The following is a 230,686-nucleotide window of genomic DNA, read 5'->3' as shown; positions in this document are numbered from 1 at the left end:
CGACGAGTAGTTGCCCGAATGTAGGCGGGCCTCTCAGTCGTAGAAATGACCAACGAAGGAACCTTCAAATGGGGAACCTTCAGCGGGACACCCGCCGCTTGTCTGCTGTCCCCCTGGCTCTGATTGCGCGATTCTGACCAAAACGACAGATTCTCACGCTGGCGCTAAATCACTTACTCACCCGGATACGTAGGAGCGACCTCACCACTTCCCAAAACCTCGACACCATCAATGATCATTGGAGCGGATGGGGTGGTTCGAGCATTCTCTTCAATCATCCCCTCCGGGACCGTAATCTGAGTAACCTCGTAATTCGAGATTGCTGAAACCCCAGCAATTCCGCCGAGTGTCAGAACACTAGCAATAAGGGCAGTGGGTAACAGAATTTTCATTGCTCTTTCCTCTTTGAATAGGGCGGGGTTGGACAACGAAGCAAGTCCATGGGCAATTCGCAAACGTGTGCCGGCAATAAGAGCACCGGCAACGACATCAGCAGACGGGATATCCAACTCACTGCAATCCCGAAGATCCGCCCTCCATTGCTCAGAGCGCACTTGCCGCAGATGCGCCGGGGTTACGAAAAGCGATAGTCGCAACAGCGCTCGTACCAGCCAGGCCTGGCTCATGCGAGTCTCCTGGATTGAAAAGCAGCACCCACGGATGGTTTCGGCCTCTGGGTGGAAATGTACTCCTGGGCATATGGAACAGCCTTCGCGTCCAACTTAAAGTACCGCCGGCGGGGCCCCTTGCGAGTCAGATCTGTATCCCACTCGCTAGTAATCCAGCCAGCATCCTCCAAACGTTCCAGAATCGGGTAAACCGTTCCTGTCTTCAACCCGGTCATCTTCACGATCTGGAGACCCCAGATTGACTCGGATGATTCCATGAGCGCACCAACAACAGCAGCTGTAGCAGGGGTATGCCTTGTCAAACGCTCCATACTCTAATGCTACCTATGTAGATTTAGACGGTCAAGCTTCGGGCTCATTCATCTTCAACTTTGGAGGCTCTCAACGTGTCAGGGCAGGTTGTTTCGCAAGCCGAACCCTCATCGGGACAGAGTGTTGCGAGTTTGGCGCGGAATCAACCAACGAGCGGAAATCGCATGGCAACACGAGGCCACTGATCTAATCCAATGGAGGCCTCATGCTTTCGGATTCTCCTCAGACCTGGGGACAGCTGACTCGTCGGAACAATATCAAAGCCCAAACGAGCATAGTAGGGCGCGTTCCAGGGAACTTCGGCAAAGGTGGTTAGCGTCAGCGCGGCATAACCCTGTTGCCTCGCCCATTTTGCTGCCATCTCGATGAGCTGGCGGCCTATCCGGAGGCCCGCATGAGTCGGATGTACTGAGACTTGCTCTATATGAGCAACGTCGTCTATTAGATCCAGAAGAAGGTAGGCAATGGGCTGATCGAAATTATCTGTGTACACCCATGCTCTACCCTGACTTTGATACCGAAGGAAATCATGAATGGGCATCGTTTCACCGTCGGCAATTGATGCCATGCCTTCGCCGACGAAGACAGCATCAGCAGCACGCTCAATGTCGGGGAGCAAGCGAACATCATCGACCTGTGCAGCGCGGATCATGAAAGCCATTAAAGCACACGGCACTTCAACGCCTTCCGTCCTACAAGTCGTTCCGGAGGGGGGAAAGCTTAGCGGCCATATTAATGGCATGGAACGCGTTTTGTTCTCCATATTCGGCAGACCGTGCCTGCATTACTGCCGGAAATAGGGGTCACTGGCAGAAGGCGAGCCCGCCCCTGTTGGTTCCCACCCGCGCAGCCGAGCCATGCCGATTCCGCCTTCATAGATGTACTCGACCCAGATCACGACGTAGCGACCGCGCCGGTTAGCTTCTGCCCATGCAAGCACGTCGTCTATGCTTTCCGCATTCTCCAGACGGTTCTCGTCGCTGGCGCGGGTTTCGTCCCAGAAATCCACCCGATATACGGGGTGGTGCTCTTCCTCGTTGACATATCGTGGGTCAACACCAGTAACCTTCATGTTTTTCGTGCCCATGAGCACACTCTACGTGCGTGGCCCGGCATTCATCAGAGACCCACGCACTTCAATTGAGGAACCTCCTGTGGGACACCCGCCACAATGTATATGGGCTGTCCTGCATTGGTCAGTCTCAGTATCGCCGGGGCGTCCACCCGGATGGCAGCATGCCAGTTATCTTTCCCCGTTCAGAATCAACCTCGGCTGACCAGCCTTGCGCTGCCTGTTCATCATCGAAAGCACCCCGCGCAATGCGCAGGCCAACGTCTGGGTGGCTCATCCCAGGCGCACCACCGCGACGCGTCGAAGCCCGCACGCTCCACGACTTATCAGCAAAACCTCCCCCGCGGAAGACTCGGTAATCGTCGTAGCGGGCCGGATCGAGTAGATCCCAGCACCATTCCCAGACGTTTCCAAGGGTGTCGTGGAGTCCGAAGGCATTGGGTAGTTTTTGGCCAACTTCTTTCGGGTTCTCTAGCTTGTCATCCGCTGTCCACCCAATGGCATCGAGGGGGCCATAGTGTGGCCCCACTGTGCCAGCGCGGCACGCGTATTCCCATTCGGCTTCGGTGGGCAGGCGGTACCCGGAGGCATTGGTCTGCCAACTCACCTCGCCTGCCTCGAAGATGTATGCAGGGGCAAGCCCTTCATTCATTGACGCTGCATTGCAAAATTTGATGGCTTCCAACCAATTGATATCTACCAGAGGTGCTTGGGAGCCTGTTTCGCTATGACCCATCAATTGCGCGTACTGCGCCGTGGTGACGGAGATGGCCCCAATCTCGAAAGGTTCTAGATCGACGGTCCAGCGGCGTTTCCGTCGAGCGTCGTGCAATTCCACTTGTCCGGCCGTTAACGGACGGAGGTCAAAGGTAGGCATTCCATAATGTTCCCATACCGTCCCATAAGACGGTCCCCGAGAGGAACGCCCGTAAGAGGAACCCTCTACGGGGCAGGACTGCTGAGCATGACTTGCATAGTCAATTCTGGCCGCAACCCTAACTTTTCGACATTTATGATTTCGCCCGGTTAGGCGAAGCAAAAAAGCGACCTATGCAGAATTCAGCTAATGCGGTAACTCCAGCCCCAACCAATGCATAGATAAAGAAAAAAGGGACTGTCAAAACAAGCCAGCCCAGCAGAAGTTCATTCATAGCAGGCAAGTCCGTACCGTCCAGAAAATTCCAGCAAAGCTCGAAAATGCTAAGTCCGATGAATAACAGTGATGTTTCGCGAAGCAGTGATTTCTTCCTTGTGATCCAAGTAGGAAGAACCGCGCAGAAGAGAGTCGATGCGATTACGAGTGAGCTTACCCAAATAGCCCATTCCAGGCTGCCAATGCGGTTGCCAGATACTACTACTGGTACAAAACACAGTACAACTGTTAAAATTGCTGTAGTCACCCACGCAAATAAACGTGTACCCAAATTCGATGTCTTCGAATTGGCTCCAATTTCCGCACGGTTCATGTTCAACGGTTTCATTTCAAGTCATTGTATAGCTCATAGATCAACCAGAACAGCGGTCCTGCAATAGTCAACAGGAGTCCCAACGTCATGTAAACAGTGTTCATGGAAGCTTTCACGATTCATTTGAACGCAGCAACGCTAAATTCTCAGACACCCGTATGCCCAACGCTGAGCGGGCGCCATAGTGGCCTGAACGTGTTTTGTTTGCCATAGGTCAGTATGACTGTGAAGTCATTGCCGGAAGTAGGGGTCCTCGGCCGAGGGTGAGCCTTCCTGTGTTGGTTCCCACCCGCGCAGCCGAGCCATGCCGGTGCCGCCTTCGTAGCTGTACTCGACCCAGATCACGACGTAGCGACCGCGCCGGTTAGCTTCTGCCCATGCAAGCACGTTGTCTATGCTTTCCGCATTCTCCAGACGGTTCTCGTCGCTGGCGCGGGTTTCGTCCCAGAAATCCACCCGATATACGGGGTGGTGCTCTTCCTCGTTGACATATCGTGGGTCAACACCAGTAACCTTCATGTTTTTCGTGCCCATGAGCACACTCTACGTGCGTGGCCCGGCATTCATCAGAGACCCACGCACTTCAATTGAGGAACCTTCTGCGGGACGCCGCGCTCCACACATTTCTTTTTGCAGACCCATCAACCTTGGATCCTCATCGGCGCTACAAACATCGCTGGATTGCCAGTTGTTAGCATGAGACCATGCGAACCGCCACAGCTATATCCACCATTGCACTTTTAAGCTTGCTTCTTTGCTCGTGTTCGCCAGGTGGAGTGAGCATACCGTTGGGTCATGAAGACCTTCCGCAATGCCCTCCAGCTTTGATTGAAGCAAATGGCCTGCGCGATCTCGGAGAACCTGGCTGTAACTTGCAAGGGTCTTCTCTCGTTCTTCCAGATGGAACAACCTTAGAAGTTGGCGAAGTTGGAGCAGTCCAAAGCCAACAGTTCATTTCGAGCGAGGGGTCTCAAAACTCAGAGTATTTGGTGGTGAATTGGGGTGTTCCTGGCGTAGGAGTCAGCAAAATTACGTCTGGGGAAACCGTCAGTTGGGCAACTAGCGATGCTGCACGATACCTTCAAGAGCAACAGCTACGACTTTAGGCTTTCAAGGCGCCCGGGCACTAACGCTCTACGGAACATATTCCGTAAACGAATCACTTCTGCTGCTCTGGAGTCCCAGACGCTTCGCTTGGTGCAGGTCCAGAGTAACGGCCGTGCGGGCGCATCCGCATAGGAGCGCGTCCGTACTCATCTGCCATGTGGGCAATCCATCCTGCCGACCGCGCGATAGCAAAAATCGCCGGCCCTGCGTCAGGTGCCATCCCTTTAACATGGAGCAACGCTGCTAAAGCCAAATCAATGTTGGGACCAAGCCGTGTGCGGTTTTCCATCACACGGGCCAACGAGCCAACAGCTCGAAGAACAGGTGAATCGGGAACTTCCTGATGCAATATATCCAAGAGAATTCTGGCGCGTGGGTCACCTTCTGGATACAAAGCATGCCCGAATCCTGGAACCATGCGCCCATTAGCAGCGATCGATTCCGCCAGCGCCTTTTCTGGTGAATCATATTTAAGTGCCATTCTGATTAGTTCTGCCGCATCTTGGCTGGCGTTGCCATGGAGCTTGGAATCCAGTGCGCCAATTGCACTGCTGATTCCTCCGTAGATCGTTGCACGGGCAGACGCTGCCGCTCTAGCCGCCAAAGTGGAAATAGCCAAGTCGTGGTCAACCAGCAACACCAGCGCAGCATTAATCGCGCGAACGCTCTTAGACTTTGCATCTTGCGTTGGCCCGAAGGCTGCGCGTATCCCATCGGCAACACTTGGATGATCCGTAGATCGACAGGTTTTGTGCCTTGCTTGGTTCAAACTGCTGACGATTCCTGAAATCAATCCAGCACCCAACTCCGCGACGTTGTTCTGCGAGGCATGGCGCAACGGATCAGCAGCACCCAGAGCTAACAGTGCGGCAGACACTTTGTCCAAGGGCGAGGCGAAGCGAGGCAATGCAGCCACGAAGTTTGCTGCGTTTCGCGTGTCCTCGGCGTTGGCTTTGAATCTATGGGAACTGTTCAGCGGTTCTCCCCAGAGCCAGGCGGCGACAGACTCAAAGTGATAACGCGATACGAGTTCTTCTACGGCTACGCCCCGGAAGTAAAGCTGTCCATCGATGACTTGGGAAATGTTGGTATCCAGGATCATCAAAGGCGCACCGTGGGAAGAGTACCTCGAACCGTCTTCTCGCGAGGTCGACGAAACAGGGGCTCGTCCGCGTTGCTGTGCGAACGCCTCGACCTCCAGCGCGTCCAGTGTTGAGCCGCCACTGGATCGCTGGCTGCTCAACAGGCCACGGGAAATGTAGGAATAAACCGTTTCGGGCTTCACATTCAACCGGATCGAAGTCTGGCCCACAGTAAGCCTCGGAATGTCAGACATTGCAACCCTTACTTGATTCAATCAACATTGATGAATCTAGCATCGATGTTGATACTTGGGAACATGCGCAAATCATCTGCATCGACGACCTCGACTGCCAACGCATCATCGCTGACCAACCATGGCAGTGTCGCTTTTCGGCGAGTCTACATATGGATCTCTATCGGCAATGGGGCCACTACTCAAGCCGTATTCTTCCTGCTTGCTGGACTGGCAGTGCTCAGGGCAGAAGATCCTCAAGCCGTCGGGTTGCAGCTAGCAGCACAATCTCTTCCAGCCTTGGCATTGCTGCTGCTGGTCCGCAGCGCCGCTTCAAAATTCAATTTCCGCTCAGCCCTGGTGCTGAGTTTATGGCTACAGGCAGCAAGCGCAATAATTTTTGGCATCACATCACTGGTGTTCGGCTACAACCTTGTCTCGGCGCTGATCATGAGCTTGGTCTATGCGACAGCTTCAACGGTGCAAGCGCCAGGGCGTCGGACGGTGATGGCTGATCTCTATCCCGAGGAAGTACGCCGACGCGCGATCTCTAGTATCACCGCGTACAGCAATGGTGCTCGATTGGTTGCTCCAGCCGCAGCAGGATTTGCGCTAGCAACTGGGTACTGGCAGGTTTGGTTCATTTTGGACGCAGTCGTATGCGTAGTTGCCGCTCTTCTCTCATCAAGAGCCATCAAGCTCCTCAATATCTCCCAGAAAGAGAATCTTGGGAAAGAGGGTGAGACCGGTTGGAGCCCTACTTTGAATACAAGGTCTGTGAGAGCGTTTCTTGTTGCGTTTGCGGCGGTCTGCGTCTTCGGCTTCAACATCCAGGTCATTGCGCCGTTGGCTGCCCGGGACTTGCTCAACGGTGCAGAGGAGTACGCCGGGTTGATTGTTTCTTCCCATACGCTCGGTTCACTGCTCGGTGCCGTGCTAGTTGCTCGTGCTGACCGGCATCTAAGAGGTTGCTATGCCGGGGGAAGCGTACTTCTTGGACTCGGATTGATCGCGTTCGTTATTCCTTCCAACGCGATGGAGACCATGATCCTTGTTTGCTCGTTGATTGCTGGTGTCGGACGAGGACTCACTTTGACCGCTTCGTCGACGATGGCTTCCACGTGGGGTGAGTCAACTGTTTTTCGTGAACGTCTCATTGCGTTGACTTCGATCATTTTTACGGCGAGCAATCTTGTAAGCGCGGGGATTATAAGCATGTCTTTGGCGTTAGGCAGTTCCACGCTCACCTTGTGGGTTTGCGGGGCCGGCTCCGTTGCAGCTGGGCTTTGCGCCATGATGATGCGATCGAAGTGGGACTCGGAAAATCGGTCTGAACCATCGGGACCCTAGAACCGATGATGACTACTTCGATAGTTCTAGCGCTCTTCCAGGGCCAAGAACTCATTGCTTTGTTGCCCACAGGGGAACGCTGTACCGGGCAAACAATCCCAGACCGAACGTTAATCTATAGTTTCGTCAGGAGAAGGTTTCTAACGCCTTCTGCTTGTGCTCAAGTTCCCTTGATGACCTGCATTTACCGGACGGTTTCTCCCTGCACGCTGGGGATGAGGATGTTCTCATGAATTCTGGTCCATCCTTGGGATTCCAAAGTGCGGGTATCAGCGTTATCTCGAACCAAGGAAGCTGACATGTTGCTTGGCATGGTCGAGGCAGTGACAATCAGGTCTGCTGCTCTCATGCCGCCGCAACCTGCAAACCATTGAGGGTCTGTTCCTGGTGGAACGACAATTATGCAACCTACCGAAGAATCATGGGACGCAGCAGCAAAATATCGTACCTGTTTGTGGGTTGTCAGAAGTCGTGAACTTTCCGCGTCAACAGTGTCGTCGAGCTCAACTCCCGTAGGCAGGACGTCGGCCGGCGTGCTCTGTGTCTCCAACGCCCGAATCCCGGTGTGCGATGAACATGCGCCGAGTGGCAACAATAAGCCGATACAAATGGCTCCGGAGAAAATCCTGCGAATACTCATTTTCATACCCCTTCAAACGGACATTATTGCAAGGGTATCTCAGTATCGGATTGGTAAGCCGAAGAATCCAATCGCGTGATTCGGGACGGAAGGGGATGCTTGGGAAAATGTTATCCATGACCCAATCCTGCCAGAAGCGCGGATCTAATACTGCGTGACAGAGATGAAAATTCAAGTGTCCCATATGCCGGTCGTTATACGGGACACTAGATCCGTTGACTTGGTAAATTTTCGAAACTCCGAGTTTTCAAAGATTTCAGATTCCCATATACCCCGCCCGAGAAAATGCCCGGTGAAGGGGCCTTATACGGGACACCAAAAACCACCGCTATTTGGAACAGTCGTACCCTCCGAATATGAAACGGAGGGCACGACTCAAACATGGTTGCAATCCATTGCTTACTCGGTAGTTAGATATTGAGTTTTAGCTCGTTGCACCCAGCCAAGAATCACATCAATAACGAGGAACACTGCAAGGCTGATCCCCATGAGCGGTAGAAAAGACCCCACAGTCACGGCCGCAAACAACACCAGAAGAATCCCCCACCATGGGGCGCGTGTCACCCCGCCGCGGGCAGGTGTTTTGCCCATGCGTCGTGTGGGATTCTTTGTTGGGCGGCGCTTCCACCACATCACATACCCCAGCACCACCATAGTGGCGATAGCGGATGCGATAAGGAACAACAAGATCTGGTTGGGGAGTCCGAACATGGAACCCATATGTATGTCGATTCCCCAGCGCGAGAGTTTCGCAGTGAGGCTGAAGTCCTTAAAATCAACCCGGTCAACAACTTCTAATGTTTGACCGTTCATAGAGGTTGCATCAACCTCAGTGGGGTAGGACCGCTGTATTTCCTGGACCACCCATGCTTTCCCTTCCGCTGCAGGGGGCCTGATCTCGACCAGCCCGGTGTTGACGTTGCTTTCCCGGGCGATGGAGAGCATGGTGTCGAAAGCTGCCGGGTTTACCGACTCACCGGTGGGGGCAGTGGCGGCCCCGTGGTGGTGGGCATGCTCATCCCCTGGGCTATCCTCAGCGGCAGATAAATCTGTGGCCACCGAGGGGGTACTCCAGTTCAGTGCGGTACGCAGCTCACTGACGTTCGCTCCGCCATAGGTCGACCAGGTGATACCGGTAGCCGAAAGGAAGAAGGCGCCAAGCAAGACCCAGATGCCAAGGGATCCATGCCAGCTGGCCAGGCGACGATAGCCGGTGGCTTTGATATTGGGGCGGATAAGATCCTTTTTACGTTTGGTTCGCTTGATCCTCAAGATCCACAAACCCAATCCAGCAAGGGCGATGATGCCAAGCCAAGAGGCTGCCAGTTCGCTATACAGGCGCCCTGGTTCACCAAGCTGCAGGTTGCGGTGCAACTGGTCAATCCAGGTTCTCATCGGCAGGGCGCCGCTGGTCCCATAGACGGTGAGGTCTCCACGGATTTCGGCGGTAGCAGGGTCAACGAAAATGGCTCTGGTTTCGCTGGCGCCAAGGTTCTCATCGGCATACATCACCCTGGTGGTGTCTCCGGGATTTGGTGCCGGGCGGACCGCCACCAGCGCGTCACCACCTCCCATATAGGTATTGGCTGTCTCCACTTGATCAGCCAGCGGCAAGTAGGAATCAGCAACGGGCGCGTGAAGCTCCTTGGTGTAGACAGCTTGTTCGATCTGCGGCGTAATCGCATACAAGGCACCGCTGACGGCAGCCACGAGGATGAACGGGCCGATGAAGATTCCTGCGTAGAAATGCAGCCGAAGTAGTAGTTGCCCGAACCAGCCTTTGCGGGCAGTCCGTGGCGGGGTGGAGGGCCGTTGTGGTTCTGGGGTCGTGGTTTCCAGAAGCGTCATGAAAGATCCTTGAGATAAAAGTATGAAGAGTGCGAATGACTAGGCCATGAAGAGGGTTTCACCGATGAACCCTCCTTCAGCGCATCCCGGTGGGATAAGAAAAACGGCGGAGCCTATGGGTGTAGTCCATTGGTTCAGCGCGTCAAGGTCCGCTAAGCGCTGTTGCATCGGGGCATATTGCTTAGTCACGCTCTTTTGGTAGGACACGAAGATCAGCCCCGAATTGGAGATCTCGCTCCCGCTGGGTAGGTCATCGTAGTTGTATCCGCGGCGGAAAATCCGCTCAGTGGTGTTCTCCGAGCGGGCTCGTCGAATATGCGAATGAGCGGCGATAACGGTCAGTCCCAGGGCATCAGTCGCCTCAAAATCAGGCTCATCATGTTCCTTGGTTCCAGTGGTCGGTGCCCCATTTGCCAAGGTTCGGCCCACACTGAACTCCCTGCCAGAGCGGTCCACCTCATCCCAAGTATCAACGTCCATGCGGATACGTCGAATCACCATGGTGGTGCTCCCATCCGCGTTCCACACCAGAGTATTGAAGTCCTCAGTCTCGGTTGAGGGGTTGACGGTTCCATCGATTTGTCCGAACAGGTTGCGCATTGTGGTGCCACTGGTTTCGGATCCCCGGGCGCGGCGGAACCCGGTTTGCACCCATTTCACCGAAGCATACCGGCGGGCATCCTTGAGCAGCATCCGCTGAGCATGGGCAACGGTTAGAGGATCGTCGGAAGCGATATGCAGCAGCAGGTCCCCATCATTCCAACTCTCTTCAAGCTGATCGATGGTGAACTTCTGTAACGGCTGGATCGCTGTAGCGGAAGACCCGGCAAGTTCCACGAGCTTCGGTCCGAATCCGAAGGTCACGGTCAGTCGTGCGGGAACCGCGCCCAGTTCAGGTTCGGTGTCTGCCAAGGCTGCTTGGCCTTGAGCCAGCCTTGCCGCGTCGTCACTGAGTAAGCGCAGCAGGCGGCCTAGGGACTCACAGTCAAGAGCGTCACGCAGGTTCAATGCGATGTAGGTCGCGTGGGTTTGAGGCTCGGTGGTGATCCCTGCTTGATGGGCACCGTAGAAGGGAATCATGGTGTGGCCGTGCAGTGGCTCCGAAGCACCAGCCGGCGCAGCAGTGCTGGTCAGCGAATCGATCCCGAGAGCAGCAATCGCCCCTAGGCCTGCGGCGGCCCCGCCGAACAGTACCCCTCGCCGGCTAGGGCGTGACGTGGTGGATGTCTTTGCATGGGGCATTAGTGATCGTGAGCGCTTTCCGAAGCCGAGTCATCCATCTTCATCTCGTTATGCTCCATGCCCTCGTGCTCGGAGCCTTCATAGTTTTCATTCGCTCCTGCGAAGTCCTTCACCGGCGCGGTGATATCAAAGGTGGACTCATCAGAGAATGTCAGGGTCATACGCACCTCACTGCCGGGTTGCAGCGGTTCGGTCAGATCCATGAGCATGATGTGATTCCCTCCTGGCTCCAGGTGTAATTCACTGTGGGCTGCGATGGTGAAACCACCAGTCTTTTCACGCATCACCATGGCTCCGGATTCGTTAGCCACGGTTTCGTGTAGTTCCAAATCAGTGGAGGCGGGACTGGTCACCGAGGTGACAGTAACATCTTGATCTCCGGTGTTTTCGATGGTGCCGAATCCTGCGGACATTCCTTCATCGGCAGCTTTCACCCACGGATCGGTCATTGTGATGGAGGCACCGGCCGGGGTGGAACTGCTGTTTTCAGCGGGATTGGCAGCGCAACCTGCCAAGGCGATTAATACGGCAGAGGACAGGGCAATGCTGGGCAGGACAAAAGAGGTTTTCACGGTTTTTCCTAAGAAAATGAGGGAAGCGCCAGTAGGGTGCTTCAAAGCAGTGGTGCTGCGCAGTTGCAAACCAGGGAGATGCCCACAGGTTGGTAAGGCATCTGGCGCTGGGCACAGCAAAGTACAAGAGCGGCCTTGATCAAGAGGCCGTGTAAAAGTGCGATGTAAGAACCTTCGGCATACGCCCCTCGGCTGGTCCGCGAGGCTCTAGAAATACCAGCTCATGTCGCTGGTGGCTAGAGCGAGAATCGTTGCGGCCCAAGTACGTATCGGGGCCGTGCTAGAGGAGAAGAATCAGCAAATCATCCATTGAAGGGCATTAAAAATAACCCGCCGGTTCACTAGAAAGTGGGAGCGGAACGGGTCACAGACCGTATGTCGTACGCAAGGGTGGCCTTACACCGTTGTTAGTGCCGGTGGTCCTCTGCGAACGACAGACGTTGCATACACGGCCACCGTGTATACGGGGATTTCGCGCGGTTCGGTAGGAACTGGCCCTGGGCAAACCGGCTGATAGACGAATTTAACGAGCTGCCATAGCAGTTTCCAGGTGAACAGATCAACGATGTCAGAGGCCACAATGAAGAGTTGTTCACTGCGGTGCAGGACGAGAACTGTAGCTAGGCCGGCCATAAGGTGGGCCAGGAGCATGGTGTTGTCACCATGGCTCATGGCGGCAATGTTAGTTGAAGTGGTTACATCGACGGTCATGGACATTCCATGATGCGCATGCAGGGCTTGCTCAGCGGTGGATATCGAGGAGTGCCCGGCACCCATCGAGAACAGAAGATGGAAAATCACCTGACTGAACCCAACCATGCCAGCTAGTCGCCAGAGCGTGAACCTTTTGCCGCTAAGCAACATGCATACGAGGACCGAAAGCGATAAAGGTAATGCGACATTCAGGATTTCCGGTACAGCTCCTCCCGCGAGCACGTGGGAGGTCAGAGAAACGAACGTCGCGAAAAACGCGGCGGCGGTGCCTCTGAGAGCACGTGTTGAGCGGGAAGATCTTTGCACACCCCTAAGTATTCCAGACCGAACCCTGTATTTCTACATCTCGTAAAACTATTCCGATGCTGGAAGCACAGCTCGGTTGTAAACGGACTGACAACGTTCGTCCTTGACACACTCGCTACGGTGGATGGGCCGCTCAGCTTGTCCGGTACGTGGCTTCCTTAGGGGTCCAAGCCACCACCGGTTTGCTTGGCCGGCCTACCACTCAGGGAAAGAACGAGCACTTCCATCAGGTCTTGTTCAAGTGGTTAGGCAAGCAGCCAAACGTGCAGCGCCTTGATCAGCCGCAAGAATTCGTGGATAGCTTCGACCTGATCCGCAACCTTCAGTGTCCCCACCAGGCCGTCTTGGGGAGAATTACTCCTCAACAATCGTGGGATGCCACAGCTCAAATTGTTGCCGCATATGCCGAGCAGGTTGATGATGCGATCAGCAATTCAGAAGCTGTTACACGAACGGAACATTGAGTCAGGGTGACACCATGTTCTACCTGACTTCCCGCAAGGGTTCCTGCGTGTTGTTAGTTGATTGGGATCTGGAGAATATCCGCCTCTCAGCTGAACACGGTGAGCTGATAGCAGATTTTCTCCGACCTGCTCCAGGAACGAAGTATGTCGGTATGGCTCAAGCAGCTGTCAGCTTTCGAAGCAGCTCCGAAAAGGGGTATGGGTTACCGAAATTTTGAGACAAGACCGGTCTAATTTTTCACGAGTCCCATGGCGAGGAAAGCTCGCTGATAAATTTCTCTGATGACAGCTTCTTTGCGCGCGTTGTACTGCATCGTGTGTTCCCCCGCTTCAGTAGCCCGCGCTGCGGCATCGCGTTTCGCTTCGGCGTAAAGAATTCTCTCGCTTGGGTGTTCGCGCAACCAGTCGCGGAAAATTCGATGTTTGATGATCTCCGGGCTGTCGTACCCGAACACATGTAAGTTGCATTCCGGACCCGAGTTCCGCAGGACGCGATGCCCATACCACCAGGGTTCGCGGACAACCAGTTGGAAGCCAGCGCTTTCGAGTGCCGGAATATAAAGCTGTTCTTTATTCGGATCGGCAACTACCAGATCTATATCGATGATGGGTTTCGCCGGAAGTCCCCGCACTGCCGTGGAACCGACATGTTCAATGACCAGAGCGCGCCATCCCAGCACGTCCCTGATTTGCCTTGCAAGCAGCTGGAATTGCCCGGCCCACTGCCGGCTCCAATCTGCAATCTCAACGTGTTGAAGTGGTCCAGTTCCAGGTAAGTAGGGAGACTGACCTTCAGGGGGTGCCGGTTCATGGAATGAGATGATCTTGGCAAGTTCTGGCATAACAACTATTGTCATCGATTCTCGAACTCATGTCATGCAGGTTGACAGAAATCCAAACCCCGAACTCCGAATTCCGAATTCCGAATTCCGACACAACGCTAGCTATCGACGCCGCGACTTTTCCGTACATGGATGGGCACTCATAGCATCCGCCTCGGTTCTCGGAGCTTTAACTCGTGGATACCTAAATTTTCGGGACCGATCAGCATGACTCTAATGGTGAGTGCAAGAACTACCACAATAGGCAGAACATCAGGCGGGAGAAGTATGGATTCCTGACAGCAGAAGCTGCAAACCCAGTCCCACTCCGAACTTCCCTATTCATGCGATCATGGCCGTATGGATCGAAGCAGAATTTGGGAAGAGATCGACACCGAGCGCACCGCTTTGGCTCACCAATTAGCGTCCATCGATGCGGAGGCTTGGCAAACGGAGTCCCTCTGCACTGGGCTAACGGTACGTGAGGTGTTGGCTCATCTAACAGTCAGCGGGACTTTATCCGGTTCACGCTGGTTTCTCGGTGTCCTGCGTGCTCGCTTCGATTTTGACCAGCAAGTGGTAGACCGTTTACGCGAACAGCTTGGCTTCAGTCCCCTCGATACGTTGAACCGGTTCCGCGCAACCGTTGGTAGCAGAGTCTCTCCCCCACTTCCTAAGTTGGCGTTATTGGGCGAGATCGTTGTCCATGGCCAAGATATTCGACAACCGCTCGGGCTCCGTCGCGCCTACCCGCAGGAGACTCTTAATTCACTGCTTCGATACTATGCGGGAACCGATCAAGTTGTTGTTGCCAAGAAGAGAGTCAAGGGCTTGCAGCTGGAGGCCCTGGACAGTGGCATCACCATTGGGCAAGGCCAACCGGTACGTGGCACAACTTTGGCGTTGCTTATGGCGATGACCGGGAGAGGATCGTATTGCTCAGAACTAAGCGGAAGCGGAGCGTCTGTACTTGCCTCACGTTGTGACTGATCCGCTTTCCAAGCTTGTTAGACGGATAGTTGCCTAATTCAAGACTGTGCCGTGAAGGGCTACCGGTCCCGGCCGTTGATGGGCAGGGCACAATGAAGTGCGTCAGGCGCTATCGCCCGAAAAGCCGTGCGAAGAAACCCTTGCCCGGCTTGGATTCTTGAGGTGCCTTCGGGTCACAAGTGCATAGTTCGTTGCGTGGCACGTGAGCCATGACTTGTTGCACGTGCTGTCCACACCCGGCCCAGGTGGTTTTCTGGCATTTGCGGCATTTCGCAGCACGGCACATCTGTTGTCTCCCTAAAATCTGCACTTCATTCACCAACGAGTTAGTAGTCATGGACCACGTTGATGATACCCCTAGGGGTATCACCCCAAACTCTATCACAGCTCGTATAAACCCCTAGGGGTATAAGATCAGAGAAACTTCAACGCTGGGAAAGGTTCGCCATGCAGTTAGAAACAGAAACCATGAAGCCTGCAATTAACAGGCTCAAAAGAGCGCAGGGGCAACTTAATGCTGTCATTAGGATGCTCGAAGAAGGTAGCGACTGCCGTGCGGTAGTCACTCAACTTTCCGCCGCGTCGAAAGCCATCGACCGAGCGGGTTTCTCCATCATCGCTACCGGTTTAGAAAAATGCCTAGAGTCAGATGACCCCACGGTAGACCGCGCCGAAATGGAAAAGCTCTTCCTTTCATTGGCTTAGCAATACATCGCACGGGTTCCCGATATACCGTCTGCCAGTACAAAAAGTGCCGGTCTCTTCCCATTAGGAAAAAACCGGCACTTTTCACTACGGTTCGCCAATACCGGCAATCGTCACTTACGTCCAAACCCACGCAGTCGCAGCGAGTTGGCGACAACCAGTACGGAACTGGCGGCCATGGCGGCGCCTGCAATCATCGGATTTAAGAACCCCAGAGCTGCCACCGGGATACCGGCGGTGTTGTAGATGAACGCCCAGAAAAGGTTCATCTTGATGGTTCCCAGAGTCTTGCGGGAAAGTTCGATGGACTGGGCCACCTGATCGATATCGTTGCCCATGATGGTCACGTCCGCGGCCTCAATCGCCACATCGGTGCCGGATCCCATCGCGATGCCCAGGTCAGCCTGAGCCAAGGCAGGTGCGTCATTAACGCCGTCACCCACCATGGCCACAACTTTGCCTTGCGCTTGGAGCTTACGCACGGCTTCGGCTTTCCCTTCGGGGAAGACGTCTGCAAAGACATCTTCGGGCGCAATGCCCACCTTGGCTGCCACGAGTTCGGCCACCGCCCTATTGTCACCGGTGAGCAGCACCGGGCGCAGTCCCAAATCCTTGAGCCTAGCGATAGCGGCCGCAGAGGATTCCTTGATCGTATCGGTCAAGTTAACCAACCCCGCGAAGGCCCCATCAACGCCGACCATGATCGAGGTAGCTCCAGCTTGTTGGGCAGCGGCCAGGTCCGCATGTTGCCCCTCGGTCAGCTCAATACCATTCTCTTTTAACCAGCTGACGCGACCTGCTACCACCGTCTGTCCGTCAACTACGGCGCGAACGCCTCCGCCAGCAGCCGCGCTGAAATCGCTTGACCCCAACAGGTCACCCTCAGCTTTTGCGGCCTCAACAATAGCCCGGGCGATCGGGTGCTCGGAGTTGGACTCGGCAGCACCCGCCAGTGCCAAAACAGTGCTTTCAGCAAACCCTTCAGCCGCGTTGGTGGAGCTGACTGCGAGGTTTCCCTCGGTGACGGTTCCGGTCTTATCCAACAGAACCGTGTCGACTTTACGTGTGTCCTCTAGAACTTGCGGACCACGAATCAGGATACCTAGCTGGGCTCCTCGCCCAGTGCCGACCAACAATCCAATGGGAGTTGCTAGACCTAATGCACAGGGGCAAGCGATCACCAATACCGCAACGGAGGCAGCAACAGCCGCGCCCATATCTCCGGTAACAAGTAGCCAACTGACAAAGGTGCCGAGAGCGATAACCAGCACAATAGGTACAAATACCGAAGAGATCCTGTCCGCCAGTCGAGCAATCGGAGCCTTGCCGGTCTGCGCCTCGGAGACCAAGCGGCCCATTTGCGCCAGTGTGGTGTCCTTACCCACGCGGGTAGCGCGAATAATTAGGGCACCTGAGGTGTTGATCGTAGCGCCAGTGACTGTGTCATCCGGGCCAACTTCTACGGGGACCGATTCACCAGTCACCAGCGCGGTATCTACCGCCGAGTGCCCGGAGACCACAAAACCGTCTGTGGCGATCTTCTCCCCTGGACGCACAATGAACTCATCTCCGGGAACCAGAGTGGCGGCCGAAACCTTCGTTTCCACTCCGTCACGGATCAGGGTAGCTTCTTTGGCCCCCAGATCCAGTAGCGTTTTTAATGCGTCACCCGCGCGAGCTTTGGCGCGTGCTTCCAACCATCGTCCAAGCAGCAGGAAAGTCGCTACCACGCCGGCAGTTTCAAAGTACAAGGCATGCTCGCTCATCGACATGCCAGTGTGGGCGGTGATATTAGGATCTGCAATCAACTGCCACAGCGAATAGAAGTATGCGGCCAATACACCGATGGACACCAAGGTATCCATGGTGGAGGCGAAGTGGCGTGCATTTATTGCGGTTGCTCGGTGAAATGGCCAGGCCGACCAGAAGGCGACAGGCGTGGCTAGGACCAGCGCTACCCAACCCCAGTGCGGAAATTGGGCACCGGGAATCATGGAAATGACAAATAGTGGAGTTGTGAAGATGGCAGCTACAATCAGCCGTTTCTTCAGCTCCGCACCGACCGCTGACGTTGCCTTCTTTTGGATTGGTTCAAGCTGTGCCGGAGATTCAAAAAGGTCTTGATCACCGTCATGCAGCACTGGAACCGATGGCTTCGCGTACTGATCAACCTTGAGATTGGCCGTATAACCGGCCGACTCCACAGTTGAGATCAACATTTCGTCGCTCACGTGTTGTGGAACGGTGATGCGCGCCGATTCCAACGGCAAGTTGACCAACGCTTCAACGCCTTCAATCTTGCCCAGTTTGCGCTCGACTCGACCCACGCAAGAGGCACAGGTCATTCCCTGAATATCTAACTCGACTATGCGCTGGTTAGCGGGGAATGCAGTGTCGTTACTCATGATTCCATTTCTTTCTCACATCTGGCTGCGGATTAACGCACTGATCTTCGCCCCGTGGGGCCACCCTTTAGGCGTCAACAGAGACGAGGTTATATCCGGCTTCAGCAATAGTTGCTTCGAATGCAGAGCTCTCCACCTGCGTCTCGGTAGCAACCGTCGCAGTAGAGGTTCCGCCAACAACAAGGTCAACCTCGACAGTACTAACTCCGGCTATTTCCTGCAGCTCTTCAGTGACTGATGAGACACAGTGCCCACAGGTCAAACCGTCAATTTTCAAAATGATGTTGGAGCTCATAGTTTCCTCCGCACGTCGTATCTTGCTCGTAATTTCTTCGTTTACGAGTTCTAACCTAAGCAACTGGAGACGAATGATCGCCAGCTTGCCTACGCCTAGATCATATACCCCTAGAGGGTATACTTCAAGTACCCCCTAAGGGTATAGGGAGACGGCAAATAAATGATCGGGTCACATCCGCGACAACAAGATTAGGTAAAAAGTGCGCAGCAATGAGACCCCGGTCCATGATCTGGGATCAGTTCCGCTCGTAGCACCCTGACACGACTAGAGTGCGAGGTCAATGCTTTAGCGCTTGCCTGTCACCAGATCCGCGAAATGAGCAATCGGCGAAGTATGCGAACTACCTTTAGCCTCTTGCCGGTCCGCCAGCCCATATGCGGCATAGAGCCCTTTTGTGGCAATCCATCGCAAAGGTTCGGGTTCCCATAGTCTTGCTTGATGGTTTACCCACGGCAGGTCAACTAGGTCAGAATTCCGCCCTAACACCAAGTCTCGCAAGGTACGACCCGCAAGATTAGTGGTGGCCACCCCGGTGCCCACATATCCTCCTGCCCACGCGATTCCGCTGTGTGAATCGAGCCCAACAGTTGCCGCCCAATCACGCGGAACCTCAAGCACCCCGGACCAGGCATGATCGATATTGGTAAGCCGTGTTTGCGGGAAGAGAGTATGCAAAATTTCTTGTAACCCTTTAACGCTCGCTTCTGGCGTCTGGCCATCAAGATCCGTGCGGGAACCATATTTGTATGGGACGCCGCGCCCGCCGATGGCAATGCGGTCATCCGCCGTGCGTTGCGCGTACATGTAAACGTGGGCGAAGTCGCCAAGTACTTCGCCTTGGCTCCAGTTCACTTCATCCCAAAAATCTGCCCCTAAAGGCTCGGTGGCGATCATTGACGAATTCATCGGAAGCCAGAGCCGCTTATGCCCCTTGAGCCCGGCAGTAAAACCCTCTGTCGCTCGGATGACAAATTCCGCAGTCACCTGACCGCCCACAAAATCTAGTTGATGGGGTCGAATTTCGGTCACAAGGGTATTCTCATAAATTTCTATGCCAAGAGACTCGACTACCCGCGCTAAGCCACTGACCAGTTTCGCCGGCTGAATCCGTGCGGCATGCGGATGCCAGGCAGCACCCAGAGCACCTTCCACACCGATTCTCTCTGTTGCATCACTTTGCGTCAGCAGTTGTACGTCGGTGTGTTCCCAGGAATTTTCGTCCTTGACGAATTCACGCAGTCGGGTAAATTGTGCTGCGTTGTAGGCGACTTCAAATTCACCACCAGGCAAGATATCTGCCTCGATTTGCTCAGACTGGCAGACCCGGATCACTTCAGCGACGGTTCGGTTCATAGTCAACTGAAAGTCTGTAGCCGCCTGACGGCCATGGGATTTGAGATATTGTTCGCGCCCGCCGGTAATAGTGTTGGTTAACCAACCACCGTTCCGTCCCGAGGCACCATAACCAACGTGCCGTTGTTCCAAAATTGCGATTCGCAGGGATGGATCCGCCTGCTTCAAATAATAAGCGGTCCATAGACCGGTAAATCCAGCGCCTACGATCGCTACATCAACTTCGAGCGATTCGTTCAGCGTTGGGCGGGCGGCGGGCAACCCAATTTGTTCCCACCAATGAGAAACCTGGCCATTGATCATGTGATTCTTTCGTCCGCAACGAATAAATGAACCACGCTCACTTTATGGTTCTGGAATCACTCTAGGGTCAGCCCGATACTCTGGCAAGGCTCTGGACTTTTACTCGGAAAGTTCCACCCGAGCGCCCGGAGCAGGGGCAGTGACCATCAGTGTAGCAACGCCTACCTCGTCGCCAAGCTGCGTCATCACCTGCTGGGCATGGTCTGAATCTCGCACCAGTAACGCGAGAGTTGGGCCCGAACCGGAGACCATTGCGCGCAGCGCTCCCGCGCCTTCGGCGAGGTCTCGCACAGTTCCTAACTCGGGAGCCAAAGCCAACGAAGCTTGAGTCAGATCATTGACCAGCAATTGCGACAGCGCTTCGGCATCTGAGGCCATCAGCGCCTTGATCACCTGCGGATCTATCTCTTGCGGGACCTCAACGTCTTGCCCTGCGCGCAATCGGTCTAGCATCGAGTAGACCCGAGGAGTAGACAGTCCAAAGCTTGCGGGAATCAATACCCATTGAGTTTTTGCTCGGGTGAGCAAGGGGGCAAGCTGGTCACCGATACCCAAACCAATAGCGGCCCCACCCATCAGGGCGAAGGGAACGTCGGCTCCTAGTCGCGCTCCCAGTCGTCCAAGTTCCTCGCGGTCTAGCCCGGTCCCCCACAACTCATTGCAAGCCACCAATGCGGCTGCCGCATCTGCGGAACCACCACCCATACCCCCGGCAATGGGAACGCGTTTGGTGATGTGCAGATTAGCTCCCAAAGTGCACCCGGTATGCTCGCGCAGAAGCTGCGCAGCTTTCCACACTAGGTTGTTTGGGCCCAACGGGAAATTATCAGGATCAGAGACCACAGGAGAACCAGGTTCAAGGCTCAGCTGTAATTCGCCGTCTTCACGCAGCGTCGCTTCAATCTGCTCCAGCAAGGAGACCGCCACATAGAGGCTAGCGACCTCGTGGTAGCCATCTTCACGAGGCGGTCCCACCCGGAAGTAACAGTTGATCTTCCCTGGGGCAGTAGTGATGACACGTTGTTTGACCATTATTATTTTTCGGTCTTTTCTAGCGCCGGCACTGTGTGGGCGGCCCGAGCGATCAAGATGAAGCCTTCAACGTCCAGCTTCTCGCCACGTTCCTTCGGATCAATACCCGCGGCCAGCAAAATTTGTTCGGCGCGAGCACCTGAACCTGCCCAGCCAGACAACGCAGCACGCAAAGTCTTGCGACGTTGGGCAAAAGCCGCATCAATAATGGCAAAAACTTCTTTGCGGTCTGGCGCTTCACTGCGGTCTTTATCGCGGGTGAAAGCCACCAGTCCAGAATGAATCTTAGGTGCTGGCCAAAAGACGTTCATACCAATGACGCCAGCTTTGCGCATGGTGCCATACCAGGCGCCCTTCACCGAAGGGACGCCGTAGGTCTTATTACCGGGCGCAGCGCACATTCGGTCTGCAACCTCGTCTTGGACCATTACCAGACCGTGTTTGATGGATTCAAAGTGTTCCATCAGGTGCAGCACCACAGGCACCGCGACGTTATATGGCAAGTTGGCAACCAACGCGGTTGGGTTTCCGGGAAGTTCGCTGATCTTCATGGCATCGTTGAGGATCACCGTTAGGTCTTCCTCACGGCCCGGGCGCATTTCCGCTATGGTCTGTGGCAACCGTTTAGCAAGCGGCGGATCGATCTCGACTGCCACCACCTTTGCGGCGGCGTCCATGATGCCGAGGGTCAACGAACCGAGGCCCGGACCGACCTCAAGAACTGTCTCGTCTGGCGAGACATTCGCGGTGGCTACGATCCTGCGGATCGTGTTTCCATCAATCACAAAGTTCTGCCCGAGAGTTTTAGTGGGACGAATCCCAAGTTCCTCGGCCAGTCGACGGATTTCGGTAGCCCCAAGCAGTGGCAAAGATTCCTTAGACATCACAGCTACAATTCTAGTTCAGTCCGCGAGCACTGCGAACGCGACGCGACGCGCCCACCCCGGTGAGGGTGGACGCGTCGCGTCAAAAGTTATTTCAGGGCTTAGCGCAGTCCAAGCTTGGACGAGCAGTGTGGCCAGTGACCCCATCCGCCGTTAGCGCGTAGCTTCTCTGCGGTTGCAATCTGCTCCTGGGCACTTGCCTGGTGTGGCAACGGCGCGTACTTTGTACCGCCGGCTCCACGCCATGAGGAAGCGGAGAACTGTAGGCCACCGTAGTAACCATTACCGGTGTTGATTGACCAGTTGCCACCCGACTCGCACTTGGCCAAGGCTGCCCATGTGGAGGAGATACTTCCGGTTGGTGCCTTTGACTTAGAATCAGAGCTCTTAGAATCCGACTTCGATTCTTCCTTCTTGGTACCAACCTTGATGATCTCGGCGACCGGTTTCTTGGTGACCTTCGACTTCAGGACTTCTTCCTCGCCCTTTTTGCCGTTTCGAGTTTCTTGGCGAAGAGTGAGTTCTCGTTCACCCTTCTCACCCTCGGTCTTTACCTTGGTCTTGCCCTTTTCAAGCTTCGAATCCTTGACCTTCTCGGTCTCAAAATCGATCTTTCGGGTTTCATCCCAGGTCTTCACCGAAACTTCAATGACCTCGATCTTGGCATCTTCCTCGATCTTGGTGCTGGTCTTCGCGTTCTTATCGGTATCCTTACCGATCTGAACGTTGACCTCATCGTCCTTATCTAGCGTGACCTTCTGTTCGTCAAGTAGTTCCTTGACGGTCTGCGCGGTGGTCGAAATCTTCTGCTTTTTCTTATCCGCAACCAGCGTGATGGCCTTGGGGGTGATGATTTCGATTTCTTCGCTGAGGCTCACAAGCTGAATCTCTTCACCGAGTGAAATCTCAGATTTCGCATCAACCTTCAGTTCGTCCATTACATCCGCCACGGTCATCCCGGTGGTGTGTACAACGCGGTCTGTTCCGTCGATACTGACCTGAACCGACTTATTTCGGTTGATCTCGATGCGCTGGTCATCGGAAAGTTCCGAGTCCGCAGGAACATTCAACTCGTCGCGAGCATCTACACTGATACCTTCTTGCTCAAGGGCAGCCTGCACGGTAGCGGCGCGAGTGGTGAAGCTCTGATCCTGCCCATCGATGGCAACAGTCACGGACTTCTGGCCGGAAATATAAAATACTGCTCCGGCGATAACCACAGCAACAGCTACGGCCTGGGCCAGATATTTGACCCAGCTTTTTTTGAGCAAGTGCATCACGGTAGTGAGGTCTCCATCGTTTGTAGGTTGAACGCCGAGGAGATGATCCCGGTACATCTTGCTCAACCTTGGCGGACAATTCCGCCAATCTAAAATTTGGTGTTGGCTTTGCTCGACCTTCAGACCAAAGGACGTGGTCCGCCGATAGGGCAACTCTTTATAGTGCGAACGACACGAAGGCGCGCTCGCAACTCAACGCATTCTGTTAACCGTAACCGAATTGTAATAATTGGCGCAACCTTTATATGGCCGAAAGCACATCCGGCGGTACTACAATTCTCCGTAAACTGCGCCGGTATTCTGAGAAATCTGCTCACAGAACTGCGCGAGATCCATCGCTCGGGCCTCAGCCATAAAACGAGTCGTATACGGGATCATGTAACTCGCATTAGGCCTTCCCCTAAATGGGTGAGGGGTCAAAAATGGTGCGTCGGTCTCCACTAGCAGGAGCTGTGGGTCCGCTAAGCGTAAGGCCTCCTGCAGGTCAATCGAGTTTTTGAAGGTAACAGTTCCCGAGAACGACATGTACCACCCGTTGTCATTGCAGATCCGCGCCAATTCTGCGTCACCCGAAAAGCAATGGAAGACCACGCGCTCTGGTAACACCGCATCTTTGAGCACTCGCACTACATCGCTGTGTGCGTCACGGTCATGAATTTGTACGGCATTTCCATGCTCCACCGCAATCCGCAGGTGCTCACGGAAGGAATCTTCCTGAGCTTGGTGACCTTCTTCTCCGGTACGGAAATAGTCCAGGCCGGTCTCACCAATGGCCCGCACCCGCTCTTCAGATGCCAAAGCCTCGATTTGTTCGATTGCGGTTTGAAGTTCTCCAGCCTCGGCAAGTCGGGCAGCATCATTGGGGTGGATAGCAATAGCAGCCAGAACATTTGGATATTCCTTTGCTGCTTGCACCGCAAAGCGTGAGGATTCAACATCGCACCCCACTTGGATCAGCCCTTCGACACCCACCGCAGCCGCAGCATCAAGCGCTTGTTGCACAGTGACGTTGAGCGAACCATCCCGGAAGTCTAAATGAGTGTGGTTATCAATCACTGGATACGGCAAAGGCTCCGGTGCGTCCGGATAGCGGGTGTTCCTTTTATTGCCGCCCTTTTCATTCTTAGGTGAGCGGGTACGGTCATTCAACAGTGTGCTGTCACCCTCCGGGAGCGGACGATAGCCCTCCGGAATTGCCGAAAAATCTGAATCGCTCATCTGCTCACCGATATCTTTCATCAAAATGCTGTCAGTTCTTGGGTCTAATTCTTCCACCACCGCCTTAGCAGCAAAGAATCAATACATTAAGATGCTGTTGGTGGAGAAAAGAACCCCATATGATGTGAACACAAGCTATGGAAATCGCTTGGCGTGTCAACGACAACCTCGGCACGATAAGTTGCCCAGCCAGGAGGATGCGCATGAGTGCCCACCCAACACTGCCCTCAGTTGATTCGACCTTTAGGTCGAATTACCAGCGGATGTTTGATGCAATTCAAGAAGTCATCACCGGCAAACCGGAGGCGATTACGAACACCATCGTGGTGCTGCTTGCCCAGGGCCATCTGCTGCTGGAGGACGTGCCCGGGGTTGGCAAAACGATGCTCGCCAAATCACTGGCGCGTAGTGTTAATGGAAGCGTGCATCGAATTCAGTTCACCCCGGACCTATTACCTAGCGACGTCACCGGAGTTTCGGTGTTCTCCCCGCAGGATCATAAGTTCACTTTTCACCCGGGCCCCATTTTCGCAAATATCGTAATCGCAGACGAGATCAACCGTGCCAACGCCAAGACGCAATCCGCGCTGCTTGAATGCATGGAAGAACAACAGGTAACGGTCGATTCCATCACCCATCCGCTGCAAAAACCATTTATGGTCGTAGCTACGCAAAACCCAATCGATTCCGAAGGAACCTTCGCGTTGCCCGAGGCGCAACGAGACAGATTTATGGGTCGGATTTCATTGGGCTACCCCGACAGGGAAGCGGAAATCTCAATGCTTTCCACCCATCACATCTCCGAACCGCTAGATGCGCTCACCCCAGTTCTCGAACTTGATCAGCTTCATCAGATGATTGAGCAAGTAAAACAGGTTACCGTTACCCAGCGGCTGAGCAGCTATATCGTCGATTTGGGCCGTGCCACCCGTGAACACCCATATATTTCCCTCGGCGCATCACCCCGAGCACTCGTGCAGTGGGTTCGAGCCGCAAAATCCCATGCTGCTATTAACGGACGCGACCATGTTCTGCCCGAAGACGTGCGAGCAGTAGCACCGATGATTTTGTCCCACCGTCTGATCCTCACCCGCAGGGCATTATCAGAGGGTGTGGAACCGCTGGCATTGATCCAAGATCTCGTGTCCACTACACCTGTCGGATAGCTGAGTTTTCTCATGGCTCAGATACCACGGTTCGATTCCAAAGACTCACTGTCGTGGGCGCGTACCGTCTCGGCACCACAAAACTTAAAAAAGTTCCGCCTGGACTTACTCACCCGGCGTGGTTGGTGCACCGTATTGGGCGGGGCCGCTCTCATTTTTCTTGCCTACATTCTGGGACGTCACGAAATGATGGCTCTCGGAACCGGGCTCATTGCCTTGGTTCTGGTTAGTTGGTTGTTGGTATTGCGTTTGCGAAATTCTTCCACCCTGACGCGCACGCTGCTCAGCCCAAACCCGGTAGTTGGAGACATCACCAGAGTGCAACTAAGTTGCGCGGATCAGGCCACCGTTCAAGAGGGGCTACCAGAGGAATTCGGACCGGGCCCAGAATTTACCGGTCCCGGTGGAAGCACCTACGAATTGGTCTTCCGCAACCGAGGCTTCCACCTGGTGGGTCCAGCAAAACAGATCTTGGCAGACCCTTTAGGCCTGATCTACGGTCTGGTCGACACCGGTCAGGCCACGCCGATACCCGTCTGTGCCCAAATCCACCCGTTGGAACGCTTTGCCGCACTGGGTGAAAAGATGCTCACCGGCGATGCTCGTTTCTCCCGCAGCACCACCGCCGACTACTACGATGTGGCCACCCGTGAATACCAGCAGGGTGACTCAATTCGCCAGGTGCATTGGAAGGCTACCGCCCGCCAAGGAAAACTCATGGTCCGCCAAGAAAACCATGTGGCCACAGCCCAAGCGCTGTTGGTCTTAGACCGAACCTTTGAACACTGGCACAGCAACGGCGCAGATCTACGGCTAAGCATTCCGCAGGGTGAGAAGCCCGCACTTCAAAGCAGCCGCCGCTTCGAAACAGCATTGAGCCTAGCGTGCAGCATCGGTCAGCGTTACGCGTCCAACGGCTATCAGCTGCTCTTTCGAGATTTGTCCGGCGAGCAACTCTTAGACGCTACCAGCGCCTCACTGTCCGGGGCTTCCGCGCGCAGTGGATTTGAAGACTTTCACTCGGCGAGCGCGCAGATGTCCTTAAGGGCGCCGAGCACCGTCGTCCCAGGAGCTGAGATCTTGGGCGAAGAACTTCGCAAGTTACTGCAGGGATTGCCTGATGAACCGGTCATCATGATTCTTGGGGAAATTCACAGCACGCAGGCTGCTTGGCTAGCAACACTTTCACGGTCGGTCAGACATGTAGAACTATTCCTTCTCGTTTCTCACCCGGAGCGCTACCAAGAAATGCAACATATTCTGTCGCACACCGGTTGGAAGGTGCACTGCCTGGCAGCCAACACAAATATTGACGACTTATGGTCCCGCTCATGAGCGCCACGATCACTGACATTCCTGCTTCGAGCCCACCGCCGAAGGCGAAAGAGCCTGTGGTCCCGGAGGCGACAAATAATCTCACTGCGCGTTTACTTGCTGCCAGCACCTTAGCGCTCGCAATGCTCGCGGGTTTCGCGTCGCTTAGTGGTGTGGTTCAAGGTGCTGCTTGGTTGCAGGCGCTGATTTGGCCGGTCTTTTTAATTCATTTCTGTGCCGGATTGCTCCGTGGGGTGCATCGGGTGCGCTGGCTTGCGCTACCGGTTGCAGTGCTCATTGCTGGTGGTGCGGTATTTTTGCATCCAACCATGCGCACCACCATCCCGGGGTTGGGTCTTTTTGATTGGTTCGGCGCGGTGCTTTCCGAGGGCACGTTGCAGTTCTCCACGCAGGTTCCACCGGTTGCTTACTCACGTTATGTCGAGTTTGTACTGTTGCTGCTTGCGGTCTTACTCAGCGTCATGGTGGAGGTTTTGGCGACCTTCAGACGTTTGGCACCGTTAGTGCTCTTACCGATATCTTTTGCACCGGTGATCGCTTCCTTGTTCAAACAAGAGGGCGCCGGGATCGGGTATGTGGTTCTGCTGATACTCGCGCTGCTCGGTTATTTTGCGTTACTCCCCTACATCTTTCCGGCGAAGGGTACGGGCCCCGGGCTTCCTTCCAAACGTCAGTTGAATATTTTGTTGCTCACCGCGATGGTCTGCGCCTTGGTGATGGTACTTAGCAGTGCGTTCATGCCGGGGTTTCGCAAAGGCATGCTCCCTGAAGGTACTCGGCCCTCAGGAGACCTTCTAGCAAGTAACGTCGATCCATTGCTGAATCTCGGACGAGACCTGCGAGCAAATAATGGCTCCGTGGCTTTTAGCTACCTGACGACCTCTAACGAGCCGGTATATCTGCGTACCTCGGTGATCGAGGATCTAAGCGCCACCCGGTGGGAACCGGACGAGGGGCTACTGAAATCGGCTTACTTTGGTGACACCGCCATGGACACGGACTCCGATGTTTTTAACGGCAGCGCACAGGTCACCCAACTACGCTGGAACGACCGGGTGAGCAGTCCGAGTCTGCCGATACCGGATCGAAGTTTTTTCATTTCCGGCATTAATGGCCCGTGGAATTGGACCAAGGAAACTTCTGTGGCGCGACTTGGCGGTGACGCGTTAACAAACACCGAAGAGGTGACTGTCGGGCACACACAAATGAATTTGAGTCCGCAGATCGCGCGTAGCCTTGGCTACTACGGCGACGGCATGCAGTCAGAGATCGATGACGTGTACCTGTCAATGCCAGAAGATTTGGATGGACAGTTCGGCCAGTTACTTCAACGCACTCTCGCGGAGGCTTACGAACCACTCCAGGGACCGCCGACCAATGATTTTGACATTGCCGTTGCGATTCAAGATTTCCTGCGCTCGGCAACTTTTGGGTATTCCGAACGTACTCCCCTACGCGAAGGCTATGACGGAGCCAACCGTCAGGTGGTCAAGGCATTCTTAGAACGCCGTCAAGGCTACTGCGTGCATTTTGCGTCCACGATGGCCCTACTGGCTCGGGCCGCGGGAATCCCCTCACGCATCGTTGTCGGATATGCGCCGGGTGAGCCTACGGGAGAAACACTGGAGGCTGGAGATCTGCCGGGCTTCGCAGGGAACGGACTTCCGGCAGATACAGAGCTGACCAAATTTGAGGTGACCGGGCAGCAGGCCCACGCCTGGCCGGAACTATTCCTGCCAGGTATCGGCTGGGTACCTTTTGAACCTACCCCCGGGCAAGGCCAAGCCCCAGATTATGCCCCGGAGCCCACTTCCAGTCAGCCGCCGGCTGAAGTACCCGAGGAACAGAACCCGACAGGCGCTCCGACCGTGGATGATCCCGAAACCCAAGAAAGCCCGGGAGCCAACGTCGAGGAGCCCATGGCAGATACGGCGCAGGATTATGGTTGGTTTATTTTCGCCGGCCTGCTGATCATCGCGCTTATTCTTGCGGCTATCCCTTGGCAGCGCACACGTTTGCGTCACCGCCGAATAGATCGGGTCAGAGTTGGCGGTCAATCAGCTGCCCAAGCACTATGGGATGAATTGTGTGCGGTCGGTGCCGATACGGGCACCCCCGCTACAGAACATGAATCGGTTGGCGACTACACCAGACGCCTGAGCTCCACTCACCCGCAGCACGGCCAGCAATTGCAACTGCTGAGGTCGGTCATCGAAGCGAGCTTTTACGCTCAGCGGCACCCAGATCCAGAAGATACACCGGCTTTCGTCGAGGCGTTAGCGCAGGTGCGCACACAGTTACACCATGAGCTTCCGCTCGGCAAACGCATGCTGGGCTTCTGTTTCCCTGCGTCATTACGTCAGCGGCGGTTACGTCAGGTGGCGTCGGCTCAAACAGTTCGCTGAGTTATCCAATGTAAAAGCTGTGGCCCCAACATCTAGTCAGATGTTGGGGCCACAGCTTACTGTCCTACCGCTGAGCTCAGCGGTTAGTCTTGCGTTGGTATTACTTTACCGGTGCGTATGGATCGGCAATACCGATGTACTGCACGGTGGTGTATTCGCCCAGTCCTTCGGCGCCGCCTTCGCGGCCCAATCCGGACTGCTTCACGCCACCGAATGGTGCTGCAGCGTTGGAGATGACCCCAGCGTTAAAGCCAACCAGACCAAACTCAATCTGCTCCGAGACGCGGAACATCCGGTTGAAGTCACGCGAGTAAATGTATGATGCCAGACCGTACTCGCTGGCGTTGGCCAGACGAATTGCGTCGGCTTCATCCTTAAACGTGGTCACCGGGGCAACCGGGCCGAAGATCTCCTGTGTGAGGATCTTGGCATCATTAGCCACATTGGCCAACACGGTTGGCTGGTAGAAGTAGCCAGGGCCATCCACCGGGGCGCCACCGGTAACGGCGGTTGCGCCATCGGCGATTGCAGCTTCAACCAGTGCGTGGACTTCGTCGCGTGCCTTTTCCTCAACCAGTGGGCCCACGGTGGAGCTTGGGTCGGTGCCTCGGCCTGGCTTCAGGGTCTTCATAGCTGCTGCGAACTTTGCGGTGAATTCCTCGGCAACGTCCTCGTGCACTAAGAATCGGTTAGCCGCGGTGCAGGCCTCGCCCATGTTGCGCATCTTCGCAGCCATGGCGCCTTCAACCGCTGCGTCGAGGTCTGCATCCTCAAAGACCAGGAATGGTGCGTTACCGCCCAATTCCATCGAGGTGCGCAGAACATTCTCCGTAGCATCCTTCATTAACTGCTTACCCACTGGGGTGGAGCCGGTGAAGGAGACTTTACGCAGACGGCTATCTTTCATCAATGGTCCGGAGATCTTCGAAGCAGAAGCACCCGACACCACGTTGAGCACGCCTGCTGGAAGACCAGCTTCCATCATGGTTGCTGCGAAAAGCTGGGTGGTCAGCGGGGTGAGCTTCGCTGGTTTGAGCACCATGGTGCAACCGGCAGCAATGGCCGGGCCGACCTTGCGAGTTGCCATAGCCAGTGGGAAGTTCCACGGGGTGATTAGCAGGCACGGGCCTACCGGCTTGTGGTGCACCAGAAGCTTATTTTTGCCTTCTGGAGAGGTGATGTAGCGGCCGTAGTGGCGCACGGTCTCTTCGGAGAACCAGCGCAGGAATTCGGCGCCATAGGTAACCTCGCCGCGGGCCTCGGCCAGTGGCTTACCCATTTCAAGGCTCATTAATAGCGCAAAATCATCGGCACGCGAGGTGACCAGGTCAAAACCGCGGCGCAGGATTTCGGCGCGTTCACGTGGCGCGGTCAAAGCCCATTCGGCCTGTACGGCATCTGCCGCGTCCAAAGCAGCTAGCGCGTCTTCACTGGTAGCACTAGCCAGCGTCGCCAGCTTTTCACCGGTGGCAGGGTCCAACACGTCAAAGGTGCTGCCGTCTGAGGAATCTCGCCATTCACCGTTAATAAGTAATCCGGTAGGTACCTTGGCGAGCAGTTCTGCTTCGCGCTCAGCGGTAATCGACATAACGCGGTTCTCCTGAAATTCGTAAATGAAAAAAATCTTCGTTGATCACAACGCTAGTGCTGGATCCAACGGACTGTATATCGCCCGGTGCACTACAACTTGGTTGTTTCATTGTGCATTCAGCCTAAATGATTGCGGCTATTTTTTCGCTTCATGACGTTCGGCAAGGACCGCTTCATACAGCTCGCGCTTCTTCACGCCAGCGGACTCGGCTACTTCAGCGACCGCTTGTTTCATCCGCATCCCTTCGCCAATCAGTGCAGATACCTGAGGAAGTAAATCATCAATGGAAGGAGCTTGAGGAGCAGAAGCTCCCGAAATTACCACCACAATCTCACCGCGCACCCCTTCATCTGCCCAGACTTTGAGTACACCAAGTTCATCGCGGCGCACCTCTTCGAACTTTTTAGTGAGCTCGCGTGCCACGGCGGCCTGGCGTTGGGCGCCGAAAACCTCGACGGCAGAGCCCAAAAATTCAGCGACTCGGTGAGGGGATTCGAAGAACACCATGGTGCGCTCCTCATGCAGCAAGGCGTTCAGACGTTTACGTCGTTCTCCCGCTTTACGCGGCAAGAATCCTTCAAAGGTGAACCGTCCGGTGGGAAGCCCGGAGAGAGCCAACGCGGTTAATACCGCAGAGGGGCCCGGTACCGCCGTCACTCGGATGCCCTCTTGCATTGCCGCTGCCACCAACGGGTATCCCGGATCTGAGACTGCTGGCATGCCGGCATCGGAGACCACAAGCACTGTGGAGCCTTGGCGGGCCAATTCGATGACCTCGCCGAGCTTATGCGCCTCATTGTGTTCATGCAGGCTCATTACTCGCCCTGAGGGTTTGATTCCCAGCGCGTGCGCCAAGTGATGGAAGTTGCGAGTGTCCTCCGCGGCGATCACATCTGCGCTTTGCATGATCTCGCGTAGCCGCGGGGATGCATCTGACAAGTTGCCTATTGGGGTGGCGCCCAGGACGATTACGCCCTCTTCGTCTGAATTCTGCACACCCTTTAGCCTACGCGAAGTACCAAAAGCACACATTCTGGTGGTTACGCCGGTAGCATGAACAACGATGAGCACCACTGCAGCAAAGACCCCAGACACCGGCCACGTGCGCTCTGCGCGCGTTGCCTTCACCTTTGAGAGCCTGAAACAACGGTTATTACCGGTGGCAGCACCCTCGGGTGCGTTGATGTGGATTGTGCCGCTGGTGGTGACAATCATCGGCGGCTTGTTGCGGTTCGTGCATCTGTCCCACCCGAATATGTTGATCTTTGACGAGACTTACTATGTCAAGGACGCCTACTCATTGATGCATTTCGGTTATGAAATGGAATGGGTGGACGATAGCAATGACCAGTTTGTTGCAGGAGACCCACAACTCAAAGACACCGCTTCCTTTGTGGTGCACCCGCCCCTAGGTAAATGGCTCATCGCCTTTGGCATGATGGCTTTTGGGGAATTTGACGGGTTTGGTTGGCGTTTTGCCACCGCATTATTTGGTACGCTCGCGGTGCTTTTGACCACACTCTGTGCACGGTTGCTGTTCGGGTCACACCTGTTAGCAGGTATCGCGGGGCTGTTGATCGCTATCGATGGACACTCAATTGTCATGTCGCGCACGGCATTGTTGGACATCTTCTTGATGTTCTTCGTGCTCGCTGCTTTTTACGCACTGCTCAAAGACCGGGTCCACGGGCGTACCCAATTGGCCAAAAAACTCTCGGTTCCTTTAGGGAACCGACCCGATGAATTTTTGCTGGATCTTGGCCCCATGCTTTGGTGGCGGCCGTGGCGTTTAGTCGCAGCTCTCATGCTCGGTGGCGCGGTAGGTATCAAATGGTCGGCCTTAGCCTTCGTTGCGGTGTTCTGTCTCATGGCAGTGTTGTGGGACTTTGGCGCGCGACGTACCGCGGGAATCCAGCGTTGGCAGTCTGCCGCATTCACACGTGATGGTATCTACTCCTTCGTGACCATGATGCCGGTAGTGCTCCTGACCTACCTGGCCACGTGGACCGGGTGGCTGATCACCGCAGGAGGCCGTTACCGCCAGTGGGCCGTGGAAAACCCTGGTGAGGGTGTTACTTGGTTGCCTGCGACGCTGCGTAGCCTCTGGCACTACCATCAGGCAGCATATGACTTCCATTCGGGTCTGAGCTCCGAACATGGTTGGGCTTCGGCCCCGTGGACTTGGTTATTTTCTGGACGCCCCGTACTGATGTATTTCGAGGGCTACGACAACGGCCAAAATGGGTGTGCACTGGATCGCTGCACCGAAGTGATCATGGACATGCCCAACCCGGTGATGTGGTGGGCCTGCACGATCAGCATGATCCTATTAGTTTTCTGGTGGCTTGGTGCCCGCGATTGGCGCGCTGGCGCGCTTCTTTCTAGCGTTGTCGCCGGTTTCCTTCCGTGGCTGATGTACCCCGAACGCACCATGTTTTTCTTCTACACCCTGCCGCTGGTGCCATTTATGGTGCTCGCATTGACCTATATGATTGGCAGGTTCATTCCTCGCAAACCGCGCTCCGACGCGGGCTATCGAACGAGGATCATTTTAGTCGCTGTGTCGTTAGCCTTGCTGTTGCTAGTTTCAGCCTTCTTCTGGTCGGTCTGGTCTGGAGAGCTCACTTCGGATGACTATTACCGCATGCACGTATGGATCCCAAGCTGGGGATAAACCTTCGCGCGACGGTGTCTAGCGCTCTACAGTCGGCGGCCCCTCTTCAGATTTTTAAGAGGGTTCAGGCATTAGTTAACCGTCAGGCATCCGCCTGGCTTCTGCCCTGAAACGAAAGCTACTGTCCTGATGCTTTAGCTGTAGCCTTCCTTCCGTAAAGAACCCCAGCCCATGCTGTCACGCCCTCGGACAGTACGGGACGGGTGCAGAAGCGTTTCTCTAGGTTCTGAAGCTAACGGCTCCGTTGGACAACTGTGGGTTCCGACAGTTTTAGTAGACCAGGCACAGGCTCTGACGAGAAGAATCAAATAGCCTCCGCAGTTGAAGCTGCGCTGTTCCTCCCCCGGTATACAACTGGTGAGGCACCGACCGGTACAGCTAACCGAAAGCACCACACCAGTCACCGGCAACCAATCGCATTGGACTCGTGGAGCCCTAGAACATCCACTATCCGGAGACGAATTCACGACAATAGATATCGAAAAATCCTGCGCAAGCTAGCCGTGCCTTCGCCAAACAGCAAGGCTACTCTCGGACTCTGAATCGAGAATCAGGAATTTTAGCGGCGGCGGAAGACCGTAGCATGAACAAAACCTCGGGTCCCGCATCAAACGGAACCCGAGGTTTAGTTGTTTCTCGCTTAGTTGCTTAGTTGCTTAGTCCGAAGACCCTAGCTTCTTGGCGTAGACGTGAGCCTTCGCGACGACGTGCCGTTGGCCAGCAGGTAATGAGCACCATGAGCACGGTCAGCACCATCAGCACACCAATAGCCACGGCCGAGTCCATCCAAAATTGTTCTGGGTAGAGTCGAATGAGCGTGTCACTGACGCTGAAGGTCCAAGTCCCTTCGGCGAAGAACAGGCTGTGGAATCCTGAGAAGAAGGTGTTCCACCCGGTAATTGCAAGGGCCGCGACCGCTGCGAAGAGCACCACCGTCACGATAGCCCCGGCGAACAGTGCACGGCGAACTCCCCCGGCGTATCGGTTAGCTAGGTACACGATGAAAACTATTGCTAAGACAGCAAGCACCGCTCCGATCACATAGCCCAGTCCGATTAAGTTCTTCACGTCTAGCATGTGCTGAACTTCTTGGCTACTGAACATACTTGAACCGGTGGGCAATTTGAGTCCGGACAGGTATTCAGGACCAGCAAAGTTATTGAGGTAGTCCACCCCGTAGCTACCGTAGGTCAACCGTTCGGGGTCTGTGAAGCCAAACCGATCGCTTGGGAAACCGGGACGTGCGTAAGCCATGGCCAAGAATGCCGGGGTGGCGACCAAACGAATCGCCGCGATTAAGGTAAGTACGGGAAAGATGATGGCGAGAAGCACCTGGGCGGTACGCGCCATCGGTGGTTTGGAGTTCAACGCACGTTCCCGGGCGACACGACGCTTTACCGCGGCTTCCGAGGGCACGGACTCGGGGGTGTAATTACCAAAGACGCGAGTACGAGCTTGGGCCACAGCTGCCGAGGAAGTCTCTGGGTTGTCCTTTTGCGGTGCTGCGCTCACCGGAGGGACGCCTTGTTTGGCCTGCGCGACCGGTGCTTTAGCGGTGGCTGCAGGCTTCGAATCTGGCGTAGCCACCTTTTTTTCTGCCTCAATCTCATGCGGAAGTTTGATCGCACGGATGACATCTTCTACAGGTTCCTCAACCTTTGGCTTGGCCGCGCTGGCTGCTACCGGCTTAGAAGGTGCAGGTTTGGTAGCATCAGGCTTCGCGGCAACAGGCTTCTTCACCGCCGGTTTGGAAGCGGCAGGAGCGGTTGCAGGCTTATCCGCAGCAGGTTTAGCCGGCGCAGCAGCAGGAGCGGTCGCAGGCTTAACCGCAGCAGGTTTGCTGACGGCAGGTTTAGCGGCAACTGGCTTACTGGCAGGTTGAACCGTGGTTGGAGGTGCGGCGGGGCTCGGCTGGGCAACGGTTGCTGCTGATTTATTTTCAGCCGGCTTAGTTTCTGCCGTTTTGGACTGCGCAGGCGTAGCCCCTGTGGGATTCAAAAATGCGGCCTTCGCGGCAGCTGCAGCCTTGGCGGCACGCTCATCTTGAGCAGCCTTAGCCTGTTTTTTGTGCTCTTCTAAACGTGCCGACAATTCCTCGGCCCGCTGGCTCAGTGAGCCTTTACTGGCTTGGTCGCTCGATTCCGAAGGAGTGGCCGCGATGGGCTTATCTGAACCTTCTGGCCCCTTAGCACCGGGGGTGTTCTTCGCCGCCTCAGCCATGAGGAGTCCTCCTGCAAATCGCGCGATTTCTGATTAACATCAATAGACGAAACCTGCAGTACAGGCTCCGCGGTTTCAGCTTATCCAGCAAGCCGTGTCAATCCGCGCATTACCACACCTAAATTAGGACCGTGGTGCGGGAAACGGCTTATTGCACCATTCTCATCCGATTGGTAGGAAGGCAGTCTTTTTCGAGAATTAACGTCGCGGCTTCAAATAGTTCTAGCCGCTTACCGTTCGCTACCGATTTCTTGGCTTAGCGCTCATCGGTTTCAGGTGGAAGCATCGCCAGACGCGGACGCGCATCAAATCGGGTTCCACGTAGCTCACGCGGAGCAGGAGTTTCTGTCGCTTCTCGAGGCTTTCGGTCCTCGCGCACCGCGTTCATCAAGGCATGCAGTTCATCTTCATTTTCAATCACGTCTGGCAACGCGCCACGCAATAAATTCCAGCCACTGGGCACGGTCAATCGGTTAGCGTGCCGAGCACACAAGTCATAACAGTGCGGCTCAGGGTATTGCGCCAACGGGCCAAGCACTGCCGTCGAGTCGGCATAGTTGTAGGTAAGCGTTGCGCGGGCCGATTCACGGCACGCAGGGCGAGAGCAAAGACGAAGACTTTCCACGGCTTCAAGTCTACTCTCGTATCGGTCCCGAGCTCGGTAATCTGGACCCAACGGCCACGTTCGCCAGCACGAACCATTACTCTGGAGCCATGGAGCACAACCAGCACACACCGCCGCAACGTTCACGGCGTAACCGGCATGGCCGTGGACGGCGAGGTCCGCTGATGCCCATGCATTTACCGGCCTATCGAACTCGTCCTGAACGCTTCGATGACGCGGTGATGGCCAGCGCGCAACGCTTGGGTGAACGCTGGGGCAGCAAACTTGCAATCATCGATTTTCGTATCATTCCGGTGCCGGGCGAAAAAGTGATGACGCAGGCGGCGGCCGTCGGAGACCGGATGCCGTTGTCTTCAGCTCGCCCAGCCACCGCGCAACGCCGAGCGCGGATATCCGTTTACCGGTTGCCCTTAGAGCAAGCCAGTCACAATCACACGGAACTAGTCGACCTCGTACACCAGTGTGTGGTGCACGAGGTCGCTAATTTGTGGATGCTGACGCCCCACGATGTTGATCCCGAATATTTTCCCAAAGACCCGGATTTTTAGTTTGTTCAGCCTCCGACGTTGACCACAATGCCGTCACGACCGGCATTTGCCGGTGGCATCGCGGCCCAAGCCAGCGAACGATCCGAACCGAAAATCAACTGACCGATGTAGGCGTTGGCATCTGATGAGAAGATCACCGCTTGGGCCTCTGCGCTGACATCCTTGGGCTTGAAGACCATGCTCTGCCCGGTCTTGACCGTGAGTTTGGTTGGTTTGGACAGCTTGCCATCCTTATCAACAACAACTGCCTCTACCGAAGCATCGGCCGTTGGGGCCGCAATACTAAATTCACCGGTACCGTTGGCCGAAATCGGTGCGACCTGCGTGCCAGCAAGTGGCATCGTGCTTGCTGCCCAGGCAGTATCCGAGGACTGCTTTGGATCTGCGCCACGCACCATACGCACGCTGCTGGTCACTGGGGCATCGGCTTCTACGACCACTGAATACGCGCCAGCGTCCAAGCCGTTGAGGCTGATGATGCTGGTGGCGTCGGAGGAGACTGCGAGGTTAGAACCTAGGTCTGCGGCGACTTCACCGTCGGCACCTAATATTTTCACCTTAAATCCTGCACCCTGCGCGCCAGTGGCCGAGACATGGAGTTGCGGAACAAGTTTCTTATCGGCTTTGCTCAACTTGTCTCGGTCATTCTTGTTACCAATCCATACGCCGGGAATCACCTGGGTATTGGAGGCCGAAGCATTCGCAGCAACCAAGTCCACGCCAGCCGGGGTCAAACCACGCAGGGCAGCTTGTTGTACCGAAGCGGTGATCTTTCCGCCTAAGCTCGTGATATCTGCGGAGACCGAATCTAGGTTCTGGGCGTATCCGCCAAGCACTAGTGCACGCGAAGTGCCCGGGGCGAGCACCACATTTTGCAAGGTGGAGGTATCTATCATTCCTTCTGGACCACGCAAATCTACGGAGACTTGAGCCGTCGTATGTGTGGGGTTCGACAGGTGCAAGACGCTGGTTGCCCCGGTATGGGTCTGTAAGCCGGTGAAGCGCCAATTTGAGGCTGGTGCCTGGCAGGTTGCTGCCGCAAGACCGGCTAGGTCTCCGTCCTTGGCAAGGAAGCTACGCATCGCACTGCCCCACGACGGCAGTTCGCCCAGTGGCTGAAGTGCCAATATTTGCGCCTTGTCTCGGCCGTTGGAAGTATCAACTTTGCCAACTCGACCGGTTAGGCCTTGTTCGTCGGCTCCCAACGATTTACTGGCTTCATCTTCGGCGATCCGCTTAGTCAGCTCGTTTGCTTCTGAACTTCCGAGCTCACTGAGCGTGGCTCCGGGAATTCGCTTGCCTAAATCAGAGATCACGGCCACACGGATATTGCTTGAAATCTTCTTCGCACCGGCGGCGAACTGTGGATCGGTGCCGTCGACACCCTTCAACAGCTGCGGTGTGGCGGCGCAAACTGCTTGGGCATCTCCGGCCGGGAGGCTGGTTACCGCGGCCGGCAGTGCAGTTTGAGCTGGTTGCGGGGCAAGAACCGAACCGGCAGCGACCACTGCGCCGGCAGCTACGACGGCTACCACTCCGAGCAATACGGCACCGGTACGGCGGCGCACCACGGCGGATTCTTGGTCCTTACGCGCAGCCTTGGTGGCTTGGGCTAACTTACGGCGTCGACGGTTCGCCGTGGCGTCCGTCGCGGTCGGTTCCACTGTGCTTGCTATAGCGCCGGTAGCCACCGGTACAGGCTCAGCCTTGTGGTCCTCACTAGGTTCCGTTTTAGTAGCCGCGGTGGCCATCGCATCGGTCTTAGGCCGGGTTTTGTTCCGATCCTTGGCCTCTGCCTTGGCTGTGGCCTTGGCTTCAGCCGCCGTTTTGGCGTCAGCTTTGGCTGAAGCCTTTGCAGCGGCTTTGGCCTCTGCTGCAGCTTCTTTCTCTGCCTTGGCCTCAGCACGAAGATCCGACTTGCTCTTCGCGCGACCATCCGCGCGAGCAGGTTCTTTAGCTGCAGAAGCTGGCGGTGTCTGGGCGGCTACCGGTTGTGGCGCAGGTTTCTCAGGCTCCGTGGCGGAGTCTGTTCCCGGCTTGGCATCTTCGGGCTTTACCGTTTTGTCAGCCGCGGAAGTGCCCGGCTCCGATTCCGGTTTGGCAGCATGGGTTCCATGAGGTGCGGGTTGGTTTGCAGCATCATCGGCGGCCGGGGTCTTCTCGTCACTCACTACTTTTTCTCCTGCTCGGTGTCGGTGTCCGAAATACGGTCACCGAGCTTCGGGGTCAAGTTTTCTCGGATCTCGTGATCCCGTTCGCGTGCTTCGCGACGACTCAACGGTGTGGAGTTGGTTGCTGGTTCCGTCTCTTGCTCAACGTCAACGGTGTCGATGGGCTGCTCGGCTAGTAGCTCGTTGTCATCCACCGGTTCTTCGGCGGCACGAAAACGATACTCAGTGTTGCGGTAGCTTGCCAGACGGCGGGTACTTGGTACCGGTATCGCCAGCAAGATGGCAACTAGCAACACTAATCCGCCAAGGATCAGCAGAGGCAAAGCCAATGGTTCTTCGTGTGTCAGCGTCAGTTTTCCACCCTCGGCAGGGACCTCGTAGGCCTGAGCCCAGCGGGTATCCGAGTCTTGTGGGTAAGCTACCGAACGCAGCGCAGTACCATCGATACTCGCACGTATTTTAGGATCTTGGGCGGTGGACAAGACCAGGGTTCGCGAGGCGTCTGCCGCGGGAATTTCAAGATTCTGAATCTTCCCGCGTTGTGTTGGCACTACCTGTACCCGGTCAGATTCATCGATCAAGCGAGCGAAACCTGCTCCGGAGTTTTGGTCCGAATCCTGATAGTTCACTCGCCATAGCCAACCATTATCGGTCTGGCCTACGGCGGCTAAACCAGTCGCAGCGTCTAACACTCGGACGCTAGCAGAAACGGATTCTCCGGTTTCGTTGAGCACCACAAATCCAACGCCCAGATCCGCTAATGCCTCACGTGAGTCCAAAGCAGATTCGGAGAGCAACATTGCCGCTGCTTCGCGCTGTAGGTTGTTGGTGACCGACTGCTCATTACGCGCTGGTTTCAGCAGCGAACCGGTCAGCTGAGCTACCTGCGAGGAACGAGACATCGAGTCCAGAGTTTCCCCGGCACCCGAGAGCAGCACGCTATCGATTTCCCCCGAGGAGCGTGGAGTGAGTACCAAGGTACGCTCCGCGGTATCCGAGCGTCCTGCGTCTGCTGCCGTGGCAGGAATCGTGCGCTCTTGTGAAGCCGCGACTCGTTGTTCAGCAGTCAGCGAGGTCAACTCGCCATCCGGATTTTGCGAATTCAATTGCGCAGCCAGACCCACCGAACCGGCGGCCAGCAAACTCACAACGCTCAACGCACTCATCAGGCTCAGCGCACCACGATTAGCCGGACGGCGCAGTGCGCGTGGCTGATTTTCATGTCGCAGAGCCGCTAGCGCGTTGGCCGCGGCGGCAAGCATCGCGAAGATCGCGAAGGAAACAAATGGTGCGGTGTACGCACTGACGGTAGTTGAGGAGTCCAACGAGACCGGGATGAACCCAATCCCCCAACCTGCAACCAAGGACAACGCCGCCGCCCAAATAAGTTTGCGCGAGTTGCGGCGCATGGTGGCATCGAGGCTGAAAGCAGATCCAAGTGCACCCAAGACCGCCAAAATTACCAGCGGTGCACCAACAAGAAGTGCAGCGACCAGGGCCCATGGACCGGCCGGTAGAATTCCCCAACCCAGTGGGCTGAGCATCGCGTCAAAAGCCTCGGGAAAACCTAGAACCATCTGCCACAGCGGTGCCGGGTCAAACGCCAAAGGCGCTCCGGGTTCGGTGAACAACAGCCGCGGATTTCCCAACGCTTCGAAGAGCAACGGCAGGTTCCACACCACTGCTGGCAATGGAACCCACCAGAGGGTGCGTGCCCGGCGTGGCGCGGAAATCGCCAGAATGTAAATGAGCACCAAAAGAGTGAGGAAGAACGGCATTGAACCGGTCGAAATAACCCACATGATCAATGCTGCGCAAGCCGAAGCGGTCCACGCGGACGTTTTACGCTGCCCCTCAGTTGCTGCGGGTTTACCTTCGGGAAGCACCTGGGCGTTGAGCGCACGAAGCATAGCCAGGAAGAACAATGGCAACATCACGTGAATCAAAACCGATCCCACGCGACCCGAAGCCAACGCCGAGAACAGCGCTGGTTGCAGTGCCCAAATCACGGCCGCAAAAAAACGTACGGCTCGTGAACGGCTAACGACACCTACACCCCACCAGGCGCTCAACGCAGCCAACGGCATGGCTGCGATGAACAGGATCACGAGGGCTTGGTTGGCGTGGTTGAAACTCACGACAGAAAGTAACCAATAAACAACGTCGGTGTTATCCGGTGCGGCGCTCAGGCCGGTGCCCACATTCTGCCACCAGGATGTGGCGTTGGCGCCGATCTCACTTAGTGAGCGTGATAGTGGGCGGATAGCACCACCGCTGAGTGCGCTAGCACCGATCACCGTGCGCCAAGCTATCAGTGAGGTCGCGGTGGTGATCAGCAAGGCAAGAATAAGTGAAAGCACTGCTGTGGTTCGTGGCGGACGGGCAATACGAACGAAGTCCGAGAAGTTCTCACCACTCGGTTCCACCATGCCCTCGGCCCCGGAGCCATCACCAAATACCTGCGAGTCGTCCTGACCGCTTGAAATGTTGCGACGGTATTCGCGGACCTCGGTATTTGAGGTCATCAACTTGCGCACCTGACGGCGCGGAACCTGACGAGTTTCCTTGACCTGACGCCGCGACGCACCCAACTTCACCGGAGAGAACAAGCCTTTAAGCGTGGCAGCTAAATGGCTAAATCCATGTCCCGGGTCTTTGGCTAACAAGGCTAAAAGGAAATGCCCAATACCGCCGAAGAGAATCCCTAACCAGATAAATGGCAGGCCTATTGGGGAGGCGAACTTAAGACGCTGGAACACCTCGGCACGGCGTGCCTCACCTGGTCCGGCCAGTGAATCGACAACATCGATCTGATGATAAATTTTTGCTGCCGGAACCACTACTACGCGGTGTCCAGCAAGTCGGTTACGCCAGCACAGATCCACATCGTCGCCGCGGCCAGGAAGAGCCGGGTCAAAACCACCGAGCTCTTCGAAAACCTCGCGACGAATGAACATTCCGGCAGAGGACACGGCGAAGTAGTCGCTACGTCCGTCGTACTGGCCTTGATCAACCTCGTCCATGTCGATCATCGTCAGGCGCTGTGCCCTACGGTCGACGCTGAGTCCCACCTCGGCCAAGCGGCGCGGGTTGTCGATGTCTAAAATCTTGCAACCAGCAATACTTACAGATTCGGAGGCTTCAACCGTGCGTGTGAGATGTTCTAACGCATCGGGAGCCGGCATCGAATCATCGTGGATAATCCATATCCACTCATCGCGATCGGTGCGTGCTTCGGGCAGCGCATCCACTGCTTCTTGAACTGAAAGCCCCAATGATCCGGCAGGAGCCGAAAGCAAAGTGGCATTAGAAGGAAGATTTGCTTTTAATACCTGATGTGACGCGTCTTGTGAGGACGCGTCCACCCCGAGGTACCGTTCAATCGGCCGCGACTGATTTCGCAGTGCAGCTAAAGTGCGTGGTAAAAAGTCAGCGCCATCGTGCGCAGCAACGATGGCGGTGACATGAATTGGCGGTCGAATTAGATTGCTCGTTTCCGTAGTCGGCGGCGTTCGCGCTCGGAGAGCCCTCCCCAGATGCCAAAGCGCTCGTCGTTGCTCAACGCGTATTCCAAACATTCTGAACGTACAACACAGGCCCCGCAGACACGCTTAGCGTCGCGGGTCGAACCGCCCTTTTCTGGGAAAAATGCTTCGGGGTCAGTTTGTGCACACAGGGCACGGGCCTGCCAACCCAGCTCACCTTCGTCGACTTCTCCGCCGACGCCGAGCCATACCGCCTTGATACTTTCGCGGACCTGCTCGTCTTCATCCAGCTCAGGAGCCCACGAACCGGCACTCGAGCCACCTTCGGTCTCTGCCGGCGCATGCTCACGGAGGAAGTCCTCTGCAGCTGTCTCCAAATCTGTGGCTACCGCTACCCGTGCGGATTCCCCAGCTTGTGGATCGACAAACCAATCCGACGGTGCGCCTTCAACCCCGTATTGGGCGGATGCCACTGCCGATGTCGAAAAATCGGAGTACCTCTGCTCCAGCTTCGTCATGTTGATGTTGACCTTTCGCTTGGTTTGAGAAGATCGAGCCATCAATGCTCCCGATCCATACGTCTCTCTTTATTCCATCGAAGTAGTGAAATGATGGACGAGCCGAACTCACCATCTAATTACAGCCGTGTAACTCGGTCATAGTCAAGCGGGGAGGTTATTCTATGGAGGGTTCACAGCAAACTCCCGGCACAACACGCCACGAAAAGACACCAATGAATCCGGCGAGTCGCAACTTCCGCGAATTGTCGGTAAATTCTCAGTAAATAAATTAAGGTGGAAAATGCCGTTCAACTCCGCTACCGGAACCTTCGCTGAAGGCTTACTGGCGCCGCGCCGCTCCGATGCCACACCGTGGCTCACCTGGTACTCACAATCCGGAGAACGCATCGAGCTCTCGGGCAAGGTCTTTGACAATTGGGTTGCCAAAAGTGCGAACCTATTGGGCGAGTGTTTCGATCTTGAACAAGAGTCCCTCATCGTTCTAGATTTGCCGTCTCATTGGAAATCACTGGTGCTCGGCTTGGCCGTATTGCATCACGGGGCGACGCTACTGGATGCTGATGATGATCAGGCCGCTAACGCCACCTTATGGATCACCCAAGACCCTAATGATCAATGCATACCCGGGTCATCCGAGATTCTTGCGGTTAATCCCGCCGCCATGGCGTTGTCATTTGGCGCCGGCCTAGGCCCGGTCGCCGAGGATTACAACGCAAATGTGCGCACTTACGGGGACCAGTTTTACCCCTCGGCAGTATCGGGGGAAACTACCGCGTTGCGCAACAGCGCAGGCAATGCCCTGTCCTTAGCCGAGCTTTTTGCCCCCGAGGTCAACGCCTTGGGCACTATCTTGGTTCGCGCAGATATCCCGGTATTGCAACTATTGCCCTATGCGGTCGCCCAGTGGAAGGCTGGAGACTCCATCGTGCTTGTTGAGGCGCAAATGGAAGTCAGTGACCGGCTCCGTCAAGGAGAAAAGATCAGTCACGACTACGTGCCAGCTGTTTAGCTCTTGGCGGTAGGAATGGTGCCGGTATCCGGAGTAACACTCTGGGTATCGGCTCCGTTTTCGCGCAGGGTCAGCAGTTCGTGGTCGTGGGCGAATTCTGCGTCTTGGTCCATTTCTGCGCCGAAGACCCAGAAACGGTAGGCAAAGAATCGGAAGATTGTTCCCAACACCAGACCAACCACGGAACCGGCAATAAAGACGCTGGTCGGGTCCGTCATATTTAGTACGTATTTGGTGAACCAAACACAGGCTGCGGCGATACCCAAACCGATGGCATTCATAATCAGGAACATCACCAATTCACGGGCCACATTAGCTTGGCGACGATGACGGAACGTCCAATAGCGGTTGGCCACCCAGGAGAACAGGGTCGCCACGATGCCAGCAATGATCTTCGCTTTAACCTGTGAATCGCTCATTGGGCCATGAAGCAACCAGACATAAATTCCAGAGTCGATGATGAACGCGATTCCGCCGACAACGCCGAACTTTGCCACTTCGCGCCACAGCATCGAAATAAGTCCGGTTAGTTTTTGTGTAATGCGCTCGAACATTTTCCTCCAGACAAATCAACGTGGCTCGCGTGTCGATGCAGACATCGATACGACCACAAGATCGTCAGAATCTTGGGAAGTTCAGTTCCCTAGGTCAGTAGTTTGGTGGTGCCCTTTTACGCCAAGGCGCAGGAACACTAGCTACCTATTTTATCCGCATTTCCTGACAAAACCCCGGATTTCGTGAGTAATCAGTCAACGCGAAGACGGGAAGCTGGAACTCTTTCGCTAACCTAGGAGAGTGAGCTTCCCTAAAATTGGTGTGATTGGTGGCGGGCAATTAGCCCGAATGATGGCCCCTGAGGCCCTAAACCTCGGATTTGAACTGCATGTTCTCGCCGAAGGTCCGGACGTATCGGCGGCACGTTGTGTGCCCGATGCGCCCGTTGGTGACTACAAAGACTTGGCCACCCTGCGCGCTTTTGCCCAGGGTAAAGATGTCGTGACCTTTGATCATGAGCATGTTCCTAATGAGTTCCTCACCACACTGATCAATGAGGGAGTCAACGTCCAGCCACGTCCCGAAGCTCTGATCCATGCCCAGGACAAGCTGGTGATGCGTGCGGCAATCGAAAAGCTTGGACTGCCAAATCCAGCGTGGGCGAAGGTAAAGAATGTTGCCCAGTTACTTGCCTTTGGCGAGCAAACCGGATGGCCGATTGTGCTCAAAACCCCACGCGGTGGTTACGACGGCAAGGGCGTACGCATGCTCGATAACGCAGAACAGGCCAAAGACTGCGAGGACTGGTTCGCGCACGGTGCCTTATTGGCCGAAGACAAGGTGGAATTCACCCGCGAGCTGTCAGCCATGGTGGCACGCACTCCCTCGGGCGAAACCAAAGCCTGGCCGGTAGTCCACACCATTCAGGTGGCAGGCGTCTGCGACGAAGTCATTGCCCCCGCCCAAGACATCTCCGATGAAACTGCGGCCACGGCCTCACAGGCTGCCATACGTATCGCCGAAGAATTCGGCGTTACTGGCGTCATGGCCGCAGAGCTCTTCGAAACTCCCGGACAGGGTGCCGGCTTCGTGATTAACGAGTTGGCCATGCGCCCACACAACACCGGGCACTGGACCATGAGCGGTTCGGTCACCAGCCAGTTTGAACAGCACCTGCGCGCGGTCTTGGATTTGCCACTGGGCGAAACCCGCGAGCTCGGGGTCACCGTAATGAAGAATTTCTTGGGTGGAGCAAATCAAGATTTGTTCTCCTCCTACCAAGCCGCATTGGCTGCCGCACCCGAAGTTAAGGTGCATTCCTACGGGAAATCTGTGCGTCCCGGACGCAAGATCGGACACGTGAACGTCGTTGGCACGAAGACGCAGAGCGTCGCCGAACTACGCGAACGCGCCGACGCAGTGGCCAGCTTAATCCGAGATGGTCTGCCCGAGACCGCTTAGGATTTCACCTAGGCTCATTGAACCGGGCCACGACATTCAAGGATTTTAATTCAAATGACTCAAGCACCACTTGTCGGACTCGTCATGGGCTCAGACTCGGACTGGCCCGTCATGCGCCTAGCCGCCGAGGCACTGACCGAATTCGGCATTCCCTTTGAGGCCGATGTCGTCTCGGCGCACCGCATGCCGACCGAAATGATCGAGTACGGCCAGCAGGCCCACGCTCGTGGCCTGCGCGTGATCATCGCCGGTGCCGGCGGCGCCGCTCACCTGCCGGGAATGCTCGCTTCGGTGACGCCACTTCCGGTGGTCGGTGTTCCGGTACCATTAGCCAAGCTTGATGGAATGGATTCTTTGCTGTCCATCGTGCAGATGCCAGCCGGAGTTCCGGTGGCTACGGTCTCCATCGGTGGTGCCCGCAATGCCGGCTTGTTAGCTGTGCGTATGCTGGCGTCGGGAACCGATGAGCTTGCTAAGTCGTTACAGGTTAAGTTGCTAGCCTTTGCAGACTCGCTGCGCGAGTCTGCCTACGCCAAGGGCGCCGCGTTGCGTGCCGAGGTTGCCAACGAGAACTTCTCTTCCTAAGGAAAGTCACTAAGTACATGGGTTCTGCCAGTCACCGCGCTCCAAGTCCGCTTCGGAACCCGGAGAGCATTTCCTCTCCGGCCCGGAGCAAACGCGCCATAATTCTGGTCATTCTGACCATAATTTTCCCCGGTAGCGCTCAGCTCATCGCAGGAAACCGCAAGCTGGGACGGATCGCGGTCACGGTCACCATGCTGTGCTGGGCAGTGCTCATCCTGCTCGCGGCCCTGTACTTTATTAACCGCTCAATCCTGCTTGGCTGGGCGGCACATCCTAACTTCCAGTTGTTCCTGATTGTGGTGCTCTCGGTACTCGCCGTGGGCTGGCTGATCATGTTCATCAACACGCTGTTCATCATCAGGCCACGCATGCTGGCTCCCGGGATGCGCGCGATCGTCACGATCTTCACGCTGGCGGCGGTCATCGCCACCAGCGGCATCTTCGTTTATGGTGCGTCCATCCTGAATACCGGTCGCGAAACCATCGTTAAAGTCTTTGACGAAGGTCCTGCCTTTGACCCGGTCAACGGGCGTTACAACATTGCGGTGCTCGGCGCAGACTCCGGTTCAAACCGTGACGGGGTACGTACCGACTCGATAGCGCTGCTTTCGGTAGACGCCAAAACCGGCAAATCGCTGATGATCTCCGTACCGCGTAACTTCCAGAAGGCCCGCTTCGCCAAGGATTCCCCGATGGCCGAGGTCTACCCTGACGGTTATGACTGCGGCGACGAATGCCTGTTCAACGCCATTTATCGCGATGCGGTAGACAAACACGCCGATGCTTTCCCAGACTCGGTGAAAAACGTTGGCGCCCAGGCGGTCATGGACGCACTATCGGGAACCACCGATCTCAAGGTTCAGGGTTACGTCATGGTTGACATGGCCGGCTTTGCGAACTTCGTTGACGCCTTGGGCGGGGTAACCATCGATTCCGGTGGCTGGGTCCCTTACAACGGGAAGAAGTGGGAAAACTCGCTAGTCAACACCCACTGGTTCGCTCCAGGGGTGCAGACCTTCAACGGCAAGGACGCACTCTGGTTTGCTCGTTCGCGTGATTTCACCGACGACTACCACCGCATCAAGCGCCAGCAGTGCCTGCAGCAGGCAATTATCAAGCAGTTCACCCCGCAGACCATCCTGACAAACTTCAGCAGCATCATGCAGGCCGGCGAGCAGCTGGTTGAAACGAACATTCCTGCAAGCCAGCTCAGTTCCTTCGTTTCAGTCGCCGACAAGGTCGCTGGTACACCATTTAGCCGCCTGACTCTTGGTTCTCCGGACTTCGAACGTTCCTTCTCCACGTACCCTGACTTTGATAAGATTCATGATCGCATCAACGGAATCATCGAAAAGCAGAACGCACCAAAGAAGCCCAAGGAATCCAAGAAGTCCCAAGACCCAGAGAAGTCCAAGGAGACTACCGAGGCTAGTGGCTCGGCAGAACCCACTGAGGAAGCCCCGGAAGAAGCCACAGACATCAACGATGCCCCGAAGCTATCCAACGGTGATGAAGTACCAATGACCAAGCGCGATGGCTCCCCTATCGATGAGCAGTACCTGGTAGAGCTTGAAATGATTGGCCAGAATACGCGTCTGGCTCAGATCGCCGCAAACAACGACGAATGCTCGGTTCCATAAAGAGCCTTCACGGTTACGCCACGGTTACGACCCCCCGACCGTTTTGAAACCATGATCGTTAGTGAAAGTTAAGGGTACAAAACGTGTTTGAGTTGAAAAATTCCATTCGGGATTACCATTGGGGTTCAACGCAAGAAATCACCGAGTTGTTGGGACAACCAGCAACCATCAGCCCTCAGGCTGAACTGTGGCTCGGCGCCCACCCCGGGTGCCCGAGCACGGTGCTGGACAGTGGCGAGCCATTGCACGAGGTTATTGCCGCGAACTCGGCGGCAATGCTTGGTGCGGACCTCGAAGCACGCTATGGCCGGTTGCCATTCCTGTTCAAGGTGCTCTCCGCTTCCCAGCCGTTGTCGATTCAAGTTCACCCGACCCTAGACCAAGCCCGTGAACGTTTCGCCAAGGAAGAAGCAGCAGGCGTCGCCCGCGACGCGGCGAATCGAAACTACAAAGATGACAACCACAAACCGGAAATGCTGTACGCACTCACCGATTTTGTGGCGTTATCAGGCTTCCGTGTTCCACAGGACATCGTTGCTGACTTACGGCTTTTCCTGCCCCGACTTTCTACCAACGACACAAAACTTGTCAACGAACTGATTCGCTTACTGGAGGGTGGCGAACCGCTGGGGCACTCGCTGCGCTACGTGCTTACCGGTGGTCGCGGAATCAGCGATCTAGTGCTCAACCTTTGTGGCGCTATCTCGGCCGATCCGGCACTGCAAGAGAACGTCCAGCTTGCCGAGTTGGTCAGGATCAACGAGATCTATCCAGGCGACGCTGGCGTCTTGGTGGCGCTGCTACTGAATTTGGTGTTCTTAAAGCCTGGCGAGGCAATCAGCCTCGGCGCCGGTAATGTCCACGCTTACCTGCGCGGGCTTGGTATCGAGGTGATGGCAAATTCAGACAACGTGTTACGCGGCGGGCTGACCAGCAAACACATCGATGTTCCCGAACTATTGGAGATCTCCATCGCCGAACCCTCCGCGGCTCCGCTGTTGGCAGGCCTCAAGGTTTCAGATCATTCGCAATTGTTCCAGCCAAACTTTGACGAATTTCAGTTGCAGGTTACCCAAACTCACCAGGCGCAAGTGCGTACCGAGTTGCAGCTCCACGGTGCATCGGTGGTGCTCTGCACCGCCGGGGAGTTCACCTTGGAATCTGCCACGCAGTCCTTGCAGCTGTCCCGCGGTGATTCGGCATTCATCACTGCCGAAGATTTGCCGGTCGGAGCGATTTCTCGCAGTTCCGAACCAGCCACACTTTTTGCCGCCAGTGCACAGGAAAAATCGAACTAATCAGTCATTAAACAATTCAAGCCGCTGGCTTCCTCTCAAGGGAAGCCAGCGGCTTGAATGGTTAACTCGTTTTTAGCGGGTGTAAGCTTCCCACTTGTCTTGCTGGTGCTCACCATCAACAAAGCGGATGGTGCCAGACTTGGCACGAGTCACGATCGACTGGGTGTGGATGCGACCATTCTTGTAACGTACTCCGCGCAACAGATCACCATCGGTGATGCCGGTGGCTGCGAAGTAGCAGTTATCGGAAGTGACCAGATCATTGGTGGTCAAAACGCGGCCTAGTTCGTGGCCAGCGTCGATCGCCTTCTGCTTCTCGTCATCATCGGTTGGCCACAGACGGCCCTGAATCACGCCACCCATTGCCTTGATGGCACATGCGGTGACGATACCCTCAGGAGTGCCGCCGATACCCATCAAGGCATCAACGCCGGTACCTTCACGGGTTGCCGCGATGGCGCCTGCAACGTCGCCGTCCATCAAAAGCTTGGTGCGAGCGCCGGCAGCACGAATTTCTTCGATGAGTCCGGCATGGCGCGGGCGGTCCAGCAAGGTGACGGTGATCTGGCTGATCTTCTTGCCCTTGGCCTTAGCGATCAGGTGCAAGTTCTGCTTGACCGGCAAACGCAGATCAACCAGGTCGGCCGCTTCGGGACCGGTAACGAGCTTTTCCATGTAGAACACGGCAGAAGGATCAAACATCGAACCGCGGTCGGCCACAGCCAGAACCGACAGGGCGTTGTTCAGACCAAGTGCGGTCAAACGGGTGCCATCGATTGGGTCAACAGCAACATCGCATTCGGCTCCGGAGCCGTTGCCAACCTGTTCGCCGTTGAACAGCATCGGGGCTTCGTCTTTTTCGCCTTCGCCGATTACCACGACGCCGTTGAAGTTCACTGTGGATAGTAGGCCACGCATGGCATCTACTGCTGCGCCGTCGGCGGCATTCTTGTCACCGAATCCAACCCACGGGGATGAAGCGATGGCTGCCGCTTCCGTTGCGCGCACCAGCTCCAGTGCGAGGTTGCGGTCCGGTTCCGCGTCGGTTACCGACAGTCGCGGAGATAGGTGGGCATAATTGTTGTCTTCGGTCACGAAAGATCCCATCACTGAGTCGTAGTCATTGCGCCTATGCAAACACCTCCATCATATCCCCATCGTTTTTCTGCTTGTAATTCATGTCGCATAAACTGAGCAAGCGTCTACGTGTGATTGGGCACCTCGGTTCGATTTGCACAGGAACTTCGGGGAGAATGGGGATTGTGCAGCCAGAGAATACTTCCCAGAATGATGTCCCGGTAGGCGAACAGCCGATACGTCGTGATTTGAACGACCCCGAAGCAACCTTTGAGGATCTGCCATTCACGCCGCTGCTGACCGAAAAGCAGTCAAAGCGTGCAAACCAAACTTTCAAAGGCATGCTCTTATCGGTAGGCTTCACCATTGCGGTGATCATTCCGTTGTTGCTGCTGAACCCGGCGAACAAGGAAGAATCCTTTCAGCATCCGGTAGATTTGCAGGCCGTGGCCAGCGAGGTATCGGGCGTTGCCGACTTTAAAGTTTTTGCGCCACAGGTTTCTGGCGATGAATACGCAAACTTCGCTCGCTGGAAGAGCAACCAGATCCAGGACGTCTCCTACTGGGAATTCGGTTTGGTGATGGATGAGACAAACTTCGTTTATGTTCGCCAGAGCGCAGATGCGAACCCTACATGGATCGCACTGGTAACCGACAACGCGATTCCAAGCGACGAACGAGTCATCAACGGCCATAATTGGGAAGTCCGCAAGAAGGATCAAACCGTTTACATGATTTCCAATTTCAAGGATTCAACGTTGATTATTTCCAGCGACACCGGCGAGGAAGAATTGATGACGGTCGTTCAGGCCGCCGAAGCTCAGGGTCTGTAATTTTTGCATCTGCGATGTCATTAGGTGGAAAGAACTTCTTGGCACCGGCGTAGAATTCGAATTATGGAATCTGAACACGGCAAATCGGCACTAACACCACAGCAGGCTTGGGAAAAGCTGACCAATGGTAACCAGCGATTCATCCTCGGCAACACTCAGCACCCCAACCAGGATGGCGCTCGGCGAGAGTCCTTGGTCGCCGGCCAGGAACCCTTTGCAGTAATTTTCGGTTGCTCCGATTCACGTCTTGCAGCAGAGATCATTTTTGATGTGGGCTTGGGAGATGTCTTCGTGGTGCGTACCGCCGGTCACGTGCTTGATCCCGCCAGCCTGGGATCTTTGGAATTCGCCGTTGATATCCTCAATATTCCGCTGATCGTCATTCTGGGTCATGACAGCTGTGGCGCGGTAACCGCGGCCATTGATGCCAAAGAGTCAGGCAATATGCCCAAGGGCTTCGTGCGAGACCTCGTGGAGCACATCATCCCGTCGGTATTTGCCGCAGAACGATCAAATATTACCGACGTTAACGGCACCGTTGTCGAACACGTCAAACAGACCACCTCGCGTCTGGTAGATCTTTCCAGCATCATCGAAACCGCCATTGCTGAGGGACGAACTGCTGTAGCAGGCGTGGCCTATAAGCTTGCCGAAGGTGAAGCTCAGTTAGTTTCAAGCATGGGCCTTGAGTAAATTTCAAGCCAAGCAGTAAGTGGTCCGCGGTTCACCCGCGGACCACTTTTGTTTAACCCTAAATTTATTCCCACTCTCTCTAACATCACTAGTGGTTGTGATGTTAGAGGCAGATCCCTTTTGGACATCGTCTTCTCGGCGTAGTGTGAGCCTCATGAGCAACAACGACGAATTCCGCATTGAGCACGACACTATGGGCGAAGTCCGGGTTCCGGCACAAGCTCTCTATCGGGCACAGACCCAACGCGCCGTGGAGAACTTTCCGATCTCTGGGAAAAAACTCGAATCGGCCCACATCAAGGCGCTCGCGCAGGTTAAAAAGGCTGCTGCCCATGCCAATCAGGCCTTGGGCGTTTTGGATGCCGAACGTGCAGACGCAATTGTGGCCGCCGCCGATCTGGTCGCCACCGGCGACTTTGACGAACATTTCCCCATCGACGTTTTTCAAACCGGCTCGGGCACCAGCTCGAATATGAACACCAATGAGGTTCTCGCCGAATTAGCTACCCGTGCTTTGAAAGAGGCAGGCAGCTCGACCGAGGTTCATCCCAACGATCATGTGAACGCCTCACAGTCGTCAAATGATGTTTTCCCGACCTCAGTACACGTAGCCGCCACCAATGCACTGGTTAACGAGCTTATTCCAGCCTTGGAATCATTGGCGATCTCACTTGAGTCCAAGAAAGCGGAGTTCAAGGATGTGGTGAAGTCCGGGCGTACACACCTTATGGATGCAACCCCGGTGACCCTCGGACAGGAATTTGGTGGGTATGCAGCACAGATCCGTTACGGTGTGGAACGAATTGAGGCTGCACTTCCCCGGGTAGCTGAGGTCCCGCTCGGCGGCACCGCCGTCGGTACCGGGATCAACACCCCCGAAGGTTTCCCAGCTCAAGTTCTGGAGTTCTTGCGCGAAGACACCGGGTTAGAGATCACCGAGGCACGCAATCACTTTGAAGCTCAGGCGAACCGTGACGGACTTGTCGAAGGTTCCGCTGCATTGCGGACCATTGCGATCTCGCTCATCAAAATCGCCAATGACCTTCGTTGGATGGGTTCAGGCCCCAATACCGGGCTAGGCGAAATCTCCATCCCCGACCTCCAGCCGGGCTCATCCATCATGCCGGGCAAGGTCAACCCGGTCATTTCCGAGGCCGCCATTCAGGTGGCCGCACAGGTAATCGGCAACGACACCACCATCGCGTGGGCAGGAACCAATGGGGCCTTCGAGCTGAATGTGGGCATCCCGGTGATGGCTTCGAACCTGCTCGAATCCATTCGTCTGCTGTCAAATGTATCGCGCGTGATGGCTGAGAAAATGATCGATGGGATTACCGCAAATGTGGAACGTGCTCGTTTCCTCGCCGAAGCATCACCGTCAATCGTGACTCCATTAAACAAGCTCATCGGGTATGAGAATGCTGCGAAGATTGCCAAGAAGGCTGTGGCCGAGGGTCTGACGGTGCGTGAAGCGACCATTGCTTTAGGGTTCGTAGAACGTGGCGAAGTCACCGAAGCACAGCTTGATGAGCTGCTAGACGTTTCGACGATGACCGGAAAGTACTAAAACCGCATTCCGCATTACCGCAAAGACTAAAAGTTGCTACGAGCCGGCCACCCTGGGACTTCCTAGTGTGGCCGGCTTGACGCGTTGGTCAACGGCACCGGCTTAGAGATCGATCCAATATCTTCGAACGGGCGCAACAGAACCAAATTGGGCGGCGAGCTCCTCGACTGGGAGAATTCTTTCGAGCCGTCCCCCGCAGGCCACAATCGTTTTTGCTGAACCAATATTTGAATCGTCGCAGGTCAGCAGCACCTGTCGCATCCCGCGGGTTCTAGCCACTTCAAGTATTGCCTTGAGTGCTTGTGCGGCAAGGCCTTCCCCGCGGGCACTCGGACGAATTCCATAACCAATATGCCCGCCGACGACTTGAAGGAAATCGTTGATCAGCGCATACCGCAGGCTTACCGCACCGAGGTATTCTTCATCCCGTTCCAGCCAGAGCGTGCACTGGTTAACAAATCCAGTCGGTGGCTGATGCTGTGTATCGGCAAGGTCGTTGAGCAAACGCACCCAGCGCGAGAAATCTTTAGGGCTCTTCAGGTCCCAACCGTATTTATCTGCCAAGAAGACCGAAGCGCCCTGTTGGTCCGCTCCATCCCATTCTTCCGTATTGCGAAGCCACGATTCATGCAGATGAGCGCTGGGCGGGAGCAGTCGTAGCGAGGTCATGGATCACAGCCTATTACGAGGCAACACACTCGCGCGAGCGTTCGGCTAACGAGCTGAGATTGTGTTCCCGATAACATAATTTGCACTGAGGTGCCAGTAGGTGCAAAACTGCATCTTGTGAACAATAGTGCAACTACCGGTACTGTCCCGGCTACCGCTCCAGCCGGGCTCAGCGCACGCATGCAAAAAACACGCCTGTCGATCACCCAACATGCACGCGAACTGACCGCAGAACACGGCTTTGCCGGGTTCACCGTCGACCAGCTCTGCGCTGGGGTGGGAATCTCACGGCGGACTTTTTTTAATTACTTCGCTGCAAAAATCGACGCCGTTTTCGGTCACGACGACGACGGAATCCCAGCCGATGCTTTAGACCGGTTCATGGCCTCGCGTCCGGCCGGAATCCAAGGGATCTCCCCTACCCTGCAGGCAGATCTTGTCGCCTTGTTCGTCGAACTGCTCAATCGAGACGAACAGGCCATCGGTAGCACCCAAGGATTCTTCGCCGCGGTACACCGTGAACCGGAGCTCTTAGAGCGGATGATCAAGGTCGGTCCCGAACGCCAGGCCGAATTCATGAAACTCATCGCCCAACGTGAAGGCGTTGAGGCTTCACACCCGGGACTTGAACTACTGGTTCATTCCCTGCAGTTCGCCACGTTCAAAGCCGTCGACCGGTATTTGGCCTCGGACAGCGAACGTTCATTGGCCGAGGAATATCTCGCGGTGCTCACTATGGGACGCGAGATTTACAGCCAGCCACTGACCCGCTCTTAACCGAGCGCCACCCCGCCCGACTCTCATATCTTGCAAGGATCCCACGCATGACTTCAACCACCGAATCCCGGAAATCCCCGGAATCGGCACCGTTGCTCCTGACGCAACGAAGGATTTGGATCATTTTCTCCGCGCTCATCGCCGGAATGATGCTTTCCTCCTTAGACCAGACCATCGTGTCCACCGCAATGCCAACCATCGTTGGACAGCTCGGCGGCGTCGAGCACCAGGCCTGGATCACCACCGCCTACCTGCTGGCCACCACCATTGTGATGCCGATTTACGGCAAGTTCGGTGACGTCCTTGGCCGTCGTAATCTCTTCCTTATTGCCATCGCGCTGTTCACCTTAGCTTCCGTAGGCGCAGCCTTCGCCGGAACATTCTGGACCTTCGTCTTCTTCCGCGCCATGCAGGGCCTGGGCGGCGGTGGCCTGATGATCCTCTCGCAGGCAATCATTGCCGACATCGTCCCGGCATCCCAGCGCGGCAAGTACATGGGCCCGCTCGGTGCTATCTTTGGCCTCTCGGCGGTTGCCGGTCCGTTGCTCGGTGGATTCTTTGTCGACCATCTGACCTGGCAGTGGGCTTTCTACATCAACATCCCTATCGGCATCGGCGCGTTCTTGATTGCTTGGTTTGCGCTGACCATCCCGAATAAGAAGTCCACCAAGAAAATCGACATTCTTGGTGTGCTGTTGCTGTCGATCGCAACTACCTGCCTGATCTTCTTCACCGACTTTGGTGGGTCGAAAAACCACGGCTGGACTGCTTTGGAAACCTGGGGTTGGGGCCTTGGCATGCTCACCGCGGCGGTGCTGTTCATCATCGTTGAAGCCCGCGCCGAAGATCCAATCATCCCGCTGTCGCTATTCAAAAACCGCATCTTCATCAACGCTACGGCGATCGGCTTTACGCTGGGTCTAGGCATGTTCGCGGCCATCGCCTTCGTGCCGACCTTCTTGCAGATGTCCTCCGGGACCTCGGCGGCCGTATCGGGTCTGTTAATGCTTCCAATGATGGTGGGCATGATGGGTACCAGCATTTGGTCTGGTATCGCCATCACCAAATCCGGCAAGTATAAGGGCTACCCGATTGCCGGTGCCCTGGTCACCGCCTTGGCCATGCTCGCATTCACCTCATTGAGCGCAAGCACCCCGTTGTGGCTTATCTGCGTGTACCTGTTTGTCTTCGGCACAGGCCTGGGCCTGATCATGCAAGTGGTAGTGCTTGTGGTGCAGAATGCGGTAGATCCGGCGATGGTCGGAACCGCCACGTCGACTAACAACTACTTCCGTGAAGTTGGCGCATCCTTGGGTGTGGCGATCTTCGGTGCGATGTTCACCAATAGACTTTCGGAGAATCTCACCGAGGTCTTTACGGCGTCCGGCGCGAGCGCGGCCGATGCGGGCAACGCGACGGCAACCTTGGACCCGCAGACCTTGGCCCAGCTTCCTGAGCAGCTACGCGATGGCATTGTCACCGCTTACGCTGACTCGTTGGCCCCGGTGTTCTGGTACCTGATTCCGTTTATTCTTCTAGCCTTCGTACTGGCACTGTTCCTCAAGCAGGTTCCGCTCTCGGACACCGCCGGTATGGTGGCACGTGGTGAGGCGATCGGCGGGCTGGAAGCCAAGGAACTTGAAGAGGCCGAGCGCGCTGCCAAACACGGTGGTGGAGTTCTGCTTACTGATCATGACTCACCAGCTAGTGACTCATCGGTGGAACATCCCAAGGAGTAGTCTGCTCTCAGCGGTTCATCGCCCCGTACGAGCGTCGCTATCCCCCAAAATTATTGGGTGGATGCGAACCGCTTCGTGCGGGGCGTTGGCGTTTATCTCAGGCGAAATATCCGCCGGGCTTCGGATTCAGTGCCCAGTCAATGGCTCGCTCATGCAGTGGTGGCAGGCTCGGGCGGTCGGAAAGTTCAAAATAACCGACTTCTAAATTCTCGTCATCGTTGATTCGTGCTTCGCCGCCCAGATGTATGGCCCGAAATACGATATCTAAATACTGCGCGTGGTCACCATTTGGATAGGTCGCTGGGGCGGTCACTCCCACTCCTAATAAATGCGTCAGCTCACAGCGCACCCCGGTCTCCTCCAAAACTTCACGGACCGCGGTATGCGAGGCTTCGTCACCTGGTTCAATGATTCCCGCAGGCAAGGTCCACAGTCCGTTGTCCACCCTGCGCACCAGCAACACCTGAGATCCGTTAAAAACCACGACCTTCACCCCGCTCAACCAGAGCAGGTCATGTCCAATACGAGTGCGCAGATCGGTGATGAATTCCGGAGTTGTCATGGCCCTATGGTGTCATAAGCAAAGCAAGTGCTGCACCTAGGATCATGAACGGGCCAAAGGCCACCGCGGACTTCGCGTTCAGTTTGCCAGCAATCATTCCACTCAGCACCACTAGGCTAGCCAGCACAAACGCGAACACACTGGCCAAGAATAGGGCAGATAAGGAAAAGTAGCCGACGTTCAGACCCAGCACTATCGCAAGCTTCACGTCGCCCATGCCCATGGCTCCACGCGAAATCAGTGCAAGTAGCAGATACGCCCCACCCAAAATGAGCGCTCCCAGCCCGGCATTGAGCAATGGAAGGTACTGCCCACGCACTATGCTCAGCCCCAGTAGAAGCACCGCACTCATTACTACCCAGCGAAGTAACAACCTGTTCGGTAGCCGGTGCTCTTTGATATCTGTTAGCGACAAAAGCACTCCGAAACAAAGGAAACTTGCGCAGAACAGCACCAGAGGTAGAGCGGTCCACAAAGATTCTTGCCAGAGCGTGATCATGTTTAGAGCATAGGGCCAGTACCTCAGGTGCTCTAGTACGATGTGCTGGGTTGTGAATAACGCGGGTGCTTCTACACTGGAAATATGATCACGTCAGCTTCCGAGCAGTTATTTCCCGATCACCCGGCACCTGATTCTGCCGCCCGGCGACGTTTCCGTGCGCTGGCCCGCTCCGCACCATGGTTGAGCACTTCCCTGCGACTGGAGCTAAATGTTCCTGAACACTTGGCCCAATCTGGTCTGCACGGCACGTTGGGTCTAATACTGCGTGGGCGCGAAGCCATCGCGATCAGCAACCACGAAGATACCGTCTGCTATCAACGTGAACTTTTTACTGCAGAACGAGGCCAAGACTACGTGGCTGCCACCGGCTCCTCCTGGTCCTTACCTGCCTCGCTAACGTCCCCGGTCTATACCGAGGACCATCTCATTGCCAGACGCCCGCAAATCGACGGCTATCAAGACTTGTTGCCCCTGGATTTCTTGGCATCCGTACTTGATCCCTATGAACTGGCGGGCACCGAGCCAGCTTCCCTGGATCTAGCTTTTGAACACCCGACCTACATTCATGAGCTCGCCGAAACGCGTAGCTCGCACGGACGCGCGCAACTTTCGGCGGTGCTCACCGCCGGGCATAATTACCATCCACGGAGCCCGGTGTTCGCTTTGGTTCCGGCTGGGACCCAAACACTGATCGTGCTGGATCTTGACACCGGAATATGTGTTGAACGCAGGGTCTTAGGCAGCAGCGAGGCCCCGCTGGGTATCACGGTGTTGGCGAAAAATGAGTACTATATTGACTCTCTGTTTACCAGCCCCACCCCAACGATGACCGATGTGCGCGCACACATCCCGTGGACGGTGCGCGCCGCACCTTAGGTCAGCGGACCGTCCAGCATTTCGGTGACCAGCGCGGCGATAGCCGAGCGTTCCGAACGCATCAGGGTCACATGCCCGAAGAGGCTATGGCCCTTAAGCTGCTCAACCACCGCGGAGACCCCATCATGTCGTCCAACATGCAGGTTATCTCGCTGTGCCACGTCATGGGTGAGCACTACCTTCGAGTTCTGCCCGATCCGGGAAAGGACCGTCAGCAGCACATTGCGTTCCAGCGACTGCGCTTCGTCGACAATCACAAAAGAATCGTGCAAGGAGCGCCCACGAATGTGGGTCAGTGGCAACACTTCGAGCATGCCGCGTTCGAGTACCTCATCTATGACGTTCTTAGACACGATGGATCCGAGAGTATCAAAGACCGCTTGGGCCCAAGGCCCCATCTTCTCCCCTTCGGAACCAGGCAAATAACCAAGCTCCTGGCCACCGACCGCATAGAGCGGGCGGAACACCGTGATCTTACGGTGTTCGCGGCGTTCGAGCACCGCTTCCATCCCGGCACACAACGCAAGCGCGGATTTTCCGGTACCTGCGCTGCCACCCATCGACACGATTCCCACGTTGGGATCCATCAACAGGTCCAGAGCAATACGCTGCTCGGCGCTTCTTCCATGCAAGCCGAATGCCTGAAGGTCGCCACGGACCAGCTTAACGGTGTCAGCCGTGACCTTGCGCGCCAACGCGCTGCCTCTAGGCGAGGTAATGACAAAGCCGGTATTGATCGGGCTTTGGCTGGCTTCGGGGAGATTGATGAGCTTTTCGGACTCATACAGCGTGGCCATGCTCGCCTCGTCCAGCTCCAGTGATTGCACCCCGCTCCATCCGGTGGAGGCGATCAATTCATTACGATAAACCTCGGCGTGGATACCAATCGCGGAGGCCTTGATGCGCATCGGCAGGTCCTTGGTCACCAGGGCCACGTCCTGGCCCTCATCAAGCAGGTGCTTGGCCACCGCAAGGATGCGCGTGTCGTTCTCCCCCGACCGCATTCCCACGGGCAAGACATTGGCGGCAATATTGTTCAGTTCAATGCGCAGCGTGCCTCCGGCGTCGGAAACCGGAACGGCTTGGGAAAGTCCCCCGTGGCTGGCGATCAGTTCATCGAGCAGGCGCAATGCTTGGCGGGCAAAAAAGCCCAGGTCCGGGTCTTTGCGCTTGTGTTCCAGCTCGGTAATGACTGTCAACGGGATCACCACGTGGTGCTCCTCGAAGTGGAACATCGCTTTCGGGTCCGACAACAACACCGAGGTGTCAATGACGTATGTGCGGACGGCCGAGTTGGTAGTTCGGGTCATAACAGCGCACCCATTCTCGAATCCGGCGTGGGGAATCTCCCCACGCTTTAGTGGGAAGTCCCGCTACCGGATGCCAAGGGTGAACCACGAATCGCTTCGTGAGTACGCCGCATCTTGTCATCTAGTGAGGAACCTTTCGGTCTGCCGGGACTGTGATGTCCCGCCATATGCTCACCATAGACCGCTTACTGCTCCAACAGGTTACAGCAAAGTATCATTTTCGGAAACGATCAATACTTGCCAACTCAGCGGACGTTTTAAGCGCCGAAACGACGCTGCCGATCGGCAAAGTCACGAAGCGCGCGTAAGAAATCGACGCGGCGGAAGTCCGGCCAGAGGGCCTCGCAGAAATAAAACTCCGAGTAGGCGCTTTGCCACGTCAAGAAGCCGCTCAGGCGTTGCTCACCGCTGGTGCGAATCACCAGATCCGGATCCGGCTGGCCTTTGGTGTACAAGTACGATTCAAGTTCATCGATGCACAGCGATTCGCCCACCGAATCCAACGAACGCCCATGTTCTGAGGCATCGCGCAGCAAGGACTTGATCGCGTCGATGATTTCACGTCGCCCGCCGTAGCCAATGGCCACGTTGACGTGGACTCCGGTCCGTTGAGCGGTGCTTGCTTCCAGCGCTGCAAGCTTCGCCGCGAGCTCCTCGGGCAGCACGTCCACCGCACCAACTTGCTGCACCTTCACCTGGTTCGTTTCGCCCAACCGATCCAGCGTGTTGCCGATGACTTCCAGCAAATCACGCAGCTCACTGGGTTCGCGGTTGAGGTTGTCGGTGGAAAGCATGTAGAGGGTGACTACCTTGATGCCAAGGTCCTCACACCATTCGAGGAACTCAAGGATCTTATCCGCGCCGGCCTGATGGCCTGCCATGGTGGGGCTACCTGCTAATTTCGCCCAGCGGCGATTGCCATCAACCATGACACCAATGTGGTGGGGCAACTTGTCACCGGGTAGCGACTTCGCTAGGCGCCGTTCGTAGAAACGGTATACAAGAGAGGGAAGACGCACCGGGTTCCTCGCTTTCGCACACGTTCAAAAGTTTTCTTGAAACTAAATCTATCGTGTTTCCCCCACAACACCGTGCAGCCAAGCATCCGCAGCTAAGGCTTATTCACCTGCCAACAAAGTCAACAACGAGGAAACATCGTGCACCGGAAGATTACATTGCGACAGCCGGCAAGGCTGAATTTCTAGGTCTTGTGTCCCGGAAGTGGTCTGCGCAGAGCTCCGGACTTCGATCCCCAGGCCCCGGCATAAGCTCAGCAAATGGTGGCGCTCGGCTGAGCCTGCGCCGTTTAACTTCACATAATGAACCGCCGAGCCGAGTACCGACTGCACCTCAAGTGCGGTCGCTACCTGGGTGGGAGCCTGACCGGCGAGCGCCACACCGTGAGCGCTAAGCCGGTGTGCCAGGTCAAATTGTTCCTGGCCCGAATCATCAAAATTTTCGTCGGCCATCCGCTGGATAGCTAACCGGCTCAATGCCTTGGCATAGAGCGCGGCCGCAGCAGGAATAGCGTCGTCGAGTACCGTCACCGGGGCAATCTGTGAACGTTGTTTGCTCAAGCGGTCATCCAAGGCCAAGGCGTCGCGAGGAATCCCGGTCTCCAGATCGATGAAGCATGCGGTCTTTTCGATCAAGATGCCAGCGCGTTCCTGCCACACGCTGTAGCGCGGACTCTGGGTCAGCGCTAAGAACCCCAGGGTAAGCCCGGCATAGTCTTCTAAGGTCCCCTCATTATTTGCCGAACGTTGACCGGCAAAGCTCACTCGCGCCAGCGTTTGGCTCTGCGCATCCCAGTGCACCTCCCATAGCGTGGTGGCAACCTGTTCGGCTAGCTGGGCGAGCTGTGGTTCATCGAGTAGCTCTCCTGCTTCGGCGAGCGCTTCAATGGCGAGACCATTCCATCCGGCGATGATCTTCTCATCGCGTCCCGGGCTTGGCCTGGTGGCGCGCACGGTGCGCAGTTCGGCTCTGAAGGCATCCCAAATTTGTCTCTCGCCGTCAACCGGGATCCGGGTCAACGAGACGTGGTAGTACCCCGGATCTTCGGCGATGCCAGCTAATCGCACCAGGTCCGCGGGCAGCTCGACACCTGCTCGGCGCACCGCCTGAAGGCATTCTTCTCTGGTGAACGTATAGGCTGCACCTTCGACGCTCGACGTGCCGCGCAGCGAGTCTGCGTCCAGCGAAGCGGCAAAAGCGCGGTGGGGCGCACCGGCTTCGGAAGTCAAGAGGTCGTTGCTCAAGAAGCTCGCCGTATCCAGAGCCGCTTGGCGGGCTAACTGCGCTAACTGTGTGGCTCGCTGCGACTGCTGGGGATGCTGCTGCGCAAACTGCGTCGCGAAGACCGCGGTCCGCGCGCATAAAGAAAGCAAGCCGGCGTTGTCGTAGAGCATTTTTTCAAAGTGCGGGATCGTCCAATTTTCATCCACACAATATCGGGCGAAGCCTCCGGAGAGATGATCTCGCAGACCCCCCAGCAGTATCGCTTCTAAGCTTGTCGCCAGAGGTTCAAAGGCTTCGGCACCGAGTTCGCCGTCCAGGAGCACCGTGCGCCACATGGTCTTCAGTGCCCAGGTGGGTGGGAACTTTGGTGCAGGGGTGAAGCCGCCCTCGGCTTTGCTCGTTGCGATCCAGTGACGGCTAGCCTGGCGCAGGGCCTTGGCAGCTGTGGAGTCCATGCTCATCGTCAGCAGGGCACCTTGCCGTGACCCCAGTTCGGCGAGGTGCTCAGCGAGCATCTGGGCTTGCTCTTCGAGTCCCTCTCGGTGCTCTTCCCACCCCTGATGGACGGCGTCTACTACTTGGGTGAAGGACGGAACTTTTCCGCGAGGCTCACTCGGATAATAGGTGCCCGTATGGAAAGCGCGTCCGTCGGGCATCGCGAAGATCGTCATGGGCCACCCTCCGGCCCCCGTCAGCGCCTGGGTTGCCATCATGTAGGTGTCGTCGACCAACGGGTGTTCTTCGCGGTCCACCTTGATGGAAATAAAGTTATCGTTGAGTTTCCGGGCGATCTGCGGGTCATCAAAAGATTCATGGCTCATCACGTGGCACCAGTGGCAGGCCGCGTAGCCGATGGAAAGCATCACCGGCACGTCACGCAGGCGAGCCTGTTCGAAGGCTTCATCTCCATAGGGCCACCAGTCAACCTCTTGATGCGAGTGCTGGCGGAGGTAGGCGCTGGAGCTATTGGCGATTCTTTGTCCCATAGCGCCATTCTGCCTCACCACGCCGCCAAGGTGTCCTTGCTCACCTCCAATTCGGCCGAAGGCTGAGCGATTGATGTACCTCGCGGGAAAAAACAGGCCCCATGCTGACCTTTCACAACGCGGTGGGTCAGCATGAGGCCTGTTCCAGGCTCTGTGGCCTAGCTGTCTTCGGAGGTTTTCGGATCCACTGGATCGCTAGGCTCTTGAACTGGTTGGTTCTCGCCCTTGAGCATCAGCTCATTCTGCTTGGATTCGGCTTCCGAGGCGTAACGGACACGACGGACGCGGCGCACCATGTCACGAATCAGGAAGATCACTGCCAGTGCCAGAAACGCGGTGAACACAAAGCCGAGGAAACCCGGGCCATAGCTGTTCTCCTCCAGCGCTTCGTTCTGTACGTTGGTACTCGCAACCATCATGGTCGCGTAAATCGCATTCACGGTGTGGGGACAACTCTTTTCTGGAACTGGAAGGTACGTGGTTCTATCTTAGTCCGGCAAACAGATCTGTCTCGGGCAGCTGTGTCGCAACCTTCGACGAGATCAGCGTGTAATCCTCCCACGGCCATGACTCGGCATAAATATGCTCTGGCACCGCGAAGAAGAATCCCTCCGGGTCAATCTGCGTTCGGTGCGCTAAGAGTGCCTGATCTCGCAAGGTGAAATAATCTGCGCAGTGCACCTGGGTGGTCGTGGTGTGTGGCGAAACCCACTTGAACATTTCGTTCTCTTCGTCATTTTCCCACTTTGCGACGCGCTCGGTGTAGGGGGATTCGTAGCCGCCTTCCAACATCGCGTAGTGCAGGGTACGCAAGCGATCCGACGAAAACGCGCGGTCGTAGTAAAGCTTGTCGACCTCCCACGGCTCCCCCAGCTCGGGATACAACTGCGCGTTGCCAGCCTGTTCGAAAGCGAAAGCTGAGACCTTATGACAGTGGATATGGTCCGGGTGAGGGTACCCGCCGTTTTCGTCATAGGTGGTGATGACGTGCGGGCGGAACTCGCGAATCAACTTGATGATGCCGGCCGCAGCGATTTCTACCGGCTGCAAGGCAAAAGCACCAAATGGGAGTTCCGGCAGCGGGTCACCCTCGGGCAGGCCCGAGTCGACATAACCCAGCCAACGGTGCTTGATGCCCAAGACCGAGGCAGCTTCAGCCATTTCGGTGCGGCGGACCCCCGGTAGATCACGATGCGCGTGCGCGAGTTCGCCAACGGCAGCGTTCAGGATGTCCCCGCGTTCGCCACCGGTGCAGCTGACAACCATCACCTCTGCGCCGGCATCAACATAGGCGGCCATGGTGGCAGCACCCTTTGATGACTCGTCATCTGGGTGGGCATGAATCGCCATGAGACGCAGCCCCTGGGACGGCGCTAACTTCTTCACGTCGTGAATCTCCACGTAAACTCTTCCTTCTGCACTGTGAACAGGCCGGCATGCCGGCATGGCATGCCATCAATGACAACTCTCACGTAGCCCTACGTTATTCCCTGAAGGCCCGGCCGGTAGACTAGAGACACCTCATAGTCGACGGCAGAGAGTAGTACAGGGCAAGCAATGTCTGATCCAAGCTTAACGGCTCGCTACAACAACCCCAACAAACGCCCGCTGGCTAAGCGCACCCGTAATTTGCTCATCGGTGGCGCGTTGAGCCTCGGAGTCGTCGGAGCGGCCTGGGTTGGCTTCAGTAATTTTAGTGCCATCACCGCCCAAGACATCAATTTTTCGGTGCAATCCCCCTCGCAAGCCACAGCGGTCTTCGAGGTCGAATACAACTCCAAGCACCGACTGCAGTGCGATGTCCGCGCAATGAATGAGTCAAAGGCCACCGTGGGGTTTAATACCGTCCTGCTTGAAGCGACCGACCCCGGGGTACTGACCACCAAGCGTCTGACGGTGCCGATGCACACCGATAATCTTGCGGTAACCGCCGGCGTTGAGTCTTGCTACAAGGTGCCGAACGAGTTCACCAAGTAATAAAGCAGGCAATCTTCAACCTCAGAGCTGAACGCATTGGGATTATTTCCCAATCGCGACTATTATCGTGGGAAAGTACGTTTCACCCCGCATCGGTTTGTGCGCCCAGTTGAAGATCAACTGGAACAGGAGCCTAGCGGGGTCTTTGCTTGCATCCGCCGAATTTCGACAGATCACTAATTCGTACCGAATCTGATTTCTTCAACGCCACCGCAGGGTGGCGTTTGGCTTTACCGCCCAACATGGACGGTACACATAAGAAATCCCTGACTGACCAAAGGAAGTACAACGTGAGCACCAACAGCAACGAACCTGTCGTGTGGCTGACTCAGGAGGCCTTCGACCGCCTTCAGACTGAACTGACCTTCCTCTCCGGTCCAGGTCGCACCGAAATCGTCGCCCGCATCGAGCAGGCACGTTCGGAGGGCGACCTCAAGGAGAACGGTGGCTACCACGCTGCTCGTGAAGAGCAAGGCAAGGCCGAGGCCCGTATCTTGTACCTGAAGGATCTACTACGCCGCGCCCATGTTGGCGACGCGCCTGCAGATGACGGAGTCGTCGAGCCAGGCATGCTGGTAGTTGCCACCATCGCCGGCGATGAGACCACCTTCTTGTTTGGTTCCCGCGAGGTTGCTGGCGACAGCGACCTCGAGGTCTACTCCGAGCAGTCCCCTATCGGCCAGGCTGTTCATGGCAAGAAGGTTGGCGACAAGCTGACTTACACCGCGCCTAACGGACGCGAGATCGCCGTGGAGATTGTTTCTGCGACACCTTTCGAGGGCTAATCCTCCTCCTATTAAATGAGTGGCTCGACACCCCGGGGTGTCGAGCCACTTTTTTAGGCTAATTTTGTTCTGCTAGGCGACCGAACCACCGGCACTATTGGTGATGTGCGGATCAAAGCCCTCTGCCCGCAAGTTATCCAGTACCTGCTCGGAGTGCTTATGCCCCTTGGTTTCCAAGTCGATGGTGATGGCCACGTCCCCCATGGACAGCGAGCCGCCGATCCGCGTGTGGTCCAAACGCGTCACGTTGGCATCGGATTCGGCAATCACCCGGGAGATGGTGGCCAGTGCGCCGGGGCGATCTGGCAGCATGATGCGCACGGTGAGGAATCGTCCCGCGGCGTTCAAACCACGCTGGATTACCTTGAGCATCAGCAGTGGATCAATATTGCCGCCGGAGAGGATCACCACGGTCGTGGCCGGGTTGATTCCATGCTCCTGCAAGCGGTCTTCCAAGAGCGCGGCAACTCCCACGGCTCCAGCTGGCTCCACGACGAGCTTGTTGCGCTCCAGCAGTACTACCAGTGCTTGTGCAAGCGCGTCCTCGGAGACCGTAACAACCTCGTCAACGAGTTCCTTGATGATCGCGAAGGGCAGCTGGCCTGGCTTGCCGACGGCAATGCCGTCGGCAATGGTGTGCACGGTATCCAACGGGACCAGCGCATCGGCGGCCAACGACGGCGGGTAGGCTGCGGCGTTTTCGGCCTGCACACCCACAACCTTGATTTCGCGGCCAAGCTGGCGGGCCTTTTCCTTGATCGCAATGGCAACACCGGCAAGTAAACCGCCGCCGCCGACACCCATCAGCACGGTCTCCACCTGGGGAAGCTGCTCCAGGATCTCCAGGCCAATGGTGCCCTGTCCGGCAATGATGTCCGGGTGGTCAAAGGGATGCACAAACACGGCACCGGTTTCATCAGCGAATTTCTGCGCCTCGGCCAAGGCCTCATCGACGGTGTCACCGTGCAGTACCACCTGCGCTCCGTGGTCTTCGGTGGCCGCCAATTTTGGCAATGCCACCCCTCGGGGCATGTAAATGCGTGCCTTGATCCCCAGATGCGATGCCGCTTGAGCCACACCTTGGGCGTGGTTGCCCGCCGAGGCAGCAACCACGCCACGGGCGCGCTCTTCGTCGGTTAGTTTGGCCATGCGTACGTATGCGCCGCGGATCTTGAAGGAGCCTGCACGCTGCAGGTTCTCGCACTTCAAGAATACTTCCGCTCCCGCGTGCAGAGAGAGGACTCGGGAGTGCTCAATGGGGGTGCGGGCGATCACTGGCTGGAGCACCTTCGCGGCTTGTTCAATATCGGCCAATGTCACAGGTAGTTCCGGCTTGCTACTCATCTATCTAGTCCTCAGTTGCGATGTGCTCTGGGCGCTCACGCGCCGGCAAAAGTTCGGGGGATTTTTCGGTGGATGGCTCCGGAGGGGCGTGAGGGTCTTCGCCTACCCCATATTGATCGCGGACGAACGGGTCATCGTCCCATCCGCGTCGAGCCAGATATTTCACCACCGCATTTAATACGGCCATAATGGGTACCGCGAAAAGGGCGCCGGGAATGCCAGCAACCATGGTGCCTCCGGCGACAGCCAGGACAACCGCCAGCGGGTGCAGGCTCACCGCTTTACCCATAATCAGCGGTTGCAGGATATTTGATTCAGCCTGCTGCACCAGCAAAACTACGCCGAGCATGATCAGGGCATTGACCCAGCCGTTGGCTACCAGCGCCAGCAGGACAGCTAGGGCGCCGGTTACCAGTGCACCGATAATTGGAATGAAGGAGCCGATAAAAACGATGATTCCCAACGGCATGGCCAAAGGTACGCCCAGGAAGAAGGCACCAAAGCCAATGCCGACCGCGTCAATGAATGCCACCAAGAGCTGCACTCGGACATAACTGACCAATGCGGACCAACCGCGGGTCATCGCGCCGTCCATGGCAGGCCGCGCACGGCGTGGCAGGAGGTTGATCAGGAAAAGTCCAATCTTCCGGCCGTCGAGAAGCAGGAAGATCAAGGTAAACAGCGCCAGCAATACGCCGGTGAGGATCTGGCCTAAGGCCGAGCCCCAGCTAATGGCTTCGCTGAGGATATTTGTCGCGTTGGAACGCAGTTCTCGCAGTGCATCGTCGAAGACGTTTTGCAGGTCAGCGTTGGTTAGTTGCAGAGGTCCGGTGAAGAGCCACGTTTGAATCTGTTCCACGCCGACAATGGCTTGATTCCACAGCGCAGCAAATCCGGCGGTAAGCCGTTGTCCTGCCATCGACAGTCCGCTGATCACCAGCGCCAGGAAAGCAATGACGGTGATCGCTACGGAAAGTACACGCGGTAGCGCCAGTTTGCGGTTCAGCACGTGGACGACAGGTGAAAGCAGGCCAGTGATTAGCGCCGCAATCATTACCGGGATGAGCAGCAAGGACAGCTTTGAAAGCAACCATACGAGCACGCCAACGGCGGCAACCACCACGAGGAAACGCCAAGACCACCAGGCCGCTAAACGCATCCCGTAGGGTGTATCTTCGGCCTCGCGGAAATCCAGGTTCGCCGATACAGGGGCCGGATGCCCAGCCGTTTTGGCCGGCAACACCACGCGGAACCGACGCAGTCGAGACAGCCGATTACTCTTCATCCCTCTAAGTTACCGTGACTTCGACACCCAACCGGGATCCATGTCGGAATTGTGACATAAAAAATAGAACCAGTGCCCTTATTGGGCACTGGTTCTAGAAATTTATTTCAATATGCTTATTCGTCGCCACGCAGAATAGCCAGAATGCGCAGAATCTCCAAGTAGAGCCAGACCAAGGTCATGGTCAGGCCGAAAGCACCGCGCCAAGCCATGATGGCCGGGGCTCCCTCACGGGAAAGCTGCTCAATCATGGTGAAGTCCGAGACCAACGCATAGGTTGCCAGCAGTACAGCCACAGCTCCAATGACCAGACCCAAGACACCGCTGCGCATGCCGAACATGCCGTCGACGGTGCCGGTCATCATCATGACCATGTTGGCCAGCGAGAAGACAACCATGCCGATCATCGCGATCATGAACATCTTGTTCAGTTTCGGCGTCATCCGGTACTTACCCGAGCGGTACAGGGCCAGGGTCACGCCGGCGACACAGAAGGTCGCGACGATTGCTTGGATAGCGATGCCCTCGTACATCCGCTCAAGGAACCCGGACAGTCCACCCAGGAACAGGCCTTCGGCTGCCGCGTAAAGAAGAATCAAAGCCGGTGACGGCTTTTTCTTGAAGACGTTCACCAGACCGAGTACGAAGCCAATCAATGCACCTGGCAGCATCAGTGCTGGTACGGTCCAACCTACGGCGGCACCTACAACAACCAGCGCCAAGCACAGGATGGTCTTGTTGATGGTGTCGCCAATGGTCATGCGACCGGTGTCTTGGCTGTTGGCCGACGGCTGCTGGTACATTCCCTGCAACTGTTCGGCGCTGAGGTTGCCGGATTCGTGGAATCCGACCGGGCTGCCTGCATTGGAGCCGGTGCCCCAGCTTGCAGACTGGTTCTTGGAACCGAAGATCGGGTTACCGCTCAACCTAAATTCCCCCATAAGTCGTAAGTTTAAGTGCAGAATGGTGTTCTGCTGTGTATAGATGATCTTATTTGGGTTTGCTGTGAATCGGCTCAGCCATAGGGATGATATCGATATATTTCAAGCGAATTATGCCTAGAGCGTGCCAGTGAGTCACGCTCGGAAGAAATCCTGCCCGCAGCACTTGATCATGAGTCTATTCCGGGCAAAGCAAAAGACCTCTGCATCCTTATAAACAAAGGGATGCAGAGGCCTTTTTCACAAGTGCCCCCAGTGGGACTCGAACCCACAAGCCTTTCGGCAGCTGATTTTAAGTCAGCCGTGTATGCCAATTCCACCATGAGGGCAAGACTCTAAAATCTTACGCGATAACTTCGCAATTTCTGAAATTACCGCACCGCTTGATGCCACAGGAGCCAGAATTCCTTCCGGCTCCTGCGGCCAGCGATCGTCGATCAGCGAAACTTATTTAGCGGCTGGAGCCTTTTTTGGCTTAGCCGATTCTTCGAAAGCCGCACGCGGGGTCTCAAGGTTGTTCAGCTGCAGTGCATCGCGCGAGAAGAACCACGCAACCATCCAGTCGCCTACGACGCGGAATTTGCGTTCGAAGGTTGGCATGGCCATACCGTGGTAACCGCGGTGAGCCATCCATGCTGGCCAGCCCTTGAGCTTCAGGCCAAGAACCTTTGCCACGCCCTTGTTGCGGCCAAAGCCTGCAACTGCGCCGAGGTTCTTGTGCTTGTATTCCTTGACGGTGCCCACACCGTAACGCAAAGCGTAGAGGTTCTTCGCCAGCAACTTCGCCTGGCGTACCGCGTGCTGTGCGTTTGGCACGCAGGTACCGTCCGGCAGGCCGCCGGTGACGTCCTTGACGGCCGAGATGTCGCCGGCAGCCCATGCGCCTTCCAGCGGGTTGCCGTTCTCGTCCTTGATACGCAGGTCGGTGCGGGTCTCGATGCGGCCGCGCTGCTCGATCGGGAAGTCGGTGGAACGGACCATTGGGTTCGCCATCACACCGGCGCACCAGATCAAGGTGTCTGATCCGAAGGTTCCTGCTGGGGACTTGTCAGCCATGTTGATCAGCTGCAGGACACCGTCGGTGGCATCTGCCAGCGAGGTGTTCAGCAGAACCTCGATACCGCGGCTACGCAAGTGGTCAACAACCCACAGTGCCTGCTCTTCGGTAACTTCTGGCATGATGCGGCCCATGGCCTCAACAAGAACGAAGCGTGCTTCCTTCTCATCGATGCGATCGTTGAGCTTGATCAGGTGACGAGCCATGTCTTCCAGCTCGGCGATGGTCTCGATGCCGGCGAAGCCGCCACCGACCACTACGAAGGTCAGGGCACGCTTGCGCGCTACCGGATCAGTCATGTTCGATGCGGATTCGATACGCTCGGCAACCTGGTTGCGCAGCGCTACGGCCTCTTCGATGGTCTTCAGGCCGATACCCGCGTCGCCTAGTCCCGGAATCGGGAAGGTACGAGTGATCGCACCTGCAGACATCACAATATCGGTGTACTCCAGCTCGAATTCTTCGCCACTCACGGGAGCGACGACTGCCTTCTTTGCTGCGTGGTCAATACTCAGCACCCGACCGTTAACCAGTTCGGAGTGCTTCAAGTGCGCACGGTGGGAAACCACAACGTGACGCGGTTCAATCTGGCCACCTGCAACTTCTGGCAGGAATGGCTGGTAAGTCATGTATGGGTTCGGGTCTACGACGGTGACAATGCCACCGTGATCCTTGACCTTCTTCTGCAATTTCATCGCGACGTAAAGGCCAACATAGCCACCGCCAACGACAAGAATGCGCGGACGCTTCTGGGAGCTTTCGATGATCGACATATTCCTTATTCTACGCGGGTTTTCGGAGTTAGTGAAAACATTCACTAACTTTCTGTGTTGGCTTCGTCTCCAGCCACGCACACGGTCTGCACGCAGTCCGGCCCAACCTACTTTTAGTTCATCACGCACACGAGGTTTTCTGCTGATTTCGGCTCCCCCTGCACCACCGTTTTCACGGCGGTTAACGCATCGTGGCGACAGACAAACGAGGAATATTTCTACGTTTATCTGCCGCCACAACGTTGCGTCAACTATTTTTCATCTTCGGGAATCTCGTCGAAGAAATCACGCCCATCGTTTGGTTCATCCACCGGGAGTTTACTCAACGCGGCAAGTTCAACCTCACGAATCTTCTTCTGCCGGCGCGCACTGACCCCTATTTGAGTTCCGCCGAGCAGAAGCGCGAGCAGTAGCAACACACTGCCGCCAACAACGATTACCGGCTGCAAGACCGGAGTCGAGTCATCAGGAAGGATAGGTTTTGGTGCGGCCACCGGGTTGAGTGTGGACTTCTCCATGGACACGCCCGGATCTGGGGCCTCGGTGGTGCTATCGACATTGCGACGGTGAATTCGAATCCATTCAGTAATGGTATTCAACGGGTTTTCTTTAGCCACCGGCACATTCGCGGTCACGGCTGCATGGGCATCAATAATTCCGTAGCCATACAGGTTATCCACGCCCGGTGCCCCGGTGTCCTTAGCGGTCTGCAAGATTCGATTGATCACCTGCGGGGCTTTCATCTGTGGATGCTCCGCACGGATCAAGGCAGCCACTCCGGCGACTAACGGAGCTGCACCGGATGTTCCGGACCAGCGGGCATAACCACCGCCTGGCAAACCACCGACAAGTTGTTCAGCCGGAGCGGCGACACCGATGGAGATGCCCTCCGTGGAGGAATCTTTCGATGCCTTGCCCGACTCGTCGACACCAGCGACGGTCAACACGCCTGGGATTGTCGCCGGGGCGCCAACCTGGCTCATTCCACCGGAACGGTTACCGGCGGCGGCCACGATCACCACGTCCTTATCTTCGGCGTATTTGAACGCGTCGTCCCAGCTCTCGGGCCATGCCGGAGAGGTTGATCCCAGAGACATATTGATCACCTTAGCGCCGGAATCAACCGCCCAACGCACTGCCTTAGGAATCTGTTCTTCCACCGGAATGCCCGCAGGGTTGTCCCCGCCCATCCACAACGAGACCGAAAGTAGTTCCGCCTCCGGAGCCACGCCAAGTACCCCATCGTTACCTGCGCGCAGAGCAGGGATCTTCTCGTATTCGGGTTCCTTGGGGACCTCTACCTTTTCTTCGTCGTCCTCTTTGTCTTTATTTTCATCTTCGGCGTGTTTCTTCGCCTTTTCCCACGCGGTCTTTAACCGTTCGTTCTCGGATTTAACCCGTTCAATTTCTTGCTTGTTATTTCCGCGGCCGCCCAGCAGCGTAGCCACGAGCGTGCCGTGTTCGCTCATCACGCCGATCGGTTTGTCACCTTGTGGTCCGCCGGAACCGGACATATCGGCGCCACCGGTGACCGCCCCCTTCAGATCGGGGTGACTGGTATCAATACCAGTGTCAATGATGGCGACTTTAACGCCTTTGCCCTTGGTGACCTTGTGCGCTTCGCTAATTCCGCGTGCTTTGAGCCAGTACTCGCTACTGCGAATGTCGTCTGCATGAGCCGGAACGGCACCAACAAAGGTTGCGCTGATCAGCAACGCCGCGAGTACGGCGGCTATCCAAGTCCGCGCCACAACGGGTTTACCGGTTCTCATGTAACCCACAATCATCTCCTCGCAAGGGGGCTCCGGCACACCTAGCCGGTAGGGCAAAGTGTTGCAGTTGACTAGTTTCTCGCGGCCGAAGCCGCAATTCCATCGAGAATATCGTGTTCTGAAGCAATCAACGTCATTGGACGCTGCGCGCTAGCTCGTTCAAGGTAATCCAAGATGCGTTCCACGATTAGCGCTCCCGCCTGAATCACATCAACGCGTCCAGGATGCATGAACCCTAAGGCTTCGCGCTGTTCTCGGTTATAGGAGAGCATTTGCTTGGTGGCACGACGCATGTCACTAAAGCTCAGTTCGGCTCCGTGAATGGCAGCCGAGTCATAAGCGCTGAGTCCCAGGGCCTGCGCGGTCAGCGTGGTAAACGTCCCCGCCACCACAATCACCGCGTCAACTTCTGACACATCAACACGATTTTCCAGGGTGGACAGCGTCTGATCGATAAACTCGACCGCGTCGCTGAGCTGGGCAAAGCGTTCGGTAACCCGCACGCAACCCATATCCAGGGAGGTAGCCGCCAACATTCCAGATCCGTCACCGAGCACAAACTCGGTCGATCCTCCGCCTAAGTCGATGACCAGTATCTTGCCATCTTTGGCTTCGCGGACCGAGGCGGCACCGGCGAATGACAGGTTTGCTTCCTCATCTCCGGTGATCACCTCCGGGGTGACACCTAGCAGGTCGGTGATGGTGGAGAGGAAAACATCACGGTTTGACGCGTCACGGGCGGCGCTCGTCGCAGCAAAACGAATCTGCTGGACTTCATGCTCATCACACAGTGCCTTGTATTCGCGAACCGCTGCAAAGGTACGTTCCAAAGCCTCGGGGGCAAAGCCGCCGGTCGCATCAACGTCTTGGCCCAGACGTACTATGCGCATGGTGCGAAGCACGTCGCTTAGCTGCATACCGCTGTCGGTTTCGACAGAGTCGGCGATCAGCAGACGGATGGAGTTGGTACCGCAATCAATTCCCGCGACACGCATTAGGCTTGATCCGCTTCGTTGGCTTCATGCTCTGCACGCTTACGTGCACGTTCGGCCCGTTTGACGGAAGGGTCAACCTTTTCCTGAGTCTTCACATGACGTGAACGATCCTGGCTCGGCGCCTGGCCAGTAGTCTCCCACGCACCTTCACAGAAGCATTTGTCTTTAGTCCACCACTCGGCGATCTGAGCGATTGCCTCATCTCCGAGTGGGTTAACACCTTCGCCAGAGGCCAAAGCGTGACCGACCAGTACGTGCAAACATTTAACTCGGGTTGGCATGCCACCAGCAGAGACGCCGGCGATCTCCGGGACCTCACCGGTGCCCGAGCGTGCGCCGATAGCATCACGGTTTGCTAGGTAAGCCTCATGGGCCAACTCGTAGTCGGCAGCCAGCTGTGTGTCATCACCTAGGCGTTCGTTCATTGTGCCCATCAGTCCCGCTGCTTCCAGCCGAGACACCGCGGCGGTAATCACCGGGTGCGTCAGGTAGTAGGTGGTGGGGAACGGGATGCCACTGGAAAGCCGTGGTGCCGTGGTCGCTACCAAGGGGTTGCCACAAACGCAGCGTGCACCAATTTCCACCACGTCACGTACCGGACGGTTGAGTTGGCGGCTGAGCGTGTCTAGGTCCTGTTCGCTCGGAACTCGTCCGGCGGCGTCGAGGGCTTCGCGGATGGGCTTATCAGTCAAGTTTTTGTCTTTTCGCGTCGTGTGGTTCGGCTTGGGTATGTTTGCTTATTAGTCGGTCGCTGAGCGGTGTACCGAATCAAGCAGCGCATCAACCCAAGGAAGATCTGCGCGCACCTCATAGGTGCTGCCGTTAGGCGTTGCGGTAGCTTCCTCGGTAGGAAGTTCACCGACAACCTTGTAAAGCTTTTCACCCGGCATGACCAAGTTTATCCGCTCACGAGCCTGCTGCTTGATGTACAACGGATCATCCCACCGTGCGATCTCTGCATTCAGCTCATCACGCTGCGCCTCTTTTTCACTGATTGAGGCTCGCAGTTCACTAATCTCGGTCATTTGTGTCCGGTAAAAATTCACCGTAGGTACCAGCATCACAGCAAAAAACGCGAGTACCACTAGCAGCGCAGCAACGCGTCCGGAAAAACGGTGGGCCGCTACCGGAGCTCCGGCCGGAGTCTCATGTGGGGTCTGCGCCTTCTCACCCGGCTTGCGGCGTACCGCTGCGGAGAACTTCATCCGGTCATCACGGCGGCGTTCGTTTTGCTTCTTTTTAGCACGCTCCCGCAAAGGTGTTTTCGACTTATTTTCCTGAGCGCCTTGGCTCTTGGCCGTAGTGCTGCGCGAATTGGCTTTGGGCGCGCCAAAAGAAGATGTTCTAGGTGTTTTGCGCTCTTCGGAAGGCAACTGCCGAACCCGGCGTGCGCTAGGGGTGCTCGGCGACGCTGTGGGCACAATGTGCAACGCATCGGTGCTTGGATCGGCTTCGTGTGCTCCGCGTGGGGCATGAGGCGTATGCTCGGCCGAAGTGTGGCCCTGTGGATCCGTGTGCGTCGCGGCCACCTCAGGTGGCTGATCACCTGTAGGGGTATTTCGCCGCGGCATGCGCGGTGGTCGCTGCGCCATACTCCCCCATTCAAACTTGTACTTCCAACGTTGTCTTCATTAAATAACGAAAAGCTCGTCGGTATCCACTACCGACGAGCTTATGCGTTTTACCTGAATATTAGCTGTTGAAACGCGGGAACGCGCTGGTTCCAGCGTAAACTGCTGCCTCGCCCAGGTCCTCTTCGATGCGTAGCAGCTGGTTGTACTTTGCTACGCGCTCGCTTCGGGCTGGAGCACCGGTCTTGATCTGACCCGCGTTGGTTGCCACGCAGATCTCTGCGATGGTGACATCCTCGGTCTCGCCCGAACGGTGCGAGGTGATCGTGGTGTAACCGGCGCGCTGAGCCATCGAGATGGCGTCCAGGGTTTCGGTCAGGGTGCCAATCTGGTTAACCTTCACCAGCAACGAGTTAGCGGTGTCGGACTTAATGCCCTGTGCCAAACGCACTGGGTTGGTGACGAACAAGTCATCACCGACCAGCTGAACCTTGTCGCCGATGTTTTCGGTGAGGGTCTTCCAACCCTCCCAGTCGTTCTCATCGAGTGGATCTTCGATGGAAACCAGTGGGAAGTCTGCAACGAGCTGCGCATAGTAGTCGCTCATCTGCTGGGCGCTGCGAGCTTCGCCCTCGAACTGGTAAGCGCCGTTCTCGTAGAACTCCGAGGAAGCAACGTCCAACGCCAGGGCGATGTCCTTGCCCGGGGTGTACCCGGCGCGCTTAATCGCTTCGGTGATCAGTTCCAGTGCCGCACGGTTGCTTGGCAGGTTCGGCGCGAAGCCGCCCTCGTCGCCCAGGCCGGTGGACAGCTTCTTTTCCTGCAGTACGGCCTTGAGGTTGTGGTAAACCTCGACGCCCCAGCGCAGACCCTCGGAGAACGTTTCCGCCCCCAGTGGAGCGATCATGAATTCCTGGATGTCCACATCGGAGTCGGCATGGGAGCCACCGTTGAGGATGTTCATCAGTGGCACCGGCAGTACGTGTGCGTTCGGGCCACCCAGGTACTTGAACAGTGGCAGGTTGGCGCTGGCGGCTGCGGCGTTAGCCACGGCCAGGGAAACACCCAAGATGGCGTTGGCGCCGAGCTTTGACTTATTCTCGGTACCGTCCAACTCGATCATTGCCTGGTCGATGGAGCGCTGGTCGGTGGCGTCAAGGCCCTCCAACTCGTCGGCGATCTCTTCGATGACCGATGCAACAGCGCCTAACACGCCCTTGCCTAGGTAACGCTTCTTGTCCCCGTCGCGACGTTCCGCGGCTTCGAACTGGCCGGTGGATGCACCGGATGGAACCGCGGCACGGCCGTGGGCACCATCGGTGAGTAGGACCTCGACCTCAACGGTCGGATTTCCGCGGGAATCGAGAATTTCGCGCGCGTGAATGGCGTCAATCAATGCCATGAGTAAGGACTCCTTGTATAAAGGGGTTGTCTAAGGGCTGGTCGATCCAGCGGTCCGATCGACCGTTGGCACCATTGCCTGTTCCTAGCCTAGCGCGTCACACCTTGTTAGGGCGACGTTGTTTCGTTCTTCATCCCTGCATATTTTTTCGTCAACGCATCACGCAGCACCGATTCGGCGTCTAATCCCAGCTCTTCGGCCCGGGCAGACAGGGCCAGTAATTCTGCACCAAGACCCTGCTCATCATGCACCCGGGCGCGCATTTGCTCCGTCGCTTCGGGAAGATTTGAGGCACCTGAGCGATGGTGTCGATCCAATAGCTTTTGTGACAAGGTCAGTGCTGGAAGACCAGCGGGAAGGCCTGCATTATTTCGTTTTGGTGCCCCGTCACGCTCGGCTTGTTTGGCCGCATCCCAAATGCGAATAATCTCCGCAACGTCGTCCGTGATCGCCGGCTCAAGGTTTCCCTGAGCATCAAAGACGTGGCGGTTGCGCCGCAGAAGTTTATCGGCCAGCGCTTTAGCCACGTCCTGTAGACCGAAGTGTTCCTGCTCGCTCGCGATTTGTGCATGCAATAAAATCTGGAAGAGCAAGTCGCCAAGTTCTTCGCACAACAGCTGCGGATCCTTCGCCCCAATAGCGTCGAGCACCTCATAGGATTCCTCAACTAGATAGGTACGCAGCGACTCATGAGTCAGTGCGCCGGTCCAGGCACAACGCTCTCGCAAGGTCTCAATAATCCCGATGAGCCGGTCTAGTTCGCTCTCACTTCGCATAAAGACAAGCTAATCACATCGGTGAGTCCAGCCCCGGCAGGCCATCGATGCTCAACGAATTCTTCTGACCACGATATTCGTTCAGCCCAGCTTCGCCCTTTTTCTGTGCCCAAAGGTCCATGGTGTCGCGTTCACCGGTCAGCTCCATTTGCGGAACGCCCCATCCGCAAGAGTCACTGATCCGAGTCACTTCAACCTCGATGACCGCGCGTGTACCCAAATTTTTGGGGTGCAAGGCAACGACCTCGTCGAAAATTTGATCACCCGGGACATGCACCGTTCCACGACCATGTAGCCGAACAATGCGTGGTCGTTGCTCGAAGGAGTTAAACATCAGGCAGATCCGACCGTTTTCGCGCAGGTGCGCAATCGTTTCTACGCCACTCCCGGTGAAATCCACCCAGGCGACCCGGTTGGGTCCCAAAATCGAAAAAGAATCCAAACCCCGCGGCGACATGTTCACATGCCCTTGGGCGGAAAGTGGCGCTGTGGCCACAAACCACATTGGGTGTTGCCCGATCCAAGCCTTCAGGTTCTCGTCGATTTCCTCGTATATTTTACCCACGCTACGAGCATAGTTGACGCAGAAATCTAAGGCGCGAGGTCATCCCAGTCAAAAGTGGTGACGGTGTTATTTGCCCAGTCTTGGCGCAAGATGGTGTAAGCCACCGAGGCGAGGTATCGCCCATCGCTGGTCGGCCACCCCATACGATAATGTGCTTCTTTCACAAACCCCGCACGCACGAACGTCTTTCTCATCGCGATGTTGTCCTCACGCGTCTGACCTTCGAAACGCAACACCTGAGGCATGGTCTCAAAAACTAGGTCACACAGCGCGCGAAGGACTTTTAACCCAAGTCCATTGCCTCGCTGGTCTTCGGCCAACCGCAGATCAAACACTGGAGAGTCCTCATCTTGCAGGTCTTCCAGAGCAACCATTCCAACCCGGCGCGCATCATCATTGATCCAGTAGCCTTGGGTATCGTCGTTCCAGAAACGTCCCGCAGAAACTTTTGCTCTGGCCTCCTGCTCTTGTGGAGCGGGCTGAACATGAAAAGGAAATGAATTGGATACCAAGAAGTCGACGACTTCGTCGGTATCGGTTTCATTCAGGGCGACAAAAGTGATGGGCATGAGTCGACCCTATCTGCTGAAGCTGGAACCGTGGCTAAAAGATGCAGAAGAATAGTCTGCCAAGGGTCGTTTCCGTTTTCTTACGCTTGCCCACAGGGCAGCAAAGCCACGAGCGAGAATTTATGACAGGTAACGTGCGAATCAGCTTAGTCTCTGCGTCATGGTGATGCTCGCTGAGGCCATCACCGGTCGTTACTCCTAAATTCTTTGTCGGCGTTGGTATTCGAAGTTAACCGCTGATCGCGATAAATCCGCAACGGGGTTCGGAAATGTAATATTTCCACGCCTAATGCAGGTTTTTAAACACCACAAGGGCCACCGTCTAGGTGACCCTTGTGGTCAAAAGTATGCGTCGAGAATTAGATCTCTTCGTATTCCACATCGTCATCATCGTCGTCTTCGTCGAGCAGGTCGGCGTAGTAATCGTTGATGTATTCAACCAGCAGTTCACGCATTTCCAACGGTACGAAGGCAGCCTCTGCTGCGTTCAATGTCAGATCCAGCAGATCTTCGAGGTCATAGTCGAAAGCTTCGACCAGAAGTTCGAACTCGTCTGACAGACTGGTGCCACTCATCAGTCGGTTATCCGGGGAGATCGTGACGTTAAAACCTGTCTGCACCAGCAGGTCGATCGGGTGGGATTCAATTCCCTCACCGAAGGCGGCGGTAGCACCGGTCTGAAGGTTTGAAGATGGGCAGATTTCCAGTGGGATTCCACGTTCACGAACCCAGTTGGCCACTGGGCCCAAGGCAACCAGTCCGGTGTCCTGGTCCAGGGTTTCCCCGTCATCATCAACGCCACCGAATTCAATTTCGATATCTTCGGCAACGCGTACGCCATGGCCCAAACGGGTGGCACGGCCAACCAAGATCGCGTCCTTGATCGAGTCTAGGCCGGCACCTTCGCCAGCGTGCACCGTCGTCGGGAAGAGATTTTCCGCCAGCAGATCGAAGGCTTCCTTCATCCGCGAGGCAGGGAATCCTTCCTCCGGCCCGGCAATGTCGAACCCCACAACACCGTGCCCACGGTGACGCAAAGCCAGCTGTGCGATCTCCAGACCGCGGTCAGCCTGACGCATCGCCGAGATTACCTGACCAACCTGAATCGGGTGACCCTCATTGTTTAGCGCCTCAACGGCCTGCTCCATGCCTTCCTGCACGGCGTCAACGACGTCGTCCAGGCTCAGACCTTCGCGTAGGTGTTGTTCTGGTGCATAGCGTACTTCGCCGTAGATCACGCCATCGGCGGCGAGGTCCTCTACGAATTCGCGAGCCACACGGATCAACGCGTCACGCGTCTGCATGACCGCAAGGGTGTGTTCGAAGGTCTCTAAGTAGCGTGGCAATGAACCAGAATCAGCCGATTCATGGAACCAGTCAGCCAGGGCTTCAGCCTCGGTGGCAGGCAGCTCATGGCCGACCTCCGCCGACAACTCAATGATGGTTTGCGGGCGCAAGCCACCGTCTAGGTGGTCATGTAGCGAAACTTTGGGCAGATCCCGGAAGTCGAACTCTGGATCATAGGCAAGATGAATCATTTCTTCAGTCACAGGTCGAGCCTAGTCGCATTTTGCCCGCACAGATAGTTCTAATGGGTAAAGATCTGCGAGCCTGTATGTGACCATCGTCAAGCCAGCAGGTTAACCCTGCTCACGCTCTGGCGGAACAAGTTCCAATACCCCGGTCGATTGCACGGTATCAGCCTTTTGCGGACGCTTACCGTACTTGCTCAACACACGATTAACCAACAAATCAATAAGGTAACCCAAGACCACGGCAATCACTACTGAGGCGATAATTCCGACCAGTTTGTTGTGTGCCAGCCAGTTGCCCGCCAAAGCTCCGATACCCACCGAATAGGCACCCCAAGTCACACAGCCGATCACGTCGAAGAGCGTAAACCGGCGGTGGCTGAAACCGGTAGCCCCGGCAGTCAGGTTCACCGCCACACGACCAATGGGGATATATCTTGCGGTGAAGATCAAAAGTGCGCCGGAGGTTTCAAGTTTTCGCGCGGAGAACCGCAGCACCCGCTGGGCCCTCGCACCACGCATCCAACGGAAACCTTTCGCACCAAGCTTGCGCCCGATGAAGAAAGTAATTTGATCGCCCAGGATGGCTCCGGCGATGCCGAGCAACGCGACGAGGAACAAGTTGGGCGTACCGGTGCTAATACCCACGGCAGCAAGCGACACAAGAAAAGATTCGGAAGGCACTATCGGGAAAAAAGCATCAATCATGCAGAACAAGAACAGCAGCGGCAAAACCCACCACGCACTGGCAGCCTGCGTGATTGCCTCGTTGATCAGTTCCATTAATCCTTACTTCTTCCCCGAGCATGTGCGTGAGCACTGATAATCCATTCTCACTCGAGGATCGGCGCCTTGGCATCCAACCTTCGTCGTATTATGGAATTCTTTGAGACACACCTCCCGGCGGACTCATCAAATCAACGATTGACTATGTCATTTTGGTTCCCACGAGTTTACTGGGAGTTACTGGTGAACATTGCGATTGGCTTCGTGGAAGAAGCTACTTGAACTGGCTAGCGATCATCAAGCCGAAGTTTTGGGATAAAAATACTGCCGCGGCAAACCTCGTGTGTTTTAAGAAGGTCGCAGCTGTTTCAAGGAGCCCACGATTGCCTCGCCGGCCCCGATGCGCAGGCCACCAATCTCACCCACCAGTCTAAAAAGCCTGAGTTTCTGAGCATTCAACGCTATCTGTTCGCAGCTGGTTGGCCCAAATCAGCGAGTAAAAAACCGGCGACAGCAGGAAACCAATTCCATTGCTGTCGCCGGAAATGAATCACGTCAAAGAGTATTCGACCTAATTCAGCGAAATTATTTTGCTGCGATCCGACCCAAGATCAGTCGGGTATCTGCACGGTCAGTATCCGAACCGATCAGGATCGCCTTTTCCACCAGTTCGATAGCACGCGGGAACTTCTCCGGGGTATCGGTGAGCAGGGTAGCAATTGGCTGACCACGGCGCACCAGGGCACCTGGCTTCACGTGCAGGCGCACACCGGCTCCGGCCTGCACCGAATCTTCCTTGCGTGCACGTCCAGCACCCAGGCTCCACGCAGCCAGACCAATATCCATGGCATCGAGCTTTAACAACGCACCTTCAGCCTGCGCGTACACGGTGTGCGACTCTTTGGCCACCGGCAACTTCACATCCGGATCGCCGCCCTGAGCGATGATCATCTGACGCCAGCGGTCCATGGCCTGTCCATTATTTAGCGCACCTCGCACATCCACGTCGGTGATCCCGGCTCCTGCCAGCATCTCGGTGGCCAAAGCGACGGTCAGCTCGATCACGTCTTCGGGTCCCCCACCGGCGAGCACCTCAACGGATTCATCCACCTCGATCGCGTTACCGGCGGTCAAGCCCAGCGGGGTGTCCATATTTGTCAGCAACGCCACGGTATTCACCCCGGCGTCCGTACCTAGGTACACCATCGTTTCGGCCAGCTCGCGAGCCATGGCCTCGTCCTTCATGAACGCGCCGGAACCGACCTTCACGTCCAAGATCAGGGTGCCGGTGCCTTCGGCGATCTTCTTGCTCATAATCGACGAGGCGATCAGTGGCAAAGAATCTACCGTGGCGGTCACATCACGCAGGGCGTAAAGTTTTTTATCGGCCGGAGCTAACCCGGTTCCCGCCGCGCAAATGACCGCTCCGGCACCGGAAAGCTGAGCAAACATTTCCTCGTTGGATAGCGCCGCGCGCCAGCCCGGGATCGCTTCGAGCTTGTCCAAGGTACCGCCGGTGTGGCCCAGTCCACGGCCTGAAAGCTGCGGAACCGCAACCCCAAAGCTGGCGACCAATGGTGCCAGAGGCAAGGTGATTTTGTCCCCTACCCCACCGGTGGAGTGCTTATCGGTGGTGGCCAAAATCTTCCCGGTGGTGTCCTTGAGTCCGGAGAAATCCATGCGCTCACCGGAGTTGATCATCGCGTGGGTCCAGCGCGAGATTTCCTTGCGATTCATGCCTTGGAAAAAGATCGCCATATTCAGCGCGGACATCTGCTCTTCGGCGATGGCCCCGCGGGTGTAGGCGTCGATGGTCCAGTCGATCATCTCATCGCTGAGGATTCCGCCATCGCGTTTGGTACGAATGATGTCAACGGTGCTGAATGCTTCGGTAGCCACTTTCGGCTCCTTACTGGTGAAAATCGTCGGTGTTTGAGACCGCTGGGAAACTACGGCTTAGAGTGAAATATCGTTGGGTCCAAAGGCATAGGGCAACAGCTGCTCCATGCTCAGTACACCGGTATCGGTTTGTACTTCCATACCCGGTGCGCGATGTTCAAAGAGCAATTGCCGGCAGCGGCCACAAGGGGTGATCAGCTGAACCGCACCATCTTCGAGCTGGCCCAAGCACAAAAAGTGCTGGAGCTTGCCGCCGCCGGTGGCAAATAATTCGCCGACCATCGCGCATTCGGCGCACAGGGTCACCCCGTAGGCGGCATTTTCGATATTGCAACCGGAGATCAACCGTCCATCGGTGGTCATCGCCGCGGCACCCACCCGGAACTTCGAATAGGGTGCGTACGCCTTGGACAGCGCCGCCGCGGCCGCAGCTTCAAGCTGCGACCACGGCGCGGTGTTGTTTTCCATGGGAAATGTCATTCCTTCACATAGGGTTCGCCGGCGGCGGCAGGTCCGCGTGAGCGGCCCACCAGACCGGCGACGGCGAAGATCGTCACCAGGTACGGCATCATTGCCATGAACTGGCTTGGCACCGGGGTGCCGATGATCGTGAGGATCACCTGGAGGTTGTCCGCGAAGCCGAAGAGCAACGCGGCGGCGAAGGCGCCAATCGGGTTCCAGCGGCCAAAGATCACCGCGGCCAACGCGATGAAGCCGCGTCCGCCGGAGATTTCCTTGGTGAAGGAGTCGATGGCCACCAGGGTGAAGAAGGAGCCACCAATACCGGCGATGATGCCGCCCAAGGTGACATTCCAAAAGCGGGTGGCGTTAACCTTGATGCCTAGGGTGTCGGCCGCCTTCGGGTGTTCACCGACCGCACGCACGCGCAGACCCCAACGGGTTTTGAACAACCCGAACCAGACCAGGAAGACCGCCAGGTACATCAGGTAGCCGATGACCGACTGCTTGAACAGGATCGGGCCCAGCACCGGAATGGCGCTCAGCCCGGGGATCGCAATGACCGGAAGGTGCGCCGGGGAGTTAAACAGTTCCGGATCTTCCTGCATCACCGTGGTGAACAGGAACCCGGTGATGCCCGAGACGAGCACGTTGAGCACCACACCGACGATGATCTGGTTGACCAGGTACTTGATCGCAAATAACGCGAGCACCAGGGAGACCAGTGCGCCGGCGATGCCTGCGGCGATCAACCCGGCAAAGGCGTTCTTGGTGATCGAAGCGACGATCGCCGCGGTGAATGCACCACCGAGTAGTTGGCCTTCGATGGCGATGTTGACCACGCCGGCACGCTCACAGAGCACCCCGGACAGCGAACCGAACACCAGTGGGACGGCGAGCACTACCGCACCGGCCAGCAGGCTGGCCAGAGAAATACTGTTGATGTTCGCGCCAGAGACCACCCAAATCAGGAAGCCGAGCACAAAAAGCACCGCGCAGAGCACTACAGCGTAGGTGGGCAATGTGCGTCCCTTGGAACGTAGCCACCAGGAGTAGCCAGCGACCGCGAGCAGCAGCACACCGAAGACGATATTTGTCGCCATACCTGGGAAGACCAGGTCAGGGATCTTAAACGCATCGGTGTTGGTGCTCAACGAGAAGTTCGCGGCCTGGCTGCTGCCTAGGAAACCGAAGCTGATTAGCGTGATCAAAGCGATCACACTAAGCACTATTGGAGTCTTTTTGCTAGGTAACAGGGAGATCGACGGCTGCAGGGCCGCTGAGGTCGTGGTGGTCACTTGGCACCTGCCTTGATGGTTTCGGTTTTGCGGACGCGCTTTTTAGAATTCATCCCAAAGATCGACTTCACCAGTGGTGGGGCGGCGATGAACAGGACGATCAGTGACTGCACCACCAAGACAATGTCGATCGGGGTTCCGGTGGAAATCTGCATGTTGACCGCACCGGCGCGGAAGGCGCCGAAGAGCAACCCAGCGAAGAAGGTTCCCCACGGGGTGGAGCGGCCAAGGAGCGCGACGGTGATCGCGTCAAAGCCCAACGAACCGGCCACACCAACGGTGAGCACCTTCTCGGTGCCGGCTACCTGTGCAACACCAGCGGCGCCTGCCAACGCACCAGCGAAGGCCATCGCCAAGATGGTGGTGCGCGCGACGTTCACGCCGGCGGTACGGGCGGCTTCAGGGTTATGCCCTACCGCACGGAATTCGAAGCCCAGCGTGGAGCGTTTAAGCATCCAGGCCACCAGCACCGTCAACAAGATCGCCATCACAAAACCAAGGTGCAAGCGCGAGCCAGTCAGTGCCGGGAAGGTCGCATTGGCATCCAGAATCGGGGAGATCGGGTTAGTCTCACCGGGACGACGGAAGGCGGTGGTATTCATCAAGAAATCCAACAGGTACAGCGCCACGTAGTTGAACATGATCGTCAAGATCACTTCGTGTGCGCCGGTGCGAGCCTTAAGCAGGCCTACCAGTCCGCCCCATAACGCGCCGCCGAGCAGACCGAAGAGCACCACCAAGAGCAGGTGCAGCACCAGCGGCAGGTGCCAAGCGAAGCCGACATATCCGGCCATGGTGGCGCCGATGATGATCTGACCTTGGGCGCCGATGTTGAACATGCCGGCGCGGAAGGCCAAAGCAACGCCCAAACCTGCACAGATCAGCGGTGTGGAGACCGTAAGCGTCTCCAAGAAGGGGGAAAAACCCTGTGCGGAGTTGTAGATGGAGCCGTTAAACAGCGCCACGTAGCTCTCGGTTCCGGCACGCCACAGCTGGGTGAAAAAATCGCTGGGGCGGGCGAAGACGTAGCCGGCGGTCTCGATAACTTTTTTGTCGGTGACAGCCACCAACAGTCCGCCGATGACCAGCGCGACAAAAACACCCAGCACCGAGACGAGGCCCGGACCCTGCGTGATTTTGCGAAATAGCTCGTTATTCGAGTTTTTGCCCTCGGGCGGCGCTACGGGCTTGTCGCCGGCAGGCGGCTGACCGATGGTTTGCTCACTCACTGCGCATCTCCTTCCGCTGTGGTGCTGTGCTTAGGTTTGTGGGTGACCTGCGGTGCTTGGGCAGGTACCGGTTGTGCTTCTACTGGTTCGGCGTCGGCCTTAACATGATCGGCCTGGCTGATCGCATCGGCTTGGGAGACTCCGGCCATCATCAGGCCGAGCACCTCGCGGGAGGTATTGCCCGGCACGATGCCGTTGATCTTGCCCTTGTAGAGCACCGCAATGCGGTCCGCGAGCTCCATGACCTCGTCCAGTTCGGTGGAGACGATCATTACCGGGGTTCCCTTGTCGCGTTCGGCGACGATGCGCCGGTGCAGGAATTCAATCGAGCCCACGTCCACGCCGCGGGTAGGCTGCGAGGCGATGAACAGCTTCAAGTCACGGCTCAGCTCGCGGGCCATCACGACCTTTTGCTGGTTGCCGCCGGACAGGCTGGAGGCCGGGTTCAACGCGTTGTCGGTACGCACGTCGAAGTCCGCGATCTGCTTGGTCGCGTTCTTCTTCATCGCGTCCAGGTTCATCGAAATACCCTTGCCGAAGGGTTTGCGGTCATACAGGTCCAAGATCAGGTTCTCTTCGATGGAGAACTGGGTGACCAGTCCGTGCACCGAGCGGTCCTCGGGGACAAAGCCGACGCCGGCGCGCAAAACCTGCTTGACCGATTTGCCAACAAGTTCCAAACCGTCAAGCTTGATCGATCCGGCGGTCACCGGCTGGGTGCCTAGAATCGCCTCGGTCAGCTCGGTTTGTCCGTTGCCCTGAACACCTGCCACGGCGAGGATTTCGCCCTGGTGGATTTCGAAGGAGACATGGTCCAAGGTGGTGGTGCCGGCGGCGTTGACCACACTGACATCGCGGACCACCAAGCTCGCTGCACCCGGAGTTGCGGCTTCCTTGTTCAGATTTAGCTGCACCGCACGGCCCACCATCAGGTTAGCCAGGTCGGTGGTGGAAGTTTCGGGGGCCACCGAATCGATCACCAGACCGCGGCGCACTACGGTGATCACATCGGAGACCGCACGGACCTCGCGCAGCTTGTGTGAGATAAACACGATCGAGGTGCCATTGGCTTTGAGCTGGCGCATGATGTCCAACAGCTCGTCGGTTTCCTGCGGGGTCAGCACCGCGGTCGGCTCATCAAGAATGAGCACCTTCGCCTCACGGACCAGGGCCTTGATAATTTCCACGCGCTGTTGCACGCCGACCGGCAAATCCTCGACGATCGCGTCGGGGTCAACGTCGAACCCGTAGCGATCGGAGATTTCACGGATCTTCTTGCGCGTAACTTGAAGGTCCAGGACGCCGCCGGCCTTCGTGGCCTCGGCTCCCAGAGCAATGTTTTCGGCGACGGTGAAGACCGGGATCAGCATAAAGTGCTGGTGCACCATGCCGATGCCGGCTGCCATCGCATCGCCTGGCCCGGAGAATTGTACGGGCTTGTCGTCGATCAGGATTTGACCCTCGGTCGGCTGATACAGGCCGTAGAGCACGTTCATCAGCGTGGACTTTCCCGCGCCATTTTCACCGAGCAAACAGTGGATTTGGGCATTATCGACCACGAGGTCGATATCCTTATTGGCGTAGAAAGAACCGAAGGCCTTCGAGATTCCTCGTAGTTCGAGTTTCACGATTCCACCATCTTTGTTGTTCGGTTGTTGGGCGGTGGGCAGTCATAGAGCGCGTCACCAGTTCACCGCTCAGGCGGTGAGCGGTGACGCGCTCGGATGACTTATTCTGTGGTGGTGCAAACCCTACTTAGGGCTGGCCTTCGATTCAACCTTCAGGTCACCGGAGATGATCGATGCCTTCAGTGCGTCCAGTTCGGACTTGGTCTCATCGGAGATCTTGGAGTCAAAATCGTGGAATGGGGCCAGTGCCACACCCTCGTTCTCCAGGGTTCCCACGTAAGGGGTTGCGTCGAAATTGCCGTCAGCGTCGGTGACGATGACTTCTTCGACTGCCTTGTCCATGGTCTTGACCACGGAAGTCAGCATGACGGCCTTGTAGTCTGGAGCGGTTTCGTAACCGTCGGAGTCAACCCAAATCAGTTTGACGTCCTTGCCGCCCTTATTTGCGTCAACCACTGCAGCACCGGCGCCCTTGCCTACGGGGCCTGCAACCGGCATGACCACGTCTGCACCGTTGTCGATGAAGTTCTTGGTCACCTGCTTGCCCTTATCCTGCTTTTCGAAGTCGCCGGTGAAGGTACCATCCTGCTTCTTCTTATCCCAGCCAAGGAGCTTGACGTTTTCGCCCTTGTCTTCGTTGAACTTTGCGACGCCGTCGGCGAAGCCGTCCATGAAGATGGTCACGGTAGGGATCTTGACGCCGCCGAAGGTGGCTACGGTGCCGGTCTCGGAGGCTGCTGCAGCTGCGTAGCCTGCCAAGAAGGCAGCCTGAGCCGTGTCATAGATGATCGGCTTGACGTTTTCGATCGGCTTCTCGTACTGGAAGTCGACGATCGCGAAGTGCTTTTCAGGGTTAGCGGCAGCGGCCTGCGCAGTCGCATCGCCAAGCAGGAAGCCAACGGTGACGGTCAGATTACAACCGGCATTCATCATGCCAGTGAGGTTAGTGGCGAAGTCCGAGTTGGACTTCGACTCTGCCTCGCGTGGCTTAAAACCAATATCATCGGCAGCGGCCATCAGGCCACGGTGCGATGACTCGTTGAAGGACTGGTCATCAAATCCGCCGGAGTCGGAAACGATGCAGCCAATGTAGTCAGAGTTTCCGGCGGCTTTGTCGGAATCTTCTGGGGCAGCGCCACAGGCGCTTAATGCCAAAGCTGAAATGCCGAGCATGGCCGCGGCCACACCGGTCTTGCGCGATAAGAAGCGCATCTAAACCTCCATGAGTGAAGTGCGAGATTACCGGGAGGCGAGGAACCTTTAGATTCGTGAAGTTGACCTTCGCGAGTGGCACAAAAGTACTAGCTTTCCCATCGTTTCCATAGCCTATCGGAGATACGCCGTAGGTAAAGACGTTGAAGATTACAAACCGGTAACTTCCAGACCACAAGACGGCAAGCGCTTAACGCCAACACCCAAGTCAGATGACAGTTTGTTAAAGCGTCAAACAAGTGTTAAAAATTTTCGGGTTTCCCCTAGTTGGCCAGCGCTTCGTCGATGGCTTGAATGGCCGCCGCTGCCATCAGCCGGACGCCAACAGAAATACTGCGCTCGTCCGGGTTGTAGTCCCCCCGATGCAGGTCAAAGGTTTTGCCACCCGGGGTACGGGTACCCAAGCGCAACATCGCCCCAGAAACCTTCTGCGTCATCCACGCAAAATCTTCCCCGCCCATGGACTGCGGAGTCAGCTCAATAGCGGCAGCACCGAATTCACGACGCGCCGCGTCTTCGATCAAGGCCGTCTCCGCCGGGGCATTAATTACCGGCGGAACCCCGCGGGTATGCTGCATTTTAATTTCAACGCCATAGGGCGCGGCCACCTGACGAACGGTCGCATCCAGTAGCTCTCCGGCGGCGTACCACACCTCACCGTCGAGGCAACGCATGGTGCCAGCAAGGTAGCCGGTGGCCGGAATCGCGTTCGGCGCGCTCCCGGCGTGAATTTGCCCCCACACCACCGATACCGCTGAACGTACATCAAGCTTGCGTCCGAGCACCGCCGGGACCTGGGTGGCGATCTGGCTCATCGCAAAGACAATATCTTCGGTCAGATGTGGCCGTGAGGTATGTCCTCCCCGACCATTAACCTCGATGCGGATGGTGTCGCTGGCAGAGGTGATCGCTCCGATACGAGTACCGATCTTTCCCACGTCGATGCGCGGATCACAGTGCAATGCGAGCACGCGGGGAACCTCGTCCAAAATGCCCTGTTCGATCACCGAGAGCGCACCGCCAGGTAGCTTTTCTTCGGCAGGTTGGAAGATCACCCGGATTTTGCCGTGCAGTGCACCGGCATCGTCCATGGATTTGAGCGCCAAGGCCACCCCGAGCATCACCGTCGTGTGAATGTCGTGGCCGCACGCGTGGGCTACCCCGTCGGTCATTGAGGCGAATTCCAGTCCGGTTTCTTCGAGCACCGGCAAGGCATCAATGTCGGCGCGCAGCCCCAAACGAATCGGACCCTGCCCCACATCAACAAACGCTCCGGTTTGCTCCATCGGCACCGGGTCCAATCCGGCTTCACGCAACGTGTTAAGGATCCGTGCGGTGCTCTGGAACTCGGCGAAGGAAAGCTCCGGGTTGCGGTGTAGCTCGCGGCGGAACTCCAGCAGCGCAGGCAGTAACGGCTCGGTCCACTGCTGGACGGATGCTAACTTGCCATTTTCATTCATCGAAGACACCTTAACGAAGATACGCCCCGAGCCATGCGCTTCCTAGCCAGCACGTAACTTTTGAACACCCGATGAAATAGTCTTGCGCTCTGCCCGACCTAGAGGACCGAGGTATCCCCGCGCTCCTTGAGCTGTTCCACGGTCGCTTTGACCTTTTGCGCGTGCTCCTTGGTGGTCACCAACAACGCATCGGCGGTATCCACCACGATCACGTCATCGATGCCGATCAGTGCAACCACTCGTGGTCGATCGCTGTAGACCACGCCGGTGGCGTTGTCGGCGTACACCCGCACTGCCTCACCGAGGGTGATGACGCCCTCTTCGGCGTCTTCGCTGTTCAAACGGCCGATGGCGGCGAAGTCTCCGACATCATCCCAGTTGAAAATACCCGGGATCACCGCGACGTCACCGGCGGCCGCGGCCGGCTCGGCCACCGCGTAGTCAATCGCGGTCTTTGGCAGGTTTTCCCACACCTCGGTCATGACCTCGTCGCGCTGCTCGGTATCCCACGCGTCGGCGATGCGCATCAGTCCCGTATAGAGGTCCGGTTCATTAGCTTCGAGATGTTTGAGCATCAATCCCACCGGTGCGACAAACATTCCGGCGTTCCAGAGGAATCCGCCCCCGGCTAGATAACGCCGGGCGGTATCTTCGTCCGGCTTCTCCACGAACTCCACCACACCACGCGCACTGGGCGCGTTAACTACGTCCAGAGATTCACCGGCCTTGATATAGCCAAAGGCGGTGGAGGCGTGGGTGGGGTGAATACCGATGGTGACGATCTTGCCGGTGGCCGCGGTATGGATCGCTTCGACCAGCGCCTGCTGGAAGATTTCTACCGGACCGATAACCTGGTCCGCCGCGAAGGAACCCATGATGATGTTGGGGTCGCGGCGGTAAAGAATTGCGGCAGCCAAACCGATAGCTGCGGCCGAATCGCGTGGTGCCGGTTCGAGCACCAGGTTTTCATCGGAGATTTCGGGCAGTTGGGCTACGACCGCTCCACGGTGCGCCTTGCCGGTGACGACCATAATCCGTTCGCCGGCCAGCGGGACCAGACGATCAAAGGTCGCACGAATCAGCGTCGAGCCCGATCCGGTGAGATCGTGCAGGAATTTGGGAGCCGAGGCTCGGGAGAGGGGCCACAATCGGGTTCCGACGCCACCGGCCGGGATGACGCCATGGAAGCGCGCTAAAAGGTCTGCATTCACACGGTCTACACTAATTCATTCGGTGGGCAAACCCCGTCATTGAGACACTTCGCCACCAATAAATACGCCATGCAACTATGCGTTATTACGCGCGTATTCCCGGCCGTTAAGCGCAAAAATGCCACTATTCGGTGAACATACTCACAAGCACAAGACTCAAGATAGAACCAAGGCTCATTTGTGGTTTAGACTCGCACAAGGAACGCTCGCACAAGTGCGTCAAATCTCATTGTGTGCAATATACACATGCGCCGTTGCGAGCCTTGGAGGTTTAGTTCAGTGTCGAAGACTTCGTCAGGCACCCTATACCGCGGCCGTGAAGGCATGTGGTCCTGGGTGGGACACCGGGTCACCGGTGTCGTTATTTTCCTTTTTCTTTTAGTGCACGTGCTTGATACAGCACTTGTACGCGTCGATGCCAGTGCATACGACGCAGTGATTGCCACGTACAAAAACCCCTTGATGGCATTGGGCGAAACCGCTTTGGTCGCTGCCATCCTTTTCCACGCGTTTAATGGTCTGCGTTTGATCTTGGTTGACTTCTGGAAACAGGGCACCAAGTACCAGCGTCAGCTGTTGTGGGGTGTCATCGGCGTTTGGGTAGTTGTATTCGCCGGCTTCGCAATCCGTCACCTCTCGCTTGCATTCGGAGGACACTAAACCATGAGCGCAGAAATTGCTGAACCACGTAGCCAGCGTCTAGATCCGAAGTATGTTCGCGGACCAAAGTCGCGCGGCAACTTCGAGATGCTTGCATGGCTGTTTATGCGCCTCTCGGGCGTAGTGCTGGTCATCCTGATTTTCGGGCACCTCATCGCTAACCTGCTCACCGGCGAGGGCGTAAACGGCCTCTCCTTCGGCTTTGTTGCCGGCAAGTGGGCCGATCCAGTATGGCAGTTCTGGGATTTGGCACTGCTGTGGTTGTCGATGCTGCACGGCACTAACGGTGTGCGTACCATCATCAACGATTACGCCGAAAAGCACGCAACCCGTGCGTGGCTAAAGGGTCTGCTCTACGTAGCAACGATCTTCATCATCGTGCTTGGCTCCCTGGTGATCTTCACCTTCGATCCATGCATCGTGAACAGCCCGTTGCCACAGTGCTAGAACCCGTTTTTTAGTCACAAAGATTTTTTAGAAAAGAGAGCATCAAGAATGCAGGTACACAAGTACGACGTAGTCATCGTCGGTGCCGGTGGTGCAGGTATGCGTGCGGCGATCGAATCCGGTCAGCGCGCACACACCGCAGTGCTAACCAAGCTTTACCCAACCCGTTCGCACACCGGTGCGGCCCAGGGCGGCATGTGTGCAGCACTTGCCAACGTCGAGGAAGACAACTGGGAGTGGCACACCTTCGACACCGTTAAGGGTGGCGACTACCTGGTTGACCAGGACGCAGCGGAGGTCATGGCGAAGGAAGCCATCGACGCCGTGCTCGACCTGGAAAAAATGGGTCTGCCATTCAACCGCACCCCAGAGGGCAAGATTGACCAGCGTCGCTTCGGCGGTCACACCCGTGACCACGGCAAGGCAGCGGTTCGCCGTGCTTGCTACGCAGCAGACCGCACCGGTCACATGATCTTGCAGACCCTCTACCAAAACTGCGTCAAGCACAACGTTGAGTTCTACAACGAGTACTACGTGCTGGACATGCTGATGGTTGAAGAAGATGCCTACCGCGAGGATGGCACCGCCTACAAGCAGAAGCGCGTTGCTGGCGTCGTATCTTACGATCTGGCTACCGGCGAGCTACACATCTTCCAGGCCAAGTCGGTTGTCTTCGCAACCGGTGGCGCCGGCAAGGTCTTCAAGACCACCTCCAACGCCCACACCCTCACCGGTGACGGCATGGGCATCGCCTTCCGCAAGGGCATCCCGCTGGAAGATATGGAATTTGTGCAGTTCCACCCGACCGGCTTGGCCGGGCTGGGCATCCTGCTTTCCGAGGCTGCTCGTGGCGAAGGCGCAATCCTGCGTAACTCCGAAGGTGAGCGCTTCATGGAGCGCTACGCACCAACCATTAAGGACCTCGCACCGCGTGACATTGTCGCGCGTTCGATGGCCAACGAGGTGCGCGAAGGCCGCGGCTGTGGTCCTAACAAGGATTACGTACTGCTTGACCTCACCCACCTGGAACCAGCGCACATCGATGCGAAGCTTCCGGACATCACCGAGTTCGCCCGTACCTACCTGGGTGTAGAGCCATACACCGAGCCGGTACCGGTCTTCCCGACCGCGCACTACGTGATGGGTGGCATCCCTACCAACATCGATGCCGAGGTCCTGCAGGACAACGACACCGTGATCCCAGGGCTTTACGCGGCCGGCGAAGTCGCCTGCGTCTCGGTCCACGGATCAAACCGTCTGGGCACCAACTCGCTGTTGGACATCAATGTCTTCGGTAAGCGCGCCGGCCTCTCGGCAGCGAAGTACGCGGCTACCGCTGACTTCGTCGCACTTCCAGAAGATCCAGAGAAGTTCACCAGCACCCAGATCGATGCGATGCTGAACTCCACCGGTACCGAGCGTGTTGCGGTACTGCGTAAGGAACTTCAGGACATCATGGACGCTAACGTTCAGGTATTCCGCGATAAGGATTCGCTGGATCGCGCACTGGTTGTCATCGAAGAACTACGCGAGCGTTATAAGAACGTTTCGGTCCAGGATAAGGGCAAGCGCTTCAACCTTGACCTTCTGGAAGCCATCGAGCTTGGCTTCTTGCTGGACATGGCAGAGGTTATGACCGCTGCCGCCATGCACCGCAAGGAATCACGCGGTGGTCACTACCGCGAGGACTTCCCGAACCGCGACGACGAGAACTTCATGAAGCACTCGATGTCCTACCGCGACGCAACGGCTACCACCGAGGGCATTTCAGGCATTCGCATGGAAACCAAGCCCGTCATCTTTACCCGTTACCAGCCGATGGAGCGTAAGTACTAATGAGCACGGAACTTCCGGAACCAGCATCAAAGATCGAGCTGAAGCCAGGTGTCGGCGGTGGCGGAGAAATCCCTACCTTCAACATCACCCTGCGCGTTCGCCGTTACACCCCGGAGAGCACCGCTGACGCGTACTGGGAAGACTTCAAGCTGACCATGTACGGCACCGACCGCGTGCTGGACGCCCTGCACAAGGTCAAGTGGGAGCACGACGGTTCACTGTCCTTCCGTCGCTCTTGCGCACACGGCGTCTGCGGTTCGGATGCCATGCGCATCAACGGCCGCAACCGTCTTGCTTGCAAGACCCTGCTCAAGGATCTAGACACTTCCAAGCCGATCACCGTTGAAGCCATCAAGGGCCTGCCCCTTGAAAAGGACCTCATCGTCGACATGGAACCGTTCTTCCAGTCCTACCGCGAGATCATGCCGTTCTTGATCAACGATGGCCACGAGCCATCGGGCGAGCGTTACCAGTCGGCAGCGGACCACGCTAAGTTCGAGGACACCACCAAGTGCATTCTTTGCGCTGCGTGCACCTCGTCTTGCCCGGTCTTCTGGACCGATGGCCAGTACTTCGGCCCGGCAGCAATCGTCAACGCTCACCGCTTCATCTTCGACTCGCGCGATGATGCAGGCGATATGCGTTTGGAGATCCTGAACGACAAGGAAGGTGTGTGGCGTTGCCGCACCACCTTCAACTGCACCGAAGCATGCCCACGTGGCATCCAGGTGACCCAGGCTATCGCCGAGGTCAAGCAGGCAATCTTGTCGCGCACCGTCTAAGGATTAGTCCTTAGTCCTCCCAAAGAGGCTCGAACCACTTGGTTCGAGCCTCTTTGTGCGTTAACCAGGCAATTAACGCCTAGCAACAATGCGGTAAATTCCACATTCCCTATTTGGATCCATTCAAATTTATGGCATGATGGGAGCTATGGGCTTCACCGGTTATTTGTACCAGTTTGCACACCACGCCTCTGGGCGTAGGCAAACTCTGAGCCGTCCGGAACCCAAAAATTTCACAGACCTCTACGGTGCGTTCCGCGCCCGTGGATGAGGCCCTTGCCAGGGCGAAGCACAGCGGAGTCAATCCCCGCCACACTCTTCCTGACAAAAATGTAGGATCCATGCAAAGGAGAAACAATGGCTGAGAATCAGAACGTGAACCCTGGCGGTTCGACCACCCAGGCAGGTATCCCAGCGGTCAGTGACCGCAACTCCCTGACCGTAGGCGCAGATGGCCCGATCGTCCTGCACGACCACCACCTGGTCGAAACCCTGCAGCACTTCAACCGCATGAACGTGCCCGAACGCCGCCCGCACGCTAAGGGCGCCGGCGCATTCGGCGAATTCGAAACCACCGAAGACATTTCGCAGTACACCAAGGCTGCACTGTTCCAGCCAGGCGTGAAAACCGAAACCCTGATGCGCTTCTCCACCGTCGCCGGTGAGCTTGGCTCCCCCGACACCTGGCGCGACGTGCGTGGCTTCTCAATGAAGTTCTACACCACCGAAGGCAACTTTGACCTGGTCGGCAACAACACCCCGGTCTTCTTCCTGCGCGACCCAATGAAGTTCCCACACTTCATCCGCTCGCAGAAGCGCCTGCCAGATTCTGGCCTTCGCGACGGCACCATGCAGTGGGACTTCTGGACGCAGAACCCCGAATCAGCTCACCAGGTCACCTACATCATGGGCCAGCGCGGCCTACCTAAGACCTGGCGCGAAATGAACGGCTACGGCTCGCACACCTATATGTGGGTCAACGCTGCCGGTGAGAAGTTCTGGGTTAAGTACCACTTCCTGAACAAGCAGTCCGACAAGTTCGAGACCATGCCTGGCGCCGAGGCCGAGGCACTGGCTGGATCGGACGCCGAATTCCACCGCCGCGACTTGTTCGACAACATTAAGGCCGGCAATTTCCCCAAGTGGGACCTCTACGTACAGATCATGCCGTACGACGAGGCAAAGACCTACCGCTATAACCCGTTTGACCTGACCAAGGTCTGGTCCAAGAAGGATTACCCGCGTATCAAGGTCGGCACCCTGACCCTGAACCGTAACCCGGAGAACTTCTTCGCGCAGATCGAGCAGGCAGCCTTCTCGCCGGGCAACATGGTCCCAGGTATGGGCATGAGCCCGGACAAGATGTTGCTGGGCCGTAACTTCGCCTACGCCGATGCACAGCGCTACCGCATCGGCACCAACTTCCAGCAGCTGCCGGTCAACAAGCCAAAGTGCCCGGTCAACTCGTACAACTTCGAGGGCAATATGACCTTCGAGCACACCGGGGACCGCAGCGTCTACGCGCCAAACTCCTTCGGCGATTCCTACAGCGACCAGACCGGACCGGTGGATAACTCCTTCGAGTCCGATGGTGAGCTGGTCCGTGCGGCCTACACGCTGCGCGAGGATGACGGCGACTTCGTCCAGCCAGGCATCCTGGTCCGCGAGGTCATGGACGACGCCCAGCGCGCCGAACTGGTCAACACCGTCACCGGTGCCCTCGACGGGGTTGCCGAGCCGGTGCTGAGCAATGCGTTGGAGTACTGGAAGAACATCGACGCGGACACCGGCGCGAAGATCGAAGCCAACGTACGCGCCAAGTAATTCAGATGCCGCTACGTTAGGGCAATAAAAATCCCGTGGAACATTTTTGTTCCACGGGATTTTTTGGCTTCTGCACTGAGGGATGCAGGTTCAGCGGCCCAACGCGATTTGTTCGCAGAAGTTCCACGCCCCATTCCGAGTATCGAACAGCTGCACGCTGTGCACCTCGAAGCGCAGATCCACCTCCTGCAACGCGGTGTACGCGGCAGCCAAATCGGCCTCCGCCACATTCTGTGCGATCGTCAGGTGCGGATGATAGTCGAACTTCGACTCGTGACGCAGCGGCCCGGCAAGTAGTGCCTCATGCAACGCCCAACAACGCTCTGCACCCGCAGCCAACGGCAGATACACTACGTCACTGGCGGGCTGGAAAGAACGCGCCGCGGCAAGCCGAACGGTAAAGCGCGAACTTTCCTGCGCCACTTCACGCACCCGTGCCGCGGCTTGCGCCCACGATTTAAGGTAGCCCCCGGAGATCAGCGTGATATGAGGGTCGATCGACTCGGTGTCCGCTCCCCCAAATTTCCTGCGCCATTCACGCAAGACGCTGCGCTGCGGTTCGGGCACGGGAATGACGACCCCCAAGGTGAACTGGGGGTCGCTAATTTCCGTGGCCTGATCGCTCACGATTAGCTGTGGCTTCCCAATGGCGGCAGGAAGCCGACCTTCTGGTAGACATCGGCCACGGTGGCCGAGGCGACTTCGCGGGCCTTCGTCGCGCCGGCCAGCAGCAACCGGTCAAGCTCCGCCGGATCATCGAGCAGTTCCAGGGTGCGCGTGCGGATCGGGGTCAGGCGTTCGACCACCGCTTCGGCCACCGCAACCTTCAGGTGTCCGTACATCTTGCCTTCAAATTCGGTGACCAGTTCCGGGACGTGCCTGCCGGTCATCGCCGCGAGGATGTTCAGCAAGTTGGACACCCCAGGCTTTTCTTCCTTGTCGTAGGCCACGACGCTGCCCGCATCGGTGACCGCGGACTTGATGCGCTTGGCGATCAGCTTCGGCTCGTCGAGCACATTAATCAGGCCAGCAGGCGACTCGGAGGACTTGGACATCTTCGAGGTCGGGCTCTGCAGGTCGTAAATGCGTGCGCCCTCCTTGGGAATGAACGCCTCGGGCACCACAAAGGTCTCACCAAAGCGGTGGTTAAAACGCTTCGCCAGATCGCGGGCCAACTCCACATGCTGACGCTGGTCATCACCGACCGGCACACCCTGCGGCTGGTAGAGCAAGATGTCCGCTGCCATCAGCACCGGGTAGGTGAACAAACCAACGCTGGCAGCATCGGCGCCACCCTTGGAGGACTTGTCTTTAAACTGGGTCATTCGGCTGGCTTCACCAAAACCCGTGATGCAGTTGAGCACCCAGGCCAGCTGCGCATGTTCGGGTACCTGGGACTGGACGAAGAGCGTGGACTTGTCCAGATCGATGCCCCCGGCGATAAACTGCGCCGCGGTTTTACGAGTACGTGCACGCAACTCGGCGGGGTCCTGCGAGACGGTGATCGCGTGCATATCTGGAATGAAGAAGAACGCGTCGTGGTCATCCTGAGTTTTGACCCAGTTGACCAAGGCGCCCAGATAGTTACCTAGGTGTAGCGAGTCGCCAGAAGGCTGCATGCCGGACAGGACGCGGGGACGAAGTGTTTCCATGAATTGTGGTTCCTTTTAGAACTGGTAGTCGACAACCAACGGTGCGTGGTCGGAGAAGCGCAGATCGTAGGCCGAGGCGCGGTCTACGTGAGACTTGATCGCCTTCGCGGCAAGATCCGCGGTGGCCATCTGGTAGTCGATACGCCAACCGGCATCGTTATCGAAGGCCTGCCCGCGGAAAGACCACCAGGTGTATGGGCCCTGAGCTTCGGGACCGGCAAGCTGCCGGGCCACATCCGTGTAGCCGATCTGCGGACCGAAGAACCCGTCGAAGTAGGCGATCTCCTCATCCATCACACCGGCGCGCTTATTGTGGTTCGGCTTCCAGTTCTTAATGTCCTTATGTGTGTGCACGACGTTCAAATCGCCCACCACCAGCACATGGTCCTTCTCGTTTTTCAGCTCCACCAGGCGCACGTTCATGCGCTCTAGGAAACGGTACTTATCTTCTTGCTTTTGCGTGTTCAGCTCACCGGAGTGTACGTAGGCGGAGACCACGCACAGGGTGGATCCGTCGGCCATGGTGAAATCGGCTTCCACCCAGCGACCTGATTGCGCGAAGTACTCCTCGCCAATATGTTCACGCACGGCGGTTGGTTCGGCACGCGAGAGCACGGCCACCCCGGCACGGCCCTTGTCCTTGGCTTCGGCGTGCAAAATGAACCAACCCTCACCGATCAGCTCGCGCAGGATCGCATCCGGTGCGCGCACCTCCTGCAGGCAGAGGATGTCCGCGTCACGCGCGTCGATCCAGTCGGGCATATTACGCTTGTAGGCCGCACGTATGCCGTTGACGTTGACCGAAGCCACACGCACGGCGCCGGCATTCTTGCTCAAAATTTCCACGCTGGTAGGTATCACAATTCCACCTTACAAAAAGACAGCGCAACGTTCTGCCTGAACGTTGCGCTGCGCGGTAACAAATTTATTTAGTTCACGATTTCGCCGTCGATAGCGTCCCCGGAAGGCTTCATCATGTCGCGGGCGTTTGTCGCGGTCATCTGAATAGTTTCCAAGGCGCGGTCGATCATCTCGGCGGAGCCGGCATCGTTCTTTGCGCGCTGCTCGTCGATCACCCGGGTCTGCACCTGAATGATCTTGAAGGAGTGGTCCAGCTTCATATCGCGCTGGCTGGTGCCCTCGTCGACGACCACGGTGGAGGCGCCCTGTGCGCGGCCAGTGGCCGCCGCGGTCGCTTCACGCAACGAATTGTTGATCTTATCCGCGCCGCGCTTGAGGCCGAACATCATAAATGCTGCCAGCAGCAGCCAACCGGCAGAGATCGCGACGATGAACCAGCCGACGACCTGATTGGAGTTAGCGGCGAAGACTACCGCCACCAGAAGGACGACAACCATCACGGCCATGGCCAAAGTTGATGCGTTCAGGGTAACTTTTTTGCCCTGCTTCGCGGTGCTGCCTAGAGGTTCCATACTGACAATTATCTCACCTTGTCTCACCGGTGACCAATTAGATGAGCCCGGTTCGCCCACAGCGTGCCCCCGCTCGCTAAGAGTTAAACGCCCGTTCAAACAAGGACTGCAGATCCGTCCCGCTCAGCGCGCTGCGGATCAGCAGATAACCGGCGATCCCCACCACCCAACCCAGCGTTTCCTGCGCATAACGACCAAGCTTGACCCCGACCCGTTGCAGCCAGCCATCAAGCCGTTCCCCGGCCAGCGCACGAACCCCCACCAACAGCAGCGCCGGCAGGATCATCACCAGGCAGTACAGTCCCAGCGCGATGAGCTGCGTCGGCTCCGCCCAGCCGGAGTTTTTCAGCACCGTCATTGCCCCAAGGTAGGGAAGCATCGTGGGAAGTTCAAGCAACCCCGCCACCAACGCCAACACCAGCACCCCGAATTTAGTGTCCAACGCACCGGCCAACAGCCCGCGAAGGTTCTTCGGCACATCGGGTTGAACCGTTGTTGTGGGGTCGGCCTGGGTTCGCGGCACCCCGGTATCTGCGGCGGCACCAGTTTTTGCACCGGTTTTTGCTAGGGCCGCTTCCTTCTGCGCATCGGTTTTGTAGGTCAGCGCCCAAATAATCATGCCAGCCCCGAGCACCAAGCCCAGCAGCCTCAGCGCCGGTTGCTGGAAGAACCCTTCGGGAATCAGGGCCGCACCAAGATCCCAGCCGGAGCGAAGCAACAATCCAACGACCGCATAGAAAAACGCCAAAATCGCCAAATAGGCGATCACTCGGGGGATCGCGCGCCGATACTCGCTGCGTAGCAGCAACCAGATCGGGATGATCAGCGTACCGATGGAGGTCGCATCGATCAGCGCCAGAATGAAAAGTGTCAGGCCCGGAGCCTGTGTCATGAGGTCCATAGTTCCAGTGTGATGCCCGCTGACGTGAGGGAACATCGGGCAACGGGCCACCGGTTCTCCTACTAAAGGAGGACGCGCCGGGACTAAGTTTCTGCGCATAATTAATTGGTGAGAAAAAATCTAGCCACGTTGCTTCGGCGTTTGAGCCGCGGTGATCAGGAACCCGAAACTGCCGGTATGTACGTGGTGCTCACGCTCGTGCTTCATCTTTCCCAACTGGTCAACCCACCCTGGCCGATGTTCCAGCCGCTGGCCGGCTGGTGGTTCCCGGTGCTGCTGCTTGGTGTCGCGGCGATGTTCACCCGGCGCAGGGCACCGACGCTCAGCGCACTGTGGATGACGGCGTTCGCCCTACTGCTGTTGGGGCAGGGCAGCATCGGCGGCTACTTTTTGCTCTTCGAAGCGGTGTTCACCATCTACCTGCTTGCCGCAGAGCCGGTGCGGCGTTGGACGCTGATCATCCTATGCCTGCTCACCCTGCTTGCCGCCGGATATGTGTGGTCGCGTACCGGTTCGTCCAGCGAGGCGGTACTGGTGGTGTTTGTTGCCGGTTTCATCCTCTTTACCCCGATGTTGTGGGCGCAGAATGTGCGCACCGCCAAGGAGCTGGCCAGCAGCGAATCGGCGCGCGCCACCGCGGTCAGTGCCGCCGCCGCGAACCGCGAAGAGCTGCTGGTCGCCGAACATCGTGCGCAGAGCATCGAGGAACGCACGGCCCTCGCCCGGGAGATGCATGATGTGCTCTCCGCCCGGTTATCCTCGATCGCACTGCTCAGCGGGGCGTTGCTGGAACGTGAACCGGTGATCGCGCAGGGAGCCTTGCGGGCCCCGCTGGAAAGTATTCGCAGCGAATCGGTGGCCGGATTGGAAGAAATGACCGCGATGGTGCGCATGCTGCATGCCGGCCAAAGCTCCATGCTGCGCGCCGATCTGAGTGGACTACCCGAACTGGTCCAATCTTTCCAAGCGGCCGGCCAACATATTAACTTCACCATCACGCCGGGTTTTGGTCTGTCGCAGGTGCCCGAGCAAACCCAGACGGCGATCTACCGTACGGTGCGTGAGCTGCTGGTTAACCACGCAAAACATGCGCCGGGCACGCCGCTGACGCTCGAACTTTTCCGCCAGGCAGAGGTCCTGGTGGTCCGCGCGCACAATCCGCTGCCCACAAGGCCGCAACACACAACGTCGGTGACCGGGGCCGGTAGCGGGCTGAAGAACATTCGGGCGCGCGCCGAGATGCTCGACGGGCACTTCGATTGTGACGGCGACACCGACTTTTGGGTGCGTTGCGAATTCCCGCTCACGGCCACCACGGCACCGACCACAGCCACTTTGCAGGAAGACGACGGACAACCATGAGTTTGAAGGTTTTGATAGTGGATGACCACTCGACGGTGCGCATGGGGATCCGCATGATTCTCGAGGCGGACCCGGAATTAGAGGTGGTCGGCGAGGCCGCCGATGGGCGCCAGGCGGTGAGCATGACCCGCGCGCTGCGACCGGATGTGGTGCTGATGGATCTGCGCATGCCGGTTCTCGACGGGGTGGCTGCCACCGGGCAAATCACCGACGCGCAGCTGTCTCGCGTGCTGGTATTGACCACCTTCGACGATGACGACTACCTCTTCGGTGCGCTGCAGGCCGGGGCGCACGGTTTCCTGCTCAAAAGCTCCACGCCGACGCAGATTCTCGCCGGCGTCAAAACCGCTGCCAGTGGGAATTCGGTACTCGATCCGGCGGTGACGGCCCGGGTTGTCGCGCAGGCGATGAGCGCGCTGAGCGAAGCGACACCGCCGGCCAGCGCACTACCTGAGACGCTCACCGGTCGCGAAATTCAGGTGCTTCAAGGTCTGGGCCAGGGGCTGAGCAATCCGCAGATCGCCCAAGATTTAGGTATTGGGGAGACCACCGTCAAAACGCATGTGTCCCGGGTGATGGCCAAATTAGGTGTCGTCTCACGGTTGCAGGCGGCGAAGATCGCCTTCACGCACTGGGGTTAGGCGCATACCTCTGGCAGTTGGCTACCAACTGACCAGGCAGAAGGGATGCTGCTGCGGGTCATGGTACACACGAAAGGTTTCCGAGCCCTCCCCCGTCACCGTCGCCCCGAGTGCGAGCACCTGCTCCTCGGCCAGATCCAGGTCTTTAACCTTCACGTCCACGTGGGCTTGCGCCGGGGAAATATGCCCCGGCCATGCTGGGGCGACATACGGAGTGACGGCCGCAAACGCGAGCCCCGGACGATCTGGCGCATCGCCAATACTCACCCAATCGGGCTGATCGTCCAGTCGAATCATGCCGAGCAGTTGCTCGTAAAATGTTGCCAACGCGCTGGGATCTTCACAGTCGATGACCATCGCCTGCCATGTGCCAATCATGTCCTTAGCCCCTTCGGTATGTAGCTCCTACGGCGTGCTTCGGTTCACCTCCCATTATGCCCAGCACGGTGTCTGGGCGATAGCCCCGAAATCTCATCGTGCTGCGCCCGACGAGGTGAGCCGGGGTATCGGCTGGCCAGCTAGGTCTAATTACCCGGTGAGCTCTCACGCCACGAATCGTTCATCGCGATGATGGCGTAGTCGATCAGCGCCAGCACGCGGGCCGGAAGCTGCGCCGTGCCCGGCCAGATGGCCACCACGGCGCTGGGGTAATTGGGCGCACGCAGCGGGCGGAAGGCGAGTTTGCGTCCTTCCAGGGAAAGTTCGGCATTGTTCGGACGCGACATCAGCAGGCCGTAGCCCAGCCCCCGGCCGACCATCGCGTTGACCAGGATCATCTGCGGCACCGAGGCGGTGATCTTCGGGACCAGCCCCTGCGCGGCAAAAAGCTGCATCACATAACCGGTGCTGGGCGTGGAGTCATACATGATCAGCGGTTCGTCCACCAGGTCGCTCAGCTCCAAGGGCCGCTGCAGCTGCGCCAGCCGATGGCCGGGGTGCAGCACTACCTGCATTTCGGTTTCGTAGATCACCTGCTTGCCCAGCTGCGCGGGCAGCAGCAGGTCGTAAACGAAGGCCACGTCCAGCTCCCCGGAGTTCAGCGCCGGAATCAGCTCGTCGTGGGTGCCTACGCGGACGCTGACATCCAGATCCGGGTGCAGTGGCGGGAAGCCCTCAAGCAGTGCGGGAATCACATGCGGGGACAGCGAGGCAAAGCAGCCAAAGCGGACCGGGCCGCGCAGCTGGCCATCCTGGTGCGGGAAGGTGGCCTGCAGTTCGTCGACCTGGGCAATAATTTTGCGTGCCATCAACGCGAAGTACTCCCCCGAGGCGGTCATTGTGATGCCATGGGCCTTGCGGCGCAGGCACAGCGGTTCCCGAGCGATTTTTTCGATTGCGGTAATGGACTGAGACAGGGCCGATTCCGAAATTCTCAGTTCGCTGGCCGCCGAGCCCAGGGTCGTGTGCTCGGGCAGCTCGGCCATGATTTCCAGATGCCGTAGGGAGAACTTCGACATACTCTTAAGCTCACCTTCACTTGTTCTGCAGATCTTTGAAGTTTACCTTAGGTTTGTGCGGTGCAACACTTGGTAGTGACTTACAACTCACGCAGTAACGGCCATGGGGTCCGCTACGGCTCAGCGAGGAGCATCATGGGTACCACCGCAGCATCAGCAGGACGGAGCGCCAAGTCCAATCAACGGCGCGTCGCCTTCGCCACCATCATCGGCACCACCGTTGAATGGTACGACTTCTTCATCTACGCGACCGCCGCCGGCCTGGTCTTCAGCCACCTGTTCTTTGAACCGGCAGGCAAGGACATCGCGCTACTGATCTCCTTCGCTTCGGTGGGCTTGTCCTTCCTCTTCCGCCCGCTGGGCGCGTTCCTCGCCGGGCACTATGGCGACAAGATCGGCCGCCGCGCCATGCTGGTCCTGACACTGAGCCTGATGGGAGCGGCCACGATGCTCATCGGCGTGCTGCCAACCTATGAGACCGCCGGCATCTGGGCGCCAATCCTGTTGTTGCTGCTGCGCATCGTGCAGGGCATCTCCGCGGGCGGCGAATGGGGCGGCGCGGTACTGATGGCCGTGGAACACGCGCCGGATACGCATCGCGGACGTGCCGGCTCCTACCCGCAGATCGGTGTGCCGCTGGGCATGCTGCTCGCCTCGGGCACCATGGCGCTGATGACCGGCGTCATCTCCCCGGGCGAAGAATTTGTGCAGTGGGGCTGGCGCGTACCGTTCCTGGCCTCGATCGTACTGATCGCTATTGGCTACTTTGTGCGCCGTGCCGTTGATGAGTCCCCGGTCTTTGAGGAAATCGCCGAGCAGAAGGCACAGACCAAGGTCCCGGTCGTGGAACTGTTCCGCAAGCACTGGCGTCTGGTTCTGGTGGCCGCGCTGGTCTTCGCTGGCAACAACGCTGCCGGCTACATGACTACCGGTGGGTTCTTCCAGTCCTACACCACCGACCCCGACGGCCCGATCGGGCTGGAGCGTACCGACGTGCTGCTCGCGGTGGTCTTCGGCGCAACGATCTGGTTAATCTTCACGATGGTCGCCGGCGTGCTGGCGGACCTACTGGGCCGCGTGCGTACCTACCAGTTAGGGTTCGTGATCCTCGGGCTCTCGCTCTTCCCAGTCTTTGCGCTGGTCAACTCCGGTTCACTGGGTCTGCTCTATCTGGCCTTCGGAATCTTCGGCATCGGATTAGGCCTGACCTACGGCGCACAGTCCGCGCTCTACTCCGAGATGTTCCCCGCCTCGGTGCGCTTCTCCGGGGTGTCGATCTCCTACGCGATCGGCGCAATCGTCGGCGGTGCCTTCGCCCCAACCATCGCTCAGGCGCTGGTGCAGGCCACCGGCGGCACCAATGCGGTGGCCGTGTACCTGCTGATCGTCGTGGTCATCTCGCTGACCGCGGTCAGCCTGATCCGCGATCGCCAGGGCATCGATCTGTCCTTCCGCAACCAGGCAGAGCAGGAAGTTGGTGCGCTGATCTTTGACAAGCGCACCGCGGAACCAGCGAAGAAGCGGGCCAATCACTAGGCAGCACCGCTAACAACGCCCCGGCAAGAACTTTCGGTTCTTGCCGGGGCTTCGCTGTGCCCGGAGCACGAATAGGGATCTGCGCATTCCTCTTGGATCCGCGTCAGCTAGCCGGTGCACTTGAGGTTAAGCGAGCGGCCCGTGGGGCCATCTTCGCCGCGGCGCAGATGGCCCCACGGGCCGCTTGGTTGTGCTGTGCGTTGAACCTAGTTGGAGGTTTTGACGGCGTTGGCGGCGTTGCGTTCGGCGGCTTCAACCACGTTGTTCAGCAGCATCGCGCGGGTCATCGGACCCACGCCGCCCGGGTTCGGCGAAATCCAGCTGGCGACCTCGGCAACCGCCGGATCCACGTCGCCGGTGACCTTGCCATCCACGCGGGAGACTCCCACGTCGAGCACGATCGCCCCGGCCTTGACGTCCTGCGGCTTGATGATGTGCGGCACCCCGGCGGCGGCGATGATCACGTCGGCCCGGGCCAGCAGCTCGGGCAGGTTGGTGGTTCCGGTGTGCGCCAAGGTGACCGTCGCGTTGATCTCGCGGCGGGTGAGCAACAACCCGACCGGACGGCCGATGGTCACGCCGCGGCCGACCACCAAAACGTGCTTGCCGGCCAGTTCGATGCCGTGGCGTTCGAGCAGCTCCACGCAGCCCAGCGGGGTGCAGGGAAGCGGTGAGGTCATCGGGCGGTTCACGTTCGCGACCAGGCGGCCCAGGTTCATCGGGTGCAGCCCGTCCGCGTCCTTGGCCGGGTCCATCGCCTCCAGGATGACGTCCTGGTCGATGTGCTTGGGCAGCGGCAGCTGCACGATGTAGCCGGTGCAGTCAGGGTTTTCGTTGAGCTGGCGCACCTGGGCGAGCAGCTCATCCTGGGTGGTATCTTCGGGCAGATCCACGCGGATCGACTCGATGCCGACCTGCGCGCAGTCCTTGTGCTTGCCGCCGACGTACCACTTCGATCCCGGGTCCTCGCCCACCAGAATGGTGCCCAATCCGGTGGTGTGGCCCTGCTCCTTGAGCTTGGCCACGCGCTGGGTCAACTCGGCCTTGATGGTTGCCGCGGTGGCCTTGCCATCGAGAATACGTGCGCTCATGCTGTTCCTTCCGGTGGCGTCCCGCGGTGACTGCGGGACTCACGATGCTGATCGGTACAAGACCCAGGCGCGCGGTCCGTATTCACAATGGTTGATCGCTCCCCGGTGGTATTCCACCCAACGCCAGTCACGATACTTACGCGCTTAAGTCTAACGAACTTCACCGGCCGCGCGCAGGTGGATGACGGAGGAAAAATGTGATCTGCCCGGTGCCGCGCGGGTGAGCCAAACCCGTGGTGTTTCCGCTCACCCGCGGAATGCCCGGCGCGCTGAGCGTGTTGCACCAGATAACAGGACAGCGAGTACCCCGCGAAGAGAGAAGACCGCGTGATCTACCAGAGCATCGTGATCGGCGCAGGTCAAGCAGGTCTTTCAGCCGCCTACCAGTTGCAACGGCGCGATCTGGTGTCCGGAAAAGATTTTTTGGTGCTCGACGCGAACGCGCACCCCGGCGGCGCCTGGCAGCACCGTTGGGACAGCCTCACGCTCGGCGCGGCACACCATATCCACCCGCTGCCAGATTTCCCCTTCGAGCATCAAGACCCCACTCGTCCTGCCTCCGAAGTGGTGTCCGCCTACTATGCGGACTTTGAAAAGCAGATGGGTCTGGCCGTACGGCACGGCGCGGCGGTGCGATCGCTGAGCCACGACGGTTCGGTCTTCACCGTGGAGCTCACCACCGGGGAAACCCTTGACGCGCTCACCATCATCAATGCGACCGGCACCTGGACCAACCCGTTCTGGCCCGTCTACCCCGGGATACAAAATTTCGCCGGCCCCCAGGTACACACCGCAACCTATGCCGCGCCGGAACAATTTGCCGGCCAACGTGTGCTGGTGGTCGGCGGCGGCGCGAGCGCCACCCAGTTCATCGTGCAACTTCGAGCCGCCGGAATCGACACGCTGTGGTCCACCCGGCGCGCCCCAGATTGGCGTGAGGTGGGCAATGACCCCGAATGGGGTGTGGCGGTGGAACGCGAAGTTAACGAACGCACCCGCGCCGGGCTGCCACCCAAATCGGTGGTCGGCACCACCGGGCTGATCCTGTCCGATTCGATGAAGACCGGCATCAACTCCGGAGCGTTGGTTTCGCGCGGGCAAATCAGCTGCCTCGGTGCCCAGTCGGTGCGTTTTGCCGACGGCACGCAGGAAAAAATCGACGCGATCCTCTGGGCCACCGGCTTCCGGCACGCCCACCGGCACCTGCGCGGGCTGAAACTACACACCAAAGACGGCGGAATCCGGGTGCTGGAAGACTCGGTCAGCGCCGCCGACGTGCCGGGATTGTATTTTGTCGGCTACGGGGCCTCGGCCTCCACCATTGGCGCCACCCGCGCGGGGCGCAAGGCAGCCCTCGCGGCGGTGCGCCGGTTACGCACCGTAGCCGCCACCGCGCACTCATCGGGCCCGGAATCCACGGACCGGCGCGAGACGGCGAGCGCGTAAGGAAAGTTAAGGATTCGGTGCTGGGGCCTTGCGGAGGTTAACCTCGAACCATGAGCAACCAGTACATCGTGACCCTATCCTGCCTCGACCAACCGGGCATCGTGCATGCAATTTCCGGCGGATTGCTGGGCGCTGGTTGCAATATCACCGAATCCCAGCAGTATGAATCCCCCGATTCGCGCACCTTTTTCATGCGCATCGAGGTGGCCACCGAACAGTCACTCATGCAGGTGCGTGCCGCGCTAGCGCCCATCCGTGAACAATTTGTGATGTCGCTGCGGGTGGACGACGCCGCCAAACGCACCCGCACCATGATCATGTGCTCCAAGGCCGGGCATGCGCTCAACGATCTGCTCTTCGCCCAGCGTGCCGGGAATCTGGCCATCGAGGTGCCGGTGATCGTCTCCAACCACCTGGATCTGAAGCCGATGGCCGACTTCTACGGGGTGGACTTTGTGCACCTGCCGGTGACCGCGGCGAATAAGTCGCAGGCCGAGGCGGAGCTGCTGGCCCTGGCCGATGAGTACAACATCGAACTGGTGGTGCTCGCACGCTACATGCAGATCCTCTCCGACGCGTTGTGCGAGCGGATGAGTGGGCGAGTGATCAACATCCACCACTCCTTCCTGCCCTCCTTCAAAGGGGCGAAGCCGTACCACCAGGCTCATGCCCGCGGGGTGAAGCTGATCGGCGCGACCGCGCACTATGTGACCGCGGATCTCGACGAGGGCCCGATCATCGATCAGGAGGTCACCTCCGTCACCCACGCACGCACACCGGCGCAGCTGGTGAACTTGGGGCGCAGCGTCGAGGGGCGCACGCTGACCCGAGCGGTGCAGTGGCATGCCGAGCACCGGGTGATGCTTGACGGGCAGCGCACCATCGTCTTTTCCTAGGCTTTACGGTGGCACGCGGTATTGCACACCGGGCCGGATCAATTCGCTGCAGTGCACACTGGCGATAGGATGGGTGCCATGGCTCACATAATTACCATTGACGGCGCCACCCCTACCGTGGGCGCCGAAGTTTTCCTTGCCCCTACCGCGACGCTCAGCGCCGACGTAACATTTGGCGACCGCGCCAGCGCCTTCTACGGCGTCTCGGTGCGCGGTGATTCGGCGCCGATCCGGGTGGGCTCGGGCACAAACCTTCAAGACAACGTGGTGCTGCACGCGGACAAGGGATTTCCCTGCACCATCGGCACCGGGGTCTCCGTCGGGCACAGCGCGGTGGTTCACGGGGCTACCGTGGGCGATGGCTGCCTGGTCGGAATGAGCGCCACCATCATGAACGGTGCGGTCATCGGCGAAAAGTCGCTGGTAGCGGCCGGGGCGCTGGTGCTCGAAGGCACCCAGGTGCCGCCACGCTCGCTGGTGGCCGGTGTGCCGGCGAAGGTCCGCCGCGAACTGAGCGATGAGGAAGTTCGCAGCCTCAACGTCAACGCCGAGCACTACCTGGTGCTCGCCGCCAAGCATTTGGCCGCGAACGCCTCCTAGCCCATCCCGGCCTCTTCCCCGCTAGCCAAAGGATCGTATCCTCCCGTGAAGTCCCATATCCTTACCCCGCCCGTCGCCCAGCCGGGCGCAGCACCATCGCAGGCCGCGACCGGACGAACGCTGAATTGGGGCGTGGTGGCCACCGGGCGGATCGTCGCCAAGGTCCTGGGCGACCTGCAAGCCCTGGAGGATGCAAACGTGTGCGCGGTATCCTCCCGCGACGTGGTTAAGGCACGCGCCTTCGCCGACGAGCACGGCATCGAACGCGCCTACGGTTCCTACCAGGAGCTTTTGGCCGATGCCCAGCTGGACGCCGTTTACATTGCGACCCCGCATGGGCAGCACTTCGAGATCGCGATGGCCGCGTTGGCCGCCGGCAAGCATGTGATCTGCGAGAAGTCACTGACCATCAACGCCGCCGAGGCGCGCACCCTTGTTAACTTCGCCGGCGAACGCTCGCTGTTCCTCATGGAGGCACTCTGGGCGCGGTTCACCCCCGCTTTCGCCCGGGCACTGGCGATTATCGAATCCGGGGAACTGGGCGAGATCAGCTGGGTACAAGCGGACCTCGGATTCCTTGCTCAATACGATCCGGCCTGGCGTCTCTTTGACCCGAAGGCCGGCGGAGGGGCGCTATTGGATTTAGCGGTGTACCCGTTGACTTGGGCCGTCGGTGCGCTAGGATTCCCGGATTCGGTGCAGGCGGTAGCGCAGCTCAACGCAGACGGGGTGGATACTCAAACCGCGATCAACCTGGGGTACGCAGCCGGTGGGCACGCGCAACTCATGGTGACGCTGACCGGCAATGCACCCCAGCAGGCGCGGGTGGTCGGTTCGGCCGGATGGCTGGCGACCAACACGCCGCTGCATAACGCCAGTCAACTGATCGTTCACCCCACCGACGGGCCGGCACGCGTGGAAGAGTTCGAGGCGGTAGGCGAGAACTACGGGTACGAGTTCCGTGAGGCGACCCGCTGCATTCAGCAGGGACTCACCGCGTCCCCCACCATGCCGTGGGAGCACTCGGTGAAAACCATGGAACTCTTCGATACGATCCGCGCATCGGTGGGGGTCCGCTACCCGAACGATCTGCTCACCCACTAAACCACCACGTTTTAAACCGCGCAGCGCCGGCCCCAGAATTTCTGGGGCCGGCGCTGCGTGCATGGTGCGCAGGGGCTTGGTTACTTCACCGTTTGCGCCTCCGCGGCCGCACGTTGAGCATTCTTTGCGCTGCTGCGACGCCAGTACGCTGCGATCAGCGCGCCGGACAGGTTGTGCCAGACGGAGAACACGGCGCCGGGAAGGGCAGCCTCGGGGGTGAAGAACTGCTTGGCCAGACCGGAGGCCAGACCAGAATTCTGCATCCCCACCTCGACGGCCATGGTGCGGCGGCTGGCGATCGGCTGCTTGAAGAGTTTTGCGGTGCCGTAGCCCAGCGCGATGCCGCCGGCGTTGTGCAGGATGACCGCCAGCAGGATCAGCAGGCCGGCACTGAAAATCGCCGCCGAGCTGCCGGCGACCACGATGACCACCACAAACGTGATCGCGATGACCGAAACCCATGGAAGGGCCGGCAGCACCGCGTTGACCAGACGCGGAATGATCGCACGCAGCACCAGTCCGAGCACTACCGGGATCAGGACGATCTGCACGATGGACAGTGCCATGGTGCCGGCGTCCACCGGCAGGTACTGTCCGGCCAGCCACAAGGTGAGCAGCGGGGTGAAGATCGGGGCGAGCAGGGTGGAGATCGAGGTCATCGTTACCGACAGTGCGACGTCGCCCTTGGCGAGGTAGGTGACGACGTTTGATGCCGTGCCGCCCGGGGCGCAGCCGACCAGGATCACGCCGGCGGCCAGTGCTGGTGGCAATTGCAGCAACATCGCGATGCCCAGGCCCAGCAGCGGCATGATGACGTACTGGGCGATGACGCCCAGGACCACCGGCAGCGGCTTGCGCACTACCAGGGCGAAGTCCGGCCAGGTCAGCGTGAGTCCCATGCCGAACATGATGACCATCAGCAACGGATTGATCAGCTTGGAGAAGCCGGTGAAGGTTTCGGGGGTGAGTAGTGCGATGGCTCCGCCGGCGAGAACCAGCAGCGGGAAGAGGGTGACGGCAACCTTGGCGTTGCGTTCCTCGCCGGCCGACTCGGGTGCGGAGTGAACAGGAAGATCAGAAGACATGAACTCATCTTGGCAAAACGATCACCCTCGCGCCAATTATGACGACAAAACGATCAAGATTCGCACGCTCAACATGATTACGCCGCATGATTTTCCGGACGCGGCCACCGGGCATTGTCTGGAGGCCGGGAGCGCCGGGTGGCAAGGGCCGCGCAGCTTTGGCGGTTCGAGGCGATTCGTTGCTTAGGGGTCGACTATTTCTACATCGAGCTTCCCTGCACGCCACAACCTGGTCATGGAATCGGCCAATGCATTTGCCTCCAAGGCTTCATCGGGTGTCAGGAAAAACGTGTTCACCCGCAAACGCTGCTCCGGATCCAGCTCCTGAGACAGCAACACCATCGGACGGCATCCTGGAATTTTTACCGCGTGGAAGAAGCCGCAGTGCCGTTCAATATGGTGCACAGGACAGCCCAGGTCCGAGGAGCAGAGATCGGTATTTCCGCCCTTCTCCCATGCATCTAAATGATCCAGCTCGCACCGTTCGGCAGGCATACTGCACCCCGGATATGAACAACCCCGGTAGGCGGCACGGATCGCACGACCCTGCGCCTTGGAATATAACCGTTGAGTCCGCCCCAAATCCAACGGAAGGCTCTTGCCATTGAGCACCAACGGATACACTCCCGCATTGCACAACGCCGCGCGCGTCTCGCCCACCGATAAGGCCAGGCCAGAGGAAGTCACCGCGAAGTCCTTGCCGCGTTCGACCATCTTCTCGTAGTCAATGATGATGCTCACCTGCGGGGTGGCCAACCCGGGTTGTTTACCTGGCGAACCCCCTGAACCTGTGCGATCGATCATCAGCAGCGCCATGAACCCGATCAGATGTCTCCGCTCGGGGCTCAGATTTTCCCATGGTGCGTCCATTTGCTCAGGGCGCGGTGTGCGGGCCGCCGGTTCTGCGGTCGGTTCATTGTTGACCTGCCCTGCGGGCTGCTCGTCAGGTTCCTCGGCGGTGGATGAAAGAAGTTCCCCGTCGCCGGCTTCCTCCGACTGTGTGGCGTCGGCTCGCGCCCAGTCGGGCATGGAACTGACATCGTCCCATTGACTGGCTGGTTCTCCGGTTAGCTCAGAATCCAGCTCCCGGAGCGCGTCGCGATTCCCCGCGATCGTCTTCGGGTTGTTTAGCTGCTGCCGGAACGCCTCGATGACCGCGGCCTGCGCGGGCAGTACGCGAAGTAGATATTCCACTAGTCCGTTGCGGGTGCCGACTTTGAAAAAACCGATTTCCGCAAGCAGCGCCTCCATTTCACGGGTTCCAGACTTGACCTCCGCCACCAGATCCGACAGATGCTTCCGCGCGGTCTCCGGCTCGTTTTTGATGAAGTGAACCGCGTCGGCCTGTAATTTTGTCTTCGCCGCTTCGCGCACGTGGTCCTGGCCTAAGTCATTACGCACGGCATGGATCTTCTTTGAGGCGGCCACGACCAGCCGCGGGTCCGTGTTCGCGTCGGTAAACTGCTTGGCGAGTTCAGGCAGCCATGGTGCGGTGAGTTGGCCGGCATCGTTGACCCCGGCGATCAGGCAATCGGCCTGCACCAAGCGATCCCGTGCGGTAGACAACGGGATACCCAACCAGCCATGCAAGAGGTCCGCGGTGTGCCTAAAGTGTGTGCGTCCGCTGGTGGTGCGCCCCACGGTGGCGTCCACATCCTGCGCGGTGGGTTTCGGGCCCGCGTCGCTGATCGCTTGGAGAGACTCTTGGTCGAGTTTGTGTGCACCGGTGCGGCGTGCCGCTTCGGCGGCGTGAATCTGTGCGCGGGTGAGCTGTTGCCCGAGGTGTTCGGTGAGCATCGCAAAGTAGGCGGCGTGCCCAGCGGGAAGATCTGGCTGGGCGAGCGCTGCCGTGGCGGAGGCGACCAAGCTGGCTGCCTCCGCCAGCTGCCTCAAGGCTGCGTTCATGGATGCTGTCATGAACACAGCATGGTGCCTTCGCGCAATGTTGGGGTTGTGCTGCTGACGAATGTGGATAACTAGGCGGAAGCCATGGCGGGGCGTGGGACGTTCATGACAGCGGAGCGTGCGGCGGCCAGCCCGGCGGTGAGATCGTTGATGAGGTCCTCCGGTTCCTCGATGCCCACCGAAAGGCGGACCAGGTTGGCCGGGATTTCCAGCTCGGTGCCGATCAGTGAGGCGTGGGTCATTTCGCGCGGGTAGCAGACCAGGGATTCGACGCCGCCCAGAGAGACCGAGAGCTGGAAGTACTCCATGGATTCGGCGAAGGCGCGGGCCGCTGCTTCATTGGTGAGTTGCAGCGAGACGATGCCTCCAAAACCACGCTGCTGGCGCTTGGCCAGCTCGTGGCCGGGGTGGCTTTCCAGCCCCGGGTAGTAGACCCGGGTGACCTCGGGCTGCGCATCGAGCCAGCGGGCCAGCTTGTCCGCCGAAGCGCAGTGGCGTTCCATGCGCAGGCCCAAGGTCTTCAAGCCGCGGGCTGCCAGGTAGGAATCCTGCGGTCCGGCCACCGCGCCGCCGGCGAACTGCTGATAGCCCACCGCTTCGGCCAGGGATTGGCCGCGGAAGAGGTGGTCGGCCACGATGATGGCCCCGCCGAGCACATCGGAGTGCCCGCCGATGTACTTGGTGGTGGAGTGGACCACCGCGTGGGCTCCGAAATCCAGCGGCCGCTGCAGGTACGGGGTGGCGAAGGTGTTGTCCACGACCAGCAGGGCGCCGTGTTCGCGGGCGATGTCCGCCCAGCCGGCCAGGTCGGCGATGCCCAGCAGCGGGTTGGAGGGAGTCTCCACCCAGAGCAGCGCGGTATTCGGGCGCACCGCGGCGCGCACCGAATCCAGGCTGGTGATGTCCACCGCCGAAGAGGTGATCCCCCATTTGCTGTGCAGCTTGGAGATCAGCCGGTTGGTGCCGCCGTAGCCGTCGGCGCCCAGGATGATGTGGTCGCCCGGTTCCAGCACTGCGCGCAGCAGCGCGTCTTCGGCCGCGATCCCCGAGGCGAAGGAGAAGCCGGCGGTGCCGCCTTCCAGCGCGGTGAGCTGGGATTCGAACCCGTTGCGGGTGGGGTTCGAGCCGCGGGAGTATTCATGCCCGGAACGCAGCACGTTGATGCCGTCCTGGATGAAGGTGCTGGTCTGGTAGATCGGGGGCACGACCGCCCCGGTGTGCGGATCCTTGTGCTGGCCGGCGTGCACGGCGAGGGTGTTGAAGCCAGTCATCATGCTCCTTGGGTTTGTGGGGCCAGGGCCTGGTCCAATGCCAGATCCAGTGCCTGGGTGAGGTCGGCGAGCAGGTCGGCGGGGTCTTCCAGCCCGACCGACAGGCGCAGGGTGGAGGTGTTCAGGCCGGCGTCGGCCAGCTGCTGCTCCGAGAGCCGGCAGTGCGTCATGGTCGCCGGGTGGGAGACCATGGTGCGGGTGTCCCCCACATTCGCGGCCAGGGAAATCAGCTTGAGCCCATCGATTACCGGGGAAACCAGGGCCGGGTGGGCCAGCTCGATGGCCAGCACGCAGCCGGTGCCCTTCGGCGCCAGCGCCCGGGCCAGCTCGTGGCTGGGGTGCTCGGGCAGCGCAGGGTGGTGGATGGCGGCAATGCCCGGATACTCGGCAAGCGCGTCGATCAGCCTGGTGACGCTGCGCTGCACGTGGGCGGCGCGCACCGGCAGCGTCTCGATGCCTGCAAGGATGCCCTGGGCGCTGGCCGGGGCCAGGGTCGGGCCCAGATCGTGCAGGAACTTGGAACGCACCAGCATCGCATAGGCGGTCGGTCCGTGGCGCTCAAGCAGCGAGGTGTTGTTCAGACGCACCCGCGGGGCGGCGATCTGCGGCCAGCGGGCGGCATCGGAGAAGTCGAATTTCCCCGAGTCCACCACTACCCCGCCGAGCACCGAGCCGTGACCGGCCAGGCCCTTGGTGGCCGAGTGCACCACGATGTCGGCACCGAGTTCCAGAGGCCGAATATTCAGCGGGGTGGCCAGGGTGTTGTCGACCACCACCGGGATGTTGTGCTCGTGGGCGATCGCCGCGATGGCGGGCAGATCGGCCACGGTGCACAGCGGGTTGGAGACGGACTCCAAGAAGAACGCCCGGGTGTCCGACTCAATGGCAGCGGCCCAGGCGGACGGGTCGGCCTGGTCGACAAAGCTGATGCGGATGCCGAAGTCGGCGAAGGTGTCGGTGAACAGGTCCACGGTGCCGCCGTACAGCGAGGAAGAGGCCACAATGTGCTTGGGTCCCTGGGTCAGGGCCAGCAGGGACAAGGCCACGGCTGCCTGCCCGGTGGCGGTGGCCACCGCGTGGGCCCCGCCTTCCAGGGCGGCCACGCGCTGTTCGAGAATCGAAACGGTGGGGTTGCCGGTGCGCGAGTAGGTGAAGCCGGCCTGGCGCAGGGCGAACTTCTCGATCGCTTCGGCATGCGATGCGAATTGGTAGGCTGCGGAATTGTGCAGCGGCGGCAGCATCGGGCGGAAGTCTCCGCTCGGGCGGTACCCTGCGTGCACCGCGTCGGTTTCCTGGCTCATGGCTCCTCCTCGATTATCTGCGAGGGAGTGCACCGATTGGCATCGTGCGGCGGCACGAAGCACAGTACGCAAAAACGCGTTCGGAACTGCTCCATCGTTCCTGGCATTAGCACCTTTCGGTTTCCCGATGGTTGCTGCGACGTCAACGAGCCAGATCTCTTAGTCGCTCTTGATGGTTTGTTGTTCCTCCATGGTTGGCCATGGGACGCAAACGGTGCAAGCGGTATCGGGCGGCCGGCTTCATACAAGGCCGCCAGGCTTCATATGACTTCTCGTTGTCATGATGACGAGGTGGCCGGCAGCACTTTATGACGCGACCTTTTGAGATGAATCGGCGTGATGTAGAGGTTTTGTTGGAAGTTTGTGACGATGTGCCGGTGCTCGATGACCGGGGGTTACGCTGCTGGCGGCTCAGCCAAGCACTTCTACCCCGAAGCTGGCGACCACCGTTCGCACTTCTTGCAGGTAGCGCTGGGCCTGGTCGGTGAGCGGAATGGCAGCGTGATCAATCCAGCCGATCTCGATGCGCTCCTCGATCGCTAGCGGGATGGCCACGATGGAGGGGTCCAGCTCGTCGCTGATGATGCCGGTGGAGATCGTGTACCCGCCCAAGCCGATCATGAGGTTGAAGATGGTGGCGCGGTCCGAGACCTGGATTTCGCGTTGGCTGGAGCGCGTGGAGAGCACCTCCTCGGCGAAGTAGAAGGAATTATTCGCGCCCTGGTCGAAGGTCAGCCGGGGCAGGTCTTCGAGGTCTTCGAGCGTGACCTGGGTTCGGGTGGCCAGCGGGTTGCTGCGCGAGATGAAAATGTGCGGATCGGCCAGGAACAGCGGGTGGAAGACCAGCCGCGATTCGCGCAGCAGCTTGTCGATGACCTTCCGGTTGAAGTCGTTGCGGTACAGGATCCCGATGTCGCTGCGCAGCGTGCGCACGTCCTCGATGATCTGCTCGGTGCGGGTCTCGCGCAGCGAAAACTGGTACTCCTCGGCCCCGCTGGCCTGCACCATCCGCACGAAAGCGTCCACCGAAAAGGAGTAGTGCTGAGTGGAGACGCCCAGCAGCCGCCGGGCCGAGGGGCGACCGAGATAGCGGTGCTCAAGAAGCTCCACCTGTTCCAGGACCTGCCGGGCGTAGCCGAGGAATTCGGCGCCTTCGGCGGTGAGTGTCACTCCCCTGGCCGAGCGCATCAGCAAGGTGCGCCCCACCCGTGATTCAAGCTCCTTCATCGCTGAGGACATGCTGGGCTGTGCGACGTAAATCAGGTCGGCGGCAGCGGAGATCGAGCCCTCCGAGGCGACCGCCACGAAATAGCGAAGTTGCTGCAGTGTCAGACCATTCGTTCCCTGAACCATAGCCAGAGTCTATATGAATCCATAGTTATATCGAGTTACCCGATATCAAGAATCACCCTGCATGATTGACGCAACGACATCCCCTCGGCCTGCCCAGGCCTCCCAAATACAGATTGGCCGTCATGGCAGACGCATTAAATTTCAGCATTAGCACCACCAGATTCGACGAGAATTACTCCCCTTCGGCGAATTCTCGAACCACGACAAACTTCGCCAATTTGGCACGCGGAGAGCGTCGCGAAGAGAACCTTCGCAATGCCCTGACGATGATCAACCGTCGCTTCAATTCCCTGGCTCACTGGGACAATCCCCAGGGCGACCGTTACTCTCTGGAATTGGAAATCATTTCAGCAAATGTGCATTTTTCTGCCGATAATAACGATCAGGAATTCCCGCTTTTAGAAGTGCTTGAAACCACGATCGTGGATAAACTCACGGGTACTCGGTCCCAGGGCATGGTCGGCAATAATTTCTCTTCTTACGTCCGCGATTACGACTTCAGCGTCGTGCTCCCAGCATCTTGCAATGACAGCGGAGCTCCGGTGCTTCCAGAAGATTTTGGCGATCTCCACGGACAGCTCTTCCAGCATTTCTTGAACTCACAGGCATACCGTGAGCGTTTTGCCCAGCTGCCAGTGGTCTGCATCAGCGTCTCGACTTCCAAGACCTATTTCCGCACCGGCAATAGCCATCCGGTGCTCGGTTTGGAATACCAGCAGGATGAGAATTCATTGACCGATGCGTACTTCGGGAAAATGGGCTTGAGCGTCCGTTACTTCATGCCACCAGGTGCTGTTGCGCCACTGGCTTTCTACTTCCGTGGCGACCTGCTCAACGACTACACAAACCTTCAGCTGATCAGCCTCATCAGCACCATGGAGACCTTCCAGAAGATCTACCGCCCGGAGATCTACAACGCCAATTCGGCTGCACCTTCCGTGTACCACCCAAGCCTGGGCGCCGAGGACTTCTCCCCCACCCGTGTCTTTTATGACCGCGAAGAACGAACTCAGTTGGGCAAGGTCCAAGGCAAGTTCACCGAAGAGCACTTCATCATCCCGAATCGCCAACTGCTCGATCAGTGGTCTTCTTCCTACCCGACTCCTGTCGCCTAAGAATCCGAAAGATAACTTATGACTTCCCCACTTATCCCCACGTCAATTGTCGGCAGCCTGCCCAAGCCTTCATGGCTTGCCGAACCTGAAAAGCTCTGGTCCCCATGGAAGCTTGAAGGCGAGCAATTGCGCGAAGGCCAGCAAGACGCCATGCGTGCCGCGGTCCTCGAACAGACCCAACGCGGCATCGACATCATCAGCGATGGCGAACAGACCCGTCAGCACTTTGTCACCACGTTCATTGAGCACCTGAGCGGTGTCGACTTCGAAAAACGCGAGACCGTGCGCATTCGTAACCGCTACGACGCGAGCGTGCCTACCGTCGTTAGTGCCGTAGAACGTGAAAAGCCGGTATTCGTTCAGGACGCAAAGTTCCTGCGTTCCTGTACCGACAAGCAGATCAAGTGGACCCTTCCTGGCCCCATGACCATGGTCGACACCTTGTACGATGCGCACTACCGCAGCCGCGAGAAGCTGGCCTGGGAATTCGCGACCATCCTGAACCAGGAAGCCCGCGAACTTGAAGCCGCCGGGGTGGATGTCATCCAGTTCGACGAGCCTGCCTTCAACGTCTTTTTTGATGAGGTCGCCGACTGGGGCATTGCTGCCTTGGAGCGTGCCTGCGAGGGGCTCAAAGCCGAGACCGTCGTCCACATCTGCTTTGGCTATGGCATCAAGGCTAACAATGACTGGAAAGCCACTCTCGGCGCGCAGTGGCGCCACTACGAGAAGTCCTTCCCGCTATTGCAGGCTTCAACCATCGACACCGTTTCTTTGGAATCTCACCATTCCAACGTGCCGCTTGAAGTAGTTGAGATGGTTCGCGGCAAGAAGGTCATGCTCGGTGCCATCGACGTAGCCAATGTTGCCATTGAGACCCCACAAGAAGTCGCACAGACCCTACGTAAGGCGCTGGAATTTGTTGACGCAGACAAGCTCATTGCCAGCACCAACTGTGGCATGGCTCCATTCCCTCGCGATGTCTCGCTGGCAAAGCTCAGTGCTTTAAGCGCCGGAGCCGGAATCCTGCGCGAGGAGCTCGTCGGTGCCAGTGTCTAAAGTCTCGATAGACGCAACCGACTCCCTGCCCGCAGAAGACTTCAAAGCAGTCTTTCGAGGGCACCCGGGTGGGGTCAGTGTCATCACTGCCGATGCTGGCCAGGGCCCAGTTGCCCTCACCGCAACATCGGTTGCCTCCATCAGCGTAGATCCGCCATTGCTAGTCTTCTCAATTTCGGCTCTCTCTTCTGCCTCTGACGTACTCTCTCGTGCTCAGACGGTCGTTGTTCATTTCTTGGATGTCCACGACATTGAATTGGCAAAGCTGGGTGCTGCCAGCGGGGTAGATCGTTTTGCTCAGGACCAGACATGGACTCGTTTGAGCACCGGAGAAACGGTCTTTGATAACGTGCGCGCTTGGGTACGGTGTGAGGTCATTGAACGAGTGCAGGCGGGCACGTCCACGGTTTTTGTGGCCCGGGCGCTCCAGTCGCACATTGAACGCGATAGCGAACCTGGCCAACCCAGCCACGGTTTGGTGTATCACAACCGTGCCTGGCACCGACTGGATGAAAACTCGCTGCTAACCAGCTGAGACTGTTCGGCTTCTGTGCCTTGGGACAGAAGCCGAACAGCCTCAGCTACTGCTTCCAGTCTTTGTCTTGGCGCGGTTTATTGGCGAACAGGAGAATGGTGCATCGTCCTAAATGACTGACGCGGCTGACAGTACCGTAGATTGTCGAAGTTCCGCATTGACACATTGGGAAGCGAAGACCATCTGATGGTGAACGACATGGCGACGTTCGCCGATTACGATCGCGAACTTATCCACGAGCGCGTCCAGGCAGGCGTCTACTCAGCCGGGACCCGCGGCCTGAGGTTCGGCCCACCGGCTCCGGGCGCAGCGAAGTTCGCGCGGAACCCTCGCACGGTCAAGCATCTCATCGAGGAAGGAGGACTAGTCGTCATGGAAGCTGAAAAAACGGTTGGCTGGTCGAAAGCTACCTAATACAGGCATCGGTCGACGACCAGTAGGAGATAGACATATTCTTAATCCGGCCGTCATCCAACGAGCATCGCGCAGGCAATGCGCAATGGTGAGCTTATGAGCAGTCAAATGAATCATTGGGGTCGCGGTCGCGGGCTAAGTCGTCTCCTCGCGCGGGAAACGAACATTTCGGATCTTATCCAGTTCCTCAGTGACCGCGATCCTTCTCCATGGGCCGAGGTCGTCGGCTTCGTTCCCGACGAGATCAAACGTGAGGGGTCCAAAACCGAGAATTACGCGGATTTGGTGTTGAAATCCGGTTCTGACAGTGCCGCGGTTGAAGTAAAGCTCGGACACTCAATGAGCAAAGAGCAACAGGCTGCATACGAGTCCCGACCAGGCCGATCCCCCTATCTCGCGGCACTTAGCTTCGATGAAGGGCGCCTCACGGAAACCGACAAGGAACTGTGGCAGTTCCTCAGTTTGAGCAATCTGGTTGGCAAGTGGGAACAGTCCAACGACGAGCTCGCACGACTCCTCGCCCGCGAGGCAGCCACCGTTTTGCGAGACTGGGACGACATGATTTCAGGAGTCTTTGAACCACCGACATCAAGTCAGGCGTTGCCCTTGGCCATTCTCGGCGAAAAGTTCTTGGCGAGAGTGGTCACTCGTAGGATTGCCGTCGACCTGAGTACGGCAGGCAAGTGGGCGTGGGCCGGCGTCACGAGTGGTGGCGGCCTGCCCATAGTTCAGGCGTGGACTCCTATCCACGGCGAAACCATAGATCGAGCATTCATCGCAGAGATCCGCTGGAGTAGTAATCGGCTCCGTGGAGAGCTGCGGTTCGGCGTTGACTTCGATCCGCGGCATCGATTCAAATGATTGCGTTCAGCAGCCTCTCAATAAGTCGGACCGTTCTGAGACAATCTGAGACATGAGTATTCTGAGATCCCGTCGCCTTGAATCCGTATTTGGCGCTTCATTCGACCACGTCACGGCCGACAATATTCGGTCTCTCGTGTCCAACGGCGTTACCGAAGAGTTCGACCTCGACTTCAAACGAGAACTGTACGGTAATACGGACAAGGCAAAACGGGACCTGGCTGGAGACGTGGCCGCCCTCGCCAACACGGCAGGCGGCGTTATCGTCATCGGAGTAGCCGAGGATGACCAAGCCCGAGCCATTGACGCTGACGGCGTCGTTCTCACGGATACTGAGAAGGGCAGAATGCTCCAGATCGTCGCTTCAGGAGTCTCGCCATTGCCGGCCATCGACATCATCGCTGTTCCAGAAACACTTGACTCTTCGAATGGAATGTCGGACCGCGACAACGAGCCGACACGAGGCTTTTACCTCGTCGCAGTTCCGAAGTCCGCTTCAATGCCACACGCAGTGATCATCAACGACGCGTTCCGATTTCCAACGCGCAATGGATCCACGACAAGGTACCTGTCCGAACCTGAGGTCGCTGGCACATACCGCGAGCGGTTTGCACACATGACCGCGCTTGATGACCGCCTAGAGCAAGTGGAGCAAGATCTCCGATCTCAACTAGAACCGTGCGATTCCCCTTGGCTCGTTGTTTCGCTTGTGCCAAGCGCCCCCGGGCATTTGGAACTCACCGACGTTGTGCAACGACAATTTACGGCGGAAGTGCTTCGTAAAGACCTCGGGATCGTCACTGAGGTGGGGATCTCCTTCCACCGAACCAGTGTTCGCCGCCGCCGTCTCATTGCCGATGATCGGTTCCACGCCCGGGAGATCAAAACACCTGTATACGTCTACGCAGAGTTTCATTGCGACGGATCAGGTGCCTTCGCCCTTCGGCTGATCGAACAAGCTCCTAGCAGCCGTGCCACACCGGCGGAATCCGAGGATCTCCTTATCGTAGGCGACAGTTTGATTTCGTCTGTGTTGTCAGGGCTCAAGCATCTCGGCAGCCACACGAGAGACCGAACTGGCACGTCAGGAAACGCTCTTATTAGGGCGTCGCTGATGCCGCCAACTGACCGTGCCGTCCAGCTTGGTAGCATCCGTCATCACTGGTGCGACCCGAGAGGTGAATCGGTTTTCAGTCAGAAGATCACTGCCGAAACGGTTGCAGACATTGACGGCCTCGCCTCACCCGGCCCCGAACTCGTATCCACGGCGGCACGGCTGGCCGGTGAAGTCGCGCAGGGCTTCGGCATTGCCGAAATCGGGCATATCACCAAGGACGGCGAGGTTCGCCTCTCGGATTGGTATCAGGATTCTCAGGTTCAAGTGCGCAGTTGGGCTACAGGTAATGGGATCGCCGTAGTTGAACGCAATCGATAGTCAAGAGACAGTTACCTTGTTGGCCGCTATGGCGATATCATTCGTGGAATCATGCCAGCACCGGCACCCATCCGTATCCGCAAAGGGAACAGACCCGCATCTCACCTGGAGAAGCGGGCCTGCCGTGATGTTCTATTGATATGGGTGCTCTCGGAGAATTGCGAGCGACACAGCGTATTGCAACGCTAGCATCTCTGTCCAGAGCAATCTTATCCACAGGTCGCAGTGCGGACGCCTACACCACTCGTATAATGGCCGTTGCCGTGATGCCCAGCACCAACGTGCGTACGTTGATTGTGATTACCTGTCGGTTCCTGGTTATCGATTTACCGAGAAATGTTCGTTGCCGGCACCTCAAGCTTCTTTTGTAGTGACCCTTGGGTGCCCGCTAAGCTCCTGCCGAGACAAGATCCGAAAGCGAGTTCGGGTTGTCGATGCGCACCCGGGTGAGGTCTTCCTCTGCTTCAATCTGAGCAAGATTTTTGATGCACACAAGAAATCTCGGAACATGAACCGGATTTTCAATCCTGCCCATTGCCAAATGAAAACCGCGGCTGGGCTCTGGGAACGAGCCCGCGGTTTCTTCGCTGAAGCGCCACTGCCATTACCGCAGTGTGCGCCCAGGTGCCGGGTCCAGACGTGAAGCAACGCCGCACTAATCCGTACAGGCCACAGGCCAATCAGTAGGCCGAACGGTTCAACCGAACACCGGCGCAAGAATAGGCCTATGCCACCCTCATGGCAGCAATGAAGCCAGGGCCGCAACCTGCAGCACCTGGCTTCATCGCATGTTCATCGTCAACCCCACCAGGATCGGTGGCGTTTCTCCGCCAGGTCGTATTCACAACCCGGCGGGTACTATTCCTAGACCAGTGCGGCCTGCAGTTCCTTGGCTGCCTGTGCCGGGTCGGCGGCGGAGTAGATGGCACCGCCAGCTACGGCTACCTGCGCGCCGGACTTCTGGACGTTGGCGATCGTGCTGATGCTGACACCTCCAGCCACCGAGAACGGCACCTGGGATGCCGTGCCTGCGCTCAGCAGCACGTCCAGGTCGTAGCCCGGCTGCGCCTGCTCGTCCAGGCCAGCATGGAATTCGACAAATTGGACGCCCATCGCAGCAACTTCGCGGGCCCGGGCTGGCTTGTCAGCGATGCCGATCAGATCCACGACGATGCCCTTGCCGCGCTCGGTGGCGGCCTTGACTGCGCCGGCGATCGTGGAATTATCGGCCGCCCCGAGGATGGAGACCAGATCCGCGCCAGCGGCGAAAGCGATATCCGCTTCCAGTTCACCGGCGTCCATGGTCTTCATATCCGCGAAGACGGTCTTGTCCGGGTGGGCCTGCTTGATGGCGGTGATCACCGAAAGCCCTTCGGCCTTGATCAGCGGGGTGCCCAGCTCGATGATGTCCACATACGGGGCGACTTTTCCAGCCAGCTCCAGCGCTTCGGCGGTGCTGAGCAGATCGATGGCAACTTGGATTTTCATGATGTTCCCTTTCAGGGGTTATTAATGGTGGGTTGGTATTGGCGCCAAAAGCGCCGCTCTACTCCAGGTTCGCGTGGCGCTGCCACAGCTGCTGGGCGGTGGCATCATCCGCGCTCCAGAGCGTGTGGAACACGATTTCAGTGATCAGGAACAGCGCCTGCTCGAACAGGCTGCCGGAGTATTGGCGGGTAATGGACGATCCGTGGTCCGTTTTCCCTGCGGCCGGGACTTCTACGAGAACGTGGGCAGCCGACCCGATGGGGCTGGATGGATCGGTGGTGATGGCCGCGATCCGGGCACCGACCCGTTGGGCGGTGCGGACGCTCTGGACCACGCCCGCGGTGGTTCCGGATCCGGAGGCCACGAGCAGCAGGTCCCCCTCGTCGATGGCCGGCGTGGTGGCATCCCCGGCGACGTGCACGGCCAGGCCCAGATGCATCAGGCGCATCGCCGCCATGCGCAAGGCCAGCCCGCTGCGTCCGGCGCCGGCTACGAACACCCTCGGTGCAGCGCGCAGCTGCGCTGCGAGCTCGATGACCTGCCGCGGCTTCACGCCCCGCACGGTTGCCTCGATCTCCGAGTGGACCAGGTTCATGGTGTCCAGCACGTCCTGCTGGGATATCGCTTCGGTGAGGGGTTCGGCCATGGTGTTCATGCCATTCCTTTCGACAGCGCCTCCCGGCGGACCGGGTCGGCTTTGATGGGCATGAGTCAATTCTCCGGCCAGAAAGGGGTGGCCGCTACGCCATTTACAGGCAGTTGAACCTATCCTTTCGGATAGTGGCTGGTCCCCCGAGCTGCGATACACTGGCCTGCATGAGCATTCTGGACTCCTCTATCGCCCCTGGCCTGCAAGCTGCGGCACCGGCACCAGGGGTGCTCGAATCGATCGCGCTGCTGGCCACGGCTGCGCTGCCGCAGATCGCCGTTCGCCTGCGTGATGCCCTGGCTCCGGAAATCCGTTGCGCGGCCCTGGCCATTTTCACCGAGGAGTGCACCGATAGGCCCAGGAAGCTCGCCGGCGACCAGCACATCACGGATCTGGTGGGCATAGCGGAACTGGATCGGATCCGCGGTTCCCATCCCGGTGAGAACCGCTGGAGCGAGCGTGCCGAGATCGGCGGAGCTCCGCGGGAGATCCTTGCCCTGCGCTACCCGCCCAGCAATGCGTTGCTAGTGCTCATCGAGCCCCGCCCCGCCGGTGGCCAGCCCGAGTTGGTCGAATACCTGTGGAATCTGGCCGCCAACCGGATCCGCGAGAAGGTGGCCGATGCCCCTCCGTCCTATCTGCGGGAATCGCGCGCGGTCTCGGCAGAGCGGGTCCGGGTGACCGGCGAGCTGGTGGAACAGTATGCGACGAGCCTCGATATCCTGCTGGCGACCTTGCGCTCCACGCAATTGGACGATGCGGCCGCGCGCGTTGCCGCCATCAACCTTGCGGCCAAGACCCTGGTCGGGCTCAAGACCGTGGATGACCGCACCAATAGCATCGTGGAGGAACCGGTTGCTTCGGCTTTCACCCGCTTGCGCGATGACCTGCGCCCGTTGACCACTTTGAGCGGCGTGGACCTGCAATTCGTCGAGCCGCCCAAGAACGGCAGGGCGTTGCCCGGCGAGGTGGCTCATGCCGCCCGGGCCATCGTGCGCGGCCTGGCCTTGGCGATGATGGAGCAGGAAGACATCCAGCGGATCCGGGTGCAGTGGGACTGCGACGGTGAGAATTTGCTGATCAACGTCCGCGACGATGCACGCGGCGGCATCGATCCCTCCGCGGCGGCCTTGAACCGCCTCGTGCGGCGCGTGGAGGCGTTGAACGGGCTGATCGAGATCGAGGTCATGGGCGGATGGGGCACGGAAGTCTCGGTGAGGCTCCCGCTGGACGCCCCGCCGTCAGACGCGGCGGACATCGCCGAATGGAGCCTGGGCGGCCGGGAATTCGAGGTCCTGCAGCTTCTGGCAGCGGGGCAGCGCAACCGGGCTATTTCGCAGGCGCTGGGGATCAGCGAGAACACGGTGAAATTCCACGTGCGCAATCTCTTCAAGAAGATGGGCGTCGGCTCCCGCGCCCAAGCTGTCGCGCTGGCGCACAGCCATGGTGTGGCAAGCTCCACTTAGCCTCCCGGCATTGATGCTGGGCTTGGCGATGACCAGGACTGCGGACACAAACTGGTGCAGGGAAAATGCCGCACTCGAGCCCTCATCGCTATGGCCGGCCGACGGCTGACCGCGCTATTCGCCATGATCCGTGGCGTGTCATTTCATGATGTTCCGGAGCAGGAAATTGCTCCACGGTCTCCGGCCACGTCCCGCCGTGCTTGGGGCAAGCAATGGCAGGCACCATCCCGACGGCGAGTCCAGGCTCTAGCAACTATGGGCAACGAGGTGCAGGATAGGTTCCATGGATCCACAAGATGCTTTGATTCTTCCTGATGCCACCGCTTGGCGCGCTTGGCTCGACGAACACGAAGAAACCAGCGACGGCGTATGGCTGGTTGTAGCGAAGAAAGGGACTACAACTCCGACTTCGCTGACGGTCACCCAAGCCTTGCCCGAGGCGCTTTGCAGCGGATGGATCGATGCCATCCGCCGCAAACGCGATGAGACGACCTTCCTCCAGCGCTACACTCCCCGCCGGAAGAACTCTGTCTGGTCCCAGAAGAACACTGAATTCGCCCAGGAATTGATTGATCAAGGACGCATGCGGCCACGGGGCTTCGCGGAAATCCAGAAGGCCAAGGAAGATGGACGGTGGGAGCGTGCCTACCAAGGCCAAGCCACCGCACAGGTACCGCAAGATCTCCAAGATGCGCTGGACCGATCTCCTCTTGCTGCCAAAAATTTCGCCGCGTTGAAGTCCCAGCCGCGCTATCACATCCTGCATCAGCTGATGATTTCCCGGACCCAGAAGACCCGCAGCGCGCGGCTCGCCAAGTTCCTGGCCGAGCTGGAAGCCACGGACTCGGAGGGCTGAGCCGCCAACTCCCTGTCCACGATGTGCAAAACGGTCGGCGCTGCTATTGTGTGCGGCTCGCCTCGGTGATGGCGGTTCAGACGAAGGGCGCGGCACTGGTGCGAGGTATCAGAGCACCGGCGATTCTGTCATTTCATCTGGTTCCCTGGGTTATCAAGTTATTGAGCGGAACGTGTAGTTAGAAGGAGCGCAGTCATTAGTTGAGCGCCGAGGAGCAAATGTAGCGCCGATGAGTCCTTGCGCGAACGGCGTTGGCCCCAACCGTCGGTAGGACATGTCAGCATTTATTAGAACCTCGATCGAAGGATGTCAATTGGACTCTCAGCTTCCTCTGCGAATACTTGAAGCCGTTGGGCTGCTGCACCGTTTGGGCTACTACGCTCTGCGTATTTTGCCCGGAATCAATGCCTCAGGTACGGCCTGGCGGATTGTTATTTTCAACGTCACGGAATGGAATTTCGAGGATGAGTTCGGCGACCCCTATAACGCGGAAGAGCGCTGCCTGTACTCCACGGCTGGCCAAAACGTTTTCAATAATGACGTCCAATTTCCCGAAGACGTCAGCCATGTGAGCGTTGCGGAAGCAATTCTTGAGGCGATGCCCTCGCTGCAGCGCAGTACGGGTCAAGAGAGCGGAAACCAGCAATACACCAACTGGTACGCGATGCTTTTGTCCCAAGTTCATAGCCTGGCTGATCTCCCCGTTGCCTATGCCGATTACTTCGACGATTCACTCGGCTGGGAGCTGGGGTGGGGAAGCACGCGGCGTGTGCCCGAGCCACCGAAGCATCTGCCGGCACCCAAGCCCAGTAAACGTGCCGACAGCGACGAGCACTACGTGCTCGAGCTCTGCGATCAGGTGCTGGCGGCAAAGCGGACAGGCCAGCAAACGTTCCCCTGGCTGGTCGGCGACCCATCGATAACGAACGGAAAAGTTAAGCCACTTCCGGTGGACGGTTATTGGGCTGAACTCGGAATAGTCGTGGAATATCACGAAAGGCAGCACACCGAATCGGTGCCATTTTTCGACGACAAGATGACGGCGAGCGGACGGCGACGCGGCGACCAGCGCAGGATCTACGATGCCCGTAAAGCAGAACTCATCCCGGAGCACAATTTGAATCTTGTCATCATTGATTTTAAGAACTTCAGCAACAAGCGCGGCAAGATCGTTCGGAAGCCGAGCGAAGATTTGAAAATCGTCGAATCGATGCTCTCACAGGTTATGGAAGATTCCGCAGGAGATATCACAAGATAAAGATCGCAGAACTACCTGCAGGGCCAATCAGAACGGCAAGGCTGGGATGACACTTCCGGATCTGTGTTTTAGTTGGTCGGTGCGAGTACCTGCGGCGACTGAGCCGCTCCCCCGGCCACGATGTGCCACACGGTCGGCGTTGCTATTTGGTGCGTATTGCCTCGGTGATAGTGGTTCCCACATAGAGCACAGCGCCGGAAAGAAGTACCAGTCCACCGGTGATTCCACCGCCCAAGATGAGGCTGGCGAGGCCGAGAACCATCACTGTGCATCCCAAATACATGAAGATCGACGAGCTGGTATTCGCCTGAGTTTTTCCGGACATTTTCACGTTTTCTACAGGCTGCGACATGCCTAAACTCTAACATCTTGATAATCAGATTGTCCTCATGAAGCGACCGATTCGCCTAATCAACTCGTGCTTCACACTAGGACTGGGCACTTGCACGGCGGGGCAAAGATGCGCAGAATGAACTTTGAGGCTCACCCCGGACAACTACGGCACCGGTGCGATCCATACGGGAGGAACCCTTTGACTTTACGCGTGCTCGTCCCCAATGGCCGGCTCTTGGCGAAACTCGACGTACCCGGCGTCACTCCGATCTACTGGCACCTCAACGACTCGGTCGAGGAAGCCCCGGAAGCAGATGTGCTGATTACCGAACGTCCGTTGTTGGTCGAACGGCGCGCTCGGGTCTCTCGAATTCCGGGATTGCGCCACGTGCATCTGCTCTCCCTCGGGTACGAATGGGTTCTGGAACATCTGACTCCCGACGTTAGTTTGAGCAATTCCCGCGGTGCGGTAGAAGATGCCACTGCTGAGCACACGCTGGCTCTGGTGTTGGCTTCTCTGCGCGAGCTTCCCGCAGCAGGAGTTCAACAACAAAAGCAAGTTTGGAATCCGCTGTGGGGTGGCACTCTGCACGGAGCCACCGTTTTATTGTTGGGATTTGGCGGGGTTGGACAAGAGATCTACCAACGCCTTCTGCCCTTCAAACCCAAGGAGGTGTTCGCGGTAGCCAGCAGTGCTCGGCAGCTCGACGACGGCACACAGGTCCATGGGATCGATGAGATGCCAGATCTTCTGCCACAAGCGCAGCTCGTGATCGTGGCCCTGCCAGACGCCCCGTCCACGCGCGGAATCGTCGATGATAAATTTTTAGCGAGCATGCCAGATCGATCCCTGCTGGTGAATGTCGGACGCGGACCCGTGGTCGACACCGAGGCACTGCTCTTCGAGCTCCAGTCAGAAAGACTGTGCGCGGCGCTGGATGTCACCGACCCGGAACCGCTACCCGAAGCACACCCCTTGTGGACGGCACCAAATTGCTTGATCACCCCGCATATAGCTGGAAATACGTCGAAGTTCATCGATCTTGCGATGAACTTGGCCGTGGAACAGGTCAAGCGCTTGGCCGTCGGGCAGGAACCACTTCATCTGGTGCGTGTGGTTGGTCCGGCGAATTAGAAACTCCCAATCACCGGTTTTACCTGCTCGTTTGGGGTGCATGACTTAGGCTAGTTCCTACGATGGATATCAGGCAGAAAACTCATGACACCGGCGGCCGAGAACGCGCAATCATCGAGCAGAATCGTACCGACGAGGACGATTTCCGCATCGATATCGAACGCATCCGCTTTTCCCCGTACTTTTCACGCCTCTCCGCGGTCACCCAGGTTATTCCGCAGGCCGGCTCGGGCACCACGGTGCATAACCGGCTGACTCACTCATTGAAGGTTTCCGCCGTGGCACGCAGCATCGCCATCCGGTTGCGCACCGCAGACGAGGAGACCCGCAACCTTGTCGCGGAACTAGGCGGTTGCGATCCGGTCGTCGTCCAGGCGGCGGCTGCCGCCCACGATTTGGGCCACCCTCCTTTCGGACATTTGGGCGAACAAGAACTGGACCGGGTGGCCCGCAACATTTTGGGGTTGCCCGACGGTTTTGAGGGCAACGCGCAAACCTTCCGTATTTTGACCGCGCTGGATAGTTGTGGTGCTACGGCGCGTGGGATGAATCTGACCCGTGCGGTGCGTGCCGCGGTGCTGAAATATCCTTGGACGCGAAACGAGTGGCGCACCATGGCACCGATTTCCTCGGAGTTGCTTCCCCGCGGGGTGGGTACCGATCCAGCGGCAGGCGCCATCAAGTATTCTGCCTACGATATTGAAGCCGCCGAGATGCGTGACGTGCTCTCGGTGTTCCCCGCCGTCGCCAAGTACCAGCAGACCGTTGAAAGTTCGGTCATGGATATCGCCGATGACATCGCCTACGCGGTTCATGATCTGGATGATTTTTACCGCGCGGGAATTTTGCAGTACACCACGGTGTCCGCCGAATTCCGGGCCTGGCTGGAGCAGACCGAACAGTTGGCCGCCTTGCGCCAAGCAGATCTGGACCAGCGCAAGCCGGGCCATGCACTGGAAATGACCTGGCGTCGCGCCTTCGCCAAGGATCCATGGATTGCCGACGCGGATGCTTTCCGTGACTCGGTGCAGCGTGTAGGACATGACCTGGTTGAGGGGCTGCTGGCGGTTCCTTACGATGGAGGGTTAGAAGCTGACCGCGCCGTGACCGCATTTACCCGCCGGTGGATCGACCGGTTGCAAGAATCGGTGACCGTGGAACGTACGCCAACGATCCGCAGCGGACATGTGCGGCTCACCAAGGAGGCGTGGCATGATGTGGGCGTGCTGAAGTTTGTGCACTCGCGCTTCGTCTTGGATCGCTCGGACTTAGCCGTGTACCAGCGCGGGCAGACTCGCATCATCAAGTCCTTGGCCGAAGGATTTAACTCATGGCTTAATGACCCCGATGATGCGGCGCGTGCGCCGCGCCGCCTTCTGGACTCCGTTCAGGCCGCCACCGAGGAATACCGGCAGTTGCGCGCGCACTCCCCCGAGCTGTTCTTGCAGGCCGGCCCGAATGAGGTGCAGCGCTTAGGCCAGGCCCGCGCGATCGTGGATTACATTGCCTCGTTTACCGATGCGCAGGCGGTCTCGTTGAACGCCCTGTTGGCGGGTACGGCAGATAATTTGTGGGAGGCCGGCCGCGGGCTTTAAGCCCGCGCGGCTCCTCGGATGTTTGGACCTAAGGATCAGATAAAGGCGACGCCGGGGCCGTGTATAGAACCTCTTCGTTCCTCACGCCCGGTAACCAGCATCAACAGTTCAATCAGCGGGCCCCTAATTTCCATCCCAGTGCCAAGGTTGAAGTTGTCATCCTCGGCGACCAAGGTGACCCGGCGCGCCAACTCTTTTGCGCCACCGAAGGCTTTGCTCGTGCGCGTCTGGTAGCTAATGGCTAGTTGCACTGACTGTGGCGGGTAGTTGCGTTCAATTCCCAGCGGACGCCGGATGTCTTCGCCGTGCGCGATTTCTTCTACCAAGCGGCTGGCGAGTGGGGCCGGTGGCCCGCTGCGTCGTTCGGCCACTTCGCGGAGTGCTGCGAGGGTCTCCTGGGCGCTCGCGCCTTTTTCTGCGGCGACACCGTTTGCGTTCTGTTGGTCAAAATCAAAGCGGGCTTTTGCCATGGCTATCGCAAGTCGAGGCGTTGTAGTGCGCGCGTTATCAATCAGATGCGCGGCAACATCTTGAACCGTCCAGCCGGCGCATAAGGACGGTGTGGCCCATTGTTCCTCGCTCAGTTCGGCGAGATCCTTGATCAGTGCTTTGCGTTCGGCATCTACTAGTTCCCAGATCTGACTCATAAATTGAGTCTTCCAGTTCGGCCGACCAGAGACAACATCAGGCTCTGCGCGCATTGGCTGACTACACGGATAAGCTCTCAACAAAATGACATTGAACGGGTGGCCCAAGTGATTTGCAAATGTTAACGACGAAGGCCGCGTAACTACCAATCGGTAGTTACGCGGCCCTCGTTGACTAGCTTGAGACTACTTGGTCAGCAATTCCAGAGCCTTGTTCAAGGTAGCGCTTGGACGCATGATGGCCGCGGTCTTTGCCTCGTCCGGACGGTAGTAACCAGCGATATCCACTGCCTTGCCCTGGACCTGGGCGAGCTCGGAAACGATGGCTTCCTCATTCTCGTCCAGTGCCTTGGCTACAGCGGAGAAGGCCTGCGCAAGCGCAGCATCCTTGTCCTGCTTGGAAAGCTCTTCGGCCCAGAACTTAGCTAGGTAGAAGTGGCTGCCACGGTTGTCCAACTCGCCAACCTTACGCTTAGGCGACTTGTCTTCCAGCAGGAAGGTGCCGGTTGCGGCATCCAAGGTATCTGCCAGAATCTGTGCGCGAGCGTTGTCAGTGGTGTTGGCCAGGTGTTCGAAGGAAGCACCCAGAGCCATGAATTCACCCAGTGAATCCCAGCGCAGGTGGTTTTCGTTCACCAGCTGCTGCACATGCTTTGGAGCCGAACCACCGGCGCCGGTCTCGAACAGTCCACCACCGGCAAGCAGTGGGACGATCGAAAGCATCTTGGCCGAGGTACCCAGTTCCAGAATTGGGAACAGGTCGGTCAGGTAGTCGCGAAGCACGTTACCGGTCACCGAGATGGTGTCCTCGCCCTTGCGGATACGCTCGATGGTGTACTTGGTAGCCTCGATCGGATTCAGGATTTCGATGGTCAGGCCATCGGTGTCGTATTCCTTGAGGTACTCGTTGACCTTGGTGATCAGCACGGCGTCGTGTGCGCGCTTCTCATCCAACCAGAAGACCGCTGGGGTCTGCGAGGCGCGGGCACGGTTTACAGCAAGCTTGACCCAGTCACGGATGGCAACATCCTTGGCCTGGCAGGCACGCCAGATGTCGCCGGCGAAGACCTGGTGTTCGATCAGCACGGTGTCGTTCTCGTCCAAGATCTGCACGTGGCCGTCGGCAGCCAGCTCGAAGGTCTTGTCGTGGGAACCGTATTCTTCGGCCTTCTGAGCCATCAGGCCCACGTTTGGTACGGTGCCCATGGTGGTTGGATCGTAGGCGCCATTTGCACGGCAATCATCGATAACCGCCTGGTATACGCCCGAGTAGGACGAGTCCGGCAGGACGGCCAAGGTTTCGGCTTCCTTACCGTCTGGGCCCCACATTTTTCCGCCGAGGCGGATCATTGCTGGCATCGAAGCGTCAACGATGACATCCGATGGAACGTGCAGGTTGGTGATGCCCTTGTCGGAATCGACCATGGCAACGGCGGGGCCTTCTTCCAGACCCTTAGCGATCAGCTTCTCCACCCCGGCGCGAACGTCATCAGAGAGTTCATCTAGTCCGCCAAGGATGGCAGCTAGGCCGTTGTTTGGGTTCAGACCCGCGGCCTTTAGCTCGTCACCGTAGGTAGCGAACAGCTCGGAGAAGTACGCCTTGACGACGTGACCGAAGATGATTGGGTCCGAAACCTTCATCATGGTGGCCTTCAGGTGAGCCGAGAAGAGCACACCGTCTTCCTTCGCACGGGCTACTGCGTTCTTCAGGAACTCGGTCAGTGCAGCGACGTGCATGACGGTACCGTCGATAACTTCGCCTTCAAGAACCTTGAATGGCTTCTTCAGAACTTTAACCGCTCCGTCTTCGCCAACGAAGCGGATGGAGATGGACTTGTCCTTGTCGATGACGATGGACTTCTCATTGGAGGCGAAGTCATCGGCTGCCATGGTGGCAACGTTGGTCTTTGAGTCCGAGGCCCAGGCACCCATGGAGTGTGGGTACTTGCGTGCGTAGTTCTTCACGCTCAATGGTGCGCGGCGATCCGAGTTACCTTCACGTAGCACTGGGTTCACGGCAGAGCCCTTGAGCTTGTCGTAACGTGCTCGGACATCGGTGTCCTCATCCGAGGATGGGTTCTCCGGGTAATCTGGCAATGCGTAGCCAGCTGCCTGAAGTTCGGTGATGGCAGCCTTGAGCTGTGGGATCGATGCCGAGATGTTTGGAAGCTTGATGATGTTTGCTTCCGGGGTCTTGGCTAGGTCGCCAAGCTCGCTCAGTGCATCGGCGATGCGCTGTTCTTCGGTGACATAATCCGGGAAAGTGGCGATGATGCGCCCTGCCAGCGAAATGTCGCGGGTCTCAAGTTCAACACCGGCGGTTGACGCGAAGGCCTCCACGATCGGCAGGAACGAGTGCGTTGCCAGCATCGGGGCTTCGTCGGTGTGGGTGTAAATAATCTTGGCCATAAGTGTGGCGTCTCCCTGAACGTCGTGCGGAAGCGGGCTATCCGCCCTAAACTCAACGTTCTCAACTTACCTGATTTTGTCCTGCACCACACTTTTGGGCGTTTACTTTATAGCTAAATTTCACGCTTTTTCCCTGAAATACCGCGATGAATAGTGCCCGAGCACTTTGTCACACTTAAGTTAATGAGCAGTAACTCAATGTGCAAACGAGAAGGTTTAGGCCCCACGGGAATCTATCGACGCTATCTGCGAGAGACTAATGATTGCCTTCTCGAAAAGTTCAGCTGGCGTTGAGGTCAGCCCAGCAGCTTCTTCATACGCAAAACACTGCCACGCAACACGCCAAGCAGTTGCCACCAATTCAGCGACCAGCATCGCCTGCATCACGTCTAGCACTTCGCGTTCGATCAATGACTGACTCAGTGAAACGACTAGTTCTTGCTCGCGGCGCGTGGCGATCACCAGCAATTTGGGGTCTTGACGCATGAGCCGGGAGATCCGTCGGATTTCATGGTGACGAACCTCGACACTGAAATGCATTCGACACACTTCAAGCAGTGCATGGAAAATTTCAGAGGAGGATTTTCCTGCCACAATTTCAGCTCCGGCGAGCGCGGCGATGAGATCGCCTTGGCCCGGGACGATGGCCGATTCTTTCGAATCGAAGTAACGGAAAAATGTACGCTCGGAGATTCCCGCGCGTTCGGCAATTCGCGCCACGGTAGTTGCCTCAAGCCCCAAAGATTCAATGAGATCTAGGGTCGCTGCCTGAATAGCCTGCTTGGTAGCGGCTTTATGATCGTCACGAATTCCCATTAAATTTCCTACTTGTTGTTCTGCCTCTAGTCATCATCCTACGACCCTCCAGCGCAGAGTTGTTTTCTGTCACACTCTGCCAGTTTCGCTTACGAAATTGTGTCACCTTGTGCCAAAATTTGAAAGTTGAACAATTCTAGAAAGAGGAATCCGTGGCTCCTGAGCGCACCGAAATCAAGGCCGAAACCGCGCCTTCACGACCCAAAAATCCGGTACTGCCCACTAAGCAGCTCACCGGAATCATCGGAGCACTGGCGCTAGCCGCGTTCTTGATGATTATGAACGAAACTGTCCTGACGGTGGCTCTCCCAGCCATTATGGCGGATATGGATATTTCGGCTTCGGCCGGGCAGTGGCTCACCACAGGATTCCTCGTGACAATGTCCGTAGTTATCCCGACCACCGGCTTCCTACTGCAGCGCTTCAGCAGTCGTTCGTTGTTCGTCTTCGCGCTGTCCAGCTTCTTGGTCGGCACATTGATTGCAATTTTCGCCCCGAGTTTCGCTTTCTTGCTGCTCGCTCGAATCATTCAGGCCGTTGGCACCGCTATCGTCTTGCCATTGTTGATGACTACCACCTTGTCCTTAACTCCAGTGCACAAGCGCGGCATGGTCATGGGCCTGAACTCCATCGTGATCTCAGTCGGTCCTGCCGTTGGCCCGACCGTCTCCGGCGCAATTGTTCACGCGTGGGGATGGCACTACATCTTCGTACTGATGGCTCCGTTGGCAGTGATCACCTTATTCTTGGGCATTATTTTCATCAAGCTTCCATCAAACGCACGCAAGCTTCCGGTCGATATTTTCTCGGTGATCCTTTCCGCGCTCGCCTTTGGTTTGCTGGTCTACGGCATCGCCAGCATTGAAAAGGCCAGCGAAAATATGGGCTTGACCGTGGCAACCTTTGTTGTCGGCCTGGCCTCCTTGGCACTGTTCATCAAGCGTCAGATTCGCTTGACCCGCGAGGGGAAGGAACTACTGAACCTCACCCCCTTCGCCTCGCGCAACTTCACCTTTGCAATCGTGCTGATCATGATTGCCTTCGGCACATTGCTCGGCACGATCATGATGGTTCCCATCATTCTCGAATCAGGCAAGGGCATTAGCGCTCTAGCCATTGGCATGATGTTATTGCCAGGCGGTCTCGCACAGGCCATCGTTTCACCAATTTTCGGCCGCATTTACGACAAGCACGGCCCTCGCCCAGTCTTGATCCCCGGCGCCATCATGCTGGCCTTGGGCCAGTGGATGTACGTCACGGTCACCACCGAAACCGAACTGTGGATGTTCATGATCTGCCACGTCATCTTCTCGATCGGTCTGGCATTGCTGATGACCGGGCTGATGTCCTCGGCTATGGCCTCGGTCAATCCCCGCCTTCACGGACACGGTTCGGCGATCTTCAGCACCGGTCAGCAACTCGGCGGCGCCATCGGCACCACGATCTTCATCACCGTGATGTCGGTGCTGTCCAACAAAGATCTCGCGCAGGGTTCCGACTTGGCGCAGTCGCTCTTCACCGGTGCGCATGCCGCCTTTATCGTGGGCGCATTGTTGGGCACAATCGGCGTGGTGCTCTCGTTCTTCATCAAGGTCGAAAAGCGCGCCTAATGTGGGCTAGCACCTTCGGTTGAAGCGCTGAATAGGGGTCCGCAGCCAGTGGCTGCGGACCCCTGCTGCGTTTAATAATTGCCTTCACCTGGCTACGCATTAATATTTTGCGCGAAGCCAAGAAAGATTGTTGAACAATATGCGTTTTTGGTGCATGCTTAGATAAACGACGTGGAGAGACGGGGATCACAGATGACGTATATCGACCTTAATTCTGATGTAGGCGAGTCCTTTGGCAACTGGGCCATGGGTGATGATGCAGCAATCTTCACCTCGGTCTCCTCGGCTAATGTGGCCTGTGGTTTCCACGCAGGCGATCCAAGCGGTATCGCGCAGACCTGTCGTGACGCGGTCAGCGCGGGAGTCACCATTGGCGCTCACGTCGGTTACCGGGATTTGGCCGGATTCGGCCGTCGCTTCCTAGACTGCTCGGCCACCGAGCTAGCAGACGATGTGCTCTACCAGCTCGGGGCGCTCCAGGCCCTGGCGCGCGCAGCAGGTTCCAATATCAAATACGTCAAACCCCATGGGGCGTTGTACAACACGATTGTTCATCATGAGGTTCATGCCCAGGCCGTCATCGATGCAATTAAGGCCTTTGGCGAAGATCTCCCGGTGCTCTTACTTCCTGGTTCGGTGGCGTTAGCGAAGGCAGAACACGCCGGATTGCGCCCAGTAGCCGAAGCTTTTGCGGACCGTAATTACAACCCCGACGGCACCTTGGTTTCTCGTCGCGAAGCCAATGCGGTGCTCCATGACAGTGCCCAGGTGACCGAAAATATGATTCGTCTGGCAAGTGAGGGCACGCTCAAAGCCATCGACGGATCGGTTATCCAGATGCCGGCCGAATCCATCTGCGTTCACGGAGATACCGCCGGATCCGTAGCCATGGCCGCGGCGGTGCGCGCCGGGCTAGAATCCGCCGGAGTGCAGATCAAGAGCTTCGTATGAGCATTACCAATGTATTTGCCGCCGGAAGCCATGATGTCCTTGTCGAGTTAGAAGACCTCGACTCGGTCCTAGCTCTCGACGCCTGCCTACAAGCCCAGCCGCTACCTGGCCAACGCGATGTTTTGGCTGCAGCCCAAACGGTGATGGTGAAGTTTGAAACCACCGAGCAGGCTCGAGCCGCCGTCAAACATCTGCCCCAGCTGAAGCTCAACACGGCAGCTGTGGCTTCCGGAAAACTTGTCACTATCGAGGTCTACTATGACGGCGAAGACCTCGATACCGTCGCTCAGCTCACCGGTTTGAGCGCACAGGCCGTGGTCAATGCGCACACCGGCCAGCAGTGGCGGGCCGCTTTTGGTGGCTTCGCTCCTGGCTTCGCTTACCTGCTCGGTGAAAATAAGGTACTGGAAGTGCCTCGCCGTGAAACGCCACGCACTTCGGTACCCACCGGATCGGTCGCTCTGGCTGGGGAATACTCCGCCGTATACCCGCGTCAATCCCCCGGAGGTTGGCAGCTACTAGGCCACACCGACTCGGCGCTGTGGGATTTGGACCGGGAGAACCCGGCCCTTATCCGTCCACAGGATCGGGTGCAGTTTGTCGCCTCGCGCAACGCCTTAAATCTCCACACCGAAACACCCACCGCCCAAGTCGCCGACGCGCCTCGTGGCGATGGACTCGAAGTGCTCGATTCCGGTTTGCAAAGTTTGCTACAAGACGCCGGCCGCTACGGCTTTGGTGCGCTTGGCGTACCTGCCAGTGGCGCCGCAGATACAACCTCGCTGTATCAGGCAAACAGGCTGGTCGGGAATACCCCCAACCAAGCGTGTATTGAAAATTTGACTGGCCGTATGAGCTTGCAAGCCCATGGAGATCAAGTCCTAGCGGTCAGCGGCGCGGAAGCTAAACTGAGCGTCACTCCAGCACCCGAGGATCTCGTCCGCACCGAACGTGAAGCCTATATGGACGCACCATTCGCGCTGTTGAACGGCGAGCGCTTGGATTTAGCACCTACAGGTAACGGTTTACGCAGCTACATCTCGGTACGCGGCACCATCCAACTGCCGAAAATTCTCGGTTCTTTAGCTACCGACACACTCTCCGGTGTTGGTCCTGCCCCATTGACTACAGGAACTTTCCTGCCGGTTGCACCACCAGAGAATCTCCAAGTAGTCGGAGAGCGCGAGCCTAGTACCTTACCGATTCAAGACACCGATGGGTGCTTCGTCTTACGCGTCAGCGTGGGGCCTAGAGATGACTGGTTTGGCCCGGTGGGTGTGGAGAAACTGCTCAATCAGCAGTGGTTGGTTACTAGTGAATCGAACCGCATCGGAGTGCGCTTAGGCGTGGAAGGTGAAGCAAGCGCCCTGGAACGAGTCCGCACTGGAGAACTTTCCAGTGAGGGTGTAGCTCTGGGCTCGCTACAGGTCCCACCATCCGGATTGCCGGTCTTATTCCTCGCCGACCATCCGGTCACCGGAGGTTACCCGGTCATTGCTACCGTGATCGCCGAAGACTTATCTGCTGCCGCACAACTACCGCCGGGTAGCCATATCCGTTTTGAACTTTCCGAATCCGCTCCACGCACCGAAGGAAACTAGGCATGAAAAAGGTCTTGATCGCCAACCGCGGCGAAATCGCTGTTCGTATCGCCCGCGCCGCCTCCGACGCCAACCTAAAATCGGTTGCCATCTACTCTGATCCGGACGCCGACGCATTGCATGTGCGTCGCGCCGATGAAGCATATTCCCTTGAAGGGTCTTCGAGTGCCGAAACGTACTTGGATATTTCCAAGATCATCGCCATTGCCCAGCGCGCCGGTGCGGATGCGGTTCACCCAGGTTATGGTTTCCTTTCCGAAAACGCCGACTTTGCTCGTGCAGTCATCGACGCCGGAATGACTTGGATTGGCCCGTCACCACAAGCCATTGAGCTTTTGGGCAATAAGGTCACCGCGCGTGAAATCGCGGTTCGTGCCGGCGCTCCCTTGGTGCCCGGCACCGATGCCCCAGCAGCTAACGCTGGTGAGGTTCGAGCCTTTGCCGAAAAGTATGGAGTACCTGTTGCCATCAAGGCAGCCTTCGGTGGTGGCGGACGTGGCCTGAAGGTCGCGCACACCATGGAAGACATAGAAGATTCTTTCGAATCTGCGGTCCGTGAAGCCACCGTCGCGTTCGGTCGGGGTGAATGCTTTGTGGAGCGCTTCCTTGACAAGCCACGTCACGTGGAAGCTCAGGTTCTTGCAGATACCCATGGCAATGTCATTGTGGTGGGTACCCGCGATTGCTCCCTGCAGCGTCGTCACCAAAAGTTAGTGGAAGAAGCCCCTGCACCGTTCCTCTCCGATGAGCAGCGCAGCGAAATCCACGAGTCAGCCAAGCGGATCTGCCGTGAAGCCAGTTATGTGGGCGCAGGTACCGTTGAATACTTAGTAGCCCCCGATGGCCTCATCTCATTCCTTGAGGTCAATACTCGATTGCAAGTTGAGCACCCGGTCAGCGAAGAGACCTCCGGTCTGGACCTAGTCATCGAACAGTTCCGTATTGCGGATGGTAAGGAACTCTCGGTATTCGAAGACCCTACCCCGGTGGGTCATGCTTTCGAGTTTCGTATCAATGCCGAAGATCCCGCTCGTGGTTTCTTGCCAGGGCCTGGCACCATCACCCGGTTCGAGGCGCCTACCGGCTCCGGCATCCGCGTGGACGCCGGAGTGCGCAGCAACTCAGTGATCCCTGGCCAGTACGACTCGCTAATGGCCAAGCTGATTGTTCACGGCGCTACCCGCGAACAGGCCTTACGTCGTGCCCAGGTGGCGTTGGCAGAGTTCACCATTGAGGGGGTTCCTACGGTTCTACCGTTCCACCGTGCAGTGTCTAAGCATCCGGATTTCGTCGCCGAACAACGTTTTGGCGTCTACACGACGTGGATTGAATCAGAGTTCGCTGATGAACTGGCTAATAGCGATGAAATTGCTACCACCGAGGCCGGTGCGGAACGCGAGGTACTAACCATTGACCTTGATGGCAAGGCCATGGCTCTTGGCTTGCCCGTTGCCTTGGTCAATGCAATCCGTCACGGCGGATCAACCTCGGCGGATTCAGCAGCCGTGCAGGGTGCCGACACCGATGAGGGTTCCATCGTGTCCCCTATGGCCGGTAATTTGGTCTCATTCTCAGCACAGGATGGCGAGTCGGTGAGCAAAGGACAAACCGTGGCCGTCTTAGAAGCTATGAAGATGGAATCCCCGGTGACCGCCCACCGCGATGGCATCTTCACTTCCGCAGATCTCAGCCCCGGACAAAGCGTGCTTCGTGGCGATGTGATGGGAACTATCTCTTAGTCAATGCGAGGTTTGCCGAGATGCTGAACTAAATTAGGGGAATGAACGTGAGCGAGATTTACACTTCAATTCCGTTAGGCGACGGGTCCACCCATGCGCACACCAGCACTTGGGTGGCCTCGACCTTGCGCCAAGAAATCGCCGAAGGGCGATTACTTCCAGGTTCTAAGCTCTCCGAACAAGCGTTGTCCAGCGCGCTGGGAGTCTCGCGCAATACGTTGCGCGAAGGATTCACACTCTTAGATAGTGACCTGATTATTTCGCGCATTCCGAATCGCGGGGTCTTCGTCGCTTCCCCAGACGCAGCGGATATCAGGGAAATCTACGCGGTTCGTCGAACTATCGAACCCGCCGCGTTAGCTTGGGGCCCAGAGCTAGATGTTGATGAGCTATCGCGGATCATTGAGCAGGCCCGTGCCGCCGCTGAAGCCGAAAATATTGCCCTCATGGCAGACGCCAATCAGCAATTCCACGAAACTATAGTGCGTGCTACCGGAAGCGTTCACCTGCTCGAATTAATGAGCCGGGTACTGGCAAAAATGCGGCTGGTGTTCCATGCGATGAGCGATGCCCCTGACTTTCATTCACACTACGTCTCACGAAACAGTGCCTTGGTTGACCTGCTTAGTTCCGGTCAACGGATGGAAGCGGCCGATACCCTGCAGCTTTATTTGAATACCGCTGAGACCGAACTCCTAGAACACTACGAGTCCTCGCAACCCCGCTAGGAGCACCATGACTGATTCTTCATTGCCCGTCATCGCTGAAGCTATTGCTCGCCGTGCCCATCGCGGCCAAGTAGACAAGTCCGGAGCAGATTATATTACTCATCCCGCTCGCGTGGCAGCGACGGTTCACGAGCAGGGCGGTACCGACACTGCTGTTGCTGCGGCATGGCTTCATGACGTGATCGAAGACTGCGAGTTCACTGCTTCGGATCTCTTGGCCGCGGGAATCTCTCAGGACGTCGTTATGGCGGTCGATTCAGTGACTAAACGTCAAGGCGAAAGCATCGAGGACTACTGTGCGCGGGTCCGTTCAAATCCCATAGGACTACTCGTCAAGCATGCAGATCTTGCCGATAATACTTCCCCTGAACGCACCGCACTATTAGCCGAAGCGACCCGTGAACGGTTGGCGAAAAAGTACAGCTATGTACGTTCACTCCTTGCACTTTAGTCAGCTATTCGCTTCAAAATGCGTATAGCATCAGAGCATGGAGTCCTAGAGGACGTGACGACATGTTTGAGAAGTTCACTGAACGGGCACGCTTGGTACTCATATTGGCTCAGCAAGCGGCCATTGCTCGCAACGAGGACCATCTAGGCACCGAGCATCTACTGGTAGCTTTGCACCGCGAAGGGCACGGAGTAGCCGCGCAAGCCCTACGGGCCCTCGACATTTCCCTTGACGTGATCCTCGCCCAGCTACAAACAGTGCCTAAGGCCAGTTCACTTGAACCGGGCGACGAAGTCCGGCTAACCGTGCATGCCAAAAAGCTCCTTCGACTTTCGCTACGCGAAGCCAAGGGGCTAGGTCATGAACTAGTAGATACCGAGCATCTACTTTTGGCATTGCTCCGCGCGGGTGAAGGACTGGCATTCCAATGCCTTAAAGACCTTGGCGTAAATCCACATCAATTACGTCAGCGAATCATTATGATCCTGTCAGGAGTCTAAAATAGGCCTCTTCAAGTCCACGGTTTCTCTCTGAGACGGTGAGGAGCACCGCATGATAATGCCGCTGGTCCTGATCAATCACACGGGTATCGTTAAAATAGACTGATGGGGACTTCGATTCGTTTCTCTCCTCGAAGCGTTGCCATCTCGTGCCAATAATTCATCGCATCCAAAACGCATCAGACCCAGGTATTCAAAATTGTGATTCCTTGGAAGGAACCTTCGTGATATTGCCCCTTGCTGAATTACATATCCATTTGGAAGGATCTCTGGAACCGGAGACTATTTTCGCTTTGGCTTCCAAGAATGGGATAGACCTGCCCTATGAGTCCGTCGAAGAACTACGCGCACACTACGAATTCAACAACCTGCAGTCGTTCCTCGATCTTTTCTACGCCAATATGGCAGTACTACGCACAAGCGAAGATTTCAAAGAAATCACGACCGCGTACCTGAACCGCGCGCACGCTTCCCGGGTGCGGCATGTGGAACTATTTTTTGATCCGCAGGCACACATTGAACGCGGCCTGTCGCTGTCCGAGGTCATTTCCGGGATACGCGCTGGGCTCGAAGAGGCCGAGCAACGATGGGGTGTGACCCATAAACTTATCGCCTGCTTCTGGCGTCATGCTCCGGCTGCTTCAGCCATGGAAATCCTGAAAATGATTGTCACCGAAAACCATGCCATCGACGGGATCGGCTTGGACTCCTCCGAGCTGGGATTCCCGCCAGAGCTCTTCGAAGAGGTCTTCAGCTACGCACGCGAGCACGGCCTGCATGTCGTGGCCCATGCCGGCGAAGAAGGCCCAGCTGATTACATCCGCCAAGCACTGGACGTCTTGAAGGTTGAGCGTGTCGACCACGGTATCCGCTGCATGGACGATCCTGAGCTGGTGGCTCGCTTGGTCAAAGAGCAGATGCCACTGACCGTATGCCCCTTGTCTAATGTGCGTTTGCGTGCGGTAGAGACTCTAGCCGATCATCCCTTGCCACAGATGCTCGAAGCTGGTTTAAAGGTTTCCTTGCACTCCGATGACCCGGCCTACTTTGGTGGCTATTTAGACGCCAATATTTCTGCGGTGGCCGAACAGTTCAGCCTGACTGTCAGCGATCTGGCTACGCTGGCCCGCAACTCCTTTGAAGGCTCATTTCTTGATGAGGCTGCAAGGAAGTCACGTTTAGCTGAAGTGGATGCTTGGTTGGCTCTGCAATTGGATACCACGCGCAGAGACTAAGCGTTCAAATTAGAAGTGCCGCGATTCCTTGGGGGCGGAATCGCGGCACTGGACTCAATCCGTTGCTAGTACTTGGGGTTACGGCACCTGATATTGCGAGTCCCTGGCGTCGGTGATTAGCATATGCCCGGGGGCATGTCCGATCGCCAGCGTAGGACGGGATTCCATGACAGCGGCCTGTGGGGACACGCCGCATGCCCAGAAAACTGGAATCGCTCCGTCCGGCATAAGGGGGGCATCGCCGAAGTCTGGTTTTCCCAGATCTGTGATGCCGATTTCTTCGGGGTTTCCCACGTGAACTGGGGCCCCATGAACCGCTGGATAGCGGGAGGTAATGCGCACTGCGTCGGCCACCTGAGCGGCCGGAATCGGACGCATTGAAACCACCATCGGCCCGGTGAGGCTCCCGGCCGAAGCGCTGCGGATGCTCGACTTATACATAGGCACGTTAGTGCCGTGGTCGATGTGCGCAATACTGATGCCATTTTCGATCAGGGCTGCTTCGAAAGTGAAGGAGCACCCGACAATGAATGTCACCAGATCATCCCGCCAGTATTCGGTGAGATCTGTCGGTTCGGCAATCTTCTCGCCGTTTTCATAGACCGTGTACTTGGGCAGGTCGGTGCGGATATCTCCGTCAACCAGTAGTTCATTACTGGTCTGCCCTGCTTCAAGTACTCCCAGAATGGGGCATGATTTGGGATTGCGCTGGGCGAAGAGGAGGACATCAAATGCCAGGTCTTTCGGAACGATGATCAGGTTAGCTTGTGCGTAGCCGGCACTGTAGCCAGCTGTTGGTACGCTCAGACCCGCTCGGAATAGCTCACGCGCTTCCTCAGGTGTCAGTCCTGCTCGTGTGCTGCGTTCTGGTTGTTCGAGTTTCATGATGTCTGCCTCTCCGAGTTAGTTGGTTTTTAGACCCAGAGCTTGGCTAGGCCGGTTAGTGACATCCACCCAAGATAGATGGTCAGCACCCAAGTCAATGCACCGATGATCAGTAGCCATGCCGGGTATTTGTAGTTGTCCAGAAGGTCGCGGCGACGCCAGGCAACCCAGAGGAGAACCGCAAATCCGACGGGCAGGATCAGTCCGTTGAAAGCCCCGGCGAAGATCAGCAGGGTCTGTGGAGCCTGTCCGAGGAACAGGTAGATTACCGCGCAGACTGCAATGAATGCGACAGTGATCAGGTTGCGAGTGCGTTCGTTGGTCGTGGACTTGGTGACGAAGGATACCGACGTATATGCGGCACCGATAACTGATGTCAGCGCAGCAGACCAGAGGATCACGCCGAAAGTCCGTATGCCGATTTCTCCGGCAGCTGCTCCGAATGCCTCTGCTGCTTTGTTATCACTGGTCAATGCGACACCACCGGCGACTACGCCGAAGATCGCGAGGAACAGCAGAACTCGCATGACGCCGGTGATGATGATACTGACTACCGAGGTGCGGCTGACTGCTTTGACGTGCTCAACACCGGAGGTGCCCGAATCGATCATGCGGTGCGCTCCGGCGTATGTAATATAACCGCCCACGGTGCCACCGATCAGCGTGGTGATGACCAAGAAGTCAATATTTTCAGGCATCACGGTGTTCTTCAATGCTTCACCAACAGGTGGCGCGGCAACGATTGCTACGTAAAGCATCAAGAGAATCATCAACGCTCCGAGGAGCACTACAATCCGGTCCAGTGCCATCCCGGCTTTTTTAGACAAGAAGACGAGAATGGCGATAAGCGCCGAGATTGCTCCACCGATTTTCGCGTCAACGCCCAGCATCGCGTTCAGCCCAAGGCCGGTTCCGGCGATATTTCCGATGTTGAAGACCACACCGCCGACAAAGACGAGTGCTGCGAGGAACCATCCAACGCCTGGAAGTACCTTATTGCCCAGTTCTTGGGCACGCATTCCGGAGACGCCAATAACACGCCAGACGTTGAGCTGGACTGCAATATCAACCAAAATCGAAACGACAATCGCGAAGGCGAAGGACGCGCCGAGCTTGACCGTGAATTCCGACGTCTGGGTGATGAAACCCGGCCCAATGGCGCTTGTGGCCATGAGGAACATTGCCCCCATAAGGGCGGTCCGCCGAGCTTTGGAGCTCATCTGCGGCTTGATCTCTGAATTTGCCATGGTTCCATCCATAACTATCGGTGGTGATTGCGCTCACCTTCGCGAGTGATGAGTAGTACATTACAGGTTGTTGAACAATCTGCGCAAGGGGTTGTTGAACAATCCTATTCCGGGCAACTCGAAGCACCCGTCTGACCAGAACCTACATACCAAAAACAATCGCACAAGAATCGTTTAAAAACGACACCTCGGCACGCAAAAGCACATTTTCTGGCTTTCGAGAACCGAGGTGTTTCCCGGATGGATTTAGCCCTGGCGAGCCTTCATCCGTGGATTCTTCTTATTGATCACAAATATCCTGCCGCGGCGGCGGACCACTTGAGCACCGGGCATCTTTTTCAGCGCCCGGATCGAATTCCTAACTTTCATTCATTTTCACCTCGCTTCCATTCATTGTGCTGTTGCTGCCCTGGATCCAATGCACCCGAAGCACCATGCAGAGCCAAGAGCTGCCTATCGCTGAGTTCACAAGGCTCCAGCAGCGCCCTCACCTCGGCTTCGCAGTGCTCCGAACCAGTCAGCTCAAGGTGGGTGCAGGCAATATCGCCTTCCCAGGCGCCGGTTGATTCCAGCCAGATTCGAGGTCCGGCCCCAGTGAGGGCCACGCGCACACCGGGACAACTGGCCATCCAGAGCGTCCCTCGAATACACATGCACGTAGCTGCAAGATCCGGCAGTACCTCACGGAACCGATCGGCATCTAGCGGCCGTTCAACCTTGATGAGGATCTTTGTACCACCCACATCCGTGGCGCCAGAGCCGTGCTGAAAGTGGCCGGGGCGGGATCTGCGAAGCGCGTCGTCACGGTCATAGGCACCCAACGCGACCTTGCCCTGCGCGGAGGTGAGCGTGGCGTGCGGTGCCAAATCACGTATTAGCTTCATTCCACGCCTGAATTGCTCGCCGGAAGAATTCAAGTGCCCGGCGGATTCGCCTAGTAGTGCAACACTCAACCCTTCGACGAACAACAGGCTGTCAGCCAGCGCAATTTCGCGGATCAGGAACTCTCCGGCAGTGCGCTCATCATTGGCCATGGCATTAAATCCCGACTCCCACAGGTTCCTGCGGTCCCAGAACTGGTCTTCCACGGCGGCGGGATCCAGAGCCAGAGCAACTTGGTCGATCGCAACGCCACGCCCTTCGAGCTCGGTGCTCACGATGTCCAAAACTTGATCACTATGCCAAGTCGCCGGCAACGACTGAATGATTACCGCATCCTCGTTCTGGGGCAACAGGCGCAATAGGGTCGGAAGGATTTCAAACCGGACCGCGCAACCGACGCATCCATGTTCGAGCACGGATTCTGCGCGTTCACTGGCGTTGATGTTTCCTTCCACCCGGCGCAGTACACGATTTCCCTCGAGGAGATCGTGGCTGATCACCAGCGCCTGGGGGTACTCGCTCAGCAGGCGCTGGACCGCTGCATCACGGCAGTGAACTTCTAAGGATGAGACAAAAATAAGCTTCATAGCACTAGAGCTTACATGAGAATGATTCTCAATATTAGTAATGCGTAACCTGTGTTAAAAGACGACGGGCCGCTCAAGTCATCGTCTACCGATAACTTGAGCGGCCCGTGCCGCGGGGAACCTCTTAGTGGAAGAAGTGGCGTGCCCCGGTGAAGTACATGGTGATGCCGGCCGCGTTAGCGGCGGCAACTACTTCCTCGTCGCGAACCGATCCACCTGGCTGCACGACTGCCGTAACACCGGCATCCAAGAGAATCTGCAGACCGTCAGCGAATGGGAAGAACGCATCCGAAGCCGCGACGGCTCCCTGACTGCGCTGCTCAGACTGTGCGCCGTCGACGTTTTCTGCGCCGCCGGCTGCATCTGCACCTGATTCAACTTTCACCCCGAGGGTGTTAGCACGCTCGACCGCAAGCTTGCACGAATCCACGCGGTTGACCTGGCCCATACCAATACCAACGGCTGCGCCGTCCTTAGCAATCAGAATTGCGTTGGACTTCGCTGCGCGCACCGCACGCCAAGCAAAGGCCAAGTCTGCCAAAGTTTTTTCATCCGCTGCCGCGCCGGCTGCAAGAGTCCAGTTAGCCACGTCGTCACCGGCTGCGGTGATCTGATCCCCAGCTTGTACCAGCATGCCACCGGAAACCTGACGGAATTCATTGGCATTACGTGCATAACCTTCTGGCAGGGCCAGCAGGCGGATGTTTTTCTTAGCCGAAAGGATTTCCACGGCTTCTGGCTCGAAGTTAGGTGCGATAACAACCTCGGTGAAGATGCCCTTAACCGTTTCTGCCATCGCCATGGTGACGGTGCGGTTGGCGGCGATAACGCCACCAAAGGCCGAAACCGGGTCGGTGGCATGTGCCTTGGCGTGCGCGTCAGCAATTGGATCTACGGCATCTGGGGAAGCTACCGCGACACCACAAGGGTTCGCGTGCTTGATGACCGCTACCGCTGGCTGCTCAAAATCAAAAGCCGCACGCAATGCCGCATCGGCATCCACATAGTTGTTGTAGCTCATCGGCTTGCCGTGCAACTGGTCAGCCTGTGCGATGCCGGCAGGAGCTGCCTCATCAACATACAAGGCTGCCTGCTGGTGTGGGTTTTCGCCGTAGCGCAGCACCTCGGCGCGCTGCAAGGCAACACCGGAGTAAGCTGGCCAATCGATCACGCCGTCGCCGTCTTCATCCAAGAACTGGCTGGCGGTCCATGATGCCACTGCGGTGTCGTAGGCTGCGGTGTGTGCGTAAGCCTTAGCGGCGAGACGCTGACGGGTCTTCAGATCGAAGCCACCCTCTGCAGCGGCCTCGACGACCTGTGAGTAGAACGATGGGTCAACCACGATGGACACTGCTGCGTGATTCTTTGCAGCCGAGCGGACCATAGCTGGACCGCCAATATCGATCTGCTCAACCACTTCGTCCTGGCTGGCGCCCGAGGCGACGGTCTGCACGAAGGGGTAGAGGTTCACCACGACTAGGTCGATCTGGTCGATGTCCATGGAGGACAGGGTGTCCATGTGCTCGCTCACGCGGCGGTCGGCAAGAATGCCACCATGGATGCGTGGGTGCAAGGTCTTCACCCGGCCATCGAGCATTTCCGGGGAGCCGGTAACCTGCTCTACTTCGGTGACTGGAATTCCTGCCGCCGCGATCTTCTTCGCGGTCGAACCGGTGGAGACCAACTGCACGCCAGCTTTATGCAACCCAGCGGCCAGTTCCTCCAGCCCAGTCTTGTCATACACGGAAATCAACGCGCGGCGAATAGCTACACGGTCCAAGACGGTCTTACTCACGAAAATGCTCTCCCGGCGGTGAGATGAAAAGGGGCGGGCGGCCATAGACCGCCGCACCTATTCTAGCGCCGGAAGCTAAAGACTGAGCAGTTCATGTCGGGGCTATTGAACTGGCTGTTCTAGCTGCGGAAAATGCTCATCAAGTTGTTGTGGGGTCAGACAGAGTTCTAGGAGTTTTTCTGCATGATCATCATCGGCAACGTAGGCAACCAGATCCACCTTGGTGCGTTCATTCAACTCTTCACGAATCGAATGAGCTACCGCGACGAGGGTGTGATAATAACGTTTGATCGTATTTTCCCATCCCTCTTGCGTGGCTTGCTCGGTCATTGCATCAGACCAGATTTGTGCCGCAGGATCTTGGCATAATTCAATGGAAGACCAGTGCCAATCGCTTGGCTCCCACTTATCCGAGTAGAAACTGTCGTTGTCGTCGGCTTCGAGATCCGCTTCGATAGCTTCTAAGACCTGGTCAAGGTCTTCAGTGTCTTCTTCACTATCGTCTGCTGATTGTGCGGACTCATCATCCTGCTCGTTATCGGAATCTATGAGTCCTTCACCGCGCAGTTGTTCCTCGCTTTGCGCATCCGATCGGTCCTCGTAGTCGGCATCCTCATCGAGGTCTTCGCCGCGCTCCACGAGAAGCTCTCGCGACTCGCTTTGTCGGTCCCGCTCGAGTGCTTCCACAGAATTAAGCGCCAGCAACGGCATGGAGATATTTTCACTCTCTGTGGTGCTGACCCCATGCAGGGCGATGGCATAAAAATTCTGCTCCGGGTGCTCAGCAATCACTTCTGCCGCGTGTCGAAGGGCAGCCACCCGTATTGCCTCTTCGAGAGCGGTCCAATCTACTCCCATGACCAGAGAATACTCCCATATGCCTTGTCATAACAGGTCTTGACGAAGCTACGGAATAAGCGTAATGAGGTGCATGGGACTCAAGGTTTCGGTATGCTTCGTGGCGAACGTGCCACACTTTGTGAGGCCCATAGGAAAGGCTACTCAAGGTGCCAACTGCCACCATTCCCTCCGGTACACAAGTTGTGCAGGAACTGCCCTTTAAATGGAAGGTCCAGGGCACCATCTTCATCATCGGTGGCCTAGGTTTCATGTTTGATGCCTGGGACGTGACCCTCAACGGCGCCCTGATCCCATTGGTGGCCGCCGAATGGGGTCTGGATCGACCCACCGCAGCGTTGCTGGGAACCTCAAATTTGGTGGGTATGGCCATTGGCGCCTTCCTTTGGGGCGGTATCGCGGACAAGTACGGACGCAAGAATGCTTTTTCGCTGACCTTACTGATGTTCTCGGTATTTACCGTGCTCGGTGCGCTCTCCCCCAATTTTGGATTTTTTGTGGCCTTCCGGTTCCTCGCAGGAGTTGGCTTAGGCGGCTGCATTCCGGTGGATTATGCGTTAGTCGGGGAGTTCACGCCAGCAAAACTGCGCGGTCGGGTACTGACCGCAATGGATGGCTGGTGGCCTATCGGTGCCGCGTTGTCCTTCTTTGTTTCCGGATGGGTGATGGCTACGTCTGGGAACTGGCGACTCATTCTTGGGGTCATGATTCTGCCTGCGTTTATGGTGTTCTTGGTTCGGCTGAAAATGCCCGAGTCACCCTTGTTCCTCGCCGCAAAGGGTCGCGAGGCCGAAGCCCGTGAAGTCATCGATGATCTGGTGCGGCGTACCGGAGCGACACCACGGGACTACGCCATCGAAGCCATCCCGCCAGGCAAGGGCACCCGCTGGTGGGAGCAAGTTGTTGAATTGTGGCGTTATTCGGCAAAACTGACCGCAACAAGCTGGCTTTTGTTCATCACCGTCTTACTTGTCTACTACCTTGCACTGACGTGGCTGCCTACCATTCTGACCGAAGCAGGCATGGCGCAGTCCGCCTCCTTCTTCGCCACCGCGGTGATGGCGCTCATGGGTCTGCTCGGAGTGGTGGTTGCTGCCGTGCTGGTTGAGCGGGTAGGGCGCAAATGGTTGCTCGGAATCTCGGCACCACTCTCGGGATTGATCCTGGTTGTAGTGGCGCTCAGCCTTGACGCACCAGCCACCGCGGTAGCTTGGATTCTCGTCTTTGGTGTCATCGTGCAAATTGCTATCCCGGTGCTTTATGCCTATGTTTCCGAGCTCTACCCCACCGAACTGCGAGCTAGCGGCTTTGGCTGGGCTTCAACGATGTCGCGTTTTGCCGCTGGTTTTGGCCCACTACTTTTTGCTGCCTTGTGGCCAATCGTTGGACTGCCGTGGCTCTTCGCGGGGGCTACCGTGTTGGTCATCGTGGCCATGTTGGTGATGGCGCGTTTCGCTCCGGAAACTCGAGGGCTTCAACTGGACTAGCTGTGCTGGCAACCGCCGAGATCTTTGGACTGCCTTTGTCCCTAGGACACGTGGGCCGGTGAGGCCTTTGTTGTTGCTGTCCCCTACGGTGTGGATTGGTGCGACGATACCGGGACGAACAACCGAGTTGATGGTGCGTTAACGATCGCTCGCACCTCAATCGTCCTACCGAGCGAACCTTTAGGTATTACCGACTAATCCGGCCAGGAACGCCACCCCATAAACCGGACTTTGATCCAAGAATCGTAGGTCATGGAATCCTGCGGAACCTAGTTCCGCGCGTAACCGTTGCTGATAAATCCTCTGGTGTTCAATCACTCCCCCGCCAAGCACAATGGGTCCGGTGAGTTCTAGCTGTTTGGCGACCTCACTGATGCTTGCCACGACGTAAGTGGCGGCGCGATCAAGAATTTCTTCGGCCGCCGCATCTCCCGCAGTGATGGCGTCAAAAACTACCGAGGCACATTGCGCCCAGTATTCGCGAGTGGTTTGACCGTGAAAGAGCGCAATGAGTTCTTCCCGATGCTCGCAACCGCAGTGCTCTAGTAGCAGAGATGTCAGCACAGAACGCTGCTGTCCGCGGTTAAACTCATCCAAAGCATGGCGTACCGCTTCACGCCCAAACCAGTAGCCTGCGCCTTCATCACCTAAGAGATATCCCCAACCGCCGTAGCGAGCGGTTCGCTCAAAAGAGTTCACACCCCAAATTGCAGAGCCGGTACCGAGGATCACCGCAATTCCGGTCTGCGCGTAACCTGCGGCAAGGATCAGCCTCGTATCGTGCACGATACGCACCTCGGCTTTCGGAGCGAACCGTTCGATCAGCCCGCTCAGTGCCAGTTCATCGGCGTCCGTATCTATTCCCCCGGAGCCGGCAATTACCAAATCAACGGGCTCATCGCCGAGCGCAGTGAATGCTTCACGCAGCGCTTGTTGGGCTTGCTCCACGCTCACGTTTTGCACATTTGCGCTGCCGGTTCGAGCCTCGGCCACTACCTGATCTCCTAGGTAACGCACCGCATGGGTTTTAGTTCCGCCGATATCCAACGCGACTAAGCGCAGGGGTGCCACGGGGGCGGGATGCCTTAATTCCATGCAGTCGTCTACCGTCAAATCGTGGATGTCCTTGTTTCGTCTAATCTTGGCACATTTATTCATTGCCGGAGCAGGAAATATCATTACTTAACGGATACCTGATTTTCTCGAACCGGGCATGTGAGAGTGCGGTGGACACTGAATACGGCAACTTATTCGATAGTCTGAAAGCAAGCTTATTCTTCTCAAGGAACGTCGTTTCCGCGAAAGGCATTCATGCATGATGACATCTCTTTGACCACCGGGCGCGTCAAGCGCGTGCTCGATGAACGTATCCGCCCTATGGTCTACTCGGATTCAATTCCCTTAGAGGTGTCATGGCATGAGCTCACCGGCGAACCAATCCCGGCGTTAGAAGGCATTGCCCTGGATTACACAGAAACTCAGGTCGGCACCCAATGGGGCGCTGCCTGGGGTACTACGTGGTTTAAATTACGTGGTCAGGTTCCTGAACATTGGGCAGGACGCCGTGTGGAAGCCGTCATTGATCTCGGATTTGATATCAATATGAGCGGATTTCAATGCGAAGGGCTCATCTATCGTCCCGACGGCGTTACTATCAAAGCGTTGAACCCACGCAACCAATGGGTGCCGGTAAGCGAGAGCGCCGACGGTGGGGAGCAACTCGAGCTATTCCTAGAAGCAGCTTCTAACCCGGTACTTCTTGACTACCATCCCTTCCTGCCCACCGAACAGGGCGACATCCTCACCTCTTCTCCGCGCAAGCTCTACACCATCCGTCGCATGGACCTGGCTGTCTTCGAGCCAACAGTCCACGACCTAGTGCTTGACCTTGAAGTCTTGCTGGATCTGCAAGCCCAGTTGCCTGAGGGGCCGCGCCGCATGCAGATTCTGCAAGCGCTAGATAACTCGATGGATGTGCTGGATTTGCAGCACATTGTGCAGACCGCGCAGGCCGCGCGTGACCAGCTGGTTCAGGTACTGGCAGCACCGGCAGAACATAGTGCTCATAAGATTTCTGCCATCGGCCACTCGCATATCGATTCGGCATGGCTCTGGCCACTGCGCGAAACCATTCGAAAGGTCTCACGGACCTGCTCATCCATGGTGGAACTGCTAGATTACGATGAGGAATTCATCTACGGCATGTCGAGCGCACAACAGTACGCTTGGCTCAAAGAGCACCGCCCCGAGGTCTGGGAACGGGTGAAGAAGGCAGTAGCCGACGGACGTTTCCTCCCCTTGGGTGGAATGTGGGTGGAATCTGACACCGTCATGCCCTCGGGTGAATCCTTAGTACGACAGTTCCTCTACGGACAGAAATTCTTCCGTGACGAATTTGGCATCACTTCGGCAGGCGTCTGGTTACCTGATTCCTTCGGCTATTCTCCGGCGTTGCCGCAGCTAATGCGCCGGGCAGGATTTGAATGGTTCTTCACTCAGAAAATTTCTTGGAACCAACAGAACAAGTTCCCCCACCACAGTTTCCTTTGGGAAGGAATTGATGGCTCACGAATTTTCAGCCACTTCCCCTCGATGGATACCTATAATTCCCAGCTCTCCGGTGAAGAAGTTGCTAAAGCTTCCCGCCAGTTCCGCGAAGCCCGCGTCACCAACAATTCAATCGCACCAGTTGGCTGGGGAGATGGAGGTGGCGGAACCACACGCGAAATGACAGGCAAAGCCCGCCGTCTGGCGAACCTTGAAGGCAGCGCCATGGTGAAGTGGGAGCATCCAAATGACTTCTTCGACCGTGCGCAACAAGAAATGCCGTCTCCACCGGTGTGGGTCGGCGAGCTCTATCTTGAGCTTCACCGCGCGACACTCACCAGTCAGCATCAAACCAAACAGGGAAACCGTCGCACCGAGCAACTACTCGTTGAAGCGGAACTGTGGGCTGCGACGGCCAGCATTTATGCAGGCACTCAGTACCCTTATGAGCAGATCGATTCGATGTGGCAAACAGTTCTGCTACATCAGTTCCATGACATCCTCCCGGGCACCTCGATCGCCTGGGTGCACCGTGAGGTCGTAGCGCGTTACGCGCAGGTTATCGAACAAGCTGAGGCGCTGATTGCCGCATCTCAGCAGGCACTTGCCGGTACCGGTTCAAGGACGCTGACCTTTAACTCAGCTCCCTACGAGCGCTCTGGGCTTCCTTTCGGCGCGGCCGGCGTAGTCGAAACGACCAGTGGCGAGGCAGTTCACGCGGTCCAGCAGAACAACGGATATCTGCTCGAAAATTCGCTCGTACGCATTTTTGTGACCTCCGAAGGGTTAGTCACCTCAGCGGTAGATTTGTCGACCGGACGCGATGTGATCGCCCAAGGACAAGAAGCGAACTTACTGCAGCTACATCAGGACTTCCCGAATATGTGGGATGCCTGGGATGTAGATAAGTACTACCGCAATCAGGTCACCGACCTGCGCGAGATTGAGTCGATTCAGCTTTCTCAAGATTCCGATGGAAGCGCGAAGTTGAGCATTGTGCGAAGCTTCTCAAACTCCAAGGTGGTGCAGGAACTGGTGCTGGCCCCTGGATCACGCACGCTGCAGATCACGCAGAGCACCGACTGGCATGAGGCGGAGAAATTCCTTAAGGTCGCCTTCCCGTTGGATATTCGTGCAGAGCACACCATCGCGGAGACCCAGTTTGGATATCACCAACGCGTCACACATGTGAACACCAGTTGGGAAGCTGCGAAGTTCGAGACCTCCATGCATCGTTTTGTACTTGCACAGGAAACGGGCTTCGGTGCAGCTCTGATCAACGATTCAATTTACGGTTTTGATGTCACCCGTGATTCCACCGAGGCCGGGATCTCAACCACGCTTAGGCTATCGCTACTGCGCGCTCCACGGTTCCCAGATCCGCATACTGACCAGGGCCTTCAGTCTCACCGTTATGGGTTGGTCATTGGCGCCGATATCGCTTCGGCCACCGAAGCGGGTGCGCTGCTAAATAGCGCAGAGCATGTCATTAGCGGAGCTCGGTCTGTAGACCCATTGGTGCGCCTCGAAGGTGCGGGCCTCGTGGTGTCCAGCGTGAAGCTAGCTTCGGACCAGTCCGGAGACTTAGTAGTGCGCGTATACGAGTCACTCGGACGCAGAGCGCGCGGAACCCTGCAGATCAATACGCAGTTCACCTCTGTAAAAACTGTGACGCTGCTAGAAGACCCGTTGGCAGATGAAACAACCAAGGTAGTAGATGACGCTGTTCAACTGACCTTAGGCGCCTTCGAGGTACGAACCGTACGATTTAAACTTTAGGTTCAATCACCAAGAGAGTAGGGTTCCAGCCACCGGCTGGGACCCTACTCTCTTGGTCAGTTACGTCGGGTCTTACTCACCACGGGGACGGTTCGTAATCCTTGAGAAAACAGCCGTACAGATCAATACCGCGTTCGCCATCAACTATCGGCTGGTAAACACGTGCCGCACCATCGATCAGATCCAACGGTGCATGCCACCCTTCGGCCACCATACGAACCTTTGAATCGTGAGGCCGCTCATCGGTAATCCACCCGGTATCCACGGCAGACATCAAAATTCGATCGGTCTGCAGCATTTCTTCCGCGCTCGTGCGGGTGAGCATATTTAGCGAGGCTTTGGCCATGTTGGTATGCGGGTGGCCTGCACCCTTGTAGCGGCGCGAAAACTGCCCCTCCATAGCGGAGACATTCACAATATATTTACGGTGCGCGTCCGAAGCCGCTAGTGCCGGACGCAGCCTGGAGGCCAGCAAGAAGGGAGCGGTCACATTGCACAACTGCACTTCGAGCATCTCTAGAGCATCCACATTTCCAAGGATCTGAGTCCAAGAATTTTCGGTGACCACGTCGGGGACCAAACCACCAGCATCGATGGCAGTTCCAGCGCTGATGCGTTCTAAGCTTGCCGACCCAGCGGTCATCGCAGCCTCGGCGAGCGCTTGCGCGTCATAGTAGGAGTTTTCCGAAGCCGCGAGCAGCGCGGAGTCTTCGAGTCCCAGAGCGCTGGCTAGCGCCTTGGGGTGCTCGGACGGCGGGTTGGCTTCGCCCCAGATTTCAGGGCCACCCTGGGAAAATTCAAGTTCTGCAGGTAGTTGCTGATCTTCCGCTTCGATCAGGTGCTGATAGGAGTTCGAGGTGCGGCGCACCGTCTGAGCGGCGTTGTTGATCAAGATGTCTAAGGCCCCCTCGCCAGCAACTCGGTCAGCCAGCGAGATCACCTGGGCGGGGTCACGCAGATCAATGCCGACGATCCGCAGCCGGTGGATCCAGTGAGCAGCGTCTTCCACTGCGGCAAAGCGTCGGGCGGCGTCTCTGGGGAAGCGGGTGGTGATGGTCGTATGCGCGCCATCACGTAATAGGCGAAGCGCAATGTGCATACCAATTTTTGCCCGTCCGCCGGTTAGTAGCGCACGTTTACCACTGAGGTCTGCCCGAGCGTCTCGGCGTTCCCGGCCTGCAGCCGCGCACTCGGGACACAGGTAGTGGTGGAAGGCGTCAACTGTGGTGTACCGCCTTTTACAGATATAGCATCCGCGCGGTCGTAAGTACTCCCCGGCGGTAAGATCTTCGGTGCCGGAGCTCAGATCAAGGCCGAGGGTCTCGTCATCCAGGCGTTGTGGGGAGCCAGTGGCGGTGCGTTCAATGGCTGCGCGATCTGCCGCGGTGATCTCTGCGCGCTTTTGCGACTTCCGGTAACGCTTGGCTGCCTTGAACATATTGCTCGTGGCACGGCGCACAGCAATATGCCGCTCGTCTTCACTGGGAAGTCGATGCACTATCCCCAGGACTTTCAGCGCCGTCATCAATTCGGCGTCGGTGAAGAGGGGCTCATTGCCAGCCGGTTCGGCCAAGTCTGAATGTTCGCTCATATCGCCATCCATTCTACGTTGACCTACGGTTAGCTATTTGTTCCGAGCCAAGTCGCCTAGGGTGGCAATGAGCAGGCGGCGTTCGACCACTTTGATGCGCTCATGCAAGGTTTCTTCGGTGTCTTCATCTAGAACTGCCACGGATTCTTGGCGCAGAATCGGGCCGGTGTCCACCCCTGCATCGGCAATATGTACCGTGCACCCAGTGACCTTAACACCGTACGCAAGCGCGTCACGCACTCCGTGCGCACCTGGGAACGAGGGAAGCAATGCCGGATGAGTGTTGATGTAGGTACCGTCAAATGCGTTAATGAACTCTTCGCCTACGATGCGCATGAATCCCGAGGAAACCACATAGTCAGGCTGGTATGACTGGCATTTTTGAGTCAATGCGTGGTTCCATTCGGCACGGTCTTCGTAGTCTTTGAAATTAACCACAAATGTTTCGATGCCGGCAGCTTCGGAACGCTCGACACCGTAGGTCCCATGCTTGTCAGCACCAACCGCTGCGATCTCTACATCAGCTAATTCCTTGCTGGCGACGGCGTCGATAACCGACTGAAGATTCGAACCAGTTCCGGAGACAAGTACAACAATGCGCATAGTAGCCATTCTACGGTTCACGGTGCCCTCACTTTACATACCGCACGGCAGGTGAAGTAACAGTGCTCACACACGCCAATTCACTGCGCCTAGACTGTGCTCAAGAGCAACCAGCATAGGAGCTTGTCATGACCGAGATCATCCCAGATGAGAAGAACTGGACCTTCGTTCTGGAATCTATCTGCACCCAATGCCATCATGATGTGCGTGCGGTTTCCCCTGCACAGGTGATTGAGCAACTACCCCAGTTCGTAGACCGCTATTTACTTGCTTTACACCGTCCGCAAGCGAAAGTTCGAACCGACCCTGCGCGCTGGAGTGATCAAGAGTATGTGGTTCATGTCGCCGAGATGTTAATAACGATGACCGCACGCCTGAAGCTGATGACGAGCAAAGATGATCCGACCTTCCCTGATTGGGATCAGGATCAAGCAGCCGAAAAAGGTCACTACAACGAGCTGGATACCTATACAGCTGCCACCCGGTTGCGAACTTCTGCGTCGCTTTACATTCAGAATTTGGCGGCAATCGATCCGACTGCCTATTACCGTCAAGGATTGCGCTCAAATGGTGCCGCATTTACCGTCGCAACCCTAAACCAATATGCCTGGCACGACGTATTGCACCATATGTGGGACTTGAAGGCATAGAGATTTACTAGGTCATATTTATTTCATTCGATATTTTGGTTCGGCGAATCTCGGTGTTTAGACTTCTAGCTAGGCACCTAGTCCGTCACCGATCAAGGAACTGAAAAATATGAAGATTCGACACAGCGCTAAGGTCTTCGCGTTAACACTCACCGGCCTCATGATGGTTTCCGGGTGTTCTAGCCAGGATTCTAAAGTCGAAGAATCACAATCTCCACCTTCCGCGGCCGAGCTCATGCCGCGACTCGTTGACGAAGCGACCGACAAGGATCAACTTCCCGAAGGATTTGAGGCCAGCGGCACCTACACTGCGGACTCGCTACGCCACCTTGCCAATTCGGGATATGGAGAGCATTTTGTGGCGGAGGGCGAAGACGGTGAGCTGTGCCTGCTCACCGTCGCAGCTCCCAAGGAACAAGGTGTCGACCCCGAGGTTGCTTCGTCCACCTGTCCACCTGTTCAGCACGTGTTGGACAACGGCATTCTGTTAGAAGTCACCGGGGGTGAATCAAGCTTTGATGTTGTCAGCTACTTACTGCCACCGGATATTTCCGAGCAGAGCGCTACGGAAGCTATTAAGGAGCTGGTCCCCGACAATCACAGCGAGCTACGCCCTCCGGTCGAGATCATCTCCGCGGATTCAGCGGTCTTGCTCGTGATGACTTCGCAGACTTCTCAGCAACTTGGCGAGTTTCAGCTCCCGCGGGCCAACGGTGATTCGTTGACATTACGTCCGATCCGTTAATGCTTCGCCTACGCGTAAGAGTAGTTAGCCTTCCAGTACTGGATCGGTTTCGAACAGTGGTGCCACCAGATAGCCAATAGCTGTACCTAGTCCGATTTGTAATGCTAGGGCACCGGCCGTGACCCACATATGTGGCCCTAACTCGGTCAGCCTCCCTATGGCTAAAGAACCCGAGGACAGCCACGAACCGGCTAGACTCACCAGACCTGCAGCGATTCCGGTGAACACTGCTAAGCACAGTGTCGAGACGCCAAGCGAAAGAATGTTGAAGGGGATGCGACGGGCAAACCAATCCTCAAGGTGGTTTTCACCCACGCGAAGGAAGTACCAACCAGCAACGATTCCCGCGAGCACCGGCAACAACAGGAATAACCATTGATTTCCTGCCTCGCCCGATGGCAATGCGGCGAATAGCGGCATCGAAGGTAGCGGACCCACGGTCGTTTCGAGCGTTGAGAGGGTACTGCCAGCTCCAATGCTGAACCCGCCACCGCTAATCCAGGAAAGTACCCAGAACACGGCGTTCGGGATGAGTCCGAGCTGCAGTAAGGTGAGCGCGAAGGATCCGATAGGCCCTGGGCGCAGCTCTTGGTAAATATTTGCGACATCGGCCCAGTGCAAGCCTACGGTGATGCTCATGAGAATTCCGGAAATGGCTACCGCGGCCATATATCCAATGAACCCTGCCACGATCACGTGCCATACATAGGTTCCGGCCCATCGGCGGTGCGGGGAAATGCGCGAAATATGCGCCGCGACGTCTACACCGATCAGTCTGCCCCAAGAACCTGCTTCACGGCGTGCACCAAAAATCAGTCCGACAAAAGCGATGATCAAAGGGATAAACGTAGCCGATATGAGGTTGGCCTTGGCGTAAGAATTACTAGCCAAAAATGCCACTCCGGTGCCGATAGCTCCGTAGGTGATAAAGGCTCCGGCCAAACCTTGCCACAGCTGGTCGGTGTAGGAGGCTCTGGCGATACGCCGGCCGGCACGCCAACAAAAGATGAAGGGCAATAGGCTCAACCCCAAAGGCAGCAAAGTTAATATACCTGAAACCGCGCTCGGGTCCGCTTCCGGACCGAGGTTTAGCACTTCAAGTGGCACCCCATGAATGAGAAGCCACAGCAACCCACCAAATTGCAGGATCGTCTCAAATGAATTTTCGAGGAATCCACCGCTGAAATACACCGCGACCAGAGGCACGGTTAACAGTGCCATGCAGAAAACGATGGACTGTACAATTTCGAATACACCCTGCAGGGCAAGAGGCATTGGCCATCCGTTGCGTAGACGCAACATCACGGCTTTCATGGGTTTCTTTTCGCGGCTCATCATCTTCAATGGTGCCACCATTGGCGTCGCCCGTTGAGAATCGACGCGCAACGGTGACACATCACCTCCCCGATGCAGGTATCAGTAGCTCGCTGGGGCGGAGCTTTGTGATTCACCCTTAAAACTTGCTGCGAGTGCCTCGGTAGCTCGGGCCAACAGTGCAACATCGGCACCGACGCCCACATAGTCGGCACCGGCTTCGATGTACTTGCGTGCGCTGGCTTGATCGAAAGCATTAACGCCTGCGTATTTTCCGGCAGACTTTGCGGCCTGAATCGATTTTATTACCCCGGCGACCACGTCTGGGTGGCCCTGTTGTCCAATAACCCCCATGGAGGCGGCAAGGTCTGACGGGCCGATAAAGATCCCGTCGATTCCTTCGGTGGCCACGATATCCGCAACATTGCTTACAGCCTCGGCCGATTCGATCTGCACCATCACGGTGATAGTCTCCGCCGCACGGGTGAGGTAGTCCGGTATGCGGTTCCAGCGGGCCGAACGAGCCAACGCCGAACCGACACCACGGACGCCCAATGGTGGGTAATTGCAGGCCGCTACCGCCGCTGCGGCTTGCTGCGCGTCATTAACCATCGGGATGATTAGTGACTGCACGCCAAGATCTAAGAACTGCTTGATAACTACCGGATCATTAACCGGCGGGCGAACCACTGGAATTGTAGGGTAACCGCGGACCGCCTGGAGCTGTGCAAGCACATTTTGCAGATCGTTTGGCGAATGCTCGGCATCAATGAAGAGCCAGTCAAAGCCGGCACCCGCACAGATCTCTGCATTTAGTGCTGAGGCAGAGCAGACCCAGATACCGGTTAAAGCATGATCAGCACCGCGCAAGGCGTCTTTCAGCGATGGGTCTGGCTCTACTCGAAATGACATGTCACTGTTCCCATCGGTCCGTAGTCGGCAAAGACTGTGTCATTTTCATTGACCCACATAGGTCGGGTGAATGAACCGGCCAAGATGATCTCTCCGGCTTTGAGTTTGTCTCCGTGTGGCGCGATTTTGTTGGCCAGCCAGTACACGCCGGCGGCCGGGTGGTTAAGCACACCTGCGGCGACGCCGGTTTCTTCCACCGTCTGGTTCTTGAAGAGAATGCCCGAGACCCAACGCAGGTCGATTGCATCAGGCTTCATGGGATTTCCGCCCATGACCATCGCACCCATGGCCGCGTTGTCGCTAATGGTGTCGACGATGGTACGCCCTTCCATCTCCACGCGAGCATCGAGGATTTCTAAGGCTGGAATGACATATTCGGTGGCTTCAAGTACATCGAAAATATTCGCGTTCGGGCCCTCAATATCCTTCTTCAGCTTGAAGGCAAGTTCCATCTCGACGCGTGCACCGGTAAAGTCAGACCATTTAAAACTGGCGCCCGAGTCGTAGAGCATGTCATCGAAGATGATCCCGTAATCTGGCTCGGTAATACCCGTAGCCATCTGCATGGCCCGCGAGGTCAACCCGATCTTGCGTCCTACGAGTTTGCGTCCGGCGGCTTCCGAGCGCTGACGCCAGAGGTTCTGGACGCGGTAAGAATCTTCCACCGTCATCTCTGGGTAGCGCGCAGTTAGTCGCGGAACCGGAGTGCGAGTGGCTCCTGCTTCGACAAGTTCATCGGCAATAGCCGTGATAGTTTCCTCGGATAGCATCGACGGCTACACCTTTCGCTTTCGAGTTACACCTGCGTGAGCACCGTGGATGATGTAGCTCACAAGGAATAATGCTATCGAGCTTCAAGGCTTCTGGCACATCGTACTAACATTCATACCCCTAATATTTAGCGCAGTGATGCCAAATCTATGCTTTAGCTTCTGCTTCCTTGCACGCTTGCTAGCAAGGCTTCAAAAGGAAGAGTTGTCAGCGGATCGTTGGGATTAGCGGTATCGCTGACCGATGGCGCAATCGAACGCGTATCACCTAAATCGCTATCTGACTGCAAGGCTCCCCCATCGGCAGACAAGGCTACAACGACTTCGCGAGCTGCTCGGCGGGTTCGCTCGGACAGGGTTCCGGCAAGCCCTTGGCCGCCAAAGTCTTCGGAGGCGGCAAATACAGTGGTCGGCATAACCTGAGTACGCAGGTAGGAGAAAATTGGCCGCATGGCGTAATCAACGGCGAGCTGATGACGCTGCGAACCGGCGGTTGCGGCCAGAACAACTGGTTTTGCTTCTAATGACCGCGGATCCAGAATATCGATAAAGGATTTAAACAGTCCCGATACTGAAGCAGAGAAGACCGGAGTGACGGACACCAATACATCCGATGCGACCACCGCATCGATAATCTTCTGCAGCGCCGGAGGAGCGAAGCCGGTGAGCATGTTGTTTACAATCTCGTGGGCGTACTCACGTAGTTCTACGTTAAGCACATCAGCTTGGATGCCAGCGACGGCAAGTTCAGTAGCGACACTTTCGCCAATCTGACGCCCCAAAAGTGAAGTGCTCGAAGGGTTACCCAGACCACCAGAGATGACCACGATTGACTTGCTCATTTTCTCATCCTCGATTCAACTTTATATGCGTATGCATGTAATAACGAGAGTATCGCAGAATCTATTCCAGAATTCCGGAAAGTTTGCGAACTCACATTCACTGATTTTCAGTATTGTGACGCTCGCCAAGGAATTGATATGATCTACCTCATGAGCAATGAACAAGCTAAGCCCGCAAATCAACGCGACATCGAGTCCGGTGTCCGTACCGACTTCCGAAATGCCATGTCCTACGGAAGCTACCTGGATCTGGAACGAATTCTCTCCGCACAGCATCCGGTAAGCGTTCCAGAGCACCACGATGAAATGCTGTTCATCATCCAGCACCAAACCAGCGAGCTCTGGCTCAAGTTGATGCTGCATGAAATGCTCGAAGCGCGCCGGCTGATCGAGGCCGATGACCTAAGCAAGGCACTCAAATGCCTCGCCCGCGTAAAGCACATTCAGAAAACCCTGACCGAGCAATGGTCCGTACTGGCCACACTGACGCCGCGCGAATATGCACAGTTCCGCGGGTTCCTTGGCTCGTCATCAGGCTTTCAGTCATTCCAATACCGGGCTGTGGAATTCATCCTCGGCAACAAACACGAAGGAATGCTCAAAGTACACGAGGCAGATCCACAGGCCCATGCGACACTCACGCAACTGTTGCACGAGCCGACACTGTACGACGCGTTCTTAGCCGCACTCTCCCGCCAAGGATATAAAATTCCTGCCGAAATCCTCGAACGCGATGTCACCAAACCCTGGGAATACCAAGAATCCCTACTCCCGGTGTTCAAGGAAATCTACGAGTCCGAAGATACCGCGTGGAACCTCTATCAGGCCTGTGAAGATTTGGTCGATGTCGAAGACAACTTCCAGGCTTGGCGCTTCCGCCATATGCGCGTGGTGCAACGAACCATTGGTTTCAAAACAGGTACCGGAGGATCCTCCGGCGTGAGCTTCCTTAAACGAGCCCTCGACCTGACGTTCTTCCCAGAACTATTTGCGGTGCGCACCGAAATTGGCGCCAGCTAACTCCCTAGCCGCGTTCGCTCTCGACGATTTTGAGTCACGCTTTGGTAGCGCAGCATCGGTGGTGCGAACCATCGCCGGCCTATACCTTCGCCACCAGAGCGCGCCTATCCCCCGACCTCGGATTATCGAGCTCGCCTGCGCGGTAGGAATTTCCTCTCCCGCAGCACAAACAGCCATCTCTCGGCTCATCGAACGTGGACTGTTAGAAACGGTGCAATCGGGCGAGCTGACAGTCACTGTTCCCGCCAAGGCGATGTTTGCCCGCGGCAATAGACGGATCTTTACGCCACGGCACATGTCGAACGCAGATCGCTGGGTATTAGTTGCCTTCTCCGTGCCTGAATCACTGCGCGCACTACGCCATCAGCTACGCAAACATTTCATTCAGCTCGGTGGCGGACTGGTCTCGGCAGGCCTTTGGATCTTTCCCGAATACCTTCATGCCGAGGTATTAGAAGTGCTCAATGCGCTCAAGGCTCGAACGTACGCGACTCTTTTTGTTACTCAAACTCCTCAGTACCCCGGGGATGCCCAACAAGCCGCGGCGCAGTGGTGGGATCTAGCAAAGATTTCAAAGCTGCATCATGCATTCCTTACAGCTACCGCAGGACTCGACGCAACCTCAGGTGACGAACGCGTTGCCTACCGAAGCTACGTCACTCTCATCGATGCGTGGCGCGCTATACCTTACCTAGACCCAGGGCTTCCCGAAACGATGCTTCCAGAGGACTGGCCAGGACAGGAAAGCCGACAGCGTTTCTTGGAAATATCAGGATCCTACGAGGGCCGGGCGCGGAGGTACGCTTCCTTACTACTAGGTCACTAACTATACGTAGCGAACTTGGCTTATGACCAAACTGGAGCGTTGGCGCCGTAAGCCGGCGGAGGTGACAAATAGTCCATTGCAGTTCCCAAGGCACGGAATGGTGGCGGGACGTAGCTCAGCGTTCCGAAGGTGCTGCTCATGGTCCGCAGAATGGGTTTCCGTAGCGGTTCAAGTGGAGCCTTCGTGACGGGTAGGTCAAGCAAGCTTGCGGCGGTGCGTGCCAGCGAAAAGCGCACATGTCCAGTTCGCCTTTGGACACGTCGGGCATCGGCTAAGGCGATGATGGCTGCAGCCAACCCGTAACCGACCGAATGGTCCAACGCTTGTACCGGCAAAGCTCCCGGTTCCCCACGGACATCCTGGTAAATTTCGGCGATTCCAGAGGCGGCTTGCACGATACTGTCGAATCCCCGATTAAACGCGTAAGGGCCCTCATACCCCCAAGCGCAAAGCTCACCAATGATGAGGTTCGGATACTTTTCTCGCAGCAAATGCGCATTTAGTCCAAAGGGCTCTAACGCTCTTGGTCGATATCCGAGCAATACAACATCAGCACCTGCAAGCAGGTTGTGGACCTCACTAAGCTGGTGTGCCTCGCGCAGATCCGCCTCAATACTCTTCTTGCCGAATCCCGTCACAATATATTGACCACTGAGTTCGGGCATGTGCGGCGGGTCTACCCGGAGCACCTCGGCGCCCCACATGGCCAAGGTGCGCGACGCCGTCGGGCCGGCGATTACGCGCGTAAAGTCCAAGACGCGCAGCCCTCGAAGTGGTTTAACTGGGTCATCAGAGTACGTCCAAAGCCGCCCTTGGGTCACTTCACTCATTGTGAAGTCCGCCCAGGGGCCACGCGACGCGCATTTTCCCATCTCAGTATTGTTCCACTGCACCCTTGACCGAACGCTGGCGGCAATTCCGCCATGTTCGGTAATATCTGCCGCCGCATCTTCAGCCGACCGAGTCAGAAGGTACTTCGATAAATTTTCCGATGGCTCAAAATTTATCGCTCGATGCAATGCCCGCTGATGATGTTCATAGTTAGCATGAGTGCGTATCCACCCATCACGAGTGCGAAAGAATCTGGAGTTCACGCCGAACGATGGTATTTGCCGACCATCAACGCTCAGATGCTCGGATGAAGCAAAAACTTGAGCAACCCCGTGAGCATCGACCGAGTACATACCCTCGACATCGATCAATTTATTAATCGCTGCGACGCACAGTTCGGTAGCCGCCAGCGCTAATCCTTCAACATCCAGCGGGCCACCCCACCAGCGACGAGGTCCTTGCCAGTGCTGAGCCCGCTGCCCATCAACGAGACCCTCATGAACAAAATCCGTGTCGAGGCGCGGCAATCGCCCTGAGCCTTCGGTGAACTGATGTGTCGGAAACCGCTTAGGAGGCATTCATCTAGGATGTCATCAGGATCCAGAGCAAGCAAGCAATTCCTGGTAGTCAGGCAAGAGAAATTCTTTCACCGATTAAACACTTTGAGCTCATGTCATTCCCCAACCGGGGAATGACATGAGCTCAATGCGGAAAGCGAACTTAGTTCGCTGGAACGTTCAAGGTCTGTCCGACCATGATCACGTCTGGGTTGGTCAGCTGATCATCGTTCAAGACAAACAGGCCACGCCAGTCCTTTACGCCCAAGCTGTCAGCAATCTCTGCCAAGGTATCGCCGGACTTCACAGTGTAGTTCTTACCCGAGTCGGAAACCTTGATATTGAACACTGGTGCCTTTGGAGCTGCTTCGACATGCTTGCCCGCGTTTGGCTGAGCAACCTTCTTAGAGCTGGTGGTGCGCTCCAGCGACTGCGATGGGGCAGCCTTCTGGGTGCTCTGCTTTGGAGCGGCCTTCTGAGTGCTCTGCTGCTTCGGAGCAGCCTGCTGCTTAGGAGCGGACTGCTTCGGCGCTGACTGGGTCGAGCTGCCCGAAGGGGAACCGCTAATACCTAGCTTCGCGGTACATGCTGGCCATGCACCCCAACCCTGGGCTTTTTGAACCTTGCTTGCAACACGGATCTGCTCGGCCTTCGAAGCCTGGTGGGCCATACCTGAGCCACCAAATGCCTTCCAAGTCGAAGCTGAGAACTGCAGACCACCGTAGTAACCGTTGCCGGTATTGATGGACCAGTTTCCGCCGGACTCACACTGAGCCAACTTGTCCCAGGTGCTTGCAGCCGAGGCTGGCACGGTCGAAGCGACTACCGCGGTGCTTGCAACTGCCACGGCAGCCAAGGTGGCTCCGCCACGACGAATGATGTTCTTGGTCTTCTGCTGGATCATGATTCTCCAGTGCTCTTCCACGCTCAGGCCTTCCTAGGCCATCCTCGTGCACCGCTCAGCGTCGCATTTCGACTTTTCTGAAGCACTGCCATGGCGAGCGGTTTGGAAGTCCCCGCAGTGCGTGTTTCCCCATAACACAGCGAGTGTTATCGAAACGTTATAAATGACCATAGCGCATGACCCCACACCCAACGCAACTCAGGAACCACCCAGAAAGACCGTATTTACAGGTCAAAACACTCAAAAAAATTTTCAGAGAACCAGTTTTTGGATCAACTTCGAGGGTTCTGCCGACCAAAACGTTACGCTCTTTAGGTGGAAATCGATCAGCTGTTTGTGATACCAGTTGCATTATTTTCTCAGCATTCACACCGGCCTCTTAAAACTTTAGATAATACGTCGCTCAGGAACGAAAACTGCTGGACAAGCAATCCGGCAAATACCGTCAGCTCCTTTCACGATGATCAGGAAGATGGCAATCGGCTTTCAACTCGCGCCCCACCGCACACTATTTAGGTAGTCTGGAACGCAGAAGGATGAAATGTGCTTCTGCAAGCCGATACTCAAAGGGATCCGATGGCACTGAGAGACCGATTCACCAAGCAACGAATGAGCGAAGCGATGAGTTGTTACCCACGCGCTATGCGTGAGTTCTTCCGTAACGACGGGCTCGACGGTGCAGCTTCGCTTTCTTACTATATGGTGCTTGCAATGTTCCCCGGACTCTTGGCATTAATATCTCTGCTGTCACTAGTGGGAGCCAGCGAGAGCAGTACTCAGTGGATGTTGGATTTGTTGCAACAGAGCCTCGCTGCGAGCGGACAACAAACTAGCGACTCACAGCAACTTGTGGAAACAGCCGAACAACTTCTTACGGGGCTTGCTACCTCCACCCAAGGTACTTTCTGGGCCATTCTCATCGGTTCACTCGGTGCGCTGTGGAGCACTTCCGGTTACGTCACTGCGTTTAGCCGACAAATGAACCGGCTATATGGGGTTCGTGAGGGACGACCCCAATGGAAGCGCCGACCACAGATGTTCGCCATCACTGTGCTCATCATGATAGTCGCAGTCATTTCGCTAGCGTTACTAGTAACTTCTGGTTCCGTCGCACACGGCATTGGAAATATTTTTGGTTTGGGTGACAGCTTTGTACTGATCCTCAACCTTGCTAAACCGCCAGTGCTCTTTGTCATGATCTTATTGGTTCTGGCTTTGCTCTATCACTTCACTCCCAACGTTAAACGCCTGAAATTTCGTTGGTTCTCCCCGGGAACTTTCACCGCGCTGATTGTACTGGGTCTTTCGGCGGTTGGCTTCGCCGTTTACCTTTCCACGTTTGCAAGTTACTCAGCTACCTACGGCGCAATCGGTGGCGTCATCGTTCTTGTACTTGCCTGCTGGATCAGTAATATCGCTTTGATCATTGGAGCGCTAGTCGACATTGAGTTCACTCGCCTGCGGCAATTGCGAACTGGAATGGCTTCCGCAGAAGAAGTACAGCTTCCACTACGCGATGACACTATGGTGGCTCGTGAACAACTCGCTGTATATAAGGACTTGGTTCGCGCTCAAGACATTCGAATTAGTCACGGTGGCGATCCTCTGCAGGACATGGAAATTGACCCATTCGGGCGTACCAAGCGGAAGGCCAAATGGCTTCCTATTGGCATCGCAGCATCTGCAGCTTGGCTCATTTCACGCCGTCGAGTGGTCAAAAATCTACAGCAGCCTCACGATACTTTGGAATCCTAGAAATATTCCGATGGCCCCAAGAAGCATAATGACCAGTAACCACAGGGTGGCAAAAGTTCCGGTAGAACGCGCAATTAAATAGGCGTCGGATTGCTCAATATCTTGGCGCCGCCAGGTATGCACTGCGAGAAGTTTGATGAAATCGCGCAATCCTGAGCAGAAGAGAAAACCGCCCAGGAGTAGAGCCAGATAAATATAGGCACTGGAAGGCGCAAAGAAAACCACTCCGAGTGCAATCACTGCACTTGCACTACACACCACAAATGCTGGCCAATTACGTACGAACACCAGAGCGAGCACGAAGAATAAGGCGTAAATCCCTAAGGCCCTGCCTGCATATCCTGTGGCAGTAGCCCAGAGTAATGCAGCTGAGATTAACAGCGGCGCGGGGTACCCAAAGATCCCTGAGATGATAATCGAGGCTTTGCCACGGCCTCTACTCACCACTTCTCCAGAGTGATCCCATCCCAAACGGAGTCCGGTGACAAAGCGTCCGGTAAACAACGCACTGATGACATGGCCCAATTCATGTACCAAAGTTGAATACATTCCAGTGATACGCCAAATCGGTCGTGGAAGAACCAGTCCCAGCACCAAGACTAAAAGTACAACCCACTGTCCGGTAGCCAAGTCGACAATCTGCGGTTGCCACAAACGGTCCCAGGCATCGTTGAAGTTTACGGTCATGTCCATTCCCAAAGTCCTTCGCTCGCCAAGTGTCACCATTCTTTCAATCCCCGCACGATTCGCCCGGTTGCCACTTCGTCTATGTCGAAACTTCTGGGGATCGTCACAGGTGACGGTCATAGCCTTGAGCACGTCAATGTAAGAGTTTTATCTATGGAGGTTTTGATGTCTCGTTTGGCTTCTACCGCTATTGCAGTCACCGGTTTGACCGGCGGCTACGCCACTGGCCGCATCACCGAGAAGCGCCCGCTGGCTGCGGTGGTCCTGGCAGTTGCTGGTACTGGAGCATTTTTGCTCTGGAAGAAGGATGCTGGAACTGTGAAAGCAACCGCCCTAGTCACGACCTATCTCGTTGCTTTTGGCGCATCACATCCACTGTCTAAGAAAATTGGCGCATGGCCAGCGGTTAACTCGGTAACTGCAGCTGTAGGCGTGCTTTCGTTGATCTTGGGTGGAGCTAAGAAGGGCCAGTAAGTCGGGGCAATATACCTCAAACTGTCGGGGCCGAGTGCTACGTTGACTAGGTAAGCATTCAGTCTGTGAAAGGCACCGGCCCCGTGTTCTTCCTTGGTGATCAGTTCGTCTTTTCCGCTAGTGATCTAACGGTCGCCGTCGAGTGCCAGTATCAGTCGTTGTTCCTACTCGATGTGAGGCTCGGACGTCGTGAAAAGCCTGCGAAGGTCACCGATCAGATGCTTCAACGAACTGCCGAGCTTGGCGACGTTCACGAGCATAAGGTGCTCGCTGAACTGATCGAAAAGTATGGCGATTACGACCCTCATACCGGCACGGGTGTGAAACAGTTCTTGGGCCGGCCCGAGATCAATGAAGCAGCGCTTAAAGCGGCGCACCGCGAAACTATTCAGACCATGCGTCAGGGTGCTGACGTAATTTTCCAGGCCACTTTTTTTGACGGAAACTTCATCGGATTTGCTGACTTCTTAGTCCGTCAGCCAGATGGCAGTTGGGCCGTGTGGGACACCAAACTTGCACGCCATGCCAGGGTCTCAGCGTTACTGCAGGTCGCTGCATATGCCGATCAGCTTCAAGCAGAAAACATCGACGTACATCCCCAAACCACTCTGGTCCTAGGTGACGGCACCCATTCGGTGCATCGCATCGACGAGATCTTGCCTGTGTTCCGCGCCCAGCGGCAACGATTCACCACTCTGGTCAAAAACCATATCGAGTCCAACCATCAAGCCGATTGGGACTCAGATTCAGTTCGGCTGTGTGGACGCTGCGATTTCTGTGCCGAGCAGGTCGCTGCTACACGCGACGTATTACTGGTAGCCAACATGTCCATGGTGCAACGTGAAAAGTTACGCCGCCAAGGTGTCTACACCATTGACCAACTGGCCGGTCTCACTGCGATGGAAGGCACATCTCTGGCGCGCACTGTAGATCAAGCACGGATGCAACTGGGTATTGGCGAAATCGATGGAACCGAACATGGCGTCTCGTACCGGGTGAAATCTACCCAAACGATTACTGCCCTGCCCAATCCGGATCAAGGAGATATCTTCTTCGACTTCGAAGGGGATCCGTTATATCAGGAACCCGTGGATCAGACCTGGGGTCTGGAATATCTTTTTGGCGTCGTTGAACATGACACGGGTTCGCCGGTATTCCGTCCGTTTTGGGCGCACAGCCGAGCCGAAGAACGACAGGCATTCCTCGACTTCATTGAGTATGTTCAACAACGCCGCCAACAATTCCCGCATATGAAGATCTACCATTACGCTGCCTACGAAAAAAGTGCATTGCGTAAACTCTCCCAGATCCATATTGCTGGCGAAGAAGAAGTTGACCAATGGCTGCGTGAAAATTTACTGATTGATCTCTACGAGACAGTTCGCAACTCGCTGGTGGTTTCTACCCGTTCTTATTCGATCAAGAAGCTCGAACCCCTGTATATGAAAGAGCATCTGCGTTCCGGTGACGTCACCGATGCTGGGGCCTCGGTGGTGGCTTACGCCCAATACATGTCAGCGTTGGACTCTTCTTCAGATCAACAGGCCGCCCAAATTCTCGAATCTATTGCCGATTACAACGAATACGATTGCCTCTCAACACTGCGCCTGCGTGATTGGCTTCTCTCACTGGTCAACTTCCAGCCCCAGACCCTCCCTGAGGTTTCGCTTTTAGATGAGGTCACAGATGAATACGAACCCACCGAAGAAGAAGTACGCCTCCAAGACTATTTAGCTCAACTTCCGCCGAACCAAGTACTAAGCAATGATGACCGCGCCATCGCCATGGTGGCTGCGGCCACCGGATATAACCGACGTGAAAAGAAGCAATTCTGGTGGGAGCACTTCGATCGCTTGTCCGCGCCCATGGACGATTGGTCCGATGTGCGTGGAGTGTTCCTCGTAGACTCAGCCGAAATTCTCGAAGATTGGCACAAAGCAACGGATCGTGCTCGCACCCTAACGCGCGTGAGTAAGATCTATGGAACTCTTGCCGAAGGTTCACTGCTTAGCCCGGGGTCCGGAGTCTTTGCGATGTACGCCGGACCTCTACCCGAGGGCATGGAAGTAGACGAGGATGCATTACGTGGAGGTGCCTTCAACGCCACGGTCGTAGAGGTCGGTGAAGGATGGATCAGTCTGGCAGAAAAGACTAGTGGCAAGATCCCCGAGTATGGGTCCTTCCCGGTGGCACTGACCCCGGGACAACCCATTGCGACCAAAAGTATCGACGAAGCACTCACCCAAATCGCCCAAGAAGTTGGATCGATGGTTCCTGCGCTGCCCCAACAGCCAGGGATCGATATTCTGCGGCGCATCCCGCCACGCCTGAAAACTCTTCCGGCACCAGCCGCCCCTTTGCTCATGGAGGGTAACGCTCAGGTATACCCCGCTGTGGTTCAAACCCTCAAGGATCTTGATCACTCATATCTTGCCGTTCAAGGTCCCCCAGGCACCGGAAAGACTTTTGTTGCTTCACATGTGATCCATGCGCTGGTCAATGAAGGATGGAAGATTGGCGTTGTCGCCCAATCCCACGCCGTGGTTGAGAACGTCCTACGTAAAGCCATTGAGGCTGGTGTGCACCCGGATCAGGTAGCTAAGGAAGTCAAACATAAAGATCCAGTTCCGTGGACGGGTATAAGCCCTGCCTCACTTGATGAGGCTTTGAGTTCACCGGACGGTGCTTTAGTCGGTGGCACGTCGTGGACCATGACAGGCAAGCGAATACCCGCCGGAAGTTTAGATCTGCTCGTTATCGACGAGGCCGGACAGTTTTCCTTGGCCAATACCCTGGCGGTCTCGAGGGCAGCCCGGAACCTGTTACTGCTCGGTGATCCACAGCAGTTACCTCAGGTCACCCAAGGGACTCACCCACAACCGGTAGATGAGTCGGCTTTAGGTTGGCTCTCTGAGGGCCGTGCGGTCCTCCCTGAAGAGTTGGGATATTTCCTAGCAACCTCTTGGCGGATGCATCCAGAACTATGCCAAAAAGTCTCGGCATTGAGCTACGACCACAAGTTGTTTTCCGCACCAGCCGCCGGGCGCCGTGAGCTTGACGAATCGCTTCCAGGCGTTGAAACACATTTTGTGCACCACCAAGGCAATACGACCAGCAGCATCGAAGAAGCTACTGCCATCGTGGAGCTTGTTCGGGAACAGCTGGGCAAAACGTGGAATCCTGGTAGCGCCGAACCAGCACGGGCGCTGGCCCCGCGCGATATTCTCGTCGTCGCTGCCTACAATGCACAAGTAAATTTGGTGCGTGATGTGCTGGAGGCCGAAAATCTTGCTGAGGTGAGAGTCGGCACGGTGGATAAATTCCAAGGCCAGGAGGCCCCGGTAGTACTGGTGACTATGGCTTGTTCCAGCGCCCAAGACGCGTCCCGAGGCATCGAGTTCTTGCTCAACCGAAACCGTATCAACGTGGCGATCTCGCGCGGTCAATGGAAAGCAGTGATTGTACGTAGCGAACGATTGACGGATTTCCTTCCCTCAAATCCTGCGGCGCTCTCACAGCTTGGCGCATTTATGGCGCTTTAGCCAATACGGCACGGATCGACCCTGCTCACTGCCTAGCGTGCTGGGTCGATCACTTTTTCAACGTCGAAGAAGCTATCCAACACCGGGCGGTCTCCACGTTGTTCTTTGGCGAATTGCAAACCATCAATGTTGATTCGCATTTGTCGTTGATAGTCATCTCGTTGTTGCATCCAAGCAGTAACGGTCCCATCAACTCCGTAGAAATATTTGAACCCTTCTTCTTTCAGCAGCTCGTATTTAGCCCCTGAATAAGATCCGGTACGCGCAATATCTGAACCGAAGGGGTAAATAAACTGGTCTGTTTTGCCTATGATCGGTTCAACTTCGTCTTTCCACAGCTTCATATCCCGTTTAAAACGTCCGAGGTCAACTGTGCCCGTCGCAATGTGCCCCCACGAATGTGAAGCAAAGACCCAGCCTTCTTCCTTCATTGCGTCGGCGATCTTGATTGCAGTTTCGCGATCCTTCTTAAGATTTTTGTTATCAGGATATTGGCTTGGTGAGGTACGGTAACCGAAAACTCCGTTGTATCCAGTCATAGCGATAATTCCGCGAGCATCTCGATAGGAGAAGTCAGGATGTTCAGTAACGAAGTCGTCTAGGATCGTAGTCATGTCGTAGGCGCCAACGTGTTTTTTCCCGGAAGCATCTACATATTCGTTACGGACTTTGCCCTTCTTGTCCAAGACCAACCGGTCTGCGAATCCATCACCCTGCATATATTCGTAATAGCTCAAATCATCGAGCGATAGGACGATGGGCTTCTTCCCGGCCGGAATCATGATCTTTCGGTAACTCATGTTCTTCTTCTTATCCAAGCCCGCAAAATCAGCCGGATTCACCAGAACAAAATCACGGCTGTAAAGCTCGTCAAGGATGGCTTCGAACTCTCTTTGCGTCACCATGTAATCTTCATAACCCTGAGCCGTGCTTTCATCGTCAAAGGCGCGCTTTGGATCAACCACTAATGAATGGAAGAACAAATGCGGGATTTGATCCGGATGTTCCCACGCATGAGCGTCTTTCTTTTCCGTTTCTAACCCGCGCACAAGCTCGTTAAGTTTTTTGCTGGGGTCGTCTTTGGCAAGCTTGATCGCCTTGGCATAGTCATAACCGTCTGCCAGCTTATTGATCTGCGCCAAAATGCTTTGTTCGCGCTTCGCTTCCGCTTCGGCCTTCTGTGAGGCTTCGGCCTCCTGAGATGCACTGTTCATTGAAACTTCGGGGTCACTTTGGTCACTACAACCGGCTAAAGCCAAGATGACTGCAGCCACCATCGCGATCTTGATGAGCTTCACTATGCGCCCCTTCCTTGAAGACGACGATCCCCGTGGATCAACGATTTATCCATGCCATCACCTTGTTTTTGACCTTACACACTCTTCTCAAAGCATTGAACCCTGTGACGTGAATCCTAGGGCAACAACTTGATTACATTTTTTGATGCAGAAATTCTCATATGAACCTTCACGCTCAATGACTTAGAATTAGTAGGTTAGGCGTCGAAAGATCAAGGATGTACATGCAGCCCTCGCATCGCGCGAATAGCTTGTGGCTTCAGTCCCAGCAGTTCAAGAGTTCGGCATCATATCGGCTTCTCACCGCGCAGCCTTGGGCCGTGGCCTTTATTCGCTCGGAATTTACTGCAGACAAGCCACGTGTCGCCATGGAACTTTTCCATGCTTCGTTGGATTCGTTTCTGAAATTAGCTCGTACCAGTGATGAACAGATCCCGCAGACTTACTCTGCCCAAGACTTCGCGGAGTCATGGGTTAAACAAGGGCTCTTGACCCGACCCTTGATTGACGGACGTTTTGTGTATGAGCCAAGTGCCCAGACCTTACGAACATTGCGCTTCTTAGCGGACTTTTCTACCGATGACTCACATCTGAACTCCTCTCGACTGAACACGTTGTTGTCTTCGCTGGAATCTTTGGCCCACGAAACAGACCCAGATCCACAAGCGCGAATCCGAGCTTTAGAATCGCAGATTGCCCTACGCCAGGCACAAATTGATGAGTTGCGCACCGGGGATGACCCGGCCGTGTTGTCTCGTGCCACCGCCCTCTCGGCTGCACGATCTGTCCTTGATTTGGCTTCTAGCCTTCCGGCAGATTTCCGTCGTATGCGCGACGGCGTTCAGGAGATGCTGTATTCCTTACGTGAAGATATCTTGGATGCGTCCACTGCTAAGGGTGTAGCCATCGGTCAGGTGCTGGAAGCCGACCGGCAACTTCGTTCTACCTCCGAAGGCGAAACCTTCCGCGGATTCACCGAGTTCCTCAACTCTCCGGATGCACAACAGCGGTTCCGTGCCGCACTCTCCGAAGTACTTGAGCGCGATTTTGTTGACGACCTCGACACCCCTGAACGTCAGATTCTCACCAATTTGTTGCGTGAATTGCGTCGCCAAGCGGCCGAAGTTCATACTTCCTACGGCAAACTCTCCGAATCTTTGCATGCCTTCGTGCAATCAGAGGATTACCAACAGGCGCAATTGCTACGCCACGCGGTACGTAACGCGGAGACTGCGATCATGAAGTCAGTGACGCTCAAACCGCGCAGTGGTTTGGCACCGCTTGAGTTATTCGCCCCGCAATTTATGACCCTAGCGGGACTCGGAGTATTCGACCCTTCCGAGCATGTGGCCCCACCGCCATTGGCGGCGGCACCGGAATACAGTGTCTCCGATATCGTGCGTACACCGTCGACTCCCGAAGCAGATATGTCGTTCCTGCGCGAAGCGGTCACCGAGCATCTCGGTGCTAGCCCGCACGAACGAGTACCGCTAGATAAGCTGTTCCACGTTCTGCCTGAGACGCATCGCCATTTGAATACGGTGCGAGCCTTAATTGAGATTGGCCGTACAAATGGCGAATCGGTGAGTGAAACACAAATGATGACCCTCAGCTTCAAACAGGTTGATGGCACCGAACGTACCGCTATTCTTCCCGCCCTGACTTTCACGAAGGAGCCGCTATGACCAGCACCAGCTCGTATGCTGCACCCATCACCGATCCGCTCTTCGACGGGGATCTCGGAAATTTCTCCTTAGAGTTACGTCAGTTGCTAGTGCGTCTATTGCGCGGCCCGTATCTGGATGGGTCAGTCGATCCGGCTGCATGGCAGTTGTTGCTGGATCAGCAAGAGGTCGTCAGCGCTTATGTTTCGGAAATCTTCCTCTCCGTAACCTTGGATACGGATCGAAAAATCGCGATGCTCACCCCTGCACAGATCGATCAGGTGCATACCACCCCGATCGCCCCACGCCGCGCGCTCAAACGAGACGAAACATTGCTGGCACTGCGTCTTCGTCTGCTATTGGAACAGCATTCTGGTACCGGAAGTGACGCTGTCCTTTCCCGGAATGCAATGCATGAAATTTTGGCTGAGCACCGAAGCGCCTCGGACCGTGATGATAAGCGGTTTGCTGAATCTTGCGATGCCGCGATAGCTCGCCTTAGCGCCTTACGGTTGCTGACCGGAACCGAATTGGTTGACGAATTTCGCATTTCCCCGGCGCTGGCAATGGCACTTCCTATTACACGGATCGAAGATATCCCCCGATACATTGCCGCTATTGATGCCAATGAATCGACTCTAAATCTGTTATCTGAGGGCTCCGATGAGCTGTCCTTAGACTCGACCGAACTGGTGCAGGAGTAATCCATGAGTATTGAAATGACGCTCCCGCTCGGTGGGGCGACTAATCCCGGACAGCATCGACTATCGCGGATTCAAATCGTTAACTGGGGCACTTTTCACGGCCTACACAATCTAGCCATTGACAGAGCCGGAACTCTAGTGACCGGTCATCCAGGCGTGGGTAAATCCACCTTGTTTGATGCCATGGGACACGTATTCTTCGCAACACCAAAACTCAACGAGTCAGCCAACGACGCGACAGCGCGTGCTGACCGTCGAACAACTTTCTCCTACATGCGTGGACGCAAGTTCAAAACCAGCTCGGGTACCGTATATCAACGCCCCGGCGCCACGTGGAGCGCGATCTTGTTGGGCTACGAGGACGGTTTAGGCAATACCGTGAGCCTTGGTGCCGTCTTCGATCTACCTGATGCTGGTCTAGAGAATCAGGTGTCCAAGCATTACCTGCTTTCCGAGTCCTCGCTAGATATTGCACAACTGGAACACCACGGTCCTCGACGTTTTACTGTCTCCTCGTTGTCTAAATCTTTAGAACCAACCGAAGCATTCGACACACATAAGGCTTTTATCGAGCGTGTGCGCCGTCGCCTAGGTGTCGAAAGTGATAAGGCCTTTGCTCTGCTCCGCACCTTACAAAACGGTAAGGGCCTGGCCAAGGGCGTTAACCAGTTCTTCCGCCATGAAGTATTAGAAGAACCCACCACATTAAAAGCGGCCGCCGCCGCGGTCGAAGACTTCGCGCACCTGCGCGGCATCTATCGCCAGTTGGATACTGCACGCGCGCAACGCGATGTCTTGGCGCAGGTACCGGCACAAGACAAAACCTATCGCACCCTGGCCGAGCGCATCGGAGCAACCGAGCAGTTGCTCCACAACGACATTCAGGAACTTGAAACTAAGGTTCGTCACCACCTATTGCGCAACGACATGTCGCGCCATCAGGATGAGTTGTCACAGCTTAAGGACCAAGAACAAGACCTCCTGGAGCGGAAGAGCCAGACCGAAGGGCAGCTTCGAACCCTTGAAGCGGCTCATGACTCTACTGGTTCTGCCTCGCTCATGCTTTTGGAACGCGAAGCCGATTCGGCCCGTAAAGCACTGTCTGAGAAAGAGTCAGCATTACGCGCACTTCAGGAACAGGCGGCCGAAGCGGGCCTGAATTTGGAATTCAGCGCCACCGGACTTGATGACCTACGTGCCAACGCGACCCGGACCATGCAGCAACTTGCCTCCATCACCAAGGACGCGCAAACCGTCGAATACGAGGCTATGGCTTCGCTGATGTCGCTGCGCAAACGAGCAGAGACCCTAGACGAACAGATTCGTTCCTATCAACGTCGTGGCACCAACATCGATGATCGTTCGGTGGCAGCCCGCCGCGCGATCGCTTCGGCCTGCTCGCTGAGCGAAGAGCAGCTACCGTTCGCTGGCGAATTGATGGATGTAGCAGCCGATTCCACCATTTGGAGATTAGCTGCGGAAAAGGCCTTACAGTCTTTGGCCCGAACGATTTTAGTTCCCGGCGAATTCCTGAACCAAGTCACGCACGCTATCGATGAGCTCGATGGGTTGGGACGAGTCCGTTGGGCTGATATTTCCGTCAAGCCTCGGCAAACCGAAGCTGGACCAGCCGATCTAGTAGCTAAGCTAGATTTTGCTTCCGGTGAAGCTGGTAGGTGGTTGCGTGCCAAGATCACCGCCGATTACCCGTTGGTTTGTGTTAAAAATGATGCGGCAATGCACGTCCATCCCAAAGCCATCACCCCTGCAGGAACAATAAAAACCGGCACAGGCAGCTTTGAACGCGATACCCGCAATCTTCCGGCTTCGGACTACCTGCTCGGTTTCACTAATGAATCCAAAATCTCGGAACTGCAAAATAAAGCTGTACTCCTTCAGGAGAAGATCCAGAAGGCTCACCAGTCCGCGGATGAACGGACCGCGGCAAAAGATAAGGTGCTCGCTAAGTCCCAGAGCTTGGCAGCTATCGTGGCGGACGAACGTAATTTCGCCCAGCTCGATGCCTCGCCGGCTTTAGAAACACTTCGCCGAAGTGAGCAGAAGCTCGGTGATGCGCTAGTACTTTCAGGAGATTCTTCAAAGATCCGGCAACAGATTGACAGCGCCAAGGCTACGTCGGATCAGTTAGTTGGCGAACTCGCGTTGGTTCGTTCGCGGGTTGGTGATTTGGAACTTCAGATAGACCGAGCCAAGCAGTTGCTCGCCTCAATTGATGTCGCAGAAGCGACCAGTGACTGGGTCCAGTCAGTGCCTAGCCACTTACGCGAACATGCAATTCTTGGTCCGGTTCTGCACCAAGTTGCCGCAGGTGAATGCCCACCCGCTGACGCCATCGCTGAAGCCTTCGCTGAAGTAAAGATCCAACTCGGCGGCCAGCTCAATGACCTCAGCTCGCAACGCCATGAAGTCGGCGGGGTATTGAGCGAAACCTTTAAACGGTTTGCTCGCGAGTTTGGAACTTCCCACGCTCAAACACACGGTACGAGCCCGGAGGCGGCGGAACACTACGCCACCCTGCACGGGCAGATTGTCGCGGACGGGTTACCGCACCATGAGGCACAGTTCCGTGAATACTTCGCGAATCGTTCCTACGAGCGTTTCAGCGATTTATTGCAGTTGCTCGATGAGGAACGTCGGATGATTTCTGAGCGTATCAAGCCGTTGAACCAGATTCTTGCTGACGTCACCTTCGAACACGGTTCTATTCTGCGTCTGGAGGTTGAAAACTCCATACCTGTCGAGGCAGGGACGTTCCGCAAGGAATTGAAGGCAGCGCTCTACGATGCTTACACGACGAAGGAAGAAAGCACGTTGGCGAAGTCCTATCAGGCTCTTGAGTCGTTGGTTTCGGCGCTAAGCGACCCTGGACTCAATGCATGGCGTTCAACGGTCTTGGATGTTCGTCAACACGTGGTGATTAGCTGTAACGAGCACAAACCGAACGGTGAAATCGAAACAGGGTTGGAACCGGGCACGCTTTCCGGTGGTGAGGGTCAACGCTTTACCTCCTTCATTATGGGCGCTGCCTTGGCTTATCAGTTGGGGTTCGCCTCGGCTGGTTTCACTTCCTATGGCACGGTAATGATTGATGAGGCGTTCATTCAGGCTAACTCCGAATATGCCGCGGCCGGCATACGAGCCTTGCAAGAGTTCGGTTTTCATCTGGTGCTTGCGGCACCAGAGGACAAGATCGATTTGAGCCGTCATTTGGGTTCTATTACCGACATCATCAAGCATCCTGGTTCTAACATTTCTGGTTTTGTCACCACCGGACGGTCCCCCGCCATGGCGACAAGTATTACCTTGCGTAATTAGTCAGGGACGAAAAAGGGAGGCAACGCAATTGCGTTGCCTCCCTTTTTACTTCCTTGACTATGTCAGGTGTTCGCGTAGGTGCACTGAAATCAGAGAAACTCGAAGGTGTAGATCATCAGTTGTATCCAGTCGAACCTAGCAATATTCCACCGTGACAGTGACTAGTTTGCACGAATAGTCTTATCCGTCAGCAGAGGGCCGAGCGAACTGATTTGCAACTCATCCGGCCCCCTTTTGCTCGCCATTTATTATTCGGTGGCGAGTCCCTCTACTGGGGAAAGCTTCGCCGCTCGACGCCCTGGGGTAATCGAGGCAAGCAACGCCGCAACCAAGCTCACAGCTAGAACTGCTGCCAGCTGAGCCCACGGGATTTCATACTGCATGCTTCCCAAACTGGACAGGGCCGAATGTGCTCCGAGCAGGCCGTAGATGGCGCCCAAGATCAATCCCAATAATGCCGCAACTCCGCCGATGAGTACTGCTTCAGTAGCGAGCATGGAACGCAACTGCTTCTTTTTCAGACCCAGTGCCCGAAGGAGTGCGTTCTCTCGTGTTCGCTCAAGTACCGAAAGGCTCAGTGTGTTGGCCACGCCAATCAACGCGATGAGCACGGCTACAGCTAGAAGCCCCGAGACAATCATCAGCAACACATCGATAACCTGGGAGAACATGAATTTTTCCATGACGCCTCCGCTGACCCGAGAGTTTTCGACATTAGCGACATCGGCGATGGTCTCCACCAGCGTATTAATTTCCGTGTTGGACAGCGATGGGTCAACTTTGATTGCCACCCCGGACATTCCGTCTTTGTCTGAAATTCCCAGATTCTTTGCTGTTGCTTCGGTCAAGGTATTTTCGACAAAACTGGCCGAGGTAGTTTTCAGTTTCACTTCGTTGCCGTTCACTTCGGCAAATTTTGATTCGTTCTGCCACCAGGTGGAGAGCAGTTCGCCATCCTTCGGAACGATCTTTTGGTCAAGCACCACCGATGAGTATGACTGTGGATCAACGATCATTGCGTATTCTTCGCTCGTCGAACCGTTTAGGAAGTCGATATTGACTGTGCGCATTTGGTAAGCAGCGGCGTATTCAATACCCTCGACGTTGGCGAGCTTAGCTGCCAACTCATCACTATTTTTCGTATCTTGCTGTACTTGCAAATCAATAGGGTATTCACCGCTAATGCTGCCGTTGAGCGTGGCTTTTGCACTCTGTCCTCCGACCATAATCATCGACACCAGGGTGACTCCGATCAACAATGCTGTGGCAGTCGCGGTGGTTCTTCCAGGGTTTCGAACTGCGTTAAGCGAAGCTAATCTTCCAGCTACTGAACGCCCAGCTAATAACTTGCCTACGCCGAAGACGGTGGCAGGGACAAACAGTGAGGCAAGCATGAGGATGCCTGGGAAAGAAAGCAGTCCTCCGGCAAAAGCGATGAGCAGGTCACCTTTGTACGCTCCGAAGCCCAATAGTGCCACCCCGGCCAAAGTAAGTAACGCTCCAAAGATTATTCGAACTAGTCCCGCACGATTCTTCACGCTCGCCGCATCGAATGGACGCAACGCCGCAAGCGGTGCCAGGCCCATAGCGCGGCGTGCAGGTACCCATGCAGCCAACACCGTCATGAGGATTGCGACTACGAGCGGAACGATAATACCGCGTGCGTCCAAGGCTAATGTGGCGTAGGACATTTCCGGCACGAAACTGCGCAATAGCTGGATCAACCCAGCCATGAGCGCAATGGCCATCATCATGCCGATTACCGAAGCAATGATGCCGATCAGCAACGCCTCGATCAGTACCGACTTTCGAATCTGTGCACGTTTTGCGCCAAGAGTACGAAGAAGCGCGAGCTCACGGGTGCGCTGAGCGATAACTACCGAGAATGTATTCATGACGACTAAGCCGGTGACCACCAAGGCCACCAAAGCAAAGACCAGGAGGATGATGGTCAGCTGATCGGTTCCACCGGTCATGCTCGCCACATCTTTCAGCACCTGCTCGTCGGCGGTATTGACCACCACGTCAGCCATACCCTTGTCACTAAAATACTGTGCGATCGTGGATTTCGTCTGAGCGATGTCCCCCTTCGCATCGATCATGAGCAGGTTCATTCCAAAATCTTTGCCTGCTAGTCGCTCCCAGGCGCTTTCTTCCATGGCTAGTTGCGCATAGGAAGAAAACATTGGGTCTGTGGTCGTCTCAACGATCCCGACCACCTTCAGTTCACGCGTCTTGTTCGCCTCATCCATCGCGGTGACCGCCACGGTATCGGAGATCGAGACACCCATTTGCTCTGCATGTTTCTCATCGAGAACCACTTCCTCCGCTCCCAGTGGAGCGCGGCCTTCAAGCATAGTCATACCCGAAAGTTTGTGCTCGGGAGAGATCGGCTGCATCATCACGCTGTAGCTGTTTTCCCCGGTGTGGAGGTCCGCGCCGAAGAAACCGTTGCCGTAGACCCCGGAAGTGTCCGGAAGTTTACGAACCTCACGAACCACATCCATGGTCAGACTGCTCGTCTCAGCATCCGCAGGCGTCAATTGCCAATCTACGGAGGCGACTAAATCGGCGTTTTTGTAGGCATCGCCGACGCTGTTTTTGAGTGTTGCACGAGTAGAGGAATCTACCGCGAGGGTAGCACCGAGGAAGGCGGTACCAATGGCTACTGCGAGAAGCACAGCGATATATCGCCGAGCATAAGTTTTGATGTTGGCTAAAGCTACCTGAAGCATGGTCCTACTCCGCTAGGGAGGCGAGTGCCTCGGTGACGCTGGCGACGGTGGGATTTTCTAGAGAACCGACGAGGGTTCCATCCTTCATAAGCAACACGGTGTCAGCGTAGGATGCTGCTGCCGGGTCGTGGGTCACCATAATGATGGTTTGTCCCATTTCACGGGTAGAGGTGCGCATCAAGGAGAGCACTTCCGCGCCGGTTCGGGAATCCAGATTTCCGGTAGGTTCATCGCCAAAGACTACCTCTGGGCGAGTGAGCAGGGCTCGGGCCACCGCTACACGTTGTTGCTGACCACCGGAAAGCTCATGTGGTTTGTGTGTGAGACGGTCGCGTAAGCCCAGCGCATCGATGACCACATTGAACCATGAACGATCGTGCTTTTTGCCGGCTAGCGACAATGGAAGCAGGATGTTGTCTTTGGCATTAAGCGTGGGAACCAAGTTGAAGGACTGAAAGACGAAGCCGATCTGTTCACGGCGCATGGTGGTTAACTGATCATCATTTAGCTCGGTGAGGTTCTTGCCACCAATGATGATTTCTCCAGCATCGGCGTTGTCCAAGCCTGCCAGGCAATGCATCAAGGTCGATTTACCGGAGCCGGAGGGCCCCATGATGGCAGTAAAGCGTGAGCGAGCAAATGCCACGTCAACTCCGCGTAGTGCCTCTACTCGGGTGCTGTCGTGCCCATAGGTTTTAGTAAGTCCTCGCGCTTGAACTGCGTAGTCGGTTACTTGGTGCGTTTCTGATGTCATGACTCAATTATATAAATCTCCTAGCCAATTCAGGATCGGCCAGAAGGTCTGTATCTTCGGTAGGCAAATCATACCCAGGGATGAGAACGCATGGCCTTAACTCAACATCTAGCATTTACAGCCGCTAGCATTGCGAGTGATACGACGAGTCTCGGTGGCTTTTCGGTTCAATTTGGAAAGTTGAATGCTCAATACTTACCTCAAAATGGTCGGCAACACATTGCTGCAGATCGCGAAGTAGTTGGCCCGTGGCGCCGGCGGTAAACATTCGGTCTTCGGCAACGATGTGCGCGGTCAGTACCGGCAGGTTTGACGCAATCTGGCTAGCATGGAGATCGTGGACCGCGATCACTCCGCCCTGTTGTTCCAAGTGCGCCCGAACAGCTTCCAGATCCAACCCTCGCGGAGTCGATTCAAGCAAAATATGTGTGGTCTCGCCCAGTAGTTTAACCGCTCGTGGCACGATCAATGCTGCGATGACGATCGCGGCGACCGAGTCGGCACTCGTCCAGCCAGTGAAATGGATTACTAGCGCGGCAATGATGACCGCAACCGACCCCAAAGCATCATTGAGTACTTCAAGAAACGCTGCACGCATATTCAGGTTTGCTTCGCGTCCACCGGAGATAATCCACATGGCAATGAGGTTTCCAACCAGGCCGATGATGCCGAAGATGAGCAGCCCTTCAGCGTGTACTTGTGTCGGTATAAAGAGCCGGCGCACCGCGTCGACTGCTGCGTAGATTCCGACAGCAAGTAACAGCGCAGACTGCACGGTCGCGGAGAGCACCTCGGCTCGGCGGAACCCCCAAGTGCGTTTGAGCGTTGGTTTTCGCAAGACAAGGTTAGCCGCGGTCAAGGCGAGTAATAGTCCGAATGAATCAGTCAGCATGTGCGCCGCATCAACAAGCAATGCCAACGAATTTGTCAGCAACGCGCCGACCACCTCGGCGACCAGAATGGTTGCAGTAATGACGAATGCCCAGGTAAGCCTGGTGCGGTTCACCGTCGAGTGGTCATGACTATGCCCGTGCCCAGACCCGTGATCGTGTGCCATGGTTAGACCTCCTCTGGCTGATTCGGGTGCTCTTCATGCCAATGATGTTCACTGCCGGTGACGCTTGCCAATGCCACCGCTTGGGTGAGGAGCAAAGAAAGTTGTGTGCTTTCTGTTCGTGAATAAAGGCTGGCCCTGCCTTGAGTGCGTACGGAGACTAAATCGCTTTCGCGCAGGCAGGCTAAATGTGCGCTGACGGTGCTTTGGGCCAGCCCCAGATGTTCGGTGAGCTCTTTGACTTTGTGCTCGCCAGTTTTAAGGTGTTCCAGGATGAGCAGCCGAGTAGGGTCGGCCAGCGCATGAAATAGCGCGGCCATTTTTTTGCGCTGTGTTGCCTGATCTGCTGCATCGTCAACTGACATTATCATCGCCATCTGACGATGATATCCCAGAAGCTCGCCTTTAGCGATTAATGTGACGCCATCTCATACAGCCCGAAAGTGGCAAGATGAAAGGATGAGTGAAGATCTAGTCATTGGCGTAGATGGTCTCGCGCGCCCATTTTGGGCTTCGACCAATGCGATGCTCCGCGATTATTACGACTCCGAGTGGGGTATGCCAGTCACCGGAGAACAGGCGCTCTTCGAACGCCTTTGCTTAGAAGGTTTCCAATCGGGCTTGTCTTGGTCGACAATTCTGGCCAAACGAGAAAATTTTCGCGCCGCTTTCTGCGACTTCGACCCGCAACTGGTTGCCGGGTTTACCGAGCATGATTATCAGCGACTCATGAGCAATCCTGGCATCGTGCGAAATAAACTCAAGATCCGCGCCACCATCAACAACGCCCAGGCAACACTCGATTTACGCAAGTCTGGCGGCTTGTCCGAATTCATCTGGTCTTTCAAACCCGATTCCACCCCCGAGCCGACGACCTATACCGAAATCCCGACTCAGAGCATTGAGTCAAAAGCGCTAGCTAACGCATTAAAAAAGCGTGGATTTAAGTTTGTTGGTCCCACAACCATGTTCGCCCTCATGGAAGCAGTGGGCATAGTCGACACGCATCTAGTCGGTTCGCATCGGCGTGGGTCCTCTGGAATATGGACGGCATAGATGATTTTCACGTTGCCAGTATCAGGGGTACTGGATATCGCGCATACGCTCTCGGTTCTCAGGGTGCATTCGTTGGCAAATCAAGAGATATTAGATTTTCGTGAGGCGACCATCAAACGGGTGCTACGACTTGGCCGTGAATGCTACGCAACTAAGCTATGGTTCAGCGCCACCGAGATAACCGTTGAGACTCAGGCCCCGCAGAGGTTACAAACTGAGCTCGTAAAAATTATCAATAGTTGGTTGGGGCTAGAGCAGGCCCAACAGCAAGACTACGCGAAACTAGAAACTCTCGACGCACTAAAGCCTGCAGTTCAACGGTTCCCTCACCTACGACTCATCGGCTATCCAGATCTTTTTGAGGCTTTGATGACTACTGTCCTAGGGCAGCAAATATCAACAAGCGCAGCCCGCACCTTGGCAACTCGTTATGTCCAAGAAATCGGTCAACTTCACGAGTGCGGTCTTCACGTATTTCCTGATGCACTTAGCACCTCCGAACATACGGCCGAAGAACTGCAACAAATAATCCGCTGCCCATTATCGCGCGCACAAACCGTACAACGTGTTGCTCATTGGTATGTCCACACTGGGCAATACTTGGCCGCGAACCAGGAGAATTTTCTCGACGATTTACAGACGCTGAAAGGCGTCGGCCCTTGGACACGTGATTACGTGGCGTTACGCGGGCTGAGGCAGAATTCCATCTTTCTCCGGACGGATCTAGTGGTAAAACGGTCATTGACCGCGCTAGGGGTCAAGCACAACGACACACTTCAAATCCCCGATGGTGCCGGATCACTAGCCACCGTTTTACTTTGGGCTCTGGATGCAAAGAAAAACTGAGACATGCCTCGAAGAACGTTCTCGGCATGTCTCAGTTTTGGGTTCGTCTGAATGAGCAATTCAGGCGCTCCACATTATTCGCTTTTTCGGTGTATTTGGTACCGCCACGGTGAGCAGTCCGTGCTAGTAATTCCAAACGACCGATGCAAGCTTTTTGTTCGCCTTCTTCGACCACACACGAAGAAGGCGTTGATCTCAGCTTACCTGATAGAGACCTAATAAGGTCAAGGTGTAGTCGCCTAATTTATCAAATTAATCTTTAGGCATACCTAATGACGTAAGGTCTTTACTTCCACCAGTCGCGTCATGCGTTTATTTAGAAGCCTGCGGCTCGTCAAAAATCTGTCCGACCGGCGATCGCTTTTCTGCTTGGAAAGCATCCTCGGCGCGACCATAGGCCCAGTACGCCGACAATGACATGTCTCGCCTGTCCACGCCACGTTCATCATAAAAGTAGGAACGCAAGGCTTTCACCACTTCTCGCTCACCGTGCGCAAACACCTGCACTCGCCCTGCAGGCCAAGGAAACTGGCGTACTTCAGGCTCTAAGATCGATGATTCTGGAGTGAATTCAGCGCCACGATGAATCCAACGAATTCCCACGCCGCTTGGCGCCGAGAGTTCAATTTCGTCCCCCGCATCCGCAACTTCTATAAGCACCTGTCCAACCATGCCTTCTTCCATGGCCTCAAGAGATGCCGCAATAGCGGGGATTGCCGTTTCATCGCCAGCAAACAAGTGAAAATCGAAGTCGCTTTGCGGTGCGAACATACCGCCTGGCCCCGAGAAGCAGACCGAATCGCCAATCTGGGCATCGCGAGCCCAAGGTCCCGCCAAACCATCACTTCCATGCACCACAAAGTCAACCTCTATGGTGCGTGATTCGGCATCCGAACGGCGTACCGTATAAGTTCTTCGCACCGGAAGGTCTTCACCCGGCAAGTGTTCACGCAGCGCATCCAAGTCATAGGGAGGCGTTAAGCCAAGCTCTGGCTTCGCAAAAAGTATCTTGATATAACGGTCAGTTGCCGACTTATCAACAAAATTTTCATATCCAGGACCACCAAAGGTGAGACGCACTAGATGATCAGAAATTTGTTGACGCTTAACAACCTGCAAAACTACCTGTGGGCGCACTGGACGCACACCTTCTGGTCGTGCCACAAAACCACTCCCCCATCGAATAAGGCTAGATACATCTATCCTATTTGATTAGTCGTTGAATGTTTACCGCACAAATGTCGAAACGCCTTCCATCGTGGCCAGCGAACTCCGCTCGTCGCTACTGAGCCTCTGCACTCGACCGGCCACGGGATCGAAGTAGGCAAGCGTCGTTAGCGCCTTAACGCAGACGTGATCACTCACCGGATCTCGAAATTCATAACAGATATCGAAGCTTGCAGGTTTGATATTAGCTACCCACAAATCAACGTTGACCGGAACATTTCGGTATTCTAAGGGTTTGGAATACCGCACCCGGTGCTCCACTACAAGAATCTGCACGCCGTCGGGAACCGCGGAAAAAATATTTACTTTCGGCATAACGCCCGGTGCGCCGGTGCCCCCTGGCACCCCAAATCCAGCGATCCTCGCTTCCTCCATAAGCCTGATCAAATTTACGTTGTTGACATGGCCATATGCATCCATGTCACCCCAACGCATGGGTATCTCTACACGCAAAACAGAACCGGTCATCAGTTCGCCTCCGGCATGCGTTCTTCAGGGCTTATCAATTTGTACTCAGATAGCTGTTCAAGAATTTGCGATCCATCTGGTTCATAGGTCCAGCGAATACCAGGCGTGGTGCGTCGTAGATCCGTCGAACGGCCACCTGCAAGCACTGCTTCTGAAGGGGTCAGCTGACGAATGACAATGGTGCGCACATGCTCCGGATAGCGACGCGCAAACTCAGCATAGATTGTCGGATCATGCTGCCCATCATCACCGATGAGCATCCACTCGATGTTGGGAAATTCTTCGGCGAGCCTACGCAACTGATCAACTTTATGTTGCATACCGCTACGGAACCACGCGCGATCGGTAGGTCCCCAGTCCGTTAACAGTAATGGTCCTCGCGGATAAAGATTGCGCGATATGAATCTCTCTAAAGTCTGCGCGACATTCCACGCACCGGTGGACAGATAAATCGTGGGACTCGTAGGATGCTCAGCCAGCACACGTTGCATCATTACCGCCATGCCAGGTGTCGCAACGCGGGCATGTTCGGAAAGAACAAATGAATTCCATGCCGCGAGGAGAGGTCTAGGCAATGCGGTGACCACAACGGTGTCGTCAACGTCGCTAATAATGCCAAAGCGCTGTTTCTCGTCGATCACAAGAACCTGCGCGGTCGCCGATTGCCCATTGTGCGCGATCAGTTCAATATCGTTCCACCCAACCGGCAGATCGACCGCGAGCTTAACGTCGAGGACCCCACCACGATCTGCGTGAACTTCGAAGTGTTGGCCGGCAGCTAATACCGTGACCTTACCGAAAGGTAGTACCGCGGAAGTGAAGTTTCGAAAACCACGGATACCATCTTCGACAACTTTGGCTTTATGCTTTCCACCTTCAAAGGCGCCGGGTTTAGCCATTACGACTCGTGCCAGGACACGCACCCATCCACCGTTTGTAGAGGCGTAGCCATATCCGTTATAGGGAAGGATTACTGGGTCTAGACCCTTGTCTATGGCTCGGCGTGCCCGAAATTGCAGGAACTGATCTTCAATACGCGACGCTACGTGGCGCGCGACCCCATCATTTGCAGCATGGCTCATATTCCTAGTCTTTCACGTTCAACGGCTTCGGTAAGCCTCAAAACAAAAGCCGCTACCCTCTTGCCTTTTTCTACATAACGTAGAAAACTTAGGTTATGAGATTCGACCACGAAACCGGTGCACCCGTATTGGTGCTCAACGATGAACAGTCTTGGGAACTACTCACGCATACAGCACATGGCCGAGTAGCCACCACTGTTGCAGGGATGATCGATATCGTCCCCGTAAATTACGCGGTTCATAAGGGAAATATCTATCTTCGAACCGCGCCAGGCAATAAGCTCGCCTCGATGGTGGTTAATTCTTCCATCGCGTTGGAGGCGGATGGAATCTTATCTGATGAGGCTTGGTCCGTAGTAGTCCATGGGACCGCGGAAATCCTAGAACACGAAGCCGATATCAATGAGGCGCGTGAAAGTGGCGTCACCCCGTGGGCTCAGACGGTCAAAGATTTCTGGATCAGAGTTACCGTCGACTCGATTTCGGGACGACACTTTATTCTGGGCGAACAACCAGAAATGATCTAGCGTCTCACTAAATACACGCAAGTGATGGTTGTGATGGCCGCCCTAGGCATCGGGCATCACAACCAGTACGAACGCTATTTCTCTTGGTCGTAGAGGTAGAATCCTTGACCGCTCTTACGTCCGAGCTTTCCCTCGCCGACCTTTTCGGTGATCATCGGATGCGGTTGATCGCTCGGCTCACCAGTTTCCGCGTAGGTTGCCTGCGCGATGAAATCAATAACGTCCAAACCCACCAGGTCCATCAGTTCAAAGGGGCCCATAGGATGACCTAGTGCGGTACGAGCTGTGGTATCAATATCTTCGATGCTCGCTACCCCTTTCGATGCCAGGTCCAGGGCTTCTTGCTGAATAGCGCCCATCATACGGTTCGCGATAAACCCTGGAACCTCTTTATTCACCAGCACCGGTTCCTTGCCTAATGCTCGTGCCACCTCTGTGACCGTAGCAATCGTCGCGTCGCTAGTCTGCGCATTTCGCACAATCTCCACGCACTTCATCACCAGAGCCGGATTGAAGAAGTGCATGTTGCAAACTTGGGCCGCCCGACCACTAGCTTCAGCCACATGGGATGATGCCAAGGTCGACGAATTCGTTGCAAGAATTGCGTGGGCTGGTGCATGCTCGCCCAACTCGGCGAAGATGGCGCGCTTGATATCCAGCCGTTCGGTTGCAGCCTCGATCACGAGATCCGACCGAGCCGCACTGGTAGCTAATTCGGTGGATTGGGTCAGTCGAGATAGGGCCAGTTCAACGTCTTCAGCGCGCAACTTACCCTTTGAGATTCTCCCAGCCGCCCAATTTTCCAATTCGGTGCGAGCCGCTCGCAAGGTCGAGTCGGAGATATCCTGCAAGATTGTGCTGAAGCCGCTCAGGGCACAGCTCATGGCAATCTGACGTCCCATGGTGCCGGCGCCAATGACAAGAATATTGTTGATACTCAACGTTCCTTCTTCCTAACCTCGTAAATAAACTGTCGTGGTGTGAGTATAGAACTCTCTCGCCGCTGCTCCTTGCTCTTTCGGACCATAGGCCGAAGCTTTGGCGCCACCAAACGGTACATGCGGATCGGCTCCGGCAGACTCCGAGTTCACATGGAGAATGCCGACATCCAGGCGTTGCTGCGCATCGATAGCCGTAGCTAAATCTCGGGTGAACAAGGCTAGGCTCAACCCAAATTCTGAGTCCTCGGCAGCGAAAAAAGCTTCTTCGGTTCCCGAGACTCGCAATAAGGTGAGTACCGGGGCGAAAAATTCTTCGCGCCATGCCGTGTTTTCTCGGCCTCGGACATCATTGCTGATACCCAGAATTGTGGGCGCGATATACGTTGCACACTTCGGGGCGATACCTTCAAAAATGACCTCGGCGCCTTCAGACTTCGCCTTCTTAATCCCGTTCCGGACAGCGTTGGCTGATCTAATATCAACGACGGGGCCCATGTGTACTGCTGGGTCCAGCGGGTCACCGGTAACCCATTGGGACAATCGTAGGATGAGTTTTCTCAGAAATTCATCGGCAATAGACTCATCGAGGATGAGCCTGCTGCTGGCGGTGCATTTTTGTCCGCTGGATCGAAAAGCGCCGAACAGCACCTGTTCGCTGGCAAGGTCCAGATCCGCATCGGCAAGCACTACCGAGGCATTTTTACCGCCCATTTCTGCTTGCACCGGTATCCCTCGAGCAGCTCCCAGTGCACAAAGTTTGCGTCCAACACCTGTAGACCCAGTGAACGACAAGCCTGCTAGCTGCGGCTGATCCATTATTGAGTCCCCCAGCGAGCCAGGACCGATGATCAGATTAAGCACTCCCTCCGGCAGGCCCGCATGTTCGAATGCCTGAACCAACCGCGTCGCCAACAATGGGACGAGACTTGCAGGTTTGAACACGACGGTGTTTCCAAAAATCAGTGCCGGTGCAATTTTCCATGCGGGGATAGCTATCGGGAAGTTGAACGGGGTTACGATACCCACCACACCCAAAGGCTTATGGGACACCAGGATCTGTTCTCCCACCCGGGGAGAGTGGAAGGTACTTCCGCTGGTTCGTTCAGACTCCGCTGCGTAATAGGACAGTATTTGTCCTGACCTACGTACCTCGCCTATCCCTTCGGGCAGAGTCTTGCCCTCTTCTGTAGCCAGCTCGGCTCCAAATTGCTCCGCGTGCTCATTAAGGTAAGCCGAGGCTCTAAGGAGATATCCTGCGCGTTCGGCCATTGGCATGGCGGACCAGCTAGCTCTGGCACCCTCAGCTGCTATGAAAGCCTCGGTGACCTGTGCGGTATCTGCGGCTTTTCCGGAGGCCACACGAATCTCTGGGTCGACCGCACTGGTCGAAACGAGCTCGTCGGCATTGCCGGGGATCCAGTGGCCATTTATGAATTGGTGGAGAGTTGCTGCGGTCTGCTGTGTCATATTTTTTGGCTTTTCTTGTACAGAAGATCTTTAGCGGAAGGCCGGAATGCCGGTAAGCTTATTACCCAGTATCAGCGTGTGCACTTCATCGGTTCCTTCGTAGGTACGCACGGATTCTAGGTTGTTGGCATGACGCAATGGCGAGTAGTCCAAGGTAATGCCGTTACCGCCCAAAATCGTTCGAGCTTCTCGACAGATTGCGATGGCCTCACGGCAGTTATTGAGTTTGCCCACGGAAATCTGATGCAGATCTAGAGCTCCGGCATCCTTCTGACGTCCAATATGAAGAGCCAGCAGGAAGCCCTTGTTAATCTCCAAAGCCATATCAACCAGCTTCTGCTGTGTCATTTGGTAGCCAGCCAGCGGCTTATCAAACTGCAATCGTTCTTGCGAATATTTCAACGCTACTTCAAAGGAGTCACGTGCAGCGCCCATAGCACCCCAGATAATTCCGTAGCGAGCCTCATTTAAACAAGAGAATGGGCCTTTAAGTCCGACCACGTTGGGAAGCACTGCGGTTGCTGGCAGACGAACGTCGGTCATTTCAATTTCACACTGGACAGAGGCACGCATTGAAAGTTTAGGTTCAATGGGCGTGGCCTTGAAACCAGCAGTCTTGGTAGGCACCACAAATCCGCGGATACCTTCGTCGGTCTGTGCCCAAATTACCGCCACCTGGGCAACATTGGCTAGGCCGATCCAACGCTTCAGGCCATTTAGTACCCAATCATCCCCATCCCGGCGGGCGAACGTTGTCATGCTAGAAGGGTCCGAACCCGCGGTCGGCTCGGTCAAACCAAAACAGCCAATCGCTTGGCCCGCTGCCATCTGTGGCAACCATTCTTGTTTTTGCTCCTCCGAACCGTGCTTGTAAATGGCGCTCATGGCCAGTGATCCTTGGACCGAGACGAAGGTGCGCAGTCCGGAATCTCCGGCTTCCAATTCGGCACCAGCTAGACCATATTCAACGGCTGAACGTCCTGCACAGCCGTAGCCGTCAAGGTGCATTCCAAGCAGGCCTAGCTTCGCCATCTCCGGTACGATTTCCAAGGGGAAAATGGCATTTTCATACCAGTTGGCAATATTCGGCTTGATGCTTTCATTAACAAATGAGCGCACGTTGTTTCGTAAGGCGAGTTCTTCACCGCTGAGTAACGCATCAAAGTTGATCAGATCGGCTGGGTCTAGGGCAGCGGTCGATAGTGAATCATTCATGGAATTATCTCCTTTAGAGTTTGGCGGTGCCAAGAAAAGTCTGCTGGTGTTCGCCTAAGGCAGGGGGCACAAGACGGTATTCTGCTTTACTTCGCGAGAGGTTAATCGGGCTTGCCACCTGCGTTGAACGCCGTCCGGTAGCTGAGTCCTCGATACTCACCAAAGGTTCCAGCCCGAGCGTTACCGCGAGCTCTAAGGCTTCTGCGACAGAGTTGACCTTGCCTGCTGGAACTCCAGCCTGCATTAGGCGACTTGTCCAGCGGATGGCGCTGTCTTGAACCGTGATTTCTTCAATGAGCTCCTTGAGCTCTCGTCGATGTTTTACACGCTCCAGGTTTTCAACAAAACGTTTGTCACTGGCAAGCTCAGGCACCCCTAGTTCTGAAACCAGAGCCGAGAATTGGCGGTTATTTCCGACAGCGATCACCATCACTCCGTCCGCTGTTGCGAAGGTTTCATACGGCGCGATACTCGGATGTGCATTGCCCAAGCGTGGCGGCGACTCACCAGTCGCTACGGTACTGCTGGCTTGATTCGTGAGTCCTGCCAGCATGGATGTCATCAGCGAAATATCTACCTTTTGCCCTAGGCCGCTTTGCTCGCGTTCGCGCAGGGCAAGCAGGATTCCGGTTGTCGCATTCTGGGCGGCAAGCACATCAACCAAAGCCACACCTACTTTGCTCGGTGTCCCCTCGGGTTCTCCGGTGATGCTCATCAGTCCTCCGACAGCCTGAACCAGAAGATCAAACCCAGGAAGGCTGGCACCTGCCCGGTCACCGAATCCGGAAATCGAGCAATACACTAGGCGGGGGTTCGTTTCCTTGACAGATTCGTAGTCAAGTCCGAATTGGGTGAGCACACCGGGACGAAAGTTTTGTACGAGCACATCTGCGTCGTCAATAATCTTGCGTAGTTCGTGCAGTTCGTCGGAGTTCTTGAAGTCGACGATAATTGCCTGCTTATTACGATTCACCGCCGAGTAGTACGTGCTCACACCATCGCTGGTGACAGGCGGCAACCACCCGCGTGTTTCATCTCCCGCGCGACTTTCAATTTTCAGCACCTCGGCCCCGAAGTCGCCCAGCGTCATGGTAGATAACGGACCGGCAAGGATCCGTGACAGGTCTACGACCTTAACTCCTTGCATTGGTTGAGCCATGAGCCACCTACGATCTAATCCCAAAATGAACAGTTACATGTTGCATGCAACTGTATGGCAATTAGTTCCAGTGTTCAATAGCACGGGGAATAATCGAGGCTAAAAGATGAGCTCTTCCAACCGAGACAGGTACTGCTCATCATTCAGCCCTGGCGTGCGCGCGCACACCGCTCGCACGAGCATCTGCGCGGTGCGCAAAACGTGATTTTGCATGGCGATCTGCGCACCGGATGGATCGCGTTTCAGGATTGCGTTCATGAGCTCATCGCGGTCACCGGCTAGATCTTGGCTCGTTCGGGCCTGTGGAATCGTGACCTGCCCATGGGCCAACACCAAATTGCGCAGTTCCCCGACAATGCCGTCAAGTTTCGCGTTACGCGCCAGCCCGAGTAAGTAAAGATGGAACTTTTTATCCGCCTCTAAGGTGGCACGCCCGTCCCCGGTCTGCCCCACCAAGATCATTTCGTGGTGCAGTTCGCGTAAAATCTCAAGATCAGCCTCGCTGGCGTTGAGTACCGCACGGGCCGCGGCCGGGGGCTCCACAACCAAACGAAGTTGGAATACCTCGACAATGTCGTCCAAGGAAATCTGATTCACGCGCACACCACGATTTTTCGCGACGGTCACAATGCCTTCCTTTTCGAGCAACTGCAACGCTTCGCGTACCGGAGTACGCGAAACTCCGAGCTTCTCAGAAATAGCAATCGCCGAGTAATGATTGCCCGGCGTCATTTCACCGGACACAATCGCCGCGCGAATCTTCGTAGTGACTTGATCCGTCAATGACTCTTTGGGCAAAATCGGTTGCATGCTACTCATACTGGAAGTCTAACTGTTCGGTCTTCAATAACCCCACAAACAAACCGGTGACCGCGCACCGAGTAGGGTTAAACCGTGACCTCACACAAAATAGCTTCAATGCCGGAACTGGCTGAGACTCTTCGACTCACGGCGCTGAACGCCGCACTGCAGGCGGCGCCCGCAATACAAGGTGCATTTCGCAACAAAATCACCTTCGAAGAGAAAACTAACAGTCATGATCTAGTCACCGCCGTGGACAAGCAAAGCCAGGAGATCATCACCAACTCGCTGCGTACCGCTTTTCCGGGCTCTTGGGTTCTTGGTGAAGAAAATATCGACATGGATTCGGGAACACCGGCGGCCGCTCAAGTGCAGTGGATCGTTGATCCGATCGATGGGACCAGCAACTTCGTACACGGCATCGCGTTTTTCTGCGTCTCTATCGCTGCGGCCATCGACAATCAGTTGGTTGCCGCGGTGATTGTCGACCCGATCTCTGGAGATCAATTTAGCGCTAACTCCGAGGCTGCATACCTCAACAACCAGCGCCTTACCCCGAGCCAACGTCCCGAGCAGGCACGCGCAAATCTGATGACCGACTACCCGGGCGCAGAATCCCTGTTTAAGGATGGACCGCTGGCTTTGGAAGTATTCGGAGCATGGATTCAAGACTTTGCCACGGTACGTCGCAAAGTGTCGGCCGCGCTGGGGCTCGCGCATGTGGCGGCTGGATGGTGTGACGCTAGTATCGGTTTTGATACCAAACCGTGGGACATCGCAGCCGGAGCACACCTAATTCGGATGGCTGGAGGGACTTATCAAGGTTTGGCTTTCGGTAAACAGGTAGCTGCCGATCACTTCTGCGATGGGTTCATCGCCCAAGGCCCCGGAGCTAATTACGAATCATTAAACAATGCGGCGTTGCGAGTACATCAGCTGCGCACTCAGACGCGCTCCAATCAAATCTGACAATATCGAACTATTTGCCAAAGCAGGGTAATTCCGCTGGCTTCGGTCGTACCATGAGGGCATGACACCACATATCCAAAGGACTGCACATTCCGCCGTGCAGCATCATGGTGGCGGAGGGGTGATCTTCGGAGGTATTGGGGCAATATTGCTCTTCACGGCCTTCGCAGTGATGTTGGCGATTCAGTCTCTGGACTGGGAGCCACTGCTCATCGGTATAAGCATGGGCGTCTCCACATTGCTATTCGGAGTGGTTTACCACTTCACGCATTAGCTCAGACACCTTCGGCGCCCCCTTTCGAGGGCGCCGAAACTATGTGCTATTCCCCTAGGTGGGTCGGCGCGAACATGCGCAGAAGCGTCTGTACAACGATCACATTAGGCCCTTCGCCCGCAAATGATTCACGTAGCGCCTCACCAATCTGATCCGCTTCCACCAGCCGCGCTGGAACTCCGAAGGATTGAGCCAGCGCCACAAAATCGGGCCGGGTTAGCTCGGTAGCTGTTGCCTTGCCAAAGGCACCTTCCATATATTCGCGTAGAATTCCGTACCCGCCATCGTCAACGATTAGCCATGTCACAGGCACGTTGTGTTGCTTCGCGGTGGCAAGCTCAGCAATTGAATACATAGATGAACCATCGCCCGATACCGCAAGAACTCGCGCTTGCGCGGCCGAGGCGCCCTTGATTTGCAGGCCAATGGAACCGCCAATGGCCGAAGGGAACCCAAACCCTAATCCACCGGCACCCTGCGCCGAGTGGAATTCACCATCGCGAGAATCCCAGCAGCTCCAGCCCCAATAGGCCGCAATCGTCATATCCCAGAAGGTCTGCATATCCGCTGGCACCGCTTCGCGGATATCGGCCATGAACTTCTGCTCGAGATCCAGCCCTTGGCCTCGCAGTCGGTTCTGCACCTTGCCCAGGGTTTGAGCGACCAGCTGCGCTGGACTTTGTCCGTGCCAGTCAGGGCTACTAGACAGTTGAGTTGTGTTGAGTTTCGAGACCAGGAATTCCAAAGCAGTCTTGGCATCAGCGCGGATTCCCAGGGCCGGGGTGTTTGACTCAAGCACCCGTGGCTCGGCATCGATTTGAATCATGTGTCCACGAGGAGCCAGAGTGAAGTAGTTACTGGACACTTCGCCCAGTGATGAGCCCACAACGACCAAGACGTCTGCGTCTTCCAAGACCTCGGTGACGTATCGGTCTTCTACCCAAGACTGCAAAGAAAGCTCATGTTCCCATGGGAACGCACCGTTACCTCCAGGAGTACACAGCACTGGGGCATTAAGCTTCTCGGCGACCTGGAGCAGTTCGCTTTCCGCTCCGGCCCGTCGCACTCCACCACCGGCGACGATGACTGGTCGTTTAGCATCTGAGAGCCAGCGAACTGCCTCGTCAATCAGTTCTACCCGGGGTGGGTGCTCATAAGCCTCGGCCAAGGCATCATGCACGGGTGGAACAAAGACCGGTGCCAGTAAGACGTCCTGCGGCACTTCAACCCACACCGGTCCCATTGGCACGGTTACCGCCTGCGCCCAAGCGTCTTGGATCGCCGAAGGTATGCCGGAGGCGTGATGCACCGTTTGCTGGAACTTGGTGACGTTCGCAGCCGAGGCCTTCTGGTCATCAAGTTGGTGCAACATGCCTTTACGTCGTGCACCTAAGCCATCCAGCGGGATCTGGCTTGCAATAACCACCATTGGCACACCGGTGGCATAGGCTTCCTGCAACCCTGCCAGAGAGGTCAGTGCGCCGGGGCCCGTGGAAAGGAAAAGTACTCCTACCTCACCGGTGGCGCGGCTATAACCATCCGCGGCGAATGCAGAGTTGTTTTCCACCCGCGAAGAAATGAACTGCAGATTGGAACGAGACAACGCGTCAAAAAGACCCAACGCATGTTGCCCGGGAATCCCGAAGACCGTTTTAGCTCCGAGAGCACTGAGCGTTTCAACAACGAGGTCACCACCGTTACGCTGCACTTCGTTGCTCATTAGTTGTTCTGTCCATTCAGCTGACGGTATTCACTGATCAGGCTGATCAGGTCATAGGTGACGTGCGAGGCAGCAACGCCTGTGAGCTCTGCATGATCATAGGCAGGTGCCACCTCAACAATATCGGCGCCCACAATTTTCAGTCCACGCAAGCCGCGCAAGATTTCCAACAGTTCGCGGCTAGTAATACCGCCGGCTTCTGGCGTGCCGGTGCCAGGCGCATGTGCTGGGTCAAGAACGTCGATATCTACTGAGATATAGAGCGGACGATTGCCGATACGATCACGCAGTTTAGCAACAATTTCTTTAACGCCCTGATAGTAGACATCTGAGCTTGTAACGATGCCAAAACCGAAACGCTTGTCATCTTCGAGGTCTTTCTTACCGTAGAGAGGACCGCGGGTTCCCACATGGCAGATCGCCTCAGTATCGAGGATGCCCTCCTCGACAGCGCGACGGAATGGTGTGCCGTGGGTATATTCGGCGCCGAAGTAGGTATCCCAGGTGTCCAAGTGCGCATCGAAGTGCAACATTGCTACCGGTGCCCCAGCGCGCTGCGAAGCGGCACGCAGTAAAGGCAGCGCAATGGTGTGATCACCACCGATAGTCACCAAAGTTGCACCATCCTCGGTCAGTTCTAGTGCGTTGTGTTCGATTGTTTCAATGGCTTCATTGATATTGAACGGGTTGACTGCCATATCTCCAGCGTCGGAGACCTGGCTCAAAGCGAAAGGTGAAACGTCGACGGCTGGGTTATAGGGACGGATCAATCGCGACGATTCACGCACGTGGTTTGCGCCGAAGCGGGCCCCAGGGCGGTAAGAAACACCGGTGTCAAAGGGAACGCCAACAATTTTAATATCGGACTTTGATACCTGATCTAGGCGTGGCAACCGTGCGTAGGTTCCACCGCCTGCGTAACGGGGAATGACGGCGGCATTGATGGGGCCGATGTTCCCATTTTCTTCGATCCGTACTTCTTTCATGAACGCTTCCTCCCGGCACACCCAATCAAGAGTTGCCTAATATGAAACATGAGTTTCCTCCCATGCTATTTATTGGCACGCCTACCGTCAAGGTGTATTCGTCCATAATGAGGCACGTTTGTGAAGAATGAGAGCCCCACCCTCCCGTTCTAACGGAAAGTGAGACTCTCAAACACTCAACTAGGTAAATTTTTAGCCACGTTCATAATTTCCTGCTTTGGAAAATTCTGCTCGTCACGCAGTCGACGCCACGACCACACCTTTCGGGAAAACGAGGTGGATCACCCTGCGAAAAGACTGAGATTCTATCTTGGATAACACATCTGAACTACTGGCCGTTTTGCCCAGCTGTAAGCTATTTAGCGGTCATGTCGTGCTAAATCCGCGGCACCGATCAACCCTGCATCCGCGCCGAGTTGCGCACGGACAATGCGGGCGTAGGGGCGGTATCCACGTCCCGGAAGGAGTTTGCGGTACGTCGCCTCGGCCGTTGCAATCAGGGAAGTAGAAGCGGATCCCAGTCCCCCTCCAATCACCACGACACCAGGATCCAGAACTGCTGCAAGGTTTGAGATTCCCATTCCCAACCAACCTCCCATCTCTTCAATGAGTTCCATACAGGCGAGATCGCCATTAGCGGCCAAAGATGTCACCATCGCGCCCGTGACCAGCGCTGGGTCCGCGGAGCAGGCCTCACGAAGATTATGCGCTCGGGGAGAATTGAGCCGGACAAGCTCTGCGGCTTCGCGTCCCAGCGCGTTACCTGAGGCATATTGCTCCCAACACCCACGGTTGCCACAGGGGCAACGATGCCCCTCGACTACTAAGGTTTGATGACCGAACTCGCCGGCAACACCAAAGCTGCCCCGTAAAATTCGATTATCAAAAATAATTGCGCCGCCAATGCCGGTGCCGAGAGTTAGGCAAACACTGAGCTCTTCGCCGCGCGCGGAACCAAAACGGTGTTCCGCCCATCCAGCGGCATCCGCGTCATTGTTTAAGTTGACCTTGCGGTTCATTTTTGCTTCGAGACGTTCTAGCACCGGCTCATCGCGCCAGGCAAGATGAGGCGAGAAAAGAACGTGAGAGCCACTGCGATTGATCCACCCGGCGGCTCCGATACCTACTGGTAGCTGCTGGTTACCATCGCTCAGCTCGTTAACTACGGCGGCGATAGCATCTTCGGTCAAGGCTGCATTCTGCCCCGGAGTGGGACGGAAACTTCGGCGCAGGATCTGGCCATTACCATCTACTATGCCCCCGGCAATTTTAGTTCCCCCGATGTCGATTCCGATCGCGAGGTTCTCGGCGGACATCGCATCCTCCCTATGAGTGAGCACTGCCTAGCGTTTAAGCTTTGAAGGACTTCTTACTGCTATCAACTATGGCCCGGTCCACTTCATGGAACCCCAGGGTGAAACCCACCGAGAGAACTAACGACTTGATGGCAATTTCGTCGAGTTCGTCCGCCACGTATATGAGCTGTACCGGGCCAGCAAGCACCAGCAACAACACGGCCCAAAGCCCATAAACCCATGAAGTTTTAGCCTGAGCCATCTGTGGGTAGCGTGAGCGCCGATAAATAGTGCGAAGTCCCAACACTAAGATTACGCCGGCAAGAATCGCGGCACCTAGAATGAAAAAATTACGTTGGGTGCGAATCAACGTCATGGTCACACCAATGAGGACACCGAGAATTGCAGACATCCACCAATTGGCAGAGCGTAGTTCCGACTGTTCAGCCCGTGGCTCACTTTCCGTCACGGAGCTCCCTTCGGTTATTTAGCGGCGTCGATTAACGTTGTTGACACTATTTCAAGGATACGCTTTGAAATTTATCTAGCTAAAACGGTCAGCCGCTCGTGGCTAAAATTTTCCCGAACGAACCGCTCACTGTCATTCAGAGTAAGAGAGTCCACGTGACTACGGCTGTCTGATCAGTCGTATTTTCCCAGCTGTGTGGCTCGCGGCCCGGAAAAGTCACGGTATCTCCTGCGTGCAATTCGATACGGTCCTCGGGCAACACCAAAGTGAATCCGCCAGAAATCACATGAAGCACTTCCACCTTGCAGTCCACCGAATATAGTTCGGCTTCACCCGAACCCTGTGGCGCAACCTCGGCCCTAATCATTTGCACACGTGTTTCGGTGCGTGGGGTGACAAGTTGTTCGGTGATTCCCTCACCACCTAGGGCAATGCGTGGTGCTTCTTGAAGCCTGACTAGTTTTGTTTCGGGCACAGAAAAAAGTTGGCCAATTTCTATTCCCAACACATCGCAGAGCTTGAGCAATGTCGACACGGATGGGCTTGTCAGGTCCCGTTCGACCCGAGACAAGAAACCTTTAGTCAGCCCAGACATTTCGGCGACTTGGTCGATTGTTAGCCGGCGCGTTTGTCGTACGCCTCGCAAACGGGCGCCAATATTGATCGCTGCGCCGGTGGGTTCTACGGGCAGTGTTTTCATGAGCTCCCACCATTTTTGTTGCCAAGACGCCACGGGTTGGTGGTCCTCGGTCACAGATGTGGCCAAACCATTCTGATCCGACCCTTACATTGGGCAAGTTTACCAATATGCAACCGGGCCCCGACTTAAGCAGTCGCTGTTCAGATAACCTCACGATCTTAATGTCGTTTCAGCCCTGTCCATTGGACGCGACTGAAATTAGACTCGGCGCATGGACACCATCAATGATCCGTCCGCCCAAAGGCTTCGCGCCTATTTAAATGAGGCACGTAGCACCGTGCTTTGGAAGTGCGAGGCGCTGAGCGAAGAATTGGCCCGCCGTCCGATGACGCCTACCGGCACCCATATGCTTGGCATCGTGCACCACCTAGCTGTGACCGAATATGGTTACTTTGGTGAATGCTTGGGGCTACTCCCTAACGATGATCATGTACTCGAATTGCTGCAAAGTGAGGATTCACAAATCGATTTTTTGCCTCCGGCAGATTATTCGGTTCAAGACGTGCTAGAGCTGTACCGAAAATCCGTCGCCTTCGCCGAAGCGGCGTTGGATAATTTAGAGTTAGCTTCTCCGGCCGTCATCCCTTGGTGGTCCATTCATCGCCACAGCACCGTAGAACATCTCATCGTGCATATGATCGCGGAGACCTCCAGGCACGCCGGACAGCTTGATATAGTTCGTGAGCTGCTCGACGGTCAGGTCGGCCTTCGTGAACAGGCTCTAAATCTCCCAAGTTACAGTTCCGCTCAATGGCAAGAGCAATATTCGCATTTGCAACAGCTTTCGCAAGAGGTAGTCCAGCGTAAGTAGAGCGCTGAGCGGTTCGTCCTCGGCGAGCGCAGGGCCGGTAAACCTAGTATTACGTAGCACTACGTGGGCGCAGCTGGTCGGTGTAGCATCGTAATGTTGCTTCACGAGATGCGGCGCCAAGCTCCGACTGGCCGCGCACCAACCCCAGGTTCATGGGTGGTTCGGATGAAGAAGCGGTCCGTGCGCCGACCGGCTGCGGGCAAGAGCTCTCTTGAGGGTACGTGTTGCCATGAGTATCAATGTTCTTCCGATTATCGATCTGCAAACCGGTCAAGTGCAGTTTCCACTGCATGGTCTCTGGGTTAGTTATTTTGTCACCAATCCTCGACGGCTGGCCGAATCCCTGACTCGTACCGTACGAACCCCCAGTTTTGATGTGTCCCGAGAAGAACTCTCTGTTTTTATCGCCGTCACCGGGCATAATCACGGTATCCCCCACGTATTTAGCCTTGCCAAATTCCCAGCTTTCACTTCGCTCACTAAACTGAACAGTTGAACCTACCTCGGATCATTAGCCTGCCCGCTAGATCCACTCTGTCTCAGGAGACTCATCCCCGTGATGACCCAAAGCTCAACACCCCAGCCCACCAAGGTACAAATACGTCGTTGGCGTAAATATATGGCCGACGAAGTCGCCGAAGGTGCGATTTACCGTGAACTAGCGGTAAAACGCACCGGGCAAGAACACCAGATTCTGCGCGGACTGGCGGAAGCCGAAGAACGCCATGAAAACTACTGGCGTGCAAAACTAGGCGAACACGCCCGCCCGGTCCGCCCCTCGTTGCGACGGACTATGTTGCGTTTCATGGCCCGCCATTTTGGTTCCGTCTTTGTCCTGGCGCTAGCCCAGCGCGCCGAAGGAAATTCTCCTTACGCCACCGATCAAGATGCGGCCCCGCAAATGGCTGCAGATGAACAGGTCCATGAGGAGGTTGTTCGGGCCTTGGCAACCGCGGGTCGCACCCGACTATCTGGCAACTTCCGCGCAGCAGTTTTCGGAGCCAACGATGGTCTCGTTTCAAATTTGGCGTTGGTTATGGGTATTGGCGCTACCGGGGTGGCGTCTTCGTTTGTGCTCTTCTCCGGTATTGCCGGTTTGCTGGCAGGTGCGCTGTCCATGGCAGCCGGCGAGTTCGTCTCGGTGCGTTCCCAGCGCGAGCTGCTCTCCGCATCACGTCCCACTCAGGTCACACTCTCTGCGGCTCAGAATCTAGATTTGGACGCGAACGAATTGGTCTTGATTTATAAGGCCCGAGGAATGAATGATGAGGATGCAGAGCACCGTGCCGCCGAACGCATGGGTCTGTTCACCTGTGACTGCAACCCCTCGTTCTCGCTCCACCCGGAAGTGCGCTCGGCTGAACTTGAACGCGAACATGAGGAACTTGGTTCGGCTCCGGGAGCGGCCATGTCTTCCTTTATGTTCTTTGCCTCTGGCGCAGTCATCCCAATTCTTCCCTATATCTTTGGACTCTCCGGTCTTCCTGCGGTGATTGTTGCCGTGGTCTTGGTCGGCATTGCGTTGCTTCTCACCGGAGGTATCGTTGGTTTGCTCTCCGGGGCTTCCCCAGTAAAACGTGGCATGCGCCAGCTCGCCATTGGTTTGGGTGCTGCTGCGGTTACGTACTGTCTGGGTCTGCTCTTTGGAACCTCGGTAGCGTAGCGCTCACTGCCTATCTGGCCGCCGCCCAAGGTGGCTGCGGCCAGAAGCTTTTTTAGAACCGTGTGCGGCGACGCAACGGGGTCATGGTTTCAATGAATGCGACCGCTTCGTCCACGGTGTCTACCAACGCAATTCGGTCTTCCATGGCCCGGCCAACTGCCAGCGCTTGGAGCAGTGGCCAGACCGGTAGTTCTTCGCGCCAATGTTTTTCTCCGACCAAAACGATAGGGGTGACGCGCGCACCGGTCGCATAATAGTTCTCGCAGGCATCTTGGAATATTTCTTGGACGGTCCCGGCAGCGCCTGGCAACACTATGATTCCGCCGTTTGATTGTTCGAGCAAGATCGCTTCGCGAATGGAATTCGTGAAGAACTTGGCAATATGTGTGGCAAAGAGGTTTGGTGGCTCATGTCCATAGAACCAGGTGGGCACGCCCAACGAATGATTCTTGCTAGGAAATTGCTCACGCACTCGTACCGCCGCGCGCGCCCACATAGTGCGATGGCGGATAGCGTCGGGTGCCTGCGCCAAAATATCCAAGGCGGCAACGATGTCTTGGGGCTCATAATCGGCAAGCCAAGCACCTGCATTAGCTGCTTCCATCGCACCGGGGCCCCCACCGGTCACAATCGAGTAACCCTTACGCGTGAGAGTGGTCCCAAGCTGAACGGCATCGGCAAATTCTTGGGTTCCTCGTTGTACCGCATGCCCACCCATGACACCAATCATCGGGGTGTTGGCGAAAACTCCGTCGTACACCGCATTTATCATTGCCTGCCCAATATGGTGGTCATGCAATGTGGTAGCCATAGCGGTGTCGTCGGTAGCAAATTTCAGCGGTGGTTTAGATTGTGAATAGGTGTATATCTGCGCGTCAGGTACCTGCGCATAGGGCACTTCTTTGATCCCTGAATACAGTTCATACGGGGTATATAAATCGCGTTCGGAAATATCAAAAGGCAGTTGCACTCCACTACTCATGCAAAGCCCACCGGTAGCTTCAACCAGAGCACGCCCCTGGGAGGAGAACACACAATCGATAAAAAGACAGTCGGCTAGATCGAGGGTACCCAGGAGCGAATCTCTTGTCTGCAAATCAACCCGGTGTACACGCCAGTTCCTGGCACGTGCCATCTGGGTCTCGAGAGCTTCGGCGGCTAGCCTGTCGAATTCCACCAGAGTGGTGATATTTACTGTACGGGCGGGGATATAAGGCCACACTTGAGACATGTAACTAAGCTACCGCGAATACGGGTGATTGTTCACAGTTAGGGTTCTCAACTTCCACCAGCGCGCTGAACGTGAAACGATGAGAGGATGACTGATTCTGTGCCACCACTCATCGACGCAAGGCACCTACTGGCGTACTTGGGCGACGTTCCATTCTTCTTCGGGCAACAGCTCGCTAAAAAAGACGAATCGGTAGTTGACGTCGCTTTTGATGAAAGTAGCAGCGTCATCTCCGGCACTATCTTGGAAGATGACCAGCAGTTTGTCTCCACTATCACCGTAGTTCGAAGCGCAACTGGCTGGACCGTGGAAAGTACCGACTGCAGTTGTAACAAAGGATCGGTCTGCCCTCATGTCGCGGCTCTTGCGCTGACTGCGAATAAGATTGCGAACCAACCACGTCCTTCAATGGCCGAGACGAAAAGAACCGCTTCCGCTTGGTCGACTCAGGTCAATACTTGGTTTGAGGAACCGGAGCCAGGACCTTCCGAGGGACTTTTAGGTTCCCCCAATGATCCTGTAGTGGCTATGGCCCTGCAGTTCATGGTTTTTGACTCTAAAAATACTTCTCAGCAGCAACAGTGGATGCCCTCCGGTTCGGTGCCACACCCCACTCGGAACAAGCGATTCCGCTTAGGCGTTCGCCCCATGGTGCGTAATTCCGAGGGTCGCTGGGTTCGTGGCCAGCTACGGTGGACCACCATCGCCTTTAAGACTTACGGCTGGAACTTGCTTCGCGGCCAGCACCATTGGTTTACTCGCTTTGCAGCCCTGGCCCGGGGCAATACACAGCTGCAGTTCAAGGTCGATGAAGATTGGCTGTTTTTAGACGAGTACGCTTCCAACTTGTTATGGCCAATGCTCGACGAGGCGCAAGAGCTTGGAATCGAGCTCATTACCACCCGCCACGAGACCACTGTAAATGTTGATCGTCAGTCTCGGTTTGAACTGCTGGCAAGCCTGACAGAAGACCGGTCTCTCAACGTTGCTGGCCAGCTACACATTGCTGGACAAAGCTTAAGCCTTAACGCAGAATCCCCTGCGGGAACCATCGCTGATCATGGTTTTTACGTCGAACTTGAAGCTCCAGACCAAATATGGTTGGCACCTAGCGACGAAATAATCCCTGCCCAGCACCGCCGTTGGTTCCAGAATCGTGAACCTCTGCAGATCCCCTCGGACCAAATGCAGGACTTCTTTAACGAGTCGTACGCTCGACTCGCGCGCCGCTTTAGCCTGCGCAGCATTAGTGAAGGGCTGGTGCTTCCCGCGCTGGCGCCACCTGAGGTTCATGCCACCGTGAATTTCAGTCGCGAAGAACAAGCCGACGGCACAGTCAAAGATTCGGCCGCCATTTACTTCCAGGTCCGATACCCGGGGGTCCCATACGACCACGAAGTATATGATGCGCAGGCCGAGCAAGCGTTATACCGGACCGTTAACGACGTTTTTGAGAAGCACACGGACACTAGCAACCACGATCTGTCGTCAAGGTTCTTCGCCGGAGAACATATGATCACGTTCGTTTCGGATCTGCTTCCTGCGCTGCGGGGCCTGTCCATTATGAAAATTACTGAGGAAGGAATCCGCCCGGTATACCGTCAGCTGCGTGAACTTCCACAGCTGAAAATCAATGCCGTGAGCCACGAACGTAATGACTGGCTGGACTTGGGCTTGCTCATCACCGTTGGTGACCACGAGGTTCCTTTCTCTACCATCATGGAGGCGCTGACCAGCGGTTCCATGAAGGTTAAGCTTCCCGACAACACCTGGTTCTCATTGGACCATCCCCTGTTTGCCAAGCTGAAGTCGCTTGTCGACGAAGCACAATCGCTCAATGACAAACCAAAAGACGCGGATTTGAAGCTCTCAGTCTTCCAAGTTTCACTCTTTGATGAGTTTGATGAGCTGGCTGAAGGTATCGACGGGGCTGATCTCTTTATAGGGCGTATGCGCTCGCTGCTACGTGTGGCAGAAGGCGAAGAAGCCCAAGTACCAGACACCCTTGACGCTACGCTTCGCCCTTATCAGGTTGAGGGATTCCAATGGCTCGCACGTCTGTATCAAGGCGGATTTGGCGGGATCCTCGCCGATGATATGGGTCTAGGTAAAACCTTGCAGACCATTGCGCTGATGCTTCATGCCCGCAAACTGTGGGACGACCCAGAGCATATGGCCACGCTTCCCGCAGCACAGCGCATGAGCGCACCATTCCTTGTCGTCGCTCCAAGCTCGGTCGTATCGAACTGGGAGATGGAGATTAAGCGATTCGCCCCAAGTTTGAGGGTGATCACGGTGGAAGGAACTTTCGGTTCAGAAGATGAGCTAAAAGAACTGGTGGCTAACTACGATGTCATCCTTACGACCTACACCTTGCTTCGTCTGAACGATGAAGTCTATGAGGGGCAACGCTTTGCTGGCCTGATTCTCGATGAGGCACAGTTCGTGAAGAACCGCTCAACGAAGGCTCACCGCAGTGCGGTCAATATCCAGACAAACTTCAAGCTAGCTGTGACGGGTACTCCTATGGAGAATAACCTCTCTGAACTAGGCGCACTATTGTCCCTGACCTCACCGTCACTGTTCATGAACTCCAGTCGTTTCAACCGTCAGTTTGCTCGACCTATCGAGGTGCTCGGCGATCGCGAAACGTTGCAGCTTTTACAGCGTCGTGTGAAGCCATTCATGCTGCGCCGCACCAAGGAATCTGTAGTGCTGGACCTTCCTGCTAAACAGGAACAGCAGGTCCTGGTTCGTTTGAGCGATGAACACCAGCATGTCTATGACACTCATCTGAACCGAGAACGCCAGAAAATTCTGCACTTGGTTGAAGACCTGGATCGCAACCGCTTTACGATTTTCCAGTCGCTCACTCACCTGCGAATGCTTGCGTTGGAACCGTCACTTGTGGATCCTGAGCTTGCAGAGATTCCAGGGTCGAAATTGGAGGCCCTCTTTGAGCAACTTGAGGATGTGCTTAGCGAAAATCACCGCGCCTTGGTCTTCTCGCAGTTCACCTCTTATTTGAAGATCTTTGCCGCGAAGCTAGAAGCGCAGGGTATTCCCTATGTGTATCTTGACGGCAATACTCGAAACCGCGCCAAGGTAATCGAGCAGTTCAAGGACGGCGAAGCTCCATTGTTCTTGATCTCGCTGAAAGCCGGTGGTTTCGGTTTGAACCTGACCGAGGCTGATTACTGCTTCCTTCTTGATCCATGGTGGAACCCTGCCGTAGAGGCTCAAGCCATTGACCGCACACACCGCATCGGACAGACCCGTCAGGTGATGGTCTATCGCATGATTGCTCAGGGAACCATTGAGGAAAAGGTTGTGGCCTTGCAGGACACCAAACGGAAGCTGATCTCTACCGTGATGGATGAGGCCGATGGTTTTTCCAAGGCTTTGACGGCTCAGGATATTCGCGGGCTGCTTGAGTAACAGCTTGGTTACATCTGAGCCGTTTGACGGGCTTTTACCAGCGAATCGCGCTATATTCAATATGTCTCGTTGTGTGTTCTCTGCCACACTGAGTGCAAGCAAAGAGAGTAGCCTCGGAGGTCTTCTCCGGTGGCGTAACGCAAGATGAAGGCGGTTATAACCGTGTCCCTGATTAAATCGGAGACTCTGAGTGCACCGAGTGACGACTGGATGTGCGCGTCGGTGAGCACCGAACAAGACCGTGTGGTGATTGAAACCGAACAGGAACGACTATCCCTAGACAACGAACGGCTCCTAGAAAAAATCCGGCGAGTGATCGCTTCGCCGCTCGAGGAGATTTTCTATAACCCGAAGCACCGAATGTTGTTAATTCCGGGAGCCTTCGCTGTTATTGGCTCCTCCTTTTTGAGGGTCGACACCGACGCGGCGGCTGGCCTACGCGGCTAGTATTCTTCCCAGCGCATGCCCCAAGATACCTACAGGCAGTCTTGGGGCATCTTTTTGCCCTGAACCTTCCTGTACAACGGTGATACCCGGAGCTTACGGTGGGGAGATTTTGGCACTGCCCAATTTAGAACACTGCTAATCTTCTTTTTTTCAACGTTTTCGCCAGGTATCCAACCTGTTATCCCAAGTATTGACTATCGTTGAACTTTGATTCGCCGTGGCAGAAATCGACCACGAGACCATGAAGCTGCGCAGACCTCAGTTTGATATGTGTTATATATCGCAAATCCTCCACAGGTGGACTGCACTGCACCTGATGTTTCTCGGCTAACATCCACTCCGGAACGCTAGTAATTCAACGTGGTTGATCCTAAAATTTCGAAGTGAAACTGGCACCGAAAATCGATTGCATTATGCAACTAATCGCCTAGTCAGGCTATATTCCCCGAGGTTCTTCCTAACTGCAGCTGGACGCATTGAGCATGGCTCTACACTGGAGCCTCTCGGGCTCGGACGCATTAACCTCCGAATCCACTGCAAATACTTGACTCCACGCACAAGTGCCATTTCACGTTTTGCTAGTCTTGTTGCTTGTCCGATTATGCACTTCATCGTTCGTTGAGCAATCGTCGCCAGTGATCTGGGGAGAAGTCATTGAAGCCTGCAGAAAGTCTCTGAGGCTAGACCACCAAGTGGCACGATTCCCCGAAGCCCTTCAGCACAGGAAAGCTGAGCGACCTAGAGCATACGAGAAGATTAAGAAAGATATGAGGAGTGAAGCTTATGGAAGCAGCGAATACTCGTGGGCCGAAATTTTTAAGGAAACGCCGGTTGAAGGTAGAGGACGTCAACGTTGTTGACGATTCGATGCTCAAAAAAGCAATCGGCGGTACCGTTGTCGGTAACTTGATGGAATGGTACGACGTCGGGGTCTACGGATACCTAGCGGTAATTATCGGCGAGCTATTCATGCCGGCCACCCTCGATCCAGCCCTCAAAACGCTATTTAGCCTTGGAATCTTCGCCGTAACCTTCGTGGCACGCCCACTAGGCGGCGTCATCCTTGGACAGTTAGGCGACCGAGTCGGCCGCCAAAAGATTCTTGTCTTCACACTCCTCATGATGGCCTTGGCAACGTTTGGCATCGGTATCTTGCCAGACTACTCGGCTTGGGGCATCGCAGCGCCAATACTTCTCGTCGTTCTGAAGCTCATTCAGGGCTTTTCCACCGGTGGTGAATACGCCGGCGCCACAACCTTTATCACCGAGTACGCACCGGATAAGCGCCGCGGTTACTATGCATCACTTCTGGATCTCGGCTCGTATATGGGCTTTGCCGTGGGTGCCGCCTTCGTCTCGATCCTCCAGCTAACTCTCACTGAAGACGTGATGGAAGGCTTCGCTTGGCGTATCCCGTTCTTAGTTGCCTTGCCTCTTGGCGTCATCGCCCTGTGGTTCCGCACCAAGATCGAGGACACTCCGGCGTTTAAGGAAGCTCAGGAAGCCGCAAATCGTGCCAGCGAGGATGCCAAGAGCTCTGCAGATGCTCCGAAGGGTGTCATCGACCTGGTCAAAGCCTACTGGCGTGAACTGCTCACCGGCTTCGTTTTGGTTTCAGCCGCAAACACCGCAGGCTACGCACTAACCAGTTATATGCCGACGTACCTGACCCAAACGCTGAAGTATGATCCGGTGCACGGTAACTTGCTGACCTTGCCCATTCTGGTGGGCATGTCCTTGTGCATCCCGTTAGCAGGCCACTTATCGGACAAGATCGGGCGCCGTCGCGTACTCTTCATCGGTTCGGTCTCCGCCGTGCTACTAGCCACTCCGGCGTTCTTGTTCATGATGCACGGAGCTATCTGGTCCACCTTGCTTGGTCTTGCCCTGCTGGCGATCCCAGTAACGTTCTACGTCTCTAACCTTGCCTCCTCACTACCGGCACTGTTCCCTACCTCTTCGCGCTATGGCGGAATGGGAATCTCTTATAACTTTGCAGTCGCTATTTTTGGTGGCTTCGCTCCGTTCATCATGCAAGCCCTTGTAACAATGTCCGGGTCTTCGCTGGCTCCTGCCTTCTGGGTGATGGGCATGTCCGTAGCCGGCTTCATCGCCGTGTGTTTCCTCAAGGAATCAGCACGCAAACCACTTCCGGGTTCTATGCCGTCGGTGGCTACCGACGCTGAAGCCGTCGAACTGGTGAAAACTCAGGATGAAAATCCCGATCTTGACGTTGATTCGCTTTTTGATGAGGCACCAGCGAGCCACTAACCCACTGGTTTTTGATTGACCAACGGCCACCGTCCCAGAGATCTGGGACGGTGGCCGTTGCTTTGTACTCTGTCTATTACGGTCGGCTCCCGTAGCACTACGAACCCGATAGAATCTTCACAGAATACGGAAAGGGCCTGACTGCGGATCGTTACCGATCTGCAGTCAGGCCCTCAACTTAGCTTCAGCTTAGAGAGCAGCGAAAACTTCGCGCAGCAAGCGAGCGGTCTCCGAAGGAGTCTTGCCCACCTTCACGCCTGCAGCTTCCAAAGCTTCCTTCTTAGCCTGAGCGGTACCGGCCGAGCCGGAGACGATGGCGCCTGCGTGGCCCATGGTCTTACCTTCTGGAGCGGTGAAGCCAGCGACGTAGCCAACAACTGGCTTCGTGACGTTAGCCTTGATGTAATCAGCTGCGCGCTCTTCAGCGTCACCACCGATTTCACCGATCATGACGATGGCCTTGGTCTCTGGATCGGCTTCGAAAGCTGCCAGTGCATCGATATGGGTGGTGCCGATCACTGGGTCACCGCCGATACCAATTGCGGTCGAGAAGCCCAGATCGCGCAGTTCGTACATCATCTGGTAAGTCAGGGTACCAGACTTGGAAACCAAGCCGATTGGGCCCTTCTGGGTGATGTTGTTCGGGGTAATGCCGACCAACGCTTCACCTGGGGTGATGATACCTGGGCAGTTAGGACCGATGATGCGGGTGATCTGGTTACCGTCGGCGTCAACCTTCGACTGTGCCAGTGCCCAGAACTCAGCGGAGTCCTGTACTGGAACACCTTCGGTGATGACAACAACGAGGCCAACTTCAGCCTCGATAGCCTCAACTACAGCGTCCTTGGTGAACTTAGGTGGCACGAAGACGATCGATACGTCTGCGCCGGTTTCAGCCTTGGCCTCAGCCACGGTGCCGTACACCTTGATGTCCTGGTCACCGTGGGTGACGGTGGTGCCAGCCTTGCGGGCGTTCACGCCGCCGACAATGTTGGTGCCAGCCTTGAGCATCAGGGCGGTGTGCTTGGTGCCTTCGCCGCCGGTGATGCCCTGGACGATGACCTTAGAGTCCTTGTTCAGGTAAATGCTCATTGTTCGCTTATCCCTCTTACTTCGCTGCGTTGGCGAGCTCGGCAGCCTTATCGGCGCCCTCATCCATGGTTGCTGCCAGGGTCACCAATGGGTGGTTGGCTTCGGCCAAGATGGCGCGACCCTCTTCAACGTTGTTGCCGTCCAGACGGACAACCAGTGGCTTGTTCGCTGCGTCACCCAAGGTGTTCAGCGCGCCGACGATGCCGTTTGCGACAGCGTCACAAGCGGTAATGCCACCGAAGACGTTAACGAAGACCGACTTGACCTGTGGGTCGTTCAGGATGACGTCAAGGCCGTTAGCCATGACCTCAGCTGATGCTCCACCACCGATGTCCAAGAAGTTAGCAGGCTTGACCGAACCGTGGTTCTCGCCAGCGTAGGCAACAACGTCAAGGGTCGACATAACTAGGCCAGCACCGTTACCGATGATGCCTACTTCACCGTCCAACTTGACGTAGTTTAGGCCTGCTGCTGCAGCCTTGGCTTCCAGTGGATCAGCCGCTTCTTTGTCTTCCAGAGCTTCGTGATCTGGGTGACGAACCTCGGAGGCGTTCTCATCCAGGGACACCTTGCCATCAAGGGCAACAATGTCACCGGCACCGGTCTTCACCAGTGGGTTGACCTCAACGAGAGTGGCGTCTTCTTCCTTGAATACAACCCAGAGCTTCTGGATGGTATCTGCGACCTTAGCGCGCAGTTCTTCAGGGAAGTTAGCTTCAGCGACAATCTCCGCAGCCTTAGCTGCATCGATGCCGACCAACGGGTCAACGGCGACCTTAGCCAAAGCGTCGGGGCGCTCGACAGCGAGCACCTCGATCTCCATGCCGCCTTCTACCGAGCACATGGCCAGGTAGTTTCGGTTTGCACGGTCCAGCAGTACCGAGAAGTAGAACTCCTCAGCAATGTCGGCGCCCTGAGCGATCATGACCTTATTAACGGTGTGGCCCTTGATGTCCATACCGAGAATGTTGGTAGCGTGCTCGAAAGCTTCGTCTGCGGTCTTGGCAACTTTAACGCCGCCAGCCTTACCGCGGCCGCCAACCTTGACCTGTGCCTTAACTACAACTACGCCGCCAATCTTCTCAGCTGCGGCTTTAGCTTCTTCCGGGGTGTAAGCGACGATGCCGGCAAGCACGGGAACGCCGTGTGCCTCGAATAGATCGCGCGCCTGGTACTCATACAGGTCCACGGGTTTGTGTCCTTCGTTCGAAGTTCATGCTGACTCGCGACATGGCCATAGATCGAAACCTATGCCATGCCTTAGAGAGCGCACCGCAACTATCGGCAGTCATACGGCGCCGTAGCCGTGCGCACTTCTCAGACTATCCCTAGTTTTGCAAACTTCCCACTTTTACAGCATGTAGAGAACTTTCCATGAAGTTTCCACGGAAGCGAAAACTGCATTGCTTACCCTAAAGAATTCGCGATTATTCGACGATTTCCAATGGCGCATAGCGCAGTAAGAGCCGTTTTTCAGAATCCACAAATTGCACTTTTGCAACCGTCTTATCTCCGGCTCCTTCTATAGCAATGACAACTCCCAAGCCAAAGCCTGAATGTTTTACGTTTTGTCCAACCTTTGGAACCACAATCTCTTTGTTTTGCTGTACACGCTGTTTCGCAACGGGTGCGGCGTTATGCCCCCGTGAGATTGCATTGGACGAGGTACCGGCTGCCCAATGTGATCCACGATCATATCGACTGGTGGCGAAATTCACCGTTCCGCTACCCGATCCCCACCCGGAAGACATTGACCCTTCACGTTTCCACTCAAGTAAGTGGGACGGAATTTCGTCGAGGAACTGGCTTGCAGGGTTGTACTGCGATTGTCCCCAGAGGCTACGCTGTTCAGCCCGAGTGAGGTACAACCGTTCTCTGGCACGAGTTAAACCTACATAGGCCAATCGACGCTCTTCAGCCAGTTCTTTGGCATCGGTCATGGACCGCTGGTGCGGAAAAACACCGTGTTCCATACCGGTCAAGAAGACCACAGGAAATTCTAGACCCTTAGCAGTATGCAAGGTCATCAAGGTGACCACACCTTCGCGAGCAGCCATTGCGGCACCCTCGTCATCTGCGGGAGCTTCAGGGATCTGGTCAGCGTCGGCTACCAATGCCACACGTTCCAAAAACCCTTCTAGTCCACCTTCTGGTTCATCTTTGACATAGTCTCGAACTACCGCGACCAGCTCCGCGAGGTTCTCCACCCGTGATTCATCCTGAGGGTCATTGGACGTGCGAAGTATCTCTAGATAACCGGTCTGTTCCAAGACAGCTTCGAGCGCCTCGGCAGGACTGGAACCTTCAGCTACGACCTTGAGGTCATCCATCAATGACACGAAGGCCGCTGTCATTTTTATGCCGCGAGTACCTAGCCCCGGGGCTTCATCCGAGCGTCGCAAGGCATCCATGAACGAAATTCGATCCCGTTCAGCAAGTGCTGCCACGGCACCTTCAGCTCGGTCACCAATACCGCGCTTGGGCTCATTGAGAATTCGGCGGACGTTTATGTCATCTTCCGGATTAACTAGCGCACGGAGATAGGACAGTGCGTCTTTAATTTCCTTACGGTCGTAGAATCGGGTTCCTCCCACGACCCGGTATTTTAGGTCCACGCGCATTAATTGTTCTTCCAATGCACGCGATTGAGCGTTGGTCCGGTAGAAGATAGCGACATCGCCGGGGCGCACGCTTTCCTCATCGTTGAGTCGCAGAATTTCTTCAGCAATCCAACGGGCTTCATCACCTTCGGATTCGCCGACGTACCCAATGATGGGCTCGCCATCTCCACTGGCGGTCCATAGACGTTTGTCGTTGCGTTCAGGGTTGCGCTTGATAACCTCATTGGCTGCAGAGAGGATGTTCTGCGTCGAACGGTAGTTCTGTTCGAGTTTGATCGTTGCGGCGTCCGCATAGTCTTTTTCGAATTCCACAATATTGCGGATGTCCGCCCCGCGGAAAGCATAAATTGACTGGTCGGAGTCGCCAACCACGGTGAGCTCCCCGGGGGTGGTTAATCCATCTGGGCCGGTGAGCTCACGCACCAGCGAGTACTGCGCGTGGTTTGTATCCTGATACTCATCGATTAAGACATGGCGAAAACGGCGACGGTAGTTATCCGCCACGGCGGGGAACGCCCGGAACATGTACACAACCTGGCCGATCAGGTCGTCGAAGTCCATGGCATTCGCGGCACGCAACCGGCGAGTATAGCCTCGGTAAACCTCGGCCACGGCCAGGGCGAACGGGTCATGGGTGTTAATCGTGGAGGAATAATCTTCTTCATCAATCAGTTCATTTTTGAGTGAAGAAATCTTATGCGCGATAGCCTTTGGGGCAAATCGTTTGGGGTCGATATCTAGACCCTTGGCTATTAATGTAATAAGCCTCAGTGAGTCCGCAGAATCGTAGATCGAGAAGTTCGACTTCAGACCAATAGTCGCCGCTTCCCGGCGCAAGATGCGTACACAGGAGGAGTGAAAGGTCGAAATCCACATTTTCTTTGCTTGCGTCTCACCAATCAATTCAGCGGCTCGCTCACGCATTTCTGCGGCTGCTTTATTCGTGAAGGTGATGGCTAGAATTTCGTGCGGCCGTGCCCGGCCGGTAGCAAGCAAGTAGGCAATGCGGTGAGTGAGTACGCGAGTCTTTCCAGAACCCGCACCGGCAATGATTAGAAGCGGTCCACCGTGATAACGAACCGCTTGATCTTGCTGTTCGTTCATCCCCACCAACAGTTCTTCTGGAGTTGGTATGGTGCGCTGTGCCGGCTCCGCGGCGAAGTCATCGTTAAGGAAATCCATGGTGTAGTCAGTCTACGTGGGCTCATCGACGGTTTCATTGAACTACCCGGCATAATGGAAGGTATGGCAAAGAACGTTAAGAAGAGTAAAGAGTATCGTAAGCCTTCACAGTTCCAGGACCATCAGGTCAAGGGAATGCAAGCGGCTGCGCAGAAACGCGAATCCTCATCAAACCCAATGTTGCTCATCACGGCGGGTCTAGTCACCTGTGCTTTCCTCTTTGTCTACTATCACTTGCTGGTAATGCACCAGATGACCGACCTCAGCAATGGACTCACCATGCCTGACCAACGCGTCTTTGGCTATACAGTCGCTGACGTTGAGGCACTACGTGGGGCCATGGATGCAGATGCCACCGGTCAATTGAACTACCTGCACAAGACTGCTGGGCTGCTATTCCCCCTGTTGACCGCTTTGTTTTCCATGCTAATTTTTATTCGCTGGATCCCGAATCGCCAGATGCGCTGGCTTGCCTGGGCCGCACCACTGCTCTTCGCTGTCACCGATCTTTGGGAGAATTTCGCCATTGACTCGCTCTTTGGAGCGGATCTCAACGAAGGGACGGTTGCCCTGGCTTCGGTACTGACCACCATTCGATGGGTAACACTATTTATTACCGCTGCGCTGATCATTGGCCTCGGAGCTCGCCGGGCTAATATGGCGCTGATTAATAAAATGGCCGAGGTTCGTAACCAAGAATCATGAAAAATTCATCATCAACTTCCTTGTAGGATAGTGTTGATGTGGCGCTTAGCGCCTTCGCCTCTGTAGCTCAGTTGGATAGAGCGACCCTCTCCTAAAGGGTAGGCCAGCGGTTCAATTCCGCTCAGGGGCACCACATAGAATACCGAGGCTTCCCCAACCGTAGTGGGCAGTCGTCGGTTTTCTTTTTCTCGGCGATGGTGTCTCAAACGAATTCTGAGTGCCGCCTCTTCGCATCGTCTGTCGAACATGACAGTTTTTGGCGATTGTCTGACTGGTTACCAAGCCATTAGCCAGAAGCTTGCCTTTATCTAAAAAGACCGTGGTTCCCTTCCTCGGAGGAAGGGAACCACGGTCTTTAGTCTTGCGGAAATGCCTAGCGCAATAGTAACGCGGTGGCCTTCGGTGAAAGTGAGGCATCCATGACTACGCATGCGCCACCAATGGCGCCGACTTGCGAGCCAAGAGTTGAGCTTCGAGTACCAAGCTCGTGCACTCCGCGTAGGCCAAAGCGACGCTTTACGGCCGCATCAACGTCGTCGGAGACTAGCTCGCGCACCTTGTCCCACTGTGGGCCGCCAAAAACAACTTCGCTTACGTCTAAGGCGTTTGCTAGTTGACCGGCAACTTCACCAACGCGAACCATTGACTCTACGATAAGTTCCTTGGCAACAGTGTTGCCTTCCAGAGCAAGTTCGGTGAGTCGGTTCAGGCCCTCTGAGCGCTGCTCTGGGCCCATGATCTCGTACGAAGGCAATTCCAGGCCGCGCTCCTTGGCCTGTGCGGCCATGAACTCGTATGAGGTGCCTGCGGCCAAGCAATCATCTGCACCGCATTCTTCGCAGGAAACCGACTTCTGCCCGGTGGAGAAGTGCCCAATTTCGCCAGCGTTATTGCTTGATCCGTGGTGGACTTCGCCATCGATGACAATGCCTGCACCGAATCCATGTCCGCAGTAGACGAAGACGAAGTCATCGGACTTCTCTTCCTTGGACTGCCATAGCTCGCCGACAGCGGAAGCTATGGTGTCTTTCTCAATGATGACCTGTAGGCGCAACAGCTTACGCAACGGAGTTACCAGCTCAACGTCTGCCCAACCGTCCAGTAGTGGTGGGTTTAGTACCACGCCGTCTTCAACGTTGACCGGCCCTGGCACGGCGATACCCACACCAACGATGTGCTTTTTAGGTATGCGAATCTCGGCGATCATTTCCTTGACCGTGTCAGCCATCAGCTGGATGGTCTCGGTAGCTACCTCAAGGTTTGGTAGATCGATACTGCGCTCGCGCAGGACTTCACCGCGCAGGTTCATCGCGACAAAGGTCAGAACGCTAGGGTCAAGGTGAATACCGATAGAAACTAGGCGGTTTCCCTCTAGTTCAAGAACGGTACGTGGCTTACCCGGTCCGGAAACGATGGTGCGATCTTCGCGAACGATGCCGTCGTCAAGCAGACGACGTACTACGTTTGAGATTGTCTGTGGTGAAAGTCCAGTCGAACCTGCAAGCTCCACACGGCTGATGCCGTCTGGGGCTCGTCGGATGGACTCTAGAATTACCGCCTGATTAAAATCGCCTAGGCGGCCTAAGTTTGTACCCCGTCGCATTAATGCTCCATAGATCTATAAAGTTGATGGATCGATCTCTCCATTCCAACGTACTGCCAAGATTCCGACACATGATTCGAAACTGCGAGTTGTCGAATCGTAGTGCCTCTCAACTAAAAACGTTGGAGATCCATTAATGCACGTTACCATTGGTCATACGTTTTCACACGCGATATTGTGTTTTGATGATGAAAACTTTAACTATTTCTGCAGCGTGTTTAATCAACGACCAAGGACAAATACTCCTGGTTCGCAAGCGCGGAACAACAAAATTTATGCAGCCTGGCGGGAAACCTGAACCCGGAGAAACACCTATAGAGGCCGTAATGCGCGAAGTCTCCGAAGAATTAGGCGTGGATTTTGAAGCAAAGGACCTCGAACCATATGGAGAATGGAGTGGTCCTGCGGCGAATGAAGAAGATACGTCAATCCAAGCTTATTTATTCGCCGCAAGATTTAATGGTTCACCCGAACCGTTAGCCGAACTCGAAGAGCTCTTGTGGATTGATCCGCGGGATGCCCTATTACGCAATGACATTGCACCACTGTTAAGAGAACACGTTTTACCTACCTTGTTGGCCAACGCGAATGACATGGGTGCCTAGTTTCATCAACGATTTCCAAGTGATGATATGCCTAACGTAGTTCGCATCGTTTCCGCGGGCACTTTGACCGGGAGATTCTACTGAGGTTCCGCACCGTGATCAGAGCTGAACTGCGTCTGATAAAACTTTGCGTAGGCACCGTTTTCGCCTAGCAAACTTAGATGAGTGCCACGTTCGACAATTCGCCCACCATCAATCACAAGGATTTGGTCAGCCTGGCGGATAGTGGACAAGCGGTGAGCAATCACTAACGCTGTGCGGTTTTCCAAAGCCCTGCTCAATGCCAGTTGCACTGCAAGTTCACTTCGTGAGTCCAAGGCAGCAGTGGCCTCGTCCAGTATCACCAGCCCTGGATTGGCCAGAATCATACGAGCGATAGTCATACGTTGACGCTCCCCGCCCGAAAGGCGGTACCCGCGTTCTCCGACCACGGTTTCCAGCCCATCCGGTAAGGATTCGATCTGCGTTCTTAACTGCGCGTCTTCCAAAGCTGCCCAGAGCTGCGCTTCCTCAGCTTCCGGGTTGGCCAACAGGAGGTTTGAACGTACCGTCTCGTGAAGCAGATGCCCGTCTTGGGTCACCATTCCCAACTCGTGATAAAGAGATGCGAGCTTAAGCTGGCGTAGATCATACCCGTTAAGGGTAATAGCTCCCCCGCGCACATCGTAGAGTCGAGCGAGCAGCTGCGCAATGGTGGATTTACCCGCACCGGATGAACCCACAAGCGCCACCGTTTGCCCTGGTTGAATCTCGAAGGAAATATCATGCAAAATTTCCTCACCGCCACGTCCGTCTAATACCGCGGTCTCCTCCAGCGATGCGAGGGATACTTCCTCGGCACTCGGATACGCGAACGTCACCCGATCAAATTTCACTGCCACCGGTTCGCTGGGTAAAGCGATCGCATCTGGAGCATCCTTGATCAACGGTTCAAGATCCAGTACCTCGAAGACACGGTCGAAGCTGACCAAAGCGCTGGTAATTTCCACTCGCGCGTTCGCAAGCCCTGTGAGCGGTGTGTAGAGCCGAATAATGAGCATTCCGAGCACCACCACGTCGCCGGCGGCCATGTCTCCACGCAGGGCATAAAAACCACCAAGTCCGTAGACCAGAGCCAATGACAGCGCCGCGACGAATCCCAGTACCGTTACGAACGCAAATTGCCGCAAGGTCATCTTGATACCGATATCGCGAACACGTGCGGCGCGCAGACCAAACTGCGTTGATTCCTCGTGCGGACGGCCATAAAGTTTGATCAGCGTCGCCCCGGGCGCCGAAAAGCGCTCGGTCATCTGTGTGCTCATTGAGGCGTTCAGATCCGCCGATTCCTTACGTAAACCCGCCAAGGATTTACCGAAACGTCGGGCCGGGAGCAAGAATATCGGGAAGAGTACCAAAGCCAGCAGCGTAACTTGCCAAGAGGTTGTGAGCATTACGATCGCAGTCAAGACCAGCGCCACCGCGTTGGAAACGATCCCTGACAGTGTTCCCGCGAAAGCGGCCTGCGCACCGATTACATCGGAATTAAGCCGTGATGTCAGCGCACCAGTTCTTGTCCGTGCGAAGAAAGCGATCGGCATCTTTTGTACGTGGTCGAACACCTTCGTACGAAGGTCATAGATGATCTGTTCGCCGAGGGTTGATGATTGCCAGCGGACTAACATTGCAAAAATGGAATCCAAGACTGCGACTATCACCATAGCAATGGCTAGATTGCGAATTGTCGCCCAGTTCCCCTGACCCACAATTGCGTCCACGACTCGTCCGGCGAGTACTGGAGTGATCACTGCTATCGCAGCAGAAAGTACGGAGAAAAACACGAAGACTATGAGCCTGGCTTTGTAACTAAGCGCGAATCTAAAAACGCGTCCCGGGGTATCGGGCCGATAAGCCCGTCGCTGCTCACTTTTAGACAACTGCCACAGCGTGCTCCACGCCGCGCCTTCCATGCTCACAAGTTACCTCCGTGAATTGTTCAGATAGTACTAACGTCTCAACATCTCACGGAGTGTAGATATTTCCTAGCTGGCATGAAGATATTGATTCCACGAAGCATCAATATGTTCTAACCCGGAGACTAGGTGTCCGCCCACGCGCGGCTGATGTGGTGTGAGTAGCAATTGCCAACCGAGCTGAGCGAGCATTTTGTCTGCCTTGCGACTATTGCACGACAGACACGCTGCTACTAGGTTTTCCCAGGTGTTCTGTCCTCCCCTACTGCGCGGGATCACGTGGTCGATTGTATTGGCAGTTTTCCCACAGTATGCACAACGAAAGTGGTCCCTACGAAGAACGCCCCTACGGGTCACATGGATCATGTTCCTGTAGGGGCGTCGTACATATCGTTTTAACACGATCACGGTGGGTCGGGGTAACTCCCTGTCAGTTCCTCGAACCGGTGAATCATCGTCTTGCAAGATGATCGTTGCTTTTTCTGTAAGCACAAGAATAAGCGCTCTACGAAAAGTCACCACTGCCAGTGGCTCAAATCCTGCGTTCAAAACCAACGTTCTCATGCGCATACTTCCTTCAATGAATTCGTACGCATCACTTGAAGTTGATGACGACGAGCTCGTCTCGGTTAGTCCTCTTGCCGTTAGCCTATGCGATGTGTCGCATATTCGGGGCTAAAAATAGGAAGATATTCGCTGATTTTCATCGCGAAGTAGCATGGAGTTCACTGTGTTAAACGACCATTGGCCACCGAACTTTACGTTCGATGGCCAATGGGAGCAGGCTGTTTAGCGAGCTAGGGTGTAGTACCCGTACAACGGGTTGCGTGTTACCGAGTGGATCATGGTACCGACGCTTGGGTTCTGTGCGCCGATCATCTGGCCACCACCGAGGTAGATGCCTACGTGGCCTCCACCGTTCTGGAACACCAAGTCGCCAGGCTTCGGGCTGCTGGTGCGCTTGAACTGGCCGGAGCCTAGAATCGCGGAGGTACCGCGAGCAATGTTGATGCCGTGCTGCGCGTAAACATACTTTACGAAGCCGGAGCAATCCCAGCCGCTTGGAGTGTTGCCGCCCCAGACGTATGGAACGCCTGAGTACTTGGCTGCAGTTCCTGCAATACCAGTCAGGTTCGAGCTAGGAGCCGAAGTTTCCTTCTTGGTTTCCTGCTTCTGGGTCTGAGTTGGTGCGCTCTGCTGGCCGTTGCCGCCACGGTTCTGGCGGGTCATTGGTGCCATGGAGTCAGCACTTCCCGAAGAATCGGAGCTACCCGAGTTCTGACGGGTGGTTGGCTCAATGCTGTCAGCAACAGCGATAACGACTGGCTCTGGCTCAGGCTTTGGTTCAGCGGTGAAGCTGGCGCGCTCGATGTCGACCTTGTCGGCCTTCTTGGTGTCGACCTTGACGGTCTTTACCGACACACGCTCAGGGTTGATGGTATCAACTGGCGCCGCGGATACATCGCGGGGCGCGGTAGCCTGGCCTGGAACGCCTAAGGTGACGATCAAACCGGACGCAGCAGCAACAACGGCTGCCTGTCGGCCAACTGAGCCCGCGTTAGACGCTACGGCCTGAGAAATCGCCTCTAGCGAGTTAGTGCGTGGCACGTCGGCGCGGCGACGTCCATGAGTTTGACGCTTGGTCACAATAATGCCTCTCCTTGATTCCTACGAGGTAAGCTGTCGGGTTCGAAGTGGAGTTACCTCGGTGGATTTGAAGTTTCCTTCTTGTCCACTTAACCCCTAGGGTTGTTAGTCAAAACTAACGACCCGATGTTGGTTCCCCCGTCACTGCCGTACGAGTTGTGTATAACTGCTCATTGCATGCTGGCAGTGCTCGGATCACACGCAATGTTGCTCAGGGCTTCCCCCTGGCACGCAGATAAGCCTATAGGACTATCTTTCAAATGTCACGTTTTGATCACGGTAAGGTGACGTTCAACGTTATAACCAGCCTGCTGGGTCTTTGAACTGCCCATCAACGATGACCTCAAAGTGCACATGTGGGCCCGTCGAGTTACCGGTACTGCCGGCCAGAGCGATCACATCGCCTCGCTGAACCTTGTCACCGACCTTGACTAGGAGTTTGGAGTTGTGGCTATAGCCAGTTTCCAGCCCATTTCCGTGACCTAAGGTAACTCGTTGACCGGAGTGACCGGCCCATCCAGAGACCTCCACGGTGCCCGAGGCAGCCGCGTAAACCTTTGTGCCGCTCGGCACACCGTAATCTGTGCCACTGTGGACCATGAAGCCGGCGCCGGTTGGATTCTTGCGATGCCCGAAGGGCGAAGTAATGCGGTTGCTATCCACGGGACGCTCAAGCAGACCGCCCGTCGAACCGATCTTCTGGATATTTCCACCGGAAGCGGTAAGAATTTCCGAAAGCTTGTTTTCGTCGGCGACACTTGGATTGATATCCGACTTCAGTGCGGCACGCTGAACCTCTAGCCCGGCATTTTCCGGTGCCTTAACATCAACAACAGCGGAAGTCGCGGTGCGCTGAGCACTAGCTACGGAAGCTGGCTCGTCCGGCTCGGCTCCATTGAGTTGCGGGGAAACCGCTGCGAGGGCCAAACCTGATACCGCGGCAACGGCCGCGATCTTATGTGTGAACCCTAGTCGGGAAACTTTTTTAGGTGATGCGTGGAGACTCTGAACGAGCTCCCCATTACTGGCTACGGCACCTTCGGAAGCCATAACTGGCTTGGCCGTGGGTAGGGCAATGACGTTTCCGTCAACATCCTGAGCCGCAAGAATTTTCGACGTTGGTGCGATACCGTAACGCTGTCCCGATGTGAATCGGCGTCCAACATAGTCGGCACACACTGGTGCGATAATTTCTAATGCTTCGACAGTAGCTTCGCGCGATGCGCGGCGACCAACGGGTCGTTCGGTAGCAGCTGTTGCGATTTCAGCGATCGCGTCGATTTCGACATCTGCTGCGCGACGTCGACCCGTCGTCCTGGTTTCTGCCAAAACATTCCTCTCACATCTACACCTGCGAAGTTAGCTGTCGGGTTCGGCCCTGTGATTGGTCCGGTCTTGCTTATTGGCATGACTTCACCCCAAGACGAATGACTCGTCAGATGAGTGGGTTCCCCGCTATTGCCCTAAAAGTTCTTGTCACATCCGGAAGGCAGGGCAATACTCGGTGTTTGCGCTTTCGGAATCGGCATTAGATAAACCTCTAACGCCCTCGCATAACCCTACCGGTCGATCGGAAAAGTTACAATTTCGTTATCTTTGATTTGTACGAACAAAGACGTGTGCACTGACCTCGACTGGCAACTCTAGGGCGCCTTCGATGCCTTGCACACGGACCACAACGTAATCATCGGCGCGCTCTAGATTGACTATCGCTCCGGGACGGATTCCGCCCTCATTCAGTTGTCCGAGCAGGATTGGGTCCGTTTGGATCGGCTCAGCCAAGCGGTCGATCGCCAGCGGCCCGACGTTTCCGGAGAGCAATGCGTTATCCAGGTTCTCAACCTCAGATGAGATTTCCGTTACTTTCGGTCCACCTAAGACTTCAAGGCCCGGGATCGGATTACCGTAAGGAGAAACTGTTGGCTTGCCCAGCAAGTCATAAAGCCGACGCTCAACACGCTCACTCATGACATGCTCCCAGCGACAAGCCTCGTCATGTACGTACTCCCACTCAAGGCCAATCATGTCCGAAAGTAGGCGCTCAGCTAGACGATGCTTGCGCATCACGCCGGTAGCCAGTTCGTGACCTTTTTCAGTCAAAGCCAAATGACGGTCGGTGGAGACTACAACGAGTCCGTCGCGTTCCATCCGAGCGACAGTTTGCGACACAGTAGGCCCCGAATGCCCAAGACGTTCCGCGATTCGCGCACGCAAGGCCACGATCTCTTCTTCTTGAAGTTCAAGAATGGTGCGCAGGTACATCTCAGTTGTATCGATAAGGTCAGACACGTTAGCCACTCCTGGAAGTCACAACAGTTAGGTTCGTTTGAAAAAACGGAACGTCAGTATGCAACTCTACTTGGTTGTGGAGGCGTTCCCTGCGACCACAGCATAAATTGCATGTCGTAACCGACGGTCCGGTTTTTCTCTCATCCCCTCGCAATTTGCGAAGATGTTAACTGAAACGTCGAAACTATCCTGAACTATTCCATATTTACGGAACACCGTCGGGATACCAGCACTTTCAACCAAACGCTAAAGAGGAGCGCGATGAGCACCGGCATCAACATTCCAAAGAACCTTCTGCCTGCCGACGGAAGATTCGGCGCAGGCCCTTCAAAGGTTCGCCCGGAACAAATTCAGGCAATCGTGGACGCGAGCGCCAACCTATTGGGCACCTCCCACCGTCAGGCGCCAGTCAAAAACCTGGTTGCGTCCGTGCAAGACGGTCTTAAAGAAATGTTCAGCGCCCCTGAGGGCTACGAAGTGCTTCTGGGCGTCGGGGGATCCACAGCCTTCTGGGATGCCGCCGCATTCTCTCTGGTCCGCAATAAGGCACAGCACCTGTCCTTTGGCGAGTTCGGCTCGAAGTTCGCCAAGGCCACCGATAAAGCGCCATTCCTTGCCGCTTCATCGATTATCACCGCCGAGCCGGGCTCAGTGCCGACTCCTGTTGCCGAAGCTGACGTAGATCTCTACGCATGGCCTCAAAACGAAACCTCCACCGGAGCCGCTGCCCCGATTCTGCGAGTAGCAGACGCCAATGAGGATGCACTTGTGGTTATCGATGCCACCAGCGCTGCGGGCGGATTAGATGTAGATCTGTCACAGACCGATGTCTACTACTTTGCGCCACAAAAGAACTTTGCCTCCGATGGCGGACTGTGGCTAGCTTTCTTCTCCCCCGCCGCAATGGCTCGCATTGAGGAAATCGCAGCGACCGACCGCTGGATCCCGGACTTCTTGAACCTGAAGACCGCTCTAGATAACTCGCTGAAAAACCAGACCTACAACACCCCATCGCTGACCACGTTGGTCACCTTGGACGCTCAGATCAAGTGGATAAATTCAAATGGCGGTCTCAAGTGGGCTGTGAAACGTACCGCGGAGTCTGCAGGGAAGATTTATGCCTGGGCAGAAGCTTCTGAGTTTGCAACGCCCTACGTCACCAACCCGGAACACCGCTCCAATGTCATCTCGACCATTGACTTTGATGACTCGATTGATGCCACGGCCATCTCCAAGGTCTTGCGCGCTCACGGCGTGGTCGATGTTGAGCCTTATCGCAAGCTAGGCCGCAATCAGCTGCGCATTGCTACATTTGTGGCGATCGACCCAAGCGATGTTGCCGCCTTGCTGCAGAGCATCGACTACGTCGTCGAACAGCTCTAACCACGCAGTTAGCACAACGGTCCGCGGATGAATCCTTCAAGGATTCATCCGCGGACCGTTGTGTAATGCCTCGGTTTTGTTCAGTCCAAGTTGTCTTTACGTGGACGACTGCGCTGCGCTGCGCGGCGACGAGCAGCAGTGCGCTGTGCTGTACGACGTCGACGGACCTGACGTCGCGCAGGTGTCTTGATGCTCTCCACAACATTTGCTTCAGCAGGCGCAGTCGACTCTTGCTGCGTAGCACCGTCAGCTGATTCCTCGAAACCGCTCTCCACTGGTTCGTTGGTAGCTGCCGAATTCTTTTCAGTAGACGCGCTCGGTTGCCCATCGAGGCTTCCCTGACCGGATTCATCCGTCGCGCTGTCAGCCTCGGCTGCTTCGATTTCTTCCTTTGCTAATCGATCTGCCCAAGGCAACCATGCTGGAGCGAGAAGAGCGTCTTCGCCGGCAACAATGCCTGCTTCACAAACGGTGAGATCTTTGGCTTTCGCCCGTGGCACCCGTGCGAGTGTCGCGAACCACGTCCAGCCTCGGTAACCCTTTTTCTGGGAGACAAATCTATGGGTGACTAATCGCTCACCTTCGGACGTAGCTCCGAGATACTCACCGATTTCCGTGTCTACCGCGATCTCCGTGAGCGCATTTCGCGCTACATCAACCGCGTCAGCAAGGATGGTGTCTAATTTGGGTTTACGGGCCATTATTTAAACGTCCAGATCATCGGCTACCGCGCGAAGCACGGTAGCAACCTTTTTGCCATGCGCTTGTTCAGGGTATCGCCCCTTGCGCAGGGTATTAGATACTTGATCAAGGACCTTGATCAGATCCTCAATCATTGCGGCTTGCTGCTCCGGGTTTTTGCGCTTTGCTCGCGCTACCGAAGGAGCTTCATCCAAGATACGCAGGCTCAGCGCCTGCGGTCCTCGACGACCTTCTGCCACTCCGAACTCCAAACGCATTCCTGGGCGCAGGTCATGAACACCTTCCGGCAGTGCCGTGGCGTTCACATATATTTCTTTGCCGTCCTCGGTAGTAATGAAACCGAAGCCCTTGGACTTTTCGTACCACTTAACCTTGCCGCTAGGCATGATCCTCTACCTCGTTCGTTTCTCGTGCTGTAGCGCGTACTGTGCAATTTACCTCACGTCACGCTTTTTTATGTCTCCGAATCCATGGAGCATTCAGCCGGGTTAACAATTGTTCGTTCACCGGGTGCTCGACGTACGGATTCGAATAAAGTCCAATACCTAAGATTATGACACTTTGACGCCCGTAACTTCACCTTGAGTCACGGGAGCGGCTTCAGATCCGCTGTATCGTTAAGAGGCGTGAGCTCTTCTTCGATTACCTTGTCCGTCATTTCGCGCACAGCTATCGTTCTTGCGATACTTTCGGCGCTATCGCTGGTGGCGGTATTAGTTTTGTACTTCCAGGAAAATTCCATCCCGCCGCTAGTCATGGCGTTCGGCATTTTTGGTCTACCCATCGCTTTCATCTTGGCCGGTGTCGTAGTGGTGGCAAACATCCTTAAGCGGCGCAGCAGCTAATCACGGCACTCAGTTTGCTCTCAGGCGACTCCCAGATTTC

At 56.4% G+C, this 230,686-nt stretch carries 206 protein-coding genes, 2 tRNA genes and 5 riboswitches (1 of these 213 only partly in view); of the genes, 82 read left to right on the top strand and 126 right to left on the bottom strand.

The window, feature by feature from the left end:
- Positions 1-10, top strand: partial view of a hypothetical protein gene (locus tag ACX5K5_RS03745; RefSeq protein WP_459175048.1) — the end only. The gene continues 302 nt to the left of window position 1, outside the view; only the last 10 of its 312 coding nucleotides appear in the window; its start codon lies beyond the left edge, outside the window; the stop codon is at positions 8-10.
- Positions 11-173: 163 nt separating this feature from the next.
- Here the strand turns inward: ACX5K5_RS03745 and ACX5K5_RS03740 are convergent, their stop codons facing one another.
- From ACX5K5_RS03740 to ACX5K5_RS03705, 8 genes are all read right to left on the bottom strand, one after another.
- Entirely contained in the window at positions 174-626 is a 453-nt protein-coding gene (locus ACX5K5_RS03740; protein WP_096283057.1) for a hypothetical protein, read from the bottom strand.
- Positions 623-844 (bottom strand): PadR family transcriptional regulator, encoded by a 222-nt coding sequence (locus ACX5K5_RS03735; protein WP_382412539.1) that lies wholly within the window; start codon positions 842-844, stop codon positions 623-625. The genes ACX5K5_RS03740 and ACX5K5_RS03735 overlap by 4 nt, the downstream gene beginning before the upstream one ends.
- Before the next feature lie 239 nt (positions 845-1,083).
- The gene (locus ACX5K5_RS03730; protein ID WP_459175047.1) at positions 1,084-1,602 is read right to left on the bottom strand and encodes a GNAT family N-acetyltransferase; all 519 of its coding nucleotides are present in this window, start codon (positions 1,600-1,602) and stop codon (positions 1,084-1,086) included.
- Positions 1,603-1,725: 123 nt separating this feature from the next.
- Positions 1,726-2,028 (bottom strand): hypothetical protein, encoded by a 303-nt coding sequence (locus tag ACX5K5_RS03725; protein ID WP_459175046.1) that lies wholly within the window; start codon positions 2,026-2,028, stop codon positions 1,726-1,728.
- A gap of 115 nt (positions 2,029-2,143) precedes the next feature.
- Entirely contained in the window at positions 2,144-2,890 is a 747-nt protein-coding gene (locus ACX5K5_RS03720; protein ID WP_459175045.1) for a formylglycine-generating enzyme family protein, read from the bottom strand.
- A 133-nt stretch (positions 2,891-3,023) separates the two neighbouring features.
- Positions 3,024-3,494: a hypothetical protein gene (locus tag ACX5K5_RS03715; protein WP_442347196.1), complete on the bottom strand. Its 471-nt coding sequence runs from the start codon at positions 3,492-3,494 to the stop codon at positions 3,024-3,026.
- 216 nt (positions 3,495-3,710) lie between these two features.
- Positions 3,711-4,013, bottom strand: coding sequence for a hypothetical protein (locus ACX5K5_RS03710; RefSeq protein ID WP_443439333.1), 303 nt, complete (start codon positions 4,011-4,013; stop codon positions 3,711-3,713).
- Between the two features lie 625 nt (positions 4,014-4,638).
- Entirely contained in the window at positions 4,639-5,922 is a 1,284-nt protein-coding gene (locus ACX5K5_RS03705; protein WP_443439284.1) for a citrate/2-methylcitrate synthase, read from the bottom strand.
- A gap of 63 nt (positions 5,923-5,985) precedes the next feature.
- Between ACX5K5_RS03705 and ACX5K5_RS03700 the strand changes: the two genes are divergently transcribed.
- Positions 5,986-7,251 carry an MFS transporter gene (locus tag ACX5K5_RS03700; RefSeq protein WP_442346437.1) on the top strand — a complete coding sequence of 422 codons (1,266 nt, stop codon included), beginning with the start codon at positions 5,986-5,988 and terminating at the stop codon, positions 7,249-7,251.
- A 184-nt stretch (positions 7,252-7,435) separates the two neighbouring features.
- Here the strand turns inward: ACX5K5_RS03700 and ACX5K5_RS03695 are convergent, their stop codons facing one another.
- The 5 genes from ACX5K5_RS03695 to ACX5K5_RS03675 all read right to left on the bottom strand — a co-directional run bounded on the left by ACX5K5_RS03695 (position 7,436) and on the right by ACX5K5_RS03675 (position 12,354).
- Positions 7,436-7,600 (bottom strand): hypothetical protein, encoded by a 165-nt coding sequence (locus ACX5K5_RS03695; RefSeq protein ID WP_459175044.1) that lies wholly within the window; start codon positions 7,598-7,600, stop codon positions 7,436-7,438.
- 690 nt (positions 7,601-8,290) lie between these two features.
- The gene (locus ACX5K5_RS03690) at positions 8,291-9,739 is read right to left on the bottom strand and encodes a PepSY-associated TM helix domain-containing protein (protein ID WP_459175043.1); all 1,449 of its coding nucleotides are present in this window, start codon (positions 9,737-9,739) and stop codon (positions 8,291-8,293) included.
- Between the two features lie 39 nt (positions 9,740-9,778).
- Positions 9,779-10,981, bottom strand: coding sequence for a Dyp-type peroxidase (locus ACX5K5_RS03685; RefSeq protein WP_459175042.1), 1,203 nt, complete (start codon positions 10,979-10,981; stop codon positions 9,779-9,781).
- Positions 10,981-11,553, bottom strand: coding sequence for a copper chaperone PCu(A)C (locus ACX5K5_RS03680; RefSeq protein WP_459175041.1), 573 nt, complete (start codon positions 11,551-11,553; stop codon positions 10,981-10,983). Before ACX5K5_RS03680 ends, ACX5K5_RS03685 begins: the two co-directional genes overlap by 1 nt.
- A 396-nt stretch (positions 11,554-11,949) precedes the next feature.
- Complete coding sequence (locus ACX5K5_RS03675; RefSeq protein ID WP_382411795.1) at positions 11,950-12,354, bottom strand: hypothetical protein; 405 nt, start codon at positions 12,352-12,354, stop codon at positions 11,950-11,952.
- 482 nt (positions 12,355-12,836) lie between these two features.
- Here ACX5K5_RS03675 and ACX5K5_RS03670 point away from each other — a divergent pair, with 482 nt between their 5' ends.
- Complete coding sequence (locus ACX5K5_RS03670) at positions 12,837-13,037, top strand: hypothetical protein (RefSeq protein WP_459175040.1); 201 nt, start codon at positions 12,837-12,839, stop codon at positions 13,035-13,037.
- A 230-nt stretch (positions 13,038-13,267) separates the two neighbouring features.
- On the opposite strand, the gene ACX5K5_RS03665 is transcribed toward ACX5K5_RS03670, so the two are convergent.
- Positions 13,268-13,894, bottom strand: a complete 627-nt coding sequence (locus ACX5K5_RS03665) for a GrpB family protein (RefSeq protein WP_382411793.1) — start codon at positions 13,892-13,894, stop codon at positions 13,268-13,270.
- 324 nt (positions 13,895-14,218) lie between these two features.
- Here ACX5K5_RS03665 and ACX5K5_RS03660 point away from each other — a divergent pair, with 324 nt between their 5' ends.
- Positions 14,219-14,848, top strand: coding sequence for a maleylpyruvate isomerase family mycothiol-dependent enzyme (locus ACX5K5_RS03660; RefSeq protein WP_443449981.1), 630 nt, complete (start codon positions 14,219-14,221; stop codon positions 14,846-14,848).
- 447 nt (positions 14,849-15,295) lie between these two features.
- Positions 15,296-15,553 carry a metal-sensitive transcriptional regulator gene (locus tag ACX5K5_RS03655; protein ID WP_346059911.1) on the top strand — a complete coding sequence of 86 codons (258 nt, stop codon included), beginning with the start codon at positions 15,296-15,298 and terminating at the stop codon, positions 15,551-15,553.
- Between the two features lie 113 nt (positions 15,554-15,666).
- Here ACX5K5_RS03655 and ACX5K5_RS03650 read toward each other — a convergent pair whose 3' ends face one another.
- The 7 genes from ACX5K5_RS03650 to ACX5K5_RS03620 all read right to left on the bottom strand — a co-directional run bounded on the left by ACX5K5_RS03650 (position 15,667) and on the right by ACX5K5_RS03620 (position 24,326).
- Positions 15,667-17,958: a heavy metal translocating P-type ATPase gene (locus ACX5K5_RS03650; protein WP_346059910.1), complete on the bottom strand. Its 2,292-nt coding sequence runs from the start codon at positions 17,956-17,958 to the stop codon at positions 15,667-15,669.
- Between the two features lie 67 nt (positions 17,959-18,025).
- Positions 18,026-18,253 carry a heavy-metal-associated domain-containing protein gene (locus ACX5K5_RS03645; protein WP_459175039.1) on the bottom strand — a complete coding sequence of 76 codons (228 nt, stop codon included), beginning with the start codon at positions 18,251-18,253 and terminating at the stop codon, positions 18,026-18,028.
- A 288-nt stretch (positions 18,254-18,541) separates the two neighbouring features.
- The gene (locus ACX5K5_RS03640) at positions 18,542-19,912 is read right to left on the bottom strand and encodes an NAD(P)/FAD-dependent oxidoreductase (RefSeq protein ID WP_459175038.1); all 1,371 of its coding nucleotides are present in this window, start codon (positions 19,910-19,912) and stop codon (positions 18,542-18,544) included.
- Between the two features lie 99 nt (positions 19,913-20,011).
- The gene (locus ACX5K5_RS03635; protein ID WP_188684393.1) at positions 20,012-20,944 is read right to left on the bottom strand and encodes a 4-(cytidine 5'-diphospho)-2-C-methyl-D-erythritol kinase; all 933 of its coding nucleotides are present in this window, start codon (positions 20,942-20,944) and stop codon (positions 20,012-20,014) included.
- A gap of 2 nt (positions 20,945-20,946) precedes the next feature.
- Positions 20,947-21,828, bottom strand: a complete 882-nt coding sequence (rsmA, locus tag ACX5K5_RS03630; RefSeq protein ID WP_188684391.1) for a 16S rRNA (adenine(1518)-N(6)/adenine(1519)-N(6))-dimethyltransferase RsmA — start codon at positions 21,826-21,828, stop codon at positions 20,947-20,949.
- Between the two features lie 101 nt (positions 21,829-21,929).
- Entirely contained in the window at positions 21,930-23,165 is a 1,236-nt protein-coding gene (locus tag ACX5K5_RS03625; RefSeq protein ID WP_275542574.1) for a resuscitation-promoting factor, read from the bottom strand.
- Positions 23,166-23,378: 213 nt separating this feature from the next.
- The gene (locus ACX5K5_RS03620; RefSeq protein WP_443445475.1) at positions 23,379-24,326 is read right to left on the bottom strand and encodes a TatD family hydrolase; all 948 of its coding nucleotides are present in this window, start codon (positions 24,324-24,326) and stop codon (positions 23,379-23,381) included.
- A 203-nt stretch (positions 24,327-24,529) separates the two neighbouring features.
- Here ACX5K5_RS03620 and ACX5K5_RS03615 point away from each other — a divergent pair, with 203 nt between their 5' ends.
- The 3 genes from ACX5K5_RS03615 to ACX5K5_RS03605 are packed head-to-tail and all read left to right on the top strand — an operon-like array spanning position 24,530 to position 29,232.
- Positions 24,530-25,492 (top strand): AAA family ATPase, encoded by a 963-nt coding sequence (locus ACX5K5_RS03615; protein ID WP_188684387.1) that lies wholly within the window; start codon positions 24,530-24,532, stop codon positions 25,490-25,492.
- A 12-nt stretch (positions 25,493-25,504) separates the two neighbouring features.
- Positions 25,505-26,827: a DUF58 domain-containing protein gene (locus ACX5K5_RS03610; protein WP_459175037.1), complete on the top strand. Its 1,323-nt coding sequence runs from the start codon at positions 25,505-25,507 to the stop codon at positions 26,825-26,827.
- Positions 26,824-29,232 (top strand): transglutaminase TgpA family protein, encoded by a 2,409-nt coding sequence (locus ACX5K5_RS03605; protein ID WP_459175036.1) that lies wholly within the window; start codon positions 26,824-26,826, stop codon positions 29,230-29,232. The genes ACX5K5_RS03610 and ACX5K5_RS03605 overlap by 4 nt, the downstream gene beginning before the upstream one ends.
- Positions 29,233-29,332: 100 nt before the next feature.
- Here the strand turns inward: ACX5K5_RS03605 and ACX5K5_RS03600 are convergent, their stop codons facing one another.
- Positions 29,333-30,820: an NAD-dependent succinate-semialdehyde dehydrogenase gene (locus tag ACX5K5_RS03600; protein WP_188684383.1), complete on the bottom strand. Its 1,488-nt coding sequence runs from the start codon at positions 30,818-30,820 to the stop codon at positions 29,333-29,335.
- A 138-nt stretch (positions 30,821-30,958) separates the two neighbouring features.
- Positions 30,959-31,819, bottom strand: a complete 861-nt coding sequence (rsmI, locus tag ACX5K5_RS03595; RefSeq protein ID WP_096256599.1) for a 16S rRNA (cytidine(1402)-2'-O)-methyltransferase — start codon at positions 31,817-31,819, stop codon at positions 30,959-30,961.
- Positions 31,820-31,886: 67 nt separating this feature from the next.
- Between rsmI and ACX5K5_RS03590 the strand changes: the two genes are divergently transcribed.
- Positions 31,887-33,497 carry a dolichyl-phosphate-mannose--protein mannosyltransferase gene (locus tag ACX5K5_RS03590; RefSeq protein ID WP_096256598.1) on the top strand — a complete coding sequence of 537 codons (1,611 nt, stop codon included), beginning with the start codon at positions 31,887-31,889 and terminating at the stop codon, positions 33,495-33,497.
- Positions 33,498-34,145: 648 nt separating this feature from the next.
- On the opposite strand, the gene ACX5K5_RS03585 is transcribed toward ACX5K5_RS03590, so the two are convergent.
- Entirely contained in the window at positions 34,146-35,717 is a 1,572-nt protein-coding gene (locus ACX5K5_RS03585) for a TIGR01906 family membrane protein (RefSeq protein WP_459175035.1), read from the bottom strand.
- Between the two features lie 256 nt (positions 35,718-35,973).
- A complete protein-coding gene (locus tag ACX5K5_RS03580) occupies positions 35,974-36,342 on the bottom strand; it encodes a DUF3499 domain-containing protein (protein WP_096256596.1) in 369 nt (122 codons plus the stop codon).
- Between the two features lie 89 nt (positions 36,343-36,431).
- Between ACX5K5_RS03580 and ACX5K5_RS03575 the strand changes: the two genes are divergently transcribed.
- A complete protein-coding gene (locus ACX5K5_RS03575) occupies positions 36,432-36,890 on the top strand; it encodes a metallopeptidase family protein (protein WP_096256595.1) in 459 nt (152 codons plus the stop codon).
- Positions 36,891-36,895: 5 nt separating this feature from the next.
- Here the strand turns inward: ACX5K5_RS03575 and ACX5K5_RS03570 are convergent, their stop codons facing one another.
- From ACX5K5_RS03570 to ACX5K5_RS03560, 3 genes are read right to left on the bottom strand one after another with little or no spacing between them, the layout of a single operon-like run.
- A complete protein-coding gene (locus ACX5K5_RS03570) occupies positions 36,896-39,061 on the bottom strand; it encodes a DUF5719 family protein (RefSeq protein ID WP_459175034.1) in 2,166 nt (721 codons plus the stop codon).
- Positions 39,061-42,639, bottom strand: a complete 3,579-nt coding sequence (locus ACX5K5_RS03565) for a glycosyltransferase (protein ID WP_459175033.1) — start codon at positions 42,637-42,639, stop codon at positions 39,061-39,063. Before ACX5K5_RS03565 ends, ACX5K5_RS03570 begins: the two co-directional genes overlap by 1 nt.
- On the bottom strand, positions 42,543-43,064 hold the full coding sequence (locus tag ACX5K5_RS03560) for a WhiB family transcriptional regulator (protein WP_096256780.1): 522 nt from the start codon (positions 43,062-43,064) through the stop codon (positions 42,543-42,545). The genes ACX5K5_RS03565 and ACX5K5_RS03560 overlap by 97 nt, the downstream gene beginning before the upstream one ends.
- A gap of 283 nt (positions 43,065-43,347) precedes the next feature.
- On the opposite strand from ACX5K5_RS03560, the gene ACX5K5_RS03555 reads away from it, so the two are divergent.
- Positions 43,348-44,076: a TIGR03089 family protein gene (locus ACX5K5_RS03555; protein ID WP_459175032.1), complete on the top strand. Its 729-nt coding sequence runs from the start codon at positions 43,348-43,350 to the stop codon at positions 44,074-44,076.
- On the opposite strand, the gene ACX5K5_RS03550 is transcribed toward ACX5K5_RS03555, so the two are convergent.
- Entirely contained in the window at positions 44,073-44,630 is a 558-nt protein-coding gene (locus tag ACX5K5_RS03550) for a GtrA family protein (RefSeq protein WP_096256591.1), read from the bottom strand. The genes ACX5K5_RS03555 and ACX5K5_RS03550 overlap by 4 nt on opposite strands.
- Positions 44,631-44,919: 289 nt before the next feature.
- Here ACX5K5_RS03550 and ACX5K5_RS03545 point away from each other — a divergent pair, with 289 nt between their 5' ends.
- The 4 genes from ACX5K5_RS03545 to manA all read left to right on the top strand — a co-directional run bounded on the left by ACX5K5_RS03545 (position 44,920) and on the right by manA (position 49,555).
- Positions 44,920-46,032, top strand: a complete 1,113-nt coding sequence (locus tag ACX5K5_RS03545; protein WP_459175420.1) for a 5-(carboxyamino)imidazole ribonucleotide synthase — start codon at positions 44,920-44,922, stop codon at positions 46,030-46,032.
- A 54-nt stretch (positions 46,033-46,086) separates the two neighbouring features.
- A complete protein-coding gene (gene purE, locus ACX5K5_RS03540) occupies positions 46,087-46,617 on the top strand; it encodes a 5-(carboxyamino)imidazole ribonucleotide mutase (protein WP_096256589.1) in 531 nt (176 codons plus the stop codon).
- Between the two features lie 17 nt (positions 46,618-46,634).
- The gene (locus ACX5K5_RS03535) at positions 46,635-48,257 is read left to right on the top strand and encodes an LCP family glycopolymer transferase (RefSeq protein ID WP_443459022.1); all 1,623 of its coding nucleotides are present in this window, start codon (positions 46,635-46,637) and stop codon (positions 48,255-48,257) included.
- 83 nt (positions 48,258-48,340) lie between these two features.
- Complete coding sequence (gene manA, locus ACX5K5_RS03530) at positions 48,341-49,555, top strand: mannose-6-phosphate isomerase, class I (protein WP_346059898.1); 1,215 nt, start codon at positions 48,341-48,343, stop codon at positions 49,553-49,555.
- A gap of 72 nt (positions 49,556-49,627) precedes the next feature.
- Here the strand turns inward: manA and glpX are convergent, their stop codons facing one another.
- Positions 49,628-50,662, bottom strand: a complete 1,035-nt coding sequence (gene glpX, locus ACX5K5_RS03525) for a class II fructose-bisphosphatase (RefSeq protein ID WP_096256586.1) — start codon at positions 50,660-50,662, stop codon at positions 49,628-49,630.
- A 146-nt stretch (positions 50,663-50,808) separates the two neighbouring features.
- On the opposite strand from glpX, the gene ACX5K5_RS03520 reads away from it, so the two are divergent.
- The 3 genes from ACX5K5_RS03520 to ACX5K5_RS03510 all read left to right on the top strand — a co-directional run bounded on the left by ACX5K5_RS03520 (position 50,809) and on the right by ACX5K5_RS03510 (position 53,725).
- Entirely contained in the window at positions 50,809-51,465 is a 657-nt protein-coding gene (locus ACX5K5_RS03520; protein ID WP_170947875.1) for a DUF4245 domain-containing protein, read from the top strand.
- A gap of 63 nt (positions 51,466-51,528) precedes the next feature.
- Entirely contained in the window at positions 51,529-52,158 is a 630-nt protein-coding gene (locus ACX5K5_RS03515) for a carbonic anhydrase (protein WP_096256584.1), read from the top strand.
- Positions 52,159-52,312: 154 nt separating this feature from the next.
- Positions 52,313-53,725, top strand: a complete 1,413-nt coding sequence (locus ACX5K5_RS03510) for a class II fumarate hydratase (RefSeq protein WP_096256583.1) — start codon at positions 52,313-52,315, stop codon at positions 53,723-53,725.
- A gap of 102 nt (positions 53,726-53,827) precedes the next feature.
- Here the strand turns inward: ACX5K5_RS03510 and ACX5K5_RS03505 are convergent, their stop codons facing one another.
- Positions 53,828-54,394: a GNAT family N-acetyltransferase gene (locus ACX5K5_RS03505; protein ID WP_096256582.1), complete on the bottom strand. Its 567-nt coding sequence runs from the start codon at positions 54,392-54,394 to the stop codon at positions 53,828-53,830.
- 117 nt (positions 54,395-54,511) lie between these two features.
- Between ACX5K5_RS03505 and ACX5K5_RS03500 the strand changes: the two genes are divergently transcribed.
- Both ACX5K5_RS03500 and ACX5K5_RS03495 read left to right on the top strand, forming a co-directional pair.
- A complete protein-coding gene (locus ACX5K5_RS03500) occupies positions 54,512-55,171 on the top strand; it encodes a TetR/AcrR family transcriptional regulator (RefSeq protein WP_229677025.1) in 660 nt (219 codons plus the stop codon).
- A gap of 47 nt (positions 55,172-55,218) precedes the next feature.
- Complete coding sequence (locus ACX5K5_RS03495) at positions 55,219-56,910, top strand: MDR family MFS transporter (protein ID WP_096256581.1); 1,692 nt, start codon at positions 55,219-55,221, stop codon at positions 56,908-56,910.
- A gap of 97 nt (positions 56,911-57,007) precedes the next feature.
- On the opposite strand, the gene ACX5K5_RS03490 is transcribed toward ACX5K5_RS03495, so the two are convergent.
- Together ACX5K5_RS03490 and ACX5K5_RS03485 are read right to left on the bottom strand one after the other, a co-directional pair.
- Entirely contained in the window at positions 57,008-57,472 is a 465-nt protein-coding gene (locus ACX5K5_RS03490; RefSeq protein ID WP_096256580.1) for an NUDIX hydrolase, read from the bottom strand.
- A gap of 4 nt (positions 57,473-57,476) precedes the next feature.
- Positions 57,477-57,971, bottom strand: coding sequence for a prepilin peptidase (locus ACX5K5_RS03485; RefSeq protein WP_096256579.1), 495 nt, complete (start codon positions 57,969-57,971; stop codon positions 57,477-57,479).
- Between the two features lie 84 nt (positions 57,972-58,055).
- On the opposite strand from ACX5K5_RS03485, the gene ACX5K5_RS03480 reads away from it, so the two are divergent.
- On the top strand, positions 58,056-58,850 hold the full coding sequence (locus ACX5K5_RS03480; protein ID WP_188684370.1) for a hypothetical protein: 795 nt from the start codon (positions 58,056-58,058) through the stop codon (positions 58,848-58,850).
- On the opposite strand, the gene ACX5K5_RS03475 is transcribed toward ACX5K5_RS03480, so the two are convergent.
- The 5 genes from ACX5K5_RS03475 to mca form a co-directional block, all read right to left on the bottom strand.
- Complete coding sequence (locus ACX5K5_RS03475) at positions 58,847-60,160, bottom strand: RNA 5'-3' helicase PhoH2 (protein WP_459175031.1); 1,314 nt, start codon at positions 60,158-60,160, stop codon at positions 58,847-58,849. The two genes, ACX5K5_RS03480 and ACX5K5_RS03475, sit on opposite strands and share 4 nt — an antisense overlap.
- 257 nt (positions 60,161-60,417) lie before the next feature.
- Positions 60,418-61,179 (bottom strand): isoprenyl transferase, encoded by a 762-nt coding sequence (locus ACX5K5_RS03470; RefSeq protein ID WP_096256576.1) that lies wholly within the window; start codon positions 61,177-61,179, stop codon positions 60,418-60,420.
- Positions 61,180-61,278: 99 nt separating this feature from the next.
- The gene (locus tag ACX5K5_RS03465) at positions 61,279-63,387 is read right to left on the bottom strand and encodes a thioredoxin domain-containing protein (protein ID WP_346059891.1); all 2,109 of its coding nucleotides are present in this window, start codon (positions 63,385-63,387) and stop codon (positions 61,279-61,281) included.
- Positions 63,388-63,545: 158 nt separating this feature from the next.
- A complete protein-coding gene (locus ACX5K5_RS03460; RefSeq protein ID WP_096256574.1) occupies positions 63,546-63,827 on the bottom strand; it encodes a hypothetical protein in 282 nt (93 codons plus the stop codon).
- A 43-nt stretch (positions 63,828-63,870) separates the two neighbouring features.
- Entirely contained in the window at positions 63,871-64,737 is an 867-nt protein-coding gene (gene mca / locus ACX5K5_RS03455) for a mycothiol conjugate amidase Mca (protein ID WP_346059925.1), read from the bottom strand.
- 207 nt (positions 64,738-64,944) lie between these two features.
- Between mca and ACX5K5_RS03450 the strand changes: the two genes are divergently transcribed.
- Entirely contained in the window at positions 64,945-65,364 is a 420-nt protein-coding gene (locus tag ACX5K5_RS03450; protein WP_096256572.1) for a DUF4307 domain-containing protein, read from the top strand.
- Positions 65,365-65,654: 290 nt separating this feature from the next.
- On the top strand, positions 65,655-66,149 hold the full coding sequence (gene greA / locus ACX5K5_RS03445; protein WP_096256571.1) for a transcription elongation factor GreA: 495 nt from the start codon (positions 65,655-65,657) through the stop codon (positions 66,147-66,149).
- Positions 66,150-66,221: 72 nt separating this feature from the next.
- On the opposite strand, the gene ilvA is transcribed toward greA, so the two are convergent.
- From ilvA to ACX5K5_RS03330, 23 genes are all read right to left on the bottom strand, one after another.
- Positions 66,222-67,493 carry a threonine ammonia-lyase gene (gene ilvA, locus ACX5K5_RS03440; RefSeq protein ID WP_096256570.1) on the bottom strand — a complete coding sequence of 424 codons (1,272 nt, stop codon included), beginning with the start codon at positions 67,491-67,493 and terminating at the stop codon, positions 66,222-66,224.
- Positions 67,494-67,497: 4 nt separating this feature from the next.
- A complete protein-coding gene (locus ACX5K5_RS03435) occupies positions 67,498-68,778 on the bottom strand; it encodes an AI-2E family transporter (RefSeq protein WP_188684357.1) in 1,281 nt (426 codons plus the stop codon).
- A 116-nt stretch (positions 68,779-68,894) separates the two neighbouring features.
- Positions 68,895-69,719: a Bax inhibitor-1/YccA family protein gene (locus tag ACX5K5_RS03430; RefSeq protein WP_188684355.1), complete on the bottom strand. Its 825-nt coding sequence runs from the start codon at positions 69,717-69,719 to the stop codon at positions 68,895-68,897.
- A gap of 247 nt (positions 69,720-69,966) precedes the next feature.
- Positions 69,967-70,048 (bottom strand) — tRNA-Leu (locus ACX5K5_RS03425).
- A 118-nt stretch (positions 70,049-70,166) separates the two neighbouring features.
- Positions 70,167-71,549, bottom strand: a complete 1,383-nt coding sequence (locus ACX5K5_RS03420; RefSeq protein ID WP_096256567.1) for an NAD(P)/FAD-dependent oxidoreductase — start codon at positions 71,547-71,549, stop codon at positions 70,167-70,169.
- Between the two features lie 251 nt (positions 71,550-71,800).
- On the bottom strand, positions 71,801-73,336 hold the full coding sequence (locus tag ACX5K5_RS03415) for a S8 family serine peptidase (RefSeq protein ID WP_382344639.1): 1,536 nt from the start codon (positions 73,334-73,336) through the stop codon (positions 71,801-71,803).
- Positions 73,337-73,392: 56 nt separating this feature from the next.
- Complete coding sequence (locus tag ACX5K5_RS03410; RefSeq protein WP_170947873.1) at positions 73,393-74,316, bottom strand: Ppx/GppA phosphatase family protein; 924 nt, start codon at positions 74,314-74,316, stop codon at positions 73,393-73,395.
- Positions 74,316-75,008, bottom strand: a complete 693-nt coding sequence (locus ACX5K5_RS03405; RefSeq protein WP_459175030.1) for a DUF501 domain-containing protein — start codon at positions 75,006-75,008, stop codon at positions 74,316-74,318. The genes ACX5K5_RS03410 and ACX5K5_RS03405 overlap by 1 nt, the downstream gene beginning before the upstream one ends.
- 48 nt (positions 75,009-75,056) lie before the next feature.
- Complete coding sequence (locus ACX5K5_RS03400) at positions 75,057-75,908, bottom strand: FtsB family cell division protein (RefSeq protein ID WP_188684353.1); 852 nt, start codon at positions 75,906-75,908, stop codon at positions 75,057-75,059.
- Positions 75,909-76,008: 100 nt separating this feature from the next.
- Complete coding sequence (gene eno / locus ACX5K5_RS03395) at positions 76,009-77,289, bottom strand: phosphopyruvate hydratase (RefSeq protein ID WP_459175029.1); 1,281 nt, start codon at positions 77,287-77,289, stop codon at positions 76,009-76,011.
- Positions 77,290-77,396: 107 nt separating this feature from the next.
- Positions 77,397-78,065: a MazG nucleotide pyrophosphohydrolase domain-containing protein gene (locus ACX5K5_RS03390; RefSeq protein WP_096256564.1), complete on the bottom strand. Its 669-nt coding sequence runs from the start codon at positions 78,063-78,065 to the stop codon at positions 77,397-77,399.
- Between the two features lie 13 nt (positions 78,066-78,078).
- Complete coding sequence (locus ACX5K5_RS03385; protein ID WP_096256563.1) at positions 78,079-78,630, bottom strand: pyridoxamine 5'-phosphate oxidase family protein; 552 nt, start codon at positions 78,628-78,630, stop codon at positions 78,079-78,081.
- A 26-nt stretch (positions 78,631-78,656) separates the two neighbouring features.
- Positions 78,657-79,199, bottom strand: coding sequence for a GNAT family N-acetyltransferase (locus ACX5K5_RS03380; RefSeq protein ID WP_096256562.1), 543 nt, complete (start codon positions 79,197-79,199; stop codon positions 78,657-78,659).
- 359 nt (positions 79,200-79,558) lie between these two features.
- Positions 79,559-80,737 carry an adenosine deaminase gene (locus ACX5K5_RS03375; RefSeq protein ID WP_459175419.1) on the bottom strand — a complete coding sequence of 393 codons (1,179 nt, stop codon included), beginning with the start codon at positions 80,735-80,737 and terminating at the stop codon, positions 79,559-79,561.
- Between the two features lie 102 nt (positions 80,738-80,839).
- Complete coding sequence (locus ACX5K5_RS03370; protein WP_096256560.1) at positions 80,840-81,514, bottom strand: DedA family protein; 675 nt, start codon at positions 81,512-81,514, stop codon at positions 80,840-80,842.
- A 528-nt stretch (positions 81,515-82,042) separates the two neighbouring features.
- Positions 82,043-83,356, bottom strand: a complete 1,314-nt coding sequence (locus ACX5K5_RS03365) for a thymidine phosphorylase (RefSeq protein WP_459175028.1) — start codon at positions 83,354-83,356, stop codon at positions 82,043-82,045.
- Positions 83,357-83,413: 57 nt separating this feature from the next.
- On the bottom strand, positions 83,414-83,824 hold the full coding sequence (locus ACX5K5_RS03360; RefSeq protein WP_459175027.1) for a cytidine deaminase: 411 nt from the start codon (positions 83,822-83,824) through the stop codon (positions 83,414-83,416).
- Positions 83,825-83,832: 8 nt separating this feature from the next.
- Positions 83,833-85,113 carry an ABC transporter permease gene (locus ACX5K5_RS03355; RefSeq protein WP_096256557.1) on the bottom strand — a complete coding sequence of 427 codons (1,281 nt, stop codon included), beginning with the start codon at positions 85,111-85,113 and terminating at the stop codon, positions 83,833-83,835.
- Positions 85,110-86,342 carry an ABC transporter permease gene (locus ACX5K5_RS03350; protein ID WP_441664793.1) on the bottom strand — a complete coding sequence of 411 codons (1,233 nt, stop codon included), beginning with the start codon at positions 86,340-86,342 and terminating at the stop codon, positions 85,110-85,112. Before ACX5K5_RS03350 ends, ACX5K5_RS03355 begins: the two co-directional genes overlap by 4 nt.
- Complete coding sequence (locus ACX5K5_RS03345; protein WP_229677023.1) at positions 86,339-87,970, bottom strand: ABC transporter ATP-binding protein; 1,632 nt, start codon at positions 87,968-87,970, stop codon at positions 86,339-86,341. Before ACX5K5_RS03345 ends, ACX5K5_RS03350 begins: the two co-directional genes overlap by 4 nt.
- Positions 87,971-88,093: 123 nt before the next feature.
- On the bottom strand, positions 88,094-89,182 hold the full coding sequence (locus ACX5K5_RS03340) for a BMP family lipoprotein (RefSeq protein WP_096256556.1): 1,089 nt from the start codon (positions 89,180-89,182) through the stop codon (positions 88,094-88,096).
- Positions 89,183-89,445: 263 nt separating this feature from the next.
- The gene (locus tag ACX5K5_RS03335; protein ID WP_188684347.1) at positions 89,446-90,642 is read right to left on the bottom strand and encodes an amidohydrolase; all 1,197 of its coding nucleotides are present in this window, start codon (positions 90,640-90,642) and stop codon (positions 89,446-89,448) included.
- 98 nt (positions 90,643-90,740) lie between these two features.
- Entirely contained in the window at positions 90,741-91,853 is a 1,113-nt protein-coding gene (locus ACX5K5_RS03330) for a mannose-1-phosphate guanylyltransferase (protein ID WP_096256554.1), read from the bottom strand.
- 246 nt (positions 91,854-92,099) lie between these two features.
- Between ACX5K5_RS03330 and sdhC the strand changes: the two genes are divergently transcribed.
- The 5 genes from sdhC (at position 92,100) to ACX5K5_RS03305 (ending at position 97,402) form a co-directional block, all read left to right on the top strand.
- On the top strand, positions 92,100-92,513 hold the full coding sequence (sdhC, locus tag ACX5K5_RS03325; protein WP_170947871.1) for a succinate dehydrogenase, cytochrome b556 subunit: 414 nt from the start codon (positions 92,100-92,102) through the stop codon (positions 92,511-92,513).
- Positions 92,514-92,516: 3 nt separating this feature from the next.
- Positions 92,517-92,960 carry a succinate dehydrogenase hydrophobic membrane anchor subunit gene (locus tag ACX5K5_RS03320; RefSeq protein WP_105678178.1) on the top strand — a complete coding sequence of 148 codons (444 nt, stop codon included), beginning with the start codon at positions 92,517-92,519 and terminating at the stop codon, positions 92,958-92,960.
- A 48-nt stretch (positions 92,961-93,008) separates the two neighbouring features.
- A complete protein-coding gene (gene sdhA, locus ACX5K5_RS03315) occupies positions 93,009-94,796 on the top strand; it encodes a succinate dehydrogenase flavoprotein subunit (RefSeq protein WP_188684343.1) in 1,788 nt (595 codons plus the stop codon).
- On the top strand, positions 94,796-95,578 hold the full coding sequence (locus ACX5K5_RS03310) for a succinate dehydrogenase iron-sulfur subunit (RefSeq protein WP_096256550.1): 783 nt from the start codon (positions 94,796-94,798) through the stop codon (positions 95,576-95,578). The genes sdhA and ACX5K5_RS03310 overlap by 1 nt, the downstream gene beginning before the upstream one ends.
- 357 nt (positions 95,579-95,935) lie before the next feature.
- A complete protein-coding gene (locus ACX5K5_RS03305; RefSeq protein WP_188684341.1) occupies positions 95,936-97,402 on the top strand; it encodes a catalase in 1,467 nt (488 codons plus the stop codon).
- 90 nt (positions 97,403-97,492) lie between these two features.
- On the opposite strand, the gene ACX5K5_RS03300 is transcribed toward ACX5K5_RS03305, so the two are convergent.
- From ACX5K5_RS03300 to ACX5K5_RS03280, 5 genes are all read right to left on the bottom strand, one after another.
- Positions 97,493-98,029: a 2'-5' RNA ligase family protein gene (locus ACX5K5_RS03300; RefSeq protein WP_170947870.1), complete on the bottom strand. Its 537-nt coding sequence runs from the start codon at positions 98,027-98,029 to the stop codon at positions 97,493-97,495.
- A 2-nt stretch (positions 98,030-98,031) separates the two neighbouring features.
- Positions 98,032-99,054: a tryptophan--tRNA ligase gene (gene trpS / locus ACX5K5_RS03295; RefSeq protein WP_096256547.1), complete on the bottom strand. Its 1,023-nt coding sequence runs from the start codon at positions 99,052-99,054 to the stop codon at positions 98,032-98,034.
- Positions 99,055-99,069: 15 nt separating this feature from the next.
- A complete protein-coding gene (locus ACX5K5_RS03290) occupies positions 99,070-99,915 on the bottom strand; it encodes an exodeoxyribonuclease III (protein WP_382411772.1) in 846 nt (281 codons plus the stop codon).
- 68 nt (positions 99,916-99,983) lie between these two features.
- Positions 99,984-100,487 (bottom strand): hypothetical protein, encoded by a 504-nt coding sequence (locus tag ACX5K5_RS03285; RefSeq protein ID WP_096256546.1) that lies wholly within the window; start codon positions 100,485-100,487, stop codon positions 99,984-99,986.
- Positions 100,488-100,563: 76 nt separating this feature from the next.
- Positions 100,564-101,388 (bottom strand): GAP family protein, encoded by an 825-nt coding sequence (locus ACX5K5_RS03280; RefSeq protein ID WP_442346414.1) that lies wholly within the window; start codon positions 101,386-101,388, stop codon positions 100,564-100,566.
- A gap of 108 nt (positions 101,389-101,496) precedes the next feature.
- Between ACX5K5_RS03280 and ACX5K5_RS03275 the strand changes: the two genes are divergently transcribed.
- Both ACX5K5_RS03275 and ACX5K5_RS03270 read left to right on the top strand, forming a co-directional pair.
- Positions 101,497-102,750: a sensor histidine kinase gene (locus ACX5K5_RS03275; protein WP_459175026.1), complete on the top strand. Its 1,254-nt coding sequence runs from the start codon at positions 101,497-101,499 to the stop codon at positions 102,748-102,750.
- Entirely contained in the window at positions 102,747-103,391 is a 645-nt protein-coding gene (locus tag ACX5K5_RS03270) for a response regulator (protein WP_346059879.1), read from the top strand. Before ACX5K5_RS03275 ends, ACX5K5_RS03270 begins: the two co-directional genes overlap by 4 nt.
- A gap of 21 nt (positions 103,392-103,412) precedes the next feature.
- Here the strand turns inward: ACX5K5_RS03270 and ACX5K5_RS03265 are convergent, their stop codons facing one another.
- Together ACX5K5_RS03265 and ACX5K5_RS03260 are read right to left on the bottom strand one after the other, a co-directional pair.
- Positions 103,413-103,769, bottom strand: coding sequence for a VOC family protein (locus ACX5K5_RS03265; RefSeq protein ID WP_096256542.1), 357 nt, complete (start codon positions 103,767-103,769; stop codon positions 103,413-103,415).
- Positions 103,770-103,915: 146 nt separating this feature from the next.
- Positions 103,916-104,848, bottom strand: a complete 933-nt coding sequence (locus ACX5K5_RS03260) for a LysR family transcriptional regulator (protein WP_096256541.1) — start codon at positions 104,846-104,848, stop codon at positions 103,916-103,918.
- A gap of 135 nt (positions 104,849-104,983) precedes the next feature.
- On the opposite strand from ACX5K5_RS03260, the gene ACX5K5_RS03255 reads away from it, so the two are divergent.
- Complete coding sequence (locus ACX5K5_RS03255; protein WP_459175025.1) at positions 104,984-106,384, top strand: MFS transporter; 1,401 nt, start codon at positions 104,984-104,986, stop codon at positions 106,382-106,384.
- A 206-nt stretch (positions 106,385-106,590) separates the two neighbouring features.
- On the opposite strand, the gene ACX5K5_RS03250 is transcribed toward ACX5K5_RS03255, so the two are convergent.
- A complete protein-coding gene (locus ACX5K5_RS03250) occupies positions 106,591-107,475 on the bottom strand; it encodes a bifunctional methylenetetrahydrofolate dehydrogenase/methenyltetrahydrofolate cyclohydrolase (protein WP_188684329.1) in 885 nt (294 codons plus the stop codon).
- Positions 107,476-107,529: 54 nt separating this feature from the next.
- Positions 107,530-107,616, bottom strand: a riboswitch (ZMP/ZTP riboswitch).
- Positions 107,617-107,802: 186 nt separating this feature from the next.
- Here ACX5K5_RS03250 and ACX5K5_RS03245 point away from each other — a divergent pair.
- From ACX5K5_RS03245 to ACX5K5_RS03230, 4 genes are all read left to right on the top strand, one after another.
- On the top strand, positions 107,803-108,921 hold the full coding sequence (locus ACX5K5_RS03245; RefSeq protein ID WP_308422399.1) for a flavin-containing monooxygenase: 1,119 nt from the start codon (positions 107,803-107,805) through the stop codon (positions 108,919-108,921).
- A gap of 50 nt (positions 108,922-108,971) precedes the next feature.
- Positions 108,972-109,817 (top strand): formyltetrahydrofolate deformylase, encoded by an 846-nt coding sequence (gene purU, locus ACX5K5_RS03240; RefSeq protein WP_096256538.1) that lies wholly within the window; start codon positions 108,972-108,974, stop codon positions 109,815-109,817.
- A 78-nt stretch (positions 109,818-109,895) separates the two neighbouring features.
- Entirely contained in the window at positions 109,896-110,417 is a 522-nt protein-coding gene (locus tag ACX5K5_RS03235; RefSeq protein ID WP_096256537.1) for a gamma carbonic anhydrase family protein, read from the top strand.
- A gap of 45 nt (positions 110,418-110,462) precedes the next feature.
- Positions 110,463-111,521 (top strand): Gfo/Idh/MocA family protein, encoded by a 1,059-nt coding sequence (locus ACX5K5_RS03230; protein ID WP_443438633.1) that lies wholly within the window; start codon positions 110,463-110,465, stop codon positions 111,519-111,521.
- An 80-nt stretch (positions 111,522-111,601) separates the two neighbouring features.
- Here ACX5K5_RS03230 and ACX5K5_RS03225 read toward each other — a convergent pair whose 3' ends face one another.
- The 5 genes from ACX5K5_RS03225 to ACX5K5_RS03205 all read right to left on the bottom strand — a co-directional run bounded on the left by ACX5K5_RS03225 (position 111,602) and on the right by ACX5K5_RS03205 (position 118,436).
- Positions 111,602-112,606, bottom strand: coding sequence for a bile acid:sodium symporter family protein (locus ACX5K5_RS03225; RefSeq protein ID WP_096256535.1), 1,005 nt, complete (start codon positions 112,604-112,606; stop codon positions 111,602-111,604).
- Between the two features lie 183 nt (positions 112,607-112,789).
- The gene (locus tag ACX5K5_RS03220; protein WP_459175024.1) at positions 112,790-114,523 is read right to left on the bottom strand and encodes an HNH endonuclease signature motif containing protein; all 1,734 of its coding nucleotides are present in this window, start codon (positions 114,521-114,523) and stop codon (positions 112,790-112,792) included.
- A 59-nt stretch (positions 114,524-114,582) separates the two neighbouring features.
- Positions 114,583-115,782: a cystathionine gamma-synthase gene (locus ACX5K5_RS03215; RefSeq protein ID WP_459175418.1), complete on the bottom strand. Its 1,200-nt coding sequence runs from the start codon at positions 115,780-115,782 to the stop codon at positions 114,583-114,585.
- The gene (locus tag ACX5K5_RS03210; RefSeq protein ID WP_459175023.1) at positions 115,782-117,083 is read right to left on the bottom strand and encodes an O-acetylhomoserine aminocarboxypropyltransferase/cysteine synthase family protein; all 1,302 of its coding nucleotides are present in this window, start codon (positions 117,081-117,083) and stop codon (positions 115,782-115,784) included. Before ACX5K5_RS03210 ends, ACX5K5_RS03215 begins: the two co-directional genes overlap by 1 nt.
- Positions 117,084-117,171: 88 nt before the next feature.
- Positions 117,172-117,262: riboswitch (SAM riboswitch) on the bottom strand.
- 232 nt (positions 117,263-117,494) lie between these two features.
- On the bottom strand, positions 117,495-118,436 hold the full coding sequence (locus ACX5K5_RS03205; protein WP_096256531.1) for a LysR family transcriptional regulator: 942 nt from the start codon (positions 118,434-118,436) through the stop codon (positions 117,495-117,497).
- Between the two features lie 122 nt (positions 118,437-118,558).
- Here ACX5K5_RS03205 and ACX5K5_RS03200 point away from each other — a divergent pair, with 122 nt between their 5' ends.
- From ACX5K5_RS03200 to ACX5K5_RS03175, 6 genes are all read left to right on the top strand, one after another.
- Positions 118,559-119,551 (top strand): DUF1852 domain-containing protein, encoded by a 993-nt coding sequence (locus ACX5K5_RS03200; protein ID WP_459175022.1) that lies wholly within the window; start codon positions 118,559-118,561, stop codon positions 119,549-119,551.
- Positions 119,552-119,569: 18 nt separating this feature from the next.
- Positions 119,570-120,610 (top strand): methionine synthase, encoded by a 1,041-nt coding sequence (locus ACX5K5_RS03195; RefSeq protein ID WP_459175021.1) that lies wholly within the window; start codon positions 119,570-119,572, stop codon positions 120,608-120,610.
- Positions 120,603-121,145, top strand: a complete 543-nt coding sequence (locus ACX5K5_RS03190; RefSeq protein WP_459175417.1) for a flavin reductase family protein — start codon at positions 120,603-120,605, stop codon at positions 121,143-121,145. The genes ACX5K5_RS03195 and ACX5K5_RS03190 overlap by 8 nt, the downstream gene beginning before the upstream one ends.
- A 198-nt stretch (positions 121,146-121,343) precedes the next feature.
- Positions 121,344-121,559, top strand: a complete 216-nt coding sequence (locus ACX5K5_RS03185) for a hypothetical protein (protein WP_459175020.1) — start codon at positions 121,344-121,346, stop codon at positions 121,557-121,559.
- 96 nt (positions 121,560-121,655) lie between these two features.
- Positions 121,656-122,420: a hypothetical protein gene (locus ACX5K5_RS03180; RefSeq protein ID WP_459175019.1), complete on the top strand. Its 765-nt coding sequence runs from the start codon at positions 121,656-121,658 to the stop codon at positions 122,418-122,420.
- A 52-nt stretch (positions 122,421-122,472) separates the two neighbouring features.
- Entirely contained in the window at positions 122,473-123,855 is a 1,383-nt protein-coding gene (locus ACX5K5_RS03175) for an AlbA family DNA-binding domain-containing protein (protein ID WP_459175018.1), read from the top strand.
- 864 nt (positions 123,856-124,719) lie between these two features.
- On the opposite strand, the gene hxlA is transcribed toward ACX5K5_RS03175, so the two are convergent.
- Together hxlA and hxlB are read right to left on the bottom strand one after the other, a co-directional pair.
- Positions 124,720-125,343, bottom strand: a complete 624-nt coding sequence (gene hxlA / locus ACX5K5_RS03170) for a 3-hexulose-6-phosphate synthase (RefSeq protein WP_443447239.1) — start codon at positions 125,341-125,343, stop codon at positions 124,720-124,722.
- Between the two features lie 58 nt (positions 125,344-125,401).
- Positions 125,402-125,998 carry a 6-phospho-3-hexuloisomerase gene (gene hxlB, locus ACX5K5_RS03165; protein ID WP_459175017.1) on the bottom strand — a complete coding sequence of 199 codons (597 nt, stop codon included), beginning with the start codon at positions 125,996-125,998 and terminating at the stop codon, positions 125,402-125,404.
- 161 nt (positions 125,999-126,159) lie between these two features.
- Between hxlB and ACX5K5_RS03160 the strand changes: the two genes are divergently transcribed.
- The 3 genes from ACX5K5_RS03160 to ACX5K5_RS03150 all read left to right on the top strand — a co-directional run bounded on the left by ACX5K5_RS03160 (position 126,160) and on the right by ACX5K5_RS03150 (position 129,572).
- Positions 126,160-127,458 carry a helix-turn-helix transcriptional regulator gene (locus ACX5K5_RS03160; protein ID WP_459175016.1) on the top strand — a complete coding sequence of 433 codons (1,299 nt, stop codon included), beginning with the start codon at positions 126,160-126,162 and terminating at the stop codon, positions 127,456-127,458.
- A gap of 283 nt (positions 127,459-127,741) precedes the next feature.
- Positions 127,742-128,314, top strand: coding sequence for a YdeI/OmpD-associated family protein (locus ACX5K5_RS03155; protein ID WP_459175015.1), 573 nt, complete (start codon positions 127,742-127,744; stop codon positions 128,312-128,314).
- 313 nt (positions 128,315-128,627) lie between these two features.
- Positions 128,628-129,572, top strand: coding sequence for a hypothetical protein (locus ACX5K5_RS03150; protein ID WP_459175014.1), 945 nt, complete (start codon positions 128,628-128,630; stop codon positions 129,570-129,572).
- 142 nt (positions 129,573-129,714) lie between these two features.
- Here ACX5K5_RS03150 and ACX5K5_RS03145 read toward each other — a convergent pair whose 3' ends face one another.
- Positions 129,715-129,924 (bottom strand): hypothetical protein, encoded by a 210-nt coding sequence (locus ACX5K5_RS03145; protein WP_096257421.1) that lies wholly within the window; start codon positions 129,922-129,924, stop codon positions 129,715-129,717.
- Between the two features lie 180 nt (positions 129,925-130,104).
- Here ACX5K5_RS03145 and ACX5K5_RS03140 point away from each other — a divergent pair, with 180 nt between their 5' ends.
- Entirely contained in the window at positions 130,105-131,040 is a 936-nt protein-coding gene (locus ACX5K5_RS03140) for a 2-hydroxyacid dehydrogenase (RefSeq protein ID WP_170947923.1), read from the top strand.
- A 62-nt stretch (positions 131,041-131,102) separates the two neighbouring features.
- Positions 131,103-132,635, top strand: a complete 1,533-nt coding sequence (locus tag ACX5K5_RS03135; RefSeq protein WP_346060301.1) for a deoxyguanosinetriphosphate triphosphohydrolase family protein — start codon at positions 131,103-131,105, stop codon at positions 132,633-132,635.
- 35 nt (positions 132,636-132,670) lie between these two features.
- Here the strand turns inward: ACX5K5_RS03135 and ACX5K5_RS03130 are convergent, their stop codons facing one another.
- The 3 genes from ACX5K5_RS03130 to ACX5K5_RS03120 all read right to left on the bottom strand — a co-directional run bounded on the left by ACX5K5_RS03130 (position 132,671) and on the right by ACX5K5_RS03120 (position 136,507).
- A complete protein-coding gene (locus ACX5K5_RS03130) occupies positions 132,671-133,282 on the bottom strand; it encodes a maleylpyruvate isomerase family mycothiol-dependent enzyme (protein ID WP_459175013.1) in 612 nt (203 codons plus the stop codon).
- A 186-nt stretch (positions 133,283-133,468) separates the two neighbouring features.
- Positions 133,469-135,691 (bottom strand): NADP-dependent isocitrate dehydrogenase, encoded by a 2,223-nt coding sequence (locus ACX5K5_RS03125; protein ID WP_096257414.1) that lies wholly within the window; start codon positions 135,689-135,691, stop codon positions 133,469-133,471.
- Between the two features lie 216 nt (positions 135,692-135,907).
- Positions 135,908-136,507: a TetR/AcrR family transcriptional regulator gene (locus ACX5K5_RS03120; protein WP_188684233.1), complete on the bottom strand. Its 600-nt coding sequence runs from the start codon at positions 136,505-136,507 to the stop codon at positions 135,908-135,910.
- Between the two features lie 152 nt (positions 136,508-136,659).
- On the opposite strand from ACX5K5_RS03120, the gene ACX5K5_RS03115 reads away from it, so the two are divergent.
- From ACX5K5_RS03115 to ACX5K5_RS03080, 8 genes are all read left to right on the top strand, one after another.
- Positions 136,660-138,117 (top strand): MDR family MFS transporter, encoded by a 1,458-nt coding sequence (locus ACX5K5_RS03115; RefSeq protein ID WP_459175012.1) that lies wholly within the window; start codon positions 136,660-136,662, stop codon positions 138,115-138,117.
- A gap of 192 nt (positions 138,118-138,309) precedes the next feature.
- The gene (locus ACX5K5_RS03110; protein WP_096257410.1) at positions 138,310-139,068 is read left to right on the top strand and encodes a LamB/YcsF family protein; all 759 of its coding nucleotides are present in this window, start codon (positions 138,310-138,312) and stop codon (positions 139,066-139,068) included.
- Positions 139,065-140,669 carry a 5-oxoprolinase subunit B/C family protein gene (locus ACX5K5_RS03105; RefSeq protein ID WP_346059388.1) on the top strand — a complete coding sequence of 535 codons (1,605 nt, stop codon included), beginning with the start codon at positions 139,065-139,067 and terminating at the stop codon, positions 140,667-140,669. The genes ACX5K5_RS03110 and ACX5K5_RS03105 overlap by 4 nt, the downstream gene beginning before the upstream one ends.
- Before the next feature lie 2 nt (positions 140,670-140,671).
- Positions 140,672-142,408 (top strand): acetyl/propionyl/methylcrotonyl-CoA carboxylase subunit alpha, encoded by a 1,737-nt coding sequence (locus ACX5K5_RS03100; protein ID WP_096257406.1) that lies wholly within the window; start codon positions 140,672-140,674, stop codon positions 142,406-142,408.
- A gap of 47 nt (positions 142,409-142,455) precedes the next feature.
- Positions 142,456-143,136, top strand: a complete 681-nt coding sequence (locus tag ACX5K5_RS03095) for a GntR family transcriptional regulator (protein WP_240520572.1) — start codon at positions 142,456-142,458, stop codon at positions 143,134-143,136.
- Positions 143,137-143,143: 7 nt separating this feature from the next.
- Positions 143,144-143,587, top strand: a complete 444-nt coding sequence (locus ACX5K5_RS03090) for an HD domain-containing protein (protein ID WP_096257402.1) — start codon at positions 143,144-143,146, stop codon at positions 143,585-143,587.
- A 62-nt stretch (positions 143,588-143,649) separates the two neighbouring features.
- On the top strand, positions 143,650-144,087 hold the full coding sequence (locus ACX5K5_RS03085; RefSeq protein WP_096257400.1) for a Clp protease N-terminal domain-containing protein: 438 nt from the start codon (positions 143,650-143,652) through the stop codon (positions 144,085-144,087).
- Positions 144,088-144,311: 224 nt separating this feature from the next.
- Positions 144,312-145,322 carry an adenosine deaminase gene (locus ACX5K5_RS03080; protein ID WP_459175011.1) on the top strand — a complete coding sequence of 337 codons (1,011 nt, stop codon included), beginning with the start codon at positions 144,312-144,314 and terminating at the stop codon, positions 145,320-145,322.
- A 78-nt stretch (positions 145,323-145,400) separates the two neighbouring features.
- Here the strand turns inward: ACX5K5_RS03080 and ACX5K5_RS03075 are convergent, their stop codons facing one another.
- From ACX5K5_RS03075 to ACX5K5_RS03050, 6 genes are all read right to left on the bottom strand, one after another.
- Complete coding sequence (locus ACX5K5_RS03075; protein WP_443458869.1) at positions 145,401-146,207, bottom strand: putative hydro-lyase; 807 nt, start codon at positions 146,205-146,207, stop codon at positions 145,401-145,403.
- A 29-nt stretch (positions 146,208-146,236) separates the two neighbouring features.
- On the bottom strand, positions 146,237-147,454 hold the full coding sequence (locus ACX5K5_RS03070) for an NRAMP family divalent metal transporter (protein WP_188684217.1): 1,218 nt from the start codon (positions 147,452-147,454) through the stop codon (positions 146,237-146,239).
- Positions 147,455-147,700: 246 nt separating this feature from the next.
- On the bottom strand, positions 147,701-147,823 hold the full coding sequence (ykgO, locus tag ACX5K5_RS03065) for a type B 50S ribosomal protein L36 (RefSeq protein WP_188684215.1): 123 nt from the start codon (positions 147,821-147,823) through the stop codon (positions 147,701-147,703).
- On the bottom strand, positions 147,820-148,923 hold the full coding sequence (locus tag ACX5K5_RS03060; RefSeq protein WP_459175010.1) for a GTP-binding protein: 1,104 nt from the start codon (positions 148,921-148,923) through the stop codon (positions 147,820-147,822). The genes ykgO and ACX5K5_RS03060 overlap by 4 nt, the downstream gene beginning before the upstream one ends.
- A gap of 124 nt (positions 148,924-149,047) precedes the next feature.
- Complete coding sequence (gene purH / locus ACX5K5_RS03055; protein WP_459175009.1) at positions 149,048-150,718, bottom strand: bifunctional phosphoribosylaminoimidazolecarboxamide formyltransferase/IMP cyclohydrolase; 1,671 nt, start codon at positions 150,716-150,718, stop codon at positions 149,048-149,050.
- Positions 150,719-150,820: 102 nt separating this feature from the next.
- On the bottom strand, positions 150,821-151,537 hold the full coding sequence (locus ACX5K5_RS03050; protein ID WP_443461787.1) for a DUF4303 domain-containing protein: 717 nt from the start codon (positions 151,535-151,537) through the stop codon (positions 150,821-150,823).
- 188 nt (positions 151,538-151,725) lie between these two features.
- On the opposite strand from ACX5K5_RS03050, the gene ACX5K5_RS03045 reads away from it, so the two are divergent.
- On the top strand, positions 151,726-153,063 hold the full coding sequence (locus ACX5K5_RS03045; RefSeq protein ID WP_443438384.1) for an MFS transporter: 1,338 nt from the start codon (positions 151,726-151,728) through the stop codon (positions 153,061-153,063).
- A gap of 180 nt (positions 153,064-153,243) precedes the next feature.
- Here ACX5K5_RS03045 and ACX5K5_RS03040 read toward each other — a convergent pair whose 3' ends face one another.
- Entirely contained in the window at positions 153,244-154,134 is an 891-nt protein-coding gene (locus tag ACX5K5_RS03040) for an N-acetylglucosamine kinase (RefSeq protein ID WP_442346879.1), read from the bottom strand.
- A gap of 240 nt (positions 154,135-154,374) precedes the next feature.
- Between ACX5K5_RS03040 and ACX5K5_RS03035 the strand changes: the two genes are divergently transcribed.
- Positions 154,375-157,389, top strand: a complete 3,015-nt coding sequence (locus ACX5K5_RS03035; protein WP_459175008.1) for an alpha-mannosidase — start codon at positions 154,375-154,377, stop codon at positions 157,387-157,389.
- A gap of 76 nt (positions 157,390-157,465) precedes the next feature.
- On the opposite strand, the gene ACX5K5_RS03030 is transcribed toward ACX5K5_RS03035, so the two are convergent.
- Positions 157,466-158,980 (bottom strand): SDR family NAD(P)-dependent oxidoreductase, encoded by a 1,515-nt coding sequence (locus ACX5K5_RS03030; protein WP_096253697.1) that lies wholly within the window; start codon positions 158,978-158,980, stop codon positions 157,466-157,468.
- 33 nt (positions 158,981-159,013) lie between these two features.
- On the bottom strand, positions 159,014-159,583 hold the full coding sequence (purN, locus tag ACX5K5_RS03025) for a phosphoribosylglycinamide formyltransferase (RefSeq protein ID WP_346060442.1): 570 nt from the start codon (positions 159,581-159,583) through the stop codon (positions 159,014-159,016).
- 128 nt (positions 159,584-159,711) lie between these two features.
- Between purN and ACX5K5_RS03020 the strand changes: the two genes are divergently transcribed.
- Together ACX5K5_RS03020 and ACX5K5_RS03015 are read left to right on the top strand one after the other, a co-directional pair.
- A complete protein-coding gene (locus tag ACX5K5_RS03020) occupies positions 159,712-160,233 on the top strand; it encodes a methyltransferase type 12 (RefSeq protein WP_096253699.1) in 522 nt (173 codons plus the stop codon).
- A gap of 109 nt (positions 160,234-160,342) precedes the next feature.
- A complete protein-coding gene (locus ACX5K5_RS03015; protein WP_096253700.1) occupies positions 160,343-160,978 on the top strand; it encodes a hypothetical protein in 636 nt (211 codons plus the stop codon).
- A 24-nt stretch (positions 160,979-161,002) separates the two neighbouring features.
- On the opposite strand, the gene ACX5K5_RS03010 is transcribed toward ACX5K5_RS03015, so the two are convergent.
- The 4 genes from ACX5K5_RS03010 to ACX5K5_RS02995 all read right to left on the bottom strand — a co-directional run bounded on the left by ACX5K5_RS03010 (position 161,003) and on the right by ACX5K5_RS02995 (position 164,816).
- Entirely contained in the window at positions 161,003-162,373 is a 1,371-nt protein-coding gene (locus tag ACX5K5_RS03010) for a cell division protein PerM (RefSeq protein ID WP_240520414.1), read from the bottom strand.
- A gap of 21 nt (positions 162,374-162,394) precedes the next feature.
- Positions 162,395-163,204 carry an aldolase/citrate lyase family protein gene (locus ACX5K5_RS03005; protein ID WP_170947676.1) on the bottom strand — a complete coding sequence of 270 codons (810 nt, stop codon included), beginning with the start codon at positions 163,202-163,204 and terminating at the stop codon, positions 162,395-162,397.
- Positions 163,189-163,974 carry a 2-oxo-hept-4-ene-1,7-dioate hydratase gene (hpaH, locus tag ACX5K5_RS03000; protein WP_096253701.1) on the bottom strand — a complete coding sequence of 262 codons (786 nt, stop codon included), beginning with the start codon at positions 163,972-163,974 and terminating at the stop codon, positions 163,189-163,191. The genes ACX5K5_RS03005 and hpaH overlap by 16 nt, the downstream gene beginning before the upstream one ends.
- Before the next feature lie 155 nt (positions 163,975-164,129).
- The gene (locus ACX5K5_RS02995) at positions 164,130-164,816 is read right to left on the bottom strand and encodes a CE1759 family FMN reductase (protein WP_346060443.1); all 687 of its coding nucleotides are present in this window, start codon (positions 164,814-164,816) and stop codon (positions 164,130-164,132) included.
- A 150-nt stretch (positions 164,817-164,966) separates the two neighbouring features.
- On the opposite strand from ACX5K5_RS02995, the gene kynA reads away from it, so the two are divergent.
- Positions 164,967-165,836, top strand: a complete 870-nt coding sequence (gene kynA / locus ACX5K5_RS02990) for a tryptophan 2,3-dioxygenase (protein WP_096253740.1) — start codon at positions 164,967-164,969, stop codon at positions 165,834-165,836.
- Positions 165,823-166,662, top strand: coding sequence for a PaaX family transcriptional regulator (locus tag ACX5K5_RS02985; protein ID WP_443449861.1), 840 nt, complete (start codon positions 165,823-165,825; stop codon positions 166,660-166,662). The genes kynA and ACX5K5_RS02985 overlap by 14 nt, the downstream gene beginning before the upstream one ends.
- A gap of 20 nt (positions 166,663-166,682) precedes the next feature.
- Here the strand turns inward: ACX5K5_RS02985 and ACX5K5_RS02980 are convergent, their stop codons facing one another.
- Positions 166,683-168,020 carry a CoA transferase gene (locus ACX5K5_RS02980; protein WP_205738213.1) on the bottom strand — a complete coding sequence of 446 codons (1,338 nt, stop codon included), beginning with the start codon at positions 168,018-168,020 and terminating at the stop codon, positions 166,683-166,685.
- A gap of 193 nt (positions 168,021-168,213) precedes the next feature.
- Positions 168,214-168,954 carry a transglycosylase family protein gene (locus ACX5K5_RS02975; protein ID WP_096253741.1) on the bottom strand — a complete coding sequence of 247 codons (741 nt, stop codon included), beginning with the start codon at positions 168,952-168,954 and terminating at the stop codon, positions 168,214-168,216.
- 576 nt (positions 168,955-169,530) lie between these two features.
- Between ACX5K5_RS02975 and ACX5K5_RS02970 the strand changes: the two genes are divergently transcribed.
- The gene (locus tag ACX5K5_RS02970) at positions 169,531-170,709 is read left to right on the top strand and encodes a YihY/virulence factor BrkB family protein (protein ID WP_141392809.1); all 1,179 of its coding nucleotides are present in this window, start codon (positions 169,531-169,533) and stop codon (positions 170,707-170,709) included.
- On the opposite strand, the gene ACX5K5_RS02965 is transcribed toward ACX5K5_RS02970, so the two are convergent.
- A complete protein-coding gene (locus ACX5K5_RS02965; protein WP_170947678.1) occupies positions 170,677-171,402 on the bottom strand; it encodes a M50 family metallopeptidase in 726 nt (241 codons plus the stop codon). The genes ACX5K5_RS02970 and ACX5K5_RS02965 overlap by 33 nt on opposite strands.
- 159 nt (positions 171,403-171,561) lie before the next feature.
- On the opposite strand from ACX5K5_RS02965, the gene ACX5K5_RS02960 reads away from it, so the two are divergent.
- Both ACX5K5_RS02960 and ACX5K5_RS02955 read left to right on the top strand, forming a co-directional pair.
- Complete coding sequence (locus ACX5K5_RS02960; protein WP_096253742.1) at positions 171,562-171,870, top strand: hypothetical protein; 309 nt, start codon at positions 171,562-171,564, stop codon at positions 171,868-171,870.
- A gap of 65 nt (positions 171,871-171,935) precedes the next feature.
- Positions 171,936-175,412, top strand: a complete 3,477-nt coding sequence (locus ACX5K5_RS02955) for a TM0106 family RecB-like putative nuclease (protein ID WP_459175007.1) — start codon at positions 171,936-171,938, stop codon at positions 175,410-175,412.
- Positions 175,413-175,444: 32 nt separating this feature from the next.
- On the opposite strand, the gene ACX5K5_RS02950 is transcribed toward ACX5K5_RS02955, so the two are convergent.
- Positions 175,445-176,710, bottom strand: coding sequence for a polysaccharide deacetylase family protein (locus ACX5K5_RS02950; RefSeq protein WP_096253707.1), 1,266 nt, complete (start codon positions 176,708-176,710; stop codon positions 175,445-175,447).
- Between the two features lie 224 nt (positions 176,711-176,934).
- Here ACX5K5_RS02950 and ACX5K5_RS02945 point away from each other — a divergent pair, with 224 nt between their 5' ends.
- The 3 genes from ACX5K5_RS02945 to ACX5K5_RS02935 are packed head-to-tail and all read left to right on the top strand — an operon-like array spanning position 176,935 to position 182,414.
- On the top strand, positions 176,935-178,395 hold the full coding sequence (locus ACX5K5_RS02945; protein ID WP_188684179.1) for a DUF3375 domain-containing protein: 1,461 nt from the start codon (positions 176,935-176,937) through the stop codon (positions 178,393-178,395).
- Positions 178,392-179,078, top strand: a complete 687-nt coding sequence (locus tag ACX5K5_RS02940) for a DUF4194 domain-containing protein (protein ID WP_096253709.1) — start codon at positions 178,392-178,394, stop codon at positions 179,076-179,078. Before ACX5K5_RS02945 ends, ACX5K5_RS02940 begins: the two co-directional genes overlap by 4 nt.
- Positions 179,079-179,081: 3 nt before the next feature.
- Entirely contained in the window at positions 179,082-182,414 is a 3,333-nt protein-coding gene (locus ACX5K5_RS02935; protein ID WP_443458878.1) for an ATP-binding protein, read from the top strand.
- Between the two features lie 248 nt (positions 182,415-182,662).
- On the opposite strand, the gene ACX5K5_RS02930 is transcribed toward ACX5K5_RS02935, so the two are convergent.
- From ACX5K5_RS02930 to ACX5K5_RS02915, 4 genes are all read right to left on the bottom strand, one after another.
- Complete coding sequence (locus tag ACX5K5_RS02930; RefSeq protein WP_096253711.1) at positions 182,663-185,149, bottom strand: ABC transporter permease; 2,487 nt, start codon at positions 185,147-185,149, stop codon at positions 182,663-182,665.
- Between the two features lie 4 nt (positions 185,150-185,153).
- Entirely contained in the window at positions 185,154-185,903 is a 750-nt protein-coding gene (locus tag ACX5K5_RS02925; protein ID WP_096253712.1) for an ABC transporter ATP-binding protein, read from the bottom strand.
- Positions 185,904-186,027: 124 nt separating this feature from the next.
- Positions 186,028-186,960, bottom strand: coding sequence for a cation diffusion facilitator family transporter (locus ACX5K5_RS02920; protein ID WP_096253713.1), 933 nt, complete (start codon positions 186,958-186,960; stop codon positions 186,028-186,030).
- A gap of 2 nt (positions 186,961-186,962) precedes the next feature.
- Positions 186,963-187,322 (bottom strand): ArsR/SmtB family transcription factor, encoded by a 360-nt coding sequence (locus ACX5K5_RS02915; RefSeq protein ID WP_229677003.1) that lies wholly within the window; start codon positions 187,320-187,322, stop codon positions 186,963-186,965.
- Positions 187,323-187,416: 94 nt separating this feature from the next.
- Between ACX5K5_RS02915 and ACX5K5_RS02910 the strand changes: the two genes are divergently transcribed.
- Positions 187,417-188,013, top strand: a complete 597-nt coding sequence (locus ACX5K5_RS02910; RefSeq protein WP_096253714.1) for a DNA-3-methyladenine glycosylase I — start codon at positions 187,417-187,419, stop codon at positions 188,011-188,013.
- The gene (locus ACX5K5_RS02905) at positions 188,014-188,859 is read left to right on the top strand and encodes a DNA-3-methyladenine glycosylase family protein (protein WP_459175006.1); all 846 of its coding nucleotides are present in this window, start codon (positions 188,014-188,016) and stop codon (positions 188,857-188,859) included.
- A 312-nt stretch (positions 188,860-189,171) separates the two neighbouring features.
- Here the strand turns inward: ACX5K5_RS02905 and ACX5K5_RS02900 are convergent, their stop codons facing one another.
- From ACX5K5_RS02900 to ACX5K5_RS02890, 3 genes are all read right to left on the bottom strand, one after another.
- A complete protein-coding gene (locus ACX5K5_RS02900) occupies positions 189,172-190,023 on the bottom strand; it encodes a siderophore-interacting protein (RefSeq protein WP_188684172.1) in 852 nt (283 codons plus the stop codon).
- Positions 190,024-190,086: 63 nt separating this feature from the next.
- Positions 190,087-190,554, bottom strand: a complete 468-nt coding sequence (locus ACX5K5_RS02895) for an acyl-CoA thioesterase (RefSeq protein ID WP_459175005.1) — start codon at positions 190,552-190,554, stop codon at positions 190,087-190,089.
- Positions 190,554-191,636, bottom strand: coding sequence for an App1 family protein phosphatidate phosphatase (locus tag ACX5K5_RS02890; RefSeq protein WP_096253718.1), 1,083 nt, complete (start codon positions 191,634-191,636; stop codon positions 190,554-190,556). The genes ACX5K5_RS02895 and ACX5K5_RS02890 overlap by 1 nt, the downstream gene beginning before the upstream one ends.
- Positions 191,637-191,731: 95 nt before the next feature.
- Here ACX5K5_RS02890 and ACX5K5_RS02885 point away from each other — a divergent pair, with 95 nt between their 5' ends.
- Entirely contained in the window at positions 191,732-192,163 is a 432-nt protein-coding gene (locus ACX5K5_RS02885) for a pyridoxamine 5'-phosphate oxidase family protein (RefSeq protein WP_459175004.1), read from the top strand.
- A 74-nt stretch (positions 192,164-192,237) separates the two neighbouring features.
- On the opposite strand, the gene ACX5K5_RS02880 is transcribed toward ACX5K5_RS02885, so the two are convergent.
- From ACX5K5_RS02880 to ACX5K5_RS02860, 5 genes are all read right to left on the bottom strand, one after another.
- Entirely contained in the window at positions 192,238-193,104 is an 867-nt protein-coding gene (locus ACX5K5_RS02880) for a 3-hydroxyacyl-CoA dehydrogenase family protein (protein ID WP_346060445.1), read from the bottom strand.
- Positions 193,105-193,116: 12 nt separating this feature from the next.
- The gene (locus tag ACX5K5_RS02875) at positions 193,117-194,571 is read right to left on the bottom strand and encodes an aldehyde dehydrogenase family protein (protein ID WP_459175003.1); all 1,455 of its coding nucleotides are present in this window, start codon (positions 194,569-194,571) and stop codon (positions 193,117-193,119) included.
- A 30-nt stretch (positions 194,572-194,601) separates the two neighbouring features.
- Complete coding sequence (locus tag ACX5K5_RS02870; RefSeq protein WP_188684164.1) at positions 194,602-195,786, bottom strand: acyl-CoA dehydrogenase family protein; 1,185 nt, start codon at positions 195,784-195,786, stop codon at positions 194,602-194,604.
- A 13-nt stretch (positions 195,787-195,799) separates the two neighbouring features.
- Positions 195,800-196,945 (bottom strand): CaiB/BaiF CoA transferase family protein, encoded by a 1,146-nt coding sequence (locus ACX5K5_RS02865; RefSeq protein WP_096253723.1) that lies wholly within the window; start codon positions 196,943-196,945, stop codon positions 195,800-195,802.
- A gap of 99 nt (positions 196,946-197,044) precedes the next feature.
- Entirely contained in the window at positions 197,045-197,764 is a 720-nt protein-coding gene (locus ACX5K5_RS02860) for a GntR family transcriptional regulator (protein WP_096253724.1), read from the bottom strand.
- 75 nt (positions 197,765-197,839) lie between these two features.
- Between ACX5K5_RS02860 and ACX5K5_RS02855 the strand changes: the two genes are divergently transcribed.
- Complete coding sequence (locus ACX5K5_RS02855; RefSeq protein WP_346060447.1) at positions 197,840-198,715, top strand: inositol monophosphatase family protein; 876 nt, start codon at positions 197,840-197,842, stop codon at positions 198,713-198,715.
- 97 nt (positions 198,716-198,812) lie between these two features.
- On the top strand, positions 198,813-198,989 hold the full coding sequence (locus ACX5K5_RS02850) for a hypothetical protein (protein WP_346060448.1): 177 nt from the start codon (positions 198,813-198,815) through the stop codon (positions 198,987-198,989).
- A gap of 46 nt (positions 198,990-199,035) precedes the next feature.
- Here the strand turns inward: ACX5K5_RS02850 and ACX5K5_RS02845 are convergent, their stop codons facing one another.
- The 5 genes from ACX5K5_RS02845 to ACX5K5_RS02825 form a co-directional block, all read right to left on the bottom strand.
- Positions 199,036-200,709, bottom strand: a complete 1,674-nt coding sequence (locus ACX5K5_RS02845) for a thiamine pyrophosphate-binding protein (protein WP_096253727.1) — start codon at positions 200,707-200,709, stop codon at positions 199,036-199,038.
- Positions 200,709-201,695, bottom strand: coding sequence for an agmatinase (gene speB, locus ACX5K5_RS02840; protein ID WP_096253728.1), 987 nt, complete (start codon positions 201,693-201,695; stop codon positions 200,709-200,711). The genes ACX5K5_RS02845 and speB overlap by 1 nt, the downstream gene beginning before the upstream one ends.
- A gap of 359 nt (positions 201,696-202,054) precedes the next feature.
- Positions 202,055-203,011, bottom strand: coding sequence for an ROK family protein (locus ACX5K5_RS02835; protein ID WP_459175002.1), 957 nt, complete (start codon positions 203,009-203,011; stop codon positions 202,055-202,057).
- A 34-nt stretch (positions 203,012-203,045) separates the two neighbouring features.
- Entirely contained in the window at positions 203,046-203,459 is a 414-nt protein-coding gene (locus ACX5K5_RS02830) for a hypothetical protein (protein ID WP_096253730.1), read from the bottom strand.
- Positions 203,460-203,595: 136 nt separating this feature from the next.
- Positions 203,596-204,159 carry a helix-turn-helix domain-containing protein gene (locus ACX5K5_RS02825; protein WP_096253731.1) on the bottom strand — a complete coding sequence of 188 codons (564 nt, stop codon included), beginning with the start codon at positions 204,157-204,159 and terminating at the stop codon, positions 203,596-203,598.
- Between the two features lie 211 nt (positions 204,160-204,370).
- Here ACX5K5_RS02825 and ACX5K5_RS02820 point away from each other — a divergent pair, with 211 nt between their 5' ends.
- From ACX5K5_RS02820 to ACX5K5_RS02810, 3 genes are all read left to right on the top strand, one after another.
- A complete protein-coding gene (locus tag ACX5K5_RS02820; protein ID WP_096253732.1) occupies positions 204,371-204,970 on the top strand; it encodes a DinB family protein in 600 nt (199 codons plus the stop codon).
- Positions 204,971-205,069: 99 nt separating this feature from the next.
- A riboswitch (SAM riboswitch) is annotated at positions 205,070-205,182 on the top strand.
- 17 nt (positions 205,183-205,199) lie between these two features.
- Positions 205,200-205,466 (top strand): hypothetical protein, encoded by a 267-nt coding sequence (locus ACX5K5_RS02815; RefSeq protein WP_096253733.1) that lies wholly within the window; start codon positions 205,200-205,202, stop codon positions 205,464-205,466.
- A gap of 63 nt (positions 205,467-205,529) precedes the next feature.
- On the top strand, positions 205,530-206,633 hold the full coding sequence (locus ACX5K5_RS02810; protein ID WP_096253734.1) for a VIT1/CCC1 transporter family protein: 1,104 nt from the start codon (positions 205,530-205,532) through the stop codon (positions 206,631-206,633).
- Positions 206,634-206,685: 52 nt separating this feature from the next.
- Here ACX5K5_RS02810 and ACX5K5_RS02805 read toward each other — a convergent pair whose 3' ends face one another.
- Positions 206,686-207,864: an LOG family protein gene (locus tag ACX5K5_RS02805; RefSeq protein WP_096253735.1), complete on the bottom strand. Its 1,179-nt coding sequence runs from the start codon at positions 207,862-207,864 to the stop codon at positions 206,686-206,688.
- Between the two features lie 87 nt (positions 207,865-207,951).
- Here ACX5K5_RS02805 and ACX5K5_RS02800 point away from each other — a divergent pair, with 87 nt between their 5' ends.
- From ACX5K5_RS02800 to ACX5K5_RS02790, 3 genes are all read left to right on the top strand, one after another.
- Complete coding sequence (locus tag ACX5K5_RS02800) at positions 207,952-211,302, top strand: DEAD/DEAH box helicase (RefSeq protein ID WP_459175001.1); 3,351 nt, start codon at positions 207,952-207,954, stop codon at positions 211,300-211,302.
- A gap of 162 nt (positions 211,303-211,464) precedes the next feature.
- A complete protein-coding gene (locus tag ACX5K5_RS02795; protein WP_459175000.1) occupies positions 211,465-211,749 on the top strand; it encodes a hypothetical protein in 285 nt (94 codons plus the stop codon).
- A 783-nt stretch (positions 211,750-212,532) separates the two neighbouring features.
- Positions 212,533-214,020, top strand: coding sequence for an MFS transporter (locus ACX5K5_RS02790; protein ID WP_459174999.1), 1,488 nt, complete (start codon positions 212,533-212,535; stop codon positions 214,018-214,020).
- 189 nt (positions 214,021-214,209) lie between these two features.
- Here the strand turns inward: ACX5K5_RS02790 and sucD are convergent, their stop codons facing one another.
- The 3 genes from sucD to pcrA all read right to left on the bottom strand — a co-directional run bounded on the left by sucD (position 214,210) and on the right by pcrA (position 218,915).
- A complete protein-coding gene (gene sucD / locus ACX5K5_RS02785; protein ID WP_096256099.1) occupies positions 214,210-215,112 on the bottom strand; it encodes a succinate--CoA ligase subunit alpha in 903 nt (300 codons plus the stop codon).
- A 16-nt stretch (positions 215,113-215,128) separates the two neighbouring features.
- Positions 215,129-216,301 (bottom strand): ADP-forming succinate--CoA ligase subunit beta, encoded by a 1,173-nt coding sequence (sucC, locus tag ACX5K5_RS02780; RefSeq protein ID WP_096256098.1) that lies wholly within the window; start codon positions 216,299-216,301, stop codon positions 215,129-215,131.
- A gap of 238 nt (positions 216,302-216,539) precedes the next feature.
- Positions 216,540-218,915: a DNA helicase PcrA gene (pcrA, locus tag ACX5K5_RS02775; RefSeq protein ID WP_442346807.1), complete on the bottom strand. Its 2,376-nt coding sequence runs from the start codon at positions 218,913-218,915 to the stop codon at positions 216,540-216,542.
- A gap of 63 nt (positions 218,916-218,978) precedes the next feature.
- Between pcrA and ACX5K5_RS02770 the strand changes: the two genes are divergently transcribed.
- Together ACX5K5_RS02770 and ACX5K5_RS02765 are read left to right on the top strand one after the other, a co-directional pair.
- Positions 218,979-219,620 (top strand): hypothetical protein, encoded by a 642-nt coding sequence (locus ACX5K5_RS02770; RefSeq protein WP_141392919.1) that lies wholly within the window; start codon positions 218,979-218,981, stop codon positions 219,618-219,620.
- A gap of 56 nt (positions 219,621-219,676) precedes the next feature.
- Positions 219,677-219,753, top strand: a tRNA-Arg gene (locus ACX5K5_RS02765).
- Positions 219,754-219,993: 240 nt separating this feature from the next.
- Here ACX5K5_RS02765 and ACX5K5_RS02760 read toward each other — a convergent pair.
- Positions 219,994-221,223 carry an ROK family transcriptional regulator gene (locus ACX5K5_RS02760; RefSeq protein WP_096256095.1) on the bottom strand — a complete coding sequence of 410 codons (1,230 nt, stop codon included), beginning with the start codon at positions 221,221-221,223 and terminating at the stop codon, positions 219,994-219,996.
- 185 nt (positions 221,224-221,408) lie between these two features.
- Between ACX5K5_RS02760 and ACX5K5_RS02755 the strand changes: the two genes are divergently transcribed.
- On the top strand, positions 221,409-221,828 hold the full coding sequence (locus ACX5K5_RS02755; RefSeq protein WP_096256094.1) for an NUDIX hydrolase: 420 nt from the start codon (positions 221,409-221,411) through the stop codon (positions 221,826-221,828).
- Positions 221,829-221,905: 77 nt separating this feature from the next.
- Here ACX5K5_RS02755 and ACX5K5_RS02750 read toward each other — a convergent pair whose 3' ends face one another.
- The 5 genes from ACX5K5_RS02750 to ACX5K5_RS02730 form a co-directional block, all read right to left on the bottom strand.
- Positions 221,906-223,783: an ABC transporter ATP-binding protein gene (locus tag ACX5K5_RS02750; protein WP_459174998.1), complete on the bottom strand. Its 1,878-nt coding sequence runs from the start codon at positions 223,781-223,783 to the stop codon at positions 221,906-221,908.
- A 66-nt stretch (positions 223,784-223,849) separates the two neighbouring features.
- Positions 223,850-224,344, bottom strand: a complete 495-nt coding sequence (locus ACX5K5_RS02745) for an HNH endonuclease (protein WP_096256092.1) — start codon at positions 224,342-224,344, stop codon at positions 223,850-223,852.
- A 225-nt stretch (positions 224,345-224,569) separates the two neighbouring features.
- On the bottom strand, positions 224,570-225,427 hold the full coding sequence (locus tag ACX5K5_RS02740) for a C40 family peptidase (RefSeq protein WP_096256091.1): 858 nt from the start codon (positions 225,425-225,427) through the stop codon (positions 224,570-224,572).
- Positions 225,428-225,430: 3 nt separating this feature from the next.
- Positions 225,431-225,600: riboswitch (cyclic di-AMP (ydaO/yuaA leader) on the bottom strand.
- A 124-nt stretch (positions 225,601-225,724) separates the two neighbouring features.
- Entirely contained in the window at positions 225,725-226,756 is a 1,032-nt protein-coding gene (locus ACX5K5_RS02735) for a M23 family metallopeptidase (protein ID WP_096256090.1), read from the bottom strand.
- A 4-nt stretch (positions 226,757-226,760) separates the two neighbouring features.
- A riboswitch (cyclic di-AMP (ydaO/yuaA leader) is annotated at positions 226,761-226,909 on the bottom strand.
- Positions 226,910-227,017: 108 nt separating this feature from the next.
- On the bottom strand, positions 227,018-227,716 hold the full coding sequence (locus ACX5K5_RS02730) for an iron-dependent transcriptional repressor DtxR (protein ID WP_096256089.1): 699 nt from the start codon (positions 227,714-227,716) through the stop codon (positions 227,018-227,020).
- Positions 227,717-227,977: 261 nt separating this feature from the next.
- On the opposite strand from ACX5K5_RS02730, the gene serC reads away from it, so the two are divergent.
- Positions 227,978-229,099, top strand: a complete 1,122-nt coding sequence (serC, locus tag ACX5K5_RS02725) for a phosphoserine transaminase (RefSeq protein WP_096256087.1) — start codon at positions 227,978-227,980, stop codon at positions 229,097-229,099.
- An 80-nt stretch (positions 229,100-229,179) separates the two neighbouring features.
- Here serC and ACX5K5_RS02720 read toward each other — a convergent pair whose 3' ends face one another.
- Both ACX5K5_RS02720 and ACX5K5_RS02715 read right to left on the bottom strand, forming a co-directional pair.
- Entirely contained in the window at positions 229,180-229,800 is a 621-nt protein-coding gene (locus ACX5K5_RS02720; RefSeq protein WP_188684133.1) for a DUF3027 domain-containing protein, read from the bottom strand.
- Between the two features lie 3 nt (positions 229,801-229,803).
- Positions 229,804-230,187 (bottom strand): cold-shock protein, encoded by a 384-nt coding sequence (locus tag ACX5K5_RS02715; protein WP_188684130.1) that lies wholly within the window; start codon positions 230,185-230,187, stop codon positions 229,804-229,806.
- Positions 230,188-230,427: 240 nt separating this feature from the next.
- Between ACX5K5_RS02715 and ACX5K5_RS02710 the strand changes: the two genes are divergently transcribed.
- The gene (locus ACX5K5_RS02710; RefSeq protein WP_096256080.1) at positions 230,428-230,646 is read left to right on the top strand and encodes a hypothetical protein; all 219 of its coding nucleotides are present in this window, start codon (positions 230,428-230,430) and stop codon (positions 230,644-230,646) included.
- Positions 230,647-230,686 lie beyond the last annotated feature (40 nt).

The organism is Glutamicibacter bergerei (assembly GCF_054495185.1).
Note: the sequence above shows the minus strand (reverse complement) of the source record. Positions and strands in the feature narration are given on the sequence as shown.

Bases quoted from the DNA above. Each gene is read 5' to 3' on its own strand.
- ACX5K5_RS03740 (WP_096283057.1), bottom strand. From the start codon at position 626: ATGAGCCAGGCCTGGCTGGTACGAGCGCTGTTGCGACTATCGCTTTTC.
- ACX5K5_RS03735 (WP_382412539.1), bottom strand. From the start codon at position 844: ATGACCGGGTTGAAGACAGGAACGGTTTACCCGATTCTGGAACGTTTG.
- ACX5K5_RS03730 (WP_459175047.1), bottom strand. From the start codon at position 1,602: ATGGCTTTCATGATCCGCGCTGCACAGGTCGATGATGTTCGCTTGCTC.
- ACX5K5_RS03725 (WP_459175046.1), bottom strand. From the start codon at position 2,028: ATGGGCACGAAAAACATGAAGGTTACTGGTGTTGACCCACGATATGTC.
- ACX5K5_RS03720 (WP_459175045.1), bottom strand. From the start codon at position 2,890: ATGCCTACCTTTGACCTCCGTCCGTTAACGGCCGGACAAGTGGAATTG.
- ACX5K5_RS03715 (WP_442347196.1), bottom strand. From the start codon at position 3,494: ATGAAACCGTTGAACATGAACCGTGCGGAAATTGGAGCCAATTCGAAG.
- ACX5K5_RS03710 (WP_443439333.1), bottom strand. From the start codon at position 4,013: ATGGGCACGAAAAACATGAAGGTTACTGGTGTTGACCCACGATATGTC.
- ACX5K5_RS03705 (WP_443439284.1), bottom strand. From the start codon at position 5,922: ATGTCTGACATTCCGAGGCTTACTGTGGGCCAGACTTCGATCCGGTTG.
- ACX5K5_RS03700 (WP_442346437.1), top strand. From the start codon at position 5,986: ATGCGCAAATCATCTGCATCGACGACCTCGACTGCCAACGCATCATCG.
- ACX5K5_RS03695 (WP_459175044.1), bottom strand. From the start codon at position 7,600: ATGAGAGCAGCAGACCTGATTGTCACTGCCTCGACCATGCCAAGCAAC.
- ACX5K5_RS03690 (WP_459175043.1), bottom strand. From the start codon at position 9,739: ATGACGCTTCTGGAAACCACGACCCCAGAACCACAACGGCCCTCCACC.
- ACX5K5_RS03685 (WP_459175042.1), bottom strand. From the start codon at position 10,981: ATGCCCCATGCAAAGACATCCACCACGTCACGCCCTAGCCGGCGAGGG.
- ACX5K5_RS03665 (WP_382411793.1), bottom strand. From the start codon at position 13,894: ATGACAATAGTTGTTATGCCAGAACTTGCCAAGATCATCTCATTCCAT.
- ACX5K5_RS03660 (WP_443449981.1), top strand. From the start codon at position 14,219: ATGGATCGAAGCAGAATTTGGGAAGAGATCGACACCGAGCGCACCGCT.
- ACX5K5_RS03655 (WP_346059911.1), top strand. From the start codon at position 15,296: ATGCAGTTAGAAACAGAAACCATGAAGCCTGCAATTAACAGGCTCAAA.
- ACX5K5_RS03650 (WP_346059910.1), bottom strand. From the start codon at position 17,958: ATGAGTAACGACACTGCATTCCCCGCTAACCAGCGCATAGTCGAGTTA.
- ACX5K5_RS03645 (WP_459175039.1), bottom strand. From the start codon at position 18,253: ATGAGCTCCAACATCATTTTGAAAATTGACGGTTTGACCTGTGGGCAC.
- ACX5K5_RS03640 (WP_459175038.1), bottom strand. From the start codon at position 19,912: ATGATCAATGGCCAGGTTTCTCATTGGTGGGAACAAATTGGGTTGCCC.
- ACX5K5_RS03635 (WP_188684393.1), bottom strand. From the start codon at position 20,944: ATGGTCAAACAACGTGTCATCACTACTGCCCCAGGGAAGATCAACTGT.
- rsmA (WP_188684391.1), bottom strand. From the start codon at position 21,828: ATGTCTAAGGAATCTTTGCCACTGCTTGGGGCTACCGAAATCCGTCGA.
- ACX5K5_RS03625 (WP_275542574.1), bottom strand. From the start codon at position 23,165: ATGTACCGGGATCATCTCCTCGGCGTTCAACCTACAAACGATGGAGAC.
- ACX5K5_RS03620 (WP_443445475.1), bottom strand. From the start codon at position 24,326: ATGAGCGATTCAGATTTTTCGGCAATTCCGGAGGGCTATCGTCCGCTC.
- ACX5K5_RS03615 (WP_188684387.1), top strand. From the start codon at position 24,530: ATGAGTGCCCACCCAACACTGCCCTCAGTTGATTCGACCTTTAGGTCG.
- ACX5K5_RS03610 (WP_459175037.1), top strand. From the start codon at position 25,505: ATGGCTCAGATACCACGGTTCGATTCCAAAGACTCACTGTCGTGGGCG.
- ACX5K5_RS03605 (WP_459175036.1), top strand. From the start codon at position 26,824: ATGAGCGCCACGATCACTGACATTCCTGCTTCGAGCCCACCGCCGAAG.
- ACX5K5_RS03600 (WP_188684383.1), bottom strand. From the start codon at position 30,820: ATGTCGATTACCGCTGAGCGCGAAGCAGAACTGCTCGCCAAGGTACCT.
- ACX5K5_RS03590 (WP_096256598.1), top strand. From the start codon at position 31,887: ATGAGCACCACTGCAGCAAAGACCCCAGACACCGGCCACGTGCGCTCT.
- ACX5K5_RS03585 (WP_459175035.1), bottom strand. From the start codon at position 35,717: ATGGCTGAGGCGGCGAAGAACACCCCCGGTGCTAAGGGGCCAGAAGGT.
- ACX5K5_RS03575 (WP_096256595.1), top strand. From the start codon at position 36,432: ATGGAGCACAACCAGCACACACCGCCGCAACGTTCACGGCGTAACCGG.
- ACX5K5_RS03565 (WP_459175033.1), bottom strand. From the start codon at position 42,639: ATGTTTGGAATACGCGTTGAGCAACGACGAGCGCTTTGGCATCTGGGG.
- ACX5K5_RS03560 (WP_096256780.1), bottom strand. From the start codon at position 43,064: ATGACGAAGCTGGAGCAGAGGTACTCCGATTTTTCGACATCGGCAGTG.
- ACX5K5_RS03555 (WP_459175032.1), top strand. From the start codon at position 43,348: ATGCCGTTCAACTCCGCTACCGGAACCTTCGCTGAAGGCTTACTGGCG.
- ACX5K5_RS03550 (WP_096256591.1), bottom strand. From the start codon at position 44,630: ATGTTCGAGCGCATTACACAAAAACTAACCGGACTTATTTCGATGCTG.
- ACX5K5_RS03545 (WP_459175420.1), top strand. From the start codon at position 44,920: ATGATGGCCCCTGAGGCCCTAAACCTCGGATTTGAACTGCATGTTCTC.
- purE (WP_096256589.1), top strand. From the start codon at position 46,087: ATGACTCAAGCACCACTTGTCGGACTCGTCATGGGCTCAGACTCGGAC.
- ACX5K5_RS03535 (WP_443459022.1), top strand. From the start codon at position 46,635: ATGGGTTCTGCCAGTCACCGCGCTCCAAGTCCGCTTCGGAACCCGGAG.
- glpX (WP_096256586.1), bottom strand. From the start codon at position 50,662: ATGGGATCTTTCGTGACCGAAGACAACAATTATGCCCACCTATCTCCG.
- ACX5K5_RS03520 (WP_170947875.1), top strand. From the start codon at position 50,809: ATGGGGATTGTGCAGCCAGAGAATACTTCCCAGAATGATGTCCCGGTA.
- ACX5K5_RS03515 (WP_096256584.1), top strand. From the start codon at position 51,529: ATGGAATCTGAACACGGCAAATCGGCACTAACACCACAGCAGGCTTGG.
- ACX5K5_RS03510 (WP_096256583.1), top strand. From the start codon at position 52,313: ATGAGCAACAACGACGAATTCCGCATTGAGCACGACACTATGGGCGAA.
- ACX5K5_RS03505 (WP_096256582.1), bottom strand. From the start codon at position 54,394: ATGACCTCGCTACGACTGCTCCCGCCCAGCGCTCATCTGCATGAATCG.
- ACX5K5_RS03495 (WP_096256581.1), top strand. From the start codon at position 55,219: ATGACTTCAACCACCGAATCCCGGAAATCCCCGGAATCGGCACCGTTG.
- ACX5K5_RS03490 (WP_096256580.1), bottom strand. From the start codon at position 57,472: ATGACAACTCCGGAATTCATCACCGATCTGCGCACTCGTATTGGACAT.
- ACX5K5_RS03485 (WP_096256579.1), bottom strand. From the start codon at position 57,971: ATGATCACGCTCTGGCAAGAATCTTTGTGGACCGCTCTACCTCTGGTG.
- ACX5K5_RS03480 (WP_188684370.1), top strand. From the start codon at position 58,056: ATGATCACGTCAGCTTCCGAGCAGTTATTTCCCGATCACCCGGCACCT.
- ACX5K5_RS03475 (WP_459175031.1), bottom strand. From the start codon at position 60,160: ATGACCCGAACTACCAACTCGGCCGTCCGCACATACGTCATTGACACC.
- ACX5K5_RS03465 (WP_346059891.1), bottom strand. From the start codon at position 63,387: ATGGGACAAAGAATCGCCAATAGCTCCAGCGCCTACCTCCGCCAGCAC.
- mca (WP_346059925.1), bottom strand. From the start codon at position 64,737: ATGGCGATTCATGCCCACCCAGATGACGAGTCATCAAAGGGTGCTGCC.
- ACX5K5_RS03450 (WP_096256572.1), top strand. From the start codon at position 64,945: ATGTCTGATCCAAGCTTAACGGCTCGCTACAACAACCCCAACAAACGC.
- ilvA (WP_096256570.1), bottom strand. From the start codon at position 67,493: ATGAGTAGCAAGCCGGAACTACCTGTGACATTGGCCGATATTGAACAA.
- ACX5K5_RS03435 (WP_188684357.1), bottom strand. From the start codon at position 68,778: ATGAAGAGTAATCGGCTGTCTCGACTGCGTCGGTTCCGCGTGGTGTTG.
- ACX5K5_RS03430 (WP_188684355.1), bottom strand. From the start codon at position 69,719: ATGGGGGAATTTAGGTTGAGCGGTAACCCGATCTTCGGTTCCAAGAAC.
- ACX5K5_RS03420 (WP_096256567.1), bottom strand. From the start codon at position 71,549: ATGTCGATCATCGAAAGCTCCCAGAAGCGTCCGCGCATTCTTGTCGTT.
- ACX5K5_RS03415 (WP_382344639.1), bottom strand. From the start codon at position 73,336: ATGATTGTGGGTTACATGAGAACCGGTAAACCCGTTGTGGCGCGGACT.
- ACX5K5_RS03410 (WP_170947873.1), bottom strand. From the start codon at position 74,316: ATGCGTGTCGCGGGAATTGATTGCGGTACCAACTCCATCCGTCTGCTG.
- ACX5K5_RS03400 (WP_188684353.1), bottom strand. From the start codon at position 75,908: ATGGCGCAGCGACCACCGCGCATGCCGCGGCGAAATACCCCTACAGGT.
- eno (WP_459175029.1), bottom strand. From the start codon at position 77,289: ATGGCATTGATTGACGCCATTCACGCGCGCGAAATTCTCGATTCCCGC.
- ACX5K5_RS03390 (WP_096256564.1), bottom strand. From the start codon at position 78,065: ATGCGAAGTGAGAGCGAACTAGACCGGCTCATCGGGATTATTGAGACC.
- ACX5K5_RS03380 (WP_096256562.1), bottom strand. From the start codon at position 79,199: ATGCCCATCACTTTTGTCGCCCTGAATGAAACCGATACCGACGAAGTC.
- ACX5K5_RS03375 (WP_459175419.1), bottom strand. From the start codon at position 80,737: ATGATTCATCTTGCCTATGATCCAGAGTTCGACTTCCGGGATCTGCCC.
- ACX5K5_RS03370 (WP_096256560.1), bottom strand. From the start codon at position 81,514: ATGGAACTGATCAACGAGGCAATCACGCAGGCTGCCAGTGCGTGGTGG.
- ACX5K5_RS03360 (WP_459175027.1), bottom strand. From the start codon at position 83,824: ATGGAAAACAACACCGCGCCGTGGTCGCAGCTTGAAGCTGCGGCCGCG.
- ACX5K5_RS03340 (WP_096256556.1), bottom strand. From the start codon at position 89,182: ATGCGCTTCTTATCGCGCAAGACCGGTGTGGCCGCGGCCATGCTCGGC.
- ACX5K5_RS03335 (WP_188684347.1), bottom strand. From the start codon at position 90,642: ATGAATGAAAATGGCAAGTTAGCATCCGTCCAGCAGTGGACCGAGCCG.
- sdhC (WP_170947871.1), top strand. From the start codon at position 92,100: ATGCGCCGTTGCGAGCCTTGGAGGTTTAGTTCAGTGTCGAAGACTTCG.
- ACX5K5_RS03320 (WP_105678178.1), top strand. From the start codon at position 92,517: ATGAGCGCAGAAATTGCTGAACCACGTAGCCAGCGTCTAGATCCGAAG.
- sdhA (WP_188684343.1), top strand. From the start codon at position 93,009: ATGCAGGTACACAAGTACGACGTAGTCATCGTCGGTGCCGGTGGTGCA.
- ACX5K5_RS03310 (WP_096256550.1), top strand. From the start codon at position 94,796: ATGAGCACGGAACTTCCGGAACCAGCATCAAAGATCGAGCTGAAGCCA.
- ACX5K5_RS03305 (WP_188684341.1), top strand. From the start codon at position 95,936: ATGGCTGAGAATCAGAACGTGAACCCTGGCGGTTCGACCACCCAGGCA.
- trpS (WP_096256547.1), bottom strand. From the start codon at position 99,054: ATGGAAACACTTCGTCCCCGCGTCCTGTCCGGCATGCAGCCTTCTGGC.
- ACX5K5_RS03285 (WP_096256546.1), bottom strand. From the start codon at position 100,487: ATGGAACCTCTAGGCAGCACCGCGAAGCAGGGCAAAAAAGTTACCCTG.
- ACX5K5_RS03280 (WP_442346414.1), bottom strand. From the start codon at position 101,388: ATGGACCTCATGACACAGGCTCCGGGCCTGACACTTTTCATTCTGGCG.
- ACX5K5_RS03270 (WP_346059879.1), top strand. From the start codon at position 102,747: ATGAGTTTGAAGGTTTTGATAGTGGATGACCACTCGACGGTGCGCATG.
- ACX5K5_RS03265 (WP_096256542.1), bottom strand. From the start codon at position 103,769: ATGATTGGCACATGGCAGGCGATGGTCATCGACTGTGAAGATCCCAGC.
- ACX5K5_RS03260 (WP_096256541.1), bottom strand. From the start codon at position 104,848: ATGTCGAAGTTCTCCCTACGGCATCTGGAAATCATGGCCGAGCTGCCC.
- ACX5K5_RS03255 (WP_459175025.1), top strand. From the start codon at position 104,984: ATGGGTACCACCGCAGCATCAGCAGGACGGAGCGCCAAGTCCAATCAA.
- ACX5K5_RS03250 (WP_188684329.1), bottom strand. From the start codon at position 107,475: ATGAGCGCACGTATTCTCGATGGCAAGGCCACCGCGGCAACCATCAAG.
- purU (WP_096256538.1), top strand. From the start codon at position 108,972: ATGAGCAACCAGTACATCGTGACCCTATCCTGCCTCGACCAACCGGGC.
- ACX5K5_RS03235 (WP_096256537.1), top strand. From the start codon at position 109,896: ATGGCTCACATAATTACCATTGACGGCGCCACCCCTACCGTGGGCGCC.
- ACX5K5_RS03225 (WP_096256535.1), bottom strand. From the start codon at position 112,606: ATGTCTTCTGATCTTCCTGTTCACTCCGCACCCGAGTCGGCCGGCGAG.
- ACX5K5_RS03220 (WP_459175024.1), bottom strand. From the start codon at position 114,523: ATGACAGCATCCATGAACGCAGCCTTGAGGCAGCTGGCGGAGGCAGCC.
- ACX5K5_RS03215 (WP_459175418.1), bottom strand. From the start codon at position 115,782: ATGACTGGCTTCAACACCCTCGCCGTGCACGCCGGCCAGCACAAGGAT.
- ACX5K5_RS03210 (WP_459175023.1), bottom strand. From the start codon at position 117,083: ATGAGCCAGGAAACCGACGCGGTGCACGCAGGGTACCGCCCGAGCGGA.
- ACX5K5_RS03205 (WP_096256531.1), bottom strand. From the start codon at position 118,436: ATGGTTCAGGGAACGAATGGTCTGACACTGCAGCAACTTCGCTATTTC.
- ACX5K5_RS03200 (WP_459175022.1), top strand. From the start codon at position 118,559: ATGGCAGACGCATTAAATTTCAGCATTAGCACCACCAGATTCGACGAG.
- ACX5K5_RS03195 (WP_459175021.1), top strand. From the start codon at position 119,570: ATGACTTCCCCACTTATCCCCACGTCAATTGTCGGCAGCCTGCCCAAG.
- ACX5K5_RS03185 (WP_459175020.1), top strand. From the start codon at position 121,344: ATGGCGACGTTCGCCGATTACGATCGCGAACTTATCCACGAGCGCGTC.
- ACX5K5_RS03180 (WP_459175019.1), top strand. From the start codon at position 121,656: ATGAGCAGTCAAATGAATCATTGGGGTCGCGGTCGCGGGCTAAGTCGT.
- ACX5K5_RS03175 (WP_459175018.1), top strand. From the start codon at position 122,473: ATGAGTATTCTGAGATCCCGTCGCCTTGAATCCGTATTTGGCGCTTCA.
- hxlA (WP_443447239.1), bottom strand. From the start codon at position 125,343: ATGAAAATCCAAGTTGCCATCGATCTGCTCAGCACCGCCGAAGCGCTG.
- hxlB (WP_459175017.1), bottom strand. From the start codon at position 125,998: ATGAACACCATGGCCGAACCCCTCACCGAAGCGATATCCCAGCAGGAC.
- ACX5K5_RS03160 (WP_459175016.1), top strand. From the start codon at position 126,160: ATGAGCATTCTGGACTCCTCTATCGCCCCTGGCCTGCAAGCTGCGGCA.
- ACX5K5_RS03155 (WP_459175015.1), top strand. From the start codon at position 127,742: ATGGATCCACAAGATGCTTTGATTCTTCCTGATGCCACCGCTTGGCGC.
- ACX5K5_RS03145 (WP_096257421.1), bottom strand. From the start codon at position 129,924: ATGTCGCAGCCTGTAGAAAACGTGAAAATGTCCGGAAAAACTCAGGCG.
- ACX5K5_RS03135 (WP_346060301.1), top strand. From the start codon at position 131,103: ATGGATATCAGGCAGAAAACTCATGACACCGGCGGCCGAGAACGCGCA.
- ACX5K5_RS03130 (WP_459175013.1), bottom strand. From the start codon at position 133,282: ATGAGTCAGATCTGGGAACTAGTAGATGCCGAACGCAAAGCACTGATC.
- ACX5K5_RS03125 (WP_096257414.1), bottom strand. From the start codon at position 135,691: ATGGCCAAGATTATTTACACCCACACCGACGAAGCCCCGATGCTGGCA.
- ACX5K5_RS03120 (WP_188684233.1), bottom strand. From the start codon at position 136,507: ATGGGAATTCGTGACGATCATAAAGCCGCTACCAAGCAGGCTATTCAG.
- ACX5K5_RS03110 (WP_096257410.1), top strand. From the start codon at position 138,310: ATGACGTATATCGACCTTAATTCTGATGTAGGCGAGTCCTTTGGCAAC.
- ACX5K5_RS03105 (WP_346059388.1), top strand. From the start codon at position 139,065: ATGAGCATTACCAATGTATTTGCCGCCGGAAGCCATGATGTCCTTGTC.
- ACX5K5_RS03100 (WP_096257406.1), top strand. From the start codon at position 140,672: ATGAAAAAGGTCTTGATCGCCAACCGCGGCGAAATCGCTGTTCGTATC.
- ACX5K5_RS03090 (WP_096257402.1), top strand. From the start codon at position 143,144: ATGACTGATTCTTCATTGCCCGTCATCGCTGAAGCTATTGCTCGCCGT.
- ACX5K5_RS03085 (WP_096257400.1), top strand. From the start codon at position 143,650: ATGTTTGAGAAGTTCACTGAACGGGCACGCTTGGTACTCATATTGGCT.
- ACX5K5_RS03075 (WP_443458869.1), bottom strand. From the start codon at position 146,207: ATGAAACTCGAACAACCAGAACGCAGCACACGAGCAGGACTGACACCT.
- ACX5K5_RS03070 (WP_188684217.1), bottom strand. From the start codon at position 147,454: ATGGCAAATTCAGAGATCAAGCCGCAGATGAGCTCCAAAGCTCGGCGG.
- ykgO (WP_188684215.1), bottom strand. From the start codon at position 147,823: ATGAAAGTTAGGAATTCGATCCGGGCGCTGAAAAAGATGCCCGGTGCT.
- ACX5K5_RS03060 (WP_459175010.1), bottom strand. From the start codon at position 148,923: ATGAAGCTTATTTTTGTCTCATCCTTAGAAGTTCACTGCCGTGATGCA.
- ACX5K5_RS03035 (WP_459175008.1), top strand. From the start codon at position 154,375: ATGCATGATGACATCTCTTTGACCACCGGGCGCGTCAAGCGCGTGCTC.
- ACX5K5_RS03030 (WP_096253697.1), bottom strand. From the start codon at position 158,980: ATGAGCGAACATTCAGACTTGGCCGAACCGGCTGGCAATGAGCCCCTC.
- purN (WP_346060442.1), bottom strand. From the start codon at position 159,583: ATGCGCATTGTTGTACTTGTCTCCGGAACTGGTTCGAATCTTCAGTCG.
- ACX5K5_RS03020 (WP_096253699.1), top strand. From the start codon at position 159,712: ATGACCGAGATCATCCCAGATGAGAAGAACTGGACCTTCGTTCTGGAA.
- ACX5K5_RS03015 (WP_096253700.1), top strand. From the start codon at position 160,343: ATGAAGATTCGACACAGCGCTAAGGTCTTCGCGTTAACACTCACCGGC.
- ACX5K5_RS03005 (WP_170947676.1), bottom strand. From the start codon at position 163,204: ATGTCATTTCGAGTAGAGCCAGACCCATCGCTGAAAGACGCCTTGCGC.
- hpaH (WP_096253701.1), bottom strand. From the start codon at position 163,974: ATGCTATCCGAGGAAACTATCACGGCTATTGCCGATGAACTTGTCGAA.
- ACX5K5_RS02995 (WP_346060443.1), bottom strand. From the start codon at position 164,816: ATGAGCAAGTCAATCGTGGTCATCTCTGGTGGTCTGGGTAACCCTTCG.
- kynA (WP_096253740.1), top strand. From the start codon at position 164,967: ATGAGCAATGAACAAGCTAAGCCCGCAAATCAACGCGACATCGAGTCC.
- ACX5K5_RS02975 (WP_096253741.1), bottom strand. From the start codon at position 168,954: ATGATCCAGCAGAAGACCAAGAACATCATTCGTCGTGGCGGAGCCACC.
- ACX5K5_RS02970 (WP_141392809.1), top strand. From the start codon at position 169,531: ATGGCACTGAGAGACCGATTCACCAAGCAACGAATGAGCGAAGCGATG.
- ACX5K5_RS02965 (WP_170947678.1), bottom strand. From the start codon at position 171,402: ATGGACATGACCGTAAACTTCAACGATGCCTGGGACCGTTTGTGGCAA.
- ACX5K5_RS02960 (WP_096253742.1), top strand. From the start codon at position 171,562: ATGTCTCGTTTGGCTTCTACCGCTATTGCAGTCACCGGTTTGACCGGC.
- ACX5K5_RS02945 (WP_188684179.1), top strand. From the start codon at position 176,935: ATGCAGCCCTCGCATCGCGCGAATAGCTTGTGGCTTCAGTCCCAGCAG.
- ACX5K5_RS02940 (WP_096253709.1), top strand. From the start codon at position 178,392: ATGACCAGCACCAGCTCGTATGCTGCACCCATCACCGATCCGCTCTTC.
- ACX5K5_RS02935 (WP_443458878.1), top strand. From the start codon at position 179,082: ATGAGTATTGAAATGACGCTCCCGCTCGGTGGGGCGACTAATCCCGGA.
- ACX5K5_RS02930 (WP_096253711.1), bottom strand. From the start codon at position 185,149: ATGCTTCAGGTAGCTTTAGCCAACATCAAAACTTATGCTCGGCGATAT.
- ACX5K5_RS02925 (WP_096253712.1), bottom strand. From the start codon at position 185,903: ATGACATCAGAAACGCACCAAGTAACCGACTACGCAGTTCAAGCGCGA.
- ACX5K5_RS02920 (WP_096253713.1), bottom strand. From the start codon at position 186,960: ATGGCACACGATCACGGGTCTGGGCACGGGCATAGTCATGACCACTCG.
- ACX5K5_RS02915 (WP_229677003.1), bottom strand. From the start codon at position 187,322: ATGTCAGTTGACGATGCAGCAGATCAGGCAACACAGCGCAAAAAAATG.
- ACX5K5_RS02910 (WP_096253714.1), top strand. From the start codon at position 187,417: ATGAGTGAAGATCTAGTCATTGGCGTAGATGGTCTCGCGCGCCCATTT.
- ACX5K5_RS02905 (WP_459175006.1), top strand. From the start codon at position 188,014: ATGATTTTCACGTTGCCAGTATCAGGGGTACTGGATATCGCGCATACG.
- ACX5K5_RS02895 (WP_459175005.1), bottom strand. From the start codon at position 190,554: ATGACCGGTTCTGTTTTGCGTGTAGAGATACCCATGCGTTGGGGTGAC.
- ACX5K5_RS02890 (WP_096253718.1), bottom strand. From the start codon at position 191,636: ATGAGCCATGCTGCAAATGATGGGGTCGCGCGCCACGTAGCGTCGCGT.
- ACX5K5_RS02885 (WP_459175004.1), top strand. From the start codon at position 191,732: ATGAGATTCGACCACGAAACCGGTGCACCCGTATTGGTGCTCAACGAT.
- ACX5K5_RS02875 (WP_459175003.1), bottom strand. From the start codon at position 194,571: ATGACACAGCAGACCGCAGCAACTCTCCACCAATTCATAAATGGCCAC.
- ACX5K5_RS02870 (WP_188684164.1), bottom strand. From the start codon at position 195,786: ATGAATGATTCACTATCGACCGCTGCCCTAGACCCAGCCGATCTGATC.
- ACX5K5_RS02865 (WP_096253723.1), bottom strand. From the start codon at position 196,945: ATGGCTCAACCAATGCAAGGAGTTAAGGTCGTAGACCTGTCACGGATC.
- ACX5K5_RS02860 (WP_096253724.1), bottom strand. From the start codon at position 197,764: ATGAGTAGCATGCAACCGATTTTGCCCAAAGAGTCATTGACGGATCAA.
- ACX5K5_RS02845 (WP_096253727.1), bottom strand. From the start codon at position 200,709: ATGAGCAACGAAGTGCAGCGTAACGGTGGTGACCTCGTTGTTGAAACG.
- speB (WP_096253728.1), bottom strand. From the start codon at position 201,695: ATGAAAGAAGTACGGATCGAAGAAAATGGGAACATCGGCCCCATCAAT.
- ACX5K5_RS02835 (WP_459175002.1), bottom strand. From the start codon at position 203,011: ATGTCCGCCGAGAACCTCGCGATCGGAATCGACATCGGGGGAACTAAA.
- ACX5K5_RS02825 (WP_096253731.1), bottom strand. From the start codon at position 204,159: ATGAAAACACTGCCCGTAGAACCCACCGGCGCAGCGATCAATATTGGC.
- ACX5K5_RS02820 (WP_096253732.1), top strand. From the start codon at position 204,371: ATGGACACCATCAATGATCCGTCCGCCCAAAGGCTTCGCGCCTATTTA.
- ACX5K5_RS02815 (WP_096253733.1), top strand. From the start codon at position 205,200: ATGAGTATCAATGTTCTTCCGATTATCGATCTGCAAACCGGTCAAGTG.
- ACX5K5_RS02810 (WP_096253734.1), top strand. From the start codon at position 205,530: ATGACCCAAAGCTCAACACCCCAGCCCACCAAGGTACAAATACGTCGT.
- ACX5K5_RS02805 (WP_096253735.1), bottom strand. From the start codon at position 207,864: ATGTCTCAAGTGTGGCCTTATATCCCCGCCCGTACAGTAAATATCACC.
- ACX5K5_RS02800 (WP_459175001.1), top strand. From the start codon at position 207,952: ATGACTGATTCTGTGCCACCACTCATCGACGCAAGGCACCTACTGGCG.
- ACX5K5_RS02790 (WP_459174999.1), top strand. From the start codon at position 212,533: ATGGAAGCAGCGAATACTCGTGGGCCGAAATTTTTAAGGAAACGCCGG.
- sucD (WP_096256099.1), bottom strand. From the start codon at position 215,112: ATGAGCATTTACCTGAACAAGGACTCTAAGGTCATCGTCCAGGGCATC.
- pcrA (WP_442346807.1), bottom strand. From the start codon at position 218,915: ATGGATTTCCTTAACGATGACTTCGCCGCGGAGCCGGCACAGCGCACC.
- ACX5K5_RS02770 (WP_141392919.1), top strand. From the start codon at position 218,979: ATGGCAAAGAACGTTAAGAAGAGTAAAGAGTATCGTAAGCCTTCACAG.
- ACX5K5_RS02760 (WP_096256095.1), bottom strand. From the start codon at position 221,223: ATGCGACGGGGTACAAACTTAGGCCGCCTAGGCGATTTTAATCAGGCG.
- ACX5K5_RS02755 (WP_096256094.1), top strand. From the start codon at position 221,409: ATGATGAAAACTTTAACTATTTCTGCAGCGTGTTTAATCAACGACCAA.
- ACX5K5_RS02745 (WP_096256092.1), bottom strand. From the start codon at position 224,344: ATGAGAACGTTGGTTTTGAACGCAGGATTTGAGCCACTGGCAGTGGTG.
- serC (WP_096256087.1), top strand. From the start codon at position 227,978: ATGAGCACCGGCATCAACATTCCAAAGAACCTTCTGCCTGCCGACGGA.
- ACX5K5_RS02720 (WP_188684133.1), bottom strand. From the start codon at position 229,800: ATGGCCCGTAAACCCAAATTAGACACCATCCTTGCTGACGCGGTTGAT.
- ACX5K5_RS02715 (WP_188684130.1), bottom strand. From the start codon at position 230,187: ATGCCTAGCGGCAAGGTTAAGTGGTACGAAAAGTCCAAGGGCTTCGGT.